Source organism: Stappia sp. ICDLI1TA098, from assembly GCF_054880955.1.
This window is the reverse complement of record NZ_JBTZBT010000001.1, coordinates 904,600-1,132,349: the sequence shown is the minus strand read 5'-3', so window position 1 is coordinate 1,132,349 and position 227,750 is coordinate 904,600. Positions and strand designations below refer to the sequence as shown.

195 protein-coding genes, 7 tRNA genes, 1 pseudogene and 1 CRISPR repeat array (2 of these 204 only partly in view) are annotated in these 227,750 nt (G+C 65.7%); of the genes and pseudogenes, 96 read left to right on the top strand and 107 right to left on the bottom strand.

Features of this window, described 5'->3' with window-relative positions; genetic code table 11:
• The 4 genes from paaA to ACSLUQ_RS05110 form a co-directional block, all read right to left on the bottom strand.
• Positions 1–471, bottom strand: partial view of a 1,2-phenylacetyl-CoA epoxidase subunit PaaA gene (gene paaA / locus ACSLUQ_RS05125; protein WP_417774108.1) — the beginning only. It extends 531 nt beyond the left edge of the window; 471 of the gene's 1,002 nt are visible here — the first part of the coding sequence; the start codon lies at positions 469–471; its stop codon lies beyond the left edge, outside the window.
• Between the two features lie 228 nt (positions 472–699).
• Positions 700–1,599: a PaaX family transcriptional regulator gene (locus tag ACSLUQ_RS05120; protein WP_461807867.1), complete on the bottom strand. Its 900-nt coding sequence runs from the start codon at positions 1,597–1,599 to the stop codon at positions 700–702.
• A gap of 13 nt (positions 1,600–1,612) precedes the next feature.
• The gene (puuE, locus tag ACSLUQ_RS05115; RefSeq protein WP_461807866.1) at positions 1,613–2,524 is read right to left on the bottom strand and encodes an allantoinase PuuE; all 912 of its coding nucleotides are present in this window, start codon (positions 2,522–2,524) and stop codon (positions 1,613–1,615) included.
• A 120-nt stretch (positions 2,525–2,644) separates the two neighbouring features.
• Complete coding sequence (locus ACSLUQ_RS05110; protein WP_417774105.1) at positions 2,645–3,073, bottom strand: hypothetical protein; 429 nt, start codon at positions 3,071–3,073, stop codon at positions 2,645–2,647.
• 239 nt (positions 3,074–3,312) lie between these two features.
• Here ACSLUQ_RS05110 and ACSLUQ_RS05105 point away from each other — a divergent pair, with 239 nt between their 5' ends.
• The 3 genes from ACSLUQ_RS05105 to ACSLUQ_RS05095 are packed head-to-tail and all read left to right on the top strand — an operon-like array spanning position 3,313 to position 8,572.
• Entirely contained in the window at positions 3,313–3,867 is a 555-nt protein-coding gene (locus tag ACSLUQ_RS05105; RefSeq protein WP_417774104.1) for a PadR family transcriptional regulator, read from the top strand.
• Between the two features lie 23 nt (positions 3,868–3,890).
• Complete coding sequence (locus tag ACSLUQ_RS05100) at positions 3,891–4,994, top strand: efflux RND transporter periplasmic adaptor subunit (RefSeq protein WP_461807865.1); 1,104 nt, start codon at positions 3,891–3,893, stop codon at positions 4,992–4,994.
• On the top strand, positions 4,991–8,572 hold the full coding sequence (locus ACSLUQ_RS05095; protein WP_461807864.1) for an efflux RND transporter permease subunit: 3,582 nt from the start codon (positions 4,991–4,993) through the stop codon (positions 8,570–8,572). The genes ACSLUQ_RS05100 and ACSLUQ_RS05095 overlap by 4 nt, the downstream gene beginning before the upstream one ends.
• A 107-nt stretch (positions 8,573–8,679) precedes the next feature.
• On the opposite strand, the gene ACSLUQ_RS05090 is transcribed toward ACSLUQ_RS05095, so the two are convergent.
• Positions 8,680–9,276, bottom strand: a complete 597-nt coding sequence (locus ACSLUQ_RS05090) for an LOG family protein (RefSeq protein WP_461807863.1) — start codon at positions 9,274–9,276, stop codon at positions 8,680–8,682.
• Between the two features lie 175 nt (positions 9,277–9,451).
• Between ACSLUQ_RS05090 and ACSLUQ_RS05085 the strand changes: the two genes are divergently transcribed.
• The 6 genes from ACSLUQ_RS05085 (at position 9,452) to pssA (ending at position 17,694) form a co-directional block, all read left to right on the top strand.
• Entirely contained in the window at positions 9,452–10,927 is a 1,476-nt protein-coding gene (locus ACSLUQ_RS05085; protein WP_461807862.1) for a LysM peptidoglycan-binding domain-containing protein, read from the top strand.
• Between the two features lie 284 nt (positions 10,928–11,211).
• Positions 11,212–13,362, top strand: coding sequence for a TonB-dependent receptor domain-containing protein (locus ACSLUQ_RS05080; RefSeq protein WP_417774099.1), 2,151 nt, complete (start codon positions 11,212–11,214; stop codon positions 13,360–13,362).
• Positions 13,363–13,595: 233 nt separating this feature from the next.
• A complete protein-coding gene (locus ACSLUQ_RS05075; protein ID WP_461807861.1) occupies positions 13,596–14,006 on the top strand; it encodes an ArsR/SmtB family transcription factor in 411 nt (136 codons plus the stop codon).
• Positions 14,003–15,949, top strand: a complete 1,947-nt coding sequence (locus tag ACSLUQ_RS05070) for an ABCB family ABC transporter ATP-binding protein/permease (protein WP_461807860.1) — start codon at positions 14,003–14,005, stop codon at positions 15,947–15,949. Before ACSLUQ_RS05075 ends, ACSLUQ_RS05070 begins: the two co-directional genes overlap by 4 nt.
• Before the next feature lie 142 nt (positions 15,950–16,091).
• The gene (locus ACSLUQ_RS05065) at positions 16,092–16,793 is read left to right on the top strand and encodes a phosphatidylserine decarboxylase (RefSeq protein WP_417774096.1); all 702 of its coding nucleotides are present in this window, start codon (positions 16,092–16,094) and stop codon (positions 16,791–16,793) included.
• Between the two features lie 10 nt (positions 16,794–16,803).
• Positions 16,804–17,694 (top strand): CDP-diacylglycerol--serine O-phosphatidyltransferase, encoded by an 891-nt coding sequence (gene pssA, locus ACSLUQ_RS05060; RefSeq protein WP_417774095.1) that lies wholly within the window; start codon positions 16,804–16,806, stop codon positions 17,692–17,694.
• Positions 17,695–17,747: 53 nt separating this feature from the next.
• Here the strand turns inward: pssA and rarD are convergent, their stop codons facing one another.
• From rarD to cysS, 4 genes are all read right to left on the bottom strand, one after another.
• On the bottom strand, positions 17,748–18,671 hold the full coding sequence (gene rarD / locus ACSLUQ_RS05055; protein ID WP_417774094.1) for an EamA family transporter RarD: 924 nt from the start codon (positions 18,669–18,671) through the stop codon (positions 17,748–17,750).
• 33 nt (positions 18,672–18,704) lie between these two features.
• Positions 18,705–20,300, bottom strand: coding sequence for a citramalate synthase (gene cimA, locus ACSLUQ_RS05050; protein ID WP_417774093.1), 1,596 nt, complete (start codon positions 20,298–20,300; stop codon positions 18,705–18,707).
• Positions 20,301–20,493: 193 nt separating this feature from the next.
• Positions 20,494–20,994: a GFA family protein gene (locus ACSLUQ_RS05045; protein ID WP_417774092.1), complete on the bottom strand. Its 501-nt coding sequence runs from the start codon at positions 20,992–20,994 to the stop codon at positions 20,494–20,496.
• Positions 20,991–22,436: a cysteine--tRNA ligase gene (gene cysS / locus ACSLUQ_RS05040; RefSeq protein WP_461807859.1), complete on the bottom strand. Its 1,446-nt coding sequence runs from the start codon at positions 22,434–22,436 to the stop codon at positions 20,991–20,993. Before cysS ends, ACSLUQ_RS05045 begins: the two co-directional genes overlap by 4 nt.
• 300 nt (positions 22,437–22,736) lie before the next feature.
• On the opposite strand from cysS, the gene ACSLUQ_RS05035 reads away from it, so the two are divergent.
• A complete protein-coding gene (locus ACSLUQ_RS05035; protein ID WP_461807858.1) occupies positions 22,737–24,455 on the top strand; it encodes a L,D-transpeptidase family protein in 1,719 nt (572 codons plus the stop codon).
• Positions 24,456–24,537: 82 nt separating this feature from the next.
• Here ACSLUQ_RS05035 and ACSLUQ_RS05030 read toward each other — a convergent pair whose 3' ends face one another.
• Positions 24,538–25,350, bottom strand: a complete 813-nt coding sequence (locus tag ACSLUQ_RS05030; protein WP_417774089.1) for a class II aldolase/adducin family protein — start codon at positions 25,348–25,350, stop codon at positions 24,538–24,540.
• A 340-nt stretch (positions 25,351–25,690) separates the two neighbouring features.
• Between ACSLUQ_RS05030 and ACSLUQ_RS05025 the strand changes: the two genes are divergently transcribed.
• Together ACSLUQ_RS05025 and ACSLUQ_RS05020 are read left to right on the top strand one after the other, a co-directional pair.
• Positions 25,691–25,942: a hypothetical protein gene (locus ACSLUQ_RS05025; RefSeq protein WP_461807857.1), complete on the top strand. Its 252-nt coding sequence runs from the start codon at positions 25,691–25,693 to the stop codon at positions 25,940–25,942.
• Between the two features lie 169 nt (positions 25,943–26,111).
• The gene (locus ACSLUQ_RS05020; protein WP_417774087.1) at positions 26,112–26,438 is read left to right on the top strand and encodes an ArsR/SmtB family transcription factor; all 327 of its coding nucleotides are present in this window, start codon (positions 26,112–26,114) and stop codon (positions 26,436–26,438) included.
• Positions 26,439–26,451: 13 nt separating this feature from the next.
• On the opposite strand, the gene ACSLUQ_RS05015 is transcribed toward ACSLUQ_RS05020, so the two are convergent.
• Both ACSLUQ_RS05015 and ACSLUQ_RS05010 read right to left on the bottom strand, forming a co-directional pair.
• Positions 26,452–26,985: a CreA family protein gene (locus tag ACSLUQ_RS05015; protein ID WP_417774086.1), complete on the bottom strand. Its 534-nt coding sequence runs from the start codon at positions 26,983–26,985 to the stop codon at positions 26,452–26,454.
• Between the two features lie 65 nt (positions 26,986–27,050).
• On the bottom strand, positions 27,051–27,395 hold the full coding sequence (locus ACSLUQ_RS05010) for a hypothetical protein (RefSeq protein WP_461807856.1): 345 nt from the start codon (positions 27,393–27,395) through the stop codon (positions 27,051–27,053).
• Positions 27,396–27,764: 369 nt separating this feature from the next.
• Here ACSLUQ_RS05010 and ACSLUQ_RS05005 point away from each other — a divergent pair, with 369 nt between their 5' ends.
• Positions 27,765–29,051, top strand: a complete 1,287-nt coding sequence (locus tag ACSLUQ_RS05005) for a DUF2865 domain-containing protein (RefSeq protein WP_461807855.1) — start codon at positions 27,765–27,767, stop codon at positions 29,049–29,051.
• On the opposite strand, the gene ACSLUQ_RS05000 is transcribed toward ACSLUQ_RS05005, so the two are convergent.
• From ACSLUQ_RS05000 to ACSLUQ_RS04970, 7 genes are all read right to left on the bottom strand, one after another.
• Positions 29,014–30,375: a glutamate--tRNA ligase gene (locus tag ACSLUQ_RS05000; protein ID WP_461807854.1), complete on the bottom strand. Its 1,362-nt coding sequence runs from the start codon at positions 30,373–30,375 to the stop codon at positions 29,014–29,016. The genes ACSLUQ_RS05005 and ACSLUQ_RS05000 overlap by 38 nt on opposite strands.
• A gap of 80 nt (positions 30,376–30,455) precedes the next feature.
• Positions 30,456–31,694: an MFS transporter gene (locus ACSLUQ_RS04995; RefSeq protein ID WP_417774082.1), complete on the bottom strand. Its 1,239-nt coding sequence runs from the start codon at positions 31,692–31,694 to the stop codon at positions 30,456–30,458.
• 226 nt (positions 31,695–31,920) lie between these two features.
• Positions 31,921–33,141, bottom strand: coding sequence for an MFS transporter (locus ACSLUQ_RS04990; protein ID WP_461807853.1), 1,221 nt, complete (start codon positions 33,139–33,141; stop codon positions 31,921–31,923).
• Between the two features lie 52 nt (positions 33,142–33,193).
• Positions 33,194–34,873, bottom strand: coding sequence for an NAD+ synthase (locus tag ACSLUQ_RS04985; protein ID WP_461808465.1), 1,680 nt, complete (start codon positions 34,871–34,873; stop codon positions 33,194–33,196).
• Between the two features lie 164 nt (positions 34,874–35,037).
• Positions 35,038–35,658, bottom strand: coding sequence for a response regulator (locus tag ACSLUQ_RS04980; RefSeq protein ID WP_461807852.1), 621 nt, complete (start codon positions 35,656–35,658; stop codon positions 35,038–35,040).
• Between the two features lie 235 nt (positions 35,659–35,893).
• Entirely contained in the window at positions 35,894–37,276 is a 1,383-nt protein-coding gene (locus tag ACSLUQ_RS04975) for a class II 3-deoxy-7-phosphoheptulonate synthase (RefSeq protein WP_461807851.1), read from the bottom strand.
• Positions 37,277–37,501: 225 nt separating this feature from the next.
• The gene (locus tag ACSLUQ_RS04970; protein WP_417774078.1) at positions 37,502–38,098 is read right to left on the bottom strand and encodes a gamma-glutamylcyclotransferase family protein; all 597 of its coding nucleotides are present in this window, start codon (positions 38,096–38,098) and stop codon (positions 37,502–37,504) included.
• A 94-nt stretch (positions 38,099–38,192) separates the two neighbouring features.
• Here ACSLUQ_RS04970 and ACSLUQ_RS04965 point away from each other — a divergent pair, with 94 nt between their 5' ends.
• Positions 38,193–39,395 carry an aminotransferase class V-fold PLP-dependent enzyme gene (locus tag ACSLUQ_RS04965; protein ID WP_461807850.1) on the top strand — a complete coding sequence of 401 codons (1,203 nt, stop codon included), beginning with the start codon at positions 38,193–38,195 and terminating at the stop codon, positions 39,393–39,395.
• 123 nt (positions 39,396–39,518) lie between these two features.
• Here ACSLUQ_RS04965 and gor read toward each other — a convergent pair whose 3' ends face one another.
• The 3 genes from gor to rpiA are packed head-to-tail and all read right to left on the bottom strand — an operon-like array spanning position 39,519 to position 42,232.
• Positions 39,519–40,892, bottom strand: a complete 1,374-nt coding sequence (gor, locus tag ACSLUQ_RS04960) for a glutathione-disulfide reductase (RefSeq protein WP_461807849.1) — start codon at positions 40,890–40,892, stop codon at positions 39,519–39,521.
• A gap of 54 nt (positions 40,893–40,946) precedes the next feature.
• Complete coding sequence (locus tag ACSLUQ_RS04955) at positions 40,947–41,480, bottom strand: DUF2059 domain-containing protein (protein WP_417774075.1); 534 nt, start codon at positions 41,478–41,480, stop codon at positions 40,947–40,949.
• Between the two features lie 56 nt (positions 41,481–41,536).
• Positions 41,537–42,232, bottom strand: a complete 696-nt coding sequence (rpiA, locus tag ACSLUQ_RS04950; protein ID WP_417774074.1) for a ribose-5-phosphate isomerase RpiA — start codon at positions 42,230–42,232, stop codon at positions 41,537–41,539.
• Between the two features lie 330 nt (positions 42,233–42,562).
• Between rpiA and ACSLUQ_RS04945 the strand changes: the two genes are divergently transcribed.
• Together ACSLUQ_RS04945 and ACSLUQ_RS04940 are read left to right on the top strand one after the other, a co-directional pair.
• The gene (locus tag ACSLUQ_RS04945) at positions 42,563–44,257 is read left to right on the top strand and encodes a methyl-accepting chemotaxis protein (RefSeq protein WP_461807848.1); all 1,695 of its coding nucleotides are present in this window, start codon (positions 42,563–42,565) and stop codon (positions 44,255–44,257) included.
• A 99-nt stretch (positions 44,258–44,356) separates the two neighbouring features.
• On the top strand, positions 44,357–45,037 hold the full coding sequence (locus ACSLUQ_RS04940) for an HAD hydrolase-like protein (RefSeq protein WP_461807847.1): 681 nt from the start codon (positions 44,357–44,359) through the stop codon (positions 45,035–45,037).
• Here ACSLUQ_RS04940 and ACSLUQ_RS04935 read toward each other — a convergent pair.
• Positions 45,018–46,130 carry a hypothetical protein gene (locus ACSLUQ_RS04935; protein ID WP_461807846.1) on the bottom strand — a complete coding sequence of 371 codons (1,113 nt, stop codon included), beginning with the start codon at positions 46,128–46,130 and terminating at the stop codon, positions 45,018–45,020. The genes ACSLUQ_RS04940 and ACSLUQ_RS04935 overlap by 20 nt on opposite strands.
• A 368-nt stretch (positions 46,131–46,498) precedes the next feature.
• On the opposite strand from ACSLUQ_RS04935, the gene ACSLUQ_RS04930 reads away from it, so the two are divergent.
• Positions 46,499–46,573 (top strand) — tRNA-Val (locus ACSLUQ_RS04930).
• Between the two features lie 304 nt (positions 46,574–46,877).
• Here ACSLUQ_RS04930 and ACSLUQ_RS04925 read toward each other — a convergent pair.
• Entirely contained in the window at positions 46,878–47,762 is an 885-nt protein-coding gene (locus tag ACSLUQ_RS04925) for a hypothetical protein (protein WP_461807845.1), read from the bottom strand.
• A gap of 451 nt (positions 47,763–48,213) precedes the next feature.
• On the opposite strand from ACSLUQ_RS04925, the gene ACSLUQ_RS04920 reads away from it, so the two are divergent.
• Positions 48,214–49,251 (top strand): GlxA family transcriptional regulator, encoded by a 1,038-nt coding sequence (locus ACSLUQ_RS04920; protein ID WP_461807844.1) that lies wholly within the window; start codon positions 48,214–48,216, stop codon positions 49,249–49,251.
• Between the two features lie 379 nt (positions 49,252–49,630).
• Complete coding sequence (locus ACSLUQ_RS04915; protein WP_461807843.1) at positions 49,631–51,679, top strand: EAL domain-containing protein; 2,049 nt, start codon at positions 49,631–49,633, stop codon at positions 51,677–51,679.
• A gap of 83 nt (positions 51,680–51,762) precedes the next feature.
• Here ACSLUQ_RS04915 and ACSLUQ_RS04910 read toward each other — a convergent pair whose 3' ends face one another.
• The 4 genes from ACSLUQ_RS04910 to ACSLUQ_RS04895 form a co-directional block, all read right to left on the bottom strand.
• Positions 51,763–52,563 carry an amino acid ABC transporter ATP-binding protein gene (locus tag ACSLUQ_RS04910; RefSeq protein ID WP_417774067.1) on the bottom strand — a complete coding sequence of 267 codons (801 nt, stop codon included), beginning with the start codon at positions 52,561–52,563 and terminating at the stop codon, positions 51,763–51,765.
• Positions 52,564–52,612: 49 nt separating this feature from the next.
• Positions 52,613–53,914 (bottom strand): amino acid ABC transporter permease, encoded by a 1,302-nt coding sequence (locus ACSLUQ_RS04905; protein ID WP_417774066.1) that lies wholly within the window; start codon positions 53,912–53,914, stop codon positions 52,613–52,615.
• A 4-nt stretch (positions 53,915–53,918) separates the two neighbouring features.
• Entirely contained in the window at positions 53,919–55,121 is a 1,203-nt protein-coding gene (locus ACSLUQ_RS04900; protein ID WP_461807842.1) for an amino acid ABC transporter permease, read from the bottom strand.
• Positions 55,122–55,292: 171 nt separating this feature from the next.
• Positions 55,293–56,309, bottom strand: coding sequence for an amino acid ABC transporter substrate-binding protein (locus ACSLUQ_RS04895; protein WP_417774064.1), 1,017 nt, complete (start codon positions 56,307–56,309; stop codon positions 55,293–55,295).
• A 279-nt stretch (positions 56,310–56,588) separates the two neighbouring features.
• Here ACSLUQ_RS04895 and metC point away from each other — a divergent pair, with 279 nt between their 5' ends.
• Positions 56,589–57,767 carry a cystathionine beta-lyase gene (gene metC, locus ACSLUQ_RS04890; RefSeq protein WP_417774063.1) on the top strand — a complete coding sequence of 393 codons (1,179 nt, stop codon included), beginning with the start codon at positions 56,589–56,591 and terminating at the stop codon, positions 57,765–57,767.
• A gap of 33 nt (positions 57,768–57,800) precedes the next feature.
• On the opposite strand, the gene ACSLUQ_RS04885 is transcribed toward metC, so the two are convergent.
• Genes ACSLUQ_RS04885 through ACSLUQ_RS04870 form a run of 4 tightly spaced genes read right to left on the bottom strand, consistent with a single transcriptional unit; the run spans position 57,801 to position 61,596 of the window.
• A complete protein-coding gene (locus tag ACSLUQ_RS04885; protein ID WP_417774117.1) occupies positions 57,801–58,115 on the bottom strand; it encodes a lipid-A-disaccharide synthase N-terminal domain-containing protein in 315 nt (104 codons plus the stop codon).
• Between the two features lie 9 nt (positions 58,116–58,124).
• Positions 58,125–58,952: a glycosyltransferase family 2 protein gene (locus ACSLUQ_RS04880; RefSeq protein ID WP_461807841.1), complete on the bottom strand. Its 828-nt coding sequence runs from the start codon at positions 58,950–58,952 to the stop codon at positions 58,125–58,127.
• Positions 58,949–59,866, bottom strand: coding sequence for a phosphatase PAP2 family protein (locus ACSLUQ_RS04875; RefSeq protein ID WP_461807840.1), 918 nt, complete (start codon positions 59,864–59,866; stop codon positions 58,949–58,951). Before ACSLUQ_RS04875 ends, ACSLUQ_RS04880 begins: the two co-directional genes overlap by 4 nt.
• Positions 59,863–61,596 carry an ArnT family glycosyltransferase gene (locus tag ACSLUQ_RS04870; protein ID WP_461807839.1) on the bottom strand — a complete coding sequence of 578 codons (1,734 nt, stop codon included), beginning with the start codon at positions 61,594–61,596 and terminating at the stop codon, positions 59,863–59,865. Before ACSLUQ_RS04870 ends, ACSLUQ_RS04875 begins: the two co-directional genes overlap by 4 nt.
• Positions 61,597–61,944: 348 nt before the next feature.
• Between ACSLUQ_RS04870 and ACSLUQ_RS04865 the strand changes: the two genes are divergently transcribed.
• Both ACSLUQ_RS04865 and ACSLUQ_RS04860 read left to right on the top strand, forming a co-directional pair.
• A complete protein-coding gene (locus tag ACSLUQ_RS04865; protein WP_461807838.1) occupies positions 61,945–62,763 on the top strand; it encodes a phosphodiesterase in 819 nt (272 codons plus the stop codon).
• 321 nt (positions 62,764–63,084) lie between these two features.
• On the top strand, positions 63,085–65,229 hold the full coding sequence (locus ACSLUQ_RS04860; protein WP_461807837.1) for a putative bifunctional diguanylate cyclase/phosphodiesterase: 2,145 nt from the start codon (positions 63,085–63,087) through the stop codon (positions 65,227–65,229).
• A 91-nt stretch (positions 65,230–65,320) separates the two neighbouring features.
• Here the strand turns inward: ACSLUQ_RS04860 and ACSLUQ_RS04855 are convergent.
• From ACSLUQ_RS04855 to ACSLUQ_RS04840, 4 genes are all read right to left on the bottom strand, one after another.
• Positions 65,321–65,397 (bottom strand) — tRNA-Arg (locus ACSLUQ_RS04855).
• 60 nt (positions 65,398–65,457) lie between these two features.
• Positions 65,458–65,763 (bottom strand): ETC complex I subunit, encoded by a 306-nt coding sequence (locus ACSLUQ_RS04850; RefSeq protein WP_417281068.1) that lies wholly within the window; start codon positions 65,761–65,763, stop codon positions 65,458–65,460.
• 223 nt (positions 65,764–65,986) lie between these two features.
• Positions 65,987–66,063: transfer RNA gene (locus ACSLUQ_RS04845), tRNA-Pro, on the bottom strand.
• Positions 66,064–66,495: 432 nt separating this feature from the next.
• The gene (locus ACSLUQ_RS04840; protein ID WP_461807836.1) at positions 66,496–71,598 is read right to left on the bottom strand and encodes an autotransporter domain-containing protein; all 5,103 of its coding nucleotides are present in this window, start codon (positions 71,596–71,598) and stop codon (positions 66,496–66,498) included.
• 9 nt (positions 71,599–71,607) lie between these two features.
• On the opposite strand from ACSLUQ_RS04840, the gene ACSLUQ_RS04835 reads away from it, so the two are divergent.
• A complete protein-coding gene (locus ACSLUQ_RS04835) occupies positions 71,608–72,066 on the top strand; it encodes a hypothetical protein (protein ID WP_417774248.1) in 459 nt (152 codons plus the stop codon).
• A gap of 319 nt (positions 72,067–72,385) precedes the next feature.
• Here ACSLUQ_RS04835 and ACSLUQ_RS04830 read toward each other — a convergent pair whose 3' ends face one another.
• The 4 genes from ACSLUQ_RS04830 to ACSLUQ_RS04815 all read right to left on the bottom strand — a co-directional run bounded on the left by ACSLUQ_RS04830 (position 72,386) and on the right by ACSLUQ_RS04815 (position 76,944).
• A complete protein-coding gene (locus tag ACSLUQ_RS04830) occupies positions 72,386–72,880 on the bottom strand; it encodes a hypothetical protein (protein ID WP_461807835.1) in 495 nt (164 codons plus the stop codon).
• Between the two features lie 553 nt (positions 72,881–73,433).
• Complete coding sequence (locus ACSLUQ_RS04825) at positions 73,434–75,596, bottom strand: bifunctional diguanylate cyclase/phosphodiesterase (RefSeq protein WP_461807834.1); 2,163 nt, start codon at positions 75,594–75,596, stop codon at positions 73,434–73,436.
• Positions 75,597–75,808: 212 nt separating this feature from the next.
• Positions 75,809–76,360 (bottom strand): DUF192 domain-containing protein, encoded by a 552-nt coding sequence (locus ACSLUQ_RS04820; RefSeq protein WP_461807833.1) that lies wholly within the window; start codon positions 76,358–76,360, stop codon positions 75,809–75,811.
• Complete coding sequence (locus ACSLUQ_RS04815) at positions 76,360–76,944, bottom strand: cold-shock protein (RefSeq protein WP_417774244.1); 585 nt, start codon at positions 76,942–76,944, stop codon at positions 76,360–76,362. The genes ACSLUQ_RS04820 and ACSLUQ_RS04815 overlap by 1 nt, the downstream gene beginning before the upstream one ends.
• Before the next feature lie 356 nt (positions 76,945–77,300).
• On the opposite strand from ACSLUQ_RS04815, the gene ACSLUQ_RS04810 reads away from it, so the two are divergent.
• A tRNA-Glu gene (locus ACSLUQ_RS04810) sits at positions 77,301–77,376 on the top strand.
• Positions 77,377–77,538: 162 nt separating this feature from the next.
• Here the strand turns inward: ACSLUQ_RS04810 and ACSLUQ_RS04805 are convergent.
• Positions 77,539–78,552: a YeiH family protein gene (locus ACSLUQ_RS04805; RefSeq protein ID WP_461807832.1), complete on the bottom strand. Its 1,014-nt coding sequence runs from the start codon at positions 78,550–78,552 to the stop codon at positions 77,539–77,541.
• On the opposite strand from ACSLUQ_RS04805, the gene ACSLUQ_RS04800 reads away from it, so the two are divergent.
• The 13 genes from ACSLUQ_RS04800 (at position 78,551) to ACSLUQ_RS04740 (ending at position 93,107) form a co-directional block, all read left to right on the top strand.
• Complete coding sequence (locus ACSLUQ_RS04800) at positions 78,551–78,817, top strand: hypothetical protein (RefSeq protein WP_461807831.1); 267 nt, start codon at positions 78,551–78,553, stop codon at positions 78,815–78,817. The genes ACSLUQ_RS04805 and ACSLUQ_RS04800 overlap by 2 nt on opposite strands.
• 440 nt (positions 78,818–79,257) lie before the next feature.
• Positions 79,258–81,522: a CRISPR-associated endonuclease Cas3'' gene (locus tag ACSLUQ_RS04795; RefSeq protein ID WP_461807830.1), complete on the top strand. Its 2,265-nt coding sequence runs from the start codon at positions 79,258–79,260 to the stop codon at positions 81,520–81,522.
• Between the two features lie 120 nt (positions 81,523–81,642).
• Positions 81,643–82,338 (top strand): type I-C CRISPR-associated protein Cas5c, encoded by a 696-nt coding sequence (cas5c, locus tag ACSLUQ_RS04790; protein ID WP_461807829.1) that lies wholly within the window; start codon positions 81,643–81,645, stop codon positions 82,336–82,338.
• Positions 82,335–84,152, top strand: a complete 1,818-nt coding sequence (gene cas8c, locus ACSLUQ_RS04785; protein WP_461807828.1) for a type I-C CRISPR-associated protein Cas8c/Csd1 — start codon at positions 82,335–82,337, stop codon at positions 84,150–84,152. Before cas5c ends, cas8c begins: the two co-directional genes overlap by 4 nt.
• Complete coding sequence (cas7c, locus tag ACSLUQ_RS04780) at positions 84,149–85,102, top strand: type I-C CRISPR-associated protein Cas7/Csd2 (RefSeq protein ID WP_461807827.1); 954 nt, start codon at positions 84,149–84,151, stop codon at positions 85,100–85,102. The genes cas8c and cas7c overlap by 4 nt, the downstream gene beginning before the upstream one ends.
• An 11-nt stretch (positions 85,103–85,113) precedes the next feature.
• Positions 85,114–85,758 (top strand): CRISPR-associated protein Cas4, encoded by a 645-nt coding sequence (cas4, locus tag ACSLUQ_RS04775; RefSeq protein ID WP_461807826.1) that lies wholly within the window; start codon positions 85,114–85,116, stop codon positions 85,756–85,758.
• Positions 85,755–86,789 carry a type I-C CRISPR-associated endonuclease Cas1c gene (cas1c, locus tag ACSLUQ_RS04770; protein WP_461807825.1) on the top strand — a complete coding sequence of 345 codons (1,035 nt, stop codon included), beginning with the start codon at positions 85,755–85,757 and terminating at the stop codon, positions 86,787–86,789. The genes cas4 and cas1c overlap by 4 nt, the downstream gene beginning before the upstream one ends.
• Before the next feature lie 9 nt (positions 86,790–86,798).
• Positions 86,799–87,089, top strand: a complete 291-nt coding sequence (cas2, locus tag ACSLUQ_RS04765) for a CRISPR-associated endonuclease Cas2 (protein ID WP_461807824.1) — start codon at positions 86,799–86,801, stop codon at positions 87,087–87,089.
• Positions 87,090–87,285: 196 nt separating this feature from the next.
• Positions 87,286–87,582: direct repeats of the CRISPR family, unit length 32 nt; unit sequence GTCGCTCCCTTCGCGGGAGCGTGGATCGAAAC.
• 317 nt (positions 87,583–87,899) lie between these two features.
• Positions 87,900–88,142 carry a YtcA family lipoprotein gene (locus ACSLUQ_RS04760; RefSeq protein WP_461807823.1) on the top strand — a complete coding sequence of 81 codons (243 nt, stop codon included), beginning with the start codon at positions 87,900–87,902 and terminating at the stop codon, positions 88,140–88,142.
• Positions 88,143–88,145: 3 nt separating this feature from the next.
• The gene (gene mdtN, locus ACSLUQ_RS04755; RefSeq protein ID WP_461807822.1) at positions 88,146–89,198 is read left to right on the top strand and encodes a multidrug transporter subunit MdtN; all 1,053 of its coding nucleotides are present in this window, start codon (positions 88,146–88,148) and stop codon (positions 89,196–89,198) included.
• Positions 89,185–90,978 (top strand): FUSC family protein, encoded by a 1,794-nt coding sequence (locus tag ACSLUQ_RS04750; protein WP_461807821.1) that lies wholly within the window; start codon positions 89,185–89,187, stop codon positions 90,976–90,978. Before mdtN ends, ACSLUQ_RS04750 begins: the two co-directional genes overlap by 14 nt.
• A gap of 84 nt (positions 90,979–91,062) precedes the next feature.
• Entirely contained in the window at positions 91,063–92,178 is a 1,116-nt protein-coding gene (locus tag ACSLUQ_RS04745) for a linear amide C-N hydrolase (RefSeq protein ID WP_461807820.1), read from the top strand.
• A gap of 113 nt (positions 92,179–92,291) precedes the next feature.
• On the top strand, positions 92,292–93,107 hold the full coding sequence (locus ACSLUQ_RS04740) for a hypothetical protein (RefSeq protein WP_417774238.1): 816 nt from the start codon (positions 92,292–92,294) through the stop codon (positions 93,105–93,107).
• 24 nt (positions 93,108–93,131) lie between these two features.
• Here the strand turns inward: ACSLUQ_RS04740 and ACSLUQ_RS04735 are convergent, their stop codons facing one another.
• From ACSLUQ_RS04735 to ACSLUQ_RS04690, 10 genes are all read right to left on the bottom strand, one after another.
• Entirely contained in the window at positions 93,132–94,625 is a 1,494-nt protein-coding gene (locus ACSLUQ_RS04735; protein WP_461807819.1) for a TolC family protein, read from the bottom strand.
• Positions 94,626–95,315: 690 nt separating this feature from the next.
• Positions 95,316–95,391, bottom strand: a tRNA-Val gene (locus tag ACSLUQ_RS04730).
• A gap of 354 nt (positions 95,392–95,745) precedes the next feature.
• Positions 95,746–96,021, bottom strand: coding sequence for an HU family DNA-binding protein (locus ACSLUQ_RS04725; protein WP_417774236.1), 276 nt, complete (start codon positions 96,019–96,021; stop codon positions 95,746–95,748).
• Between the two features lie 183 nt (positions 96,022–96,204).
• A complete protein-coding gene (gene lon, locus ACSLUQ_RS04720) occupies positions 96,205–98,628 on the bottom strand; it encodes an endopeptidase La (protein ID WP_417774235.1) in 2,424 nt (807 codons plus the stop codon).
• Between the two features lie 485 nt (positions 98,629–99,113).
• On the bottom strand, positions 99,114–100,379 hold the full coding sequence (gene clpX / locus ACSLUQ_RS04715; RefSeq protein WP_417774234.1) for an ATP-dependent Clp protease ATP-binding subunit ClpX: 1,266 nt from the start codon (positions 100,377–100,379) through the stop codon (positions 99,114–99,116).
• A 235-nt stretch (positions 100,380–100,614) separates the two neighbouring features.
• On the bottom strand, positions 100,615–101,253 hold the full coding sequence (clpP, locus tag ACSLUQ_RS04710; RefSeq protein ID WP_417774233.1) for an ATP-dependent Clp endopeptidase proteolytic subunit ClpP: 639 nt from the start codon (positions 101,251–101,253) through the stop codon (positions 100,615–100,617).
• A 255-nt stretch (positions 101,254–101,508) separates the two neighbouring features.
• Positions 101,509–102,858 (bottom strand): trigger factor, encoded by a 1,350-nt coding sequence (gene tig, locus ACSLUQ_RS04705; RefSeq protein ID WP_417774232.1) that lies wholly within the window; start codon positions 102,856–102,858, stop codon positions 101,509–101,511.
• Between the two features lie 109 nt (positions 102,859–102,967).
• Positions 102,968–103,052 (bottom strand) — tRNA-Leu (locus ACSLUQ_RS04700).
• A 126-nt stretch (positions 103,053–103,178) separates the two neighbouring features.
• Positions 103,179–104,753, bottom strand: a complete 1,575-nt coding sequence (locus tag ACSLUQ_RS04695) for an NAD(P)H-hydrate dehydratase (protein WP_461807818.1) — start codon at positions 104,751–104,753, stop codon at positions 103,179–103,181.
• The gene (locus tag ACSLUQ_RS04690; RefSeq protein ID WP_417774230.1) at positions 104,750–105,163 is read right to left on the bottom strand and encodes a VOC family protein; all 414 of its coding nucleotides are present in this window, start codon (positions 105,161–105,163) and stop codon (positions 104,750–104,752) included. The genes ACSLUQ_RS04695 and ACSLUQ_RS04690 overlap by 4 nt, the downstream gene beginning before the upstream one ends.
• 398 nt (positions 105,164–105,561) lie before the next feature.
• Between ACSLUQ_RS04690 and ACSLUQ_RS04685 the strand changes: the two genes are divergently transcribed.
• Together ACSLUQ_RS04685 and glnA are read left to right on the top strand one after the other, a co-directional pair.
• The gene (locus tag ACSLUQ_RS04685; RefSeq protein WP_417774251.1) at positions 105,562–105,900 is read left to right on the top strand and encodes a P-II family nitrogen regulator; all 339 of its coding nucleotides are present in this window, start codon (positions 105,562–105,564) and stop codon (positions 105,898–105,900) included.
• A gap of 88 nt (positions 105,901–105,988) precedes the next feature.
• A complete protein-coding gene (gene glnA, locus ACSLUQ_RS04680; RefSeq protein ID WP_417774229.1) occupies positions 105,989–107,398 on the top strand; it encodes a type I glutamate--ammonia ligase in 1,410 nt (469 codons plus the stop codon).
• A gap of 174 nt (positions 107,399–107,572) precedes the next feature.
• Here the strand turns inward: glnA and ACSLUQ_RS04675 are convergent, their stop codons facing one another.
• On the bottom strand, positions 107,573–108,100 hold the full coding sequence (locus tag ACSLUQ_RS04675) for an NADPH-dependent FMN reductase (protein ID WP_461807817.1): 528 nt from the start codon (positions 108,098–108,100) through the stop codon (positions 107,573–107,575).
• 298 nt (positions 108,101–108,398) lie between these two features.
• On the opposite strand from ACSLUQ_RS04675, the gene ACSLUQ_RS04670 reads away from it, so the two are divergent.
• On the top strand, positions 108,399–110,330 hold the full coding sequence (locus tag ACSLUQ_RS04670; RefSeq protein ID WP_461807816.1) for an ABC-F family ATP-binding cassette domain-containing protein: 1,932 nt from the start codon (positions 108,399–108,401) through the stop codon (positions 110,328–110,330).
• Between the two features lie 89 nt (positions 110,331–110,419).
• Here the strand turns inward: ACSLUQ_RS04670 and ACSLUQ_RS04665 are convergent, their stop codons facing one another.
• The 4 genes from ACSLUQ_RS04665 to ACSLUQ_RS04650 form a co-directional block, all read right to left on the bottom strand.
• Positions 110,420–111,133 (bottom strand): VIT1/CCC1 transporter family protein, encoded by a 714-nt coding sequence (locus tag ACSLUQ_RS04665; RefSeq protein WP_417774226.1) that lies wholly within the window; start codon positions 111,131–111,133, stop codon positions 110,420–110,422.
• 24 nt (positions 111,134–111,157) lie between these two features.
• Positions 111,158–111,862 (bottom strand): class I SAM-dependent methyltransferase, encoded by a 705-nt coding sequence (locus tag ACSLUQ_RS04660; protein WP_417774225.1) that lies wholly within the window; start codon positions 111,860–111,862, stop codon positions 111,158–111,160.
• Positions 111,859–112,308, bottom strand: coding sequence for a DNA polymerase III subunit chi (locus ACSLUQ_RS04655; RefSeq protein WP_417774224.1), 450 nt, complete (start codon positions 112,306–112,308; stop codon positions 111,859–111,861). Before ACSLUQ_RS04655 ends, ACSLUQ_RS04660 begins: the two co-directional genes overlap by 4 nt.
• Before the next feature lie 579 nt (positions 112,309–112,887).
• Positions 112,888–114,381 carry a leucyl aminopeptidase gene (locus tag ACSLUQ_RS04650; protein ID WP_461807815.1) on the bottom strand — a complete coding sequence of 498 codons (1,494 nt, stop codon included), beginning with the start codon at positions 114,379–114,381 and terminating at the stop codon, positions 112,888–112,890.
• 376 nt (positions 114,382–114,757) lie between these two features.
• On the opposite strand from ACSLUQ_RS04650, the gene lptF reads away from it, so the two are divergent.
• From lptF to rsmA, 6 genes are all read left to right on the top strand, one after another.
• Positions 114,758–115,945 carry an LPS export ABC transporter permease LptF gene (lptF, locus tag ACSLUQ_RS04645; protein ID WP_417774222.1) on the top strand — a complete coding sequence of 396 codons (1,188 nt, stop codon included), beginning with the start codon at positions 114,758–114,760 and terminating at the stop codon, positions 115,943–115,945.
• Between the two features lies 1 nt (position 115,946).
• A complete protein-coding gene (lptG, locus tag ACSLUQ_RS04640) occupies positions 115,947–117,056 on the top strand; it encodes an LPS export ABC transporter permease LptG (protein WP_461807814.1) in 1,110 nt (369 codons plus the stop codon).
• Positions 117,056–119,515 (top strand): LPS-assembly protein LptD, encoded by a 2,460-nt coding sequence (locus tag ACSLUQ_RS04635; RefSeq protein ID WP_417774220.1) that lies wholly within the window; start codon positions 117,056–117,058, stop codon positions 119,513–119,515. The genes lptG and ACSLUQ_RS04635 overlap by 1 nt, the downstream gene beginning before the upstream one ends.
• A gap of 306 nt (positions 119,516–119,821) precedes the next feature.
• A complete protein-coding gene (locus ACSLUQ_RS04630; protein WP_417774219.1) occupies positions 119,822–120,748 on the top strand; it encodes a SurA N-terminal domain-containing protein in 927 nt (308 codons plus the stop codon).
• A 5-nt stretch (positions 120,749–120,753) separates the two neighbouring features.
• Complete coding sequence (pdxA, locus tag ACSLUQ_RS04625; protein ID WP_461807813.1) at positions 120,754–121,776, top strand: 4-hydroxythreonine-4-phosphate dehydrogenase PdxA; 1,023 nt, start codon at positions 120,754–120,756, stop codon at positions 121,774–121,776.
• Positions 121,773–122,615 (top strand): 16S rRNA (adenine(1518)-N(6)/adenine(1519)-N(6))-dimethyltransferase RsmA, encoded by an 843-nt coding sequence (gene rsmA / locus ACSLUQ_RS04620; RefSeq protein ID WP_417774217.1) that lies wholly within the window; start codon positions 121,773–121,775, stop codon positions 122,613–122,615. Before pdxA ends, rsmA begins: the two co-directional genes overlap by 4 nt.
• 80 nt (positions 122,616–122,695) lie before the next feature.
• Here rsmA and gmk read toward each other — a convergent pair whose 3' ends face one another.
• The 7 genes from gmk to fabD all read right to left on the bottom strand — a co-directional run bounded on the left by gmk (position 122,696) and on the right by fabD (position 129,343).
• Positions 122,696–123,322: a guanylate kinase gene (gmk, locus tag ACSLUQ_RS04615; RefSeq protein WP_461808464.1), complete on the bottom strand. Its 627-nt coding sequence runs from the start codon at positions 123,320–123,322 to the stop codon at positions 122,696–122,698.
• An 84-nt stretch (positions 123,323–123,406) separates the two neighbouring features.
• Positions 123,407–124,321: a YicC/YloC family endoribonuclease gene (locus tag ACSLUQ_RS04610; RefSeq protein WP_461807812.1), complete on the bottom strand. Its 915-nt coding sequence runs from the start codon at positions 124,319–124,321 to the stop codon at positions 123,407–123,409.
• A 146-nt stretch (positions 124,322–124,467) separates the two neighbouring features.
• Complete coding sequence (mltG, locus tag ACSLUQ_RS04605) at positions 124,468–125,652, bottom strand: endolytic transglycosylase MltG (RefSeq protein ID WP_417774215.1); 1,185 nt, start codon at positions 125,650–125,652, stop codon at positions 124,468–124,470.
• Between the two features lie 124 nt (positions 125,653–125,776).
• Positions 125,777–127,042 carry a beta-ketoacyl-ACP synthase II gene (fabF, locus tag ACSLUQ_RS04600; protein WP_461807811.1) on the bottom strand — a complete coding sequence of 422 codons (1,266 nt, stop codon included), beginning with the start codon at positions 127,040–127,042 and terminating at the stop codon, positions 125,777–125,779.
• A 63-nt stretch (positions 127,043–127,105) separates the two neighbouring features.
• Positions 127,106–127,342: an acyl carrier protein gene (locus ACSLUQ_RS04595; RefSeq protein WP_417774213.1), complete on the bottom strand. Its 237-nt coding sequence runs from the start codon at positions 127,340–127,342 to the stop codon at positions 127,106–127,108.
• 279 nt (positions 127,343–127,621) lie between these two features.
• Entirely contained in the window at positions 127,622–128,359 is a 738-nt protein-coding gene (fabG, locus tag ACSLUQ_RS04590; RefSeq protein WP_417774212.1) for a 3-oxoacyl-[acyl-carrier-protein] reductase, read from the bottom strand.
• 36 nt (positions 128,360–128,395) lie between these two features.
• Positions 128,396–129,343 (bottom strand): ACP S-malonyltransferase, encoded by a 948-nt coding sequence (gene fabD, locus ACSLUQ_RS04585; RefSeq protein ID WP_461807810.1) that lies wholly within the window; start codon positions 129,341–129,343, stop codon positions 128,396–128,398.
• Positions 129,344–129,722: 379 nt separating this feature from the next.
• On the opposite strand from fabD, the gene rpsF reads away from it, so the two are divergent.
• The 3 genes from rpsF to rplI all read left to right on the top strand — a co-directional run bounded on the left by rpsF (position 129,723) and on the right by rplI (position 131,132).
• Positions 129,723–130,172, top strand: a complete 450-nt coding sequence (gene rpsF / locus ACSLUQ_RS04580; RefSeq protein WP_417774210.1) for a 30S ribosomal protein S6 — start codon at positions 129,723–129,725, stop codon at positions 130,170–130,172.
• A 15-nt stretch (positions 130,173–130,187) separates the two neighbouring features.
• Entirely contained in the window at positions 130,188–130,436 is a 249-nt protein-coding gene (gene rpsR, locus ACSLUQ_RS04575; protein ID WP_029057383.1) for a 30S ribosomal protein S18, read from the top strand.
• Between the two features lie 93 nt (positions 130,437–130,529).
• Positions 130,530–131,132 (top strand): 50S ribosomal protein L9, encoded by a 603-nt coding sequence (gene rplI / locus ACSLUQ_RS04570; RefSeq protein WP_417774209.1) that lies wholly within the window; start codon positions 130,530–130,532, stop codon positions 131,130–131,132.
• 108 nt (positions 131,133–131,240) lie between these two features.
• On the opposite strand, the gene ACSLUQ_RS04565 is transcribed toward rplI, so the two are convergent.
• Positions 131,241–132,281: a zinc-dependent alcohol dehydrogenase family protein gene (locus ACSLUQ_RS04565; protein WP_461807809.1), complete on the bottom strand. Its 1,041-nt coding sequence runs from the start codon at positions 132,279–132,281 to the stop codon at positions 131,241–131,243.
• 149 nt (positions 132,282–132,430) lie between these two features.
• On the opposite strand from ACSLUQ_RS04565, the gene ACSLUQ_RS04560 reads away from it, so the two are divergent.
• On the top strand, positions 132,431–132,904 hold the full coding sequence (locus ACSLUQ_RS04560) for an Lrp/AsnC family transcriptional regulator (protein ID WP_417774207.1): 474 nt from the start codon (positions 132,431–132,433) through the stop codon (positions 132,902–132,904).
• A gap of 300 nt (positions 132,905–133,204) precedes the next feature.
• Complete coding sequence (gene tyrS, locus ACSLUQ_RS04555; protein ID WP_417774206.1) at positions 133,205–134,458, top strand: tyrosine--tRNA ligase; 1,254 nt, start codon at positions 133,205–133,207, stop codon at positions 134,456–134,458.
• Between the two features lie 122 nt (positions 134,459–134,580).
• Here tyrS and ACSLUQ_RS04550 read toward each other — a convergent pair whose 3' ends face one another.
• A complete protein-coding gene (locus ACSLUQ_RS04550) occupies positions 134,581–137,844 on the bottom strand; it encodes a hypothetical protein (protein WP_461807808.1) in 3,264 nt (1,087 codons plus the stop codon).
• Between the two features lie 192 nt (positions 137,845–138,036).
• Here ACSLUQ_RS04550 and bcp point away from each other — a divergent pair, with 192 nt between their 5' ends.
• The 6 genes from bcp (at position 138,037) to phnE (ending at position 143,927) form a co-directional block, all read left to right on the top strand.
• A complete protein-coding gene (gene bcp / locus ACSLUQ_RS04545) occupies positions 138,037–138,507 on the top strand; it encodes a thioredoxin-dependent thiol peroxidase (protein WP_417774204.1) in 471 nt (156 codons plus the stop codon).
• A 59-nt stretch (positions 138,508–138,566) separates the two neighbouring features.
• Positions 138,567–139,418 (top strand): ferritin-like domain-containing protein, encoded by an 852-nt coding sequence (locus tag ACSLUQ_RS04540; RefSeq protein ID WP_461807807.1) that lies wholly within the window; start codon positions 138,567–138,569, stop codon positions 139,416–139,418.
• A 106-nt stretch (positions 139,419–139,524) separates the two neighbouring features.
• Positions 139,525–140,916 carry a M23 family metallopeptidase gene (locus ACSLUQ_RS04535; protein WP_417774202.1) on the top strand — a complete coding sequence of 464 codons (1,392 nt, stop codon included), beginning with the start codon at positions 139,525–139,527 and terminating at the stop codon, positions 140,914–140,916.
• 149 nt (positions 140,917–141,065) lie between these two features.
• The gene (gene phnC / locus ACSLUQ_RS04530) at positions 141,066–141,935 is read left to right on the top strand and encodes a phosphonate ABC transporter ATP-binding protein (RefSeq protein WP_461807806.1); all 870 of its coding nucleotides are present in this window, start codon (positions 141,066–141,068) and stop codon (positions 141,933–141,935) included.
• 37 nt (positions 141,936–141,972) lie between these two features.
• Positions 141,973–142,980 carry a phosphonate ABC transporter substrate-binding protein gene (phnD, locus tag ACSLUQ_RS04525; protein ID WP_417774200.1) on the top strand — a complete coding sequence of 336 codons (1,008 nt, stop codon included), beginning with the start codon at positions 141,973–141,975 and terminating at the stop codon, positions 142,978–142,980.
• Between the two features lie 104 nt (positions 142,981–143,084).
• Positions 143,085–143,927 (top strand): phosphonate ABC transporter, permease protein PhnE, encoded by an 843-nt coding sequence (gene phnE / locus ACSLUQ_RS04520; RefSeq protein WP_461807805.1) that lies wholly within the window; start codon positions 143,085–143,087, stop codon positions 143,925–143,927.
• Positions 143,928–144,744: 817 nt separating this feature from the next.
• Here the strand turns inward: phnE and prfB are convergent.
• The 3 genes from prfB to ACSLUQ_RS04505 all read right to left on the bottom strand — a co-directional run bounded on the left by prfB (position 144,745) and on the right by ACSLUQ_RS04505 (position 150,148).
• A protein-coding gene (prfB, locus tag ACSLUQ_RS04515; RefSeq protein WP_417774458.1) for a peptide chain release factor 2 occupies positions 144,745–145,876 on the bottom strand; the annotation gives its coding sequence in 2 pieces (ribosomal slippage) (positions 144,745–145,806 and positions 145,808–145,876; 1,131 coding nt in all).
• 222 nt (positions 145,877–146,098) lie between these two features.
• Complete coding sequence (locus tag ACSLUQ_RS04510) at positions 146,099–148,549, bottom strand: penicillin-binding protein 1A (protein WP_417774460.1); 2,451 nt, start codon at positions 148,547–148,549, stop codon at positions 146,099–146,101.
• A gap of 315 nt (positions 148,550–148,864) precedes the next feature.
• The gene (locus tag ACSLUQ_RS04505) at positions 148,865–150,148 is read right to left on the bottom strand and encodes an N-acetylmuramoyl-L-alanine amidase (RefSeq protein WP_461807804.1); all 1,284 of its coding nucleotides are present in this window, start codon (positions 150,146–150,148) and stop codon (positions 148,865–148,867) included.
• A gap of 862 nt (positions 150,149–151,010) precedes the next feature.
• On the opposite strand from ACSLUQ_RS04505, the gene ACSLUQ_RS04500 reads away from it, so the two are divergent.
• Positions 151,011–153,662, top strand: coding sequence for an Rne/Rng family ribonuclease (locus ACSLUQ_RS04500; RefSeq protein WP_461807803.1), 2,652 nt, complete (start codon positions 151,011–151,013; stop codon positions 153,660–153,662).
• Between the two features lie 150 nt (positions 153,663–153,812).
• On the opposite strand, the gene ACSLUQ_RS04495 is transcribed toward ACSLUQ_RS04500, so the two are convergent.
• Both ACSLUQ_RS04495 and ACSLUQ_RS04490 read right to left on the bottom strand, forming a co-directional pair.
• Positions 153,813–154,334 (bottom strand): DUF4405 domain-containing protein, encoded by a 522-nt coding sequence (locus ACSLUQ_RS04495; protein WP_417774455.1) that lies wholly within the window; start codon positions 154,332–154,334, stop codon positions 153,813–153,815.
• Between the two features lie 170 nt (positions 154,335–154,504).
• Positions 154,505–155,659: an aminotransferase class I/II-fold pyridoxal phosphate-dependent enzyme gene (locus tag ACSLUQ_RS04490; RefSeq protein WP_461808463.1), complete on the bottom strand. Its 1,155-nt coding sequence runs from the start codon at positions 155,657–155,659 to the stop codon at positions 154,505–154,507.
• 249 nt (positions 155,660–155,908) lie between these two features.
• Between ACSLUQ_RS04490 and ACSLUQ_RS04485 the strand changes: the two genes are divergently transcribed.
• The 6 genes from ACSLUQ_RS04485 (at position 155,909) to aat (ending at position 161,469) form a co-directional block, all read left to right on the top strand.
• On the top strand, positions 155,909–157,339 hold the full coding sequence (locus ACSLUQ_RS04485; RefSeq protein ID WP_417774454.1) for a M48 family metalloprotease: 1,431 nt from the start codon (positions 155,909–155,911) through the stop codon (positions 157,337–157,339).
• 145 nt (positions 157,340–157,484) lie between these two features.
• Positions 157,485–158,288 carry a DsbA family protein gene (locus ACSLUQ_RS04480; RefSeq protein WP_417774453.1) on the top strand — a complete coding sequence of 268 codons (804 nt, stop codon included), beginning with the start codon at positions 157,485–157,487 and terminating at the stop codon, positions 158,286–158,288.
• Between the two features lie 131 nt (positions 158,289–158,419).
• The gene (gene aroQ, locus ACSLUQ_RS04475) at positions 158,420–158,860 is read left to right on the top strand and encodes a type II 3-dehydroquinate dehydratase (RefSeq protein WP_417774452.1); all 441 of its coding nucleotides are present in this window, start codon (positions 158,420–158,422) and stop codon (positions 158,858–158,860) included.
• A 39-nt stretch (positions 158,861–158,899) separates the two neighbouring features.
• A complete protein-coding gene (gene accB / locus ACSLUQ_RS04470; protein WP_417774451.1) occupies positions 158,900–159,361 on the top strand; it encodes an acetyl-CoA carboxylase biotin carboxyl carrier protein in 462 nt (153 codons plus the stop codon).
• Positions 159,362–159,375: 14 nt separating this feature from the next.
• The gene (gene accC, locus ACSLUQ_RS04465; protein ID WP_417774450.1) at positions 159,376–160,725 is read left to right on the top strand and encodes an acetyl-CoA carboxylase biotin carboxylase subunit; all 1,350 of its coding nucleotides are present in this window, start codon (positions 159,376–159,378) and stop codon (positions 160,723–160,725) included.
• 63 nt (positions 160,726–160,788) lie between these two features.
• The gene (gene aat / locus ACSLUQ_RS04460; protein WP_461807802.1) at positions 160,789–161,469 is read left to right on the top strand and encodes a leucyl/phenylalanyl-tRNA--protein transferase; all 681 of its coding nucleotides are present in this window, start codon (positions 160,789–160,791) and stop codon (positions 161,467–161,469) included.
• An 18-nt stretch (positions 161,470–161,487) separates the two neighbouring features.
• On the opposite strand, the gene ACSLUQ_RS04455 is transcribed toward aat, so the two are convergent.
• Positions 161,488–163,761: a heavy metal translocating P-type ATPase gene (locus tag ACSLUQ_RS04455; protein ID WP_461807801.1), complete on the bottom strand. Its 2,274-nt coding sequence runs from the start codon at positions 163,759–163,761 to the stop codon at positions 161,488–161,490.
• Positions 163,762–163,858: 97 nt separating this feature from the next.
• Here ACSLUQ_RS04455 and ACSLUQ_RS04450 point away from each other — a divergent pair, with 97 nt between their 5' ends.
• Positions 163,859–164,302: a MerR family transcriptional regulator gene (locus tag ACSLUQ_RS04450; protein WP_417774447.1), complete on the top strand. Its 444-nt coding sequence runs from the start codon at positions 163,859–163,861 to the stop codon at positions 164,300–164,302.
• A 51-nt stretch (positions 164,303–164,353) separates the two neighbouring features.
• Here ACSLUQ_RS04450 and parA read toward each other — a convergent pair whose 3' ends face one another.
• Positions 164,354–165,001 carry a ParA family partition ATPase gene (gene parA / locus ACSLUQ_RS04445; RefSeq protein WP_461807800.1) on the bottom strand — a complete coding sequence of 216 codons (648 nt, stop codon included), beginning with the start codon at positions 164,999–165,001 and terminating at the stop codon, positions 164,354–164,356.
• Positions 165,002–165,191: 190 nt separating this feature from the next.
• Between parA and ACSLUQ_RS04440 the strand changes: the two genes are divergently transcribed.
• Positions 165,192–165,890, top strand: a complete 699-nt coding sequence (locus tag ACSLUQ_RS04440; RefSeq protein WP_417774445.1) for a fumarylacetoacetate hydrolase family protein — start codon at positions 165,192–165,194, stop codon at positions 165,888–165,890.
• On the top strand, positions 165,887–166,630 hold the full coding sequence (locus ACSLUQ_RS04435; protein ID WP_417774444.1) for a lysophospholipid acyltransferase family protein: 744 nt from the start codon (positions 165,887–165,889) through the stop codon (positions 166,628–166,630). The genes ACSLUQ_RS04440 and ACSLUQ_RS04435 overlap by 4 nt, the downstream gene beginning before the upstream one ends.
• Positions 166,631–166,665: 35 nt before the next feature.
• On the opposite strand, the gene ACSLUQ_RS04430 is transcribed toward ACSLUQ_RS04435, so the two are convergent.
• Positions 166,666–167,457 (bottom strand): Frag1/DRAM/Sfk1 family protein, encoded by a 792-nt coding sequence (locus ACSLUQ_RS04430; protein ID WP_417774443.1) that lies wholly within the window; start codon positions 167,455–167,457, stop codon positions 166,666–166,668.
• A gap of 303 nt (positions 167,458–167,760) precedes the next feature.
• Between ACSLUQ_RS04430 and ACSLUQ_RS04425 the strand changes: the two genes are divergently transcribed.
• Genes ACSLUQ_RS04425 through ACSLUQ_RS04410 form a run of 4 tightly spaced genes read left to right on the top strand, consistent with a single transcriptional unit; the run spans position 167,761 to position 170,083 of the window.
• Positions 167,761–168,033 (top strand): phosphopantetheine-binding protein, encoded by a 273-nt coding sequence (locus tag ACSLUQ_RS04425; RefSeq protein ID WP_417774442.1) that lies wholly within the window; start codon positions 167,761–167,763, stop codon positions 168,031–168,033.
• The gene (locus ACSLUQ_RS04420) at positions 168,030–169,250 is read left to right on the top strand and encodes a beta-ketoacyl-[acyl-carrier-protein] synthase family protein (RefSeq protein WP_461807799.1); all 1,221 of its coding nucleotides are present in this window, start codon (positions 168,030–168,032) and stop codon (positions 169,248–169,250) included. Before ACSLUQ_RS04425 ends, ACSLUQ_RS04420 begins: the two co-directional genes overlap by 4 nt.
• A 9-nt stretch (positions 169,251–169,259) precedes the next feature.
• Positions 169,260–169,682 carry a hypothetical protein gene (locus tag ACSLUQ_RS04415; RefSeq protein WP_461807798.1) on the top strand — a complete coding sequence of 141 codons (423 nt, stop codon included), beginning with the start codon at positions 169,260–169,262 and terminating at the stop codon, positions 169,680–169,682.
• The gene (locus ACSLUQ_RS04410) at positions 169,679–170,083 is read left to right on the top strand and encodes a MaoC family dehydratase (RefSeq protein WP_461807797.1); all 405 of its coding nucleotides are present in this window, start codon (positions 169,679–169,681) and stop codon (positions 170,081–170,083) included. The genes ACSLUQ_RS04415 and ACSLUQ_RS04410 overlap by 4 nt, the downstream gene beginning before the upstream one ends.
• 46 nt (positions 170,084–170,129) lie before the next feature.
• On the opposite strand, the gene ACSLUQ_RS04405 is transcribed toward ACSLUQ_RS04410, so the two are convergent.
• The 3 genes from ACSLUQ_RS04405 to ACSLUQ_RS04395 all read right to left on the bottom strand — a co-directional run bounded on the left by ACSLUQ_RS04405 (position 170,130) and on the right by ACSLUQ_RS04395 (position 172,258).
• A complete protein-coding gene (locus tag ACSLUQ_RS04405) occupies positions 170,130–170,663 on the bottom strand; it encodes a DUF2478 domain-containing protein (RefSeq protein WP_417774438.1) in 534 nt (177 codons plus the stop codon).
• A gap of 120 nt (positions 170,664–170,783) precedes the next feature.
• A complete protein-coding gene (locus ACSLUQ_RS04400; RefSeq protein WP_417774437.1) occupies positions 170,784–171,134 on the bottom strand; it encodes a RidA family protein in 351 nt (116 codons plus the stop codon).
• Positions 171,131–172,258, bottom strand: a complete 1,128-nt coding sequence (locus ACSLUQ_RS04395) for an NAD(P)/FAD-dependent oxidoreductase (protein ID WP_461807796.1) — start codon at positions 172,256–172,258, stop codon at positions 171,131–171,133. Before ACSLUQ_RS04395 ends, ACSLUQ_RS04400 begins: the two co-directional genes overlap by 4 nt.
• A 251-nt stretch (positions 172,259–172,509) precedes the next feature.
• On the opposite strand from ACSLUQ_RS04395, the gene ACSLUQ_RS04390 reads away from it, so the two are divergent.
• Positions 172,510–173,457, top strand: coding sequence for a LysR substrate-binding domain-containing protein (locus tag ACSLUQ_RS04390; RefSeq protein ID WP_417774435.1), 948 nt, complete (start codon positions 172,510–172,512; stop codon positions 173,455–173,457).
• On the opposite strand, the gene ACSLUQ_RS04385 is transcribed toward ACSLUQ_RS04390, so the two are convergent.
• Positions 173,439–173,948: a cupin domain-containing protein gene (locus ACSLUQ_RS04385; RefSeq protein ID WP_461807795.1), complete on the bottom strand. Its 510-nt coding sequence runs from the start codon at positions 173,946–173,948 to the stop codon at positions 173,439–173,441. The two genes, ACSLUQ_RS04390 and ACSLUQ_RS04385, sit on opposite strands and share 19 nt — an antisense overlap.
• A complete protein-coding gene (locus ACSLUQ_RS04380; protein ID WP_461807794.1) occupies positions 173,945–174,355 on the bottom strand; it encodes a nuclear transport factor 2 family protein in 411 nt (136 codons plus the stop codon). Before ACSLUQ_RS04380 ends, ACSLUQ_RS04385 begins: the two co-directional genes overlap by 4 nt.
• Before the next feature lie 176 nt (positions 174,356–174,531).
• On the opposite strand from ACSLUQ_RS04380, the gene ACSLUQ_RS04375 reads away from it, so the two are divergent.
• Positions 174,532–175,272 carry a hypothetical protein gene (locus tag ACSLUQ_RS04375; RefSeq protein WP_461807793.1) on the top strand — a complete coding sequence of 247 codons (741 nt, stop codon included), beginning with the start codon at positions 174,532–174,534 and terminating at the stop codon, positions 175,270–175,272.
• Between the two features lie 51 nt (positions 175,273–175,323).
• On the opposite strand, the gene ACSLUQ_RS04370 is transcribed toward ACSLUQ_RS04375, so the two are convergent.
• Positions 175,324–176,400: an ABC transporter ATP-binding protein gene (locus tag ACSLUQ_RS04370; protein WP_461807792.1), complete on the bottom strand. Its 1,077-nt coding sequence runs from the start codon at positions 176,398–176,400 to the stop codon at positions 175,324–175,326.
• Positions 176,401–176,569: 169 nt separating this feature from the next.
• Between ACSLUQ_RS04370 and ACSLUQ_RS04365 the strand changes: the two genes are divergently transcribed.
• From ACSLUQ_RS04365 to ACSLUQ_RS04335, 7 genes are all read left to right on the top strand, one after another.
• Positions 176,570–177,286 (top strand): GntR family transcriptional regulator, encoded by a 717-nt coding sequence (locus tag ACSLUQ_RS04365; RefSeq protein WP_417774430.1) that lies wholly within the window; start codon positions 176,570–176,572, stop codon positions 177,284–177,286.
• Positions 177,283–178,191 carry an alpha/beta hydrolase gene (locus ACSLUQ_RS04360; RefSeq protein WP_417774429.1) on the top strand — a complete coding sequence of 303 codons (909 nt, stop codon included), beginning with the start codon at positions 177,283–177,285 and terminating at the stop codon, positions 178,189–178,191. Before ACSLUQ_RS04365 ends, ACSLUQ_RS04360 begins: the two co-directional genes overlap by 4 nt.
• A 33-nt stretch (positions 178,192–178,224) precedes the next feature.
• Positions 178,225–179,442, top strand: coding sequence for an ABC transporter substrate-binding protein (locus tag ACSLUQ_RS04355; RefSeq protein WP_461807791.1), 1,218 nt, complete (start codon positions 178,225–178,227; stop codon positions 179,440–179,442).
• Positions 179,443–179,512: 70 nt separating this feature from the next.
• The gene (locus tag ACSLUQ_RS04350) at positions 179,513–180,430 is read left to right on the top strand and encodes a carbohydrate ABC transporter permease (protein ID WP_417774427.1); all 918 of its coding nucleotides are present in this window, start codon (positions 179,513–179,515) and stop codon (positions 180,428–180,430) included.
• Complete coding sequence (locus tag ACSLUQ_RS04345) at positions 180,427–181,260, top strand: carbohydrate ABC transporter permease (protein WP_417774426.1); 834 nt, start codon at positions 180,427–180,429, stop codon at positions 181,258–181,260. Before ACSLUQ_RS04350 ends, ACSLUQ_RS04345 begins: the two co-directional genes overlap by 4 nt.
• 20 nt (positions 181,261–181,280) lie before the next feature.
• Positions 181,281–182,168 carry a sugar phosphate isomerase/epimerase family protein gene (locus ACSLUQ_RS04340; protein WP_461807790.1) on the top strand — a complete coding sequence of 296 codons (888 nt, stop codon included), beginning with the start codon at positions 181,281–181,283 and terminating at the stop codon, positions 182,166–182,168.
• Complete coding sequence (locus ACSLUQ_RS04335; RefSeq protein WP_461807789.1) at positions 182,165–183,160, top strand: Gfo/Idh/MocA family protein; 996 nt, start codon at positions 182,165–182,167, stop codon at positions 183,158–183,160. The genes ACSLUQ_RS04340 and ACSLUQ_RS04335 overlap by 4 nt, the downstream gene beginning before the upstream one ends.
• A gap of 99 nt (positions 183,161–183,259) precedes the next feature.
• On the opposite strand, the gene ACSLUQ_RS04330 is transcribed toward ACSLUQ_RS04335, so the two are convergent.
• Together ACSLUQ_RS04330 and ACSLUQ_RS04325 are read right to left on the bottom strand one after the other, a co-directional pair.
• Positions 183,260–183,736, bottom strand: a complete 477-nt coding sequence (locus ACSLUQ_RS04330) for a GNAT family N-acetyltransferase (RefSeq protein WP_417774423.1) — start codon at positions 183,734–183,736, stop codon at positions 183,260–183,262.
• A gap of 208 nt (positions 183,737–183,944) precedes the next feature.
• The gene (locus ACSLUQ_RS04325; RefSeq protein ID WP_417774422.1) at positions 183,945–184,373 is read right to left on the bottom strand and encodes a VOC family protein; all 429 of its coding nucleotides are present in this window, start codon (positions 184,371–184,373) and stop codon (positions 183,945–183,947) included.
• 103 nt (positions 184,374–184,476) lie between these two features.
• On the opposite strand from ACSLUQ_RS04325, the gene ACSLUQ_RS04320 reads away from it, so the two are divergent.
• The 4 genes from ACSLUQ_RS04320 to ACSLUQ_RS04305 all read left to right on the top strand — a co-directional run bounded on the left by ACSLUQ_RS04320 (position 184,477) and on the right by ACSLUQ_RS04305 (position 190,801).
• Complete coding sequence (locus tag ACSLUQ_RS04320; RefSeq protein WP_461807788.1) at positions 184,477–185,346, top strand: LysR family transcriptional regulator; 870 nt, start codon at positions 184,477–184,479, stop codon at positions 185,344–185,346.
• Between the two features lie 85 nt (positions 185,347–185,431).
• Positions 185,432–186,100, top strand: coding sequence for an ImuA family protein (locus tag ACSLUQ_RS04315; protein WP_417774420.1), 669 nt, complete (start codon positions 185,432–185,434; stop codon positions 186,098–186,100).
• Positions 186,015–187,493, top strand: a complete 1,479-nt coding sequence (locus ACSLUQ_RS04310) for a Y-family DNA polymerase (protein WP_461807787.1) — start codon at positions 186,015–186,017, stop codon at positions 187,491–187,493. The genes ACSLUQ_RS04315 and ACSLUQ_RS04310 overlap by 86 nt, the downstream gene beginning before the upstream one ends.
• A complete protein-coding gene (locus tag ACSLUQ_RS04305; RefSeq protein WP_461807786.1) occupies positions 187,490–190,801 on the top strand; it encodes an error-prone DNA polymerase in 3,312 nt (1,103 codons plus the stop codon). The genes ACSLUQ_RS04310 and ACSLUQ_RS04305 overlap by 4 nt, the downstream gene beginning before the upstream one ends.
• Before the next feature lie 207 nt (positions 190,802–191,008).
• Here the strand turns inward: ACSLUQ_RS04305 and ACSLUQ_RS04300 are convergent, their stop codons facing one another.
• The gene (locus ACSLUQ_RS04300) at positions 191,009–191,398 is read right to left on the bottom strand and encodes a RidA family protein (protein WP_417774417.1); all 390 of its coding nucleotides are present in this window, start codon (positions 191,396–191,398) and stop codon (positions 191,009–191,011) included.
• A gap of 173 nt (positions 191,399–191,571) precedes the next feature.
• Here ACSLUQ_RS04300 and ACSLUQ_RS04295 point away from each other — a divergent pair, with 173 nt between their 5' ends.
• Positions 191,572–192,165, top strand: coding sequence for a TetR/AcrR family transcriptional regulator (locus ACSLUQ_RS04295; protein WP_461807785.1), 594 nt, complete (start codon positions 191,572–191,574; stop codon positions 192,163–192,165).
• A 554-nt stretch (positions 192,166–192,719) separates the two neighbouring features.
• Here the strand turns inward: ACSLUQ_RS04295 and ACSLUQ_RS04290 are convergent.
• Positions 192,720–193,817 (bottom strand): NAD(P)/FAD-dependent oxidoreductase, encoded by a 1,098-nt coding sequence (locus ACSLUQ_RS04290; RefSeq protein WP_461807784.1) that lies wholly within the window; start codon positions 193,815–193,817, stop codon positions 192,720–192,722.
• A gap of 102 nt (positions 193,818–193,919) precedes the next feature.
• On the opposite strand from ACSLUQ_RS04290, the gene ACSLUQ_RS04285 reads away from it, so the two are divergent.
• The gene (locus tag ACSLUQ_RS04285; RefSeq protein WP_461807783.1) at positions 193,920–194,267 is read left to right on the top strand and encodes a hypothetical protein; all 348 of its coding nucleotides are present in this window, start codon (positions 193,920–193,922) and stop codon (positions 194,265–194,267) included.
• Here ACSLUQ_RS04285 and ACSLUQ_RS04280 read toward each other — a convergent pair.
• The 3 genes from ACSLUQ_RS04280 to ACSLUQ_RS04270 all read right to left on the bottom strand — a co-directional run bounded on the left by ACSLUQ_RS04280 (position 194,254) and on the right by ACSLUQ_RS04270 (position 198,485).
• Entirely contained in the window at positions 194,254–195,357 is a 1,104-nt protein-coding gene (locus ACSLUQ_RS04280; RefSeq protein ID WP_461807782.1) for a hypothetical protein, read from the bottom strand. The genes ACSLUQ_RS04285 and ACSLUQ_RS04280 overlap by 14 nt on opposite strands.
• A 224-nt stretch (positions 195,358–195,581) precedes the next feature.
• Complete coding sequence (locus ACSLUQ_RS04275) at positions 195,582–197,018, bottom strand: HD domain-containing protein (RefSeq protein WP_461807781.1); 1,437 nt, start codon at positions 197,016–197,018, stop codon at positions 195,582–195,584.
• Between the two features lie 39 nt (positions 197,019–197,057).
• Entirely contained in the window at positions 197,058–198,485 is a 1,428-nt protein-coding gene (locus tag ACSLUQ_RS04270) for a B12-binding domain-containing radical SAM protein (RefSeq protein ID WP_461807780.1), read from the bottom strand.
• A gap of 46 nt (positions 198,486–198,531) precedes the next feature.
• Between ACSLUQ_RS04270 and tmk the strand changes: the two genes are divergently transcribed.
• Positions 198,532–199,176, top strand: coding sequence for a dTMP kinase (tmk, locus tag ACSLUQ_RS04265; protein WP_461807779.1), 645 nt, complete (start codon positions 198,532–198,534; stop codon positions 199,174–199,176).
• Positions 199,177–199,512: 336 nt separating this feature from the next.
• On the opposite strand, the gene ACSLUQ_RS04260 is transcribed toward tmk, so the two are convergent.
• From ACSLUQ_RS04260 to ACSLUQ_RS04245, 4 genes are all read right to left on the bottom strand, one after another.
• Positions 199,513–201,891 carry an nSTAND3 domain-containing NTPase gene (locus tag ACSLUQ_RS04260; RefSeq protein WP_461807778.1) on the bottom strand — a complete coding sequence of 793 codons (2,379 nt, stop codon included), beginning with the start codon at positions 201,889–201,891 and terminating at the stop codon, positions 199,513–199,515.
• Complete coding sequence (locus ACSLUQ_RS04255) at positions 201,888–202,607, bottom strand: DCL family protein (RefSeq protein WP_461807777.1); 720 nt, start codon at positions 202,605–202,607, stop codon at positions 201,888–201,890. Before ACSLUQ_RS04255 ends, ACSLUQ_RS04260 begins: the two co-directional genes overlap by 4 nt.
• The gene (locus ACSLUQ_RS04250) at positions 202,607–205,084 is read right to left on the bottom strand and encodes an AAA family ATPase (RefSeq protein WP_461807776.1); all 2,478 of its coding nucleotides are present in this window, start codon (positions 205,082–205,084) and stop codon (positions 202,607–202,609) included. The genes ACSLUQ_RS04255 and ACSLUQ_RS04250 overlap by 1 nt, the downstream gene beginning before the upstream one ends.
• 33 nt (positions 205,085–205,117) lie before the next feature.
• A protein-coding gene (locus tag ACSLUQ_RS04245) for an IS3 family transposase (protein WP_461807775.1) occupies positions 205,118–206,256 on the bottom strand; the annotation gives its coding sequence in 2 pieces (ribosomal slippage) (positions 205,118–206,013 and positions 206,013–206,256; 1,140 coding nt in all).
• Positions 206,257–206,325: 69 nt separating this feature from the next.
• On the opposite strand from ACSLUQ_RS04245, the pseudogene ACSLUQ_RS04240 reads away from it, so the two are divergent.
• Positions 206,326–206,730 (top strand): annotated as a pseudogene (locus ACSLUQ_RS04240) (recombinase family protein); the annotation flags it as partial.
• Between the two features lie 576 nt (positions 206,731–207,306).
• Here ACSLUQ_RS04240 and ACSLUQ_RS04235 read toward each other — a convergent pair.
• Both ACSLUQ_RS04235 and ACSLUQ_RS04230 read right to left on the bottom strand, forming a co-directional pair.
• Positions 207,307–207,396, bottom strand: a tRNA-Ser gene (locus ACSLUQ_RS04235).
• 230 nt (positions 207,397–207,626) lie between these two features.
• Positions 207,627–208,031, bottom strand: a complete 405-nt coding sequence (locus tag ACSLUQ_RS04230) for a hypothetical protein (protein ID WP_417773946.1) — start codon at positions 208,029–208,031, stop codon at positions 207,627–207,629.
• 440 nt (positions 208,032–208,471) lie between these two features.
• Here ACSLUQ_RS04230 and ACSLUQ_RS04225 point away from each other — a divergent pair, with 440 nt between their 5' ends.
• The 3 genes from ACSLUQ_RS04225 (at position 208,472) to ACSLUQ_RS04215 (ending at position 210,579) form a co-directional block, all read left to right on the top strand.
• Positions 208,472–208,699 (top strand): hypothetical protein, encoded by a 228-nt coding sequence (locus ACSLUQ_RS04225; RefSeq protein WP_461807774.1) that lies wholly within the window; start codon positions 208,472–208,474, stop codon positions 208,697–208,699.
• Between the two features lie 174 nt (positions 208,700–208,873).
• On the top strand, positions 208,874–209,695 hold the full coding sequence (locus ACSLUQ_RS04220; protein WP_417280950.1) for a hypothetical protein: 822 nt from the start codon (positions 208,874–208,876) through the stop codon (positions 209,693–209,695).
• Positions 209,692–210,579 carry a hypothetical protein gene (locus ACSLUQ_RS04215; protein ID WP_461807773.1) on the top strand — a complete coding sequence of 296 codons (888 nt, stop codon included), beginning with the start codon at positions 209,692–209,694 and terminating at the stop codon, positions 210,577–210,579. Before ACSLUQ_RS04220 ends, ACSLUQ_RS04215 begins: the two co-directional genes overlap by 4 nt.
• A gap of 156 nt (positions 210,580–210,735) precedes the next feature.
• Here ACSLUQ_RS04215 and ACSLUQ_RS04210 read toward each other — a convergent pair whose 3' ends face one another.
• Positions 210,736–211,005: a hypothetical protein gene (locus ACSLUQ_RS04210; protein WP_417280948.1), complete on the bottom strand. Its 270-nt coding sequence runs from the start codon at positions 211,003–211,005 to the stop codon at positions 210,736–210,738.
• A 463-nt stretch (positions 211,006–211,468) separates the two neighbouring features.
• On the opposite strand from ACSLUQ_RS04210, the gene ACSLUQ_RS04205 reads away from it, so the two are divergent.
• Positions 211,469–211,900, top strand: coding sequence for a DUF2147 domain-containing protein (locus ACSLUQ_RS04205; RefSeq protein ID WP_461807772.1), 432 nt, complete (start codon positions 211,469–211,471; stop codon positions 211,898–211,900).
• 63 nt (positions 211,901–211,963) lie between these two features.
• On the opposite strand, the gene ACSLUQ_RS04200 is transcribed toward ACSLUQ_RS04205, so the two are convergent.
• From ACSLUQ_RS04200 to ACSLUQ_RS04170, 7 genes are all read right to left on the bottom strand, one after another.
• Positions 211,964–212,680, bottom strand: coding sequence for a glutathione S-transferase N-terminal domain-containing protein (locus ACSLUQ_RS04200; RefSeq protein ID WP_417280946.1), 717 nt, complete (start codon positions 212,678–212,680; stop codon positions 211,964–211,966).
• A gap of 172 nt (positions 212,681–212,852) precedes the next feature.
• A complete protein-coding gene (gene mdoH / locus ACSLUQ_RS04195; protein WP_461807771.1) occupies positions 212,853–214,655 on the bottom strand; it encodes a glucans biosynthesis glucosyltransferase MdoH in 1,803 nt (600 codons plus the stop codon).
• 62 nt (positions 214,656–214,717) lie between these two features.
• Positions 214,718–215,095 carry a hypothetical protein gene (locus tag ACSLUQ_RS04190; RefSeq protein WP_417280944.1) on the bottom strand — a complete coding sequence of 126 codons (378 nt, stop codon included), beginning with the start codon at positions 215,093–215,095 and terminating at the stop codon, positions 214,718–214,720.
• Positions 215,092–216,705: an OpgD/OpgG family glucan biosynthesis protein gene (locus ACSLUQ_RS04185; protein WP_417773947.1), complete on the bottom strand. Its 1,614-nt coding sequence runs from the start codon at positions 216,703–216,705 to the stop codon at positions 215,092–215,094. Before ACSLUQ_RS04185 ends, ACSLUQ_RS04190 begins: the two co-directional genes overlap by 4 nt.
• A gap of 304 nt (positions 216,706–217,009) precedes the next feature.
• Positions 217,010–218,494 (bottom strand): Asp-tRNA(Asn)/Glu-tRNA(Gln) amidotransferase subunit GatB, encoded by a 1,485-nt coding sequence (gatB, locus tag ACSLUQ_RS04180; RefSeq protein WP_417773948.1) that lies wholly within the window; start codon positions 218,492–218,494, stop codon positions 217,010–217,012.
• Positions 218,495–218,987: 493 nt separating this feature from the next.
• On the bottom strand, positions 218,988–219,410 hold the full coding sequence (locus ACSLUQ_RS04175; RefSeq protein WP_461807770.1) for a hypothetical protein: 423 nt from the start codon (positions 219,408–219,410) through the stop codon (positions 218,988–218,990).
• Positions 219,407–220,606: a hypothetical protein gene (locus ACSLUQ_RS04170; protein ID WP_461807769.1), complete on the bottom strand. Its 1,200-nt coding sequence runs from the start codon at positions 220,604–220,606 to the stop codon at positions 219,407–219,409. The genes ACSLUQ_RS04175 and ACSLUQ_RS04170 overlap by 4 nt, the downstream gene beginning before the upstream one ends.
• A gap of 148 nt (positions 220,607–220,754) precedes the next feature.
• Between ACSLUQ_RS04170 and ACSLUQ_RS04165 the strand changes: the two genes are divergently transcribed.
• Positions 220,755–221,036, top strand: coding sequence for a DUF6455 family protein (locus tag ACSLUQ_RS04165; protein ID WP_417773951.1), 282 nt, complete (start codon positions 220,755–220,757; stop codon positions 221,034–221,036).
• A gap of 57 nt (positions 221,037–221,093) precedes the next feature.
• On the opposite strand, the gene ACSLUQ_RS04160 is transcribed toward ACSLUQ_RS04165, so the two are convergent.
• Together ACSLUQ_RS04160 and ACSLUQ_RS04155 are read right to left on the bottom strand one after the other, a co-directional pair.
• Positions 221,094–221,438 (bottom strand): DMT family transporter, encoded by a 345-nt coding sequence (locus tag ACSLUQ_RS04160; RefSeq protein ID WP_461807768.1) that lies wholly within the window; start codon positions 221,436–221,438, stop codon positions 221,094–221,096.
• A 46-nt stretch (positions 221,439–221,484) separates the two neighbouring features.
• Positions 221,485–221,787 carry a phosphatidylglycerophosphatase gene (locus ACSLUQ_RS04155; RefSeq protein ID WP_417773953.1) on the bottom strand — a complete coding sequence of 101 codons (303 nt, stop codon included), beginning with the start codon at positions 221,785–221,787 and terminating at the stop codon, positions 221,485–221,487.
• A gap of 170 nt (positions 221,788–221,957) precedes the next feature.
• Here ACSLUQ_RS04155 and ACSLUQ_RS04150 point away from each other — a divergent pair, with 170 nt between their 5' ends.
• Positions 221,958–222,599 (top strand): LysE family translocator, encoded by a 642-nt coding sequence (locus tag ACSLUQ_RS04150; protein ID WP_417773954.1) that lies wholly within the window; start codon positions 221,958–221,960, stop codon positions 222,597–222,599.
• Positions 222,600–222,695: 96 nt separating this feature from the next.
• Here ACSLUQ_RS04150 and gatA read toward each other — a convergent pair whose 3' ends face one another.
• The 5 genes from gatA to ACSLUQ_RS04125 all read right to left on the bottom strand — a co-directional run bounded on the left by gatA (position 222,696) and on the right by ACSLUQ_RS04125 (position 226,403).
• On the bottom strand, positions 222,696–224,168 hold the full coding sequence (gene gatA / locus ACSLUQ_RS04145; RefSeq protein WP_417773955.1) for an Asp-tRNA(Asn)/Glu-tRNA(Gln) amidotransferase subunit GatA: 1,473 nt from the start codon (positions 224,166–224,168) through the stop codon (positions 222,696–222,698).
• A 71-nt stretch (positions 224,169–224,239) separates the two neighbouring features.
• Positions 224,240–224,731 (bottom strand): GNAT family N-acetyltransferase, encoded by a 492-nt coding sequence (locus tag ACSLUQ_RS04140; protein ID WP_417773956.1) that lies wholly within the window; start codon positions 224,729–224,731, stop codon positions 224,240–224,242.
• A 3-nt stretch (positions 224,732–224,734) separates the two neighbouring features.
• Positions 224,735–225,022: an Asp-tRNA(Asn)/Glu-tRNA(Gln) amidotransferase subunit GatC gene (gene gatC / locus ACSLUQ_RS04135; protein ID WP_417773957.1), complete on the bottom strand. Its 288-nt coding sequence runs from the start codon at positions 225,020–225,022 to the stop codon at positions 224,735–224,737.
• A gap of 69 nt (positions 225,023–225,091) precedes the next feature.
• On the bottom strand, positions 225,092–225,604 hold the full coding sequence (locus ACSLUQ_RS04130) for a hypothetical protein (RefSeq protein ID WP_461807767.1): 513 nt from the start codon (positions 225,602–225,604) through the stop codon (positions 225,092–225,094).
• Between the two features lie 91 nt (positions 225,605–225,695).
• Complete coding sequence (locus ACSLUQ_RS04125) at positions 225,696–226,403, bottom strand: metal-dependent hydrolase (protein WP_417773959.1); 708 nt, start codon at positions 226,401–226,403, stop codon at positions 225,696–225,698.
• A gap of 112 nt (positions 226,404–226,515) precedes the next feature.
• Here ACSLUQ_RS04125 and ruvX point away from each other — a divergent pair, with 112 nt between their 5' ends.
• Positions 226,516–227,019 (top strand): Holliday junction resolvase RuvX, encoded by a 504-nt coding sequence (ruvX, locus tag ACSLUQ_RS04120; RefSeq protein ID WP_417773960.1) that lies wholly within the window; start codon positions 226,516–226,518, stop codon positions 227,017–227,019.
• Positions 227,016–227,750: the 5' portion of an AEC family transporter gene (locus ACSLUQ_RS04115; RefSeq protein WP_417773961.1), read on the top strand. Its footprint extends 192 nt past the window's final position; the window shows 735 of its 927 coding nt (coding positions 1–735); the start codon lies at positions 227,016–227,018; the stop codon falls past the right edge of the window. The genes ruvX and ACSLUQ_RS04115 overlap by 4 nt, the downstream gene beginning before the upstream one ends.

The following is a 227,750-nucleotide window of genomic DNA, read 5'->3' as shown; positions in this document are numbered from 1 at the left end:
ACAGCGGCACAGCGGGATCTGGTTCATGATCGCCGCGCCATCGACCAGCCAGCCGACCGCGCCGATGTCGGCCCAGGTCAGCGTCGGATAGTTGAAGATGGAGGAATACTTGGCCTTGCCCGACAGGAGCTGCCCGGTCAGTTCCTCGCGCGAGACGCCAAGCGTCTCCGCGGCGGAATAGAGGTAGAGGCCATGGCCGCCCTCGTCCTGCACCTTGGCAAGCAGCGCCGCCTTGCGCTTGAGGCTCGGCGCGCGGGTAATCCAGTTTCCTTCGGGCAGCATGCCGACGATCTCGGAATGGGCATGCTGGGAGATCTGGCGCACCAGCGTCTTGCGATACGCCTCCGGCATCCAGTCGTTCGGCTCGATCTTCTCTTCCGCGTCGACGCGCGCCTGGAAGGCCGCGACGCGCTCCGCGTCCTCGACCGCCGTCGCTTCCGTGTCACGGGCGTTCAGTGCCTGGGTATACATCGTGCTGGGCCTCCTCGATCCGACCTTGCCGCGCGGAACCAACGCGTCGCGGGGCGATGCGGGGCGGCGGGACACAGGTCCCCGTCCACCGCCGGACACATCTTCCCCTCCGACGCTCCACTCCGTCCACGTCGGAACGAAGAGATTATACGTGACGAATATTACAAGTTTCAATCATTTTTCGTCACACATTACGATGCAGCGCGGTAACGATATGAAATCCTGAATTTAATCGGAAAAGCGCGCGGCCTCGTCCTGGCCCGCCGGCGGCATGTCGCCGTCGCGCCCGCGCCCGTTGGCGGCAATCCAGCGCTCCGAGGCCGGCCGCAGCAGAGCATAGAGACGGGCGGTGAGCGCGCGCGCCGCATCGCCCGGCCAGTCGCCGGGCAACAGGTCGTCGGACAGCATCGGATCGCGCAGGATCAGCCGGCGAAACGCATGGATCAGCAAGACGCGCGCCACCACCGCCGCGTCGTCGGACAGGGTTTCACCCCGCTCCAGCGCCTCCGCCAGCGGCGTGAAGTCGCGCAGGAAACCGTGGTAGCGCCCGGCGAGCGGCGCGAGATCGAAGGCGCGCGCGACAAGATCCCGCGGCGAGCCGCTGGCGAGTGTGGCGTCGAGATGCACCAGCCCCTTCGCCCCCGGACCGCCCAGCGGCGGGCTCTCCGTGGTGCCGACGAGCACCATCGGGCCCAGCGCCCCGTAGCCGGACTTGAGGGCCGCGTCGCGCAGCGCCAGGCGCTCCTCGCCCTCGGGCAGCACGACCAGCCTGAGACGCGGCGCGCCACCAGCCCTGTGGCGGCGATAGACCCGCGCCAGAGCCGGCCCGAACGCCCGCCGGCCCTCGTCCGACAGCGCGTAATAGCTCAGCCGCCCGACCTTCGCCCGATCGAGCCACCCGTCGCGGGCAAGGCGCGACAGCGCGGCGCGCACCGCCGCCGCGTCGATCCGCATCAGGCTCAGAAGTTCCTGCAGGCTACCCGCCCAGATGTCGCCGCCACGCGGGGCGACCACATCGCCGAAGATGGTGACGATGAGCGACCAGACCCGGAGCGGCGGCCTTGCGTGAAACCCCTCGACAAGCGTCGCGACGATGGCGCGCGCCTCACCACCGCCAGACGCAACCATTTCCGCCACCGCCTCACCCCTTGGCGTGGTGGGCATGCCAGTGCCAGGCGATGTCGATGCGCCGCGCCAGCCAGGCCTTCTCGTGGCCGGCGACATAATCGAGGAAGCGGGCGAGCGCCGCCGCGCGTCCCGGACGCCCGGCAAGCCGGCAGTGCAGGCCGACGGACATCATCTTCGGCGCGCCCTCCTCTCCTTCGGCATAGAGCGTGTCGAAGGTGTCCTTGAGATAGGTGAAGAACTGGTCGCCCGAATTGAAGCCCTGCGGGGTGGCAAAGCGCATGTCGTTGGCATCGAGCGTGTAGGGGATGACGAGATGCGGGCCGGACGGCCCCTCCTCCCAATAGGGAAGGTCGTCGGCATAGCTGTCGGCGTCATAGAGGAAACCGCCCTCCTCCATGACAAGCTCGCGGGTGAACTCCGAGGTGCGCCCGGTGTACCAGCCAAGCGGACGCGAGCCGGTGACCTCCTCGTGGATGCGGATCGCCTCGGCCATGTGCCGGCGCTCGTCCTCGCGGGAAAAGTCCTTGTAGTCGATCCATTTCAACCCGTGCGAGGCGATCTCCCAGCCGGCCTCGTTCATCGCCGCGACCGCATCCGGGTTGCGCTGAAGCGCGGTGGCGACGCCATAGACCGTGACGGGAATGGAGCGGGCGGTAAACATCCGCCACAGCCGCCAGAAGCCAGCGCGTGAGCCGTACTCGTAAATCGATTCCATGCTCATGTGCCGCTGGCGCGGCCAGGCGGTCGCGCCGATCATCTCCGACAGGAACGCTTCGGAATGAATGTCGCCATGGAGGATGGCGTTTTCTCCACCCTCCTCGTAGTTGATGACGAACTGCACGGCGATGTTGGCGCCGTTCGGCCATTGCGGATCGGGCGTCTCGCGCCCGTAGCCGATGAGGTCGCGCGGATAGATATCGCTCATGTCGAGGGGTCCCGCCTGGTCACATGGCCTGCGCCCGGCCGGTTCGCTCCGGCGGGCTGTTCAAGGCTGCGAGGAAACCCAAATCGTCGCGCCGATGCAAGACTTTCCGGCGAACGCCGTCTAGCGGCGCGCCCGCCCCTCGGCGCGCACGGGCACGCGGACCGGCACAAGCTCCGGTGCGAAGGCCTCCGACGACCGCGCGAAAAGACGCCGCCCCCGGCCCTTGCCCGCACCGTCGTCGCTCTCCGGCAGCGACATCACGGCCGCGCCCATGGCGGCCGAACACAGGGTCACCATCAGGCCGAAAAGCAGCACCAGAATCGGCAGCCAGGGCTCGGGCGAATTGACGATCAGGCTACGCAAGCCGCCAGTATCGAACCAGAGCAGGCCCGAAAGCACGAGCACGGCGGCAAAGGCGCCGATGAGCCAGTTGATCGCAAGGAGCCGAAACAACGGCGAGGCGGCAAGCCCCCTGAGACCGACCGGGCCGATCTTCGTCGCAGCAGCATCCCCGGCTTCGCGTCCGTCCGTCACCCGTTCATCCGACATGTGTCAGGCCTCCATTCGCGCGCTTCTCACACTGCATCGTGCCGCGAGTCCCGGCGCGCGTCCACGTGGTCAAATGGCGCATGCGGTGTCCGGATCAATATCCACACCTTCGAGCCACGAACGGGCTTGCGTTTCATCGTCCCGGCCCCATATTGCCGCCATATATCGAGATGATATATTCAGCAAGAAAACGTCGGCAGCTTTGGCCGATGCGCGAAAAACGGGGGCCGGGCCACCAGATGAGCGTCAGGACGCTTTGCCTCGCCATTCTCGAGCGCGAGGACGCGACGGGATACGAGATCCGCAAGATGTCGACGGAGGGCAAGTTCCGCTATTTCGTCGAGGCCAGCTTCGGATCGATCTACCCCACCCTCGCGCGGCTCGAGAGCGAGGGTCTCGTCACCGTGCGCGAGGAGCGCCAATCGGGCAAACCGACCCGCAAGGTCTACTCCATCACCGACGCCGGCCGGGCCGAGTTCGTCCGCGCGCTCTGCGAACCGCCGGCGCCCGACACATTTCGCTCGCCATTCCTTCTTGTCGCCATGTGCGCCGACATCGTCGGCCCGCAGGTGATCGGGCGGGCAATCGACTTGCGTATCAAATCCCTGCGCGAGGAAGCCGCTTTTCTCGACGCCACCGCTCAGGAGACCGGGGGCCATGCGCCGACCGGCTTCATCATCGACTACGGACGTCATTGTATCGCAGCCGATCTCGGGTTTCTTGAGGCGAACAGACAGATTCTCGAAGACATCGCCCGCGACGCCGGACCGGCGGTAGCCCAGGCGGCAGAATAGACGCTGCTCCGGAGAACCAACGAATGAAGATCCGCTTCTCCCACGTCCTCGCACTCGCCCTGACCGCAGGCGTCGCAGTGTGGATGGGCACGGGCTCTTACATCGAGGGCGGTCACGCCGGCTCGCCCGAAGCGACGCCGCCGCCCGCCGCCCGCCAGACCGAAGCCGACGAGACGCCCTTCCGCGTCTCGGTGCGCGAGATCGCGGCCGAGCCCCGCACCTCCACCCTGGTGATACGGGGGCGGACAGAGGCGGAGGCAACCGTCGAGGTGCGCGCGGAAACGACAGGCCGCGTCACCGAACGACCGGTCAGCGAGGGGCAGAGCGTCACCCGGGGCGACACGCTTTGCGTGCTCGACGCCGGTGCGCGCAAGGCCGGCGTCGCCGAGGCCGAGGCGGTGCTCGCCCAGGCCGAGCTTGACCATTCCGCCGCCATCCAGCTCAAGGACAAGGGCTTCACCGCCCAGACCCGCGTCGCCGCGCTCAAGGCCCAGATGGACGCGGCACAGGCCCGCCTCGAGGAGGCGCGGCTGGAGCTTTCGCGCATCGACATCAAGGCGCCGATCGCCGGTGTCGTCGTGACGCCGCTCGCCGAGGTCGGCACCATGCTGTCGGCCGGACAGGCCTGTGCCAAGCTGATCGACAACAATCCGATGCTGATGATCGGCCAGGTCTCGGAACGCGAGGTCGGCGCGCTGAACCGTGGCGACAAGGCCAGCATCATGCTCGTGTCGGGCGAGGCGGTCGACGGCGCGATCCGCTACATCTCGCCAACGGCGGATGCGGCGACGCGGACCTTCCGCATCGAGATCGAGATGAACAACGACGATGGCATGATCCGCGACGGCCTGACGGCGGATGCACGCATCCCCCTCACCTCCCGCCCGGCCCACCACCTGAGTTCGGGCATCCTGACGCTCGATGACGACGGAACGATCGGCGTGCGCGCGGTCGGTGAGGACAACCGCGTGACCTTCCTGCCGGTCACGCTGCTCGGCGGCGACGACGACGGCGTCTGGGTTTCCGGCCTGCCGGAGACCGTGCGGGTGATCGTCACCGGCCAGGACTACGTGGTCGAGGGACAGACCGTCGATCCGGTGCTCGAAGCCGAGGAGGCCAGGGGATGATTTCCGCTCTCGAGGACGTCCTTCGCCGCCCGCGCACCGTCGTTACCTTGATGATCGTCATGGTGATCGCCGGCCTTTTCGCCTACATCACCATTCCCAAGGAAGCCGACCCGGACATCGACATTCCCGTCTTCTATGTCTCGGTGACCCAGCAGGGCATCTCGCCCGAGGACGCCGAGCGGCTGCTCGCGCGCCCCATGGAAACCGCGCTTCGCGGCCTCGACGGCCTCAAGGAGATCACCTCGATCTCCGCTGAAAGCCACCTCGGCGTGATCCTCGAGTTCGACATTTCCTTCGACAAGGACAAGGCGCTCGCCGATGTCCGCGACAAGGTCGACCAGGCCAAGGCGAAGCTGCCCGCCGAGGCGGACGAGCCGACCATCACCGAGACCAATTTCGCGCTGACGCCGACGATCTACGTAGCCCTTTCGGGCGACGTTCCGGAGCGCACGCTCTACCAGCATGCGCGCAAGCTGAAGGACGTGGTCGAGGCGGTTCCGACCGTGCTCGAGGCCGAGCTTTCCGGCCACCGCGAGGAGCTGCTCGAGGTCGTTATCGACAGCATGAAGCTGGAGTCCTACCAGGTCACCCAGCAGGAGCTGCTCTCCTCTCTTACCAACAACAACCAGCTCGTTCCCGCCGGCTTCATCGACAGCGGCAACGGCCGCTTCAACGTCAAGGTGCCCGGCCTCGTCGAAGATGCCGCGGACGTCTATTCCCTGCCGATCAAGCAGAACGGCGAGGGCGTGGTTACCCTCGGCGACATCGCCGAGGTGCGCCGCACCTTCAAGGACGCGTCCGGCTACACACGGGTCAACGGCCGACCTGCGATCACCCTCAACGTCGTCAAGCGCAAGGGCACCAACGTCATCGAAAACAACGCCGCGGTGCGCGCGGCGGTCGAGAGCGTGACGAAGGACTGGCCGGACGCCATCAAGATCGACTTCCTGATCGACAAGTCGACCAGCATCTTCGAGATCCTCGGCTCGCTCCAGTCGTCGATCCTGACCGCGATCTTCCTGGTGATGATCCTGATCATCTGGTCGCTGGGGCCGAAGTCGGCGATCCTCGTCGGCATCTCGATCCCGACCTCCTTCCTGGTCGGCTTCCTGATCCTGTCGACACTCGGCATGACCGTGAACACGATGGTGATGTTCGGCCTGGTGCTCACCGTCGGCATGCTCGTCGACGGCGCCATCGTCATGGTCGAATATGCCGACCGCAAGATCGCCGAGGGCATGCCGACGCAGGAGGCCTATATCCGCGCCTCCAAGCTGATGTTCTGGCCGATCGTCTCCTCCACGGCGACGACGCTCGCCGCCTTCCTGCCGATGCTCATGTGGCCGGGCGTCGCGGGCGAGTTCATGAGCTATCTGCCGCTGATGGTGGTGATCGTGCTCTCCGCCTCGCTGCTGACGGCGCTCGTCTTCCTGCCGGTCTCCGGCGCGGTGCTCTCCGGGCTGATCGCCTGGACCGCCCGCCACGCCGAAGTGCTGCTGGCGCTGGTCGCCGGGCTCGCGGTCGCTGTCGTCGCCGCCATGGCGATCGGCGGCTGGGCGGGGCTTGCGGCGGGGCTCGTCGCCGGCATCGCCATCGGCCTTGTCGTGCACCGCGCCGTGCGGCCGCTCGTGGCGTGGTCGCGCCGGCGCGCCGCCCGCAATGCCGCCGAGGAGCAGGCCAGCGCGCTCCTTCTTTCCGCCGAGGAGAAATTCGACCCGGCGAAGGTCCGCGGCGTTACCGGGCTCTACGTGCGCGCGCTCGCCTTCTGCGCCGGCACGCGCCTTGGCAACGTGGTGACGCTCGCGAGCCTCGTGGTGCTGTGCACCGGCATTCTCTTCTTCTTCATGTCGCGCAACCAGGGCGTCGAGTTCTTCATCGAGGACGAGCCGGATGTCGCCGTCGTGTCCGTTTCGGCACGCGGCAACCTGTCGGCCAGCGAGGCGCTCAAGCTCGTTTCCAGTGTCGAGCACGAGGTGCTGCAGGTCGCGGGCGTCGACAATGTCGTCATGGCCGTCAACATCGGCAGCAGCTCCGGCGGCGGCATGATGGGAGGCAGCCAGGACAAGCGCTCCGACGTCATCGGCGACCTGACGCTCGAGCTCGACGACTATTGCTGCCGACGCAAGTGGAACGCGCTCGCCGAGGAGATCCGCGAGCGGACCGCCTCCATCCCCGGCATCATTGTCGAGGCGAAGAAGATCGAGGGCGGACCGCCGACCGGCAAGGACCTGCGCCTGCAGGTCACTGCGTCGAATTACAAGACCCTGGTCGAAACCGTCGACAAGGTGCGCCGCCACGTCGACACGATGGAGAGCCTGCGCGACCGCGAGGACAGCCGCCCGCTGCCTGGCATCGAGTGGCAGATCACCATCGACCGCGAGCAAGCCGGCCGCTTCCAGGCCAGCATCGGCTCGGTCGGCTCCATGGTGCAGCTCGTCACCAACGGCGTGCTGATCGGCAAGTACCGGCCGGACGACTCCGAGGACGAGGTGGACATTCGCGTGCGCCTGCCGGCCGGGGAGCGCACGCTCGACCGCTTCGACAGCCTGCGCCTGCAGACACCGCTCGGCCAGGTTCCGCTCTCGAACTTCATCGACCGCGCGCCGCAGCAGAAGGTGACCTCGATCACCCGCCGCGACGGCCTGTACGCGATGGACATCAAGGCCAACGTGGTGACCAGCGACACGATCACCACCGGGGAAGGCGTCACCCGCGCACTCACCGCCAACGACAAGGTGGCCGAGCTCGATGGCTGGCTGAAGCAACAGAGCTGGCCGGACAGCATCGCCTTCCGCTTCCGCGGCGCGGACGAGGATCAGAAGGAGTCGGGCGAGTTCCTGATGAAGGCGATGGTCGGGTCGCTGTTCCTGATGTTCATCATCCTGGTGACCCAGTTCAACAGCTTCTACCAGACCACCCTCACCCTCTCGACGGTGGTGATGTCGGTGTTCGGCGTGCTGCTCGGCATGGCTCTTACCATGCAGAAGTTCTCCATCGTGATGACGGGAACGGGCATCGTCGCTCTGGCCGGCATCGTCGTGAACAACGCCATCGTGCTGATCGACACCTACAACCGCTTCCGCGAGGACGGACTGGAGCCGGTCGAGGCGGTGCTCAAGACCTCGGCGCAGCGCATCCGGCCGGTCATGCTGACCACCACGACCACCATCGCCGGCCTGATCCCGATGGCGACGCAGATCAACTTCGACTTCGTCGAGCGGGTGATCGCCAAGGGTTCGATCACCGCCGTGTGGTGGGTCCAGCTTTCCACCGCGATCATCTCCGGCCTCGCCTTCGCAACGATCCTGACGCTGGTCGTCATTCCGACCATGCTGGCGTTGCCGAGCGTCTGGTTCCCGGCGCGCAAGACCGGGGCGGCGGACACGCAGACGGGTGACGACGAGGCGCGAGCCGACGCCGATACGGCGCCCTCCCCCTCGACCCCGCCCGTCGCCGCCGTCTATGGCGAAGCCGCCGACGGCGAGCCGAAGCCGGCGACGATCACACCGATCACCTCCGCGAAGGCAAAGGCAAAGACGCCGCGACCGCCGGACGGACTGCCGCACGCGGCGGAATGAACCGCCAGAACGCAAAAGCCCCGCGGAACATTCCGCGGGGCTTTCTTCTTTTCAGATCCGGCTTCTTTTCAGATCCGGCTTCTTTCCGGCGCCGGGTTTCGGCCGGTTCAGAGCCGTTCGAGATCGGCAACACCGGTTCCGCTGCGCTCCTCGGCGACCGCACCGCGCAGCGTTGGAATGATGTCCTCGACCCGCGTGGCGACCCGGTAGTCGACCTCGAAGCCAGGGCGGATGAAGCCTTCGTCGCGCATGTGCGACAGGAGGTCTACCAACGGCCGCCAGAAGCCGCCGATATCGGCCAGCACCACCGGTTTGGAATGGCGCCCGAGCTGCCCCCAGGTCAGCACCTCGACGACCTCCTCCAGCGTGCCGATGCCGCCGGGCAGCGCCACGAAGCCGTCGGCCCGGTCGAACATGGCCTGCTTGCGCTCGTGCATGTCCTGGGTGACGACGGTTTCGGTGAGCGTCGGCATCATCACCTCGCGCTCCTCGAGGAACCGCGGAATGATGCCGGTGACGCGGCCGCCGGCCTCCAGCGCCGCCCCCGCGACCGCGCCCATCAGGCCGATCGACCCGCCGCCGTAGACCAGGCCGAGGCCCTCCCCGGCAATCTGCCGGCCAAGGCGCGTGGCCGCGTCCATGTACTCGGGCGTGGCGCCGACGCCGGTGCCGCAATAGACGCAAATCGTTTTCAGTGTACTCATGTTTTTCTGTTTGGCACCGGGTCGAACGGCGGTCAAGCCGGCAGGAGAACGCCCCGAGCGCAAGAGCGGCTTGCTTGCCGGTATGACCAATAGAGTATAACCATTCGCTGGATTGCGGGGGCCGGTGACACATATGGTGTTTCGACGGCGGGAATCGCGGGGAGCACGATCCGACATGTCGCGGAAATTGGTCATTCAACTTGTCGTTCTGGCCGCCATCGTCGGCATTGCCGGCCTGGGCGTTGGCATCTGGCGCGAGCGACAGGATGCCGGCAGGACCACCGTGACGGCGCAAGGCTCGAACACCGCTCCCCCCTCGAAAACAGCCGCCCCCTCGACGGACAAGCCGCAGACAACCGCCAAGGCTCCCGCCGGCGACGACACGGCTGCGAGCGACACCGTCGGCGCCCGGGCCGATGCGTCGGCGCCCGAAAGCACGACCGCCGCGCCGACCCCGGATGACGGCGTTCCGAGCTTCGACCTGATGCGCGTCGAGCCGGACGGCTCCGCCGTGGTCGCCGGCCGGGCGGAAGCCGGCTCCATCGTCGCGCTGCTGTCCAACGGCAAGGTTGTCGGCAAGGGCATCGCCAATGCCGCCGGTGAATTCGCCATCGTTCTCGACACGCCGCTCGACCCGGGCGCGCATGCGGTCACGCTGGAAACCCTCGACAAGAACGGCAAGGCGCTGCGGAGCTCGCAGCAGTCCATGGCCGTCTCGGTTCCCGATGACGCCAGCTCCGGCGAAGTGCTCGTCATGCTCAACGAGCCGGGCGCGCCGTCCATGATCCTGCAGAAGCCCGAGGCACCGGCCGGCGGCGAAGCGGAAACGCAGGTTGCCGCCGCCGACCCGGCGCGGGCATCCACCGCTCCCGCCTCATCGGCCGGCACGGAGGCGCGCGGCACCGACACGGCGTCCGCCCCCGCCGGCGACGACAAGGGCTCCCCGGCTGCGGAGGCCCCGGCCGACAAAGGCGGCAGCGACGCGGGTCCCGCATCCGCCGGGACGGCCACCGCAGATGCCGCCGACACGACCGCGCGGCCCGATACGGATGCGGCGCAGACCGCCTCCGCCCCCGCCCCCGCCTCCGCCGACGGCGTTGCCCCCGCTTCGGTTGACGCACCGCAGGTGACTGTCGACGCGGTCGAGACCGAGGACGAAAAGGTCTTCATCGCCGGCGCCGGCAAGCCTGGCTCGGATGTGCGCGTCTATCTCGACAACAAGCTCGTCGGCGAGGCGAAGACCGACACCAAGGGCCGCTGGCTGATGGAGGCCGAGAGCAAGGTCGACCCGGGCAAGGTCGACGTGCGCGCCGATCAGGTCGCCACCGGCGACGGATCGGTGACCGCGCGTGCCGAGGTCACCTTCGAGAAGGCCGAGGAACAGGTGGTCCTGCGGCCGCTCGGCGCCAGCGGAACGGCCGGCGGATCTGCCGGCGCCAGCGGCTCGGCAAGCGCGCGCCGGATCCCCAGTGTCATCATTCGCACCGGCGACAACCTTTGGACCATCTCCCAGCGCCGCTACGGCGAGGGCCTGCGCTACACCACGATCTATCAGGCCAACAAGGACCAGATTCGCAATCCGGACCTGATCTACCCCGGCCAGGTGTTCATGATGCCGGAAGGCGACCGGAACTGGCCGCCGGCGAACTGAGGGAGCCGGCAGCTTCCGCATGTCCCGGCTCGCCTCCGAGCCAACCGACCGGGTGAGGTGCCTGCGCCTCACCCGCTTTTCGTTGCGGCACCCTTCTCTCACGCAACGCCATGAATTTCTTTGAAGTTTCCTTCACCAGAAAACTTGACTCTTAAATTCATGTTAATATTGTGACGGCCAGCGGGCGCAGCGAACACGCGCGCCCAGCGAGCCAGCATGAATGCCGCAGCACGTCTGCCTCCACGCTTGCCAGCAAAACTCCCCACGCAATACTGGAGGCTCTCGTGAGCAGGACAGATGACCGCGGCCGCCCGGCCGCGACAGCCGTGGCGTGCCTTGCCGCCGCCCTTGCCTTTCCCATGGCCGCGTTCGCGCAGGACGCCGCCGCCGATTCCACCACCGGATCCGGCCCTGCCCGAACCGCTACGCGGCTGAAGCCCATCCAGATTACCGGCGATGACGTCGACGTCTACAACCAGCCCGAGGCGGGCAGCTACGTGGACGGGGCGCGACTGGAGGAAGCCTACGCCGGCGACGTCAACGAGGCGCTGCGCTCCTTCGCCGGCACCTTCACCCGCCAGTCGAGCGACCAGCCCGGCATCACCCCCAACATTCGTGGCCTGCAGGGCTTCGGGCGCGTCAATTCGATGATCGACGGCGTGCCGCAGACCCTCACGAACCTCTCCGGCCATGGCGGCACCTTCGACAATTTCGTCTATCTCGACCCGAACCTGCTTGCCGGCATCGACGTCGCGCGCGGGTCCGTCGCCGGAGCCGAGGGCATGGGCGCGCTCGCCGGCGCGGTCAACTTCCGCACCCTCGACCCGGAGGACCTGCTGTCGGAAGGCAAGAACGTCGGCGCCAAGACCATGTGGCGCGTGGGAACCAACGACTACGGCTGGTCCGGCATGCTCGCCGGCGCGGTACGGGCCGACATGGGCGATGGCGGCGACATCAGCATGATCGGAGCCTTCTCGCTCAGCGAGTTCGGCCACTACGACAACGGCAGCGGCCAGGCGGTTCCCTTCGACCCCTCCAACATGCCGAAATCCGGCCTGTTCAAGGTGAAGTTCGAACCCAATTCCTCCCACAGCCTGAAGCTCGGCGGCATCTGGTACCACAACAGCTTCTTCGTGCAGAGCGGCGGCTACGACTGGACGACCGACAACCAGACCTATACCGCCAACTACCGTTTCACGCCCGACAACACCTGGGCGGACCTGTCGATCAACGCCTACCGCAACATCACTGACCTTGCCTTCGACGGGACCGGCGGCGTCTTCTCCGGTCGTCGCGGCACGCAGACCGGCACCGGCGCCAACATCCAGAACATCTCGCGCGTCGACCTGGGCGCGCTCGGCCTGCGCTTCAGATACGGCTTCTCCTTCTCCCATGACGACTACGAGGGCAACGACCAGCGCGGCGCCAATCCGGACGGCACGCTGATCAAGACCGACACTTTCATGCGCGCGACCGCCTCCTATGGCATTTTCGATCTGACCGCCGGCCTGAGCTACGACACCTGGAACCTGGAAGGCGTGCGCGACTACGATGCGCCGGGCACAGGAAGCTGCCCGCCGGGCGGGCCGAACTGCGTCGCCGAGAGGACCTCGCGCTCCGGCGGCGAGTGGAACCCGAGCGTCGAGCTCTCCGCCCGTCCGCTCGACTGGCTGCAGCTCTACGCCTCCTACGCCCGCACCTACCGCGCGCCGACCGCCTCGGAGATGTTCTATCCCGGCGGCCACAATTTCACCGGCAACGGCGATCCGATCCAGGGCAACATCAATCTTCAGCCCGAGGTCATGTGGGGCCTGAACATCGGCGCCAACATCACCGCGTCGAACCTGTTTCTGGAAAACGACCGGTTTCGCCTGAAGCTCGGCTACTTCAACAACCGGGTCGACGACTACATCACCTATGCCCAGACCCAGTGGCCGACCGACGTCTATCCGGTGCCGCGCTGGGTCAACCTGCCGGGCATCACCCGCATGCAGGGCTTCGAGCTGGAAGGCGGCTATGATGCGGGATTCGCCTATGCCAACGTCTCGCTGACGCTCAGCGACACCAAGCAGCCGCTGCCCTATCAGGCCGGCATCGGCACCGACGTCGGCCGCCTGCCCGACGACTTCGCCACCGTCGACATCGGCGCCCGCTTCTTCGACCGCAAGCTCACGGTCGGCGGCCGGATGAACTATGTCGGCGACAGCGTCCAGGTGTTCTTCGACGAGAACAACTCCCTGCCGATGGACAGCTACGTCCTCTTCGACCTCTACGGCTCCTGGGAATGGCGCGACAACGCCAAGCTCTTCGTCAACATCGAGAACCTGACGGACAAGTCCTACATGGCCGCCAACAGCGGCTTCGCCGAGGCCTACAATTCTCTCGACACCGGGCGCGGGCGAACCTTCATTCTCGGTGCCAGCATGACGTTCTGACCAAGGCGTCCGCCTGGTCTCGCCGGCCCAATGTGAGCGCGAGACCGACCGGCACCCATCGTTCCACACGCAACTTCAGGCGCCCTTCGGGGCGCCTTTTTTTGCGGGCAGCCCGATCTTTTTGCTGTCGGTTCGGGCTGCCTCGCGGCGGGGAAACGCCCCCGCCCCCTTGCCAGCCGGGCGCGGGACGCCTATGAGCGTAATCATCGTAATTTTACGATGAATGGGCACACATGACGACCAGACCGACCGCCGCGCCGGCGGCATCTCCCTTGAGCTGCCGCGACACGGATCCCTCCCGCGACGACCCCGCCGCCGTCTTCAAGGCACTCGCCCACCCCGTGCGGGTGGAAATCGTTTCGGCGCTCGCCTGCTGTGCCGGCGCCTGCTGCGGCGACATCGTACGCGGCCTGCCGCTTGCCCAGTCCACCGTTTCCCAGCACCTCTCGGTCCTGCGCGCCGCCGGCCTTGTCGTCATGCGCGACGAGGGCCGCTCCTGTCGCTATGTGCTCGCCGACGACGCCCGCGCGCGGATCGAGACCGCGATTGCCGGGCTCTTCGGACGCGGTGAGCAGGATTGCCTCCACCCGCTTCAGGTCAACGCACAGGCCCGCTCCCGCGCCTGTCGAAAGGACAACGCATGACGAGCCGCCGCTCCGGCATCGCCCCCCGGCCGAGCAAGATCTCGGCCGAGGAAGCCTCCATGTTTCACACCCTGCGCCAGCTCTGGCCCTACATCTGGCCCGGCGACCGGCCCGACCTGAAGAGCCGCGTCGGCCTTGCCGTGATCGCGCTCGTCATCGCCAAGATCGTGACGGTGTTCTCGCCCTATTTCTTCAAGTGGGCGACCGACGCGCTGACCGGCGGCGGAGCGGCGACGGCTGCGGGCGAGGCCGCCACGCCTGGCTTCCTGCCAGCCTGGCTCGTCGCCCCGGTGATGCTCGTCGTCGCCTACAATGTCGCCCGCGTCCTCTTCGTCGGCTTCAACCAGCTTCGCGACGCGCTTTTTGCCCGCGTCGGCCAGCATGCGGTGCGCCGCCTCGCCTTCCTGACCTTCCGCCACATGCACGCCCTGTCGCTGCGTTTCCATCTGGCGCGGCGCACCGGCGGCCTGTCGCGGGTCATCGAGCGCGGCGTCAAGGGCATCGAGAACATCGTCCGCTTCACCATCCTCAACGGCATTCCCACCTTCCTGGAATTCGCCGTGATGGCCGGCGTCATCTGGTACCAGTTCGGCTTCGTCTACGTCCTCGTCGTCGCGGCGATGATCGTTGCCTACACCTGGTTCACGATCCAGACCTCCAACTGGCGCATCGCCATCCGCCGCGAAATGAACGACAGCGACACGGAGGCCAACTCCAAGGCCATCGACAGCCTGCTCAACTTCGAGACGGTCAAATATTTCGGCAACGAGGAGATGGAGGCGGAGCGCTTCGACCGCTCCATGGCCGGCTATGAGCACGCCGCGACCCGCACCTGGACCTCGCTTGCGTGGCTCAACTTCGGCCAGGCCTTCATCCTCGGCATCGGCACCGCCATCTGCATGATCCTCTCGGCCCGCGCCGTCATGGCCGGCAGCCAGACGATCGGCGATTTCGTCATGATCAACGCGCTGCTGCTGCAGCTCTCGATCCCGCTCAATTTCATCGGCTTTCTCTACCGCGAGATCCGTCAGGGCCTGACCGACCTGGAGGCGATGTTCGAGCTGCTCTCCCAGCCAGCGGAAATCACCGACCGGACAGACGCGCAACCGCTTCGCATCGAGGGCGGCACCGTGCGCTTCGAGGATGTGGTGTTCCACTATGACGCCAACCGGCCGATCCTGAAGGGCATCTCCTTCGAGGTGCCGGCAGGGCGCACCGTCGCCATCGTCGGTCCCTCGGGCGCGGGCAAGTCCACCGTCTCGCGCCTGCTCTTCCGCTTCTACGACGTGACCGGCGGGCGCATCACCATCGACGGGCAGGATCTGCGCGACGTCACCCAGGCCTCGCTGCGCGCCGCCACCGGAATGGTTCCCCAGGACACCGTCCTGTTCAACGACACCATCGCCTACAACATCCGCTATGGCCGTCCCGACGCGAGCGAGGCGGAGGTGATCGAGGCGGCGCGCATGGCCCAGATCGCCGGGTTCATCGAGACCCTACCGGACGGATTCGACACAGAGGTCGGCGAGCGCGGCCTGAAGCTCTCGGGTGGCGAGAAGCAGCGCGTGGCCATTGCCCGCACCATCCTCAAGGCGCCGCCGATCCTGATCCTCGACGAGGCAACCTCGGCGCTCGACACCCACACCGAGCGCGAGATCCAGGCCGCGCTCGACCAGGTGTCGCGCAACCGCACCACCGTCGTCATCGCCCATCGTCTTTCGACGGTGGTCAATGCCGAGGAAATTCTGGTGCTGGAAAAGGGCCGCATCGTCGAGCGCGGCCGCCATCAGGACCTGCTCGCGCAGGAAGGTCTCTATGCGTCCATGTGGGCGCGCCAGCAGGAGGCGAGCGAGGCGGAGGAGCGCCTGCGCGCCGCCACCGCGGATGATTCCGGCTTCGTGCTGCGCGGCCCGCGCGCCGGCGAGGAGGTTGCCGGGACGTAGCACGGCACGGCCCGCGCGCCATGCGGCGGCGGGCCACATCACCATACGGATTGATTTTGACGTGCGGTCCGGTGCACAAGGGGCTGAAATTCCGCGCTGCGGGCGCAATCGCGCTGCGGCCTTGCCAGACGGACGGACCTCCATGTCGCTGACCGATACCATCGCCAAGACGATCGTACCCATTCACCGCGAGGGCTGGCCCTTCGTCGCCATCGCCGGTGCGGCGACGCTGGTTCTCGGCTGGTTCGCCCAGCCGCTGTTCTGGATCGGCCTCATCCTGACGGCCTGGGTCTGCTACTTCTTCCGCGACCCCGCCCGCGTCACGCCCATCGACGACGACCTCGTGGTCTCGCCCGCCGACGGCACCGTCTGCCAGATCGGACAGGCGGTTCCCCCGGCCGAGCTCGACCTCGGCAGCCAGCCGATGATGCGCGTGTGCATCTTCATGAACGTGTTCAACTGCCACGTGAACCGCGCGCCCATCGGCGGCCGGGTCGTGCGCATCGCCTATCGCGCCGGCAAGTTCCTCAACGCCGAATCCGACAAGGCCAGCGCCGAGAACGAGCGCAACGGCCTGGTGATCGAGAGCGGCGAGACACGCATCGGCGTCGTCCAGATCGCCGGTCTGGTGGCGCGCCGGATCGTCTGCTTCGTCAACGAGGGCGAGAACGTCGGCGCCGGCGAGCGCTTCGGCCTGATCCGTTTCGGCTCGCGCCTCGACGTCTACCTGCCCGAGGGCGCCTCGGTGAAGGTCGCCATCGGCCAGACCATGATCGCCGGCGAGTCCGTCGTCGCCGACCTCACCGGCGCCGGCGATCCGCTCCTGCTCACGCGCGTAAGCTGAAACGGATCCCATGTCGGCACCCTTCGCCCCCTACGACCCAGGCCCCACACGCCGCCGCCGCGGCCGTGCGCCCCGTTTTCGCAGGGTGCCACTGCGCCTGATCCTGCCCAATCTGGTGACCCTGCTGGCGCTCTGCTCCGGCCTCACCGCCATCCGCATGGCGCTTGAGTCGCGCTGGGACTTCGCCATCGGCGCCATCGTCATCGCCGCCGTCCTCGATGCGCTCGACGGCCGCGTCGCGCGCCTTCTCAAGGGCACGTCGAAATTCGGCGCCGAGCTCGACTCGCTCGCCGATTTCGTCAATTTCGGCGTTGCCCCGGCGCTCATCCTCTATTCCTGGATACTCCAGGAGGTGCGATCCATCGGCTGGATCGCGGCGCTGGTCTTCGCCATTTCCGCCGCCCTTCGCCTTGCCCGCTTCAACGTCTCCATCGACGATCCGGACAAGCCCGCCTGGGCGGTGCATTTCTTCACCGGCGTTCCCGCCCCGGCCGGTGCGCTGGTCGTGCTCTTCCCTGTCTACCTGGAGTTCGTCGGCATTCTGCCGCACTGGCCGGAGCTTGCGCCCGTCATCGCGCTCTATGTGGTCGCCATCGCGCTGCTGATGGTCAGCCGCCTGCCGACCTTCTCCGGCAAGAAGCTCGGCTCGCGGGTGCGCCGCGATCTGGTGCTGCCGCTCTTCGTCGCCGCCGTCCTGGTGGTCGCCCTTCTCGTCAGCTACCCGTTCGAGATGCTGGCGATCGGCACCACCGGCTATCTCATCTCCATCCCGGCCGCCTGGCACTGGCACGCCCGCTATGCCTCCGGCGCCATCGGAGCCGAGGAGAGCGAGGACGAGGCGGCCGAAACCGACACCGACCTTGATCACCTCGGCGACCCGGACAAGAGCGACGCCGGCTGAACCGCGCTCGGGGCGAATGCCTGCGCGGCAGCCGGGCCCAGCAACGCGGTCTTCTACCGCGCCCGGCGCGCCTTGCGGCCCCGGTTCAGCGCGTCGACGGTGAAGATCGCCAGCGACACCCAGATGAGCCCGAAGGTCGCGAGCCGGATCGCGCTGATCGTCTCGCCGTAGATGTAAAGCGCCAGGAAAAGCTGGATCGTCGGGGCAATGTACTGGAGCAGGCCGACCACGGTGAGCGGCAGGCGGCGCGCGCCGGCGGCGAAAAGCGCCAGCGGAACGGCCGTGACCGCGCCGGTGCCGACAAGCAGCAGCAGCAGCCCCGGATCGCCGAGGAAGGTCACGTCCATTCCCTCCCCCACGCCCATGAAGACCAGATAGGCAATGGCGAAGGGCGACAGCAGGATCGCCTCGACCATCAGCCCGGGCGACGCGCCGACGGCGACCGTCTTGCGAAGATAGCCGTAGACCGCGAAGGAGACGGCCAGCGCCAGCGACACCCAGGGCACGTTGCCGATCGCCACCGCCTGCACGCCGACGGCAAAGGTGGCGATGGCGATGGCCACCCACTGGGCGCGCGAGAGCTGTTCCTTGAGAACAATGAGGCCGATGGCGACGGAGACCAGCGGATTGGCGAAATAGCCGAAGCTGATTTCCAGGATCTTGCCCTGTTCCACGGCGAAGATGAAGACGAGCCAGTTGACCGAGATCGCGGTCGCCGACAGCGCCAGCTTTCCCGCCGTCGCCGGGTCGCGCAGGATCGCGCCGACCTCGCCGAGCCGGCCGCGCAGGCCGAGGAAAATACCGAGCGACACCACCGACCAGACGATGCGATGCGCCACCACCACGTCGGCGGGAACCGACGCGGTGAACTTGTAGTAGGCCGGCAGGAAGCCCCAGAGAAGGAAGGCGGAAAGGCCGAGCGCGAGCCCGAGGCGCCGCTCCGCGTCGTCCGCCGCGCGCGCCGTTACGTTTGACATGTTGTCCGTCCGATGCCCCGGCACGGGCCCTGCCTAGCGGCAGCCGGCCTTGAGGAGCGTATAAGTGTGGGAATCGATCAGCGCCTGGAACGACGCATCGACGATATTGCCCGAAACGCCGATCGTGAACCAGCGCTTGTGCGTGCGAAGATTCTGGCTCTCAATCAGGACGCGCGTCACCGCGTCCGTGCCGCCGTTGAGGATACGCACCTTGAAGTCGGACAGCTCCATCTCGTCGATCACCGACTGATAGCGTCCGAGATCCTTGCGCAGCGCGTTGTCGAGCGCGTTGACAGGGCCGTTGCCCTCGGCAACCGACATGCGCGTTTCGCCGTCGATGTCGACCTTCACCACCGCCTCGGAGACGGTGACAAGTTCGCCGATGGCGTTGAACCGCCGCTCCACCATCACGCGGAACGACTGCACGTCGAAGAAGGAGGGAACCTCTCCCAACCGGCGGCGGGCAAGCAGCTCGAACGAGGCATCGGCCGCCTCATAGGCATACCCCAGCGCCTCGCGTTCCTTCACGTCGCTGAGCAACCCGTCGAGGCGCGGATCACTCTTCTCGACGGCGATGCCGAGCCGCTTCAACTCGCCGATCAGATTGGACTTTCCGGCCTGGTCGGAGACCAGCACCCGGCGTCGGTTGCCCACCGTCTCCGGCGGGATGTGCTCGTAGGTCTCAGGTTCCTTGAGCAGCGCCGAGGCGTGGATGCCGGCCTTGGTGGCAAAGGCATTCGCGCCGACATAGGGCGCGTGCCGGTCCGGCGAACGGTTGATGATCTCGTCGAAGGCGCGCGAGATCGGCGTGATGTCGGCGAGCGAGGCCTCGTCAGGCGTCAGTTCGAAGCGCGAGCGATAGGGCTCCTTGAGGATCAGCGTCGGGATCAGCGTGACGAGATTGGCGTTGCCGCAGCGCTCGCCGATGCCGTTGAGCGTGCCCTGAACCTGGCGCACGCCCGCCTCGATCGCGGCAAGAGAATTGGCGACCGCGTGGCCGGTGTCGTCATGCGCATGGATGCCCAGCCGGTCGCCGGGAACATGATCACTCACCGCGCGCACGATCAACGCCACCTCGCCCGGCAGCGTGCCGCCGTTGGTGTCGCACAGCACCACCCAGCGCGCGCCGGCCTCATAGGCGGTGCGCGCGCAGGCCAGCGCATAATCCGGATTGGCCTTGTAGCCATCGAAGAAATGTTCGCAGTCGATCATCGCCTCGCGGCCGCTGGCGCACACCGCCTCGACACTCTCGCGGATGCTCTCCAGATTTTCCTCGTTGGTGCACCCGAGCGCGACGCGCACATGGTAGTCCCAGCTCTTGGCGACGAGACAGATCGCATCGGCGGAGGACGCGAGCAGCGCCGCCAGTCCCGGGTCGTTGGCCGCAGAGCGCCCTGCCCGCTTGGTCATGCCGAAGGCGGTGAAGGTGGCGCGCCGGGTGCGCTTTTCGGAGAAGAAGGCGCTGTCGGTCGGATTGGCGCCCGGATAGCCGCCCTCGACATAGTCGACACCGAGCCGCTCCAGCAGGTCGGCGACGGCGATCTTCTCCTCCACCGAAAAGTCGATGCCGGCCGTCTGCGCCCCGTCGCGCAGGGTGGTGTCGAACAGGGTGAGGCGTTCGCGGGTCATGATGCGTGTCCTGGGGTGGTGCGGCCGGCCCGCTCCCTTGCGGGCGGTTTTTCGGTCGGCATGTCAGTGATCTGCCGGACAGTCCACGTGCCGCAGCCTGCTGGTGAAGGCCTGTGGCGGCGTGAAATGTCCCGCGTGCGGATGATCTTGCGTCTTCTTGCGTTTCCGGTCGCGCGAGGCAGTCGGTTGCGGGTTAGTCAGTCGGTCGGTCGGCCGGCGGCCAGCTCTGCGTGTCGTGGTCGGGATGCTGGTTGGAGTGGATGTCGCTGAGGAACGGCGCCTCCGCCAGATCGTCGAGCGTCGTGCGCGCGGGCAGGCCGGCGAGGTCATCGACGAAGCCAAGCTTCGCCTCGATGCCGTACTGCACCGTCGGCGCAATATCCTGCGGCCGGTCGAAGGCCCCGATGGACAGGGCCATCATCTCGCCCGGCTCCTCGTAGCTCAACGGCGTGCCGCAGGCGGCGCAAAAGCCGCGCGAGACGTGATTGGAAGAGTGATAGATCGCCCGCTCCCCGCGCGTCCAGGTGAGCTGGTCGCGCCTCAGGTTGACAAGCGGCGCGAAGAACCCGCCCACCGCCTTCTGGCACATGCGGCAATGGCAGACCGAGGCCCGTCCCAGCGCGCCGCGCACCCGGAAGCGTACGGCGCCGCACTGGCACCCGCCCGAATGCGATCCGTTTTCGCTCGCGCTCACTGCGCCACCTCCCAGCTTGTCTCGACTTCGCCGGTCGCCTTGTCCCGCGTGTCCTTGAGCACGACGCCCTCGGCGGCGAGCAGGTCGCGGATGCGATCGGCCTCGCCCCAGTCCTTGGCCTCGCGGGCCGCCTTGCGCTCGGCGATCAGCCCGTCGACGCGGGCGGCGAGCGCCGGATCGGCCGCGACCTCGCGCGCCTCCTCGGCGGCGGCGCGCACGCCCGAGAGATCCAGCCCGAGAAAAGCCAGTGATGCCGCCAGCCCGCGGCCGGCGTCAACGTCGCCGCCACGCGCCTCGCGGGCAAGCCGGTGCAGCACGGCCAGCGCGCGCGGCGTGTTGATATCGTCGCAAAGCGCCTCGATCAGATCATCGGGAAGCGCGGCCGCCGCCTCGCCGGGCGCGCCGTCGAGGCCGCATTTGTCCAGCGTCCCCGCCCAGCGCGTGAGCAGGGCAGTCGCCTCCTCCAGCGCCTTCTCGGTGAAGTCCAGCGGCTGACGGTAATGGCTCATGGTGAGCACCAGGCGGATGGCTGCGCCCGCCCAGCGCCGGCCGCCGACCTTGTCGGTTTCGAGCAACTCATGGACGGTGATGAAGTTGCCGAGCGACTTCGACATCTTCTCGCCTTCCACCTGCAGGAAGCCGTTGTGCAGCCAGTAGCGCGCCATCACCTGCGAGCCGTGGCTGCAACGCGACTGGGCAACCTCGTTCTCGTGGTGCGGGAACACCAGGTCGATGCCGCCGCCGTGGATGTCGAAGGTCTCGCCGAGGTGGCGCGCGGCCATGGCGGAACACTCGATGTGCCAGCCGGGGCGGCCGGGCTCCGCGATCCCGCAGGGGCTCGGCCAGCCGGGCTCGCCTTCCTTCGAGGGCTTCCACAGCACGAAGTCCATCGCCCCCTTCTTGTAGGGGGCGACCTCGACGCGGGCACCGGCGCGCATGTCGTCGAGAGAGCGGCCGGACAGCCGGCCGTAGTCTTCCATCGAGCCGACGTCGAAGAGCACATGTCCCTCCGCCACATAGGCATGTCCCGTGGCGACCAGGCGCTCGATCATCGCCTTCATGTCCTCGATGTGCTCGGTCGCGCGCGGCTCCACGTCCGGCGACAGCGCGCCGAGCGCGGCCATGTCGGCGTGATACTGCGCGGCGGTGCGCTCGGTGAGATCACGGATCGTCACGCCCTCCGCGGCCGCGCGCGCGTTGATCTTGTCGTCGACGTCGGTGATGTTGCGCGCATAGGTGACATGGTCGGCACCGAAGAGATGGCGCAGCAGCCGGTAGAGCGTGTCGAACACCACCACGGGCCGGGCATTGCCGATATGGGCGTAGTCATAGACCGTCGGTCCGCACACATACATCCGCACGTTCGACGGATCCTCCGGCACGAAATCCTCTTTCGTGCGGGACAGCGTGTTGGTGAGCTTCAACTGATGCTTCGACGTCATGTCTGGTCGCCTCCTGGCCGGCTGGCCTGGGCGTCCGTCTCACCTCCTGGGCGGAGGAGCATCGAGCATGAGGGGAACGGCCACAGCCAGCTTTGTCGCTAGCTGCAAATAATGAGGATCGAAATCTGGGTCCGCATGGCCTTCTTCATGCTTTCGTTCTGACCGGTTTGCACGGCTCGGTCAAGTATGCAAATCGGCTCTTTTCGAGCCAAAACGGCGCTTTCGTGACATACGATACGCCTCGTCGGCGCGCATTGGGCTGTGTAATATGCGCAGCAGATTTCTTCGGAGGAGTTGCCAATGATTCCCGCCCCTTCCCGCTTCCTCGTGCCCACCGTGGCGACGGCTCTTTTTCTTGCCATCGCACCGGGCCTCGCCCTTGCGCAGACGCCGGCGGTCGGACAGGCGCCGGCGGGCGGAGCCGTCGCCGCCCCGGTGGTCACGCCCGACGAGGTGCGCCCGGCCGACCCGCTGTCGCGCGCGATCGAGCGCTATCTCGCCACCGCCCCAGCGCCGATGCTCGACGCCGCCTACAGCGCCGGCTCGGGCGAGGAGGCCGATCTCGGCGTCGCGGGCTTCTACCGGGCCCGCGTGTTCCAGCCGCTCTGGGTCAGCGCGGAAGGTCTCAACCCGAACGGCCAGCGGCTGATCGCCGCCTTTGCCTCCTCCGCCGACGATGCGCTTGACCCACGCGAGTACGATGCCGACGGCCTCGCGCGTCTGGCTTCGGCCGCCGCCTCCGACGACGACCTCGCCAGGCTGGAGGTGACGCTCTCCGATACGTTCGTCACCTATGCCAACCACCTGACCTCGGGCCGGGTGAAGCCGAACGAGGTCAACAAGTCGCTCAACATCTTCCCCAAGGCGCCAGACCCCTCCGTGCTGCTCGACTTCATCGACAGCGGCGAGGACTTCGGCCTCGCGCTCGACAGCCTGTCGCCCAACACGCCCAACTACGCCCGCCTGAAGCAGTCCCTCGCCGTCTGGCGGGCGAAGGCGGCCGCCGGCGGGTTCACCGTCGTGCCGGGCGGCCAGACGCTGAAGCCCGGCATGACCGATCCGCGCCTCGAGGCCTTGCGCGCCCGCCTTGTCGAGGAAGACCTCCTCGCGCCCGCGAGCCACACGGGCGACGTCTACGACGGCACGCTGGTCGAGGCGGTGAAGCTCTTCCAGGAACGTCACGGCCTCGATGTCGACGGCGTGATCGGCAAGAACACGCTGGCCGAGATCAACGTGCCGATCGCCGAGCGGGTCGCCCAGATGGAGCTGAACATGGAGCGCCGGCGCTGGATGCCCGACGATCTCGGCGCCCGCTACGTCTTCGTCAACCTGGCCGACCAGACGCTCAAGGTCGTGGACGACGACAAGACGATCCACACCGCCCGCGTCGTGGTCGGCAAGCCCTATCACGCCACGCCGGTGTTCTCCGACAAGATCACCTACGCGGAGGTGAACCCGTACTGGACGGTGCCCTACTCCATCGCCACGAAGGAATACCTGCCGCAGTTGCGCAAGAACCCCGGCGCGCTCGCCGGCAAGGGCATCCGGATCTTTTCCGGCAACCGCGAGGTCGACCCCTGGTCGGTCTCCTGGAGCAGCTACGGGACGGGCAAGTTTCCCTTCACGCTGCGCCAGGATCCCGGCAGTTCCAACGCGCTCGGGCGCATCAAGTTCATGTTCCCGAACAAGTTCAACATCTACATTCACGACACGCCGTCCAAGGCGCTGTTCTCACAGGCCCAACGCTCCTTCAGCCACGGCTGCATCCGCACCGAGAACCCGTTTGACCTGGGCGCCGTCCTCCTCGGTCCCGACGGCTGGAACAAGGCGAAGCTGCTTCAGGCACGCGACACCGGCGACCGCCGGGTGATCAAGCTGAAGACGCCGGTTCCGGTGCATCTCACCTATCTCACCGCCTGGGTGAACAAGGACGGATCGGTGAACTTCCGCCGCGACGTCTACGGCCGCGACACGGTGCTGGCCAAGGCGATCGAGGCACGCCGCCGGACCCCTCTTTGAAAAACGGACGGGCGCGCCTTGGCTGTCGCGCCCGTCTCGCCTGCGCTGCCGCGCCCCATCCGCTCCGGCCAGGCAGCAAGGCTCAGTCGAGCATGTCCGGCTGGCTGCGCAACAAATGCTCGGCGATCGGCTGGAAATGCAGCCAGCCGATATAGTCCGACCCGACATGCTTGCGGCTGTAGCGCGCCCGCTCCTGGCTCACCAGAACCGGCTCCCTGCCGGTCGCGTCGACCAGAAGCTCCTGCCTGCAGCACCGCTCCATCGCGATGAACCAGAAGGCCGCTGCATCGACGGAATGCCGGCTGGCCGTCAGCAAACCGTGATTTGCGTGGATCGCCGCCTTCACCCCGCGAAAGGCCTGCGCCACATTCACTCCGGCCTTGTCTTCGAGCGCCGCGGCGCCGGCCTCCTCCGTGATCACCACATGGTCCTCAAAGAAGGCGCAGGAATCCTGCGTCAGAGGTCGCAGGCTGCGCCCCAATGACGCAAAGGCGGTGCCGGCTTCCGTGTGGGCGTGGCACATGGACACGATGTCGGGATGCGCCTTGTGCACATTCGCATGCAGGACGAACCCGGCCCGATTGACCGCATGGCTGCCTTCCACGACACAGCCGGAATGGTCGACCAGCGCGAGACTGGAGACGCGAACGTCCTGGAAATGGACCGCCATCGGGTTGGTCCAGAACAGCTCCGGTCGCTCTGGATCGCGAACCGTGAGATGGCCGGCGAACCCGTAGTCATAGCCCTCGCGCGCGAAGGCCCGACAGGCAATCACCAGCCGTTCCTTCCGGTGCCGCCGCTCGTCCTCGACGCTGGCGAATTCACGCTCGGTCGGGAACGCGAGCCCCTTCTGCTCGGGCTGGTAGACGGATGTCTTCTCGACAGTTTCAAGCATGACCCTCTCCGCGGTTGACGGCGCCGCGTGCCTTGCCTGAACGCCGCGCACCTGGTCCAACCGGGCAACCCTGCGAGAATTCACAGGCCGGGTCCAATATGATTGCTGCACTGCAAAATGAAGAAATGCGTATTTGTGCCATGTCAGAGGTGCCGAAGGCGGTCTTGCGGGCGGCGCCGCAGGCGGTGGGCCGATCCTCTGGCCTATCGCAAGGGTGGGCGCTTGCGACCGCCTTCACGTTTCTGAACGGCAGATAAAGACCCCTCTCAGGACGGGTTCAGGCCCGCCCTGGCATCATCCGGTCATGTTCGAAGCCTCCTGCGTACCGGAGACCAGTGCCATGACCCGTTCTTTCGCCACCCCGACCGCACCGCGCACCACGTCCCTGCGGGCGCTCATCGGCCCCATGCTCGGAGCAACCGTGCTGTGCGCCCTGCTGCTGGCCCCCGTCGCCGCCTTTGTCCTTGCCGGAGCGGACCGGCAGTCCGGCGATCGCCACGCCTCCGTGATTGGCGGCTGCGCCTCGGCCACCTGCCCTGCTGACACACCGTTCACATTAAATCAGAGCGTTTCATCTTTTAGCATTCGCTGATATCTTGCATACCAAGAATGCTTGCAATCTAATGTCCACTTATTGCCGCTTCGCAGGGGCGGCGGGGCACCCGGATCGAGATCCGGGTAAGGGGTCGGACGACACACGAACGCATCAGGGAACCGGACGGGGCCCCTGGGGCGGTTTCGTGTGTTCAGGAAGGATTTTCATGATCAACGCGCTTCAGGAGAAGGCGGAGGAGGCGGCGGGATTTCTCAAGATGCTGGCCTCGGGTCCGCGGCTGATGCTGCTGTGCCACATGGCCGGCGGCGAGACCAGCGTCGGCCAGCTCGCCGAACTCACCGGCATGCGCATGCCGACCGTATCGCAGCAGCTCGCCCTGCTCCGCGCCCAGGGGCTGGTCCGCACGCGGCGCGACGGAACCACCATCTACTACACGCTCGAAAGCGAGATGGCCCAGGACGTTCTGTCGCTGCTGCAAAAGCACTTCTGCCCGACGGACGAGAGCGCTCCCGCGGAAGCGGCGGCGGAATAACCGCCGTCGCCCGTCAGTCGAGCCAATCCGCGCAGCGCGGCGCATCCGAGCCGCCCCAGGGCATGATCGGCACCGTCGAGGTGGAATTCTTCGGGCTGCCCTCGATGATCTTGTCTGAATAGACCAGATAGACGAGCACGTTGCGCTTCGCATCGCATCCGCGCACGATCCGCATCTTCTTGAACATGAACGAGCGGCGCTGGCGGAACATCTCGTCGCCCTGCTCGAACTTGCCCTTGAAGCTCACCGGCCCGACCTGCCGGCAGGCGAGCGAGATGTCGGAAACCTCCTCGGCAACGCCCAGCCAGCCCGAAACACCGCCCTTTTCGGGAACGGTGAAATGGCAGGCAACGCCCTCCACCAGCGGGTCATCGATCGCATAGGTGGCCAGCTTGTGGTCCGGGGTGAGCAGTTTCCAGACCGTCGACTTCTTGAAAATCAGGTCCGGCTCGTCCTGGGCGGCGGCGGGCTGCACGAGGCCGACGGCCGCGACACTGGCCACCGCGAGGAACGCGGCGGCGGCGGCAAGACGCAATTGACGTTTCATCCGGGAGATCTCCTTGCTGTCGCTTTCCATATGGGGACGCGCCCGCCCCCGGAAAACCGCCTCGCTCAGAAGAACAGCAAACCGACCACATGAATGATCGCGACCAGCGGCGACGGCGTCGCCAGCAGCGCGATCGAGGCGAAGCTGAGCACCATGAGTGCAAGGATCCCGATGGCCAGCCGGCGCTCGCCGTTGCGCCGCGCCGAGCGCCAGGCCAACCCGTGCAACACCAGCACCAGTGCGGCATAGACGCCGACCATGACCAGCACGGATGTTTCACTCGACCAGCCGCGATGAGAGATGTACGCGGGCAGGAAGGCACTGGCCACCGGCAGCACCATCACGTGGCTGAGCACGGTGAGAATGAGCGCGCCGCTTTGCGGCCTGGACTGGGCGGGCTGGCTGGTCATGCGGGACGTTGGCTCCGGCGAACGAGAGGGCTGCCGGCAGGGGCCGGCGCGGCGCCATCAGTGCCACGCCCGAAGACACCGCGCAAGGCGGCCCGGCGCCGCAGCCGCCGAACCCTGCGTTAGGTCGCGATTTACTAAAATTGGAGGGTTTCCTTGTGTTCCCGAGCGCGCCGGCGTCATAGTCGCGGCACAGGACAGGAGCCGGGGCACCGCGCGCAGGGCAAAACAACCGCCCGCGTCGCGGTGCCACCATTTGCCTTTCGGCGCCGGTCTCCATCCGAGCCAGCCGGTTTCCGGCGCGCACCGCATCGCCAATTGGGCACGTGCACAGCGCGACGAAGAGACCGCAACCGGGGAATGCGACCAGTTATGGCGAGCAGGCGAGCGAATTCGGCCGACCGGAGCACGGCGGCCCGCGGCAGCGGGCTTGTCGCGGCGGGTCTGGTCGTGGCCGCGCTGTCTCTCGCCCCCTTGCCCGCGCTTGCCGCCAGTTGCGCCACCCTGTCGGCCGACCTGGCGCGCCTTTCGGCAGCTTCCGGCCAATCCCCCCAGTACCGCAAGTGGCAGAAGGCCGCGCGCGAGCAGTCCTCGGCGCTGTCGCTCGCCGAACGCGACGCCCGCCTGCTCGGCTGTGCCTCCGGCAGCTCCGCCTCCTGCGCGTCCCTTGCCACCAAGATCAAGCGCATGCGTTCGAACCTGCGCGCCATCGAGCGCCAGCGCGACCGGCATGCCGACACCGGAACCGCCGCGCGACGCAAGCGCGTGGCGCGCGACATGAGGCGGAACGGCTGCAACGAGCGACCGGCAGCAACAACCTCCGCGCGCCGGTCCGGCGACGGCGGCGGGTTGCTGGCCTTTCTCGGCATTTCCAGCCGCGAGCGCGGTCAGCCGGTCGCCGTGTCCTCCGGAGACCAACCGGCGGTCCGGTCGCGGGTCCGCATCGAGCATTCCGGCGGCGGAGACCACATGTCTGTGCCGCTGACGACGCGCGGCGGCGACGGCACCACCTATCGCACGGTGTGCGTGCGCATCTGCGACGGCTTCTATTTCCCGGTCAGTTTCGCCACTGGCGAGCAAGGTTTCGGGCGGGATTCGGCGATCTGCCGCGCCCGCTGCCCCGGTGCCGACACCCAGCTCTTCGTGCATCGAAATCCGGGAGAAACGGCGGAAAACCTCGTCGCGCTCGACGGCATGCCCTACGCCGACCTGCCCAACGCCAACCGCTTCCGCACCACCTATGTCTCGGATTGCGGATGCAGGTCGGCCGGCAACGGCCGGCAGTCGCTGGCCAGCCTCACCAGCAGCGGCGACGATCTGGCGCTGGACAGCCTGAGGCAGGGCGAAGGCTCTGCCGGCTTCGGCCTCGACAGCATGCGCTCCGCGCTTTCCGCGCCCGGGCTGGACCGCGTGTCCGCGCAGGTTCCCGACGGTGCCGACCCCGACACGCGGATGAACATCGAATTGGGCTATGCGGCGCTGGCGCGCCCTGCCGTTCTGCCGGTGCTCGGGCGAACGCGGTCCGAACCGGAAGCGGAAATCGATCTGCCCGCGCCGCAGCCGGCCAATGTTCCCCAGACAGCTGTTTCCCAGACCGCCTCCGACGCTCAGGACCGCGCTGTCAGGATAGTCGGGCCACGCTATTACATCGCCCAATGAGCGGCAGCAGCCACTTCATGTCCGGTCCGTGGTCCTCACCGGTCAGCGCCTTGCGCAGCGGCAGGAACAGCGCCTTGCCCTTGCGCCCGCTTTCGGCCTTGAGCGCGGCGGTCCACGTCCCCCAGGTCGTTTCGTCCCAGGGCTCTTGCGGCAGCGTCCGCGCGGCAAGAGCCAGATAGTCCGCATCCCCCGCATCGGGTGTCACCCGTGCCGGCGCGTCGACGGCCTTCCACCAGCGCGCGGCATCCGCGACGATCTCGCAATTCTCCCGAACCGCCAGCCAGAACGCCGCACCGCCGCCTACGCCCAGCTCCGCGAGCCGCTCGGCCACCGCGTCGAAGGCGAGCGCGTGCACCAGCCGGGCGTTGAGCGGGCGCAAGTCGGAGGGGTCGAACTTGGCGGAGGACCGCGAGACATCGGCAAGCTCGATCATGCCGGCCAGCGCCGCGAGGCTCTCCGCCGGCTCGATGGCGTGGCTCGTGCCGGTCAGCACCGCCAGCGAGGCGACCGCCATCGGCTCGACGCCCTCCTCCTTGAGCGAGCGCAGCGACAGCGCACCCTTGCGCTTGGAGAGCCCCTCGCCGGAGACCGTGGTCAGCAGGTTGTGATGGGCAAACACCGGCGGTGTCGCCTCCAGCGCCTGGAAGATCGCAATCTGCACGGCGGTGTTGGCGACGTGATCCTCGCCGCGAATGACATGGCTGACGCCAGCGGCGATGTCATCGACGATGGAGGGCAACGTGTAGAGATAGGTGCCGTCCTCGCGGATCAGCACCGGATCGGACAGCGAGGCGAGATCGACGCTCTGCGCGCCCCGGCACAGGTCGTCCCAGGAGACTTCCGTGCGGCGGGTCTCAAAAGGGTCGGTCTCGAAGTTCGGCAGCAGGAAGCGCCAGTGCGCGACCCGTCCTTCGGCCTCGAGCTTCGCCCTGTCCGCGTCGGTGAGCTTCAGCCCGGCGCGGTCGTAGACCGGCGGCCGGCCGAGCGCGCGGGCGCGGGCGCGGCGGCGCTCCAGTTCGTCCGCCGTCTCGTAGCAGGCATAGAGCAGGCCCGCCGCCTTCAGCCTCGCCGCCGCCGCGTCATAGAGCGCGATCCGTTCCGACTGGCGGAAGCTCTCGTGCGGGCGGATGCCGAGCCAGTCGAGATCGCCGGCGATGGCGTCGGCAAACGCCTGCGTCGAACGCTCCCTGTCGGTATCGTCGTAGCGCAGGATGAAGCGCCCGCCCTCGCGCAGGGCGAAGAGCCAGTTCATCAGCGCCGGCCGGGCGTTGCCGATATGGAGAAAGCCGGTGGGCGACGGGGCAAATCGAACGGTGACGGTCATGGGCTCTTCCTAGAGCATTTCCGCCGTCTCCCGCTACTCCCCGTCGAGGGGATTTTCACGATTTCCGGCGTGATGCCCGTTCACGCCGCCGCGACCTGTTCATCCTGCGCGGCGCGGGCGACAAGCCGGCGCGAGAGCGCCGTCATGGCAAGCGCGGCGGCGAAACAATAGACCGCCATGCCCACCATCTGCGCCCCGTAGGGAACGCCGATGTCGATCAGATAGCCGGTGAGCCCCGGTCCGACGGCCGAGGCCAGCACCATCATCGCGACAGTGACCGAGCGGATCGCGCCAAGATGGCGCGAGCCGTAGACCTCCGGCCACAGCGCGCCGAACAGCGTCGAACTGACGCCGGTGCTCATGCCGAGCAGCGCCATGAAGCCGAAGGCGGCAGCCGGTGCGGTGACGCCGGCAAGCAGCAGGCAGGCAAGCCCCAGCGGCAGCAGGAACGTCGGCAGCAGCCGAACGGCGGAAAAGCGGTCGATCAGCCAGCCCGACAGCAGCGCGAAGCAGATCGTCATCGTCGAACTGACGACGAAGGCGGAGGCAAAGAGCTCCCGCGTCCAGCCGCGCAGCTCCACCAGGTAGATCTGATGGAAGAAGATCGTCGTGCCGATGAAGGGCGGCGCCAGCGTGCCGGCGGAGATCAGCCAGAAGGCCGGGTCGCGCAGCACCTCGCCGCGCGTCCAGTGCCGCCGCTCGGGCCTCCCGGCGTCCACATGCACGGTCCCGCGCGGAATGCGCTCGACCTTGAGCAGCATGAGCAGCGCCGGCAACGCCACCACGACGAGCACGCCAACGCCGAGCCACCAGGTGCCGCGCCAGCCGAGCACGCCCGCGAGCGCTACGAAAGTCAGCGGCAGCGTCGCCTCGCCGCACTGGATGCCGAGCGAAGCGATGGAAACCGCCCGTCCGCGCTGAGCATCGTACCAGCGCCCCATCGCCGTCATCGCCACATGAGTCATCATCCCCTGCCCGAAGAGCCTGAGCCCGAAGAGCACGACAAAAAGCATCGGCACGGAGGAGACGCTGGCCATGCCGGCGGAGGCAAGCGCCAGGCCGGCGACCACGCAGACGGCGACCAGGGCGAGCGAACGGGTGTCGACGACCTTGCCGACGATGGTCAGCGACAGCGCCGAGCACAGGGTCGCCGCCATGTAGAGCCCACCGAAGGCGCCATGCGAGAGGTCGAAGGTGGCGCGCAACTCTCCCGCCACCAGCGAGATGAAATAGGTCTGCCCGAAGCTCGAAAAGAACATCAGCAGCAGGCCGGCGAGAAGCCAGCGGAGGTTCGCGCGGACGAAGGCGAGGAACGACATGAAGGCGACCTGGAAGACGCGCACCCGCCCGCGTGCCCCAATTCCCCGGCGCAACGGGGGAACGCGAGAGCGGACGGCCTGCGCCGGACGGATGACCGGAAGCGGATCTGCGGCGGCGGCGTTTCGGGCCGGAGGGAGTGCAATCCCCCGAGCGCCCGCCGCCGCGTCTGCTGAAGGCTGCGACCATAAAGGAAAGCCGCTGCCCGCGAAAGCTTGCGGTTTTTGCTCAGCCCGGCAGGATCCCGGCTGCGCCCGCCGCCGGCCGCGCCGCCCGCCGCGCGATCGCCACCAGCACGACGAGCGCGGCAAAGGCGAGCGCGGAAAGCCCGCAAGTCACTGCGACCGCCCCGGCGACGCCGGCGTTGTCGAGCACCAGGGTTATCGCCAGAGGCCCCGTGGCCATCGCGATATTGGTCGGCAGCGACAGGCTGGCGGCGGCCCGCGCATAGCGCGCGGCGGAGAAGAACTGCAGCGGCAGGAGTGCACGCGTCAGCGCCGAGATGCCCGAGCCGAATCCGTAGAAGGCGACGAAGAGGAACAGCAGCGATACCTCTCCGTCGGCGAACAGCAGGATCAGCGGCGAGCCGGCCAGCAGCCCCGCCGCCACCAGCCCCGAAAGCACCGCCGAGGCGCGCCGGCCCGCCAGCATGTCGGCCAGCCGCGCGGTGATGCCGAGCAGCGAGCGCAGCGAACCGAGCTGCAGCGCCAGCGCCGGCGAGGCGCCCGAGGCCTGCAGCAGCGCGATGAGCGAGGGGGCGATGCCTGTCGTCACCAGCCCGAAGACAACAAAGACAAACGCGATCAGCGCGAAGGCAAGGCGTGATTGGCGCGGCGACATGACCAGCGGCTCGTCCAGCGACGCGGCGCGCGTTTCCGCACTCCCCTCGCGCTTGCGCGGCAGGGCGAAGAGATAGAGCGGGCAGAGCGCGAGCTGCGCCGCCGCGCCGATCAGCAGCGCGCTACGCCAGCCGAAGGCCTCGGCGGCCAGGCTCCACAGCGGCCAGAAGACCGCGGCCGAGAGCCCGGTGAAGATCATCAGCAGGCCGATGACGCCCTTGGCGCCCGCCCCTTCCCGCTCGACCACGGCCGTGTGCGCGGGCACCGACAGCCCCAACGCTCCGCCGATGCCGGCAACGACCCAGGCAGCGTAATAGACAACGGGACCCTGCGCGACGCTGAGCCCGACGAGGCCCGCGGCCATCGCCGCCGCGCCGGCGGCAAGCACCCGCGCCGCGCCAAGCCGCTCGATCGCCCGCCCGGTTGCGGGACCCGAGAGACCGCCGACCAGCATCATCGCCGTCAGTCCGCCAAAGGCGAGCGCGTTGGACATGCCAAGATCGGCGGCGATCAACCGTCCGAGCACGCCCGGCATGTCGAACGTCGTGCCCCAGCCGATGATCTGGCCGAGCGCGAGGATCGCGACAAGCCGCAGGCGGTCGAGACGCATGGCGGACGGTCTCCGGGCGCACGGGCAACGCCGGTTGGCGGGGCGCTTCCGCTCAGCTACGGTCGCGGTAGCGGTTGGTGATCGGATAGCGGCGGTCGCGGCCGAAGTTCTTGCGGGTGATCTTGACGCCGGGCGCCGACTGCCGGCGCTTGTATTCGGCGATGTAAAGCAGATGCTCGATGCGGTGGATCAGCGCGCGGTCATGTCCGCGCGCCTCGATCTCGCCGACCGACATCTCGTTCTCGACAAGGCATTCGAGAATGTCGTCGAGCACCTCGTAGGGTGGCAGCGAATCCTGGTCCGTCTGGTTTTCGCGCAGCTCCGCCGTCGGCACCTTGGTGATGATGTTTTGCGGGATGACGATGCCGGCAGGCCCCTTCAGCCCCTCCGGCCGGTTGGCGTTGCGCCAGGCCGCGAGCCGATAGACCTCGGTCTTGTAGAGATCCTTGATCGGGTTGAAGCCGCCGTTCATGTCGCCGTAAAGCGTGGCGTAGCCGACCGACATCTCCGACTTGTTGCCGGTGGTGGCGACCATGGCGCCGAACTTGTTGGAGACGGCCATCAGGATCGTGCCACGCGCGCGCGACTGCAGGTTCTCCTCCGTCACGCCGGCCTCGGTTCCCGCGAACAGACCCGAAAGCGCCTCGGAAAAGCCCTCAACCGCTGGCGCGATGGGCACGACATCATAGCGCAGGCCCATGGCGTCGACGCAGGCCTGGGCATCCGCCAGGCTCTCCGTCGACGTGTAGCGATAGGGCAGCATGATGCAGTGGACACGCTCGGCGCCGAGTGCATCGACCGCCATCGCCGCCACCACGGCGCTGTCGATGCCGCCCGACAGGCCAAGGACGACGCCCGGAAAGCGGTTCTTTTCCACATAGTCGCGAAAGCCCAGAACACAGGCCTGCCAGTTCGCCGCATCGGCGTCGGGAAGCGGCACGCGGGGGCCGCTCTCGCAGATCCAGGTCTCGCCGTCGCGCCGCCATTCGGTGATGGCGATCTCCTCGACGAACTCGCCCATCTGGAAGGCCAGCGAGCGGTCGGCCTGCAGCGCGAAGGAGGCCCCGTCGAAGACGAGTTCATCCTGCCCGCCGATCTGGTTGCAATAGACCAGCGGCAGATCCGTCTCCACCACCCGCGCCACCATCACCTGCAGGCGGCGCTCCGCCTTGCCGGTATGGAAGGGCGAGCCGTTCGGCACCAGCAGCAGCTCCGCGCCGGTCTCCGCCAGACACTCGCAGACCTCCTCGCCCCAGGCGTCCTCGCAGACGGGAACGCCGAGGCGGATGCCGCGAAAGCCGAGCGGGCCCGGCAACGGGCCCGGCTGGAACACCCGCTTCTCGTCGAACTCGCCGTAGTTCGGCAGGTCGACCTTGAAGCGCACGCCGACGACCCGGCCACCGTCGATCAACGCCACCGCATTATGCAGGAGTTCACCCTCCCGCCAGGGAAGCCCGACGATCAGGCCCGGCCCGCCATCGGCGGTCTCCCCCGCAAGCTCCTCCAGCGCCGCCTTGCAGGCGGCGACAAAGGCCGGCTTCAGGACAAGGTCTTCCGGCGGATAGCCCGAGAGGAAGAGTTCGGAGAAGAGCACAAGGTCGGCCCCCTCCTCGGCTGCCCGCGCACGCGCCTTGCGGACAAGCGCGAGATTGCCGGCGACATCGCCGACGACGGGGTTGAGCTGGGCAACGGCGAGCCGGAGACGGCCGGTCGCGGCAAGATCCTGGGACATGGAGGAACCGGACGTGCGGGAGGTTTCAGACATGCGTCCGGTTTATCCCGCCCCGCCGGCGAGCGCAACGCGGCTTGCACGTCTGGCCAGCGCCGGCATCAGCCCACTGCGCGGCCGTCAAGTGTCGGGGTCAGAGGTCGGTCCGGGCATTCAGAGCCGGGCATTCAGAGATAGCAGACCTCCGCCTGCGCCCCGGATCCCCTGCGCGCCACGCCGGCAAGCGCCGAAGTCGCGCGCCGTTCGCCGCCCTTGCGCCTGCGCTTCGGCGGATTGTTCAGAATGCGCAGCATCCGCTGGTACAGCATCGCCGGGGAAACCGGCTTGGCGAGAAACTCGTCGATGCCAAGTTGTGCCGCCCGCAGGATCACCTGCCGGCGGGCATCGGCGCTGACCATGATCACCGGTATCTCGGAGATCATGTTTCCCCTGTCATGTCGGAGAAGGGTCAGAAATTCGGCGCCGCTGATCGGCGTCATCAGCCAGTCGCAGATCGCGATATCGGGTTTGCGATCGACCGCGACGGCCAGGGCATCGGCCCCGTCGGCCGCTTCGAAGACCCGTCGGACGCCGAACCCGCTGAGGATCGCCCGAAACAGCGATCGCATGTGCGAATTATCATCGACGACGAGCACGGACAGCTCACTCATATCCACAACCATGCCGTTCGGTCCCTCCCGAGTGGCGATACTGAAATACTGCACATTCCCTATTAAAATTCCCTTACGTAACCTTCCCGATACGGAAAAATACGATGCGGGCGCGCGGGAAATGGCGCAAGGCGGCAAAGGGTTCCGGCAGACAGTCCGACGCTGCGTCTGCAGTCCCTTTGTGAAATGTCGAGTGGCAAGAGGGACATACGTAGTCAACCGTTACGAAACGATTGCCGTTTCGTGGCCTTAAGTATTTTTGCGCAGCCAAAAATGCGTAGAAACCTTGCAACCAGAGCGACGCATGAAAAAAGGGCGGGCCATTCCGGCCCGCCCCCTTTTCTTGCATGTCGTCCGTGCTGCGCGTGGCTGCTCAGCCAGTGGCCGCCTGGCGGTCGCTCTCGCGCGCATCGCGCTCCTTGCGCACGTTCTCGGCGACGAGGAAGGCCAGCTCGATGGCCTGCTCGGCGTTGAGACGCGGATCGCAGTAAGTGTGATAGCGGTCGGCCAGATCCTCGGCCGTGAGCGCCCGCGCGCCGCCGGTGCATTCGGTGACGTTCTTGCCGGTCATCTCAATATGGATGCCGCCGGCATAGCTGCCCTCGGCCCGGTGCACGGCGAAGAAGGCCTCGACCTCGCGCAGGATGCGGTCGAACGGCCGCGTCTTGTAGCCGTTGGCCGTGATCGTGTTGCCATGCATCGGATCGCAGGACCACACCACCTTGCGCCCCTCGCGCTCGACCGCGCGCACCAGCGCCGGCAGGTGCTCGAACACCTTGTCCGCGCCGAAGCGGCAGATCAGCGTCAGGCGCCCCGCCTCGTTGGCCGGGTTGAGCGTGTCGATCAGGCGCAGCAGCTCGTCCGCCTTCAGGCTCGGGCCGCACTTCAGTCCGATCGGGTTCTTGATGCCCCGGAAGAACTCCACATGCGCGTGGTCCGGCTGGCGGGTGCGGTCGCCGATCCACAGCATGTGGCCGGACGTCGCGTACCAGTCGCCCGACGTGCTGTCGACGCGCGTCATCGCCTGCTCGTAGCCGAGCAGCAGCGCCTCGTGGCTGGTGAAAAAATCCGTCGAACGAAGCTGCGGGGCGGTGTCCGGGTCGATGCCGCAGGCGCGCATGAAGTGAAGCGACTGCGAGATCTGGTCAGCCAGCACCTGATAGCGGTGGCTCTGCGGGCTGTCCTTGACGAAGGACAGCATCCAGCGGTGCACGTGATCGAGATTGGCGAAGCCGCCCTGAGCAAAGGCACGCAGCAGATTCAGCGTTGCCGCCGACTGGCGGTAGGCCATGATCTGGCGCTGCGGATCCGGCTCGCGCGATTCCGGCGTGAAGCTGATCTCGTTGACGATATCGCCACGATAGCTCGGCAGCTCGACGTCGCCCTTCTTCTCCATCGGGGAGGAGCGCGGCTTGGCGAACTGACCGGCGATGCGGCCGACCTTCACCACCGGCTGCGAAGAGGCATAGGTGAGCACCACCGCCATCTGCAGGAACACGCGGAAGAAATCGCGGATGTGATCCGCATGGTGCTCGGCGAAGCTTTCCGCACAATCACCACCCTGGAGGAGAAACCCGCGTCCTTCGGCGACTTCGGCGAGTTGAGCAGTCAGTTTGCGCGCCTCACCTGCAAAAACGAGCGGCGGAAAGTCAAAGAGGCGCCGCTCCACCTCGGCAAGTGCCTCGGTATCACGATACTCCGGAACCTGCACGATCGGCTTCGACCGCCAGCTGTCCGGTGTCCAGTTCTGCGCCATTTCTCCAACTCCGTTAAATCGACCTGCGGCAAGATTCGGTATCTGCGGGTCTGAGCTCCGATTGCGAGTTTCGTGTCTGCCCGAAAGGTCTTGCAAATATTGCGCAACCCCTGGGTGGAGGGGGTTATACACGCGGTGCCCCCGCGAGGCCACAGCAAACCGCCGCATTGGCGCAGGCGCAAGGCCGGTCGCCGCCGCCGGTTCGCGGAGCGCGCAAACCCGGCCTCAGCGCGAAAAGTAGCGCAGACCCAGCTCGGCAAGAAGGGCGTCGAAGCGGGCAAGAAGCTCCGGTGCGATTGCCTGCGCGCGTGGATAGACGGGCCGGTCGCGGTCCGCCAGCACGGGCGCCTCCCAGCCATCGGTGGTCTCCAGGAAGTGACGCACTCCCGCCTCGCCCCAGAAGGCGTGGAACCCTGCCAGCACGCAATCGAGATAGCTTTGCAGGATCGGATGTTCCTCGCTGCCCGGCCGCCGGATCTGGGTTTCCGCCTCATAGAGAAATGCTGCGTCGTCGCCCGGCGCGCCGGTGTCGGCGCGAAAACTCGGGCCGATACCGGGAACGCGCACATAGCGGCTCTCGCGTCGGTCGAGCACGGCAAGCTGCTCGGCCGGCTCGCTCACCATCACGCCGCGAATGGCCGAGCGCGGGTCGCGGCGCACCGTCAGCGTGCAGGAAGACAGCGCGCCGGCCGTGCCATCGGCCGGCCACCAGGCCCGCCATTCACGCTGCCAGCCCTCAAGCGTTCCCGCCGTCGCCACCGCCTCGGGGCCCAGCGTCTTCGTGTTGACGAGCGATCCATAGCCGAAATACGTAATCCGCATGGGAGCCGTTCCCTTTCTGCTCTGCCGCGCCGGTTCTGCCGCGCCCCCGCCTCCACGGCCACGCGCCGCCCATGCCTAAAGGATCAGCCCGCCGATGACCAGCGCCCCCGCCCCGAGCCTCTGGTGCGACGAGGACACCCAACGCCTGCGCGCCGACACGCCCGGCGTCGCCACCCGCGTGCACTTCAACAACGCGGGAACCGGTCTGGTTTCCGCCACCGTGCTGCAGTCGGTGAAGGCGCATCTCGATCTTGAGGCGGAAATCGGCGGCTACGAGGCCGCCGACAGGTCCGCCTCCTCAATCGCCGATTTTCATCCCGCCATCGCCGCGCTGCTCAACGCCCGGCCGCATGAGATCGCCTATATCGAGAACGCCACCCGCGCCTGGGACATGGCCTTCTACGCCATCCCCTTCCGCCCCGGCGACCGGGTGATCACCGGCCGGGCGGAATATGTCTCCAACTATGTGGCGCTGCTCCAGATGAAGGCGCGCGCCGGTATCGAGATCGACCTGATCGACGACGACACGGACGGACAGATCGACCTTGCCGCGCTCGAGGCGGCGATCACCCCGCGCACCCGGCTGATCGCCCTCACCCATGTCCCGACCTTCGGCGGCCTGGTCAATCCGGCCGAGGAGGTCGGCGCCATCGCCCGCCGCCACGGGCTGCTCTACCTGCTCGACGCCTGCCAGTCGGCCGGCCATCTCGACCTCGACGTCACCCGTATCGGCTGCCACATGCTGTCGGGCACCGGGCGCAAGTACCTGCGCGGCCCGCGCGGCACCGGCTTCCTTTATGTCAGCGACACGGTTCTCGACCAGCTCGAGCCCCCCTTCGTCGACCTGGAGGCGACGGACTGGGTCGACGCCGACAGCTACCGCCTGGTCGACGGCGCCCGCCGCTTCGAGAACTGGGAGCGCTATGTCGCCGGCCAGATCGGCCTGGCCCGCGCCGCCCGCCTCGCGGTCGCGACCGGCACCGGCCGGCTGGAGGCGCGGATCGTCGGCCTCGGTGAGACCCTGCGCTCGGGGCTGGCCGCTATCCCCGGCGTCACGGTCCACGACAAGGGGCGGCGGCGCTGCGGCATCGTCACCTTCCGCAAGGACGGCGAGGCGCCGGCCGCGACGAAGGCGCGCCTTGCCGCCGCCTCGGTCAATGTCTCGGTCTCCGCCGCCTCCTCCTCGCGAATCGACCTGCCGATGCGCGGTCTCGACGCCCTGGTGCGCGCCTCCGTTCACGCCTTCAACAGCGAGGACGAAGTCGACACCCTGCTGAGGCTACTGCGCGACAATTAGGCTTCTATCGAAGACAGTTTTTCGAAATTCCGCACACGGTTTGCAGGAAATGCCGCACGAAAAAGGCCCGGACGCAGAGGCGTCCGGGCCTTTTTTCATGGCTGCAACGGTTCGGCGAAAGCCTCAGGAGCGGATCCGCTCGCTCGGCTCGCGCATGGTGACAAGCTCTTCCGCCGCCGTCGGATGAACGGCCATGGTCGCGTCGAAATCGGCCTTGGTCGCCCCCATCTTCAGCGCGATCCCGAGAACCTGCGACAGCTCGCCCGCATCGGCGCCGAGAATGTGCACGCCGACGACCCGGTCGCCTTCCGGCTCGACCAGAACCTTCATCAGCATCTTCTCGTCGCGCCCCGACAGCGTGTGCTTCATCGGCCGGAAATGCGCCCGGTAGACATCGACCCCACCGTGCTTCGCCAGCGCTTCCGCCTGGCTCAGGCCGACCGTTCCGATCTCCGGCTGGGAGAACACGGCCGTGGGGATAAGGCTGTGATCGGCGGACCATTCCCTGCCGCCGAAGACGGTATCGGCAAAGGCATGGCCCTCGCGGATCGCCACCGGCGTCAGGTTGACCCGGTCGGTCACGTCACCCACCGCATAGATCGAGGGAACATTGGTCCGCGACTGGCCGTCAACGATGACGGCCCCCGTCTGCGAGACCGCGACGCCGGCCGCGTCGAGCCCGAGGCCGGCGGTGTTCGGACGCCGGCCGATGGCAAAGAGGATCTGGTCGGCCTCAAGCGTCTCGCCGCCGCGGGTGGTGCCCACAAGCCCGTCCGCCGTCTTCTCGATCGACTTGAAGACATCGCCGCAAATGACTCTGATGCCTTTCTTTTCCATCTCCTCGTGCAGAGCCTTGCGCAGATCGTCGTCGAAGCCGCGCAGGATCTCCTCACCCCGGTAGATCAGCGTCGTCTCGGCGCCGAGCCCGTTGAAGATCCCGGCGAACTCGACGGCAATATAGCCGCCACCGGCGACCATGACCCGCTTGGGGAAGTCGGAGAGATGGAACGCCTCGTTCGAGGTGATGACGTGCTCGCACCCCGGCAGGCTCGCATCGACATTCGGCGTCGCGCCGACGGCGATCAGGATGGTCTTCGCCCGCACCCGCCGCCCGTCGGACATCAGGTGAACAGTATGGGCATCCTCGAGCACGGCCCGGGTGTCGAACATCTCGACGCCGGTGCGCTCCAGGTTGCGCCGATAGACACCCTCGAGCCGAGCGATCTCGCGGTCCTTGGCATCGATCAACCGCTCCCAGTCGAACGACCGCTCACCGACCGACCAGCCGAAGCCCGCCGCATCCTCGAACTCCTCGGAGAACTTCGACGCATAGACGAAGAGCTTCTTGGGCACGCAGCCGCGAATGACGCAGGTGCCGCCGTAGCGGTACTCCTCGGCGATGCCGACGCGGGCACCGTAGCCGGCCGCGATTCGCGCGGCGCGAACGCCACCCGACCCGCCGCCGACAACGAAGAGATCGTAGTCGAATTCGCTCATCTCAGCCCTTCATCCCTGCCGCGACACCTGCCGCATCCGCCTTCACGCCGGCTGTTACTGCTTCGCCGGGGCCTCTTCGCCGCCCGACATGCGCTTGGTCAGTTCCTCGCGCACCAGCGTCACCATCTCGGTCGAGATCGCATCGCCCCACTGCTTGGCCGCGCCGATCGACAGGGCCCGCAGCTCCGGCTCGACCTTGGCGTACTTCTGGCCAAGCGGCGACTTGTAGAAGCTGGCGAGCTGCTGCAGCTCCTCGACGGTGAACCGACGCGCCCAGACCTCATAGACGATCCGGTTGAGCTCCGGACGGCGCTCGGCGAGCGACAGCGCCACCGCGTTGACGACTTCGTCGATGACCACGGTGTTGGCCGGATCGTTGCGGATGAACAGCGTGCGCGTGCGCTCTGCAATGATCGGCAGCACGTCATCGAACGGGCGGATCGCGTTGGAAGCGCCGACCGCCTCGCGCGCGGCCGCGATGTGTTCGTCGGAGAAGCTCTCCTGCGCCGCGGCGGGCAGGATGGCGGCAGCGCTGATAAGGACGGCGCCGACGATGCCCGTCAGGGTCTTTCGGAAGGTCGGATACATTTCCCACTCCATAGGAATTTCGCGGGCTCGGCTCTGCGCCGTTTCCCGCGTTCTGGTTATTCCGCGGCCGGCACCAGGCGCTCCACGCCCCCGTCTGCGGCAAGATAGGCGGCATCGGCGATCCCGATGAACAGGCCGTGATCGACGACACCGGGAATTTCCAGCAGCGCCCGCGACAACGAGACCGGATCGTCGATCTCGCCCATATCGATGTCGAGAATATGATGGCCGCCGTCTGTGACGAAGGGCACATCTCCGCCGCGCAGACGCACGGGAACATCGACGCCAATCCGCGAGAGCACCGCGACGATGGCGTTTTTCGTCGCCGTCAGACCAAAGGGAACCACCTCGACGGGCAGCGGAAACCGGCCGAGCCGGGCAACGCGCTTGCTGCCGTCGGCAATGACGATCATGCGAGCGGACGCCGTGGCGACGATCTTTTCGCGCAGCAACGCGCCGCCGCCACCCTTGATCAGGGTCAGCCGCGCATCGAGCTCGTCGGCGCCGTCAACGGTGAGGTCGAGTTCAGGGCAGGTCTCGAGCGTCGCGAGCGGGACGCCGAGCTCCGCGCACAGCGCTGCGGTGCGCTCCGAGGTGGGCACGCCAATGACCGTGAGGCCGTCGCGCACCCGCTCGGCCAGGGCACGCACGAAATGTTCTGCCGTCGACCCCGTTCCGATGCCAAGACGCATGCCGTCCCGCACCTCACTCAACGCCGCCTCGGCGGCCTTGCGCTTCAGCTCTTCGCTCATCGCACCCCGTTTCGAATTTCTGTCTTCTCCCGGCCAAGCTCCGGGCCGGGCGGGTTTAGCATGCGACGACGACAAGGCAAAGGGCTCCCCCCGGCAACGCCGCCGCGCGCACGACGCGCAGCCGCACCCAACGTCACAACCAAGGCGGGATTCCGATCTCCAGCTTAACCAAGTCTTCAAGCAATTGGAGAAATATACGCAAACGATCCAACGCAATATACGAGATTACCTGTATTTCGGAGAAATGATATGCGCTTCCTCTCAAGAGGAATTCGAAAAAATATCGAAGTTACAATTACTTCAGATACCGAAGCGGAAGCGCGAGAAGATTTGTGCGCCGCAAGAGACGAGCTCTCGCTGCGGCAGGGAGAGCAGGCAGCGTTGGCGCTCGACCTGATCGAGTCGGATCTGCGCCGCGCAGCCGGAGGCATTGGCGACAGCGCCACCGCACTGCGCGCGCAAGTCGGCGAGCAGATGGTCGCGCTGTCGGACATTCGCGGCCACGCCGAGGCCCTGGGCGCGGAAACCCGACATGCGGACGAAACCGCGCGGCGCCTGTCGTCCTCCATCGAGGACCTGGTCGAGGCCAGCAACGAAATCGACGCCCAGGTGCGCGGCGCCGGCAAGCTGACGGAGGAGGCCCGCACCGTCGCCGACACCGCCAGCGCGGGCATCCAGGACCTGAAGTCGGCCATCGACGCCATCGCGAGCGTCGTTCGGCTGATTTCGGATGTGGCCAAGCAGACCAACCTCCTTGCCCTCAACGCCACCATCGAGGCGGCGCGTGCCGGCGAGGCCGGCAGGGGTTTCGCGGTCGTTGCCAACGAGGTCAAGTCGCTCTCCGTCGAGACCCAGGCAGCGACCGACGAGATCGTTGCCAACATCGCCCGCCTGCAGACGTCGGCCGAGGGCAGCATCACCGCCGTCGACCGGATCATCGGGGTGATCGGCGAGATTCTGCCGAGCTTCGCCGCCGTGGCCGGCGCCGTGGAACGGCAGATGGAGACGTCGCAGACCGTCGACGAAACCGCGCGGGACACGGCCGAGTTCGTGCGTGCGGTCAACGACAAGGTGAGCACCATCGAGGCCGCCACGGAAAGCGCGGTCGCCGCCGGCACCGCCGCCACCGAGGCCTCGCAACGCATGAGCGCCCTCGGCGCCAGCCTCGACAGCCGCTTCACGATGATGATCCGCCAGACCTCCATCGGCGACCGGCGACGCAGCGACCGGCTTCCGGTTGAAATCGACGGCCGGCTGCAGGTCGGCGGACGGCAACTCCGCGTGAAGACGCGCGACCTCTCCGACGGCGGCGCCCTGCTGGTGCCGCAGGACGGCCAGACCTGCGATGCCGCCGGCATGGCAACCGCCGAGTTCTCCGGCCTCGGCAAGGTCGACCTGCGCATCGTCGCGCAATCGGACAATGGCCTGCATTGCTCCTTCGAACGCACGGAGCCCGAATTCGAGGAGCGGCTCGCGCGCCTGATCGCCCGCGTCCGCTCGGAGCTCGATCCGGTGATAACCTGTGCCCAGGACGGAGCCACGCGGGTCGCCCGCGCAATGACCGAGGCGCTGGAGCGACGCGCGCTCTCGCTCGACGACCTGTTCGACACCAACTATCTTCCGGTGCAGGGAACCAACCCGCAGCAGGTCTCCAACCGCGCCCTCGCCGTGCTGGAGCAGATCCTGCCGCCCGTGCAGGAGGACATTCTCAAGCGCGGCACCGGCGGCGGCATGACATTTTGCGCGACCGTCGACCGCAACGGCTACCTGCCAGTGCACAATCTGGTCTACTCCAAGCCGCAGCGCCCGGACGACCCGGCGTGGAACGCCGCCAATTGCCGCAACCGACGTATCTTTGACGACCGCGCCGGCCTCAGCGCGGCGCGCAACACCCGCCCCTTCCTGGTGCAGACCTATCCGCGCGACATGGGCAATGGCACCGTGATCTGGATGCGCGAGGTCGACGCACCGATTGTCGTTTCGGGGCGCCACTGGGGCGGCTTCCGCACCGCCTACAAGCTCTAGGACCCGACACAAGCGACGCCGGCCGCCCGCCGGCGCGCTCGCCCGCGGGCGCTCTCCCGTCTATAACACCCGCTCCGACCGCAACCGACCGGAGCGCCCATGCCCTCACCCGTCCTTCTGATCGATCTCGACGGCACGCTTGTCGACACCCGCCACGACCTCGCCGCGGCGGTAAACCGCGTTCTTCTGGCGGAAGGACTGGAAACCGTGACGATCGAGAGCCTCGGCCATCTCTTCGGCCATGGCGGACGGGCGATGCTGACGAAGGCGCTCGCCGACAACGGCATCGCCACCCCCGAGCGAACGGAGATCGAACGGCTCAACGCGCTCTTCGTGGAGGAATACAGAGCCGACATCGCCGGCCTCAGCCGCCCCTTCCTCGGCGCGGCGGAAACAATCGCGGCGCTGCGCGCAAGCGGCTGGCTGACCGCCGTCTGCACCAACAAGTCCGAGGCCCTCGCCGGCCATCTGCTGGAGCGGCTTTCCCTGGGCGGCCTCTTCGACGCGCTCGTCGGCGGCGATACCTTCGCCCGCGCCAAACCCGATGCCATGCCGCTCTTCGGCGCGATCGAACGCGCCGGCGGCGCGCGCGCGGGATCGGTCATGCTTGGTGACAGCCGCACCGACATCGACGCGGCCCGCGCCGCGGCCCTGCCCGTCGTTGCCGTGACCTTCGGATATACGGATGTGCCCGTGGCCGAGCTCGAGCCAGACGTCGTGATCAATGCCTATAGCGAACTGCCCGAGGCGCTCGCTGGCCTCAACCGGGAAAGCCGGTGACAAGACGCGACCAGCTTTCCGACGCAAGTCCGCCGGCATAGAGGTCTCCCGAACGCGCCGCCTCGCGAACGACCTCGTCGTGGCTCGAGAAACAGAAGAACCCCCGGTGCCGGAAGGTCATCCGCCGCTGCATCTGCAACGCCACCAGATTGGCGCCGTTGACGATGCCGCGCGCCTGCGCGAAGCCCTGCCGGTCGAGATGGCCAAGCAGCGCCGCGGTGGCGAGATCCTCCCGCCCGACCCCGGCGATCAGGTTGAGCACGGCGACCCGACCACCCAGCCTGCAGCAATAGGCAAAGGCGGCAAAGGGCGCTGCGGCGCCCTGCTCGAACGCCAGCTCCAGATGCAGGTCACCGAGATCGGGGTTCCTCCCGGCCATCTCGCACAGCCAGGAGAATTCGCCAGCCAGCCAGTTGGGGCGCACCCGAAACCGCGACAGCAGGTCGTCCGCCGCCTTGCGGAAGCGCTCGGTGTCCACCGCCTCGATACGAACGCTGTTCGTCTCCGGCGCCCGCAGGCTCTTGCGCACCCGGCGCAACGCACGGTCGACAAGCCCGGTGAGGGGCGCGGTCAGGGCGGATGGAGAGGCGGACAGGAAGCGCGCGATGGCGGGCAGATGCGCCCTCAGCCGGACGCGCAAACGGGTTTCGAGCGCGGCCATTGGGCGAAACACGCGCTGCCAGTCGAGACTTTCGACGGCAAGCGTCTCGCCGCCGGCCGCGCGCCAGTGGCCGGAACTCTGCGCCGACGACGTGTCCGAGAACAGAAAGCCGTGCGGCACGCCGCGAAAGTGGCGGTTGAGCGCTGCGGCCGCGCGCAAGCCGCTGCGGCCGAACGACATGTAGCTGCACAGGAGGCGGCCGAGGACAGGGCGACCGTCGACCAGAAAACTCATGGGAATGCTGAGCAGGACACCGTCGAGCGCGCCATCTGGCGCCTGATGCACAAGACTGCCGTTGTCCTGCGACAGCAGCGGACTGCCGAAGCACAACGCCTGCAGGTAGGTCTCCAGTTCCCCGGTCCGCCCAGACGCCCTGCCGCGAAAGACGGACAGGAACATGCGCGAAACCTGCGGCAGGTCGTCGAGGGTCATGGCCCGCACACAGCCCCCCTGCTGCGCCGCGCCCTCGGGCGCTGAAGATCGATCCACTTCGTTTGCCCCGTAAACGATCATCCCCGCCGCCCCTTGCGCATCGCCTCCACCCGCCTGACGGCAAGCCATTTGCGCCCAAGGATAGGACTGAAAGGCTTTCAGTCAGCTTTACAAACGCAACAAACGCATGATTTCCGCCCTTGCGGCCGGCAATCGCTTCCTTGGCTAACCCGGCGCTCGGGCCCGGCGGCACCTCCTCTTGCCCATGCGGCCGCGCTCGCGCCCTTTCAAAATCCACAGCCGTGCGAAAACCGGCTTGCGCAAATCCTTTCCATCCCTTAGACAACCGCCACCAGCCGAAACGGCCCGGGCGATTAGCTCAGCGGGAGAGCATTCCGTTCACACCGGAAAGGTCACTGGTTCAATCCCAGTATCGCCCACCATTCCCCGAAATACCTGACATAAGCGTGTGCAAGCCAACAGGCTTGATCGCACCGACCCTGAACGGGCCTGCGCCGACCAATGGCGTCGCACGTCTTTGGCCAGATGACGGGGATGGCCACGAACGCGCCCTCAGCACATGCAGCCGTTTCAGCGAGCCGTCCTCAAGCCGCACCCTTGCGCGACAGGCTTCAGTGCGCACCACGCCTCCCTCGACCGCGCCTCGCCCCCCTTGAATCCGTTTCGCGAAACTTCGTCCCAACCAGTTGATTTGATTCTCCTACCCACGCCCGTTGAATCAGTTTCTCAGGCACAGCCTTGCCCGCGCACGATGCGGCGCAGGATCTCGCGGTAGGCCGCATGAGTCGCCGGCGCGCTGCTTGCCGCGAGGAAGGACAGCAACTCCGTTCCCTCCAGCACATCGGCAAGGAAGGCGTTGGCGAAGGCTTCGGCCGTATGGCCAACGGTCAGCGCCGGCCCGAGGATCTGACCGAAGCTGCGGTAGTACCGCCGCGAATGCCCGCCGCCACGCTCCAGGTCATAAACCGCGCCGATGAAGTCGCTGATCTTCACCAGCGCATGAGGGACCGTCGCCTCCCCGTCGGAGCGCAAGGCCAGGGCGCTGCGGCCAAGCAGCGCCAGGGCTTCCTCCATGCGCCCGACATTCCAGACGGCGGCGAAGGTTCCAGCCGCGCCGGGATCGGGAACAAGATGCAGCAGCCGCGCCCGCGCCGCGGAGGGAAAATGTGCCAGCGCCAGCCGAGCATCCCCCTTCTCGCGGCTGCCGGCCATGGCGCTTTGCAGACGCCCGTCCAGCGTTGCCCTGTCGCGCCGGATCGCCGGCGCAAGCCAGAGGGACCGCCCGTTTGCCATGCCCCGTCCGTGAAAGTCGACCGCGTGCCCGATCTCATGGGCGACAACCGCCACCCAGCCGGCCCCTTCCGGCATCTCCGCCCAACTGGCCGGTGCGACAATGTAGTGATGGCCGGTTCGGTAGAGCCCGCGCGCGCCGGGAAAGAACTTGCGGGCAACGGGCGGTGTCGCATTGAACGCCCGCACCGCGTCGGGATGGGCGCTGGCGGAGAAGGCCGAGACGTAGCGGCGCTCGAACGGTGTGCGAAGCGCGAAACCCGCTCCCGCCTTCACCTGATGACGCCGGCACCGCCCCGCCGCACCGTTCGCGGTCCGCACACCGGTCTCCATGAACAGAACGCGCCGGAACGCAGACGAAATCCGCCGGCTTTCCGACAAGGCGAACAATCCCGCTCCGGGTAAAAAGCCGACACCCGGCGCGCACCGCCCGCCCGCAGACACGACGCCAGCTCATCGCAGTTTTCTCGCAGCGAAGACACATCCGGGACCGGCGTCTTTTCAATAACATGCGCCACGAAGACGTCCCGCGACCGCGCGGCCGGGAGCGTATCATGTGTCATTTCGATTTCATTCTATGATTTACTTGAAATGGCGAGAAACCCCGGAAGCCTTGATGTATTACCCCGTGAATTTATTTGACATGCAAATTCATGAGGCACAGACTGATATGAAAGAAAAAACATATAGCTTCCAGAAGACTTGAGAACGGACAGAGCCCATGACACAGCCCCCGTCTCGAGACGGACGCAGCGGCGTGGAGGTCACCGCGATGACCGATACCGCAGGCACGCGGAGGAACACCGGAGACATCGAGACGCAGCGGGTCGCGCTGGTCCTTCTCGACCAGTTCTCGATGATTGCCTTTACGTCCACCATCGAGCCGATACGCATCGCCAATCGCGTGCTCGGGCGCGACTTCTATGACTGGAAGACCTATTCGCTCGACGGCGCGCCCGTAACGGCAAGCAACGGCTGCAAGCTTTCCGTCGACGGTTCCGTCAGCGAATTGCAGGACGCCGACATCACGCTCATCTGCGCCGGCGTTGATGTCGAGCGGGTCAGCCTGCCGCGCGATCTCGGCGTGACGCTGCGCCGCCTCAACGCCAGGGGCCGCACCTACGGAGCGATTTGCACCGGTTCCTATGTTCTCGCCCGCTACCATCTGCTCGAGGGGCGCCGCTGCACCATCCATTGGGAGAATATCCGCTCCTTCCGGGAGGAATTCCCGGACATCGACATTTCGGCGGATCTCTTCGCCATCGACCGGAACTGCATCACCTGCGCCGGCGGCATGGCCGCTCTCGACATGATGCTCAGGGTCATCGCAATCCAGCACGGCGCCTATCTCGCGCACGAGGTGGCGGAGGTCGCGCTCTACCAGAACATGCGCTCCGGCGAGAGCGCGCAGCGCCACGACCTGGAAAGCCGCACCGGCATCTCCAACGTCAAGATCCTCGACGCGATCCGCATCATGGACCTGCACATCGAGGACCCTCTGTCCTGCCAGCAGCTCGCCATGACGGTGAACCTGAGCCCGCGCCAGCTCGAGCGCCTGTTCCGCCGCCATTTTGACTGCACACCCGGCCAGTATTACCTGAAACTGCGCCTCGAGACGGCACGGGACCTGCTCCGCCGGACCAATCGCGCCGTGCTTGACGTGGCCATCGCCTGCGGCTTCGCGTCGACCTCGCATTTCACCAAGTGCTACCGTGAACGCTACGGCTGCACCCCGACCGAGGAGCGCCAGTCGTACTTCTGGGCTCAGGGACCGCGAAAGGCCGCGGCACGGCAGGTGGTCGCCGTCTGAGACGCACCCCGGCCGCACCTGAGACTACTTTGCCTGGGGAAAGAGGACGCCGGCCGCCGGCGCGAAAACGGCTGCCCACCGCATGAATTTTCGCGCGCGCTCCGGCGCAACTCCCTTTTCCATTTCCTGTTTTCGACAGCCCTTGGGGCGATCTCCCCCTCCGCGCGACACAACATCCCACGGACGCTATGCAAAAACGCGTATGACACGCGCCCCGAGAAACAGTATCGACTGATCTTGAGTGTCAAAAGACGTTGGAAACCTTTCTGTAATATCAAATTCAGAAGACACAAAATATACGAATTCAAACCTGCGAGTGCATTGTATAGACGAGAAAAATCGTCGACTGGCCAGTGCGCCGCTGAGGACTGACGGCAAAATGGATTCGCTCTTATCGCGTTTGGAGGGCCTGCGTTTCACGCTGCAGGAAGCACTGATCGCGCTTCTTCCCTACATCGTGATCTTTTCGATCGCACAGATCGCGGGCGCGGCGGCGCGGATCGAGTCACTGGCCATTCCGCAAGACTGGCGCCTACTGATCGATACAACGGCGTGGCTACTGTCCTATGCGATGCCGCTGGTTCTTATCGTCTCCATTTCCTTTCACCTGGCCGCGCTGCTTCACATAGACCGCATTATCTCCTCCTGCTTGTGCCTTGCCATCTTCCTGAGCCAGATGAAGCTGCAAGACAGGGCATTGCTGATGCCCGACTTCGCCGCCGCCTTTGCCATCCTCACGCCGATCACCGCGCTCACCATCTTCGCCGGCCTCCTGAGGCTGCCGTTGCCACGCCTGGAGCACGGGGCTCTCAGCTACAATCTGACCACCTCGATCAACCTGGCTCTTCCCGCTGTGGCGACCTTCCTGCTCACCCATGCGGCGATGCATCTCGTGCATCTTTGGGGGGGCACGATCTATCACGCGACCGTCGGCGCGTTCACCGACCTGAGCCACGCAGCGGGCGTCACCCTTTATTCTCTCGCCAGCCAGTTTCTCTGGTTCTTCGGGCTCCACGGCGAGAACATGCTGCGGGTCGCCGTCGACAAGTCCTATCTCGCAAGCGAGATCGTGCCAGGCCTCAGGCACGACACCTTCTTCGACCAGTTTGGCCAGATCGGCGGCTGCGGCATGACCATCTCGCTCGGGCTTGCGGTGCTGTTGTGCGCCCGCGACCGTCACATGCGCACCGTCGCGCTGCTCGGCCTTCCCTTCGCGGTGTTCAACGTCTCCGAGATCTTCATCTTCGGCCTGCCGCTTGTCCTCAACCTGAACCTGTTGTTGCCGTTCCTTCTGGTGCCGTTGGCCTGCCTGACGGTCGGCTATGCGGTCGTCTCGCTCGGTCTGCTCACCTTCTCCGGCGCAACGGTGCCCTGGGCAACGCCGGTGCTCCTCAATATCTACCTGTCGAGCGGCAGCCTGGCCGGCGTCGCCGTGCAAGCCGGGCTGATCCTGTTCGGCGCGTTGCTCTACGCACCCTTCGTCCTGCGCTACAGCCGCAGCGCCCATGGCGCGCTGCTGAGCAAGGTTCTGCACGAGGAAGCGGACTTCAGCGAGACCATGCGCCGCCAGCACGGCCGCGCCATCCAGGACACGCACGCGCGCCTGCGTCTCAGCAGCCGTCGCACCCGCGAGGCCGTCGACCTTCTTCGCCGCAATGCGCTGCTGCTGTACTTCCAACCCAAGATCGACACGATGTCCGGCGCCTGCATCGGCTTCGAGGCGTTGCTGCGGGTGCGCCTGCGCGACGGAACGGTGATCGGCCCAAGTTTTCTCGAAACGCTGGAAAACGCCGGCTTCGCGCGGATGATCGACCGATGGGTCTGCCGGCGGGCACTGGAGCAACTGCCGCAGATGAGAGATGCGCTCGGCGACAACCTCACCATCTGCATCAATCTGCATCCCGAAACCATCAGCGACGCCTCCACCGTCGACTGGATCGCCCAGGCCTTCGCCGGCCTGCCGGTCGGTTTCGAGATCATCGAACGCGGCATGCGTCGCGACGGCGTCTTCGTCGACAACCTGAAGCGTCTGCGCGGTGCCGGCGCGAATCTGTCCATCGACGACTTCGGCGCCGGTTATTCAAACCTGGCGGAACTGGTCAACCTTCCCATCGACACCATCAAGTTCGACCGGACGCTCCTCGTCCGCGCCGAATGCGAAAAGGGGCGCGCGCTCTATACGACGCTCGCCGGCCTTTGCCGCGAACTCGGATTCCAGGTCGTCGCCGAGGGCGTCGAGACAGAGACCCAGTACCGCCTGGTGCGCAGCTGCGGCATCGATGTGGTCCAGGGCTGGTACTTCGCCAAGGCGTTGCCGATGCAGGAGGCGCTGGCCTATGCCCTCGCCCACCGCGCACCATCCGCCGCCGTCGCCAGGCCGGATCCCGCGCCCGCAGCCATGCCCCTTGCCCTGCCGAGCATGATCTAGGCGGACGTAGCCTCATGCGCACATGGCGACGCCGGCGCAAGGCGCCGGCGTCGCTGCATCGTCGTTTCAACCTGAGCCCGTGTTCAGTGCAGGATCTGGCTCAGGAAAAGCTGGGTCCGCTCGTGCTGCGGGTTGGTGAAGAAGCTCTCCGGCTCGTTCTCCTCGACGATCTGCCCCGCGTCCATGAAGATCACCCGGTTGGCAACCTGACGGGCGAAGCCCATCTCGTGGGTGACGCAGAGCATGGTCATGCCCTCTTCCGCGAGCCCGACCATCACGTCGAGCACTTCCTTGATCATCTCCGGATCGAGCGCCGAAGTCGGCTCGTCGAACAGCATGATCTTCGGCGACATGCACAGCGAGCGGGCAATCGCCACACGCTGCTGCTGGCCGCCGGAGAGCTGGCCCGGGTACTTGTTGGCCTGCTCCGGGATCTTCACCCGCTCCAGATAGTGCATGGCGACTTCCTCGGCCTTGGCCTTGGGCATCTTGCGCACCCAGATCGGCGCCAGCGTGCAATTCTCCAGGATCGTCAGATGCGGGAACAGGTTGAAGTGCTGGAAGCACATGCCGACCTCGCGGCGAATCTCGTCGATCCGCTTGAGATCGTCGGTGAGTTCGATGCCGTCCACGGCGATCGACCCCTTCTGGTGCTCCTCCAGGCGGTTGATGCAGCGGATCATCGTCGACTTGCCGGACCCAGAGGGTCCGCAGATGACGATGCGCTCGCCGCGCATCACCTTGAGGTTGATGTCACGCAGCACGTGGAAGTCCCCGTACCACTTGTTCATGTTGGTAATCTCGATGGCCACGTCGGTCTCGGACACGGTCATCTTCGGGCGGGTGATCTCCGCGGTATCCATATCGACTGCGTTTCCGGTCATTGCGATTGCTCCAGGCGTCGTTTTTCCATATCGGCGGTGCGGGCGCGGATCAGCGCTTGTGCCCGGTGTGCAGTCGGCGCTCCATGTAGATGGAATAGCGCGACATGCCGAAACAGAAGATCCAGTAGATGAAGGCGGCGAAGATGAAGCCCGTCGCCGGTGTGTTGGGCGAGGCCCAGCGGGCGTCGGAGAAGTTCTGCTGAACGATACCGAGCAGGTCGAACAGGCCGATGATCAGCACCAGGCTCGTGTCCTTGAACAGGCCGATGAAGGTGTTGACGATGCCCGGAATGACGAGCTTCAGCGCCTGCGGCATGATGACGAGCCATATGCCCTGCCAGAACGACAGGCCCATGGCATCGGCCGCCTCGTACTGGCCCTTCGGGATCGCCTGGAGACCGCCGCGCACCACCTCCGCCATATAGGCCGAGGCGAACAGCGCGACGCCGATCAGCGCCCTGAGAAGCTTGTCGAAGTTGACGCCGTCGGGAAGGAACAGCGGCAGCATCACCGATGACATGAACAGCACGGTGATCAGCGGCACGCCGCGCCAGAACTCGATGAAGATCACCGAGATCAGCTTCACGGCCGGCAGCTTGGAGCGCCGCCCGAGGGCGAGCAGGATGCCGAGCGGAAACGAGGCGACGATGCCGACGATGGCGACGACCAGCGTCAACAGCAGGCCGCCCCAGCGCTGCGTCTCCACCGGTTCCAGGCCGAAGTCGACGGCGATCACGAAGAACACCAGAGCCAGCGCGGCAAGCGCCATGCCCGTGCCCTTCAGCGGTCCGGCCAAATCGAGTCTGGCATTGCGGCAGACCCCCGCGACGATGACGAGAAGAACCGCCGAGAACACCAGATAGCCGACCCAGAACTCGGTCGAGAAATCGACATTGCCGCCCGTCAGCAGGATGAAGCCGGCGATCGGGAAGACGACGAGCAGATAGGCAACCGTCTCCCGCTTGAACGGAATGCTCGGGATCGCCGCGGGAACCAGGCCGGCAATCAGAAGCAGGCCGGTAAGATCGACCCGCCAGCGCTCCTCGAACGGATAGCGGCCGTACATGAACTGGCCGAACTTGGCATCGACGAAGGCCCAGCAGGCCCCGGCCCCCGGTACGATGCAAGCCTCGCGGTCATCGCCGACATAGACCGCGTCGATGAAGAGCCAGTTGATCATCGGCGGCAGGATCAGCGCCAGCATGGCGAGCCCCACGATCGTCAGGATCGAGTTGCCGATGCTGTCGAAGAGATTGTCGCGAATCCAGCCGATGAGGCCGGTTTTGGTCACCGGAGGCGTCAGCCGGGGTGCCTCGTCGCTGCGCAGATACGCGATGGATGGCTTGGTCATGATCCTACCTCTCCACCAGCGCCATGCGCCCGTTGTACCAGTTCATGAAGCCCGAGGTCGCCAACGACAGGGTGAGGTAGACGAGCATGGTGATGCTGATCACCTCGACGGCCTGGCCGGTCTGGTTGAGCACGGTGCCCGAGAACACCGCGACGAGATCCGGATAGCCGATGGCCACCGCGAGCGAGGAGTTCTTGGTCAGGTTGAGGTACTGGCTGGTCAGCGGCGGGATGATCACCCGCATCGCCTGCGGAACGACGACGAGCTGAAGCGTGCGCCGCGGCCGCAGTCCCAGAGAGAAGGCCGCCTCCGTCTGGCCGTGCGAAACGGCGAGAATGCCCGCGCGCACGATCTCGGCGATGAAGGACGCCGTGTAGAGCGACAGACCGAGGAGCAGGGCCAGAAACTCCGGATTGATCACCCGCCCGCCTGCGAAATTGAAGCCCCTGAGCTCGGCGAAGGAGAGCCCGATGGGCAGCCCGGCCGCGAAGAAGACGACGAGAGGAAGTCCGATGATCAGGCCAAGGCCCGACAACAGGGTCGGGAATTGCTGGCCGGTCGCCATCTGCCGCTTGCGCGCCCACCGGGAGATGGCGACGGTCGCCGCCAGGCCGAGCAGGAAGGCGAAGAGAACGGCATTGCTGCCCGGCTGGGCAACCACCTGCGGCAGGATCAGTCCGCGATTGTTAAGGAAGACGCCCGGCAACGGCTCGAGCGACTGCCGTGGAGAGGGCAGCACCGAGAGCACCGCCTTGTACCAGAACAGAAGCTGCAGAAGCAGCGGGATGTTGCGCAGCGTCTCGACATAGATGGTGGCGATCTGCCGGATGACGAAATTCTTGGAAAGACGCGCGACGCCGACGATGAAGCCGATGATCGTGGCAAGCACGATGCCGATGCTGGCGACGACGAGCGTGTTGATCAGGCCAACGAAGAACGCCCGAAGGTAGGTACTGTCGTTGGTATAGGGAATAAGCGTCTGCGAAATGTCGAAACCGGCCCGCTCATTGAAGAAGCCCAGACCGGACGCAATGTTCGCGCGTTCGAGATTTACTCTGGCATTGTGCACAAAGAACGCGAGAATCGTGATCAGCGCGACGATGACAAGTATCTGGAAGATCCACCCGCGCACGCGCGGATTGTAGAACCAGGATGCACTTGTCCCGTCGCCTGCACGCTCGCCCTTGGCGGAGCTAACAGGAGTCATGTCCGACTTTATCCCCTCGCCCGGGCCGCCGGAACTTCAAACGACCCGATGATCTGCCCTTGGCCAGGCTTGATATGACCCGATTGTTCGGGTTCTTTTGCCTGTTTTGATTGCCTGTTTTTTGAAGGAAACACGGCCCGGCACCATGGCGCCGGGCCGCGAATTCACGCCTTAGCGGATCGGCGGCGCGTACTGCAGGCCGCCCTTGGTCCACAGCGCGTTGATGCCGCGGGCGATGCCGAGCGGCGTGTCCGGGCCGACGTTGCGGTCGAACACTTCGCCGTAGTTGCCAACGTGCTTGATCACCTTGGCGGCCCAGTCATTGCTGAGACCGATGGCCTCGCCGAACTGGCCCTCGACGCCGAGAAGACGACGGATGTTCGGGTTCTCGGAGGTCATCATCTCGTCCACATTGGCCGAGGTCACGCCGAGCTCTTCGGCGTTCAGCATGGCGTAGCTCACCCACTTCACCAAGTTGAACCACTGGTCATCGCCCTGGCGAACGACCGGGCCAAGCGGCTCCTTGGAGATGATCTCCGGAAGCACCATGTGGTCGCCCGGATTGGTGAGCTGCAGGCGGATCGAGTAAAGGCCCGAAGCATCGGTCGTGTAGACGTCGCAACGGTTGGCGTCATAGGCGGCGTTCACTTCCTGAAGCTGCTCGAACACGACCGGCTTGTAGTCCATGCCGTTCGCCTTGAAGTAGTCCGTCAGGTTCAGCTCGGTCGTGGTGCCGGTCTGCACGCAGACCGAGGCGCCGGACAGCTCGAGTGCCGAAGTCACGCCGAGCGACTTGCGCACCATGAAGCCCTGGCCGTCGTAGTAGTTCACGCCGGTGAAGTTGAGGCCGAGCGTCGTGTCGCGGCTCATCGTCCAGGTGGTGTTGCGGATCAGCACGTCGACTTCGCCGGTCTGGAGAGCGGTGAAGCGCTCCTTGGCGGTCAGCGGCGTGAACTTCACCGCATCCGCGTCGTCGAAGATCGCAGCCGCGATCGCGCGGCAACCGTCCACATCAAGACCGGTCCAGTTGCCGGCGTCATCCGGCGCGGCAAAGCCCGCCAGTCCGGTGTTCGTGCCGCATTGCAGGAACCCCTTCGTCTTGACGTCATCAAGCGTCGCCGCCGAAGCAGCCGCGGCCGAAAGGCCAAGCGCCGCGCCAAGCACGATCGGAAGGATTTTTGTCGTCATGGATATGCAGCCTTCTGTTCTGCCCTGTATGTTCTGGGTGTTATCGAGATCACGCCGTCAGGGAGGAGAATGCTGCCACGTTGTAGAAAAAAAACACCGAAAACTCCCCCCGACGAACCTGGTCGCTTGTTGTTTGACCTAGACCCGTCATCGTCATCTCATGACTGCATTCGATGGCATTTAGGGCTAGGGGTCAAGGGGCCGACGCAAAGTAAGGCGCGATTTGTGAGTAACTTTTCACATCGCGAAAACTCAATCACCCACGCCGAAAGGGACTGAATGTCTGCGTCACGACCAACCACGAACACGGGTCTGGCGACCCGTCTTGCCCACACGGGACGTTATCCTGCCGATTTCCACGGCTTTGTGAATCCGCCCGTTGTCCACGCGTCAACCGTGCTTTTTCCCGACACTGCAACGATGCTGTCCGGCAACCAGACCTTCCACTACGCGCGTCGCGGAAACCCGACGACGAACGCACTCGAGGAGGCCATGGCGGAGATCGAGGGCGCGGCCGGTGCCAAGCTCGCCAACTCCGGGCTCAACGCGATCTCGCTGGCGCTGCTCTCCTGCCTTTCCTCCGGCGATCACCTTCTGGTGACCGACAGCGCCTATGGGCCGACCCGGCATGTGGCGGAGACCGTGCTGCGCCGCATGGGAATCGAAGTCGACTATTACGATCCGACCATCGGCGCCGGCGTTGCCGCGCTGTTCAAGCCGAACACCCGCGCCGTGATGACCGAAGCCCCGGGCTCGCTCACCTTCGAAATGCAGGACATTCCCGCGATCGCCGAGGCCGCTCATGCCGCCGGCGCGACGGTCCTCATGGACAACACCTGGGCAACGCCTGTGTATTTCCGCCCGCTCGACCACGGCGTCGACCTGTCGATCCAGGCGGGCACGAAATATATCGTCGGCCATTCCGACGCGATGCTGGGCACCGTTGCGGCAAGCGAGCGGGCCTTCGAGGCGCTCGACGCCACCGCCGGCGCGCTCGGCATCCATGTCGCTCCCGATGACGTCTACCTCGGCCTGCGCGGTCTGCGCACCATGAAGGTTCGCCTCGACCGGCACATGGCAAGCGGCATCGAGATCGCGCGCTGGCTGGAGACCCGCCCCGAGGTCGCCCGCGTGCGCCATCCAGCTCTCGAGCAGGATCCAGGCCATGCCATCTGGAAACGCGACTTCACCGGCGCGTCGGGCCTCTTCGCCTTCGACTTCACCGACGACATCACGCCGGAACGCTCCTACGCCTTCCTCGACGCGCTGAAGCTCTTCGGTCTCGGCTACTCCTGGGGCGGCTTCGAGAGCCTTGCCATCCCGGTCAGGCTCAAGGGCGCGCGCACGGCGACGCCGATGCCGCAGGGCGGCCCCAGCATCCGCCTGCACATCGGGCTGGAGGACACCGACGACATCCGCGCCGACCTGGAAGCGGGGTTCGCCGCGCTCCGCGGCTGACCGCCCGCCTGCCGAAAACCGGCGGCACGGCCCTCAGTCCCTGGGGCCGTGCCGCTTCTCGCGGAAAATCAGCCAGATATTGCGGAAGTAGATGAACAGGCCGAGCCCCTGGCCGGCAATGAACACCGGATCGCCCGCCTGGATCGCGTAGATCAGCAACAGGCTGCCGCCGCTGATCGAGAAAAACCAGAACGCCACCGGCACGATGGAGCGCCCCGCCCTCTCGGAGGCGACCCACTGCACGACAAAGCGCATCATGAACATCGCCTGCGCCACGAAGCCGAGCAGAACCCAGGCATCGAACCGCTGGACGAAGACGAGGTGGAGCCAGGAAAGAAGCTGGTCGATCACGCGCGGTTACTCCTTCAGCGCCGGGGGCACTGCCCCCCTTTCGCCCGTTGCCATCCCCCCGGATATCCCCTCCCCGAAGCCGGCGACCGCAGAAACCTCAGGCACGCGCTTGCGCCGGCGCCGCAGCCACCACACGCCGAAGAGATCCAGCGCCCCGACGAACGCACGGTCGAGGATGCCGTATTTCGACGTTCCGTGCCGGCGCTGCCGGTCGACGATGTCGACATGCGTCACGCCATGCCCCTCGCGCAGCACCAGCGCCGGCAGGAACCGGTGCCAACTGTCGAAATAGGGGAGCTGGAGAAACACCTCCCGGCGGATCGCCTTGAGCCCGCAGCCGGAATCCCGCGTCTGGTCCTTGAGCAGCGCGCCGCGCAGGCGGTTCGCGAGTTTCGAGGCGATGCGCTTGGCCCGGCTCGCCTTGCGCCCGACGCGCTGTCCGGCGGCCAGCGCCACACCCTCGCCGGCGCTCTCGAGGGCGGCGACCAGCGCCGGAATATAGGCCGGATCGTTCTCGCCATCGCCGTCGATGGTGACGAGAATATCGCCGCGCGCCGCGTGCAGACCGGTGCGCACCGACGCGCTCTGTCCGCAGGCGACCGCATGGCGCATCGCCCGCAGCCAGGGCGTGCGGCTCGCCAGATCCGCCAGCATCTCCGAGGTGCCGTCACTCGAGCCGTCGTCGATGACAATCACCTCGAAGCTGCGGCCGGAAAGAGCCGCGGCGATCTCCGACAGCAACTCCGGCAGGTTCTCGCGCTCGTCCTTCGCCGGCACGACGACGGAAATCCCGGGAACGGCCTCGATGCCGGATGCCGACCCATCGCTCGTCATTCTGACGTCTCCTTGCCAAGGGGCCGTGCCCCTGTCGCGGCGCGCCACAGCGCCTTGATGCCGGCCTTCGCGCTCACCCGCCCCATCAGCGGATAGATCCGGCCATCGGGATCGAAACCGAAGCCCATCCGCCGCTGCGCCATGAAGCGCGCCACGGCGACGGCGACACTCGCGCCGAGCAGCGTGCCGGCGATGACGTCGCTGGGGTAATGCGCGCCGACCATGATGCGGCTGAAGGCGATCCAGAATGCCGAGACGACAATGAGCCAGCGGTAGCTCGGAACCAGGATCGCAAGCGTGGTCGCCAGCGCCGCGATGGTGGTCGAATGACCGGAAGGAAAGCTCGTGAACGCACCCTTGAACGACAGGAAGTCGAAATGCATCGGTCCAAGCTCCTCGTAGAGCTTGGGACGTGCCCGGCCGAGCGCGTTCTTCAGCACCAGCGCGATAACACCGCTCAATGCCACCGAGGCGAAGATGAAGGCGCAATAGGTCCACAAAGCCGACAGCGTCATGCGCACACGCCAAGAAAGGCGTTCCCAGTCAAGGGCCAGCGTCAACAGGCAGTAGAGGCCCGTCGACCAGAGGATCCAGTGCCCCTTGCCGAGATCCGTGATCACGGCGAATGCCTGGCGGTATTCCCCCGGCAGTGAGCGCAGCCAGGGATAGGTCGGAATGTCGAGCGCGATGACGGCAATACCAACCGTGAAGAGCAGCACGGCAAGCAGATCCTGCGGACTGTGGCCGGGCGGCAGCGGCGGCCGGTCGTGCGCGACCCGCTCGTTGCGGTGCCGCCAGATCCCGCGGATGCGACCGGCGTTGTCCTTCGCCCGGGCAAGCCAACGCCGCCAGCGCGCCTTGAGACCGCGCTCCCGCGCGCCAGCGCCCTTGTTGCTTCCCGTCATGTCGCTCATCGCGTCAGGTCCGTTGCGCGGTAGAGACCGAAGTCGAGTTCGTCCCCGCCGTTGATGTTGAAGCCGCTCACCCGCAGCGCGCTCGGCGCCTGGGCCTCTCCGTCTCCGCCGAGCGCGGCCAGGAAGGTCGCTTCCTTGCGCCCCTCCACCACGGCGACGCGGCAGGCTCCGGCTGGCGCCTCACGCAGGAAGGCGGCCGCTTCCGCGGCGCTCGAGGGGCGGGTGTCGGTGCCTTGCAGGAAGATGTAACTCGGCTCGTTGAAGCCGACATTCGCAACCTCGGGCGCCGCGCAACCGGCACTGGCGCGCACCGCATCGGCAAGACGCGGGCTGATCCAGATCGGAGAAAGCGCCGGCATCGTGAAGGCCCAGGTGGCGACGACTAGGAGCAGGCCCGCCAGCAGCGTCGGCGGCAGCGAGCGGAACGCTTCGCCGCGCGCCATCAGCCGCGTCGCGGCAAGGGCCGGCACCAGCGCGAGCGCGGCGATCACCGCCCCCGGCGGGGACGGCCATACGCCGAAGACCGCCGGCGCGACGAAGTTCGCCGCCGCAACGCCGATGGCCGGGATAACCAGTAGAGCCGCGGCCGCATAGCGCCAGCCGCGCCCCGGCACCGGCCCTTCGGCGGCAAGCAGGATCGCCGCCAGCAGCACAACCGCCGGCAGCAGCGGCATGGTGTAGTGCGGCAGCTTCGTCGCCGTCAGCTCGAACACCGCCCAGCTTGGCAGGATCCAGCACAGCGCGAACACGACGGCCGGCATCCGCAGCGACCGACGCACGCGCGGCAACGCCAGCAGCGCGAAGGCCGGCAGCGGCCAGAAGGTGGCAAGGGCGGCGGCAAGATGGGTCAGCGGCGGCGCGCCATGGCTTTCCTGTCCGGTGGCGACCTTGCCGAGCAGGTCCTTGCCGACGGCCTCGGCGAAGAAGGCACCATCGGTCTGAATGTAGATCGCCACGAACCAGGGGGCCACGAGCAGTACGAAAGCAGGAAGACCGAAGAGCGGACGCAGACGCGACAGCCAGCGCAGCTCGCGATGCCACAGGCACAGGGCGACAAGCGTCAGGCCAACCACCATCGGCCCGACCGGTCCCTTGATCAGGACGGATACGGCAAGCGCGATCCAGAAGAGCGCCGGAAGCCCCCAGCGCCGGAGACGGGACAACGCCTCGGCGCTGCGCGAAAGCCAGATCCGCGCGAGCGCGCCCTGAGCGGCGAGGATCGTCGCCAGCAGCGCCGCGTCGGTCTTTGCAAGCCGCGCCTCGACGCCGACGATCAGGGCCGCGGCGACCAGAGCGCCGGCGACCAGCGCCGGTCGCGGCCCAGCAAAGGCGCGCGTGCACCAATAGGTCAGAAGGACGGCAAGCAACGCGCCGATCTGCGAGGGCAGCCGGTAGACCCAGATCGGCGTATCAGCCCCAAGTCCACTCGCCTCGACCGCCAGCGCCTGCAGCCAGTAGATGCCCACCGGCTTCTTGTGGCGCGCCTCCTGCTGGAAGCGAATGTCGACATAGTCACCCGTTTCCACCATCTGCTTGGTGGCCTGGGTGAAACGCGGTTCGTCGCGGTCGAGCGGCGGAACCTGGGTTACCCCGGGTGCAAAAAAGAGAACCGAGAGAACGATCAGAAGTGCGGGCGCGACAAACCGGCGACCGAGCAGGCGTAGCCACAGCCCGTCCTGCGTCGTCCCGGCCTGCCGGGTTGCGGATTGCTGAGTGGACGTCTCGCTCATCGTCGCCATGCCTGTTCTACGGGCGCCATGCCGGCACCCCGTGCGGTGCACACGCTCGCGCCCCGCGCTTCCTACATGAGCGCGGGCAAAAGGGAAACCACAGGATCGCCGCAGGCTTTCGAACACCGTGAACGTGGCGCGCACGCCACGCTGTCACCGGCCCGCGAAACGGCAAGCCGGCTCACGAAACCCCGCGACTGCTGGCCCGCGCGCCATCCGACACGGGTCCCTTGGCCCTTCACCATGACAATTTTATCGGTTAGCAATCAATGCGTTCCCCGCGAAACTGCGGGAATGGAGCCAGTCACCCGACGGGTGAGAGAAAAACCGGGCCAGGAGACATCCGTCATGACCCTGATCGCACAAATCACCGACCTGCACCTGCGTCCGCGCGGCCTGGCCTGCTACCGGGTCAGCGAGACCAACATGCTGGCCGGCCGCGCCATCGCCACGCTCAACGCCCTCGACCCGCAACCCGATGCGGTGGTCATCACCGGCGACCTCGCCGACAAGCCGGACCCTCACGAGTATGAAGGCGTCCAAAGGCTCGTCAATCGCTTGAAGGTTCCTGTCTATGTGATTCCGGGGAATCACGATTCCACCCGGATGATGCGCGAGATACTGACCGGCGTCGGACCGATCAACCAGGGCGCGGGCGACAAGATCCACTACGCCGTCGAGATCGGTGGCCTGCGCCTCGTCGCCCTCGACACCTCCGTTGGCGGCCCCCCGCACGGCACCCTCGGCGACGCGCAGCTCGACTGGCTCGACGCGACACTCTCGGCAAACAACATGCCGACGCTGATCGCCATGCACCACCCGCCGGCGGTGACCGGTCTGAAGCACATGGACGGCATCGGACTGACGGATTCGGCCGCCTTCACGGAGATCGTCGCCCGCCACCCCCATGTCGAGCGCATCATGTGCGGCCATGTGCACCGCACAATCATCACCTCCGTCGGCGGCCGGGTGATGACGCTTGCCCCCAGCACCGGCCATCAGGTCAATCTCGACCTTTCCGACCGGGACGACGGGCAGTTCATCATGGAGCCGCCCGCCTTCTTCCTGCACCAGCAGATGGAGACCGGCGTCGTCAGTCACCTGGCCTATGTCGAAGCCTACCCAGGGCCCTTCCCCTTCTACGCCGACGAAAACGTCAGCTGGTAGCCAAGCCTGCCGCCGGCCCCTGCAGATGACGCAAGGGCCGGCGCGCCGTTTCAATAAGAACGCCTGATAAAGTGCATCGATAGTAATACGAAGGTCGCCAATCCTTCGTCAATTTTGCAATGCAGCAAAATAGAGACTTCCTCGCGGCATACACTCTTCAAACATGCGCTGACGGTAATATCCCTTCGATTTCGAATATTGTTTTCATCAAAGCTGTCACCTCGATTTTTTTTGTGTCACACTTCGATTGCTGACCGTGAAATGCAGCGTTCCAGTTGTGGAGAGTCGCGCTGCCTGCTGGTTTTTCGAAAGAGAGACGCCGTGAATGTCAGACGCAAAACCAATTCGCGAGAGGTCGGACTTTCCAGCGCCCATGGACGGGATGACGATGCCAGGTCGCTGATCCTCCTCGAAAGCGCGCTCCCCTTCGCCGTCCTCGGCCTCGCCCGCCGCGAGGGCACCATCGTTATCGACTACGTCAGCGAAAGCTGTCGTCACGTCTGGCACAAAAGCCGAGAGGAAATCGGCTCGAGCTTCGAGCGCCTCCTCGAGAGCTTCCATCCCGACGATGTTGACGAAGTGCGCGTGGCTCTGTCCAAGGGCGAGCTGAGCGACGCGGAATGGAGCATCACCGTCCGCGTCCTCGATCCTGACGGCACCGCACGCTGGACACTCGTGCGCGGCATTCCGTTCGATGGCGTCACCGTGGGCCGCTGGAGCATTCTGGTCACCGACGTCAGCGCCCAGCTTCGCGCCGTCGCCGATCTTCAGACAAGCGAAAGCCGGCTGCGCGCCCTGGCTGAGAGCATCCCCGGCGTCGCGTTCCACTCGCTGACGGACTCCAGCGGCAGCCAGACGATGTCCTTCCTGAGCGCGGCCTGCGAGGAAATATGGGAGCTCGACTCCGGTCGCATACGCGAACATCCCGAAATCCTGTGGGAGATGGTCGTGGCAGAGGACACCCCTCCCCTTCGCGCCTCTCTCGATGCCTCCGCGGAAACGCAGTCGGCCTGGTTTCACCGCTGGCGGATCCTCACCCCGTCCGGCCGGATGAAATGGCTGGAAGGGCGCGCCCAGCCGGAGCGGACCGCAGATGGCGGGGTATCCTGGAACGGCCTCATTCTCGACGTGACCGATCAGTTGCGCCAGGAAGAGGAGATCCGGCATCTGGCCGAGTATGACGACCTCACCGGGCTTGCGAATCGCACACTTCTGCGCCAGCGGCTCACCGAGACTCTCGCGGCCAGCCAGAAGGACGGAGCTTTCGGAGCCTTGCTGCTGCTGGACCTTGCCGGCTTCCGCGACATCAACGACCGTCTCGGCTACGACGCCGGTGACGCCTTCCTGAGGATCACCGCGGAACGGCTGCGCGGCTTTGCCAAGACGGAGGAGCTCGTCGCGCGCCTTGGCGGCAATGAGTTCGGCCTGGTGATGACCGACATCGCCAACGCGGAAGAACTGCAGGTGGAGATCAACCGTATCGCCGCCGGCCTGTCCCACCCAACCGTGATCGAGGAGCGGGTCGTTTCGACCGGCGTCGCGATTGGCGCCGCGCTGATGCCTCGTGACGGACCGACGACGGATGCCCTGATGCGCCACGCCAACATCGCGCTTCACGAAGCCAAGGCGACCGGGCGCCCGTCCTTCATGCTCTACACGCCTGAAATGAGCATCGTTCGCGAGCGCCGGCGAAAACTGGCCGACTCACTGCGTGCAGACATCGACCGCCATGCCGTCGACATTGCCTTCCAGCCCATCGTCGACACCCATACCGGCGCCCACCGCGGCTTCGAGGCTCTGGCGCGCTGGACGCTCAACGGCAGCGCGGTCGCCCCGTCCGAGTTCATTCCGCTGGCTGAGGAAGCCGGTCTCGCCGTTGAACTTGGCCAATTGCTGATGATCCAGTCGCTCAGGCGCGCGGCCCGCCTGCGCAGCAGCGCCGGCGATCCGGGGCCGATCTCGGTCAATGTGTCGGCAAGTCAGCTGCGCGACGACGGATTCGTCGCGACGGTGGAAACGCTGATCCGCGAGTTCGACCATCCGCCCGAGGCGCTGGAGATCGAAGTGACGGAAACGGTGATCCTTGGCCCCTGGGCAGACATGATCGCCGCCACCTTGCGCAAGTTGCGCGGCCTTGGCATCCGCATCGCCCTTGATGACTTTGGCACCGGATACGCCTCACTCGCCCATCTGAAGAAGTTCCGGGTCGACCGGCTGAAGATCGACCGGTCGTTCATCAGCGAGATCGAGACCCAGCCGGACGACGAGGTGATCGTCAAGGCGATCATCGGCCTGGCGGATGCGCTCGGCATGGACGTGGTCGCTGAAGGCGTGGAGACCGACGACCAGCGAGACTTCCTGCGTCGATATGGCTGCCCCTGCTCTCAGGGTTACCTCTTCGGCCGCCCGACCTGCGACGACGCGGAACTGACCGCCTATCTTTCGACCAGACAAGCGTCACACTGACGGCCGCCCGCCCGCCCGGACAAGACAAGACAAGACAAGACGCGAAAGCTGGAACTCCAGGCCTTCAACGCGCGCAACTGATGGAAAAGTTTGGCGACCCCGGCAGGACTCGAACCTGCGACCATCGGCTTAGAAGGCCGGTGCTCTATCCGGCTGAGCTACGGGGCCGTACTCGGGACGAGATTTCGCGGCACCCCGCCGGGCGTCCCCTCGTCCTGGAAATGCGCTTCAGTGCGTCCAGGGCATGAAGCGGTCGTAGCGGAAATTGTCCGAGTAGGCGATCTTCGGCACGCGACGCTCGTTGGCCGCCTCCACCCGGTAGGCAATGCCGTTGCGCTCGGCATAGGCAACGGCCTCCTCGCGGGTGGCGAAACGCAGGCGAATCTGCTGCTTCATGTCGCTTGAGGAGGTGTAGCCCATCAGCGGCTCGATCGAGCGCGGCTTCTCCGGAGCGTATTCCAGCACCCAGTTGTGGGTCTTGCCGCGCCCCGACTGCGTCGCCGTCTTCGCCGGGGAATAGATGCGTGCGACCATGACTGCGGCTCTCCTTGGCTCAGACCACGCACGAAGTGACACACACGCCGTGCGGCCGCTCGCGGGCGGCAGATACCGGTTTATTCCTTGGAATTGGCGGTGAAGTCAACTCGCCAATCGCCCGCATGCCCGGCAATCGCGCAAAGCTTCGCTGCGCGCGCCAGAATGCCGCGACATCGCCCGTCTGCGCATATCGCAAGGAAACCGGAAGACTGGAAGGAAATGGTCGGGGCAGCAAGATTCGAACTTGCGACCCTCTGCTCCCAAAGCAGATGCGCTACCAGGCTGCGCTATACCCCGACAATTGGATTTCTGCGGTCTATCCGGCATTGGCCCCGTCAGTCAAGCAGGAATGAGCCGGGAATTTGGGGGGCAACTCGGCATGCCGGAGCAAAGGAGCCCCGGAATAGTCCCGGAAGCCGGGCCGGAGAAATCGTGTTTTGTTCCACTCCTTCCACGGCTCTGTGCGCTCGGGTGGTTCTCGCGGCAGGCCACCCCGACGACAAGGATCTCTCTGGCCGTTCTCACGGCGCCGGAGCCTGCTTCAAACTGGATCAATTCAGCCGGGCAATGTCAGGCTAAGCCGTCTTGCTCTCTATCAAGGGCCACTGATCCGTTCCATGACCATCTGACAAGAAGCCCCCGGCGCCGTGGCGCCGGGGGCTTCGTTTTCGGAGTGCCGCCTCCCGGCTGGCCGGGACGGCGCGGAGGCTTGCAGGACTGTCCGTGTCCTCAGAACCGGAAGCTGAGACGCGCGGAGCCGGAATGTTCAGCCGCCCTGTCGCCCAACTGGCCGGCGTAGTCGAAGCCGAATGTGGCGTTGTCGCTGACGTCCACCGAAAGCCCGGCGCCGAGCACCGCGACGTCCTCAGCGATCGGCGCCCCTTCGACGGTGAAGGCCGCGCCCCCGGCAAGCCGGTTGGTCGAGGTCGGCGTCAGATCGCCGAAGCCGTGGCGCCAGCCGGCCATGGCGGAGACCCGGGCCATGCGGCCCTCGCCGAACAACGCGATTTCCGAAGACGTCCGGACACCCAGCGTCGTGAAGGTCACGTCGGTGGTCGAGCCGTTCACCGTCAGCGCAGAGACGCCGCCGCTTTCCGAATAGCCCTCCATGTCCGTGGAGACGAAGTTCAGACCAGCAAAGGGTTCAAGCTGCAGCCACTTGTCCTGCCCCTCCAGGCGGAAGGCATAGCCGATCTCGCCGAAGGCCTGCGCGGTGCCGGCGTTGGTCGAGCCCTTGAGCCGCTCGCTGATCCCGCCAACCACGACGTTCCGGGTGGTGTCGATGTCGTTCCAGGTGTAGGCAGCACCGCCCGACAGGCGGAAACCGTCAAGCTGCGTGCCGGCGTAAACGCCGATCTGGTAGCTGTCCGCCTGGCTGGAGGACCCCAACGCGTCGACGTCATAGTCGGACGACTGGTAGCCGATGAAGGCGCCGACACGGGCCATGCCGAGCCGGGCATCGGCGCCGAACATGGCGCCGGCGGCCGAGCGGTCGACCCCGAAAGTGGTCGCGGTCGAGTCGGTGGAACCGATCGAGCCATAGGCCCGCATCCAGAGCGCGTAGGCCTCGCCGCCGAGCCCGTCGGGTGCGCCATGGGTGGCGATCTGGATGCCCGGCATCGGTGCGCCGCTTTCCTCGAACGCCTGATTGATGCGGGAGAACACGGTGGTGCCGACAATGTTGGCGTTCTGCGTCAAGCCGCCCTGCATGGAGGCAATCGCCTCGCCCGAAAGCTGGTCGAACGCGTTGCGTGCGCCGTCGTCCGACAGGCCCATGATCTGCTGGACCAGCGGATTGGTGTTCGGCGTGCTTTCAAGCGAGGTCGCGACCGCCTTCTGGTTCGGGGTCCTTGCGACGTCGGACATGATGACGTCGTTGCGCGTCAGCGTCAGGTCGACCGTGGTCGCCGTGTAGCTCAGCGCGGCATCGAGGAAGGCGTAATTGTCGGTGACGCTGTCGAACTCGCCAATGCGTCCGCCATCGGCGGTCAGGATCGTGACGGTCGAGCGACCGGGCACCGTGCCGGCGGTGGTGACGTTGACGGTTCCCGCCAGGGTCGCCGTGCCGTTGACCTTGATCTGGGAGTTGGTGTTGTTGTCGAAGTCCACCATCGTGTAGAGCGCGCTGGTGCTGGCCATATCGAGATCGCCGGTGATCGTCAGCGTCGCGGTCTGGGGGGCGGTCGGCGTGCCGCCATAGCCGGCGATGGCACCCTGCGCGGCGACATGGACATCGCCCGCGACAGTGCCGCTGCCCGACAGCCCGGCCATGCCCGAACCGCCGCCGACATCGAAGCGGTTGGTGCCAGTGCCGAGCGTGCCGTTGACGAGAAGCAAGCCCCGCGAGACCAGCACGTCGCCGGTGAAGCCGGAACTGTCGCCCGTCAGGAGGGCGGCGCCCGTCCCGGTCTTTTCCAGGCCGATGCCGGCCGCGGCCGTGATCGTCGAGCCGATGGTGGCCCCAAGGTTGCCGTCAACATTGAGGAACGCGGTCGTGCCGGAAGCAGGCGCAAGGTCGAGCGTGCCGCCAGACAGCGTATAGCCGTCGGTCTTGAACTGCAGCGTGTCGACCGACTGCGTGCCATCCACCGTGACCGTGCCGGCCGTGCCTGCGAAGACCGCGACCGAGCCGACGGAGGCGCCGTTGATGTTGGCCTCGCCAGGTGCGCCGGTCCAGTTGGTGCCGGTCGTTGACCAGGTGCCAGTGCCGCCATCCACCGTGCCATTCCCGACCGCGTCCGCGCCGTCCCAGAACTGCAGCACCTGTCCGTCGGCGAGCACCACCATGTTCACCTGGCCGGGGATGCCGGTCTGGATCGTGCCGGTGACGCCGCTGAAACCGGTCACGTTGACCGTGTCATAGGCGCCCGACAGCGTGCCGCCATACTGATAGAGCTGGTAGTAGCCGGCGGAGCCCGCCGTCGCATTGAGCGTGCCGGCGAGCGCCAGGTTGCCACCGACCTTGACGAGATCGTTGGACGCCCCGCCAACGATGCCGGCCGCGCCGAGCTCGAACGTGGACGTGGAGCCGCTGTCCAGCGTGAGATCGCCGTTGATGGTGAACGTGCCGGGGCTGGTACCGGCCGACAGGGTCGCGCCCGAGTTGATCGTCACATCGCCGCCGAGCGTGCCGGTTCCACCAAGCGTGCCGCCGGCAATCGTCGTTGTGCCGGTAAAGGCGGAGCCGTCGCCGTTGTAAAGAAGCGTGCCCGCGCCGGTCTTGGTAAGATTGCCCGAGCCCGCGAGGGTGCCGGAGAGCGTCAGCGCGTTGGCCGTTTGGATCGTGCCGGAGCCCGCGCCGATCGTCACGCCGGAGGCGAGTGTGACACCGCTGCCGGTGACACCGAGCGTGCCGCCATCGAGCGTCAGACCGCCCGTGCCGAGATTGGAGCCATCGGCAATCGTCAGCGTGCCCGCCTTGACCGTCGTGGTGCCTGTGTGGGTGCTGGTTCCGGAGAGGATGAGCGTACCGGCACCGGTCTTGGTGAGGTCGCCGGAGCCCGAGATGGCACCGCCAAACGTCGCCCCGCTGCCGCTGATGTCGATGGTGCCTGACCCGGCCGCAAGCGAGATGGTGTTGGCGAGGGTGGCCGAATTGCCCGTGACCGCAAACGTGCCGCCGTCAAGCGTGAGCGCGCTGGCACTCAGGTTGTAGCCGTCCGTGACGGACAGCGTGCCCGCCTTGATCGTCGTGGAGCCAATATGGGTGCTGATCCCGGAGAGCGTGAGCGTTCCGGTGCCGGTCTTCACCAGATTACCGGCACCGGTAATGCCGCCCGAAGCGGTGACCGCATTGTCTTGCGTGTCGATCGTGCCGGTGGTGTTTGAGTTCAGATAGATCGCGTTGTCGATCGTGGCGGAGGCCGTCACCTCGAGCGTGGCGGTCTCGAAGGCGATCGAGTTGGCGCCCAGGTTGTCGTCGCTGGCGATCGACAGGATGCCGCCGCCCAGGATCGTGGTGCCGGAATAGGTGTTGTTGCCCGTGAGGATGAGCTTGCCCGCGCCGGTCTTGACGAGGTCGCCGTTACCGGAAATGACGCCCGATGCGGTGAAGCTCTTTGCGGGATCGGCAACGTTGATCTTCGCCGACTTGTAGTTGTTGATGGTCATTGCGCGCGCGGTGGCGGAGAAATCCGCTCCCGCCTGTAGCGTACCGCCATTGAAGACGATCGCCGAGGAGAGGTCGCCAAGGCTGCCGTCATCCTTGGCGGTCAAGGTGCCGGCGGTCAGGATCGTGTCGCCGGTATAGGTGTTGCTGCCCGAAAGGACGAGCGTTCCCGCGCCGACCTTCTCCAGGTCGCCGGTCCCGGCAATCTGCGATGCGATCTCGGTCGAGACGCCCGCATCGACATTGATCGTGCCGGTCGTGCCCGAGGCGGGAGCGATGTTGAGCGTGCCGCCGGACAACGTATAGCCGTCGGTCTTGAACTGCAGCGTGTCGAAGTCCTGCGTGCCATCCACCGTGACCGTGCCGGCCGTGCCTGCGAAGACGGCGACGGACTTCTCGTAAGGGCCGTTGATGCCGGCGGCACCCGGCGCGCCGGTCCAGTTGGTGCCGGTCGAGGACCAGGTGCCCGTGCCGCCGTCGACCGTCCCGTTGCCGGTCGCGTCGCCGCCGTCCCAGAACTGGATCACCTGGCCGGATCCCGCAACGAAGAGATTGACCTGGCCGGGGATGCCGGTCTGAACCGTGCCCGTGCCGCCGCTGAAACCGGTCACGTTGACCGTGTCATAGGCGCCCGACAGCGTGCCGCCATACTGATAGAGCTGGTAGTAGCCGGCGGAGCCGACGGTGGCGTTGAGCGTGCCGGCGAGCGTCAGGTTGCCGCCGACCCGGACGAGGTCGTTCGACGCCCCGCCGACCGTGCCGGCCGTTCCCAGTTCGAACTCGGATGTGGAACCGGAAAAAAGAAACAGCTCCCCAACACTCAGGGTCCCGGGACTGTTGCCGGCCGAAAGCGTTGCCCCGGACTGGATGCGGACCGTGCCCCCGATCGTTCCCGACCCACCGAGAGCGCCCTCGGCAATGTTCAGGGACCCGCTGAAGCCGGAGCCATCGCCATTGTAGATGAACGAGCCTGCTCCATGCTTGTTCAAGACCCCCGCGCCCGACAGCGCGCCTGAGACAAGCAGATCGGCGTCCCTGTTCTGGATCGCCGCGTCATAGGTGACCTCGAGATCGCGCGTCAACTGGGTGAAGCCGGTCCCGTTGATCTGCAGCAGGCCGGTGTTAAGCGTTATGGCCCCATTCGCCGCGCCGAGATTGGCGTCTGAGGAAACGGAAAGCCTGCCGCCATTGACCGTCGTGCCGCCCGAATAGGTATTGGTGCCACTGAGCGTCAGCGCTCCGGTGCCGGTTTTCTCCAGCGAACCACTGCCGGAAATCACATTCGCGACTTCAATATCGTCCTCCTGGTTAATTTCCAGGCTGCCGGTGACGGCAATGCCGCCGTTAAGAACGGATCCGGTGCCAAGCGAGAGACGGTTGCTGCCGCCGGTGAACTCGATGGCGTTGGCGCGGGTGCCGCTGGTGCCGGAGAGCCCGCCGGAAATCGTGCCATTGTTGGAAATAGATAGCCCTGACCCGATAATACCGGCGCCGCCAGCGGCATCCCCCCGCCCTGCGCCGCCGTTGCCGCCCGCGATGGTGGCTGATGTGTTGTTGGTGACAAACACCCCGGACACGGACGTGGAGAGGCCTGCTCCGCCCGTGCCGCCATAGCCACGGGATCCGTTGGTGCCAAAGGCCCCATGGGCGCCGCCCAGTCCACCCTGACCGCCCGCGCCACCCGTGATGGCGGCATTGTTGGTGATCTCCACGGCAGCATTCACGGCGACGCCATGACCACCTTCGCCACCGCCGCCGCCGCCGCCACCGCCGCCGAATTCTGCGTTGTCACCGCCATTGGCCCCATCGCCGCCGTTTTGCGCCGTCCTGTCACCTGCAATCACTGCCGAGGTGGAGATTGCCGCTCCGTGCGCGCCCCCCGTGCCGCCATCACCGCCGGCGCCTCCTGGAGCACTCGTTGCACCGGTTCCGCCTGCAAAGCCGCCGGCACCGCCACCACCACCACCGCCATTGCCTGCGTTATCTACGCCGGCGGTCCCATTGCTTCCGCCGTTTCCCGCTGTACCGCCGCCGCCGCCGCGCCCTACGATGGAGAAACTGCCGGCTGGGCCTTGTCCACCATCACCACCCCTGCCACCGCCGGCTTGAGCGGTTCCGAGGCCCATGGCGGTCGCAACGGTGAGCGCGGTCCCGAGCAGGAGAGTGGTTCTGAGCCTGCGGGAGGCGCCTGATCGCGCCCGGCCTGCCGTATCGCAAGTCCCGCAAGCCGTTGTTTTCAATGTGTCCATGGATCCCCCTCGGCGCGATGCCATGCGGTCAGGCGCCGGCGTGGCATGGCCGCGGCGCACGTTGTGTCAGCAACGCTCTTTTTGCGCGGGAGACGCGACGGGGTGAATCCCCTGTTCAGGGGTTCTTGTTCGTTTTCAGCCCCTTGCCGAGCCACAGGGCCATCAGGCTGGTGCGACTGGAAACACCATATTTGCGGAAGATCCGCTTCACGTGGTCGTGGGCGCTCTGCGGGCTATGGTTGTTCTGCTCCGCGATCCGTCTCTATGTCAGGCCGAGCAGCAGCCCTTGCAGGACAAGCTGTTCGGTCGGAGTGAGCGGTGTGGAGGCCCAGATGGAAGCATGCCGGTCCGAGGCTCTATAGTAGTTTCGATAGGATGGCCCCTTGAGCCACTCCGGCGTCGCCAGCTCGCTCAGCGGAAAGACCCAGAACGCGCCGGCCAGTTCCACATTGCGCGTGGTGGTGATGTCGGGCTCGCCGTTTTCCATCTCGGCAAAGGCCTGGTCGATTGCCTCACTGGTGACGCCGCAAGGGTTCAGCGTGAACACTGTGCGGGGCCGCCATCCCTTCATCGGACCGCCGCCCGGGCTCCAGTTCAGCCGCACGCAGCCGATCCAGTCCGCGTTCTGGGCATCGATGAGGGCGCAGATCTCTTTCAGCAAAAACCTGCGAGACGCATGGATATCCACCGCGCCGAAGGCGGAAAGGTCGTCCCAGAGCTTGTGGATCTGGTCCAGGCTCGGGGAAGAGCCGTGCATGAAAGGGTCACAAACTGAAGGGAGGCCAGGAGGATGGTGGAGCTGTGTTTATCCGGTTTCCCTATCAAGGTCAGAAGCTTGGCTGCTTGCTACGCTGGCCGGGCGGTCAACACCTGCCGGCATACTCACTCAACATATCTCGGGGTGAGAGTATGGCCCGGCCTGGACCGGGTGAGAGCGCCGGGCAACAGCGCCTCAACCGTTTGAAGCCGGACCGTCTTCCGCAGGCTTGACCTTCGCAGCCGGCTCCCGCCCGGTGCTATCAATCTAGGGGCTATTCAGACTTCGCCGGAGCCCTCACCACAACTGCCTTCCGACACTGCGCTCATTGACGCCTTCGCGTATTCGCTGGTTGCTCAACCCGCGCCACACGGCGCAACTGAAACGGCCAAGGCTCCAATCGCCGCTGGATGAAAGTTCAGTGGCAGGTCAAATCGCCTCAACCAGATGCAGGAGCATCGTGAGCTGCCATGAGCGGCGCGCGGACAACGATGTCGCCGCCGTCAAACTTGCTGCTCTGCGCATCTGGATCAAAGCGTTATGAGTCCGCTTCCTAAGCCGCGCGGATCTTGAACTCGCGAACAAGCCGCTCCTTTGCAACGGGAAGACCGATGCCATAGCCTTGGAGAAACTCGCAGCCGAGCGCGGCGAGAGTCTCCATTTGTGCATCGGTCTCCACGCCTTCCGCAACAACGGGAATGTCGAACGCGCGCGCCAGCCGGATCGTTGCCTCAAGCACATCCCGGCCGTTTCCAGCGCAGTCGGCAGCGGCAACGATCGAACGGTCGATCTTCATGTAGTCGAAGCTGAAGCCGCGCAACATGGCGATGCTGGCAAAGCCGGCACCGAAATCGTCCAGCGCGATCCGCACCCCCCTGCCCTGCAGAAACGCGAACACCTGCTGCGCCCGGTCGGGATCCGCGATCAGCAAGCTCTCGGTCACCTCAAGCACCAGCAGCGAAGGGTCGGTCGCGGTGGCCTTCAACTCGGCCAGAACGCTTTCCGCGAAAGCTGGGTTGCGCAGCTGGACGGGGGAGATGTTCACCGAGACCGGCACACACTGCCAGCCCTTGGCGTCCTGAAGCGCCATGCGCAGCACCTGCAATCCGAGCTTCTCGATCAACCCCGTGCGCTCCGCCAGCGGAATGAACACGTCCGGGCTCACCGCACCGTCCGAAGCGCTCCAGCGCGCCAGCGCCTCCACACCCCGAAGTTCGCGCGTCGCGGTTTCGACGATGGGCTGGTAGACAACCCCCACGCGCCCCCCGTCGATGGCAGCCGAGAGGTCCGCCTCGAGCACGGCCATGCGGTCCCGATCCAGGTCCATCTCCGGCACATAGCCCACCGCCGTGTGCTTTCCCGCGTCCTTGGCCCGGTACAGCGCCACGTCGGCCCGGCGTATTAGTTCCAGCGGGGTAACGCCCGGCTCCAACGTGGCATAGCCAATGCTGACGCCGACATGAAGCGCATGCGCCTGCACGGAAAACGGCGCCACGAAGGCATCGAGAACGGTTCGCGCGACACCCTGCGGGGCGTCCTCGCCCTCAAGAAGAAGCGCGAACTCATCGCCGCCCAACCGCGCCACGGCGACAATCTCGTGATGCACGTCGCGCAGCCGTTTGCCGACCTTCGCAAGCAGCATATCGCCGACGAAATGCCCCCACGAGTCATTGACGTTCTTGAAACCATCGAGATCGAGAAAATAGAGCGTCACCGGCTGGAGAGGTACCTGGTCGCCGGTTATCGCATCAAGCTGGCGGAGCAGGCCGGATCGGTTCAGCGTGTCGCTGAGCGCATCGTGCGTGGCATCATATTGCGCCTTGCGCGCCAGCCGGCGCAGCCGAGACGTCTCCAGCGACCCGGCCAGCAGCACCATGACGAGAAACGCGGCGAGAATGCCGCTTGCAAGCACCAGCATCGGCCGGAGGCTCTCCAGGGCCCTGTTGCCCGGGAGCTCGCTCGGCCAGGACAGGAAGGCGACTTCAGTGCCCTGTCGGTCGGTCAGTGGCAGGTTCAGCTCTTGCGCCACCGGCCTTCGGTGTAACTGCAGCCCCTGGAGACGATGATTTTGGGCGAAGGCGTCGAGCGTCTCCTCATCGAGGAACTTCACGAGCGTCAGAACTGGGTAGATTTCCTGAGGGTCGGCGCCCTCGAAGGGCTGAATGGCCTGCGAACTCACCAGAGCGATCCCATCGCCCGCCTTGAAGACATTGACGACGGCCGACTTGCTCGCATGTCGCACGCTCATCGACTGTTCCATGAAGCCGTCTCCGAAGACAGAAACGGGCTCGAACGGCTTGCCCTTCATGTAGGCGGCCATGATCTTGCCGTCCGGGCCCATGACGACTGCGGCATCGTAGAGAGGATAGTCGGCGGTGGTACTTCCCCAGTTGTCGTAGATCCAGGGCCCGGGGTTCGACGATCCGACGACGGACTGGTAGGCGATGTCCCAGACCGTGTTGTCGCGCGTGATGGACACCATGCGAATTTTCAAGCCGCCAAAGGCCGCCCGCGCGGCACTGAGCGCCCGTTCGTCGTCGATCTTGTTGACGGTCTCGCGCATGGAGATGACCACATGCGAGACGATGAGCGTCAGCAGTATCGCCACGGCAAGGAAGATGGCGGTGACGAGCGAAATCGACAGGATCTGCCGCCTGGAAACCAGTGGCGGTCCCGCTCTTCGCGCATCTTCCGATCGATCACCCGTCTTCTGCACCGACACCATCCACCGCGTTGCGCCTGTTGAACAGATCTTGGCAATAGTACGCAGACTGACGTTACGTAGATTTATACGCAACCAGTCAATTATGCCCTATTCTGAAAGTAAATATGCTCCGTACGGGACAGACACAGCGGTATCGAAGCGCCGGGCCTGGCCGACGTCAGGTCCTTTTCGACATCTGTCCGGCTTGTCGATGCGTGCTGGGTCTAGTCGCCGCCGTTGACTGCCTTGGCCTGCACCACATCACCAACCTTGATGTCGAGCTCCGCGGCCCGTCCGCCCGGGATCTCCAGCACGTAGCGCACGACCGCGCGCGAAGGCACCAACTCCTCAGAAAGCGGCGTGGCATTGCGTGCGATATGGGCGATGCGGCCGGACTTTTCGATGAACAGCATATCGAGCGGGATCAGCGTGTTGCGCATCCAGAACGCCACCTCGCGCTCTTCCTTGAAGTCGAACAGCATGCCCGCGTCGGGGGCAAGCTCAGTGCGGAACATCAGCCCGCGGGCGCGATCGGCCGGCGTTTCAGCGATCTCGACCTCGAACCTGTGCCGCCCCGACGGAGAGACAATGACCAGCGCATCGCGGCGAAGCGCCTCGACCTCCGCGGACTGGGCAAGCGCCCGACCGCCGAGGACCGATGAAAGCCCGGCAAGCGGTGTCGCCACCGAAAAGGCGACGACAAGGGAAAGCAGAAGAAGCGTGACACCGAACCGCCTGCGACGCGGCCAACGATCTTCCGGCAGCAGCGCGCGCATCAATGCGAGGAAGGAATGTGGACGCCCTCGCCATCGGGACGGATCTCGGCGGCCATGCGCCCCTTGGGGCCGCTGCCAAAGCGCACCATGACCGTCTGGCCGGGTCGCAGTTCCGTGACGCCGAAGCGGCGAAGCGTCTCCATGTGGACGAAGATGTCCTCGGTCCCTTCGCCCTGGGTCAGGAAACCGAAGCCCTTGACCCGGTTGAACCACTTGACGGTGGCCAGCTCATAGCCACCTTCCGGGGTGACCTGAACGTGGGTGCGAGAGGGGGGAAGCTGGGAGGGATGAACCGCCGTGCTTTCGTCCATCGACAGGATGCGGAACGCCTGAAGCCCGCGCGTCCCGGGAACCGCCTCGCAGACGACGCGAGACCCCTCATAGGCCGTGCGATACCCGTCACGGCGCAGGCACGTCACATGCAGCAGGACATCGGAACTGCCGTCGTCCGGCACGATGAACCCGTACCCCTTGGCGACGTCGAACCATTTGATCGAACCGGCGACAACGGTGAGATCCGCAGCGGTCTCTCCCGTGTCCGCTTCGTGTTCGGCCCCCGCCGCCTTAGCCCCCAAGTCTTTCATCGTCCACGCCTCTGATACGCCGCAAGCTGGATCCATCTGCGCGACATCGCAAAACCTACGATTCCGCCTTTCAAGGATAACATCCCGAAAGGCTCGAACCAGACCTATTTGCGAAAAAGTGTCACCTGCGCCTTCGATGCAACTCTGTCCGTATTCAAGCGATTCGCAAAGCCTTGGTTAAAAGATGCCTTGCCGGCTTTCCTCATTCCGGCCGTGGCGGACGGTGCGCCGCCCCGTGTTGGCGCCCGCGCCACCCCGACTTTCGACCGGCATCGCATACCTGTGGATGACGGCACGCCTTCCCCCTTGCCCCCTTGAAAAAACCCGCTTATAACCCCGCCACATTGACGGACCGGGCGCCCATCGTCTAGCGGTCTAGGACGTCGCCCTTTCACGGCGAAAACACGGGTTCGAGTCCCGTTGGGCGTACCACTTTCCGGTTATCCGCGGTTCGAGCATGCCTCCCGCGCGACCGTCGGTGCGAAACAGCATACCTTCCCGAGAACACTGATCGACAGAGCGTCTCTCGCAACGACTTTGCGTATCGCCCCCTGCGGCGTTGATTTGCACCAAGGGCGGCGGGTCCGGGCGCGGTCAGCCGCCGGCGATGCCCGTCTCCACCGCCAGCAGCGCCAGCCCCAGCAGCAGCAGCGTCTCGCAAACGACGATGGCGACATGCTTCCAGCCAAGCTGCATCATGTCCTTGAGGTTGGTGCGCACGCCGAGTGCCGAAATCGCGATGACGAGCATCCAGGATGACAGGTCGATGCCTGGCGCAGCGACCGCCTGCGGCACCAGACCGAGGCTGTTCAGCGCCGAGACGACAACGAAGCCCACCACGAACAACGGCAGTCGGATCGCTCCCCCACGGCCACCGGAGCCGCGCGAGATGGCCAGCAGCGCGACGATCAGAACCACCGGCAGCATCGCCACACGCACCAGCTTGATGATGGTGGCGATGTCGCCGGCCTCCGGCGAGATCGAGTAGCCGGCGCCGACCACCTGCGCCACGTCATGCACGGTTGCCCCGATCATGAAGCCGCTTTGCGTGTCCGCCAGCCCCAGGAAGGCAAAGAGGATCGGATAGGCGATCATGGCCAGCGTGGACAATGCCGTTACAGAAACGACCGTGAACAGCGTGTTGCGCTCGCTGTCCTTGTCGGGCGGGATCGTCGCGGCCAGCGCAAGCGCCGCCGAGGCACCGCAGATCGCTACCGCACCGCCGGTCAGCAGGCCAAAGCGCCAGCCCCTGCCGAAGATCCGGGCGCAGACAAAACCGCTGGCGATTGTCGCAGCCATCAGTCCCAGCACGGTGAGAAACGTCCAGGGGCCCAGCGCGACCACATCACCGGCGGTGATGCGCAGGCCGAGCAGCACGATGCCGGCGCGAAGCAGCGTCTTCGAGGCCGTTTCGAGCCCGGAAGCGAAGCGGGGGTCGTCGGAGAGAAAATTGAACGCCATGCCGATCAGCAAGGCGAACAGCATCACCGGTGCGCCGTAGTGCTCGCTGAGAAACTTGGCGGCCGTGGCGACCACGAGCGCAAGAAGCACGCCCGGAAACAGGGGCGCGAGGCTGCTGCGCACCCGCGTGGGGGAAAGAAAGGTCATGAAGGTCGCCGAAGGTTGCGATGCGAAGGGAATGGAATGCTCGCCAAGGCGTCGCCAGGAGCAATCCGCCGCCCTTCATACCAGATTATTCGAACGCTATTCCAGCAACCAGGAATTTGACGCGCCATTTCGCCCTGATGCACGCATGTCGGCAGCGGCCGGCGCGCATCCTTTATTACTAAATCAAATTTGCAAATTCAGACGTGCGTTTGCGAAATGCGAATCTGGCGACGCTCGCCCATTTCCGATTTGCATCACCCACTGACGGCGACGTCCCGGATGACACACGAAACGACGCAGAACACACAAAAACCGCAAGATCGGCCAACTGGCACGCTTCTTGGAAGTAATCTTGCAAGCGCAAGGCAATGTGCGGCGGAGGGTCAGCCCGCCAAACATAAGCAGCGCCAAGGAAACCGCGACCGCCCCATCGGCCAAACCAGATCGCGGATCCCGATCACCTATCGCGCCTGCCAGGGTCCCCCATTGCCATCTCCCCCACCCCGGATGGCCCTACCTGGCAGGCGCACCTTACTTCCAGGATGCTCATAGTCTCACCAGGCAGACCACCGCCTGCCGTGCGCCGCAGGCGGCCGCCGGTGGATCGTCGCGAAAGCCTCTCCCCGCCACTTGCCGCACCGATTGTTCGTAACTACGCTCGCAACGTTTGATTGCGAAATTCCCCCGTGCGAACTTCGGATCTGGATGGACCATCACTACGCCCACTCGGTCGAGAACGAGAGCCCGGAGCACCGGCAGCGGCTCGACGACCACCTGTCTCAGGTCGCCTCCCTGTCCCGAGACTTTGCCACGGCGTTCGGCGCGGAGCGCGCGGCCGAACGCGCCGGTCTCCTGCACGATCTCGGGAAATACACGCCGGCCTTCCAGCGCTACATCCGGGGAGAGAGGCGCACCGGCGGCAAGGGACCGGACCACTCGACCGCCGGAGCGGTCGAGGCGCTCGCGCGCTCGCGCGCGGTGCCCGAGAGCTGGATGGCGTGGCTTGTCGCTCATGCCATCGCAGGGCATCACGCCGGCCTTGCCGACGGCGCGGATCTCGCAGGCCCGAATGGCCGGCTGGCGAAGGCGCTGGAGCCGCTCGACCCGCTTTGGAGACAGGAGATCGAGCCCGACGACGGCGCGCTCTGGCCGTCAGGCTTCCGCGCACATGAAGACCGAGCTCGCCATGGGTTCCAGCTTTCCGTGCTCGGGCGCATGATCTTCTCGTGCCTTGTCGATGCCGACTACCTCGACACCGAGGCCTTCTATGCCTCGGTCGCGGGCTGGACGCCCGACCGCAATTTTCCAGAGCTCACGACCGTCATCGACACGCTGCGGGCCCGCTTCGACGGCTGCATGAAGGCCAAGATGGCGGCTGCGGAGCGCACGCCGCTCAATGCACTCAGGGCCGACATACTCGCTCATGCGCGCGGCAAGGCGGAGCTCCCCCCGGGCCTCTTCACCCTCGACGTTCCAACGGGGGGCGGAAAAACGCTCGCCTCGCTCGGCTTCGCCCTCGATCACGCCAGGATCCATGGCCTCTCGCGCATCATCTATGCCATTCCCTTCACCTCGGTGATCGACCAGACCGTCGGTGTATTTCGCGAGGTTCTGGGCCAGGAGACGGTTCTGGAGCATCACAGCGCCATCGACGCCGAACAGGCGCCACGCGACGACGACCGCTTCGGAAAGAGCAAGCTCCGGCTTGCGATGGAGACCTGGGCCGCACCCGTTGTGGTCACAACGAACGTGCAGTTGTTCGAAAGCCTGTTCGCCGCACGGCCGTCACGGTGCCGCAAGCTCCACAATCTGGCCCGCTCGGTGATCGTTCTCGACGAGGCCCAGACCATTCCGCTGCATGTGCTGCGCCCGTGCGTCGCCATGCTCGACGAACTGGCCCGAAACTATGGCGCGACGGTCGTGCTATGCACCGCAACCCAGCCAGCGCTCGGCCGGCCGGGGTTCGGCGGCGGCCTCGCGCTCGAGCCGGAACGCGAACTGGCTCCCGATCCGCCCGGCCTTCACCGCAAGCTTGCCCGTGTCGCGCTTCACCGCGCGCACGAGCCGATGAGCGATGCGCAGATCGTCGCCGAGCTTGCCTCCGTCGCGCAGGGACTGGTCATCGTCAACAGCCGCAGCCATGCGCTCGCGCTCTACCGGGAGGCCGATGCCGTCGGCCTCGACGGACTGGTGCACCTGACAACCCGCCAGACGGCGCGCGACCGGCAGGCCATTCTGGCCGAGGTCCGCAGCCGGCTCGACCCGAGCCATCCCCTACCCTGTCGGCTGATCGCAACCTCGCTCGTCGAGGCCGGCGTCGATATCGACTTCCCGCGTGTCTGGCGCGCGGACGCCGGGCTCGACCAGATCATGCAGGCCGCCGGCCGTTGCAACCGCGAAGGCAGAAGACCGAAGGAGGAGAGCCTCGTCACCGTGTTTCGCCCCGCCAAGGCACGGTCTCCGCGCGAGATCGAGGGCTTCGCCAAGGCGCTTGCCGCCGTTGCCCCGAAGCATGACGACCTGCTGGGGCCGACGGCGATCGCCGCATATTTCGAGGAAGTCTACTGGCGCAAGGGCGATGCGCTCGACCGCGACAGGATTGTCGAGGCCTTCCGCATCAGCGCGACAACGCCGGACCTCGCCTTTCGCAGTGTGGCGGAGCGCTTCCGCCTGATCGAGGAGACCATGCTTCCGGTCATCGTCGCGCGGGACGCCGCCGCACGGCGCACGCTGGAGGCACTCGAGGCCGGCCGTCTGTCGCCGGGAGCCGCGGCGCGCGCGCTGCAGCGTCATCTGGTGCAGGTGCCGCAGCCGGACCGAAACCGCCTCGTCTCCAACGGACACGCCGCCTTCGTGCCCGGCTTCGAGAAACAGTTCGCCGTGCTGACGACGGAGCATTTCTACACGCGGGAAACAGGCCTCGTCTGGGAGCGGGCGGATGAGCTGGGGCTGGAAACTCCTGTCGTGTGACTGTTTGTTTCAAGATCGACAGCAACACCCTTTGATTGAATTTGACTGTCTCGATGACCTTTTGAGTCGTGCGGCCACACCCGCGATTGCGACTGACATCAAGCCTTGACGGAGGAACACATGGCATACGGGGTTCATCTTCTGGTGGAAGGGCCGTACGCCTGTTTCACCAGGCCCGAGATGAAGGTCGAGAGGGTCTCCTACGATACGTTGACGCCTTCGGCCGCACGCGGGATTCTCGAGGCCATTCACTGGAAGCCGGCGATCCGCTGGGTGATCGATGAGATCAGGGTGCTGAAGCCTGTCCGCTTTCAGTCGCTCCGTCGCAACGAGGTCGGCACCAAGGCGCCCGTGGGCAAGATCCGGTCCGCGATGAAATCGGGAGCGATCGGCGATCTCGTCCTCGTTGCGGATGAAAACCGCCAGCAGCGCGCGGCCACCGTGCTGAGCGACGTCTCCTATGTCATTTCCGCCCATTTCGACCTGACCTCCCGCGCCGGCCCCGACGACAGCGTCGGCAAGCATCTCGACACGTTCAACCGACGTGCGCGCAAGGGGCAGTGCTTTCACCAGCCCTGCCTCGGAACGCGGGAATTCGTCGCCGACTTCCGGTCCATCGACGCGGACGGCGACCTCCCGCAGCCGCGCGAGGAAGACCGGACGGCGGGGCTCGGCTACGGCGAGGCGCGCGATCTCGGCTTCATGCTGTGGGACATCGACCATGCGGCGGGGGGCGAAAGCCTGTTCTTCCGTGCCCGTCTTGAGAACGGCGTCATCCGCATTCCGCAACCCGGCTCGCCGGAGATCCTGCGATGACCGTCCTCTCCGCGCTTTCCGACGCCTATGAGCGCCTCGCCAGCAGAGGTCAGGTACCGCCCTTCGGCTACAGTCAGGAGAAGATCGGCTTCGTCATTTCCCTTACGCCCGACGGCCGGCCGGCGATCGAGCCCGCGGACCTGCGCCAGGGCGAAGGCCGCAAGCGCCAGCCGCGCATGCTGGCGGTTCCAAAGCCGGTGAAGCGAACCTCGGGCATCGCGCCGAACTTCCTGTGGGACAAGACGGCCTATGTGCTCGGCGTGACGGCGGGCGAAGGCAAGCGGACCGCCGACGAACATGCGGCTTTCGTGGCGCGGCATGCCGAGTGGCTCTCGGGGACCGACGATCCCGGCCTGCGTGCGTTCCTCGCCTTCCTCGACCGATGGCGCCCCGAGCATTTCGAGGAACTCGCCTGGCCGGACGACATGAAAGACCAGAACATCGTCTTCGCTCTGGAGGACGAGCGACGGCGCAACGTGTTCCTGCACGACCGGGCGGCGGCCCGCGCGATCTGGTCACGACTTCAGGGTGAAAGCGAGGGCGCGCAGGCGGTGTGCCTGGTCACCGGCGAGCGCGGTCCCGTCGCCCGGCTCCATCCGGCCGTCAAGGGCGTATGGGGTGCGCAATCCTCCGGCGCCTCCATCGTGTCATTCAATCTCGACGCCTTCACCTCCTATGGCCACGAGCAGGGCGAGAATGCGCCGGTCTCGGAACAGGCCGCCTTCGCCTATGTTACCGCGCTCAACACCTTCCTCGCCCGCGACAGCGGCCACCGCATCCAGATCGGCGACGCCTCGACCGTGTTCTGGGCCGATGGCAGCGGCGCCGAGGTGGCCGAGGCGGTGTTCGGCAGCCTCGCCGGTGAAAGCTATTCTCCCGACCAGTTGGCGATGTTCGCCTCCGCCGCCGAGGTCGACGAGGCGGTCGAGGCGGCGAAGGTGGGCCGTATCCTTGGGATGATCCGCGACGGCCGGCCCGTAGCCGAGCTTCGGCCGGATCTGCCGGAAGGCGTGCGCTTTCACGTGCTCGGTCTCGCGCCCAATGCCGCGCGACTGTCGATCCGTTTCTACGTGGAGGATGACTTCGCGGTGCTGGCGGAGCGATATGCCCGCCATCTGGAGCGGCTGCGTGTCGCCCCGCCGGCGAAGGATCCGGCGCCCTCCATGTGGCGGCTGCTGATCGAGACGGCGACGCTGCACAAGACCGACAACATCCGCCCCAATCTCGCGGGCGACTGGCTACGGGCGATCCTCACCGACGCGCCCTACCCGCTCACGCTGATGGCGAGCGTGCTGGAGCGCCTGCGCGCCGACGGCGACGTCAACGCCTTGCGCGTCGGCATTCTCAAATCGGTTCTGATCCGCAATTTCGCGAAATCGTTGAAAGGGGAGGTTCCCGTGTCACTGGACAAGGACTGCCACGAACCCGGCTATCTGCTCGGCCGGCTCTTCGCGCTCTACGAGAAGGTGCAGGCGGACGCGCTGGGGCGCAACGTCAACGCAACCATCAAGGACAAGTACTACGGCGCGGCTTCCGCCCAGCCGCGCAAGATCTTCCCCTATCTGGAAAAGGGCTCGGCGCCGCACCTGTCGAAGATCGGCAAGCAGCGCCCTGGCCAGAAAATCGCGCATGAGCGGCTGATCGGCGAGATCATGGACATGATGAGCCCGGAGGAAGACCCGTTCCCCGCACGGCTGCCGGACCGCCAGCAGGCGCTCTTCGCGCTCGGCTACTACCACCAGCGCAGTGATTTCTTCCGCAAGTACGACACGACAGGCGCGGCCGAGGATGCCGCAGAGGAGGCCTCCGCATGACCGCTCTCGCCAATCGCTATGACATCGTTTTCCTGTTCGACGTGATCAACGGCAATCCCAACGGCGATCCGGACGCCGGCAACCTGCCGAGAATGGACCCGGAAACCAACATGGGGCTCGTCTCGGACGTCAGCCTGAAGCGCAAGGTCCGCAACTTCACCGAACTCGCCCGAGGCGACGAGCCCGGCTACAGGATCTATGTCCAGGAAGGCTCGATCCTCAACGAGAAGCACCGCGAAGCATACCAGGCACTGCGCGGCGACAGCGAAAAGCTCATGAATGAGGCCAAGCTCAACCCGAAGACCGAGAGCGAGGCCCACGCGATCACCGCGTTCATGTGCGAGAACTTCTTCGATGTCCGCGCCTTTGGTGCGGTGATGAGCACAGGCATCAACGCAGGCCAGGTTCGCGGGCCGGTTCAGGTTGCCTTCGCGCGCTCCCTCGAGGCGATCCTGCCGCTGGAGATCTCGATCACGCGCATGGCCGCAACGACCGCCAAGGAAAAAGAGACCCGCGAGAAAGACGGCGAAAGCGACACGCGCACGGAAAACCGGACGATGGGTCGCAAGCACATCGTCCCCTACGGGCTGTACCGGGCGCATATCTTCGTCAATGCCAAGCTGGCGGAGCGCACGGGCTTTTCCCAGGCCGACCTCGAGCACCTGTTCTCGTCCCTGACGACGATGTTCGAGCACGACCGCTCTGCCGCGCGCGGCGAAATGACCACCCGCAAGCTCATCGCTTTCAGGCACGACAGCGCCCTTGGCAACGCGCCCGCCCATGCGCTGTTCGACAGGGTCAGCGTCAAGCGCGTCGTCGATGGCGAGCGGTATCCGCTCGGCGACCGTCGCCTCGACAATCAGCGGCCGGCGCGCGCCTTTTCCGACTATGAGGTCGCAATCGACCGGGAGGGTCTGCCCGACGGCGTGGAGGTGCTGGAACTGGTGTAGGAGAAGTGGGCGTGGAACCGGCCGCGCCCATTCCCCTGTCGGCGTTGCAGCATGCCGTTTTCTGTCTCAGGCAGGCGGCGCTGATCCATCTGGAGCGCCTGTGGGCCGAAAACCGCTTCACGGCCGAGGGGCAGGTGCTGCACGGGGTCGCCGACCGGCCGGGAGGGCGGCGTGCCCGCGGCGTGCGGCGCGTGCAGGCGCTGCCGCTCGCGAGCCAGCGCCTGGGCGTCGCCGGCATCGCGGACCTGGTCGAGTTCCACGACACCGGCCCCCACGAGACGCCCTATCCGGTCGAGATCAAGCGTGGAAAGGCCAAGCTGCACCGTGCGGACGAGGTTCAACTGTGCGCGCAGGGGCTGTGCCTGGAGGAGATGACCGGCAGGGAAGTGCCGGCGGGCGCGCTCTTCTATGCCGAGCCGAAACGCCGGCTCGAAGTGCCCTTCGACGCCGACCTTCGCGCGCTGACGGAGGCGACCATCGCCGATCTACGCGCCGTTTTCGAAAGCCGGCGCACGCCGGCGGCCGTCTATCGGGCCGACCGCTGCCGGGCCTGTTCCCTGCAGGAGCTCTGTCGGCCGAAACACTGCGCAAAACCCGTTCTGTCCTGGCGGACACGCCAGATCGCCGACCTCCTGCAACCGGAGCCCGGGCCGTGAGAAAGCTGCTCAACACGCTCTATGTGACGACCGAAGGCGCCGCGCTGCGCAAGAACGGGGAGAACCTGGTGGCCGAGGTTGAGGGAACGGAGCGCGCGCGCGTGCCGTTCCACATGCTCGGCTCTGTCGTGACGTTCGGCCCCGTGCTCGTATCCCCAACCCTCATCGGAGCCTGTGCGGCAGCGGGGATCGCCATCGTCCTGCTTGACCGGGTCGGCCGCTTCCAGGCCCGCATTGAAGGCCCGGTCGCGGGCAACGTGTTGCTGCGCCGGGCGCAATACGCGGCGTCCGAGGATCCCGACGAGATCGTGCGCGGCATCGTCATCGGCAAGATCGCAAACCAGCGGAGCGTCCTGCGGCGGCATCTGCGGGACCACGGCGCGGAGACAGACGCGGCGTCGATGGCGGAGCTTGAGCGGGTGTGCGAACGCATGGCGCAGATCCTGGCGCGCCTTGACGCCGGCCTCTCCGGGATCGAGCTGCTGCGCGGAGCAGAGGGCGAGGCAGCGCGGCTCTATTTCTCCGTCTTCGATCAACTTGTTCGTTCGCCGGACGAGCAGATCCGCTTTAAGGGCCGGTCCCGGCGTCCACCGCTCGATCCGGTGAACGCGCTGCTGTCATTCCTGTACACGCTGCTGACACACGATTGCCGCGCCGCGGCGGAAAGCGTCGGTCTCGACCCGGCGGTGGGTTTCCTGCACCGCGACCGTCCCGGACGTCCCAGCCTTGCGCTCGATCTCATGGAAGAGTTGCGGCCGGTTCTCGCCGATCGTCTGGCGCTGTCGCTGCTCAACCGCCGCCAGTTGCGCGCCCGAGACTTCGAGCAGCGCGACGGTGGCGCTGTCTGGCTGACGGAAGAGGGCCGCAAGACGGTTCTTGCCGCCTGGCAGGAGCGCAAGCGCGACGAACGGCTGCACCCCTTCATCGAGGAAAAGGCTCCGCTTGGCCTTGTTCCCTATCTGCAGGCCCAGCTTCTATCCCGCCACCTTCGCGGCGATCTGGAGGCCTACCCACCCTGGTTCTGGAAATAGGAGAGATACATGCTGGTTCTGGTCACCTATGATGTGAGCACGACAAGTGCCGGCGGCGCCGGCCGGCTTCGGCGTGTGGCCAAGGCCTGTCGTGATCACGGCCAGCGGGTGCAGTATTCCGTGTTCGAGATCGAAGTCGACCCTGCCCGCTGGACAAGGCTGAAGGCGCGACTGGAAGAGATCATCGATACGCAAACGGACAGTCTGCGGTACTATCATCTGGGGTCCAATTGGCAGCGCCGGGTGGAACATGTCGGAGCCAAGCCCGCCGCGGACCTGAACGGCACCCTGATCGTCTAGCGCCGTGACAAGCCCTGGTGCGAACCGCAAGCGTGTCGCAAAACCCCGGGAGGTTCGCACTTCGGCCAGATCTTTGAAATATCTGACCAATTCCTTATCGACCACACTCCGCAGCACGTCGGCGGCCTCCGAAGCCGGGAGGTTCGCGAATCCACCTCTGTTTTCTCAGGAAAACGAGTGTGTTACGACACCCCCGGTCGCTCCCTTCGCGGGAGCGTGGATCGAAACCCCCACGCCGCGCCTGTTTGCTCGAAGACGGTAGGTCGCTCCCTTCGCGGGAGCGTGGATCGAAACCCGCCGCCAAAAGCTACGGGGGCGTAGGTCCCCTTGTCGCTCCCTTCGCGGGAGCGTGGATCGAAACTCAGGGGCGGTATATCGGAGAATTGGAAGGAGCCGTCGCTCCCTTCGCGGGAGCGTGGATCGAAACCAATCGCAGGTGCCGCGTTTGTAGGAGGCGAAAAGTCGCTCCCTTCGCGGGAGCGTGGATCGAAACTCGACGGGAGGTGCGGGCGTCGGCAAGTCGACGCGTCGCTCCTCTCGCCAGAGCGCGGAGCGGCATCGCGTTCCCACACACACGTTGAGCCTGCATCTCGCCTGGTCCGTGCCCGGCCCGGGGCGTGCGCCGGTTGGGGTCCGCCGGCGTTTGCCTGCCGCCCGGAGGATGAGCGGGAAACGCCACGACAACAGGCACTTCCGGCGCGTTCACCTTTCCCGCTTTTCACCTCCTGCCGCTTTGCACCGCGCGCCCGCCTCGTCTACCCTGCAAGGAGTCGGGGCGACGGGTTCGCGCAAAAGGGGAACAGACCGAACATGACGATGTTTCCCATCCTGTCCTTGTCGATGCAGGCGATGGCCCCTTCCGTCCCGCTTTTTGGAAGTTTCTTTCCGTCCTGGCTGATCTGCCTCCTCATCGCGGTGATCCTGACGGTCGCAACACGCGTGGTCTTCGTCATAACCGGCGTCGACGACATCCTCCGCTGGCGCGTGCCGACCTACATGAGCATGACGCTCGCGCTGACGTTCCTGATGTCCCTCATGTTCTTCGGTCGCTGACGAATGAGCCCAACAAAGAGAACACGCCTGGCCATCCTCGCGGGCACCGCGATCAGTCTGGCCATCATCGCAACCGCCGCCACGCTGGCCTATCGGGCGCATGTCTTTGCCGAGGCCAACCCGATGTCGGACGATGCCTCGGTGCTGGCCGAGGTGATCAAGGTCGCGACAGGCGTCGCCGGGCGGATCAAGGCGGTGCGCGTCACCGAGAATGCCTTCGTCCGCAAGGGCGATGTGCTGATCGAGCTGGACGACACCGCCTATCGGCTGGCTGTCGGGCAGACGCGGGCGGATCTCGAGATCGCCCAGGCGGCGGCGAGCGACAAATCGCGCAACATTCGCGCGGAACTGGCCAACGCGGAGGTTGCCGCCGGACAGGTCGAGCGGGCGCGCTCCAACCTGGAACTGGCGTCGCAATCGCTCGAGCGGCTTCTTCCCATGGCCTCCAAGGGATATGTCTCCGCCCAGCAGGTCGACGACGCGCGCACGCTGAAACGCGATGCCGAGGTAAGTCTCAAGGAGGCCTTGCGCCAGCAGGAAGCCGCGGAAGCGCTCGTCGGCGACGAGGTTGGCGCGGAAGCACTCATCGTCGCCCGCCGCGCCGCGCTGGCGATCGCCGAACATGAGCTCGCCGGCACCGTGCTGCGCGCCGCCCATGACGGTCGGGTGGTCGGACTGACGGCCTCGGAAGGGGACTATGTGCTCCCGGCGCAATCGATGTTCACGCTCATCAAGACCGGCGCATGGTACGTCAACGCCAACTACACCGAAACCGTTCTGCCCGGCATCTCCGCCGGTGATTGCGCCACGATCCATGTGCTGGCCGACAGCAGGAGAAAGATAAAGGGCGTCGTGGAAGGCGTCGGCTGGGGAGTAAGCTCCAAGGACCTGGTGAACCTGCCGATCGCGCTTCCGATCGTGCCAAAGTCGCTCGACTGGGTCCGGGTGCAGCAGAGGTTTCCTGTTCGCATCCGCCTCATCGATCCGCCCGCCGACCTGATGAGGGTCGGCGCCTCCGCGGTCTCCACCATCCATCGCAACAATGACGCCTGCTAGTCCTTCGGTTGCGACGCCGCTCGCCCGGATCTGGCGCGACCTTCAGCCGTTTGACGGGAGACTTGCCCTCACCTGGCGCATCGCGCTGCTCTGCGCCCTGGTGACAGGGGTGGCGATGACCTACCGGATCCCGGAAGCCGCGATCAGCTGCTACCTCGTCATCTTCCTGATGAAACCGGATGCGGCCATGAACTGCCTGCTCGGCGTCGGCCTGATCGCCCTCGCCTCGCTGGTCGTGCTGGCGATGATACCGGTGATCAACCTCAGCATCGACAGCCCGCCCGCCCGTCTGGCGATCATCTTCTTCGCCACCTACATCTTCCTGTTCCTCGCCTCGGCGACCCCGCTGGGCGAGCAGGCCGCCATCGTCGGCCTCATCATCGCCTTCATCATGACCCTGGTCACAGACGTGCCCGTCGGCCAGATCGGCGATCAGGGGCTGCTTGCCGCCTGGAAAATGGCCTGCATGCCGATGGCGCTCATGGTGCTTCTCAACCTGGTCGTCGGCACCCCGCCGCATGTGCATGTGCGCCGGCGGATCGTGAACCGGCTGCGCACGGCTGCCGAAGCGCTCGAGACGCCCGGGCATCGCGCCGACCTCGACGACCTTCTCGCCGCCGGCAACGACGCCTCGCTGCAGCAGGTGCTCCTGGCAAGGCTTCTGCACCTCACGCCCCGGCAGCGGACGACCTGGCTCAATGGCGCGGTGGAGACGAGCTACAAGATCCTGCTCGTTGCCGATGCTTCACCGCAGGCGCTGCCGCCGGAGCGGCGGAGTGCGCTCGCCCGCTTGCTTCGCGGTGCAGCCGAACGGATCAGCGCCGGCGAATGGCCCGAGCCCCCGCCCGCCGCATCCGTACACGACGATACGGCGGAAGGGGCGCTCATGGAGGCGCTGTCACGCCTGAGCCGGCCCGACGGCGGCGCCTCGCCCGTTCCAGAGAGCCCCCCTCTCCTTGCGGCCGACGCGTTTTCCTCGCCCCGCCATCAGCGTTACGCCCTGAAGACGTCGGTGGCTGCCGTCATCTGCTATCTCGTCTACACGGCGGCAGGCTGGGACGGCATCCACACCGCGCTCATCACCTGCTATGTCGCTGCGCTCGGCACCACCGGCGAGACCCTTTACAAGCTCACGCTGCGTCTGGTCGGATGTCTCATCGGCGCCGCCATGGGGTGCGCCGCCCTGATCTTCGTGATGCCGAGCCTGACGAGCATCGGCGGGCTCATGGTCCTCGTGTTCGCGGCCGTCATGGTCGCCGCCTGGGTCTCGACCGGCAGCGAGCGCATTTCCTACGCCGGCGTGCAGATCGCCCTGGCGTTCCTGCTGACGACGCTCAACGGCTTCGGCCCCAGCTTCGACTTCTCCCAGGCCGGCGACCGGATCATGGGCATCCTGCTCGGGATCTTCGTGATCTACGTGATCTTCACCCAGTTCTGGCCGGCAAGTGTCGTCGACGGGATCCGCACGCGCCTGCAACAGGCGGCCGCGGCTCTCGCCTCGCTTGCCGCAGCCACACCGGGCGAGCGCCAGGCCGACATCCGCACGGCGGCCGAGATCCAGAAGACCTTCGGCGAAACGGGAGACCTTCTCGCCATGGCCTTCTTCGAGCCCCGGCGGCAACGCGCCAGCGACGCGGACCTTCGCCACCTCGCCGCCTTGCGCGCGGAACTGAAGAGCCTTTGTCCGCAAGTCCGCTTCGCCCCCGCCCTCGACGACACGCTTCACGCCCGGCTGCACCGCCTCGCCGGGGACCAGTCGGGCGGGACGAGAACACCCTGACGAGCGGGCCCGCCGTGGCCCGACATGCCCCGCCGCCTGCTCCGGCCAGGACCGCCGGTCAGTTCGAGAAAGGACATCGAGACAATGTGTACCTCCCTCACCTATCGCGACGCTTCCGGCAAAGTCTATTTCGGCCGGACACTCGAACTGACCATGGACCTCCCCTACCAGGTGGTCTACTTCCCCGCCGGGGTCGCCTATTCCTCCCATATCGAGGGGCACCCGGCGCTGGAGTATACCGGCAGCCACGGCGTGCTGGCGGTGACAATGCCGGGCCGGCTGCCGAGCGCCGAGGCTCCCCTCGGCTTCGCCGACTTCAAGGTCCTGGAAGGAATGAACGACAAGGGCCTGACCTTCAGCCTGCTTTCCTATCCGGCTGCAGGCGGGCAGCACCAGGCCGTGGCGGCGACACAGGCCGTGCTTTCGGCCTCCGACCTCGGGACCTGGGCGCTGGGCCAGTTCGCAACCGTCGGCGAGGTCAGGGACGCCATGGCGGCTCAACCCGTTCTGCTCGAGGCGCTGGCGCTGCTCGGCGGGGTCGAGTCCCCGTTCCACTACGTCGTCCATGACGCCGGTGGCGCGTCTCTGGTGATCGAGTTCAACAATGGCGCGATGTCGGTGCACGACAACCCGGTCGGCGTGATGACCAACGGTCCGGAATTCCCCTGGCACCTGAGGAACCTGGACAACTACACGTTCCTCAGCAACGTGGACGCCTCGAGCGCGGTCTTCGGCTCCTACAAGGCGGTCCAGCCGGACTCGGGGATCGCCACCGCAGGCCTGCCCTCCTCCAACACTTCCGTCGGGCGTTTTGTCCGCGCGGCCTATTACGCGCAGTTCACGGAGAAGGCGAAGACGGCGGACATGGCGGTCCTGACGCTGGCCCATGTCATGAACAATTTCGACCGGCCGCGCGGCGCCACGATCGACTACCCGGGCAAGGAAGGCGGGCATCTGGAAGTGGCGGGGCTTTCGCATCCCGGCGACGAGGCCTACGCCACGGAATACACCTGCTGGACGAACCTCTCCGACCTCGACCGCAAGCGGTTCTACCTGCGCACGTACAAAAGCCTGAACTACGCGAGCTTCAACCTCGACGATCTCGCGGACGGGCCCGGCGTCTGCGTCCTTCCCGTCAGCCATCTCGACGGCCTGAGCGGCGACGCGACCGAGACGCTGAAGCAGGCCGCCGCATCGTAAGGCAGCGGACGCGGGAGACGTCCCGCGTCCATCCTTGAGCCCGGCGCTCCGTCCGGGCATCCGCGGGGACCTGACGGCGGCCAGGTCCCCGCAGCAGTTGCGGGAATGTCTCCATGGAGCTCGGCGGACCGAAGCCCTTCGTCACGATACGCAGCGTCCTGCGGAACGGTCACAGGATTGTCCTGCGTGCCCGCCAGTACCGCAAAGGCCTGCAGCGCCATCCCGACCAACGGGAAGTCCCGTTCTGGCACCGGCCGGCCTACAACTGGTGGAACGGCCTTCTCTTCGCCGTCGGGTCGCTGCATTTCGTCATCGCCAGCCTGTTGTCGCTGGTGCCCGGCCCGCTCACCGCCTGGCAGATCGCGGTGATCTTCTTCGTCGGATCGATCTTCTTCACGACAGCCGGCTTCATGCAGAACTTCCAGGCGGCCAATGCCACGGAGCTGACTGACGCACCCTCCGCCTTCGTGCCCGCCAGAAGATGGCGGCTGATCGGCTGGAGCCCGTCGAGCCTGGGCTGGCTCAGCACAGTCACACAGTTCGCCGGCACGGTGATGTTCAACTTCAACACGTTCGACGCCATCGACCCGCCCGCGCAATGGTACGTTCAGGACCTGACGATCTGGCTGCCGGGCATGATCGGCTCGGCGCTGTTCCTGGTCTCGGGCTATTTCGCCTACATGGAGGCCGGCCACGCCTACTGGTCGTGGAAGCCGGCAAGCCTCGACTGGCAGATCGTCTTCGCAAACCTGCTCGGCTGCGTCTTCTTCATGACGGCTGGCGTCCTGGCCTATGTCCCCAGAGGCGACGAGCCGTCCTGGATCGCCTTCGTCGCCAATCTGCACCTGTGCCTCGGCGCGACCGGTTTCCTGATTGGCGCGGTCCTGATGATGCGGGAAAGCAAGCAAGGCGAACCGCTGCCGGCCTGAGCCGGAGGCGGCCGGATCGCTGGCCTATCGCAGCGCTTCCGAGGGCGCGGCACTCGACGTCATGTTGCCCAGCGTGAAAGCCAGGGTCGACGCCGCGATGAGCGCGGCCGCGTGAGCGTCCGCCTGGGATTGCCTCGCGTCAAGAAGGCCGCTCTCGGCGGTCGTGACATCCGTCAGCGTGCCGAGGCCGTTCTGATACGCCTCGAAGGCCGCGTCGTAGGTCACGCTTGCCGCGCGACGCAACTCGCTCGCCGCCTCGTAGGATGCCAGCGCCGAGCTCACCGCGTTCGATGTGACCAGGATCTCGCGCACTGCGGCGTCGCGGGTCTGCCGGTGAAGCGCGACGGCCGCGGCGGTGGCGGAGGCGGCCTGGCGTTGCCTGTTCGCCCGGATCTGGCCGTCGAAGATCGGGATGCTCGCTCCGACCATGACGCCGCTCGTCGTGCCCTGCAGGCCAACCCCGGGAAGAGCCCCGGACTGCACCCTGCCGCGATTGGAGGCGGCGACGGCACCGAGATAGACCTTGGGCAGGAACGCCGCCGCGGCGGCCCGCTCGTTCGCCTCGCTCGCCTTGACGGCGGCGTAGCTGGCAAGTACGTCCGGGCGGCGCGACAGCGCCTGCTGGATCACCTTGTCGGCGGGAACGGCGCGCGCCTTTGGCAGGCGGCGCCCGGCCGATGTCGCAACGCGCACCTTCGCCTTGGGGTCGAGCCCGACCGCGCCGGTCAGGTCCTGATAGGCGTCGTCGACGCCGTCGCGCGCCTGTACCAGCCGGAAATTGGATTGCGCCACCAGTTGCTTCGCCTGCGCGACCTCGATGCTCGTGCCGATGCCGTTGGAAAACCGCGCTTGCGCCGCCGCCAGGACCTTCCCGCTGTTGGCGCGCGTCTGCTCGGCGATTGCAGTCTTCTGCCGGGCGACACCGTAGAGATAATAGGCGCGCGTGATGTTGTGGATCAGCAGCTGATGCGATCCGTTGAACGAAACATTGGCCGCGTAGGCCGTTTGCTTGGAGGCCTCCAGCAGGGCCTGGCGTTCACCGAAATCGAAGAGCAGCCATTGCAGGGCGATATTCGGGGTGACGCCGCTGGCCTTCGTGGACACGTAGTCGGTGCCGCCCTTGAGATCCGGCAGGGGCGTCACGACGTCCTGATATCCCGCGATTACATTGGCGGAAATCATCGGCAGGAACGTGCCCTCGGCTATCCCCACGGCGGCGGCGGCCTGACGGGCCTGCTCCCAGGCAACGCGGGTGGACGGGTGCGAGCGTTGGCCGAGGTCGATCAGTTCGGCAAGGTCATAGGTCTTGCCCGACAGCACCTGGACGGGGGACCGCGACGCCTCTGTCAGCGCCGCGTCGCCAATCGCGCCCTGCACGCCAAAGCCGCCGCCTTGACCGCCTGGGTCCCAGGGCCTGTCCGGCGCGGAGGACGTCAGCCCCGACGGATCGGCGATGCAGCCCGCCAGCCCCATGCAAACCCCGAAGGCCGCCGCTCTCTTAGCGTGTCTCGGTCTCATTCAATCCACCACATACGGGCACATGGCCGGTTGGCCAAACGCGATGCCAGCCGGCAGGATCGCAAACCGACGGCTTCGATGAAAGGCCTCGCCCTCACTTTCCTGTTGCTCACCTGGATCATGGCACGCAACGTGTCCTGCGGGCGCGACCCTGACCGGCTCGCCCCCCCCCTTTGGCAATGGCATGGTGCGAACCGCAAGCGTGTCGTGAAACCCCGTGGGTTTCGCACTTCCCCTAACCCCTTGAAGTATCGTATGAATCCCTCGCCGACCGTCCCCGTGAGGGCTCCGGCGAACAGCAAGACCACGAGGTTCGCACAACCGCCTTTGTTTTCTCAGGAAAACGAGTGTGTTACGACACCCCCAGTCGCTCCCTTCGCGGGAGCGTGGATCGAAACGCGTGTAATACCGTCAAAAATAACTATGCCGACTTGTCGCTCCCTTCGCGGGAGCGCGGATCGAAACTCGTCGCCACGCAGCAGCCGGCGTGCCTGCGTGGTCGCTCCCTTCGCGGGAGCGTGGATACCCCCGAAGTGAGTCAGTGCGGGCGCACCGGAGTGCCCGCACTGACTGCCAGGAGGCGATGGGCGACGCCAGCCGAAGGTTCCACGCAGTCGTTTCAGGCAGGCCGACAACCGCTGCCAGCCAGAAAAATCATGCTCTGCAAAAACAAGAAGACCGGGAGAAAAATGGTGGGCGGTGAGAGACTCGAACTCCCGACATCCTCGGTGTAAACGAGGCGCTCTACCAACTGAGCTAACCGCCCGACGGGCCGAAGGGCCCTGCAGGGAGTGCTGTCGCATCCCTCCCGAGGACTATGGGGAAACTCCCCTCTCCCCGGCGTTTCGGAAACGACCGCATCTTGCCGCGAACCGCGCATTCGCGCGTGCGGCTCGAGCCTTTTAAGCCGCGCCGCCTCGAAGATCAACTGCCGCGCGGGGCGAAATCCAACGTCGGGGCGATGGTCCGGCGCGGTCGCCAGCAAACAGAGCGAAAACCGTGCAGAAGGCGCCATGTGTCCCCGCAGTGAACCGGGATGTCTCTTGCACGCAGCAGACGCAAAACGGCCCCGCAGGGGCTCCTGCAGGGCCGTTCGCATAGTCCGGAAGGGGTCCGCCTATCAGGCGTTGACCGCGTCCTTGAGGCCCTTGCCGGCCTTGAACTTCGGCGTCTTGGACGCCGGGATCTGGATCGTCTCACCCGTGCGCGGGTTGCGTCCCTCGGAAGCGGCGCGCTCGGAGACCGAGAAGTTGCCAAAACCGATGATGCGGACTTCGCCGCCGCTCTTCAGCGTGCCGGTGATCGCGTCCAGCGAAGCATCGACCGCCTCTCCGGCCTGCGCCTTGGTGAGGCCCGTCTTGTCTGCGACAGCGGCGATCAGATCGTTTTTGTTCATGGCAGTCCCTTTCCTGGAAACAGAAAGCCCTAGATTCGAAACAGGCTTCGGGGAGGGACACTCTTGCGATTTCGCGCCCAAGGCAAGACGAAAAGCGCAGAAATCCGCGATTTCTCCGGCTTTTTGCATGACAAAGGGGGGCTGACTTTCGCCAGCCCCCCTTTTTTGTGCAAAACCGTTGGATCAATGGGCCACGGGCTTGGACTGGCCATCATTCTGAATGACGGCCTTGGCGGCAGCTTCCGCAGCGGCTTCGTCCCATTCGATGCGTTCCGGCAGGCGCACGAGCGCCGTCTTGAGCACGTCCTCCATCCGCGAAACCGGGATGATTTCGAGGCCGTTCTTGACGTTGTCCGGGATCTCGGCGAGGTCCTTGGCATTGTCCTGCGGGATCATCACCGTGGTGATGCCACCGCGCAGAGCCGCCAGCAACTTCTCCTTCAGACCGCCGATCGGCAGGATCCGCCCGCGCAGGGTGATCTCGCCGGTCATGGCCACATGCCGGCGCACCGGAATGCCCGTCATGACCGAAATCACCGCAGTCGCCATGGCGATGCCTGCGGACGGACCATCCTTCGGCGTCGCCCCTTCGGGAACATGGACGTGGATGTCCCGGTTCTCGAAGCGCGGCGGCTCGATGCCGAAGTCGACCGCCCGCGAACGCACGTAGGACGCGGCCGCGGAAATGGACTCCTTCATCACCTCGCGAAGGTTGCCGGTCACGGTCATCTTGCCCTTGCCCGGCATCATCACGCCCTCGATGGTGAGCAACTCGCCCCCCACCTCGGTCCAGGCCAGACCGGTGACCACACCGACCTGATCCTCAAGCTCCGCCTCGCCGTAGCGGTAGCGCGGCACGCCCAGGAACTCCTCGACCCCGTCCTCGTCGACCTTGATGGTCGTCTTGTCGGACATGAGGATCTCCTTGACCGCCTTTCTCGCCAGCGTGGCCAGCTCGCGCTCCAGGTTACGCACACCCGCCTCGCGGGTATAACGGCGGATCAGCTTGCGCAGAGCCGCGTCGTCGACCTCGAACTCGCCGTCGCGCAGGCCGTGGTCCTTCACCGCCTTGGGCAGAAGGTGCCGGCGCGAGATCTCGACCTTCTCATCCTCGGTGTAGCCGGCAATGCGGATGATCTCCATCCGGTCCATCAGCGGCGCGGGGATGTTGAGCGTGTTCGCCGTGGTCACGAACATCACGTCCGACAGGTCGTATTCGACCTCCAGATAGTGGTCCATGAAGGACGAATTCTGCTCCGGATCGAGCACCTCGAGCAGGGCCGAGGACGGGTCGCCGCGGAAATCCATGCCCATCTTGTCGATCTCGTCGAGCAGGAAGAGCGGGTTGGACTTCTTCGCCTTCTTCATCGACTGGATGACCTTGCCGGGCATCGAGCCGATGTAGGTGCGCCGGTGCCCGCGGATCTCCGCCTCGTCGCGCACGCCGCCCAGCGACATGCGCACGAACTCGCGGCCCGTGGACTTGGCAAGCGACTTGCCGAGCGAGGTCTTGCCGACGCCCGGAGGGCCGACGAGGCACAGGATCGGGCCCTTCAGCTTGTTCGCCCGCTTCTGCACGGCCAGATACTCGACGATGCGCTCCTTGACCTTCTCCAGGCCATAGTGATCCGCATCGAGGACCTGCTGGGCATGCTCCAGGTCATGCTTGACCTTGCCCTTCTTGCCCCAGGGAATGCCGAGCAGCCAGTCCAGGTAGTTGCGCACGACCGTGGCTTCGGCCGACATCGGGCTCATCTGCTTGAGCTTCCTGAGCTCCGCCGTGGCCTTCTCGCGCGCTTCCTTGGAAAGCTTGGTCTTGGCGATCCGCTCCTCAAGCTCGGCGACCTCGTCGCGGCCTTCCTCGCCGTCGCCGAGTTCCTTCTGGATCGCCTTCATCTGCTCGTTGAGATAGTACTCGCGCTGGGTCTTCTCCATCTGGCGCTTGACGCGCGAGCGGATGCGCTTTTCCACCTGCAGGACGGAAATCTCGCTCTCCATCAGGCCCAGCACCCGCTCCAGACGCCCGGCGACGGAGGTGATCGCCAGGATCTCCTGCTTCTCCGGGATCTTCACGGCAAGATGCGAGGCGATGGTGTCGGCAAGCTTCGAGGCATCCTCGATCTGACCGACGGCGCCGAGCACCTCCGGCGAGACCTTCTTGTTGAGCTTGACGTAGTTCTCGAATTCCGAAACCACGGAACGCGACAGCGCCTCGGCCTCGACCGTGTCACCCTCCTCCTCGGGAAGGATCTCGGCATGAGCCTCGAACAGGTCGCTGCGCTCGGTGAAGGACGTGATGCGCGCGCGCGATCCGCCCTCGACCAGCACCTTCACGGTGTTGTCGGGCAGCTTCAGCAGCTGCAGGACAGTCGCCAGCGTGCCGACCTCATAGATGTCGTCGGTGTCGGGCTCGTCGTCGGAGGCGTTCTTCTGCGTGGCAAGCAGGATCTGCTTGTCTGCGCCGAGCACCTCCTCAAGCGCGCGGATGGACTTCTCGCGGCCGACGAAGAGCGGCACGATCATGTGCGGGAAGACGACGATATCGCGCAAGGGCAATACGGGATAGAGAGTTCCCTCGCCCTCGGGCTGCGCGTCGAAATCAGTCATGGGCTGTCCTTTCCTTGCGAACCCGCCGCCCCGGTGAGTGGCAGACACGGACGGGCGCATTGGCGGCAACGGTGACGGACGGGAGAACTTATCCCCCGCGTCAGGCCGACGACCGACGCCCCGTTTCCTGGGCACGGCGACCGTCGCCCCGCTTGCCTCTTGTGACAATAGGTGGAGACCGCCACCGCTGGTGTCAAGGCACGCCGGCAACCGCTTGCCCGCAGTCCCCGAAGACTACGCCCAATCCGGCCTGATTCGCCTAAAAATGCACCGCCCGCACCAAGCAAATGGTGGAAATCCTCGCGCCGCGGGTCGGTTTACCGTTGCCGGCAAGCCATTGCGTCAAGACGGCGCATTCCGCTGCGTCCGCCGCTCCACCCCGGCACGCCGCCCATAAACGCGAAACGGCCCCGGACGGAAACCGTCCGGGGCCGAATGGCCTTTGCCTGTCGGGCAACACTGGCTGCCCGTCGTACAAGGAATGCTCAGGCGCTCGTTGCCGAAGTTTCCGCGCGGTCCTCGTAGATGTAGAGCGGACGCGCCTCGCCGGTCACGACCTCGGCAGAAATCACCACTTCCTTGACCTCCTTGAGGCCGGGAAGCTCGTACATCGTGTCGAGCAGGATCGCTTCCAGGATCGAGCGCAGGCCACGGGCACCGGTCTTGCGCTCGATGGCCTTGCGGGCGATCGCCTTGAGCGCCTCCTCATGGAAGGTCAGCTCGACGCTCTCCATCTCGAACAGACGCTGGTACTGCTTCACGAGCGCGTTCTTCGGCTCGGTCAGGATCTGCACCAGCGCGTCCTCGTCGAGGTCGACGAGCGTGGCGATCACCGGCAAACGTCCGACGAACTCGGGGATCAGGCCGAACTTCAGCAGATCCTCAGGCTCCAGCGACAAGAACAGCTCGCCCGTGCGCCGATCCTCCGGCGCCTCGACAACCGCCTTGAAGCCGATCGACGTCTTGCGGCCGCGCTCGGAGATGATCTTCTCCAGCCCCGCGAAGGCGCCGCCACAGATGAACAGGATGTTCGTCGTGTCGACCTGCAGGAACTCCTGCTGCGGATGCTTACGCCCGCCCTGCGGCGGAACGCTGGCGACCGTGCCTTCCATGATCTTCAGCAGGGCCTGCTGAACGCCCTCGCCCGATACATCGCGCGTGATCGACGGGTTGTCGGCCTTGCGGCTGATCTTGTCGACCTCATCGATGTAGACGATGCCGCGCTGCGCCCGCTCGACGTTGTAGTCGGCCGACTGCAGCAGCTTGAGGATGATGTTCTCGACATCCTCGCCTACATAACCGGCCTCGGTCAGAGTGGTCGCGTCGGCCATGGTGAAGGGCACATCGAGAATGCGCGCCAGCGTCTGGGCAAGCAGCGTCTTGCCGCAGCCGGTCGGGCCGACGAGCAGGATGTTCGACTTCGCCAGCTCCACGTCATTGCTCTTCGAGGCGTGGTTCAACCGCTTGTAGTGGTTGTGTACCGCGACCGACAGAACCTTCTTGGCAGCGCCCTGGCCAATCACGTAGTCGTCAAGAACGGCCCGAATTTCCTGCGGCGTCGGAATGCCGTCGCGCGACTTCACCAGCGAGGACTTGTTCTCCTCGCGGATGATGTCCATGCACAGCTCGACGCACTCGTCGCAGATAAAGACGGTCGGGCCGGCGATCAACTTCCGCACTTCGTGCTGGCTTTTGCCGCAAAAAGAGCAGTACAGCGTGTTTTTCGAATCGCCGCCGCTGGCCTTGGTCATCAGGTTATCCCCGCGTGGTTCGGAAGTGCAGAAGCCTTCCGGTCTGTCTTTTCAAGAAGAAAGCCGCAGCGTTCCCCTTCGGTCCGGGCGCCGGGCAGACAGGTCTCCCCCGACTGCCCAGTAAATGTCACCATGCTTCCACCGCAAAAATCAATATAGGTTTAAGGCAGCGGCATGGCGCCGGTCATCACATGTTGTCGACCCGAGGTCGAAACAGGCATGGCCGGCGATTTTTTTACTTCGACTTGTCGCTGTTAGCGAAGCCGGAACGATCGGCGATCACCTCATCGATAAGCCCGAACTCCTTGGCCCGCTCGGCGGTCATGAAGTTGTCGCGCTCCAGCGCCGCCTCGACCTGATCCAGCGTCTGGCCAGTGTGGTGCACGTAGATATCGTTCAGCCGCTTCTTCAGCTTCAGGATCTCCTGAGCGTGCAGCATGATGTCCGCCGCCTGACCGCGGAACCCGCCCGAGGGCTGGTGAACCATGACACGCGCGTTCGGCAGAGCGAACCGGCTCCCCTTGGCGCCAGCCGCCAGCAGCAACGAGCCCATCGAGGCCGCCTGGCCGATGCACAGCGTCGCGACTTCCGGCCGGATGAACTGCATCGTATCGTAGATCGCAAGACCGGACGTGACCAGTCCGCCGGGCGAATTGATGTAGAGCGAGATCTCCTTGGCGGGGTTTTCCGCCTCGAGATAGAGCAACTGGGCGCAAATCAGCGTCGCCAGGTGGTCCTCGATCGGGCCTGTCAGGAAGATGATGCGTTCCTTGAGGAGCCGCGAGTAAATGTCATAAGCGCGTTCCCCACGGTTCGTCTGCTCGACGACCATCGGAACGAGGGAATTGACGGCGAAATCGACTGGATCCTTCATGCCTCGTCCATGCTTTGGAGGATCGTCCTCCGATTGCGGGTCCGGACGGTATCGCGTCCAGTCGGCTGCGTGATCGGAAGTGGACGGTCTCTGTCTGGGTCTCTGAGTCGAAAAAAGCGACACCCATTCATAAGGGATGTCGCCTCTTTCCGAAAGATAGGCACATGGCCGCGTCGAACAAGGGGGAAAAGCGGGCGAGGGTTAAGGGTGTGTTCGCACCCTGCCCCGCCCACGGCATTCCCGAACGATGCGGCCTCAGACGGCCGCGCCGTCCTCCTCGTCCTCTGCCATCAGCTCTTCCTTGGTCACCGACTTGTCGGTCACCTTGGCGAGCTCGAGGATGTAGTCGACGACCTTCTCCTCGTAGATCGGAGCCTGGAGGCTGGCCAGCGCGTTCGGGTTGTTGCGGTAGAAGTCGAAGACTTCCTTTTCCTGACCCGGGAACTGACGGATGCGCTCGTAGAGGGCCTTCTGGACCTCGTCGTCGGTGACCTTGATCTCGTTCTTCTCGCCGACCTCGGACAGCACCAGCCCCAGACGCACGCGGCGCTCGGCGATCTTGCGGTACTCCGCGCGCGCCTCGTCCTCGTTCGTCTCCTCGTCGGCGAACGTCTTGCCGGCGTTGGCGAGATCCTGCTCGACCTGGCGCCACACGCCATCGAACTCGGAGTCGACCAGACGTGCCGGCAGATCGAACTGGTAGACCTCGTCCAGCTTGTCGAGAAGCTGGCGCTTGACCTTCTGACGCGTCATCGCGCCGAACCGGCTCTCGATCTGACCGCGAACGATCTCCTTGAGCTTGTCGAGTCCCTCGAGGCCGAGCCCCTTGGCGAACTCGTCATCGATCGTCACCGCGCCCGCAGACTGGACTTCCTTGATGACGATGTCGAAGGTCACCGGCTTGCCGGCCAGATGCTTCGCCGGATAGTCCTCGGGGAACGAAACCTCGACGACCTTCTCGTCGCCGGCCTTGAGACCGACGAGCTGCTCCTCGAAGCCGGGAATGAACGACTTCGAGCCGATCACCAGCTGGCCGTCCTCGTCGGCACCACCCTCGAAGGGCTCGCCGTCGAGCTTGCCGAGATAGCTCATGAGGACGCGATCGCCCTCCTCGACAGCGCCGTCCTTGGCTTCGAACGGCTTGTTGTTGTCGGCAATCTGCTGGATCTGCTCGTCAACTTCAGCGTCCGCGATCTCAACGACCGGGCGCTCGATCTCGATCGACTTGAAGTCGACGATCTCGAACTCCGGCAGCAGATCGTAGCTCATGGTGAAGGCCAGATCGGCCGCGCCGTCGAGAATGCGCTCGGCATCACCCTCCGCCAGGTCGATCTCGGGCTGCAGCGCCGGCTTCTCGTTCCGCTCCTCGACCACCTTTCGGGTGGTTTCGTTGAGCATCTCGTTGAGGATCTCGGCGGTCGCCTGGCGACCGTAGAGGCGCTTCAAATGCGCCGCCGGCACCTTGCCGGGTCGGAAGCCCTTGATGTTCACCTTATGCTTGAGGTCATCAAGATAGGTGTCGAGGCGGTTGGCAAGCTCAGACGCCGGAATGACGACTTTCAGTTCGCGTTTCAGCCCCTCGGCCAGCGTTTCGGTTACCTGCATGGTCGTGTGCTTCGTCCTAGATCGAGAACGTCTTTCCGACAGCTCGTGTGAATAGGGTATCCGCTCAAAAAAGCGATTGCCTGGGCCGCTCTGTGGGCCTGTCCGGATGTGGTGCGGGCGGAGGGACTTGAACCCCCACGGCGTGCGCCACCAGAACCTAAATCTGGCGTGTCTACCAGTTCCACCACGCCCGCGACATGCGAAGGCGCCCAAAGCCAAGGCGCGGCTTCTATAGCACCCCGCATGACGCGGTCAAAGGAAAATCCGGTTAGAAAACCATCGTAAAATCGCATTCCCGGCCTCTTCGCGCGCGTTCAGGCTCACTGTTTCCGCCCGCCCTCGCCTCCCGTTTCGGCGAGCATGGTTTCGATAGCCGACTTCAGCGCGGCCGGCAGGTCTTCCGAGGTCAGCGCCACACCGCAGGTTCGCCCCGCCTCGCCGTGCAGCCACACACCCATCGCGGCCGCCTCGAAAGCCGCCATCCCCTGCGCGCCCAGTCCGGCGATCGTCCCCGCCAGCACGTCGCCGGACCCGGCCGTGGCGAGCCAGGCTGGCGCATTGGCGTTGATCGCCGCGCGCCGGTCGGGCGCGGCAATGACGGTGTCCGCCCCCTTGAGCACGACGACCGCGCCGCTGCGCCGCGCTGCCGCGCGCGCCTTTTCCACCTTGGAAAGGTCGGAGGCGGCCGCCAGATCGGGGAAGAGCCTGGCAAACTCCCCCGCATGCGGCGTCATCGCCACCCGCGCCCGCCGCTCCTTGATCGCCGCGAAAAGCTGCTCCGGCATTTCCACGAAGGAGGTCAGGGCGTCCGCATCCAGCACGACGAGACCGCCACGCGCGCCCACCGTGCCGAGCATCGCCCGCACGGAATCGGCGGTCGCAGGCCCGACGCCGGCACCGGGTCCGGCAAGCACCGAGACGATGCGCGGATCGCCCAGGAACTCCGCCAGCGCCGCAGCGTCGCGCACGGAGCGCAACATCACGGCGGTCAGATGCGCGGCGTTGACCAAGGCCGCCGAGGGCGGCGTCGCCACCGTGACCAGCCCCGCCCCGCTCCGCAGCGCGGCAGCTGCCGCAAGCCGCGCCGCGCCCGTCGCCAGCGCCGGACCGGAAAGCACCACCGCGTGGCCGCGGGTAAACTTGTGCCCCTCGGCGCCGGGAACCCGGTAGGCCTCGGACCACAATGCCGGCGCATTGCGATAGAGGCAGGGTGTCCCTTCTCCCTCGCCGCCGATGCGCGAGAGCACGCTGGCGGCAATGCCGATGTCCGCGATTTCAAGCTTCCCCGAAAGCGTGCGGCCCGGCATCAGCAGATGCCCTGGCTTGGCGCGAAAGAAGCTGACCGTGCGTGCCGCCCGGATCGCCACCCCTTCCTCGCCCCCGGTCACCTGCCCGCTTGCACCGCTGACGCCGGAGGGCAGGTCCACCGACAGCACCGGAACGCCGGACGCATTGACCGCCTCGACGGCCTCCCGCACCGCGCCCGAAAGCGGCCGGTCGAGCCCCGCACCGAACAGCGCGTCGATCACGAGAGCCGCCGCCTGTAGGACGTCGCGCGGCGGCGCGCCCGTTGCCGGCTCCGCCGCGACACCCGCCGTCTCCATGTCGGCAAGCGCAAGCGCCGCATCCCCGCCGATCCGGTCGGCATCGCCGTAAAGCAGGACACGCACCCGGTTTCCACGCTGGCGCAACAGGCGCGCGGCGACAAACCCGTCACCGCCATTGTTGCCGGGCCCCGCGAGAACCAGAACCGCGGCCCCCGGCCCGGCCATCCGGCAGGCGACGTCGGCAACCGCACGTCCGGCCGTCTTCATGAGTTCGAGACCCAAAACACCACCGGCGATCGTCAGGCGGTCGGCCTCACCCATTTCCGTCGGCGTCAGCAGTTCGATCATGCAGTGTCTCCAGGACGGCCGGCCAGGACCACGGCCTGCGGCTCGGAAAGTTCGACCAGGTTGCCGTCGGGATCGCGGATGTAGACAGACCTCAGCGGCGAGTTGGCGCCCGTGCGCGTCGCCGGCCCCTCGACGATGGGAACCTCCGCGTCCGACAGCCTGTCGAGCACGTCCTGAAGCGAGGCGACCAGAAAGCACAGGTCGGCGGAGCCCGGGGTCGGACGCCCCGCCGCCGGCAGGACCTCGGCCCCGGCGCTGTGCAGATTGATCTTCTGATCGCCGAACCTCAGGGCGCGTCGCCCGCCACCGAAGACCACCTCCTCCATGCCGAGGAGAGAGCCGTAGAAGGCAACGGTCGCGTCGATGTCGGCAACCGTCAGCACAAGGTGATCAATCGAAAGGATCTTCATGGCAGTCTCGCCTCCCCGGCCAGCACCCGTGTCGACCCGGTTCCAGCCACTTTCGGCCGAACGGGCAGGAAGTCGCGCCGCCACTCGGGAGACACCGCTTCGGTTCCTTGCCACGATTGCGCAGCCCGCCCCCCACCGCAAGCCGCGTGCGCCCTGCGGGCCTTGTTCGCGTGGTCGACTGCCCACGATTCGTGCCGTATTTATAGGCGGAATGCCTACAAAATTTGCATACCATTCCACCCGATCCGTGATCCCTTTGGTCAGGCAGGCGGAAAATGCCCTATTTGCAGGCTGTTTTTTCGGCAGGCACGGTTGGCACGCCGCGTGCTACTGAACGGATAACGCTGATCTTCACCGGTCGGCGCAACGAAACTGAACGAGGCGAAGTGGCGGAGGCGATGAAAAAGATCGAGGCAATTATCAAGCCCTTCAAGCTCGACGAGGTCAAAGAGGCCCTCCAGGAAGTCGGTCTGCAGGGCATTACCGTGACCGAGGCCAAGGGCTTCGGCCGGCAGAAGGGCCACACCGAGCTCTATCGCGGAGCCGAGTATGTGGTCGACTTTCTGCCGAAGGTGAAAGTCGAGATCGTCCTCCCCGACGAGCTCGTCGACAAGGCCGTCGAGGCCATTCGCAATGCCGCCCAGACAGGGCGCATCGGTGACGGCAAGATCTTTGTGTCCACCGTCGAGGAAGCCGTGCGCATCCGCACCGGCGAGACCGGCAACGACGCGATCTGACCAACCGTTTCAATCGCGGAGACGACCGGAAGCCGGCGCTCCGCTCTTGCCAACCCATAGAACACTCCGTGATACAGGGAAGCTATAGATGACGACTCCCAGCGAAATCCTGAAGGACATCAAGGACAAGGACATCAAGTTCGTCGACCTGCGGTTCACCGATCCGCGCGGCAAGATGCAGCACGTCACGATGGACGCCAGCCTTGTCGACGAAGACATGTTCGCAGAGGGTGTTGCGTTCGACGGCTCGTCGATCGCCGGCTGGAAGGCCATCAACGAGTCCGACATGATGCTCGTGCTCGACCCCGAGACCGTCCACGTCGACCCGTTCTTCGCCCAGTCGACCATCGCCATCATGTGCGACGTCGTCGACCCGGTCTCCGGCGAAGCCTACAGCCGCGACCCGCGCACCACGGCCAAGAAGGCCGAGGCCTACGTCAAGTCGCTCGGTATCGGCGACACCGTCTTCGTCGGCCCGGAAGCCGAATTCTTCATCTTCGACGACGTGCGCTTTGCGACCGAACCGTACAACACCGGCTTCAAGATCGACAGCGGCGAGCTGCCGTCGAACATGGACACCGAGTACGAGATGGGCAACATGGGCCACCGTCCGCGCACGAAGGGCGGCTACTTCCCGGTTCCCCCGATCGACAGCGCCCAGGACATGCGCTCCGAGATGCTGACGGTCCTCACCGAGATGGGCGTCACCGTCGAGAAGCATCACCACGAGGTGGCTGCCGCTCAGCATGAGCTCGGCATCATGTTCGACACGATGACCCGCAACGCCGACAAGATGCAGATCTACAAGTACGTCGTGCATCAGGTCGCCCATGCCTATGGCAAGACGGCCACCTTCATGCCGAAGCCGATCTTCGGTGACAACGGCACGGGCATGCACGTCCACCAGTCGATCTGGAAGGACGGCAAGCCGGTCTTCGCCGGCAACCAGTACGCGGATCTCTCCGAGACCTGCCTCTACTACATCGGCGGCATCCTGAAGCACGCCAAGGCGCTCAACGCCTTCACCAACCCGTCGACCAACTCCTACAAGCGTCTGGTCCCGGGCTACGAGGCTCCGGTTCTTCTGGCCTACTCCTCGCGCAACCGTTCGGCCTCCTGCCGTATCCCGTTCGCGACCTCGCCGAAGGCCAAGCGCGTCGAGGTCCGCTTCCCGGATCCGTCCGCGAACCCGTACCTGTGCTTCGCCGCCATGCTGATGGCCGGCCTCGACGGCATCAAGAACAAGATCCATCCCGGCGACGCGATGGACAAGAACCTCTACGACCTGCCGCCGGAAGAGCTGAAGGACATCCCGACCGTCTGCGGCTCGCTGCGTGAGGCGCTTGAGTCGCTCGATGCCGACCGCGAGTTCCTGAAGGCCGGTGGCGTCATGGACGACGATCAGATCGATGCCTACATCGAGCTGAAGATGGAAGAGAACATGAAGTACGAGATGACCCCGCATCCGGTCGAGTTCGACCTGTACTACTCGGTCTGATACCGCGCGGAACTCTCCCACTTCGGGACCTTCATGAAGAAAACCCCCGGGCCACCGCCCGGGGGTTTTCGCGTTCAGGGTCCCGGCGCGGCAGTAGCTCTGGCCTTGCGCGCATCGACACGCCTGCCGATGCGCTCCGCCGGAGGCCGCTTGTACCAGCCGACAGGGCGGGCACTATCGGCGGCAGAACTCCGAGAAGGCTTGCAGGAAATCGCTCACCGCAGCACGGTTCGAGGGCATTTCCAGCACACGCGCGATTTCGTCCGGAGACAGCTTCATCAGCTCGAACCTCAAGAACAGGTCCTGCGAAAACCGCTGACTGACGGTCGCCAGAACCAGTCGAAGCTGCGAAAGCATGTCGTCCCCACGATGCGAGGCATGCATCAGTGCAATCGGCTTTTGGACGATTTCTTCCCGAGAAACGAGCCAGTCTATGGCGTTTTTCAAGCCGCCGGGGATTGCCCGGACATACTCGGGGCTCGAAATGAGCACGCCATCGCTTTCACCGACCCTGTCGGCGAAGACCTGTACACTTTCCGGCAGAGGCCCGGCCTCGCTGTCGGGCGAAAAGACCGGCAGGTCCGCAATCGCGGAGAACACCGTTACGTCATGGCCAGGCGGCGCGGTCTGCGCCACGGCTCTCAGCATCGCGGTGTTTGTCGAGTTTGCGCGGGCGCTGCCGGAGATGGCGAGTATTTTCATGGGCACGATCTACTCCACCCCGGAGCCGAGGACAACGACAGCCTCCTGCCGCCAAGACAATCGCTCAAGGCGCGTTTCCTTGCTGCGAAGCACGCCGGCCGAGCCGGGCGGCGGACCGGTTCACACCACTGCAAAGGCGCATCCCGCGACCTTCCGATTGGCGTTTGCAAGCGGAAATCCCAGGCCTTGCCGCTCATGCGAGACAATTGCCGCAACAGCAGGCCGTCGTGCGGAATTCCGCCCCTAACCTGCCCTTGCCCCCCTTGCGCAGCCTCGCATTTCCGGCCATTGATCCGCCATGCTTCAGATCACAGACCTCACCTTCAGAATTGCCGGACGCACCCTGCTCGAGCGGGCGAGCGTCACCCTTCCCTCCGGCGCCAAGACGGGCTTCGTCGGGCGCAACGGCACGGGCAAGTCGACCCTCTTTCGGCTGATCACCGGCGACGCCTCGCCGGAAAGCGGCGAGATCCGCGTCCCCAAGGGCATCCGCATCGGCCAGGTCGCGCAGGAAGCCCCGGGCACGGAGGAAACGCTGCTCGAGGTCGTGCTCGCCGCCGACAAGGAACGCGCCAGCCTGATGGCCGAGGCCGAAACCGCCAGCGACCCGCATCGCATCGCCGAGATCCACATGCGGCTGGCGGATATCGACGCCCATTCGGCCGAGGCGCGCGCCGGACGCATTCTCTCCGGCCTGGGTTTCGACACCGAGGCGCAGAACCGACCCTGCTCCGCCTTTTCCGGCGGCTGGCGGATGCGCGTCGCGCTTGCCGCCGTGCTGTTTTCCGAGCCTGACCTGCTGCTCCTCGACGAGCCGACCAACTACCTCGATCTCGAGGGCACCATGTGGCTGGAGAACTATGTTGCGCGCTATCCGCATCAGGTTGTCCTCATCAGCCATGACCGCGACCTGCTGAACAAGGCCGTCGACAGCATCGTCCACCTCGACCAGCTGAAGCTCACCTTCTACCGGGGCGGGTTCGACAGCTTCGACCGCCAGCGGCGCGAGGCGATGATGCTGCAGGAGAAGTCGCGCGAGAAGCAGGAAGCCCAGCGCAAGCACATGCAGGCCTTCGTCGACCGCTTCCGCGCCAAGGCGTCCAAGGCGCGCCAGGCACAGTCGCGGCTGAAGATGCTGGAGCGGATGGAGCCGATCGCGGCGGCCGCCGGCAGCGACGCCATGCCCATCTCCTTCCCCGATCCGGACGGGCGTCTCGCCCCGCCGATCATCCGTCTCGACGATGTCGCGGTCGGATACGGCGAGCGCACGGTGCTTTCGAAGCTCTCGCTCAACATCGACAACGACGACCGCATTGCGCTGCTGGGCTCCAACGGCAATGGCAAGTCGACCTTCGCCAAGCTGATCGCCGGCCGGCTCGAGCGCGCCTCCGGCGGCATCGTCACCGCTTCCAAGCTCAAGGTGGCGTTCTTCGCCCAGCACCAGATGGACGATCTGGTGCCCGCCGACAGCCCCGTCGCCCATGTGCGCAAGCTGATGCCGGACGCGCCCGAGGCCAAGGTACGCGCCCGCGTCGCCCGCTTCGGCCTGCCGACCAGTCGCATGGACACCCCCGCCAAGGATCTGTCCGGCGGCGAGAAGGCGCGCCTCCTGCTCGGCCTCGCCACCTTCGAGGGGCCGCACCTGCTCATCCTCGACGAGCCGACCAACCACCTCGACATCGACAGCCGCGAAGCCTTGATGCAGGCGATCAACGCCTTTGACGGCGCGGTCATCCTGATCTCGCATGACCGGCATCTGGTCGAGGCCTGCGCCGACCGGCTATGGCTGGTCGCCGACGGGCGGGTGACCGCCTTCGAAGGCGACATGGAGGACTACCGAAAGCTCATCCTGAAGCGCGACCGGGGCGAGAAGGCCGAAAAGCCGGCCCATGGCGCGACGGCCGCTGTCGCGGAGCCCGTCGCGGCCCCGGCGACCGTGGAGGATCCCCGCCCCGCGCAGGAAAAGCGCCGCGAGGCGGCGGAGCGCCGCGCCCGGCTCGCGCCCTTGCGCAAGGAGGTGCAGGCGGCCGAAAAGGAGATGGCCCGCATCACCGAAAAGATCGGCCGTCTCGACGCGGCGCTCGCCGATCCCAACTTCTTCGCCAAGGATCCGGAGCGGGCCACCAAGTTCGCCAAGGAACGCGCCCATCTGGAAAAGAAGCTGGTGCGCACCGAGGAGCAATGGCTGGAGCTTTCCGCAGAGCTGGAAGGAACGAAAACGCCCGGCTGACGGCGATCCGCGTCTCGCGCTCCAGAGGAGCATCCGCGCGTTTCAGCCGTCAATTGCCGCCAGACGTCCTGCGCCGGAAGCGCTTTTCCTCACACGCTCGCGCCGAAGAGCGCGCCGGCCGCCGCGGTGATCGCCAGGGCGGCGGCGCCCCAGATCGTCACGCGAACCGCGCCCTTGAGCGGGGGAGCACCACCAGCGCGCGCGCCAAGCGCGCCGAGAAGCGCCAGGAACACCAGCGTGGAGACCGCGACAACCGGCAGCAGGGCGGATGCCGGGGCCAGAACCACCACAGCGAGCGGCAATGCCGCCCCCACCGCAAAGGTGATCGCCGAGGTCACCGCCGCCTGTAGCGGCCGCGCGGTCGAGACCTCGGTAATGCCGAGTTCCTCGCGCGCGTGGGCGGCGAGTGCATCGGCCGCGGTCAGCTCGCGGGCAACCGCAAGTGCCGTCTCCCGCGACACGCCACGGGCGGCGAAGGTCTCGGCCAGTTCCTCCAGCTCGAACTCCGGCTGCTCGGCAAGCTCACGGCTCTCGCGTTCCAGGTCCGCCTTTTCCGTATCCGACTGCGAGCTGACCGAGACATATTCGCCGGCGGCCATCGACATCGCCCCGGCGATAAGTCCGGCCGCGCCGGCGATCAGGATCTGCGAGGTCGGCGCCTGCGACGCGGCGACGCCCGTGATCAGGCTCGCCGTTGAGACAAGCCCGTCGTTCGCCCCCAGCACAGCCGCGCGCAGCCAGCCGATTCGCTGCACGCTGTGTTCTTCCACATGGGCCATCGCCCGCCCCTTCGAGATCGCCATTGCCAGCCCTTTCGTGGTGTCGTCTCAATCCTTGCGGTAAAGCGCGCGCACATGCGCGATGACGCGCGCGCCTTTCCGGATCTCATAGGGCTCGAAGGTGACACGCGTCAGACCGAGCGTTTCGAACCTGTGGAGCTCGCCCGGCGTCAGCGGCCAGGGCGGCCCGTCGGCCGGCATTCCCTCCCCCCGCGTGCGGGTGAGCACCAGAAGTCGCCCTCCCGGGGCAAGAAGGCGGGCAAGAGCGGGGAAGGCCGCCTCCCGGAGATCCCCATCCAGCGCCTGCAGCGTGTAGCACTCGTGCACGAGGTCGAAGCCGCCTACCCAGTCCGTCGGCGGATCGAGGAGATCGGCGACACGGTAATCCACCGTCCCTTGAGGGAAACGCTCTCCTGCCCAGCGGATCGCTTCGGGCGCAAGATCGAAGGCCGTCGTCCGGTATCCGGCAGCAGCCAGCGCCTCGGCGTTGTCGCCAAGCCCGCAGGCGACATCGAGCGCCCGACGCCCTTCGCCCGGATGCTCCTTCAGCCAATCGACCAGCTCGGGTTTCGGAGCAAGGTCCGCCCATGGCACGGCGGCCGGATCGCGCCCCGCCGTCTCGTAAACGGCATGGAACCACGACGCGCGATCCCCGCGCGCGCCGCCCTTCGCGCCGAACAGGTCATCGAGACGGGTCCGCGCCGCGTCCCGACGTCCCGAGAAGTCTCCGTCCCCGCCCTTGGTTCCGCTCATGCCTTGCGCTCCCAGCGCCCCGCATTCGACTGCTGCCAGTAGGTGAGATCGTGGCCGGCCGCCTTCAGCGTTTTCCAGTACTGCCGGGCCTCGGCCACGGCCTCCGGATCGTTGCCGTCGAAGAGGAAGACGCCACGTTCGAACGGCGACAGGTCCGGAGGCGCGGCCCGGTCGACCATGAAACGCACGGTCGCGCCATTCGGCGTTTCCGCGCCAGCGGTCAGATAGACCGGCTGGGCGGAGGCATGGCCGTCGGCGGAGGTTCCATGGGGCAGAAAGCCGTCCTCGCGGTAGGTCCAAAGGTGCGAATCAAGTGCGGCACAACGTTCGGGCGAGCCGGCCTGCACAACGACCTTCCACGACCGCTGGAGGCAGGTCTCGAGGAGACCGGGCAACACATCCTCCAGCGGGCGCTGGGTCAGATGGTAGAAGAGAACTTCCGTCATTCCGCGTGTTTTCCCAGTTTCCCAAAGCACTTGGCGGACGCGCCGATCGGCGTCGCGCCCGCCGGTGCGGCAGGCCTGCAACAGGGAGACCGGGAAACGACAGCGCCCCGCTCTCCGGCTTTGCGTTACGACGTTTTCACCATTAACGGTTTTCCAACTTCGTCCGGGCAGTTTCAGTCCGGTTCGATCCGACCCTTCCACCCGCAAGCCTGTGCCTGTCGTCACAGTGCATCGCGGGCGACGGTAGTAGCCTTGTCGGGTCGGGGCAACGGGAGAACGTTTTTATGGCTGTGCGAATTGCGCTGTTCTTCGGGCTGGTGCTCGGCCTCGCGGGCGTGACCACCGCGATGGGTATGGTCGTCAGCGAGCCGGCCGGCTCCTGCGCTGCCTACAAGACCTGCTGAGAGCGGCCGTCGACCGGCGGCAAGGCTCCATCATACGACACGTAAAACCCGCCTTTCCGGCGGGTTTTTCTTTGCCTTCCCCCCGCGAGGTCCCGCCTGGTTCCCGGCAGGCAAAAAGGGCGACAGGTTCCCCCGCCGCCCTCGATGCGTCACGTATTCGCCAGCGCGGTCCGCCTCAGTTCTCGTAGCTGTCGCGCACCAGCCGGTCGAGCAGCCGCACGCCGAACCCGGAGGCCCAGGTCTTGCTGATCTCGGTCTTCGGGCTGCCCATCGCCGTGCCGGCCACATCGATGTGGACCCACGGCACATCGTTGACGAAGCGCTGCAGGAACTGCGCGGCGGTGATCGAGCCGGCGGCGCGCCCGCCGGTGTTCTTCATGTCGGCGTTGGGCGTGTCGATGAGCTTGTCATAGTCCTTCGACAGCGGCAGGCGCCACACCTTCTCGTTGGCGGCAAGACCGGCGGCCGTCAGCTTCCCGGACAACTCGTCGTTGTTGGAGAAGATGCCCGCATGATGATTGCCGAGAGCGATGATGATCGCACCGGTCAGCGTCGCAAGGTTGATCATGAAGGCCGGCTTGAAGCGGTCCTGCGTGTACCAGAGCGCATCGGCCAGAACGAGACGGCCCTCCGCGTCGGTGTTGATCACCTCGATGGTCGCGCCCGACATCGCCGTGACGATGTCGCCGGGGCGCTGCGCCTTGCCGTCCGGCATGTTCTCGACGAGACCGATGACACCGATGGCGTTGACCTTGGCCTTGCGGGCGGCGAGCGCGTGCATCAGGCCGGTCACGGCGGCCGCGCCACCCATGTCGCCCTTCATGTCTTCCATGCCGCCGGCCGGCTTGATCGAGATGCCGCCGGTGTCAAAGACGACGCCCTTGCCGACGAAGGCGAGCGGGGCTGCGTCCTTCTTGCCGCCGTTCCAGCGCATGATGACGAGCCGCGGCGGCATATCCGACCCCTGGGAGACGCCGAGAAGCGCATTCATCTTAAGCTTCTTCATCGCCTTTTCGTCGAGCACCTCGACCTCGACACCGAGCTTGGAAAGCGCCTCGGCGCGCGCCGCGAACTCGAGCGTGGTCAGCACATTGGCCGGCTCGTTGACGAGATCGCGGGCCAGCAGCGTGCCATCGCTCACCGCGTCGGCGTCGGCCCAGGCCTTCTTGGCGGCCTTGGTGTCCTCAAGCGAGAGGTCGACCTTGACGGCGGATGTCGGCTGGTCGTCGTCCTTCTTGGACTTGTAGCGGTCGAAGGTGTAGCCGCGCAGCTTCAGGCCGGCGGCGAAGGCGGCCGCCTCGACCGGGGCGATTTCGCCCGCCGGCGTCTCAAGGCACACATGGACGGATCCGGCACGACCGATTGCGCCCATCACGACGCCGCCAAGGTCCGTCCAGCCGGTTTCACCGAGGTCCGCGATCTCCCCCGCCTTGCCGAGACCGACGACCACGATCCTGTCGAGCTCGAGCCCGGCCGGCGCCAGGATATCGAGGACGCTGCGCGCCTTGCCGGTGAAATTCCCGGCCGCGGCCGCGCGGGCGAGAAGCCCTCCGGCGCCCTCGAGAAGCGCGCTTGCCTGCGCGCCGAGCGCGAGCGTGTCGTCGACAAACAGGACGACAACGCCCTTGGCCGGCTTCGAGACCTTGGTGAAGCTGATTTTCGGGAGCAAGATGAATCCTCGCGGTTGGAAATGACGATTGCGATTCGGCGCGTCCGGCCGGGAGGCCGGTTGCAGCGGCAGGGCGATACATCGGCTGGTCGCCCGCGCTTGCGCTTTCCGCCTAACAATGGTGCCAGAAACGCGCCCCGGCAAGCCGCCGAGCGGGCAATTGTTTGTTAACCCTTTTTCTTGGGCAAGTATTTACCTAAACTCGCGCTTAATCGGGTCAGCGCCCGGTCACCCGGTCCCGCCCGCCTCCCTGGCCGGGTCCGGAAGTGCCTGGCGCCCGCTCGTGGCAAGGCTGCGGCATCTGGCCGGGACCTGCCGCAACCGACCAGAACAACGAAACGCCGGACGGCCATGCGGCCGGGACGAACGCGAGCTTATGACCACTTTCGAGCGCTATGTCCTGCGACGCTTGTCGACGGCGTTTCTGATGACCCTGACGGCCCTGGCCGGCATCGTCTGGGCCACTCAGGCCCTGCGCCAGCTCGACCTCGTCACGGCCAAGGGCCAGACCATTGCCCAGTTCATCGGCATGACTCTGCTCGCCATGCCGTTCCTGATGCTGACGATCGCGCCCTTCGCGCTGCTGATCGCCACCATCCTGGTGCTCAACACCCTGTCCAACGACAGCGAGCTGATCGTCATCAATGCCTCCGGCGCCTCGCGCACCGTGCTGGTGCGCCCGGTGCTGGTGTTCTCGCTTTCCGTCAGCCTGTTCTGTGCCTCGCTGTCGCTGGTCTTCGCCCCCATGGGGCTTGCCTCGCTGCGCGACGAGATCACCAAGGTGCGCGTCGACCTCGTCGCCAACATCGTGCGTCCGGGACGTTTCATCGGCATCGAGGACGGGCTTACCTTCCACATCCGCAACCGTGGCGGCGACGGCCAGCTCGACGGCCTGCTGCTCCACGACGAGCGCGCCGAGGACACGATCTTCACCTATGAGGCGGCACGCGGGAACATCGTCGAGGCGGCCGGTCGCACGTTGCTGGTCATGCAGGACGGCACCATCCAGCGCCGCACCCGCCGCACGGGAAGCATCTCCATCGTCCGCTTTCAGTCCTATGCCTTCGACCTGTCGAGCATGGTGCCCTCCGGGACGGTTGCGACCTACAAGGCGAGCGAACGTTCGACCGCCGAGCTTCTCTCGCCCGCACCCGGCGACGTCTACGCGGCGGAAAACCGCTCGCGCCTCGTCGCCGAGTTCCACGACCGGCTGAGCCAGCCGCTCTATCCGCTCGTCTTCGGCCTGATCGTCTTCCTCTTCGTCGGCCAACCGAAGACGACGCGGCAGAATCGCACGCTCGCCATCGGTGCCGCATTGATGCTCGCGCTCGTGCTGCGCGCCGCCGGCTTCGGCGTGCTGACCGTCGTTTCGGGACTTCCCGCCGCCTGGCCGCTGCTCTACGCGCTCCCCCTCGCCGGCATCGCGCTGGCGGGATGGTCGATCGTCTCCGGCCGCCGGCCGCGCTGGGTGCTCGCGCTTGCCCAGGCTGGCGAAACACTGCATGAACGCGTCGAGGCGCTCATCGCGCGCTTCCAGAATCGCCAGCACGGAGGCGTCTCCTGACATGATCGGCTCCGTTTCCCGTTCAGGCACCACGCTTGCCGTCTATCTGGCTCTGCGCTTTCTCGGCTCGATCCTTGGCCTCTTCCTCCTGGCCGCCGTGCTGATCTACATCTTCGACCTGTTGGAACTGCTGCGCCGCACCGGCGGCGAGGACGGCGCAAGCCTGCTGCGCATCGCCCTGATCTCGCTGTTGCGGGTGCCGCAGCTCATGGAACAGGTGCTGCCCTTCGCCGTGCTCTTTGGCGCCATCGCCGCGTTCCTGAGCCTCAGCCGCAAGCTTGAGCTTGTCGTCGCCCGCGCCGCCGGCGTTTCGGTGTGGCAGTTCACGGCGCCCGCGCTGATCGTCGGGCTGGTCGTCGGCATCGCCGCCGTCTCGGTGTACAATCCGCTTGCCGTTCTGCTGCGCGACCAGTCGGACAAGATCGCCGCCGGCCTCTTCGGCCGCGAGCAGAACTTCCTGATGCAGACCACCGGCGAGATCTGGCTGCGCCAGGACGGCGCGGACGGAGAATCGGTCGTCCACGCCAAGCAGATCCTCGACAATGGCGAGCGCCTTCTTGGCGTGACCATTTTCACCTTCGACCGAAACGGCAGCTTCGCCGAGCGCATCGAGGCGCATGAGGCGCGCTTTTCCGACCGCTCCTGGAAACTTTCGCAGGCGACCGTCTACACAACCACGGGCGATCCGCAGACCTATCCGACCTATCAGGTCTCCACCTACCTCACCGCGACAGAGGTTCGCGAGAGCATCGCCGCACCGGAATCCATCGGCTTCTGGGACCTGCCCCGCGTGATCGAGCTGTCCCAGCGCGCCGGATTGCCCGCCTATCGGTATTCGCTTCAGTATCAGACACTTCTGGCACGACCTGTGTTGCTTGTGGCAATGATCCTGATTGCCGCCTGCGTTTCCCTGAGGGTTTCGAGGATGGGGGGTATCGGCAAGCTGATTCTGGGTGGAATCCTCGCCGGGTTCGTGCTTTACGTTCTCTCGGAGCTCGGCAAGGATCTTGGCGGCGCGGGAATCGTTCCCCCCGTCCTCGCCGCATGGGCGCCGGGAGTATTTGGAGTTTTGATGGGGATCACGATCCTCCTGCACCTGGAGGACGGCTGATGGCCTCGGGCAAGACCGGGAACATGGCCGTATCCGGGCATACGGAAAGCATGGCGCGGCGCGACCGCGACAGTGCGACCGCGTGCGCCCGCAGGCCCCGTCTTGGCGGCCGGACGGCGCTCCTTCGCACCACCGCGCTCGCCGGCATCGCGGCCGCGTTCGTTGCCGCAGCTCCCTTCGCGTTCGCTCCCGTGGCCCTTGCCCAGCCCAGCCTTCCCGATTCGCTCTCCAAGCGTGCCGACCCGGCCGAGCCGCTGCTGCTTGAGGCCAACGAGCTCCGCTACGATTTCGACCGCGACATCATCTCCGCGATCGGCAATGTTCAGATCTATTACGCCGACAATACTGTCGAGGCAGACCAGGTCGTTTTCGACCGACGCGCCAACCGGCTTCGCGCGCGCGGCAACGTCCGCCTGACCGAGCCGGGCGGCAATGTCGTGCAGGCAAGCGAGATGGAGCTGTCGGAGGACCTGCGCGACGGGTTCGCCGCCCAGCTCCAGCTCGACACGCCGGAGCGCACCCGCTTCCTGGCCGACCGCGCCACGCGTGAAGAGGGCAAGCGCACCACCTTCGAGAATGGCGTCTATACCGTCTACACGAAGCCGACCACGCCGCCGGACAAGCCGCCGCTGTGGCGCATCCGCGCGCAGACAATCGTTCACAACCAGGAAGAAAAGACGATCGAGTTCGAGCAGGCCTCGCTTGAGTTTTTCGGCCGCTCGCTCGCCTATCTTCCCTATCTGTCGATGCCCGATCCGAGCGTGCGCCGCAAAACCGGCCTTCTCGTGCCGTCCGCCATCTATGGCGACCGCGTCGGCGTCGGCGTCACCATTCCCTATTACATCGCCCTTGATCCGAGCAGTGACCTGCTGCTGAAGGCGACGGGGCTTTCGAAGCAGGGCGTGCTGGCTCAGGCCGACTGGCGACAGCGCCTGATCGACGGCTCCTATTCGATTCATGTCGGCGGGCTGGTCCAGGCCAAGCCGGGCGAATACGCCACCTCGAGCGGTAACCGCCGGTTCCGCGGCGTCGTCGCCTCCGAAGGCGAGTTCAACATCAACGAGCGCTGGAAATGGGGCTGGGACGTTTCCTACCGCAGCGACCGCGCCTTCCTGAACGACTACAGCTTCGCCAAATTCGGCAATGCCAGCGATGTGTCCCAGCTCTACCTGACCGGACAGAGCGAGCGGAACCGCTTCGACATGCGCGCCTATGCCTTCCGCATCTCGCAGGAGGACTATACGGCTGCGGCCGGGCTGAACTCGCCCAACAACTTCCTGCCTGTCGGCAGCCAGCTTCAGGACAAGCAGCCCTTCGTCCACCCGGTCGTTGACTGGAACTACATCTTCGAGAACCCGATTGCCGGCGGCGAGCTGTCCTTCACCGGCAACATGACCAGCCTGACGCGCGACAAGACCGACGCCATCAGCATCGGCGGCGTCGACCGGTTCCGCGGCATCGAGGGCACCTTCACCCGCACGTCCCTGAGCGCCGACTGGCGTTCGACGCTGACGGACCCGCTTGGCCAGGTCTTCACGCCCTTTGCCTACGTGAAGGGCGACCTGTATTTCCTCGCCTCGCAGGACAAGAACGTGACGGCGCTCACGGGCGAGTCGGTTGTCGGGCGCGTGATGCCCGCCGTCGGCCTCGACTATCGCTTTCCGTTCATCGGCACCTTCGACGGCGGCAACCAGATCATCGAGCCGGTGGCGCAGATCATCGTGCGCCCGAACGAGGGACGCATCGGCGAGTTGCCGAACGAGGACGCCCAAAGCATCGTCTTCGATTCCACGACGCTTTTCGAATACGACAAGTTCTCCGGCTTCGACCGCTCCGAGGGCGGCACGCGGGCCAACGTCGGCCTGAAGTACAGCCTCCAGATCGATGAGCTGTTCAACGTCTCCGCGCTGTTCGGCCGCTCCTATCATCTTGGGGGAACCAACTCGTTCAAGACAGCCGACATTCTCGGCGCGACCACGAGTTCGGGCCTCGAGACCAGCGGCAGCGACTATGTCGGCAGCCTGTATTTCGACACCCGGCAGGGCCTGCGCGTCGGTGCCCAGGCGCGCTTCGACAGCAAGTCCTTCGCCGTTCGCCGCGGCCAGGTCGAGGCGACAGGCATCTACGGGCCTGTTACCGGCAACCTCGCCTATGCCTATCTCTCGGAGCAGCCGAGCCTGGGCATCACCACGCCGCGCGAGGAAGTCATCGGCTCGGCGAGCCTTCGCCTTCAGGAGAACTGGCGGGTGTTCGGCTCCATGCGGTACGACCTGCAGCGCAAGAACACCGTGCGCGACAGCCTCGGCATCGGCTACGACGACGAAGGCTTCTCGATGTCCTTCGCCTATGCCGAGGATCGCAGCCGCAACAACGGCCAGACAACCGACCGCCTGTTCTTCTTCCGCTTCGGCCTGAGGACCATCGGCGACACGGAGTTCTCCAGTTCCGCAGGCGATTGAGGCGCGACGGGGTGCGCGGCAAAGCCCACGCGCCCGGGGTCATCGATTTTTGGCCGCTTTCTGGTGCCACAGGGAAGACCATGCGGGTTGACGCGGGATGCCGGAACGTCAACCCTTGCGCAGTTGGCAAGCGCGCCTGACGCGCGCCGCAGCGAATGACGCACACAGTGGGCCTGCCGGCCCGAACAAGGATCAGGGATGACCGCCGGCATTGCGCGCGCCGGTCATTGCGACCGAACAAGGAACTGCGCCGGTGACACGGACCGCGACGAAATGCGCCGGCCCGGCCAGGACAGGGGGAAGCGAATGATTGCGAGGCGCTGGATTTCGATCGCCGTGGCCGCGATCCTGATGGTCGGCGCGTCGGGCGGTCCCCTGATGGCCCAAACGGCGATCAAGGTGGTCGTCAACGGCAAGCCGATCACCACCTATGACATCAGCCAGCGTGCCAAGCTGCTGCGCCTGACGACCGGTAAGGGCGGCAGTGCCGCGAGCCGCGCGGCCCAGGAAGAGCTGATCGACGAGCAGCTCAAGAAGGCGGAGGCCGCCCGCCTCGGCATCACTGTGTCGAAGTCCGATGTCGACAACGCGTTCGGCAACATCGCGCAGCGCGTCAAGCTCTCGCCCAAGCAGCTCGTCCAGGCCCTGCGCCAGTCCGGCATCACGCCCGACACGCTGCGCAACAGGCTTGAGGCCGAGATCGGCTGGACCCAGATCCTGCGCGCCCGTTTCCAGTCGGAAGTGAGCATTCCCGAGGCGGACATCATCGCCGCCTTGCAGCGCAAGGTCGGCAAGGAAACCGACAAGAGCAAGGAATACTCCGTCCGCTCGGTGATCTTCGTGGTGCCGGGCAAGTCCTCCGCCGGCCAGAAGGCCGCGCGCAAGCGCGAGGCGGAGCAGTTCCGCTCCCGTCTCAACGGCTGCGAACAGGCCGACGACCTGTCCAAGAACTACCGCGAGGTCGTGGTCATGCCGATGCGCACCCGGCTTGAGACCGAGGTGCCGCAGCAGATCCGCGACCTGCTCGACAAGACCCCCGTCGGCAAGGCCACCTCGCCGCAGGCGTCCGACAAGGGCTACGAGATGTTCGCCGTCTGCGAAAAGCGCGAGATCGCCAGCAACGCGGCTGCGCGCATGGAGATCGAGGACGAGCTGCGTGCCAAGGAAGGCCAGCAGATGAGCCGCCGCCTGATGCGCGAGATGCGCTCGCGCGCGATCATCGACTACCGTTGAGTTCCATGCGCGCAAGCCACCTTCCCCTCGCCGTGACGCTCGGCGAGCCCGGCGGCATCGGACCCGACGTCGCGCTCACCGCCTGGGCAGAGCGCGTCGACCGCCAGCTGCCGGCGTTTCACGTCCATGGCGATGCCGCCTTCCTGGCCGCCCGCGCGAGACGGCTCGGCCTTGATGTGCCGATTGTCGAGGGACCACCCGACGACACGCTCGCCGTCTTCGCCGATGCCCTGCCCGTGGTGCCGCTGCCCCTTGCCGCCATCGAGGACCGACCAGGTATTGCCGACGCGGCGACCGCCGGTCATGTCATCGCCTCCATCGAGCGCGCCGTCTCCGACGCGCAGGAAGGCCGGGCCAGTGCCGTCGTCACCAGCCCGATCAACAAGAAGGCGCTCTACGACGCCGGTTTCGCCCATCCCGGCCACACGGAGTTCCTCGGCGAGCTTGCCGCGCGCCACGGCGCCGGTCCGCTGCGGCCGGTCATGCTTCTCGCCGGCCCTCACCTTCTGGTCGTTCCGGTCACAATCCACGTGCCGCTTGCCGCCGTGCCGGAGTTGCTGACGAGCGATCTCATCGTCGAGACCGCCCGCATCGTTCACAAGGACATGCGCGAGCGGTTCCGCATCGGCGAGCCGAGGCTGGCTCTGTGCGGGCTCAACCCGCATGCGGGCGAGGAAGGCGCGCTCGGGCGGGAGGACATCGACGTCATCGTCCCGGCCGTCGCGCGGCTGCGCGCCGAGGGCATCGATGCTTTCGGCCCCCTGCCCGCCGACACCATGTTCCACGCCGAGGCACGCGCGGGCTATGACTGCGCCCTTGCCATGTATCACGATCAGGCGCTGATCCCGGCCAAGACCCTGGCTTTTCACGAGGCGGTGAACGCCACGCTCGGCCTTCCCTTCGTGCGCACATCGCCCGACCATGGCACCGCGCTGGAGATCGCCGGCACCGGCCAAGCGCGCGCCGACAGCTTTTCCGCTGCAGTCCGGCTTGCCGCCGTGCTTGCCGAGCCCGGCCTTGTCGCATGACGCAGATCGACACGCTTCCCCCGCTGCGCGAGGTCATCCGCGCCCACGACCTTCAGGCCCGCAAGTCGCTGGGCCAGAACTTTCTCCTCGACTTGAACCTGACGCTGCGCATCGCCCGCACCGCCGGCGACATCTCCGACACCACCGTGCTCGAGGTCGGCCCCGGCCCCGGCGGCCTGACCCGCGCGCTGCTGGCCGCAGGTGCCAAGCGCGTCGTCGCGGTGGAGAAGGATCCTCGCTGCATGCCGGCGCTGGCCGAGATCGCCGCGCACTATCCTGGCCGCCTCGAGGTGATCGAGGCTGACGCGCTGACGCTCGACCTGCGCGAGGTGGCGGCCGGCGGACCGCTCAAGATCGTCTCCAACCTGCCCTACAATGTCGGCACCCAACTTCTGCTCGGCTGGATCACCCGCGATATCTGGCCGCCTGAGTGGCAGTCGCTGACACTGATGTTCCAGAAGGAAGTGGCGGAGCGGATTGTCGCCAGGCCAGGCAGCAAGGCCTTCGGCCGTCTCGGCGTGCTTGCCGGCTGGCGCTGCCATTCCACCATCGCCTTCGACGTCAGTCCGAAGGCCTTCACGCCGCCGCCAAAGGTCACCTCGGCCATCGTCCATCTGACGCCCCGCAAGGAACCGCTGCCGGTCGAGCTGAAGGCGCTGGAGCGCGTCACGGCCGCCGCTTTCGGCCAACGGCGCAAGATGCTGCGGGCAAGCCTCAAGGCGCTCGACGCAGACGCGGAGACGATCCTCTCGGGCATCGGCATCGAGCCGACCCGCCGCGCCGAGGAACTTGATGTCGCCGAGTTCGTGCGCCTCGCCAACGCCTTCGCAAGAGGCTGATCCGGCGAACGCCGACTTCGCCCTCGCGATCCCTGTCCGGCGCCCCGGGAACCGGACGGTTCGCCGGGGCCGGCAAGACCTCAGCCCTCGCCGGTCTCGCGCTTCAGATCGTCGACCATGCCCTCGATGAACGGGCCGATGGCGGGGCAGCGCTCGCGGCGCAGCCGTTCGGCGCGCAGGATCGAGCGCGCACCGTCGAAGGCAAGCTGCAGATCGTCATTGACGATCACATAATCGTATTTCGACCAGTGCTTCATCTCGCCCACCGCCGTCTTCAGCCGCCGGCGGATAACCTCGTCCGTATCCTCGGCACGCCGGTGCAGGCGCGATTTCATTTCGGCGATGGAAGGCGGAAGGATGAAGATCGACACCACGTCCTGGCGCACCGCGTCATAGAGCTGGAAGGTGCCCTGGATGTCGATGTCGAAGAGCACGTCCCGCCCCGTCGCCAGCGCCTCTTCCACCGGATCGCGCGGCGTGCCGTAGTAGTTGCCGTGCACCTCGGCCCATTCAAGCAGTTCGTCGCGCTCGCGCATTTGCTCGAAGCGCTCGCGGGAGATGAAATGATAGTGCACGCCCTCGATCTCGCTCGAGCGGCGCGGCCGCGTCGTCACCGAGATGGAGAGCTTGAGGTTGCTTTCCTGTTCAAGAAGCTGGCGCGCGATGGTGGACTTTCCCGCGCCCGACGGCGAGGAAAGCACCAGCATCAAGCCTCGGCGGCTTGCCTCGGCAACTTCGGCGGTCACGACGGTGCCCCCCGTCTTCTCCGCAGTCGTGTCACTCGCCATCGTCTACTCCAGGTTCTGGATCTGCTCACGCATCTGGTCGATCACCGTCTTGAGCTCCAGCCCGATGGCGGTGAGGTCTGTACCGTTCGATTTGGAACAGAGCGTGTTGGCCTCGCGGTTGAACTCCTGCGCGAGGAAATCGAGTTTGCGGCCCACCGGACCGGCGCCGTCGAGAAGCGCGACCGCCGCCGCCACATGGGCCACCAGCCGGTCGAGTTCCTCGCGAATGTCGACCTTGGTGGCAAGCAGCGCCGCTTCCTGATGAAGGCGCGCCGGATCGAGCGCCGCCCCCGTTTCCATCAGCGCGCCAACCTGCTCGGCGAGCTTTGCACGGATCGCCTCCGGGCTGCGGCAGGGCGCAGCCTCGGCTTCGGCCGTCAGCCGGGCTATCTGGCGCAGATGGCCGCGCAGAACCTCCTCGATGGTCGCCCCTTCGGCCTCGCGCATGGCAACAAGCGCGTCGGCCGCCTGTGCGAGGCTGGCCAGCAGCGCCGCGTCGAGCGCGCTGCGTTCGGTCTCGTCCTCCTCCGGCTCCTTCCACTCGATCACGCCCTTCTGGGCGAGAATGCCATCGAGTGCGATCGGAGCGGCGTCCGGCACCCGGCGGCGCACGGTCTCCAGCGCGGAAAGAACCGCATTGAGCGCCGCCTCGTTGATCTGCGGAGCGAACTCGCCCTGCGAGCGCTGGTAGCTCAGCCCTGCCGTGACATTGCCGCGCGACAGGCGCTTCGACAGCACCTCGCGGGTCGGCGCCTCCAGCGCCTCAAGCCCCGCCGGCAAGCGCAGGCGCAGGTCGAGCCCCTTGCCGTTCACCGAACGCAGCTCCCAGGTCCAGCGGGCGGCCCCGATACCGCCTTCCGCCCGGCCGAAACCGGTCATGCTGCGCAGCTTCGCTCCGTCTTGCGTTTCCCCAGTCATTGCCCCTGCCTCAGCCTGTCATCGCGGTCCAACACCCCGGCCCGCAAATGCAAAAGCCGGCGCATGACCGCCGGCCTTCGCCTGAATGTCGTCCGTCCGGCACGGCCCGCGAAACCGCGCCGCCCCGGTGATGGCGCCCAACGCCGTCAGTTCGTCTTGTCGTCCGCGGCAGCAGGAGCTTCCGGCGCGGCCTCCGCCGCACGGCGCTCGCGCTCGATCCGCCGCCACTTGGCGACATTGCGCTGATGCTGCTCGTAGGTCTCCGCGAACACGTGACCGCCCGTGCCGTCCGCGACGAAATAGAGGTCCTTGGTACGCGACGGATTGGCCACCGCCTCCATCGCCGCACGGCCCGGATTGCCGATCGGCCCGGGCGGCAGCCCGTCGATCTGATAGGTGTTGTAGGGGTTCGGCTTGTCGAGGTCGGAGCGCGTGATCGCCGAGCGGTCGCTGGTCCACGCCGCGCCGCCATGCAGGCCATAGAGGATGGTCGGATCCGACTGCAGCCGCATGTTCTTGCGCAACCGGTTGACGAAGACGCCGGCAACCCGGGGACGCTCGTCGGCCCGCGCCGTCTCCTTCTCCACCACGGACGCGAGAATCACCAGCTGCTCCGGCGTCTCGACCGGCAGGCCCTCCGTCCGGCGGCCCCAGATCTCGGCAAGCGCCTTGGTCTGGTGCTCCTTCATTTCCTCGACAATCTGCTTGCGCGACAGGCCTCGGGTGAACGTGTAGGTCTCCGGCAGCAGCGAGCCCTCCGCCGGGATCTCGTCAATCGGGCCAGTGAGCACGGGATGCTCGCGCACGCGCTCGATGATCTGCGCGCTGGTCCAGCCCTCGGGAATGGTCAGCGTGTGGTAGACGGCCTTGCCGGAGACGAGGTCGTCCATGACCTCGCGCATCGAGCTGCCAGGCTCGAAGGCATATTCTCCAGCCTTCAGCTTCGCCGCGTTCTTGTAGGCGCGCACGCCCGCCCAGAACACCATGCCGTTGGAGATAACGCCCTCGTTTTCCAGCGTATCGGCAATCGCCTGCAGGCCGGATCCGGAGGAGATCACGACCGTCTTCGGCTGGGTCAGCGGACCGGTCGAATCGAACTCGCCCTTGCCCCAGTAGAGCAGCCCGCCGGTGGCGAGCACGCCGAGGACGGCAAGTGTCAGCAGGGCGTTGATGACGATGACGAAGGGATTGCGCACATGGCGCGAGCGCACCGGCGGCGGCGGGCCCGGCTCGGGCTGGATCGCCTCGCGCGGGCTTTTGGGCTGCGGTCGGAACGGAGCCTGCTCCGTATCGTCGCCGTTCTCGGAATCTGTGTTGCGCGTCTCGGTCATGGGTCCCACGGGTCAGCTTGATCGAGGAAAGGTTGTCGCCAATTGCCGCGCAATTGTGGCCAAACCGCGAAGACATGGGGCCCGTGGCGCCCGGGCTCTGCCCGGGCGCCACGAAAGACTTGCGTCAGGCCGCGACCTTGCGGAACACCAGCGACGCGTTGGTTCCGCCGAAGCCGAAGGAATTCGAAAGCGCCGTGTCGATGGTCATCTTCTTGGCCGTGTTCGGAACCAGGTCGATGGCCGTCTCGACAGACGGATTCTGCAGGTTGATCGTCGGCGGCGCGATGCTGTCGCGCATCGCCAGCAGCGAGAAGATCGCCTCGATCGCACCGGCGGCACCCAGCAGGTGACCGGTGGACGACTTGGTCGACGACATCGTCAGCCCGGCGGCGGCATCGCCGGCAAGCCGCTGCACGGCACCCAGCTCGATCTCGTCGCCGAGCGGCGTCGAGGTGCCATGAGCGTTGACGTAATCAATCTCCGACGCCGTGAGGCCGGCGCGCTTCAGCGCGGCCTGCATGCAGCGGAACGCTCCGTCGCCGTCGGCAGCCGGCGCGGTGATGTGATAGGCATCGCCCGACAGGCCGTAACCGATGATCTCGCCGTAGATCTTGGCGCCGCGGGCCTTGGCGCGCTCGTATTCCTCGAGCACGACAACACCGGCGCCCTCACCCATGACGAAACCGTCGCGGGCGGCATCATAGGGGCGCGAGGCCTCCTCGGCGCGGTCGTTGAAACCTGTGGAAAGCGCACGCGCGGCGGCGAAGCCGGCCAGCGCGAGACGGCAAACGGGCGATTCCGCACCGCCGGCAACCATCACGTCGGCATCGTCCAGCGCGATCAGGCGCGCAGCATCGCCGATGGCATGGGCGCCGGTCGAGCAAGCGGTGACGACCGCTGTGTTCGGCCCCTTGAGCCCGTGACGGATCGACACGTAGCCACCCGCCAGGTTGATCAGGCGACCGGGGATGAAGAAGGGAGAGATCCGACGCGGGCCCTTGTCGCGCAGGACATGGGCCGTCGTCTCGATACCCTGGAGCCCGCCGATGCCGGAGCCAATCAGCACGCCTGCGCGATACTGCTCGTCCGGGGTCTTCGGCGACCAGCCGCAATCGCGGATGGCCTGCTCCGCGGCAGCCATGGCGAAGACGATGAATTCATCGACCTTGCGCTGCTCCTTGGGGTCCATCCAGTCATCCGGATTGAACGTCCCGTTGGAGCCATCGCCGCGCGGAATCTGGCAGGCGATCTGACAAGCGAGGTCTTCAACCTCGAAACTGCTGATCCGGGACGCACCGCTCTCGCCGTTGAGAATCCGGGTCCAGCTCTCCTCGACACCGCACGCCATCGGCGTGACCATGCCAAGGCCGGTTACGACAACTCGCCTCATCACAAACCTGCATTTGGGCGCGCCGGGCGGGACGAAGGGCCCCGCCCGGCGGCGACAACTGGATTAACCGGCGTTCTGTTCCAGGAACTTCACAGCATCGCCGACCGTCAGAATGGTCTCGGCGGCGTCATCCGGAATCTCAACGCCAAACTCTTCTTCGAAAGCCATGACCAGCTCGACGGTGTCCAGGCTGTCAGCGCCCAGGTCGTCGATGAAGCTGGCCTCAATCACCACCTTCTCGGCGTCGACGCCGAGGTGCTCGATGACGATCTTCTTTACCCGATCCGCGATGTCGCTCATGTGTATTTCCTCGATTGATAACAACGGTATTCTGCTTGTTCAGCGCTTGGCGCCGTACCTCGTATCCGATCTTCGGAACGTGGTGAATGGGGTTCCAGCCCACGCCGACCGGGCAAGGCGCGTATTGCCCGCAAGGTCGGCCATGCCCGAGCGCCGAACATTCGTGAACGGGTGTGCTGGCCGGCGGGTTCGTAACATACTTTACCAGCCTTGACCAGCGGGCGCGAACCCTGCTCCGGCGTCACCGGACTGCCTGTGAGCGACGCCGGAATTCCCAAATCAAATCATGGCCATGCCGCCGTTTACATGAAGCGTGTCGCCATTCACATAAGCCGCCTCGTCGCTCGCCAGATAGACAGCGGCGGCCGCGATTTCGCCCGCGCGGCCGAGACGATTGGCCGGCACGCTGGCAAGGATCGATTCCTTCTGCTTGTCGTTGAGCGCGTCCGTCATCGGCGTTTCGATGAAACCGGGTGCGATGGTGTTGACCGTCACGTTGCGCGAGGCGACCTCGCGGGCCAGCGACTTGGCCATGCCGATCATGCCGGCCTTGGCGGCTGCATAATTGGCCTGCCCCGGGTTGCCGGTGACGCCCACGACGGAGGCAATGCCGATGATGCGGCCGGAGCGGCGACGCATCATGCCCTTCACGGCGGCGCGGCAGAGCCGGAAGCCGGCGGTCAGGTTGACCTCGATCACATCGTCCCACTCTTCATCCTTCATGCGCATGAAGAGATTGTCGCGGGTGATGCCGGCGTTGTTGACGAGAATGTCGAGCTGGCCCATGGCCGCCTCGGCCGCCGGCACCAGCGCATCGACGGCGGTGCGGTCGGAGAGATTGGCCGGCAGCACGTGGACGCGCTCACCGAGTTCGGCGGCCAGCGCCTCCAGCTTCTCGGCGCGCGTGCCCGAAAGCGCCACGGTCGCGCCCTGCGCATGGAAAGCGCGGGCGATCTCGGCGCCGATGCCGCCGGTGGCGCCCGTCACGAGGGCGGTCTTGGAAGTGAGGTCGAACATGCGTTTCCTCTCGCTCGTTCCTGCTTCGAATGCCTATCAGGCCGAAGCGATATGGTCCATCAGGGCATCGATGTCGGCAGGGGTGGACACGGCAATGCCGGTCACGCCCGGGGCGATCCGCTTGATCATGCCGGTCAGCACCTTGCCGGTGCCGATCTCGAATGCGGTGGTGACGCCGGCATCGGCCATGTAGGTCACGGATTCGCGCCAACGCACGGTTCCGGTCACCTGCTCGACGAGCCGCTTGCGAATCTCGTCCGGGTCGGTGATCGCCGAGGCCAGCACATTGGCGACCAGCGGCACAGCCGGGGCCCGCAGATCCACCTCGGCGAGCGCCGCGGCCATCGCCTCGGCGGCCGGCTGCATCAGGCCACAATGGAACGGCGCGCTGACCGGCAGCAGCACCGCGCGCCGCGCGCCGCGCCCCTTGGCGATCTCGATGGCGCGCTCCACAGCGGCCTTGTGGCCGGAGACGACCACCTGCCCGGGCGCATTGTCATTGGCCGCCTGGCAGACCTGATCGGCGGCCGCTTCGGCGGCCACTTCTGCGGCGGCGTCGAAATCGAGGCCGAGAAGCGCCGCCATGGCGCCCTCGCCCACCGGCACCGCCTGCTGCATCGCGGCGCCGCGAATCCGCAGCAGCCGCGCGGTGTCGCCAACACTCAGGGAGCCGGCGGCGGCGAGCGCGGAATATTCGCCGAGCGAATGGCCGGCGACGAAGGCGACCGAGGCGGCAAGGTCGAGGCCGCGTGCCTCCGCCACCCGCATGGCGGCAAGGCTCACGGCCATCAGCGCCGGCTGGGCGTTGGCGGTCAGGATCAGGTCATCGGCCGGACCATTCCACATGACGTCGCTGAGCTTCTGGCCGAGCGCCTCGTCCACCTCCTCGAACACGGCGCGGGCCTCGGCGAACTGGTCGGCAAGGTCCTTGCCCATGCCGACGGCCTGGCTGCCCTGACCGGGGAATGTGAAAGCAATGCTCATGACAAGATCTCCACCTTTCGTTCGCCGAACCTTCGCGCCGGCGTGCGTCATGCTATGAGACTGGGGCGCAATGACACGGGCGACCGCCGCCCTGTCAAGGTCCCGTGGCCGAAAAAACGCCGCTGCGCCAGCGCCGGGCCTTGCGCGCGGGGCGAACTGGTGTATAAGCGCGACTTCGTTCGGAACTCAGGCCGGGGGCTGAACGGAAGGTCGGAATGTGGCGCGCCGAATGCGCGTCGCGGTCTGACAGGACGGCGCACATGCCGCCCGACTTCCCGTGTCTCCGCCTTCGAAGTAGCTTCGATTTGCCTTTCCTGAAGGCTCGAAGAGGCTTGGCGCCGGGTTCCGGAAATTTGAACCACTGGAAAGGCAAAGAACCATGCCGCTTTACGAGCATGTCTTCATGGCGCGCCAGGATGTTTCGGCCCAGCAGGTCGAGCAGATGGTCGAGCAGTACAAGACCCTTCTGGCCGAGAATGGCGGATCCGTCGGCAAGGTCGAGGCCTGGGGCCTTCGCACCCTCGCCTACCGGGTCAACAAGAACCGCAAGGCTCACTACACGCTGATGAACATCGAGGCATCGCCCGCGGCGGTCGCCGAGATGGAGCGTCAGATGCGCCTCAACGAGGACGTCCTCCGCTTCATGACCCTCAAGGTCGATGCACACGAGGAAGAGCAGTCCGCGATGATGCAGAAGCGCGACCGTGACGACCGTCGCGGCGGACGTGGTGGCCGTGGCGACCGTGACCGTGGCGAGCGCGGCGATCGTGGTGGTGACCGCGGCGATCGCGGTGGCGACCGTGGTGGCCGCCGGTTCGACGAAGCATAAGAAGGAGACACAACCATGGTCGATATCGCACAGCTTCCGACGCGCCGTCCCTTCTTCCGTCGTCGCAAGACCTGCCCGTTCTCCGGCGCCAACGCTCCGAAGATCGATTACAAGGACATCCGCCTCCTGCAGCGCTACATCTCCGAGCGTGGCAAGATCGTGCCGAGCCGTATCACGGCCGTGTCCGCCAAGAAGCAGCGTGAGCTGGCCCGCGCCATCAAGCGCGCCCGCTTCCTGGGCCTGCTGCCCTTCGTGATCAAGTAAGATCGCGACACCAAATCGGCTGAGGCCGCCGCCTGGCGCGCGGCCTCTAACCGCGCGTTAAACCGCGCGGGACAGACGAAAAGGACAATACACATGCAGATCATTCTTCTTGAGCGCGTCGCCAAGCTCGGTCAGATGGGCGAAGTGGTGAAGGTGCGCGACGGTTTCGCGCGCAACTACCTCCTCCCGCAGGGCAAGGCGCTTCGTGCCAACAAGGCCAACCTGGCCCGCTTCGAGACCGAGCGCGCCCAGCTTGAGGCCCGCAACCTCGAGCGCAAGGGTGAGGCCGAGAACGTCGCCAAGACCCTCGACGGCCAGACCTTCATGGTCATCCGTCAGGCTGGCGAGACCGGTCAGCTCTACGGCTCCGTGTCCACCCGTGACATCGCCGACACGCTGACCGACGGCGGCTTCTCCGCGTCGCGTTCGCAGGTTCGCCTCGACAAGCCGCTGAAGACCATCGGCCTGCACGAGGTCATCGTTCTTCTGCACCCGGAAGTCGAAGTCTCGGTCACGCTCAACATCGCCCGCTCCGCGGACGAAGCCGAGCGTCAGGCACGCGGTGAGGACCTCACCGGCCGCGAAGTCGACACGTTCGAGTTCGAGGAAGACGACGAGGACCTCGAGGGCGAGGACGAGGATGGCGAGGCCACCGAGACCGACGCCGACGAAGAGGCTTCCGAGGAAGAGCTCTGATCTGATTTCTCTCCGCTTGCGCGGTTGAAGACATCAGTCTCGAAAAATCAGGCCCCGCCCGGCATCGCCCGGCGGGGCCTTTTCGTTTCGCAAACAGGGTTCCGTGGGTCAGAAGCGCGTCACGATCGTCGCCCCGACGGACTGGAAACGATCCATCTCCATCAGCGCCGGGATCGACTCTTCCAGACTGATCTCCTTGCCCACCAGCCGCTGCGGCGCGAGTTTCCCTGACAGCACCATGGCCAGCATCGCGTCATAGCGGTGCGCCTGCATGCCGTGGCTGCCGAGGATCTCCAGTTCGTCGGAAACGACCTTGCTCATCGGCACGGCCGGCGTGCTCTGTTCGCCCAGCATCAGCCCCACCTGCACATGCTTGCCGCGCTTGCGCAGATTGAGCACCGAGTTGAAGCAGGTGGTCGGATGGCCGAGCGAATCGAGCGACACATGCGCGCCGCCGCCGGTCAGCTCGATCACCGCCGCCGGCACATCGCCGACGCTCGCCCCGTTGACCGTGTGGACGGCGCCCAGGGCGCGCGCCAGTGCCAGCTTTTCCTCCGAAATATCGATGGCGACGACATTCGCACCCACCGCATTGGCGATCATGACCGCCGACAGGCCGACACCGCCGCAGCCGTGCACCGCCACCCACTGGCCGGCCGACACCTTGCCCTGATCGATCACTGCGCGGAAGGAGGTCGCGAAGCGGCAACCGAAGCTTGCGGCGGTGGCGAAATCAACGCTCTCGGGAAGCGCGACGACATTGAGATCCGCCTGGTGGATGGCGACGAACTCAGCGAAGGAGCCCCAATGGGTGAAGCCCGGCTGGGTCTGGTTGTGGCAGACCTGCTGGTGGCCGGCGTTGCACTCAGGGCAGGTGCCGCAGCCGCTGATGAAGGGCACCGTCACCCGGTCCCCCACCTTCCAGCGCGTCACGTCGCGGCCCACCGCCTCGATCACGCCGGCAAGCTCGTGGCCCGGCACATGCGGCAGCTCGATATCCGGATCATGGCCCATCCAGCCATGCCAGTCGCTGCGGCACACACCGGTGGCGCGCACGCCAATGACGACGCCGTTCCGATCCGGCGCGGGGTCCGGCAGCGTGACGAGTTTCGGGGCCTGCGAGAAGGCTTCATAGAGGACGGCTTTCATCGGTTCTCCCTGCCGGACCGGGTTGCTTGGATCAAGTGGCGGCATCCTAGTCGGCGGCTGCGAGGTTTGTCTTTCCAACTTCACGGTTGGGTCGTAAATTTCGGCAGACTCTTCCCCACATCGCCAAACACGGACAAGAATCCCCTCAAATGACCCGGATCGATAGGCTGGATGCCGACATTCTCGACCGTCTGCAACGAAACGGGCGTCTTTCGAACGCCCGGTTGGCAGAGTCGCTTTCGCTCAGCGAGACGCCCTGCTGGCGGCGGTTGAAACGGCTGGAGGAAACCGGCGTGATCGAAGGCTATCAGGCGGTGCTCAACCGGCGCGCCCTCGGGCTCGGTGTGATGGCCTTCGTGCAACTCACCTGCTCCCGGCATGGCGAGCGCGACACGGCCGAGTTCCAGCGCATCATCGCCGCGAGCCCCAATGTTCTGTCCTGCCACAACACCACGGGCGACGCCGACTATCTGCTGCAGGTGGTTGCCCGCGACCTCGACGCCTACAGCGCCTTTGTCGAGGCGGTCCTGCGCAAGCTGCCGGGCGTCACCGGGATACGATCCAGCCTGTCGCTGCGCGAGTTGAAGGCCTCGAACCTGCTGCCCGTGGCCGAGCGTGACTGAACCGGCGCCGTCACCGCGCCGTCATGCACCGGTGCTAGTGAAGTCCCGGTGCCGACAGATCGACATTGCCGTCGATCCTTGCCCGTCGGCTTCGACCCGCAAACTCCTTGGCGGCCGGTTCGTCCGGTCGCCTTTTCTTTTGCGCGCGGAGCCTGTCCCCTGGCGAGGCAGACCAGGATGCGGTGTGGCAACAGCTGCCGGATTCCGCTCATTTCCTCCGTGATCTTGGCAGCCACATCGGGTATGAGGTGCAGGCCCGCGACGGGCACAATCGACCAACTCAATGGACAATCAGGCACAATGACCGCTTTCAAATCGGATTTCCTGAAGACCCTGAGCGAACGGGGCTTCATCCATCAGATCTCGAACCCGACCGGGCTCGACGAGCTGTATGCGTCCGAGACGGTCACGGCCTATATCGGCTTCGACTGCACGGCCAGGAGCCTGCATGTCGGTTCGCTCGTCCAGATCATGATGCTGCACTGGATGCAGAAGACCGGCCATCGCCCGATCGCGCTGATGGGCGGCGGCACCACGCGCATCGGCGATCCCTCGTTCCGCGACGACGCGCGCCCGCTCCTGTCGGAGGAGCAGATCGAGGACAACAAGTCCGGCATCCGCAAGGTGTTCGACCATTTCCTCGACTTCGGCGACGGGCCGAAGGACGCGCTCATGCTCGACAACGCCGACTGGCTGATGCAGCTGAACTATGTCGATTTCCTGCGCGATGTCGGTCGGCATTTCTCGATCAACCAGATGATCCAGCGCGACGCCGTTCGCCTGCGTCTGGAGCGCGAGCAGCATCTCTCCTTCCTGGAGTTCAACTACATGCTGCTCCAGGGGTACGACTTCGTCGAGATCTACCGGCGTACCGGCTGCCGCGTGCAGATGGGCGGCTCCGACCAGTGGGGCAACATCCTCTCCGGCGTCGACCTCGGCCGCCGCATGGCCGAGGTCGAGCTGTTCGCACTGACAACGCCGCTGCTCACCACCGCCTCGGGCGCCAAGATGGGCAAGACGGCCGCCGGTGCGGTCTGGCTCAACCCGGACATGCTGTCGCCCTATGACTACTGGCAGTTCTGGCGCAACACTGAGGACGGCGACGTGGAGCGCTTCCTGAAGCTCTTCACCACGCTGCCGCTGGACGAGGTGGCGCGCCTTGCCGCGCTCGGCGGCTCGGAGATCAACGAGGCCAAGAAGATCCTCGCCACCGAGGCGACCGCCATGGCCCATGGCCGGCTCGCCGCGGACGAGGCGGCGGAAACCGCGCGCCGCGCCTTCGAGGAAGGCGCGATGGCGGATGGTCTTCCCACAGTCGACATTGCCACCTCCGAGCTCGAGAACGGCATCGGCCTTCTGGCCGCCTTCGTCACCGCCGGCCTGTGCGCCTCCAACGGCGAGGCCCGCCGTCAGGTCAAGGGCGGCGGCATCCGCGTCAACGACGCGGTTGAGCAGGACGAGAAGCGCGTGCTGACGACGGCCGATCTCAAGACGGACGGCGTCCTCAAGCTCTCCCTCGGCAAGAAGCGCCATGTGCTGCTGAAGGCGGTCTGACCACCGGCGCAAGCCGCCGCAACAACAAACGACGACGGGCGGCCCCTGGGGCCGCCCGTTTTGCGTTCACAGCCGGAATGGTGGGCGGTCGCGGGTGCAGGCGGGCTCGCCCCCTTGCCGGCTCAGCGGTACTCGAACAGCTTGCGGAAAATGCCCGGCGCGATGGCCGAGGCCGGATTGACCGTGAGTACCGGCTCGCCGATGGCGCCGGAAAGCTTGTAGGTCACGCCGATCAGCCCCTCGTCGGAGCCCCCGCCCAGAGCGAAGCCCAGGATCGGGATCTTGGCGAAAAGATTGTTGAGCGCGAAGATCGGCACGAAGGTGCCGGTCAGATCCAGCGTCCGGTTGGCGAGATTGACGTTGCCGGAGACGGTGCCGCCGATGGTCGCGCCCTCCAGCGTCCCCTCGGTGATCGTCAGCCGGTCGCCACGCCGTTCGAAGAACAGGTCGAGAGCGCTGAACGACGCTTCTCCGTTGCGCTCCGAGCCGGCGAGGATCTGCTTGCGGCGCGAGCCCGCGTCGATGACCTGATTGGAGCGCGCCAGAGCCCGGATCGCCGGATCCTCGGTAATGGCCAGCCGCTTCACCTTGAACCGGCCGCTCCAGTTCTCCTGCGACGGCATGGAGACGGAGAGGATGCCACGACCGCCGCGCATCCGCTCATAGAGGTTGGCGAAGCGCAGCAGCGCGCCTGTGTCCTCGATGGAGCCGGTGAGCTTGCGGCCGCCCCCTTCCTCCGAAAGCGAGAACTGGAACTGCCCGCGCGCGCTCGACATGCCGTTGAGGGAGAGCGCGCGAATGCCGTCCTTGCCCATCGACATGCGCAGCGTGACATTGGCGAGGCTGACGCCGTTGAAGCCGGTGAGCTGGTCGATGTCGGCGCTGACACGGTAGGCAGGCTTCTTCGCGGCGCCCTTGCCGCTCTCGCCCGGGCTGGCGAGGCTCGCGATCAGACCGCGCCCGTCGAACCGCGCGGCGCGGAAGTCGGCGACAGTCTGTCCGCCCTCGCGGCCGATCCTGAGCGTCGCCTCGTCGTTCGGCCGCAGAGCGAAACGGTTGAACTGGGCGCTGACGAGATCGCCGGCGCCGTCGAGCGTGATCGAACCGGCGATCTCGACGCCTTCCGATGTCAGCCGGAAGCCCCGGATCTCGCGCCGCCCACCGGTCTCCGTCATGGTGAAGCGCGCCGTTGCCGGCACGCCGGAGCTCTTCGTCCAGCCAACCTGTGCAAGATCGATGCGGGCGCGCGCGAGGTCGATCTCGAAGCTCTGCCCGGTCTCCGTCTCCTCGCTGGAGAGCCGAAGCTGGCCGTTGACGAACTCGCGCAGATCGATGCCGCGCCCGGCGAGCTGATCCGCCGACACATCCAGTACCACGCCCTGGCGCGCGGCCACCGCCGCGCCCTCGCCATTGCCGAGGGGAATGACCAGATCGAGATTGGCAGGCAGCCCGTCGAGCCGCCCCTTGCCCTTGAGCTCGAGCCGGCGGTCGTCCACGTCGAAGGCGAGATCGGCGCGCGACAGCCGTTGCCCCTCGATCGGCTTTGCATTGGCGAAGTTGCGCAAGCTGCCGGAGACCTGCCAGTCGACGGTGTCGATGTCGATATCCTTGATCAGGGGAAACCGCGCGGACAGAACCATCTTGGCGGAGCCGGAAACATCGGCCGGCGTGATCCCCTTCTGCTTGAGGACGTGGAAGGGCTCCGCGTCCAGCACCGTGGCGACGGAGGCCACCGGCCCGTCAAGCGTCAGCTTGAGCACGCCGGTCTTGTCGCCGCTCTCGCGAATGTCGGGGATGGAAAAATCGATACCATCCACCGCGATCTGCTCTCCGGCACGCGCGACCATGATGCCGTCCGAGGCGGCCACCTTCAGCACTTCGTTGGAGACCGTCAGCTTGCCGTCGAGCCCTTGTGCCACAGGCACCGTGCCGACGGTCTTGAGACTGAGGTCGGAGAAGCTGATCTCGACGGTCACATCGTCGCCCGACCAGCCGGGAGCTGGATCGGACACGTCGAAGGCGGGCGGCTGCAGCGCGATGGTGGCACGGCCGCCGTCGATCCGCCCGTCGATCATGTGCTCGATCACCCAGTCGCGCGCCGGCGGGATCGTGGTCACCGGCCAGATGCGCTTGAGCGTCGCCACCGCCATCGGCCCGCTCTCCATCGCCAGCGCCAGATAGGGACCGTCGTCGCGCAGCGTCAGAGATCCCGCGCCGTCGAGATTGGCCGAGCCGGAGCGCAGCGCGATCCGGTTGAAGGCGATCTCGCGCGCCATCGGGTCGGCCTGTCCCTCGACGAGCAGTGTTTCCATCGCATAGGGCGGCCCGGGCACGTCGTCGGGCGCAATCGAGGCATCGTGGGAAACGATGCGGTAGGACCATTGCGTCTCCCAGTCGCGTGGCGGCTGCACTACCCCCTCGAAGGGGATGACGGTGTTGCCGCGCACATAGACGGAAGGCGCGATCTGGAAGCCGGGCGTCCCCGCCAGCCAGGCGAACTGCATGTCGATCTTGTCGAAGGCGACCACGGAACGGCCGGTGTTGATCCAGCCGGGCGAGACCACCGCGCTAAGCCGCGTCGAGACGAAGGCGCCGTCCTTGTCGAGGGTGGAATCAAGGCGGATGTCGACCGGCACGCCTAGCCCTTTGCCCGTGCTGATGTTGCTCTCCAGCGGCATGAACTCGCCGAGGGTCACATCGTCGACGTCGATGCGCACCAGCCGCGCGCCGCTGCCGGGATCGACGCTGTGGCGGAGCCCGACGCGCCAGCGCCCGAGGCGGCCGGCCACTTCCGCATCGACCTTCAGCTCGGCATCTCCCTCGCGCGTCAGCACCGCGTCTATGCCGCGCATGCGGTAGGTCGCCGCGCCTTCCGCCACGACTTCCGCCGACACCAGTTCAATGCGCTCGATGGCGCGGCGCGCGAGCTGGTCGAGCGCCAGCCGCGCGGCGCTGTCGGCGGCGAGCGAAAGGGTTTCCATCGCCGGAATATCGGTGTTGTCGCTCTCCGGCCGCTGGATCGAAAGCTTCGGCTGTTCCAGGGTGATCGTGGAGACCTCGAAACGGCCCGACAGGGCGGCGAGCAGGTCGACAGGCGCGGAAATGCGCGGCACCACGACGGAGAGCGGCACATCGCCCTCGACCTCGATGGCGATATTGGCAAGCTCGATGCGCGCCGGCAGACCGGAGGACAGGTCGATGGTCGCCGAGCCGACGGTGACATGGGCGCGGTCCGAGGAGGCCCGCGCCTCCACCGCGCGCGCCAGATAGCCGATGGAGACCGGCCCCTGCAGCAGGATCGCCAGCATCGCGCCGACGACGAGCACCAGCACGAGGAGCAGCCCGCAGCCCCAGACGAGAAGGCGCGGCCTGCGGGGCTTGCGCAAGGTATCCCGCAAAGGCTTGTTGCGGTGGGTCAGCCGATTTAACAGTGTTCCAGTCCTCGGGACAAACAGGGCCAGCCAACATCGATTCGACGCGAGGAACAGTATGCCCCTCGCGGATCGCTTGCGCTCACATCAATAGCAGAGACTCACGTCTCCCTATCTTCCCCTCTCCAGTGTCGAAAGGATGGCAGAATGAGCGAACTCACCAGTGGAACCGCCGCCCCCGGCTTCGAGCTTGCCACCGACGGTGGCGGCTCGGTCAGCCTCGCCGGGCTCAAGGGACGCAAGGTCGTCCTCTATTTCTACCCGAAGGACGACACCTCCGGCTGCACGAAGGAAGCCATCGCCTTTTCCGCGCTGCGTGCGGAATTCGAGGCCGCCGGCGCGACGATCATCGGCGTCTCGCCGGATACCGCCCAGAAGCACGACAAGTTCAAGGCCAAGCACGAGCTCACCGTGACGCTCGCCGCCGACACGGAAAAGACCGTTGCCGAGGCCTATGGCGTCTGGGTGGAGAAATCCATGTACGGCCGCAAGTACATGGGCATCGAGCGCTCGACCTTCCTCATCGATGGCGAGGGCCGGATTGCCAAGGTCTGGAGCAAGGTCAAGGTGCCCGGCCATGCCGAGGCCGTCCTGGAGGCGGTGAAGGCGCTCGGCTGAGCGCGCCGTCTCTCCCCTCTCGTCTTCCCGATGATCGCAAGCACACGCAGGACCCTTCCGTGGCCGTATCCCCGACCCGTGCCGACCTGACCGGCTACATCCCCGCATCCCTTGCCGATGGCGCCAGGCACGTGGTGGAGACCCCGGACCTGGAGGAGAAGATCCTCGTCGCCCATGCGACGGCGCGAGCGTGGTTCGGCCGCGGACTTTCGCTTCGCCGCCGCACCGGCGCGACGCCGATGCCGGATCAGCCCGGCCGGCCGGCCGCGCCCGTGCTGCTGCCGCCGCGCGAGATGCCCAGGCGCGCCGTCGGCGGCACCGCCGGGCGCGTCGCGCTGCTGCACTCGCTTGCCCACATCGAGCTCAATGCCGTCGACCTCACCTGGGACATGGTCGGCCGCTTCGCCCACCTGCAACTGCCGCGCTCCTTCTTCGAGGACTGGGTGCGCGTCGGTCTGGAGGAGGCCAAGCACTTCTCGCTGCTGCGCCACCGGCTCGCCGCCCTCGACTCGTTCTATGGCGCCCTGCCCGCCCATCACGGCCTATGGGAGGCGGCGGAAAGCGCTGGCGACGATCTCGCCGGCCGACTCGCCGTGATTCCCCTGGTGCTGGAGGCACGCGGCCTCGACATTTCCCCGCCGATGATCGAGAAGGCACGCGCCGTCGGCGACGAGGACACCGCAGCCATCCTCGAGATCATCTACCGCGACGAGAAGCGCCACGTCGCGTTCGGCGCCAAGTGGTTCAGATTCCTGTGCGACCGCGAGCGCACCGACCCCGAGGCCCGTTTCCAGGACCTCGTCCGCCGGCATTTCCGCGGCGGCCTGAAGCCGCCCTTCAACGACCGCGCCCGCTCCGAGGCCGGCCTCACTCCCGGCTTCTACCGCCCCCTCGTCCGCCTCATCGGCTGACCCATTTTGCGATCATTAGCATTTGTTAACCTTAATGCTTTTAACTTCCGCCCTGAAGGTCGCGAAGCGTTCGTGCGCGGCAACCAGAAGACGGGTCCGGAGAGTAATGACGGGACACGGGGGCTATTCCCAGCAGGAGTTCGGCAAGCGCAAGGAGCCGCATCGGGTGATCATTGCCCGCGGCGACAACGTGCGCAGCTTCACGATTTCTCCCTGGGTCGCGGGACTTGGCACGGCCATCGGCATCTGCCTCGGCCTCGGTTACATCGGCGCGACAGCCTATCTGGTGCTGCGCGACGACATCATCCAGGCCTCGGCGGAACGCCAGGCCGAGATGCAGCTTTCCTACGAAGACAGGATCTCCTCGCTGCGTGCGCGCATCGACCAGTTGACGAGCCGCCGCGTGCTTGAGCGCCGCAGCATCGCCGAGCAGCTCGAGGACGTCGTTACCCGCCAGCAGGATCTGGGCAGCCGCCAGGAGCATGTCGCCCGCGTGCTGGCCCGTGCCGCGCAAAGCGGCATCCGTGTCGCCCTCGGTGGCCCCCTGCCGCCATCCAAGCCCGACATCGACGCCATCAAGCCGTCGCTCTCGACCGCAGCGCTCGACGCGCCGTCAATCCGCGATCCGCGCGCCAACATCGGCGGCACGCCCGAGCCCATCGAGATTTCGCCCGTCCTCAGCCTGCGCGGCAGCCAGGGTGACTATGGCGGGGCCGCGGCCGCCGCCGCCGCCCAGGCCGCCGGCATGCCGTCAAAGCGCCTGCGCGACATCGCTCCCGAGACGCCCGCCGGCAAACCCGACGAGCGCGCCGAACTGCTCGAGGGCGTCAGCAGCGCGCTGGAGCGCATGGACGGCGAGACCAACGCGGCGCTGGAAGTCATTGCAGCGACGGCAGAACGCAACACCCGCACCATCACCGAGGCGGCGGACAAGCTCGGCCTGAAGCTCGCCGGAAAGGCAACCGCCAGCATGGGCGGCCCGTTCGTCGCCCTGGGCGACGTCGACTTCGACACCCGCCTCGCCCGCGCGGAGGCCGCTCTCGAAACGCTCGCCACCGTCAAGACCGCGGCCCGCGGCATTCCGCTCGAGAAGCCGGTTCCCAGCGCCGCGATCACCTCCTCCTACGGGCCCCGCCTCGACCCCTTCCTGGGGCGCATGGCGATGCACACCGGCATCGACTTTCGTGCCGTCACCGGTACGCCGGTGCACGCCCCCGCTCCCGGCAAGGTCACCTTCGCCGGTCGCAACGGCGGCTACGGCAACTCGGTCGAGATCACCCATCCCAGTGGGGTCACCACCCGTTTCGCCCACATGAGCCGCATCGCGGTCAAGGAGGGCGACGAGGTCGCCCTGAACGACACGCTCGGCTATGTCGGCACCACCGGCCGCTCCACCGGCCCGCATCTCCACTACGAGGTGCGCCTCGACGACCGCCCGCTCGACCCGATGCCTTTCGTGCGCGCCGGCACCCGGCTGAACCCGCTGCTCGAGCATTGAGCCGCCTCGGCCGCCGGACTTCGGCGGTCGACGCGCGCGCCTGACGCCCCCTGACAAAATTCACAGGCCGTTACGGCACGCAAAGCCGAGCGCTGTCATGTCGCTGAAACACTCCTGCCCTACGCCACGGGGCAAGGAGATTTCAGCTCATGCCAGCCATCGAGACGCGCGCTGTTTCCAAGGCGTTCGAACGCAACAAACCTGTCCTCAAGCGTGTTTCGCTTTCCATCGAGGAAGGCGAGATGGTGGCGCTGATCGGCGCCTCGGGATCGGGAAAATCGACCCTGCTGCGCCTGCTCTGCGGGCTTGAGACGGTCGACCGCGGCACCGGCGGGACCATCGCACTGTTCGGCAGCGACGTGCAGGTCGACGGCCGGCGCACGGCACAGGCGCGCCGGATCCGCCGCGACGTTGGCGTCGTCTTCCAGCAGTTCAACCTCGTCAACCGGCTCAGTGTTCTCAAGAACGTTCTGGCGGGACGGCTCGGCAAGACCGCCTCCTGGCGCGGCACGCTCGGCCTCTTCGCCCACGGCGACAAGCTGCGCGCGCTCAAGGCGCTCGAGCGCGTCGGGATCGTCTCCTTTGCCCACCGCCGTGCCTCCCGTCTTTCCGGCGGCCAGCAGCAGCGCGCCGCGATCGCCCGCACACTCACCCAGGAAGCCCGACTGATCCTCGCCGACGAGCCCATCGCCTCGCTCGACCCCGCCTCGGCGGAATCGGTGATGGAGACCCTGTCGCGGATCAACCGGGAGGACGGCGTCACGGTCGTCGTCTCGCTTCACCAGATCGACCATGCCTTTCGGCACTGCAAGCGGATCGTCGCGCTGAAGAACGGCGAGCTCGTCTTCGACGGGCCCGCCGCCGACGTCGACCGCGCCGCCCTCGCCGCCCTTTACGACAGCGACGTGCTGTCGGACCGAGACATGCCCGCCCCGGCCGAACCACCGGCCCCCGGGCATGGCGACGCGCCCCTGGCCGTCGTTTCCAGGGAGACTGCCCCGGAGGCGATGAGGGCCTGAAGCCCTCTTCCGCCACTTTCCCAACCAGGAGCCTGCCATGATGAAGAACGTTCTCGCGGCCGCGACGCTCGCCGTGACCCTGACCTCCGGCCCGGCCTTCGCCGAAGACGCCGGCAAGCTGCCGGAAGTGATCAACTTCGGCATCATCTCGACCGAGAGCGCCTCGGTCCTGGAAGAGAACTTCAAGCCCTTCCTCGACGACATGGCCGCCTCGCTCGGCGTCAAGGTGAAGCCGTTCTTCGCCTCAGACTATGCAGGTGTCATCGCCGGCATGGGCGCCAAGCAGGTGGACGTGGCGTGGTTCGGCAACAAGTCGGCCATCCAGGCGGTCGACAAGGCCGGTGGCGAGGTCTTCGCCCAGACCATCAAGGACGACGGCGAGCGCGGCTACTACTCGCTTCTGATCACCCAGAAGGACAGCCCGCTGAACTCGCTCGACGACGTTCTGAAGTGCGACAAGACGCTGACCTTCGGCAACGGCGATCCCAACTCCACCTCCGGCTACGCGATCCCGGGCTATTACGTCTGGGCTCTGAACGGCAAGACGCCGGAAGAGTGCTTCGCCCGCGTCACCGCCTCCAACCATGAGGGCAACGCGCTTGCCGTCGCCGCCGGCCAGGTCGACGTCGCCACCAACAACACCGAGTCGCTCTACGCCCGCCTTGCCAAGTCGAACCCGGAAGCCGCCGGCCAGATCAAGGAAATCTGGCGTTCGCCGCTGATCCCGTCCGACCCGATGGTCTGGCGTGCCGACCTGCCGAAGGCCGCCAAGGAGAAGATCTACTACTTCTTCATGCAGTACGGCCGCTTCGGCGACATGGAGAAGGTCAAGCGCGAGCGCGAGAACCTCGCCAAGCTTTCCGACGGCTGGGGCCCGTTCCTCGCCTCCTCCAACGCCCAGCTTCTCGACGTGCGCCAGATCGAGGCCTTCAAGGCCAAGCTGAAGGCCGAGGCCTCGGGCGACGCGAAGGCCATCAAGGCCGCCGACGCACAGCTCGCCGAACTCGCCGCGCAGGCCAAGGTCGTCGGCAAGGGCGGCTACTGATCGCAGTCCCGGGCGCGGCCCTCGCGGCCGCGCCCGCCTGATCGATCCGGCGGGCCGCGAGACCACTCGCGGCCCGCCGCGCTGAGGAACGGACGGATGAGAGAATGAACGACATGACCGCCGGGAACGATGCGGCCGCAAGGCAGGACGAACTTTCAGACGCGATCCGCGCGCAGCTTCGCCCGCAATGGGCGAACATCGCACGCAGCACCGCCATCCTGTCGGTGATCGTTCTGCTGCTCGCCCTCTCCTACTATCCGACCGAGATGAACAACTGGACGCGGCTGCTGACGGGCAACGCCTTTCTCGACAGCATGATCGCCCAGTTCCTCAATCCCGACTTCACGAGCCTGCCGCTCTACATCCGCAAGATGGTCGAGACCGTGCAGATCGCGCTCTGGGGGACCGTGCTCGCCATCATCTTCGGCGCGCCGCTGGCGCTTCTCGCCTCCAGCAACATCGCTCCCGCCTGGGTCGTCTTCCCGATGCGCCGGCTGATGGACGCAAGCCGGGCGATCAACGACCTGGTCTTCGCCGTGCTCTTCGTCGCCGTCGTCGGTCTCGGCCCGCTGCCCGGTGTGCTCGCCATTTTCGTGCACAATCTCGGCATCGTCTCCAAGCTGTTCTCGGAAGCGGTGGAGGCAATCGACGCGCGTCCGGTCGAGGGCATCCGCACCACGGGCGCCACCCGCGTGCAGGAGATCCTCTACGGCGTCATCCCGCAGGTCATTCCGCTGTGGTCGAGCTTCTCGCTCTACCGCTTCGAGACCAACGTCCGCTCCGCCACCGTGCTCGGCATCGTCGGCGCCGGCGGCATCGGCTTCACCTTCAACGAGGCCTTCAAGGGCTTCCGCTTCGAGGAAGCAAGCGCCATCATCATCGTCATGGTCGTCACCGTCTCGGTGATCGACATGATCTCCTCGCGCCTGCGCAAGATGCTGGTCTAGCACCAGCCCCCGACGCCGAGGCGGGCAGGCGAGACCCCACGGGCGCAACTGCGGGCATGCCGGAGCGGGTGGTGGCGGACGCGGGAGAGTGCGCAGGCGCGGATGCGAGCGTGGAAGCAGACGCGGCCCCCCGCATCGTCGCCCCCGCACACGGCTCGCCCGCATCGCCGGTTGCCACATCGCCGGCCACCGTCCTCATCGCTGCCCCCGCATCGCCGGCCATCGCATCGCCGACCGCGCGCCCCGCACCACCGTCACCCCGGGCTTGACCCGGGGCCTATTGGTTCCCGTAGCGCCCGCAGTACGGGCTCCGGAACCTGCGGAACGCCCCAGGCAGACCAGCCGCCGCATCGCCCGCAGCAAAGTGGATTGGGTCCCGGGTCAAGCCCGGGATGACGTCTGTGAAATCTGCCACCGCCCACCGCGCCGCAGCCCCCCGTGCGACTGTAAACGGCTCGCCCGCACCGCCGTCAACGCCTGCATCGCCGGCCACCGTCCCCATCTCTGCTCCCGCATCGCCGGCCATCGCATCGCCGACCGCGCGCCCCGCACCACCGTCACCCCGGGCTTGACCCAGGGCGCCTATTGGTTCCCGCAGCGCCCGCAGTACGGGCTCCGGAGCCTGCGGAACGCCCCGGACCGACCAGCCGCATCGCCCGCCCCGCCGTCCAATAGGCCCCCGGTTCCGCGCCGGCCCGAGGTGACAGCGATAGCGCCAAGCAGGTCGGGGCGACATCCGGTCCGGCACCGCCCGGCGCAAGCAAAAAAGGGCGGCCTGTCGGCCGCCCTTTCCGTATCCGGTGTGAAGGCCGAAGGCCTATTCCACGTCCTCGATCGTGCCGGCCTCGCCGCCGAAGGCGCGCTGCGCGAGCGCGGCCTCCATGAAGGCGTCGAGATCGCCGTTGAGCACGTCGCCCGGACTGGTGCTTTCCACGCCCGTGCGCAGGTCCTTGACGAGCTGGTAGGGCTGCAGGACGTAGGACCGGATCTGGTGACCCCAGCCGATCGACGTCTTCGACGAGGCCTCGGCGTTGGCCTTCTCCTCGCGCTTCTGCAGCTCCAGCTCATAGAGCCGCGCCTTCAGCATCGACCAGGCGGTGGCCCGGTTCTTGTGCTGCGAGCGCTCGGACTGGCACTGCACCACGATGCCGGTCGGCTGGTGGGTGATGCGCACCGCCGAGTCGGTCGTGTTGACGTGCTGGCCGCCGGCGCCCGACGCCCGGTAGGTGTCGATGCGGCAGTCGCTCTCGTTGACCTCGATCTCGATCGAGTCGTCGATGACCGGATAGACCCAGGCCGAGGCAAAGCTCGTGTGCCGGCGCGCCTGGCTGTCGAACGGCGAGATGCGCACCAGCCGGTGCACCCCCGATTCCGTCTTCAGCCAGCCATAGGCGTTCTCGCCCTTGATCTTCAGCGTCACCGACTTGATGCCCGCCTCCTCGCCGTCGTGGATCTCGAGCACCTCGACCTTGTGGCCGTGCTGCTCCGCCCAGCGGGTGTACATGCGCATCAGCATGTTGGCGAAGTCCTGGCTCTCGGTCCCGCCGGCGCCGGCGTTGATCTCGAGATAGGCGTCGTAGGGGTCGGCCTCGCCGGACAGGAGCGATGCGATCTGGCGCCTCTCGACGTCGGCCTTCAACGCCTTCAGCGCGGCCTCCGCCTCGGAGACGACGTCCTTGTCGCCCTCCATCTCGCCAAGCTCGATCAGCTCGAGATTGTCGGCAAGGTCGGCCTCCAGCTTGTGGACGCCGGAGATGCCGTCCTCGAGCTGCTGGCGCTCGCGCATCAGCTTCTGCGCCTTCGTCGGATCGTCCCAGAAACCCGGGACCTCGGACGCGGCGTTCAGTTCATCCAGACGGGATACGGCTGTATCCCAGTCAAAGATGCCTCCTCAGCAGGCTTATGGCCTGCTTGATTTCGTCGACCACCGCCTCGGTTTCGGCGCGCATGGCAGTTCCTCGTTCGATGAAAGCCGCCGGTCGCGGCTTCAGGTGAAGGGATGGGTCCGGCCGTGCGGGACGGCCGCCGGACGGGCATCGCGCATGTCGCGCAAGCCCTGTCGCGGGCGGACCATAATGGAAGCCGGACGCCTTCGCAAACAGCCAGTTCCCGGGCCGAAAACGAAAAGGGGCGGCCCTCGCGGACCGCCCCGTCTTTCGGATGTGTCGCGGTCAGTAGAGACCGCCGGTGCCCGTCATAACCGCCTGCCCCGCCTCGGGCGAGACCGTGCGCGGGATGCCGATCTCGTCCTGGAAGCCGATGATCGAATACTCGTCCGGCGGTGCGGTGCCCGGCTTGAACGCCTCGAGAATCGTGCCCGGCGCGCCGGCCGCGGCACGAAGGCCCGTCTTGCGGTTGATCGGGATGAGCTGGAGCCCCTTCGGCACGCGGAACTCGACCGGCGGCGTGTCGGACAGCGCGTCCTTCATGAACGCGGTGAAGATCGGCGCCGCCACCTGACCGCCCGTCGCGCCGCGGCCCATCGGCTTCGGCGTGTCGTAGCCGACGAAGACGCCAACGGTCAGGTCCGGCGTGAAGCCGACGAACCAGGCGTCCTTCTCGTCGTTGGTGGTGCCGGTCTTGCCGGCGATCGGACGGCCGACCTCGCGCACCTTGGTCGCGGTGCCGCGCAGCACGACGCCTTCCATCATCGAGGTGATCTGATAGGCGGTCATCGGATCGAGCACCTGCTCGCGGTTGTCGATCAGATCCGGCTCGCCCTGGTGCTCCCAGGTTTCCACCGCGCAGGTCTCGCAGATGCGGGTCTCGTGGCGGTAGACGGTCTTGCCGTAGCGGTCCTGGATGCGGTCGATCAGCGTCGGCGTCACCTTGCGCCCGCCGTTGGCGATCATCGCATAGGCGGAGACAAGGCGCATGACGGTGGTCTCGCCGGCGCCAAGCGCCATGGCCAGAACCGGCTTCATGTCATCGTAGATGCCGAAGCGCTTGGCGTATTCGGCCACCAGCGGCATGCCCATGTCCTGGGCCAGACGCACGGTCATCACGTTACGCGAAAGCTCGATGCCCAGACGCAGCGTCGAGGGGCCGTAGAACTTGCCGCCATAGTTCTGCGGCCGCCAAATCGGCAGGCCGGGCCCCTGGCTGATCTCCAGCGGCGCGTCCATGACAACGCTCGAGGGCGTGTAGCCATTGTCGAGCGCGGCCGCGTAGATGAACGGCTTGAACGCCGAGCCCGGCTGGCGATAGGCCTGCGTGGCCCGGTTGAACTCGCTCTGCGCGAAGGAGAAGCCGCCGACCATGGCAAGCACGCGCCCGGTGAAGGGATCCATCGCCACCAGCGCGCCGGACACCTTGGGGAACTGGCGCAGCTCATAGGTCGGGCCCGACGTTCCCTCGTGCTCTTCGACATAGACAACGTCGCCCGGATTGAGCACGTCGCCGGTGTTCTTCGGAGCCCGGCCGCCAACCCGCGCCCAGCTCATGTCCGAAAGCTTGATATCGACGGTCTTGCGATCGGTCGACAGCGCGCCGCTGATCAGCCGGCCGGGCTGAAGACCGACCTCGGCGGTATCGCCATTGGTCGACAGCACCACGGCCACCTTCCATTCGGGAAGATCGCCAAGCCCCTCGATCGCCGCGAGCTCGACACCCCAGTCGCCGGAGAGCTCGATGGTCTTGAGCGGACCGCGCCAGCCGCCGCCACGGCGCTCGTCAAAGGAGATGAGACCATCCATCAGCGCCTTGCGCGCCTTGCGCTGCATCACCGGATCAAGCGTTGAACGCACCGACAGGCCGCCCTCGTAGAGCCCCTTTTCGCCGTACATGGCCATGAGTTCGCGGCGCACGCCCTCGGCGAAATACTCGGAGGCAAACAGATGCGAGCCACGGGTGCGCGGCGTCACGTCCAGATCGGCAGTCTTCGCCTCCTCGCCCTGGGCCGAGGTGATGTAGCCGTTCTGCACCATGCGGTCGATCACCCAGTTGCGGCGCTCGACGGCCGCGTCGTGCTCGCGGAACGGATGGTAGTTGTTGGGCCCCTTCGGCAGGGCGGCGAGATAGGCTGCCTCCGCGATGGTCAGCTCATGCACCGACTTGTCGAAATAGACGAGCGAGGCGGCGGCGACGCCATAGGCGCCCATGCCGAGATAGATCTCGTTGAGATACAGCTCGAGGATCTCGTCCTTGGTGTAGGTCTGCTCGATCCGCAGCGCCAGCAGCGCTTCCTTGATCTTGCGCTCGAACGACACCTCATTGGTGAGCAGGAAGTTCTTGGCCACCTGCTGGGTGATCGTCGAGGCGCCCTGCGGACGCCGGCCGGAGCCGTAGTTGCGCGCATAGGAGACCAGAGCGCGGGCAATGCCCTCCGGATCGATGCCGAAATGGGTATAGAAGTTCTTGTCCTCGGCGGAAATGTAGGCTTCCTTGACCAGATCCGGCACGGCCTGGATCGGCAGGAACAGGCGCCGCTCCTTGGCATATTCAGCCATGAGCTGGCCGTCGCCGGCGTGCACGCGGGTCATCACCGGCGGCTCGTAGTTCTTCAGCGTGGTGTAATCCGGCAGGTCGCTTGCCTCTTCCTGCAGATAGATCCACGCGCCGGCGGCGACAATGAGCCCGAGCACCGTCCCGATGCCGAACAGGTAGCCGAAGAGTTTGATCAAGACCTTCATGTAGTCGGCTCATTCATTCCGAAACTGTCGTCCGCCGCACGAGGACACACCTCGTCCGGCCGGACACCCCGGCCCGGGTGACGCCATCGGTCGCGGTCAAAACCGCTTCGTCCGGTGCGCGTCCGCCCTGAGCCATCTGCTGCGGCCATGTTCTGTTGCAACGTTGCGCGATGTTCTCGCGTTTCGATGTCCTGCGCATGTCTCCGGCGTCTGTCTACAGGATTCGCTTCGCTGCGTCGCCGGAACTCGTCGCCCGCGTAAGCGTCTTCATTCCTAGACCAATATGGCGATGCTGAGGCGATGCCCCTAGCGGTCGACGGTCTTTGCATCCTTCTCGCCGTCCGCCGCCTCGCTCTGCGTCATCACCATCGCCTGATCGCCGAAGCGCTTGGCGAAATAGCGCTCGATCGCGGCGAAGATCGCCTCCGACATGCGGTCGCGCCATTCGTCCGTCGACATCAGCTTCTCGTCCAGCTTGTTGGACAGATAGCCGAGCTCGATCAGCGTCGAGGGCACATCATGGGCGGTCAGCACGCGAAAGCCCGCCGACCGGTGCGGGTTCTTCACGACCTGCGCCGCGCCGCGAAGCTCACCGACCAGGTTTTCCGCGAACATGAAGGAGAACTTGCGCGTTTCCTGGCGCGCCAGATCGATCAGGATATCGGTGACGTCGTTGGGCTCGTCGGCAAGATCGATGCCGGCGATCACGTCGGAGCGGTTCTCACGCTCGGCGAGCGCGGCCGCGATCTCGTCGCTGGCCGTGTTGGACAGCGTGTAGACGCCGGCGCCGCGCACCTGGTCGCGGCCGACGCGCACCGAATCCGCGTGGATCGAGACAAGAAGATCGGCTTCCACGCTGCGGGCGATCTTCACCCGCTCGCGCAGAGGAATGAAAACGTCGTCGTCGCGCGTCAGGCGCACCTCGTAGCGCCCCGTCGCCAGGAGCTTGTCGCGCAGCCGGCGGGTGAAATCGAGCACCACCGCCTTTTCCAGCGTGCCGCCGGCACCGATCGCGCCGGTATCGATGCCGCCATGCCCGGCATCGAGCACGATCACCGGCTTGTGCCCGTCGCCGACGCGGGCGATGCGGTCGCCCTTGCGCGCCACCGGCTCGGCCGGTTTTGTCTCTTCCACCGACTTCAGGAACGCCGTGCGGTCCGAGCCGACCAGATCGAGCACGAAGCGGGTCGCCTGCCCGGAGACCGGCGGCAGTACGAAGGCCTTGTCGACGGCGACCGGTCCCGTGGCGTCGAGCACGATGCGCGACTTTCCGGCCGCGAACTGGCCGAAGCGCCAGGCATGGATGAGCCCGCGCCCCTCCCGCCCGGCAGCGTCTTCGAGGTCGAAGCGCACCTCCGGCAGGTCGATGACGATGCGGTAGGGATCGGAAAGCGTCGAGACGGCGAATTCGACGGGACGGGAAAGGTCCATGACGAAGCGGGTGCGCGTCGCGTCGCCGGCGACGCGGGCCTCGCGCGCCACGACCGGCCCCTCGGGCTCCGCCCGCGCCGCGCCGCAGACGCCCGCGACGGCTGTCGCCGCCACCAGCACCGCCGCGACCAGCCGCGTCAGACCGAAAGCCCTCTTCACCGTTGCCGTTCCCTGACCGTGTGTGTGTGCTCTGATTGCATGTGTCATGATTGCGCGCATGATCCCGCCGACTCGCCCCGGCAGTGCGGAGCGACGCGCCCGAGCCTAGTCATAGGCAAGTTAACCTTTCATTGACAATACGCCGATTGCCGCGGAATTGCGCCTGCTCAAGGCAAAACGCCTTTCGTTTCACGCAGCATGCTTGCCATATTCCGCGCCCGACCGTAAAAGAGTTTGAACGGCTCCTGCTCCTGAACATGATTCAGGCAGGCTGTCTCCAGCGCCCCGATACGGCGTCCGGTCTTGCCAACTGTCCTTGCGTCAACCGCGAACGATGATTTGGCACCGGTCTCCCACCCGGGGCGGCTCGCGCCCTTCGCGCAACCGGGCACCTTGGAGATCCGGCGTCGACACGTCCCGCAAGGGAAGTTCGCGGTGCCGATCCCGTCTCGCGCAATGCGCGAGACCCAGAGGAACACCCGTGAACCCGAGGGATGCCGGTCGACGGAGCGTCGGCGAGCTGCCGAACGTCACGGACGAACCGGACGGGAGCCGTTTGCAGGTCGGGTCAATCGGGCGAGATGCCCGCAAGACCGAACTGCCCGCGAAGCAATCCGGGCCTGGCCAATATCGCCAGAGCCGTACGTACATGGTCAATTGGGCGCTGCAATGAATTTTTGCGCGAAGACGTTCCGGGACGGACAAGGAACTGCCGGTTTCGGCGGGGCCGCTTCCTCTCGGATCGCCGCGCGGCGCGCCGTCCTACCCCTCTTCACACTCAAGAACAGAACGACCGAACTCTCGCAACGTCGGGCGCGTGCCTTATGCCGCCCCGCAGCGACGGTCGTGGAGATCCCCGTCAATGGCAAACAAGATGCTCATCGATGCCGCGCACCCGGAAGAAACCCGGGTTGTCGTCGTGCGTGGCAACCGCGTCGAGGAATTTGATTTCGAGGCTGCAAATCGCAAGCAGCTGCGCGGCAACATTTATCTGGCGAAGGTGACACGGGTCGAACCCTCTCTCCAGGCCGCCTTCGTCGATTACGGCGGCAACCGCCACGGCTTCCTCGCCTTCAGCGAGATTCACCCGGACTACTACCAGATCCCGATGGCTGATCGTCAGGCCCTCCTCGAGGAGGAGGAAGCCGACGCCCGCACCAACGACAGCGACGACGAGCGCCCCACGCGCAAGCGCGGCAAGGCCGCCCGCAACGACGACGAGGGCGAGACGAAGAGCGCCTCTTCCGAGGAAGGCGACAGCGACGCGGAGGCCGGCGACGAACAGGACGTTGAGTCCGTTGGCGCCGAGGATGCGATGGAGGAGGTGCCGCAGCGTGCCCGCCGCACCCGCAGGCAGTACAAGATCCAGGAAGTGATCAAGCGCCGTCAGGTGCTGCTCGTCCAGGTCGTCAAGGAGGAGCGCGGCAACAAGGGCGCGGCGCTGACCACCTATCTGTCGCTGGCCGGCCGCTACTCGGTGCTGATGCCCAATACCGCGCGCGGCGGCGGCATCTCCCGCAAGATCACCACGCCGACCGACCGCAAGCGCCTGAAGAAGATCGCCTCGGAGCTCGAGGTGCCGCAAGGCATGGGCGTCATCCTGCGCACCGCCGGCGCCAGCCGCACCAAGGCCGAGATCAAGCGCGATTTCGAATACCTGATGCGGCTTTGGGAGAATGTGCGCGACCTGACGCTGCAGTCCTCCGCGCCCTATCTCGTCTATGAGGAAGGCTCGCTGATCAAGCGCTCGATCCGCGACCTCTACAACAAGGACATCGATCAGGTCCTTGTCGCCGGCGATGAAGGCTACCGCGAGGCCAAGGACTTCATGCGCATGCTCATGCCGAGCCATGCCAAGAACGTCCAGCCCTACAAGGACGCCACGCCGATCTTCTCCCGCTTCATGGTGGAATCGCAGCTCGACGCGATGTTCTCGCCGCAGGTGACGCTGAAGTCCGGCGGCTACATCGTCATCAACCAGACCGAGGCGCTTGTCGCCATCGACGTCAACTCCGGCAAGTCGACCCGCGAGCACAACATCGAGGACACGGCCGTCCAGACGAACCTGGAGGCGGCCGAGGAGGTTGCCCGCCAGCTCCGCCTGCGCGATCTCGCCGGCCTGATCGTGATCGATTTCATCGACATGGAGGAGAACAAGAACAACCGGGCGGTGGAGCGCAAGCTCAAGGATTGCCTGAAGAACGACCGGGCGCGCATCCAGGTTGGCCGGATCTCGCATTTCGGCCTGATGGAGATGTCGCGCCAGCGCATCCGCACCGGCGTTCTCGAAAGCTCCATGACCCCCTGCCCGCATTGCCACGGCACGGGCATGATCCGCTCCGTCGAGTCGGTCGCGCTGCACGTCCTGCGCTCGCTCGAGGATCAGCTTCTCAAGGGCGCGACGCATCACCTCACCGTTCGCACGACGGCCGAGGCGGCGCTCTACATCCTCAACCAGAAGCGCCCGCACATCACCGACCTCGAAGCCCGCTTCGGTCTCGAGATCACCGTCGCCGCCGGCGAGATGGAAAGCGGTCACTACTACGTTCTGGAGCGCGGCGAGCTTGCCGAACCGCGCCCCGTCGACGACACGCCGCGCAGCGTCCAGCCTTCCACCGTCACCCCGATCATGATCGAGGAGGACGAGGAGGATGAAGAGGAAGAGACGCCGGATCCGATTGTCGAGGAGAGCACCGGCGAGGACGACGGGCAGAACCGCAAGCGCCGCCGCCGCCGCCGTCGCCGCAAGCCCGGCAACGGCGAGGACGGTGCGCCGCATGACGCCGACAATGCTGCCGACGACAACGACGACGAGCCCTCCGATCACGATGGCGACGACGCCGATGGCGAGGCCGCCAGCGCCGACGAGAGCGACGATGATCGCGCCGCCCGCCGCAAGCGCCGCCGGGGTCGCCGCGGTGGCCGTCGCGGCCGCCGCGATGGTCAGGGCGAGGAGGCCAACGGCCAGACCAGCACCGAGGCGAACGAGCAGGACGGCACGGGAACCGGGGACACGTCGGCGACCGAGAGCGACGCCGGCAAGGCATCCGCTTCCGACGCCGGGCCCGCCGAGAGCCAGGCCGAGACCGACAGCCAGACACCGGCCGGCGACACCGCCGACAAGGCTCCTGAGGCAGAGGCGGCGGTAAGCGAGCCTGTCGCCGAGACGGTCGAGATCGAGGCCCCTGCCGCCGAGACGACCGAGGACGCTCCCGTCGAAACCGCGCCGGCTGCCGCCGCCGAGGAGACGGTTGCCGCCCCCGAGACGGCCGTTGAGCACGAAGTTGAAACGCCGGTTGCCGCGGATGAAGAGGCCGCTGCCGACGGCGAGCCTCAGGACGAGACCGCGACCGGGGAAGACGTGGCTGACAAGGAGCCCGCCGCGCCGGAGGCTCCGAGCGAGCCGGTGGTGGTGCGCGAGACCGTCACCGAGACCGGCGAGACCAACCAGACCGAGGAGGACCCCTCGGGGCCGAAGCGGTCCGGCTGGTGGCAGCGCCGCAGCTTCTTCTGAAGACACGCACGTTTCGCCTTCGGCGAGACAATATTTCGAAAATTAAGGGGGCGGATCGCAGGATCCGCCCCCTTTTTGCGTCTTTCGACAAGCCCATTCCAGGGCGCAGGTGGTTCGTGCGCCCACCCCTGTCCCCGCCTGATCGCCTGTTCAATCCCCGTCGCCGAAGGCCACGTCGGCAACGAGCGCCGGTCCCCCCGTCTTGCCCGAAGCACGGGCGATCTCGCCAAGCGTCGCAGCCGCCGGATCGAGCTCGTCACCGAGCCTGTAGCCTTTGGACATCAGGCGTTCCGCGAGCGCCGCAGGGCTCAGGTCGAACAGGGGGGCGACCTCGGCGATGGTGCCCCCTTCGATGGCGGACAGCGCGGCGCGCATCGGATTGCCTCCGGTTCCCGTCGCCGTCATCGCCGGCCAGGCGAAAACAAGCGACGCCGCGATCCCCAGCACGGCCGGCACGATCAGCGTCCGCCGTTTCAGATAGGTGCGAAAGCCGTTCCAGTTCCGCCACAGATGCAGTGCCACCGGGAGCACCAGCAGCATGGACAGCCACTCGTGCATGCCATGGAACGCAGCACTTCCGATGTGGAAGAACAAGGCCGCTCCGGACACGGCCGACACGGCGAAAAGGACGATGGTGCAGGTCGTCCCATGGGTCCTCAGAAACGTCTTCACGATGAAATCTCCATGATTGCGAACACAATAAAACACTGCTGCGCCGCACCATGAAAATTGACAAGCCACGAAGTGTATCGGTCTGTCGCGGCGCGACGGTCCTGCGACAACCGCCGACCGACGCAGCCGCCGCGAAAACCCTATCTTGCTGATTTCATGAGACTTCCAAGTTACCCAGCCCGTGGCAACCAGTCCGCGAGACGTTCGGTCGCAGCCTCGATCACCGACGCGTCGCCGGCGAAGGAGAAGCGCATGTAGGCGTGACCGTTGACCGGGTCGAAGTCGGCGCCGGGTGTCGCCGCGATACCGACCTCTTCCAGCATCCGCCGGGCGAATTCCGCGCTGTCGTTGGAAAACGGCCTGACGCTCGCATAAAGGTAGAAGGCGCCATCCATCGGCAGGATCTCGGTGAAGCCAAGCGCCGGCATGCGCTGCAGCAGCAGCTCCCGGTTCCGCGCGTAGCCCGCCTTGACCCGCTCCAGCTCCTGCGTCGCGCCAAAGACGGCCGCCGCCGCTCGCTGCGACAGTTCGGGTGGCGAGATGTAGAGGCTCTGGGCGATCCGTTCGACCGGGCGCACCAGCGCCTCGGGCAGGATCATCCAGCCGATGCGCCAGCCAGTCATGCAGTAGTACTTCGAGAAGCTGTTGATGATGATGGCCTTTTCGGTAAAGGCCAGCGCCGTCTCCTGCTGCCCGGCGAAGACCAGCCCATGGTAGATCTCGTCGGAGATGAACCAGATGTCCATCGTCTCGCAGGCATCCACCAGCGCCTTCAGCGCCTCTGGCGTCATCATCGTTCCGGTCGGATTGGCCGGCGAGGCGACGAGCACGCCCTTGAGCGGCGCCTCGCGATGCGCCGCTTCCAGCAGCTCCGGCGTCAGCGCGTAGCGCGTATCCGCACCAGTCTCGATCTCGACCGGCACAAGGCCGAGCGCGCGCAGGATGTTGCGATAGGCGGGATAGCCCGGCGCGGCGATCGCCACCCGGTCGCCCGGGTCGAACGCGGCCAGAAAGGCAAGATTGAAGCCCGCCGACGAGCCTGTGGTGGCGACGATGCGGGCATCTGCGACGTCGACGCCATAGGTCGCGCGATAGTGCGTGCGAATCGCCCCGCGCAGCACCGGCAGCCCCCGCGCCTCGGTGTAGCCGAGACGCCCGGTGGCGAGCGCGGCCGCCGCCGCTTCCGAGGCCTCGCGCGGCACCGGGGCACCCGGCTGGCCGACTTCCATGTGAAGAATCGACCGGCCGGCGGCTTCCAGCTCGTTCGCCCGTGCAAGCACGTCCATGGCGCGGAACGGCTCGACATCGGATCTTGCGGACGGCATCGGCATGGGAACAATCCTTTCACGATTTCGCAACATTTACCGCCCGTTGCGGGTGGCAAAGCGCGTTCAACCCCGTCTCATGCCCAATTTTCGGCGGGTTACCATGCGTTCGATGAGGCAAATGAGGCGGTTGACCGCTTTCGTCGGGCTCCCTACCCTCCCCACGCCTCGCTGTCGAGAGGCTTGCGCGCGAGCGCTACATCGGCCAACGACAGGCAGAGAAGCCCCGCGACCAGGAGAGAAGACACCATGATCCGATCCCCGCTTGAAGCCGGCGCCGCCACGCGGGCTCCGCGTCGCCCCGGGCTTCTGGCGCGCTCGCTCGCTCTCGTCACGGCGGGTTTTCTCGGCTTTACCACAAGCATCACGCCGGTCGCGGCGCAGGGCGGCCTACCGCTCGTGCGCGACGCGGAGACCGAGGCGTTGATGCGCGACTACACCCATCCGATCTTCGACGCCGCCGGCATCGCCCGCGAGCAGGTTCAGGTCATCCTGGTGAACCGCCGCGATTTCAATGCCTTCGTCGCCGATGCCCGCCGCATCTTCATCAACGTCGGCGTGATCACCGACGCCGAAACGCCGAATGAGGTGATCGGCGTGCTGGCCCACGAGACCGGCCACATCAAGGGCAACCACCTCGCCCGCCTGCGCGACGCGCTCGCCAACGCCCAGATCATGGCGGCCATCGGCATGCTGCTTGGCGTCGGCGCGATCGCGGCGGGAGCCGGCAGCGGCTCCAGCGGTGTCGCCCAGGGCGGCGCCGGCGCGCTCACCGCAGGCGCGGGCATTGCCCATCGCTCGCTGCTCGCCTACCGCCGCAGCGAGGAATCCGTCGCCGACCGGGCCGCCGTCACCTATCTCAACAAGGCGCATATTTCCGCGAAGGGAATGCTGAAGACCTTCAGCCGCTTCGCCGACCAGTCCCTGTTCTCGGCCCAGTACACCGATCCCTACGCCCAGAGCCACCCAATGCCGCGCGAGCGGCTGACCGCGCTCGAGACCATCGCCAAGCAGAGCCCGTACTGGAACACGCCCGACAGTCCGGCGCTTCAGGCCCGACACGACATGGTGCGCGCCAAGCTCATCGCCTACACGCGCCACCCCAACGAGACGGCGCGCATGTACCCACGCTCCGACACCTCGTTGCCGGCGCAATACGCGCGTGCTGTGGTGACCATGCGCACCAAGAGCCGCCGCGAGGCGGTCGCCGCCATCGACGAGCTGATCCGCCGCCAGCCCGAAAACCCCTATTTCTATGAGCTCAAGGGCCAGGCGCTGCTGGAATCCGGCAGCCCGAAGCCCGCCATCGCCCCGTTCCGCAAGGCCATGTCGCTGCGCCCGCGCGAGGGCCAGTTCTACGTCTGGCTGGGCTTCGCCCTGGTCGCGGCCAACGACACCAGCATGCTGCCGGAGGCCGAGCGCGTGTTGAAGACCGGCCTGCAGATGGACCCGGACTCCTATATCGGCTACTCGCAACTCGCCATCGCGCTCGGGCGGCTCGGCCGCACGGCGGAGGCCGACCTGGCCACCGCGCGCGGCCTGATGGCGCGGGGCGATTTCCGCGCCGCCAAGCGCTACGCGACGCGAGCCAAGAAGACGCTCAAGCGCGGAACGCCCGCCTGGCTTCAGGCGGACGACATCGTCACCTATTCGCCGCCCAAACTTCCCGGCCGCTCCTGACCAGGTCGTGATTGGACGCAAGCATCCGGGCAGGCCAGACTTTCCAATGGCCCCCAATCCCACGCCGAGGCCCGGCCACCGCCGACAGGCGGGCCGCCGGGCCTCGAACCATCGTTTCGGGCAGAATCGCCCGCTGGAGACCAGAATGACACGTCTTTTCGCAACCTTCGGCCCCAGCGCCCTTCGACGCACGGGCCTTCTCGCCGGCGCGGGACTTGCGCTCGCCCTTGTCCTTGCACCGGTCGCCGGACCGGCCCGCGCCCAGGACGCGGCCCTTGGCAAGGCAGAGGTCGAAACCATCGTCCGCGACTACCTTTTGAAGAACCCGGAAGTGATCCGCGAAGCGCTCGAGGAACTTGAGCGCCGCGACATGGCCAAGGCCGACGAGGCCCGCTCCAAGGCGCTGTCCTCTGTCTCCGACGTCCTGCTCAACTCGACCCGCCAGGTGGTGATCGGCAATCCGGACGGCGACGTCACGCTGGTCGAGTTCTTCGACTACAACTGCGGCTACTGCAAGCGTGCCATGGGCGACATGGAACGGCTGCTCAAGGAAGACAAGAACCTGCGCATCGTGCTGAAGGAGTTCCCGGTTCTCGGCCAGGGCTCGGTCGAGGCAGCGCAGGTGGCCGTCGCCGTCAACATGGTCGAGCCGGAGAAGTATCTCGCATTCCATCGCAAGCTGATGGCAACGCGCGGGCAGGCCAACCGCGCCGCCTCGCTTGCCGCGGCCAAGGCCGCAGGTCTCGACACGGCCAAGGTCGAGGCGGCGATGAACGATCCGGAAGTGAAGGCCTCGATCGAGGAGGTTTACATGCTGGCCAACCATCTCGGCCTCACCGGCACGCCCTCCTATGTGGTTGGCAACGACGTGGTGATGGGCGCGGTCGGCTACGACGAGCTGTCCGGCAAGATCAGCGCCATGCGCGATTGTGGCGAGACGACCTGCTGATCGTCTTGAGGAAACAGCCGGCGGGAACGGTCGCTCGTGCGAACGACAGGCCTTTCCCTCCCCGGCGCGAGTGCCTATAAGAGGGCATGACAGCAACGCGACAACGTCGCGTCGCCCTTTGCGGGGAATGAATGTCCGCCTCGATTTACGTTCTCAATGGCCCGAACCTGAACCGGCTCGGCACGCGTGAACCGTCCACCTACGGTCGGTCGACGCTCGCCGATATCGAGCAGCTCTGCCGGGAAATCGGCGAGGATCTCGATCTGGAGATCGAGTTCCGGCAGTCCAATCACGAAGGGCTGCTGGTCGACTGGATTCAGGAAGCGGGAGATCTGGCGCAGGGGCTCGTCATCAACCCGGCCGCCTACACGCATACGTCCGTGGCGCTGCATGACGCGATCCGCACCGCCGAGATCCCGACCGTCGAGGTGCATCTTTCCAACGTTTTCGCGCGCGAAGCCTTCCGGCACCATTCCTACGTGTCGCCAGTCGCACTTGGCGTCATCTGTGGTTTCGGCATCACCGGCTACCGGCTCGCACTCGAAGCCCTTTCCACCGTGATCCGGCCCTGAATTCCCGGCCATCCCGAAAAGACAAGACAAGACAAGGCAATGTCGGAAAAGAAAAGCAAGTTTGACCAGGACCTTATTCGCGAGCTCGCCCAGCTTCTGGACGAGACGAACCTGAGCGAGATCGAGCTCGAGCGGGATGACTTCCGCATCCGCGTCGCCCGTCAGGTGACGATCGAGGCTCCGGTCGGCGTCACCCGGGCGGCTCCCGCCGCAGCGGCTCCGGCTGCAACCGCCGCCCCCTCGGCGAGCACCGATCCCGCCGGCCATCCCGGCGCGGTCCCCTCTCCCATGGTCGGCACCGCCTATTGCGCGCCTGAACCCGGTGCACGCAATTTCGTCGAGGTCGGCGATACGGTCGCTGCCGGCGACACGCTGCTGATCGTCGAGGCGATGAAGACCATGAACCAGATCCCGGCTCCGCGCGCCGGCCGCATCGCGGCCATTCTCGTCGAGGACGGCCAGCCGGTCGAATATGGCGAGCCGCTCGTCATCATCGAGTGACGGGACCGCGAGCCATGTTTTCAAAGATCCTGATCGCCAATCGCGGAGAGATCGCCCTCAGGGTGATGCGCGCCTGCAAGGAGCTCGGCATCCACACGGTTGCCGTGCACTCCACCGCCGACGCCAACGCCATGCATGTGCGGCTCGCCGACGAGAGTGTCTGCATCGGCCCCCCGGCCGCGCGCGACAGCTATCTCAACATTCCGCAGCTTCTTGCCGCCTGCGAGATCACCGGCGCCGATGCCGTGCATCCCGGCTACGGCTTCCTGTCGGAAAACGCCCGCTTCGCCGAGATTCTCGAAGCGCACAACATCGTCTTCATCGGCCCCTCGGCGGAGCACATCCGCATCATGGGCGACAAGATCGCCGCCAAGCAGACGGCCAGGGACCTCGGCATTCCCGTCGTTCCCGGCTCCGACGGCGCGGTCACGCCGAGCGATGACGCCCATGCCATCGCCCGCGAGATCGGCTATCCGGTGCTCGTCAAGGCGGCGGCCGGCGGCGGCGGTCGCGGCATGAAGGTGGCGCTCACCGACAAGGATCTCGACACCGCGCTCTCCACCGCGCGCGCCGAGGCCAAGGCCGCCTTCGGCGATGACGCGCTCTACATGGAGAAATACCTCGGCAAGCCGCGCCACATCGAGGTGCAGGTGCTGGGCGACGGACGCGGCAACGCGGTGCATCTGGGCGAACGCGACTGCTCCCTGCAGCGCCGACACCAGAAGGTGCTCGAGGAAGCCCCTTCGCCGGCCCTCAACGCCGAGCAGCGCAAGGAAATCGGCGAGATCGTCGCCAACGCCATGCGCAAGCTCAAGTACCGCGGCGTCGGCACGGTCGAGTTCCTCTACGAGGACGGCAACTTCTACTTCATCGAGATGAACACCCGCCTGCAGGTGGAACATCCGGTGACGGAGATGATCACCGGCATCGATCTGGTGAACGAGCAGATCCGCATTGCCTCCGGCGCCGAGCTTATGCTGCGCCAGGAGGACATCACCTTCGAGGGCCATGCCATCGAATGCCGGATCAACGCCGAGAACCCGCGCACCTTCGCACCGTCCCCCGGCCAGATCACCTATTACCACCCGCCGGGCGGGCTGGGCGTGCGTGTCGATTCGGGCGTCTATCAGGGCTACCGGATCCCGCCGCACTACGACAGCCTGATCGGCAAGCTCATCGTCCACGGCCGCAACCGGGTCGAGTGCATGATGCGCCTGCGCCGCTGCCTCGACGAATTCGTCGTCGACGGCATCGATTCGACCATCCCGCTGTTCCGCGACCTGGTCGACAACCAGGACATCGCCAACGGGATGTACGACATTCACTGGCTCGAGAAGTATCTCTCCAGCGACACAGCCGACTGAGACCGGCAGGGCGCCCGCGCGGGCGCCCTGACCGCACCGGCGAGCCTCGAGGCCGGAAACCAAATGGCCGGAAAGAAGTCCGATTCCCTGCGGATCACGCCCCAGGTGCTGCTCAAGGCCTACGCCTGCGGCATCTTCCCCATGGCGGAGACCGCCGAAGACCCCAACCTCTTCTGGATCGAACCGGAGTTGCGCGGCATCCTGCCGCTCGACGGCTTTCATGTGCCGCGCAGGTTGAGACGCACCGTGCGTCAGGACGTCTTCGAGATCCGCGTCGACACGGATTTCGGCGCCGTCATCGACGGCTGCGCGGAGCCGGCAGGCGACCGGCCCAAGACCTGGATCAACTCCGAGATCCGCCGCCTCTACGGCGCTCTGTTCGAGATGGGCTTTTGCCACACGGTGGAGGCATGGCGCGACGGCGCGCTGGTCGGCGGTCTTTACGGCGTTTCACTCGGCGGCGCCTTCTTCGGCGAGAGCATGTTCGCGCGCGAGCGGGATGCCTCGAAGGTGGCGCTCGTGCATCTGGCCGCGCGCCTGACGGCGGGCAGCTACTCGCTGTTGGACACCCAGTTCGTTACCGAGCACCTGGCCCGCTTCGGCACCACGGAGGTGCCCAAGGCGCGCTACGACCGGATACTGGCGGAAGCGGTCGCCGGCTACTCGGACTTCTTCGCCCTTCCCGCCAGGATCTCCGGCGAGAAAGCGCTTGCCCTCGTCGCTGGCGGCGCGGCGCAAGGCTGACCGCGCCGCCAGTGCGCATCACTCGCGTTCCGGATCGTAGGCCAGCAGGCGCAGCGCGTTCAGCGTGACAAGCACCGTCGCCCCCGTATCGGCAAGGATCGCGATCCACAGGCCGGTGACGCCGAGGATCGAGGTCACCAGGAACACGCCCTTGAGCCCGAGCGCGATGGTCACATTCTGTCGGATGTTCGACATGGTGGCCCGCGACAGGCGGATCAGCGCGGGAATGTCGCTCACCCGGTCGCGCAGGATCGCCGCGTCCGCCGTCTCCAACGCCACATCCGTGCCCGATCCCATCGCGACCCCGAGCGTCGCCTGCTTGAGCGCGGGCGCGTCGTTGATACCGTCGCCAACCATCATGATCGGTCCTTCGGTGGCGAAATCGCGAATCGCGGCGAGCTTTTCCTCCGGCAGCATACGCGCCCGATGCTCCAGCCCCATCGCTCCGGCGATCGCCGCCGCCGTGCGCTCGTTGTCGCCGGTGAGCATGATGGCGGAGATCCCGAGCCTGTCGAGCTGGCGCATCGCTTCCGCCGCATCGGCGCGCGGCTCGTCCCGAAGCGCGATCAGACCGATCGCTCCGTCGGCCTCGCCGAAGACGACGACGACTGTCTTGCCCTCGGCTTCCATCCGCTGTGCGGTCTCTTGCGCACCGGGCTCCAGGGCCCCCTGCTCGCGCGCATGCGCGGGACTTGCGACATGCACCGCCTGCCCGTCGACAGTGGCGGCGACACCCCTGCCGGGAAGCGCCCGGGCCTGCCCGCCCCCGGCGACCGCAATGCCGGCGTCTGCGGCGCGCGTCACGATTGCCTTGGCCAGCGGATGGCTCGAGCCGCTTTCGACCGCCGCGGCGAGCGACAGAACCCGCCCCTCGTCATGGTCGCCAAGCGGCACGACGTCCGTGACGACGGGCCGGCCCTGCGTCAGCGTTCCGGTCTTGTCGAAGGCGACGCGCCGCGTCGAGGCCGCCGCCTCGACGACCGCGCCACCCTTCATCAGGTAGCCGCGCCGGGCACCGGTCGAAAGACCCGCAGCGATGGACGCGGGAACCGAGACAACGAGCGCGCAAGGGCAGCCGATCAGCAACAGCGCCAGCGCCCGGTAGATCCACACATCCCAGGATGCCGCAAAGGCGAGCGGCGGGACCAGCGCGACCAGAACCGCGATGCCGACGATGAAGGGCATGTAGATCCGGCTCAGCCGGTCAATGAAACGCTCCGTCGGCGCGCGGCTCTCCTCCGCCTCCTCGACCATGCGGATGATGCGGGCGATGGTGTTGTCGCTCGCCGGCTTGCCGACAGCGACGGTGAGCGCCGCCTCGGTATTGATCGACCCGGCGAAGACCTCGTCACCGGGGCCGCGCGTCTGCGGAATGCTCTCACCCGTTACCGGACTTTCGTCGACGCCGGAGGTGCCAGCGACGATCTCGCCGTCGGCGGGAACCCGGTCTCCCGGACGCACCAGAACGCGCTGGCCGACCTTGAGCGTGTCGGCCGCGACCTCGCGCGGCCGGTCGCCCTCCAGAAGAAGCGCGGTCTTCGGCAGCAGTTTCACCAGCGCGCGGATGCCGCTGCGCGCCTGGTCCGTCGCCACCCCCTCAAGCACCTCGCCAACGGCGAAGAGGAAGACGACAAGCGCCGCCTCCTGCGCCGCGTCGATAAGAAGCGCGCCAAGGGCCGCGATGGTCATCAGCATTTCGATGGTGAAGGGCATGCGTGCCAGCAGCAGCGCGAAAGCGCGGCGCGCGACCGGGAAGAGCCCGATCAGGCAGGCAATCACAAAGGCCCATTTGGAGACCGCCGCGGAGACGAACAGCTCGCTCGCCCAGGCAGAGGCGAGCAGCGCTCCGGTCAGGATCACAAGCCGCCCCTTGGCCGTCCGCCACCAGCCAAGGCCGCGTTCCGCGGGGTCGTCATGGGAATGGACATGGGAGGAACCGTGATCATGGCCATCGCCCGCATGGTCGTGGCCATGATCCGCATGATCGTGTGCGTGGCAGCCGCACCCTTGCGCCGTCTCATCCTCGGGCGCGCCCGGCATGCCCCCCGCAGCAACGGGCGCACGGCCACTGGCGCGATAGCCGATGGCGCGGATCGCCTTTTCGACCGCATCCGGAGCGGTGCGGCTCTCGTCAAGCGATACGCGCAGCCGCTCCTTGATCAGCGACACCTCGACGTCGCTGGCGCCGGAAAGGCGCTCGACGGCGCCCCGCGCCTTGGCCACGCAAGAGGCGCAGTCCATTCCTGATACGGACCATTCGTAGCGGGTCCGGTTCGTTTCACTCGCAGTCATCACAGTCCTTCCCCCCTGTTCAAGGCAGGGTCTTGATCGGAACCGGGACAAGACATAATTCCTCTAGTGACTAGAGCTGCAAGAGGGAAAACGACGCATGCTGACGATCGGCAAGCTTTCCAAGGAAACCGGCGTAAAAGTGCCGACGATCCGCTATTACGAGCAGATCGGCCTCCTGCCCGAACCGGAGCGCAGCAGCGGCAACCAGCGCCTCTACGGGCCGACTGCGCGCGAGCGGCTGAACTTCATCCGCCACGCCCGCGATCTCGGATTCTCGCCCGACGCTATCCGCGACCTCCTCAGCCTGACGGACGACCCGGAGCGCTCCTGCGCCGCCGCCGACGCCATCGCCCGCGAGCAGCTTGGCGAGGTCCGCGCCCGCATCGCGCGCCTCACGGCACTGCAGACGGAGCTGGAACGGATGGTGACCCAGTGCGAAGGAGGCAAGATCTGCGACTGCCGGGTGATCGAGGTGCTGGGCGACCACCGGCTCTGCCTGCACGACCGCCACGACGCGGCGCAGACGATGGAGGCGACGTAAGCCCTCACCGACGCTGCCCCGAGGCGCGCAGGGACCAGCCCGGCGGGTGGATCAGATGCCGGCGAGAACCGCGGCGATTTCGGCCGCCAGCTGACGGACTTCCTCCGCACCCTTGCCGCGCGGATCTGTCTCGAGCACCGTGCGCCCCTCTCCCATGGAGGCGGCGAAGCCGGTGCGGTTGCCGAGCCGTGCGGCGGCAATCGGATAGCCGTGCGATTCGATCTCCGAGATCACGTCGAGCGTCAGCGCCGCGCGCGGCGGCACGCGGTTGAGCACCAGAAGCGCATCCGTGCCCTCGCGCCGCGCGATTTCCACCGTCTGCGCCGTCGCCCAGAGGTCGATCTGGGTCGGCTGCACCGGAATGATGACCAGATCCGCCGCCTCGATGGCCGGGCGCACGTCGGAATCGGTCTTGGGCGGCGTGTCGATGATGACAAGGCCGTGGTCGCGCGACAGGCTGCGCGCCTCGCGCCGTGCGCCCCAGCCGCTGGAAGTCCGGAAGCTCAGGCCCGTGCCGGCCTCGCCGAACGCCTCCTCGCGCGCCTCGAACCAGGTGCCGAGCGACCCTTGCGGATCGACGTCGACAAGCGCCACCGGGTAGTCGCCCTTGCGGGCGAGCGCAACGGCGAGATGCACCGCGAGCGTGGTCTTGCCGGACCCGCCCTTCTGCTGCGAAACGGAGATAACGCGACCGTTCATTGTTTCCCCCTCATGCCGCATACTGTTGCACCGCAACAGGTGCTTTGCAATCGGCAAGCCTGCGGACGGGCGCGACCGTCGATCTCGTTTTGACGGGGCCGACGTTCCGCACTATCTCTTTGTTTTGCCGCCGTTTCGCGAGATGAGAGGCTGGGCGGCCGTTCCGGAACCCCGCCAAGGAGCCGCCCGCGTGATCCGATATGCCTTCACTCCCGCCGAAACGCCCAGCGTCGCCATCGCCGACAGCGACGAGCGCTTCCCCGTTCGCCGTGTCTTCTGCGTCGGGCGCAACTATGCCGCCCACGCCCGCGAAATGGGCAAGGATCCGGACCGCGAGCCGCCGTTCTTCTTCATGAAGCCGGCCGACGCCGTGTGCGACAGCGGCGGCACGATCCCCTATCCGCCGCTGACGGAGGACCTGCATTTCGAGATGGAGCTGGTCGTCGCCATCGGCACCGGCGGCAGCGACATCGCGCCTGAAAGCGCCAATGCGCACATCTGGGGCTATGGCGCGGGCATCGACTTCACCCGCCGCGACCTGCAACAGCAGGCCAAGGACATGGGCCGCCCCTGGGACTGGGGCAAGGGCTTCGACTTCTCCGCACCCTGCGCGCCCCTGGTCCCCGCTCAGCGCACCGGCCACCCGACCTCGGGGCGCATCACGCTCGCCGTCAACGGCGAGACCCGCCAGGATGGCGACCTTGCCGAGCAGATCTGGCCGGTTGCCGACATCATCGCCATCTGTAGCCGCTCGGTGACGCTGAAGCCGGGCGATCTGATCTTCACCGGTACGCCGGCGGGTGTCGGAGCCGTGCGTCCCGGAGATCGGCTCGAGGGCAGCATCGAGGGCGTTGCCGCCATTTCCATCACGGTCGGCCCGCGCACATGAGCACGCGCGCCGGCGCGTCTGTCGTCCTGCGCTCCCTTACCTTCCTGACGTTCGTGCTGCTGACGCTGGCGGTCTTTGCCCCCCTGGCCGTGCTGCTCGTTCTGCCGCGCCGGGTCTGCCTTGCAATCGCGACGCGGGTGGTGCGGTTCTGGCTGTGGCTGCTGAAGCATGTCGTCGGCCTGCGCTACGAGGTGCGCGGCCGCGAGCATCTCGCCGCCGCCGGCCCCTGCCTGATCGCCTCCAAGCACCAGTCGGCCTTCGAGACGATCGCGCTGCAGATCATCCTCGACGATCCGGCGATCGTGCTGAAGCGCGAGCTGACCTGGATCCCGGTCGCCGGCTGGACGATGGCACGCCTGCATCACATCGCCATCGACCGCAAGGCGGGCGCGTCCGCCCTGATGGCACTGGTGCGCGACGCCAAGGCTCGGCTGGCGGACGGCCGGTCCGTGGTGATCTTCCCGGAAGGCACGCGCACGGCACCGCTCGCCGCCCCTGCCTACAAGCCCGGCATCGTCGCGCTTTACCGGGCCCTGCGCACGCCCTGCATACCGGTCGCGCTGAACTCCGGCGTGTTCTGGCCGCGCCGCAGCCTGTGGCGTTTTCCCGGAACCATCATCATCGAGTTCCTGCCCCCAATCCCTGCGGGACTTCGGGCGGACGCGTTCCGCGAAGCGCTTGAGGGGGCAATCGAGACCCGCAGCACGGAGCTGGCGCGCGCCGCGCTCGCCCGCGCCTGAAGTCGCTCGGCCAGCAAGACCGCAGACCAAAGACCTCAGGCCGCGCGAACCCGCGCCAGCCGAAGACGCACGAAGTCGCGGGCGATGGAATGCATGTCGAGCGAATAGGTCATCAGATAGAAAATGAAAGCCGAGATCGTGACGATCTCCTGCAACGTGTAGACGTAGTAGATCGAGTACTCCGAAACCGGCAGGTCGAATTTCTTGATCGCGAAAAGGAAGAAATAGCCAAGGGCGATGACGACAACCGCCTTGGACACGCGTACCCGCAAGGCGCTCGCCGATCTGGAAACGGCAAGCAGCGGCCAGTCACCGCCGGTGTCGGCCCGCGTCAGCCGCGCGCACAGCACACCGTTCATCCCGATTGCCAGGATCTGTCCGATGAAGAACAGGTAGCTGCCGATCATGTGGAGGTCGTGGTTGTTGTAAAACGTGTACTGCGTACACATCACCATGCCGCTGCTGCCGACAACCTGGCAGGCAAGCATGATGTTGACGAAGGTGTTGTTGCGGCGGCGCAGGTCGGCATCCTCGGCATGGACATGGGCGATCGCCAGGCGAAAGCCGTTGGCCAGCGCGATCAAGGCCAGGCCGATAACGATACTCACGGCCAGGATTGTCGCCGCGAAGGGCGCGCCGATGAAGGGGTCCGAGATTGCCCGGCTTATTGTCGGTGCGCTATGCTGGACGTAATCGGGGTGGCGCTGGTAGAACGCCCAGCGGGCCCACACCATCATCGCAATCGCGGAACCGGGAACGATGACAAGGGGGAGGCTCAACGCAAGCCCGGCCAGCCTTTCCATTCGGGAAGCACCACGATCAGTCATGACTGGCCTCTTGCCTCGCCGTGAGGGGCGGCGTCGGGATCCTCGTGGAAATCGCTGAACCTGCCATTATCCTGTCCCAACTGCCGTTCAGGACCGTGCCTCGATGAGGCAATCCTGCATTCCGGCGTGGATAGCGGAGTACAGGGCCTCCTGACAAGTACCGATGGGCTCGGGTTCGGCGACGTCTGCCGCGCATTTTGGCGCAGGCCGCCGCGGCTGCGGTGCAAATAGGCTCTGGCTCAACCGCCAACAAGAAATTATGACTGCCTGTCACGGCTTGGATGCAGAGGATAACAAGGCACGATGGAAAAGATGCTCGAAGGAATTGATCCGGCAACGCTCGGGAAGTTGCTGGATCTCGTGGCAAAGGAAGGCATGGTCGAGCGCGACAAGCTGACCCCAGACGCGACATTCGAGGAACTCGGCATCCAGTCAGCCGACATGGTTGTGATTCTGATGGCGATCGAGGAAGAGTTCGGCGTCTACATTCCCGTCGACGGCGACCTTGCCGAAGCGCAAACGGTCGGAGACTTTCTCAAGGTCCTTGCGGTGCGCATGAAGGAAGACGCCGCGTGACCACTGGAAGCCGACGGATCGTCGTGACCGGCATGGGCGCAATCACCGCAGCCGGTCGCGGCGTCGACGCGCTTTGGTCCGCCGCGCGCGACGGGCGCAGCGGCGTTTCGGAATTCCGGCTCGAGCGCTATCCCAGGCAGCGCATCACCCGGGCCGCTCACATCCCCGACTTCGACCCCACGGGCGATCTCAGCCCGCAGGAGATCAAGACCTCCGACCGCTTCGCCCAGCTCGCCCTGATCGCGGCAAGCGAGGCGCTCGCGCAGGCCGGCCTCGACCCCGAGGCGCCGCTGGGATCGCGCTGTGGCGCCATCATCGGCTCGGGCATTGGCGGGTCCTGGACCACCGACGACGGGTTCCACGGCTTCTATGTCGCCAACACGCGCCCCGACCTCATGGCCATCGCCAAGGTCATGCCGAATGCGGCCGCGTCACAGATCAGCATGCGCTACGGCGTGCGCGGTCCGTCGCTGGCGATCTCCAGCGCCTGCGCTTCCGGCACACAGGCGGTCGGCTACGGCATGCACATGATCCGTTCCGGCCTGATCGATGCCGCCCTGGTCGGCGGCAGCGAGGCGCTGCTCACGCCCGGCATCTTCCGGGCCTGGGAGGTGCTGCGCGTGATGGCGCCCGAAGCCTGCCGTCCGTTCTCCGACAAGCGCAACGGCATGGTGCTTGGCGAGGGTGCGGCAGTGCTGATGATCGAGGAACTCGAGCACGCGCTTGCGCGGGGGGCGACGCCACTCGTCGAGCTCGCCGGCTTCGGCACGTCCAGCGACGCCAGCGACATCCTGCGCCCCACCGTCGAGGGGCCGACGGCCTCCATGACGAACGCGCTCGCCGACGCCGGCCTCGACCCCGCGGAGATCGGCTACGTCAACGCCCATGGCACCGGCACGGTCCTCAACGACATCTCCGAGACCGAAGCGCTGCGCCGCGTGTTCGGCGACCGCATCGGCGAGCTGCCCGTGTCCTCCACCAAGCCGATCCATGGCCACGCACTCGGCGCCGCCGGCGCCATCGAACTTGTGGTGACGGTGCGCGCGATCCTCGAAAAGATCGCACCGCCGACGATCAACTGGCTCGGGCCCGACCCCAAATGCCTGCTCGACCCCGTTCCCAACACGGCGCGCGCGCACCCCATCGAGGCAGCGCTCAGCAACTCCTTCGCCTTCGGCGGCATCAACGCCACCGTCGCAGCCCGCGCGCTGCGCTAGGAGACGGCGATGTTTGCGCCGGACCTGGACTGGACAACGCTCGGCGAGATCGAACTGTCGACTGCCGCCCACGCCGTTGATGCCTTCGCCGATGCCCTCGCCGGCGACGGCGAACCGGCCCCTTCGGTGGTGCCGGCAACATTCGCCGCCGTCGTCCTGGCGCGGCCGGAGATCATGGGCGCCCTGCAGGGGCTTGCCGAGGAAAATAGCGCGGTGCTCGTCCATCAGGCTCAGCAGTTCCGCTTCCTGCGCCCGCTCGAGATCGATGCGACCTACCGCGTCCGCCTCGACTGGCACCGGGAGCCGCAGCGCCCGGACCGGCTGATCGTGCGCGCTCGGGTCCGCGACGGCGCGGACACGCTCTGCCAGGAATTCCGAACGGATATCGTGCTGTTCGCCCGGCCGCCCGCCCGCACGGAGAACGGCTCATGAGCCCCGCCGCCATCCCCGCCCTTGGAACGACCTTCGACGCAACGCCGCTCGCTGTCATCGACGCGGCCCAGGTTCACGCCTATGCGCAGGCCTCCGGCGACCGCAATCAGATTCACCTCGACGACACGGCGGCGCGGCGCGCCGGGCTTCCCGGAGCGATCGTTCACGGCATGCTGATGATGGGTCGGCTCGAGGCAGCGATCGCGGCGTGGCTGCCCGGCCACCGGATCATCTCGCTCCAGACGCGATTCGTGCGCCCGCTGGCCGTTGGTGGTGCGATGAGCGTCAGCGGGCGGATTGCGAAGCGCGACGGCGACGCGGCGATCCTGCGTCTGGTGATGCGGGACGGCGACGGGCAGAACCTGTGCATCGGCGAGGCCGAGATCACACCCGGCGCCTGAGACAGCGCGGAGAATGTCCGCGACGCAAGGGCTGGAAAAGCAGACCTCACGCCGTTGCGGACACCGTGTCGCCGGAGACCCCACGCGCACCCTCGACCCAGTCGAAAAGTACATCGGCATCGGCGGGAACCTCTTCGGCGAGATCGCCGCAGAAGTCGAGAAAGCGGTCGCGATTGAGCCCGTTGACGCCGACGACGACGGGAATGCCCTCGGCAAGCGCCGTGCCTATGGCCTCGCGAAAGCCACGCCCCTCCGCCTCCTGCTTGCCGAACTTGTTGACGATGAGAACATCGGCGCCTGAGGCAAGGCGGGCGGTAACGTGGCCGACGGCGGCCTCCAACCCCACCGGATCGAGGCGGCAACCGCTCGATTGGGGCCCCAGCGACTGGGAAATGCGCAACATCGGACCATCGGGAAGCACCCGCACGTCCATGTCGCAGGGCACGTCGTCGCCGATCTCGGTGTTGATCTGGACGACACCGCAGGTCCTGCGACCGGCAGCCATCAGCCGCTCCGCGAGCCGCGCCAGAACCTGATCCATGTCACCGCGCCCCGGCGACATCGTGTAGGCAATCCGCATGTGCTGCTCCCTGGCCTTTCGGCAATCGTCCGTTCTTCGGGCAAAAACAGGTCGGCCCGGCCCGACGGCGCAGTGTCGCACCGAACGGCCGGGCCGCAAAGCCTTCGCGAAGACTGCGTGTCAGCCGACCGCGGCGGTGATGATGATCTCGACCTTGTACTCCGGACCGGCAAGACGCGCCTCGCCCGTGGCGCGGGCCGGCGTGTTGGCCGGATCGACCCAGGCGTCCCATTCCGCATTCATCTCGGCGAAATCGTCCATCGACGAAAGCCAGATGATCGCCTGAAGCACGCGCGACTTGTCAGAGCCGGCCTCGGCCAGCAGACGGTCGACGTTGGCCAGGATGGCGCGGGTCTGTGTGGCGACGTCGGAGCCGGGGCTGCCGATCTGGCCGGCAAGGTAGACCGTGTTGCCGTGCACGACCGCCTGGCTCATCCGGGGGCCGACTTCGATACGCTTGATGTCGCTCATGATACTCGTTTTCCTGTTGCAAGGCTCGCACGCGCCGGAGACAGCGCCGCGACCACATCGGGTGGCAAGTCCGGTTCATGACCGAGACAGAGCGCCGTGGCAAGCCGTGCGAGCGCAGGCGCCGCCTGGATGCCGTATCCGCCCTGCCCGGCGAGCCAGAAGAAACCGTCGGCGCCGGGCGCGAAGCCGGCCACCGGATTGCGGTCGGCGACGAAGCTGCGCAGACCTGCCCAGCTGTGCTCGACCCGGGTGACGGGAATCGTCACCGCCTGCTCAAACCGGTAGAGCCCCTCCGCGACGACCATGTCGTCTGGCCACGCATCCTGCGGCTCGACCTCGTCCTCATCCGCCGGCGAGACCATGAGCTTGCCGGCTTCGGGCTTCAGGTACCAGCGCTCCGACGCGCTGACGACAAGCGGCCAGCCCCGCAGGTCATAGCCCTCGGGCGCAGGCAGAAGAGCGGCCGAGCGGCGCAGCGGGCGAAGCCCCACCTGCGCGACGCCGGCCAGAGCGGCAACCCGGTCGGCCCAGGCGCCGGCTGCGTTGATGATGGTCGGTGCCTGGAACCGGCCCGCCGGCGTCTCCGCCTCCCAGATGCCGTCCCTGCGCGCAATTCCGGTAACCCCGGCACCCGTCACGATCTCGCCGCCGCGCGCCTTCAACAGGCGCTGCAGTCCCTGGAACATGCGGTCGACGTCGATGTCCTGTGCGTCTGGTTCATAGACCGCCTCGACGATGCGCTCGCGCCGCAGGATGGGAACCCGCGCCACCGCCTCGTCCGGCGAGATGCGCTCGAGCCCCGAACTGCCGTCCAGATAGCGGGCAAGCGCCTCGCGCTCGTCCTCGTCGGCGATCATGAGTTCACCGCGCTCGGTCAGAAGGCTCTCGCTGGCAACGTCCACGGGCTCTGAAAAGAAACCGGCCGAGGCCGCATTGAGCGCGCGCAGAACGTTGCTGCCGTAGTTGCGGATGAAAATCGCCGCCGAGCGGCCGGTCGAATGGTGGCCCGGAACCGGCTCCATCTCGAGTACAATCACCCGCGCCTCGCGCGCCAGAAGCGCGGCGGCGCTGATCCCGGCCATCCCGCCGCCGATGACGAGAATGTCGCAGGTCCTGACAGTCATGGGCAGATCCACCCTTTCACTCGATGTCCGCGTGTCGAATCCGGATGCCCCGCACGGGCCCGGTTCCTGCCCTTCGTGCCTGATCGCCTGGGGGATTCCAAGGGACTTCGACACCCCCACGCAGCCGCGCCCCGCCGACGCTGCGTCACCTGAACCGCGCTCAAGAGGGCGTGAGTTGAATTCAGCATGACATCCGTTCAACCGGCGCGCGCCGGCTTTCGAAGCGCATCTTCTGGCGATAACCTCGAGCCATGTCCGACGCGCCCGCTTCCCCAATGCCTCGCATCACCGTTCCGCTCAACGCCCTGAGGGCGTTCGAGGCGGCCGCCCGCAACCTGTCGATCAAGAACGCGGCCGGAGAACTTGGTGTGACGCCCTCCGCCGTGTCGCATCAACTGCGCCTGCTCGAGGACACGCTGGGCGTGGACCTGATGCGGCGGACCGGCTCGCGGCTGGAGCTGACGGAGACCGGACGCAAGCTTTACCCGCGCCTTTCGTCCGGCTTTCGCGAAATCGCCAGCGCCGTGAGCGAGACGACGGACGAGCGCAAGACCGGCGCACTGCGGCTTTCCATGTTGCCGACCTTCGCCATTCACTGGCTGTCGCCGCGGCTTTCGAACTACCCGTTCGAAAAGGCCGGGTTCGAGCTTCTGATTTCCACCAGCCAGACCGCCGTCGACCTGTCCGCCGGCGCCGCCGATGCCGGCATCCGCCACGGCCACGGCGACTGGCCGGGCCTTGCGGCGGACCTTTTGTTTGAGGAAACGGTTGCGCTCTTCGCCGCCCCCGGCCTTGTCGGCAAGGACGGGCCGCGTGCACTTGTCGCCAAATCCAACCTGTTTCTGTCGCAGTACCGCGCCCGCAACTGGTCCGACTGGAACGAAAGCCTGCCCGGCGGCCCGTTGAGGCCGGCGGCGACCACGCGGGTCGATTCGGCCGGCCTCGGACTGCGCGCAGCGACCGATGGCGCCGGCATCACGCTGGCCGGCCGCGAGATCGCGCAGTCGGACGTGGCGGCGGGACGGCTGGTGCAGCTCTTCGACCACAGCATTCCGGCCAGCGGCGGCTACTGGCTGGTCTACCCGCACGCGCTCGAACGCGACCGACGGGTGAAGAACCTGCGCGACTGGATGCTGAAGGAAGCCGCCAGACCGGCCAGCACCAACGCTGGCCAGCCTGCCTACTCGTCGAGCCAGTAGTCGACGGCATCGCGCGCGCGAAAGCTCGTCGCAACACGGCGCGCCGCCTTGTCGCCTCCCGGCGCGGCCCCGGCAAAGACCGTGACCTTGCCGCTGTCGGGGTATTCCATCACCTCGGGCTCGTTCATGGTGCTGACGGCGAGATAACGCAGCGGTCCCTCCGCCCCCGCAATCAGTTGATGCGCGGTTTCCGCTCCCCCCGATGGACAGACAACCACATCTCCCGCCTCGACCGGCCATTCGTCGGCCCCGAAGCGCACACGCCCGGCGCCGGCGAGGATCACGAACATCTCGTCATTGGCGTGGTGGCTGTGGAAGGGCCAGGCGCGCTTGCCCGCCGGCACCTCGACAAGCCGGGCACCAAGATGACGCGCGCCCTTGGGCGCGGCGACCGCCGCCGTCGCGCAAACGAAACGACCGCCATTGCCGGTCTCGGCAAGCGCCAGTTCCCCGAGCCGCACCACCGGGCTCGCTCCTTGTTCATTCCTCATGGCCTGCCTGTCCCTTCTCCGTTCGCCACCTGTGTCGGCCATTCAGCCCCGTAGAGCGCTTCCCCGCGCACCTGCCTGCCATCCGAGAAGCTCATGATTTCGACTGCCCGCCGACAGGACCCGTTCGCCAACGCCTCGTAGTGCACGACGAGTGTCTGGCGCGCCACGTCCGCATGCGCCTCAAGCAGCACGAAGCGCAACCCGCTGGCGCGCCCCAGCGCGCTCGCCCAATAGTCCCGCAGAGCATCAGCCCCGCGAATTTCGGCGCACCCCGTCATTTTCTCGGCAAGAGGGCTGACAAACACCCCATCCGCCGCCCAGGATGCCAGCACCGCGTCGATGTTTCTCGCATTCCACGCCGAGATCCAGAGATCGGCATGACGCCGCAAATCCGCTTCCGCGAGCATTTCAATCGGTCCCTTCACGATGTCGCTGTTCTCTAGATCGCCGATGGCGGCAGCGCCCGCGACCGAGGAAATCTCATGACGACATGAAGCGCGACGCCGGTCCCATGGACCTGAAGACCTTGCGCGGAAGCCATGCTATGGGTCCCGAGCCTGCCACAGCTGGAATTTCGTCGTCCATGCCAGATCGCTCCTCCCCGCTTTCCGCCCGTCTCGCCGGCCTTGTCGAGTTGCATGGCCCGGGAGGGCGCCTGGACGAGGCGCGGGCGCGCGGCGTCCTCACCAGAACCATCTACGAGATGTTCGAGCCCCTGCGGCCGGCGCTGATTTCGGGCGGCAGCGGTCACCCCCTCGCCGTCGCGGGCGAGGCGATGCGGTCCTGGTGCGAGCAGGCGGTGGGGCTTGGTGTCCTGGCGCGCCGCGGGCGGGGCTACCGCGCGGCGGACAATGGCGCGCGCACCTATCTCGCCGGCGGCTGGCTGGAAGAGCTGATGGCACTGGCGCTGCTTGATGCGGAGTGTCAGGAGGTGCGCTTTTCCCAGCAGATACGCTGGCGCGCGCCGGGCGGCGAGAGCGACCACTACAACGAGGTCGACGCGCTCGCCCTCTACGGCGGGCAACTCGTCATCGTCTCCTGCAAGGCGACCGCGACCGATCTCCTGGACCGCTCGCACGGCGAGGAGCGGATGTTCCAGGCGATGTTGGAGCTTTCCTACTGGAACACCCATTTCGGCAACCGGGCGGCAACCCCGATCTTCGTCACCACCACCGATTTCTATGACGAGGAAGCGGGAGAATTCCGCAGCCCCAAGCTGATGGAGCGCGCCCGCATTCTCGGTCTCAACGTCCTGACAGCGGATTTTTCCACCGCCGCGCACCTGACGCGGCGGCTGCGCGACGTGCTGCGCGCCGCCGCCTAGGGCGTTCAATCTGGCCTCCGGGCTCGGGCCCCGAGCGGCGACAACGAGGTATCAGTGCGCCTCGAGCCGCCGGCCGCTGGCCTCGTCGAAATAGTGAAGATCCGCGGTATTATAACCGAGGTGGATCTTCTCGTTCGGCGAGAGCCGCACGGACGGATCGAGGCGGGCGGTCAGCTCGTGTCCGCCGAACCGGCAGATTGCCATCGTATCGGACCCCAGCGGCTCGAACACTTCCACCACGGGTGCGATTGCGCCCGCCTCCGGCTGGGTCCAGGCGAGGTGCTCGGGGCGGATCCCAACGTCAAGCCTTGCCCCATCGGCCGCCGCGACCTCGCCCAGCCGCAACGCGGCGTCGCCGACGCGAAGGCACGGCGTCACGCCGGACCGGTCGACCACCCCGGAAAAGACGTTCATCTGCGGCGACCCGATGAACTCGCCGACGAAGCGGCAGTTCGGCTTCTTGTAAAGCTCGATCGGGTGCCCCTCCTGAACGATATGGCCGCCGCGCAGAACGACCACCCGGTCGGCCAGTGTCATCGCCTCCGTCTGATCGTGGGTGACGTAGACCGTCGTGGTGCCGAGCATGGCGTGCAGCCGCTTGATCTGGGTCCGCATCTCGACCCGCAGCTTTGCGTCGAGATTGGACAGCGGCTCGTCGAACAGAAACACGGACGGGTGACGCACGATGGCACGCCCCATGGCAACGCGCTGGCGCTGGCCGCCGGAGAGCTGGCCGGGCTTGCGCTGGAGATAGTCCTCGATCTGCAGGATGCGCGCCGCCTCGCGCACCTGGGGCGCGATCTCGGCCGCCTTCTGCCCGCGCATCTTCAGCCCGAAGCCGATGTTCTCCGCCACCGTCATATGCGGATAGAGCGCGTAATCCTGGAACACCATCGCCACGTCGCGGCCGCGCGGCTCGACCTCGTTCACCACCTTGTCGCCGATCCTGAGCGTCCCGCCGGAAATCTCCTCCAGACCGGCGATCATGCGCAGCATGGTCGACTTTCCGCAGCCCGACGGGCCGACGAAGGCGACGAACTCTCCGTCGCGGATGTGCAGGCTCACGCCGTGGATCGCCCGTACCGAACCGTAATCCTTGACGATTCCGTCGAGCCGGATCTCCGCCATGGTGTCCTCCCTTGACCGCCCCTCGAAGATGGAGGCTTGCATTATCGATAATTGCAATGTTATCGATATCGATAATACAGCGCAACCCCGTCGAAGGGGATCGCGCCCGGAATGCCGCGACGGAGAACCAGCCGCCGCGGAATCCGGAAACGGGAGGATCGGAGGCCCCATGGCCGTGGAGAGTTTCACCAGCCCGTCCGTGACGGACCTCGTGCCGCGCCAGTCGAGCCGCCGCAGCCATGCCGTCTTCGTCGCGCTCCAGAAGGAGATCGTGCTCGGCGGGCTGCAGCCCGAACAGGCGCTCACCGAGATGGAACTCGCCCAGCGCTTCGGTTGCAGCCAGAGCACCGTGCGCGAGGCGCTGATGCAGCTTTCCGAGGAAGGTCTCGTCAAGCGCCTGCCCCACCGCGGAACGCTGGTTGCCCCCTGCCGCTCCGACGATGCCCGCGCCCTCATCGCGATCCGCCGCGAGGTCGAATGCGGCTATCTCGAGCGGGTTGTCGCCCATGTCGACGACACACTGCTCGGCGCGCTGCACGACGAGCTCAACGCCATGCGCAATGCCGCCCGCGACGGCGACGAATATCTGCTCTCCGTGCATGACCGCGCGTTCCACACGACGCTCTTTGCCGCCGCCGACCTGCCGCTGGTGGTGCCGATCCTGACGCGCTGCCTGATCCACAACCACCGCTACAAGATTCTCAACTCCCAGCCCAACCGGGCGCTCGAGGAGACTGCCGAGCGCCATGTGCCGGTGATCGACGCCCTGCGCACCCGGGACCTAGGCAGGCTGCGCGCCGTGCTTGGCCATCACATCTCGACCATCGTCGACTTCGGCCCCGACCTGACCGACGGGCCCGACGCAGCGGAAGGACAATGCGCATGACCGCTCCGAGCAAGACCATGCGTGCCGTGCTCGAGCGGCTCGCCGCCGAAGACCGGGGGCTTGGCGACCCGACATTGCTTTCCGCCCAGGCCGGCCGCGCGCTTGCCAATCTCGCGAACCTGCGATGGAACGAGGATCTGCCGCCGGTCGCGCAAAGCCGCACGCTGATGCACGCCGGCCTTCCCGCCCGCCTCGTGGTGCCGGAAAACGACGCCGGCACCGATACGATCCTGCACATCCACGGTGGTGGCTGGGCCTTCTGTTCCGCCGCGACCCATGAAGGCGCGGCCCGCCGGCTGGCGAACGCAACCGGCGCGCAGGTTCTCACCATCGAATACGGGCTCGCGCCCGAGCACCCCTACCCCCGCGGCCTCGACGACATCATGGCCGCGTGGCGCGTGCGCGACCGCGCGCGGCGCTGGTCGGTGGCCGGCGACAGCGCCGGCGCCAATCTGGCACTGGCGGCGATGCTGCGGCTTCACGCGGAAGGCGGCGAACTGCCCGCGCAGGCGCTTCTGTTCTATGGCGTCTACGGCGCGGATTTCACCACGCCCTCCTATGTGGAACTCGCCGACGGCCCGGGGCTCACCCGCGCGAAGATGCAGCGCTACTGGGACTGGTACGCGCCCGCAGCGTTTCGCGACCGCCCGACGGTCGCCCCGCTTGCCGCCGACGACGCGGCGCTTGCCGCGCTGCCACCGCTCTATCTCAACGCCGCCGCGCTCGATCCGCTGCGCTCGGACACGGAGATGCTTGCAGAGCGTCTGCGCGCGCTCGGTCGCGACGATCCCTTCGACCTGATCGGAGGCGTCGTCCACGGCTTCATGCAGATGGGGTCCGCCCTGCCGGAGGCGCGCGACGCCTTCGTGCGGGCCGGCACTGTTTTCAAGAAACGGGCCGCCTGAGGAGAGGCCCGCACAACAGGGAGGAACGACAGCATGAAATTTATGAGGACGCTGACCCTTGCAGCCAGCGCGCTGGCGCTGACCGCGAGCCTGGCCCAGGCCGACAGCACCGTGCGCTTCTGGTACCATTTCGACAATGCCGACAACCCGATGGACCAGCTTGTCGCCGAGTTCGAGAAGGCCAACCCCGGCATCAAGGTCGAGGCGGAAAACATCCCCTGGAACAGCTACTACGACAATCTCTACACCGCGATTGTCGGCGGCAGCGCGCCGGACGCGGCCATGGTCAAGATGTTCGCCCAGCCGCGCCTGGTGGAAATGGGCGCACTTGAGCCGATCGGCGAGCGCATCGACGCCTGGGAGGGCAAGGCAGGTCTCGAGGACAACCTCCTCAACCTGACGCGCGCCGCCGACGGCAAGACCTACTATCTGCCGGTCCAATACGTGGTGCTCTATCTCTACTACCGTCAGGACATGCTCAAGGAACTGGGCCTTGAGGTGCCGAAGACCTGCGACGCGTTCCGCGATGTCGCCAAGGCGCTCACCCGCGACACGAATGGCGACGGCAAGACCGACGTCTACGGCTTCGGATTCCGTGGCGGCAAGGGCGGCCACGACCATTGGGCAAGCCTCACGCTCAGCCGCGAGGGCGTCAGCCTGGAGAACGGCCTGACATCGCAAGCCGGCGTCGCCGGCACCCAGTATGTGGTCGACCTGTTCCGCAAGGACGGGGTCTTCCCGCCCTCCGCCCCCAACGACGGCTTCCAGGAAATCCTCGGCGCCTTCAAGGCCGGCAAGACGGCAATGACGATCCATCACATCGGTTCGGCCAACGGCATCGCCGAAGTGCTCGGAGACAAGGTTTCCGCCGCACCCGTGCCGGAATGCGGCGGCGGACGCTGGACGTCCTTCGGCGATGAGAGCACCGCCGTGCTCGCCTCCGCCGAGGACAAGGACGCGGCCTGGAAGTGGATCTCCTTCCTGTCCTCGCCCGGCAACAACGCCCGCTTCAACGAGGCGACGGGGCAGCTTCCGGTGGTGAAGTCCGACGCGGAGAGCTGGTCGCTGCACCCCAAGCGCTTCGTCAAGGCGACAGTGGAGTCGCTGCCCTTTGCCCACCTGCTGCCGAATGTCTCGCAGACCGCCGACTTCGTGAACACCGTCTGGCCGGTGAACATGCAGCGCGCGCTGACCGGCGAGATCACGGCCGCCGAGATGAACCAGGCAATCGCCGATCTCTACGCCAGGTGATCGCATGCCTTGCGGACGGGGCGCGCCCGCGCGTCCCGTCCCCTCCCCCCTTTTTCCGAACGGCCCCGAGATGACCGATACCACCGCCCCTGACGCCGACGCGCCCGGACGGCCGCTGGCCCGCCGTGTGCTCCCCTATGCCATGCTCTCGCCGGCGGTGCTGGTGACGCTCGCTATCGTCTTCTTTCCGATGCTGCAGACGGCGTGGATGAGCCTGCACGAATATGTTTTGTTTCGACCGAAGAACTTCGACTTCATCGGTCTGGACAACTTCCGCAAGGCGCTCGGCGACGAAGTGTTCTGGATCTCGCTGCGCCACACGGCGCTGTGGATCGGGATCACCATTCCCGCCCAGGTCCTGCTCGGGCTGGCAACCGCGCTGCTCCTCAATCAGGACTTCCCGTGGCGTCCTGTGGCGCGCGCGCTGATCATCATTCCCTGGGCGCTGCCCTCCGTCGTCATCGCTCTGATGTGGGTGTGGATCTACGACAGCAACTACGGGCTTATGAACGACTTCCTGCTGCGCCTCGGGTTGATCGAGCAGGCCATGCCCTGGCTTGCCGATCCGGACACGGCGCTTGGCGCCGTCATCCTGACGCTGACCTGGCAGGGCTTTCCGTTCTTCGCGGTGATGATCCTTGCCGGCCTGCAGTCGATCCCCAGGAGCTACTACGAGGCCGCCTCCATCGACGGAGCCAGCACCTGGCGCCAGTTCTGGCACATCACCCTGCCGGGCATCTCCGGCGTGCTGGTGACGGCGGTTCTGCTGCGCATGATCTGGGTCGCCAACTCCTTCGACGTGATCTTCGTCATGACCGGCGGCGGTCCGGGCTACAGCACCTACACGCTGCCGCTCTACGCATTCCTGAAGTCGCGCACCAACCTCGATTTCGGCTACGGCTCGGCGCTCGCCGTGCTCTTCACCCTGCTCCTCATGGTGGTGGTGCTGGTCTATCTGCGCCGCACCGGAAAGGCGGTCAGCCGATGAGCCTGCACAGACGCCCTCTCTGGCGGCGGATCCTCGTCGTCGACCTGCCGATGCTGGCGATCCTCGCCTTCACTCTCGGCCCCTACCTGTGGATGTTCCTGACCTCGGTCACGGCGGAGTCCAAGCTCTTCACGCAAGGGCCCTCGATCATCGGCGCCACGGTCGAGAACTACACGAGGCTGTTTCGCACAGTCGGCTTCGGCCGCAACCTGCTCGACAGCCTGATCGTCGCCAGCGGCACCGTCGTCGTCGGCCTGTCGCTGTCGATCACCGCCGCCTATTCGTTCTCGCGCTTCGAGTTCAAGGCCAAGCGCATCCTGATGCTGCAGTTCCTGCTCATCAACATGTTCCCGCTGGTGCTCCTGATCCTGCCGCTGTTCGTGCTGATGCGCGTGCTCGGCCTGCTCGACACCCATGCCGCCCTCATCATCGCCAACTCGACCATCGCCATCCCCTTCTCGATCTGGATGATGGTCAGCTACATGAACGGCATCCCGCGCTCGCTCGACGAGGCGGCCATGACCGACGGCTGCTCCCGTCTCGGCGCGCTGCGCCGGGTGGTGCTGCCGCTCTGCCTGCCCGGCATCATCGCGACAGGCATCTACATCTTCATCACCTCCTGGAACGAGTACCTCTACGCCCTGACGCTCGGCGGCCGGAACGTCCGCACGATCACCGTCGCGGTGCAGACGCTCATCGGCGAATACGAGGTCCAGTGGGGCCTGCTGACCGCCGGCGGCATCGTCGGCGCCATGCCCGCGACCGTGCTCTTCCTGCTTGTCCAGAAACGCCTGATCTCCGGCCTCACCCAGGGCGCGGTGAAGGGCTGACTTTCGAAAGGACCCCTCCCTTGAAGAATCCCATCGGCATCATCTCCATGCAGTTCACCCGGCCCTTCACCGGCGCCGACCTGCACTGTTTCGCCAAGGCCGCCGACCTCGGCTTCGACTTCGTCGAACTGCTGGTGCCCGAGCCCGAGGACGCCATCGACCTCGCCGAGACACGCCGTGCCGCCGAGGACGCGGGCCTGTTCCTGGTGCTCGCCGCCCGCGTGTCGCCGACCCGCTCCATCGCTTCAGACGACCCCGCCAACCGCCAGGGCGGCCTCGACTATCTCAAGCGCTGCGTCGAGGTCGCCGATACGCTCGGCGCCCGGATCGTCGGCGGCCCGCTCTATGGCGAGCCGATGGTCTTCGCCGGCAGGCCTCCCGTTCCGCGCACCGACGAGGATATCGCCCAGCGCGCCGAGCGCACCGTCGCCGGACTGAAGGAGGCCGCCGCCTTCGCCCGCTCCGCCGGCAAGGTCCTCGCGCTCGAGGCGCTCAACCGCTTCGAGACCGACGTCGTCTCGACGACGCGCCAGGCTGTCGAGGTCGCCGATCGCGTCGACGACGCCGGCCTCGGCGTCATGCTCGACACCTTCCACATGAACATGGAAGACCGCTCGATCCCGGACGCCATCCGTCTCGCGGGTAGCCGCATCGTCCACTTCCAGGCGAACGAGAACCACCGCGGCCACCCGGGGACCGGGCACCTCGACTGGCCGGCGATCATGCGCGCGCTGGCCCAGGTCGGCTACCAGGGGCCGATCTCACTCGAGCCGTTCCGCCGCAACGACGACCGTGTCGCCCTTCCCATTGCCCATTGGCGCGCGCCGCGCGAGGACGAGAGCGACAAGCTGCGCGCCGGACTTGGCGTCATTCGCAACGCGCTTGCTCTTGCGGAGGTCGACCAATGATCAACATCGGCTGGATCGGCTGCGGCCGTCACGCGCGCCAGATGCTGCTGCCGCAACTCGGACGCAACGGCTTCCGCATCACGGCGCTTTGCGACCGCGATGGTGCCGCGCTGTCGCAGACGGCGGCGAACTATGGCGTCACCGCGCTCTACGACGACTTCCGCGATCTCGTCGCCCACCCCGGGCTCGACGCCATCGGCATGGCGGTCGGCCCGGATCTGCACCGCCTCGCCTCCATCGCTGCGTTGGAAAAAGGCCTGCCCGTCTTCATGGAAAAGCCGCCGGCAGCCGATGCCGCCGGCGCGCGCGAGGTGGCGGCGGCATCGCAAAAGGCCGGCAAGCCGGTCATCGTCGGGTTCATGAAGCGTTATTCGACCGGCAACAAGATCGCCCGCAACGTTCTCGACGGCGGCGACTTCGGCAAGGTGCTCGGCATCACCGGCAGCTACATGACCGCGCCGACCTACTTCGAGGGAGAGCCGGATTACACCGGCTTCTTCCTGCACCATTGCGTCCACTACATGGACCTGATCCCCTGGTTCGCCGGCGAGGACTTCGGAGACATGCTGGTCAGAAGCGCAAGCCCGGCGCCGGGAAAGCTGCTGCTTCACGTCAACTTCACCACGCAAGGCGGCACCCTCGGCAATGTGGTGATGGGCACCGTCCAGTCGCGCGGCACGCCGATGGAAGAAATCCGCATCATGGGCGACCACGCGCGTCTCGAGGTCGACAACATCATCAACGTCAGCCTCTACCGCGATCCGCCGTTCAAGGCGGATGATCCGCGGGCAACGCTCGACCCCGCCTGTGACACGCTCTCCTGGACGCCGAACTTCACCGCCGCCGCCAACGAGGATCACAAGGGCTACGCCGGCCTTCTGGCCGATGCCGCCGCGGCCCTGCGCGGCGAGGTGAACGGCGCTCCCGACATCTCCGACGGCGTCCGCGCCATGGAGCGCCTCGAGCGCATGATCGCCCAGATCCGCGCCTGATCCTGTCCCGGCCGCAAAGCCGGCATGCAGGACCTGACAGAAAAGGCCCGCGCATCCAGGATGCGCGGGCCTTTTTCTCGAGATAACGGATGTCGGCACTCAAAGGGCGAGCTTGAAGCCCGTATGCGAGGCAACGAAGCCCAGCCGCTCGTAGAAGCGATGCGCATCCTCGCGGGTGACATCGGAGGTGAGCTGGACGAGCGCGCAACCGCGCTCGCGGCAACTGCGGATGGCCCAGTCGATCATCGCCGCGCCGACCCCCTCCCCGCGCAGTTGGCCCGAGACCCGCACAGCCTCGATCTGGCCGCGCCAGGCACCCTTGCGCGCCAGCCCGGGCAGGAAGCTGAGCTGGAACGTGCCGACAACCTCCCCCGCCTTCTCGACCACCGCGAGAATGTGGTTCGGATCGCCGTCCATGGCCTCGAAGGCTTGCACATAGCAGTCCGCCGGCGGGTGGCCGATCTCCTCGCGCGCAGCCCCCAGCGGATCGTCGGCAAGAAGCCCCAGCAACGCGGGAAGATCCTCCCTGCGCGCGGGGCGAACAAGAACACCGGGGCGGATTTCGGTCTCGGGCAAGGTCTGTCTCCTATGAACGGATCCGCTCCGGGCCCAGCCCGGAGCAATCTGGCACTGCGACGCCCGAGATCGTCGATGAGGACGCCCGGAGGCCCGCGCCTGTGGTTGATCGCAAGGCGGCCCCGGGTGCACTCGGACGGGCGTCGTGACGGAAGATCTCTCCGGGCGCGGTCGCCGCCTGCCGAGAACAGGCCACCATCGCAACGGCCTATTTGGCGAAGAGCTGGCCGAGATCCTTGAAGGCCTTGAGCTCGACCGCATTGCCGGCAGGGTCGTGGAAGAACATCGTGGCCTGCTCGCCCGGCTCGCCCTTGAAGCGGACATAGGGTTCGATCACGAACTTCACGCCCGCCGCCCTCAGACGATCGGCGGTTTCCTGCCAGTCTTCCATGGTCATCACCAGGCCGAAATGACGCACCGGGACGCCATGGCCGTCAACGGCGTTGGTTGCCGCCTTGCCGCATTCGCCAGGCGCCAGATGTGCCACGATCTGGTGGCCGTGAAAGTCGAAGTCGACCCAGTCGGGCGAACTGCGGCCCTCGCCGCAGCCCAGCAGCCCCTTGTAGAAGCTGCGCGCGGCGTCAAGATCGTCGACGGGGAAGGCAAGATGAAAGGGGCGAAGGGGCCGGTCGGTCATGGAACCTCTCTTGGGAGTGTGACAGGCGGGATATACCGCTAACCGACGCACACGAAAAACTATATATTCTTGGTCTAGGTCCAACGAAAAATTATCAAAGACAATGATCACCGAACTCAGGACGCTTGTCGCGGTTGCGCGTTTCGGAACCTTCGCCGCGGCGGGCAAGCGGATCGGGCTGACACAGGCAGCCGTGAGCGGCCAGATGAAGCGTCTCGAGGAAAAACTCGGTACGGAGCTGTTCGACAGGACCGGCCGCTCGGCCACGCTCAACCAGACCGGCCGCAACGTCCTGCTGAAAGCAGGAGAGGTTCTCGGCCTGGTCGACAGGCTGGCCGAACCGCAGGACCGATCCGCGCATTCGGGCCACCTGAGGATCGGGGCCATTTCGTCGGTCCAGCCGACATTGCTCAAGCGCGCGCTCGGGCCGTTCCACGCGGCGTTTCCCGGCTTCTACGTGCAGCTCCTTCCCGGAACCTCAATGGAGCTCATGGATCGGCTCGATTCCGGAGAGCTGGACCTTGCCGTCGTCATCGAGCCGAGCTTCGGCCTGCCGCAGGAGCTCGCCTGGCACCCGCTGACGCGCGAACGCTTCGTGCTCGCCGTCCCGAAGACGGTTGCGCCGGCGAACTGGCGCAGGATCCTGCAAGACCACCCGCTGCTTCGCTACAACCGGCACTCGTTTGGTGGGCGCCAGGTCCAGCGCTTTCTTGATCAGCAGGGCATTCCGGTCCGGGACTGGGTGGAGGTCGACGACATCCCGGCACTGCTGGCCATGGTCGCCGATGGTCTCGGCGTCGCCGTCCTGCCCCGGGCCGAAGCCTATGAGGAGCACTTCCTGAACGTGCGCGTGCTCGAGCTGGAGGAAGACACGTTCTTCAGGGAGGTCGGCGTCCTTTGCCCGCGGGACCCCGACGCCCCGATCGCGCGCTTCATCGCCGAATGCCGCATCGCGTCGGCGCCGCTCGGCTGACATGCGCGCGCCGTGCTGCCAGACGGGGAGGTGTTCGCCGCCGCCCGGATGCTCTAGACTTCAAAATGCGAACATCCGAGAACGGGTGCTGTCGCCGACTGAGCGCGAACAGCGGCAGTTTCCCCTTCCCAAGACTGTCGACAAGACGCAGGGCATTTCAGGTTTCAGTCTCATGCAGTCCGATCTCTTTTCCTGCTTCCCGTTGCGCAAGGCTCGCGTGCACGAGGTGTACGGTCCCGGTGCGCTCGGCTTCGCCGCCATCTCCGCCGCCCAGGCGCAGTCCGATGTGTTCTGGGTGCGCGAGGCATGGCAGCCGGAGACGATCAACCCGGTTGGACTGAGCGCCTTCTTCGATCCCTCGCGGCTGCTGGTCGGGCAGACCAGGGATCAGGTCGAGGGCCTCGCCGTCATGGAAGAGGCGTTGCGCGACGGATCCTTGCCGCTCGTGGTGATCGAGCTGAGCCAGCCGCTCGACCTCACCGCCGGGCGGCGCCTGCAGCTCGCCGCGAAGGCTGGCAATGCCACCGGACTGTGCCTCATCCCCGAGGGGATGGGCAGCAACACCGCCGAAACCAGATGGCGCTGTGCTCCGGTTTTCGACCCGCACGACTCGACTCTGCAGAGCTGGGAGCTTATCAAGAACAAATCAGGAACATTGGGAACCTGGCATGTTCGATGGAATACGGCGTCGCGTCGTCTGCGTGTGGTTTCCCCGGCTGGCGAGCGACCGGGTTCTGCGGGCGCATCCGATTGATGGCCCGTTCGCCCTCACCTTGCAGGAAAAAAATGCCAACCGACTGTATTGCCTGAACATTCAGGCCGAGCGGCAAGGGCTGCACAGGGGCATGTCCTATTCCGATGCAGGGGCTTTCTGCCCCACATTGCACAGCCGCCCTGCCGACCTGGACGCGGACCGGAAGTTCCTGCATGTGCTGCGCCGCTGGGCCACCCGCTATTGTCCCTGGGTTGGCCTGGAGGGAGAGGACGGGCTGGTTCTGGATATCACCGGAGCGGCTCATCTGTTTGCCGGTGAAGCCCCGATGCTGGCCGACATGCGCCGGCGGCTGGCCCGCGCGGGCCTCGCGGCCCGGATCGGGCTGGCCGACACGCGCGGCGCGGCCTGGGCATTGGCGCATCACGGGGAAGGCCAGGCCGAGGCGGGACGCCCGCTCGACGCACTGGCCGGTCTGCCGGTCGCCGCGCTGCGGCTGGACGACAAGACCGTCACCGCACTGCAAAGGCTGGGTTTGCGCAGCATCGGCGACCTGGAGCGCGTCGCCCGCGCGCCGCTTGCCCGCCGCTTCGGGCCAGGCCTCCTGGTGCGGCTGGATCAAGCCCTCGGCCGCCAGTCCGAGCAGATCAGCCCGCTGGCGGAGCCCCCCCATTACGGCGTACGGATGACCCTGCCCGAGCCCATCGGCCTGCAGGACGATGTGCTCGCCGGAACAGCCCGCCTGCTCGACCGGCTTTGCCTGAGGCTGAAAGCGCAAGAGGTCGGGGCGCGGGTGTTGTGCCTGACCCTGCGCCGGGTCGATCAGGAGGCCCGGACGGTGGAACTGCGTCTTGCACGCCCCTTGCACGATCCGCATCGCATCCTGCCGCTGTTCCGGCGCGGCGTCACGGATGTGGAGGCCGGGTTCGGCATCGACCAGATTCGGCTGGAAGCAACACGGGTCGAGCCCCTCCCGGTGGAACAGCTCAGCCATGTCGCCTCTCGCGGCAAGGACCGGGTGGACGACCTCATCAGCCGCCTCGGCACCCGGATCGGACTGGAGAACATCCAGCGGTTCCTGCCCGCAGACAGCCATATTCCGGAACGCGGCTTCCTGATCGCGCCCGCCGCCTGTTCGGATCCCGACGGGGCATGGTGCAGCCCGCGTCCGCGCCCGTTGCGCCTGTTTCCGCCCGAACCGATCGATGGTGAGGGTCCCCGCCCACCGGAACGATTCCGCTGGCGGCGGATGTCTCTTTGCACCACCCGCGCCACCGGGCCGGAACGCATCGCCCCGGAATGGTGGCTGGAGGATGCCGGCTGGCGTTCCGGTGTTCGCGATTACTGGCAGGCGGAAACGCGGCAGGGACGGCGGCTCTGGCTGTTCTATACGCCACAGAACCCGGGCTGGTTCGTGCAGGGTGAGTTCGCATGACCGGGGCCCCTCGCGCCAGCCGGCCGGACGACGCCCCGGCGCCGGGCGGGCCGGAGGGATACGCGGAGCTGTGCGTCACGACCAACTTCACCTTTCTCACCGGAGCCTCACACCCGGAGGAAATGGTGACCCGCGCCGCCGAGTTGCGACTTTCGGCAATCGCCATCACCGACCGCAATTCGCTGGCCGGTGTGGTGCGGGCCTATTCGGCGCTGAAGGAGTTGCAGCGCGAAGCGGAGGAGGCCATCCACGACGGCCCGCTGCACGGGCGCGCCGTGTCCCTGCCGAAGCTGATTACCGGTTGTCGGCTGGTCCTGCGCGACAGCGGTGTGGACTGGATCGCCCTGCCCCGGGACCGCGAGGCCTATCGCCGTCTGGCACGCCTGCTGACACTGGGCAAGCGGCGGGCCGAGAAAGGGGGCTGCCACCTCGACATGCGGGACGTGCTCGAGGGCTGTGCCGGCATGATCCTGATCGCCTTGCCGCAGGAAGGCCTGCCAGAGGCAACGGCGCACATCCAACGCCTGCGCCGGCACTTTCCCGGCCATGTTTTTGTGGGGGCCGCACCGCGATACGACGGCTCCGACCGAGCCTATCTGGACGCCTGCGCCCGGCTCGCGCAGGAAACCTCAGCCCCGATGGTCGCGCTCGGCGATGTGCTGATGCACCGGGCCTCACGCCGTCAGCTTGCCGATGTGCTGACCTGCATGCGCGAGCATATCACCATCGATGCGATCGGCACCCGCGCCCTGCCCAACGCGGAACGCCGCCTGAAGGGGTACGGCGACATGGCGCGGCTGTTCCAGGACCATCCCGCCGCCGTGCGCCGCACGCAGGAGATCGCGGCACGCTGCAGCTTCTCACTGAAGGAACTCAGCTACGAATATCCGGACGAGATTTCCGAAGGCGAGGCCCCGCAGGCACGGCTGGAGCGCCTGACAAAGGAGGGGCTGACGCGCCGCTACCCGAACGGCGCCTCGCAGCGGGTCCATGCGTTGATGGAGAAGGAATTGAAACTCGTCGGCGAGCTCGGCTTTTCCGCCTACTTCCTGACCGTCCATGACATCGTCAGCCATGCCCGCTCTGTCGGCATTCTCTGCCAGGGGCGCGGCTCGGCCGCCAATTCCATCCTTTGCTACCTGCTGGGCATCACCGACGTGTCCCCGGACCAGATCGCCATGGTCTTCGAGCGGTTCATCTCGAAATACCGGGGCGAACCGCCGGACATCGACGTGGATTTCGAGCATGAGCGGCGCGAGGAGGTCATCCAGTGGATCTACAGCAAGTACGGTCGTCACCGCGCCGGATTGTGCGCGACCGTGATCCACTTCCGTTCGCGCGCGGCAATCCGCGAGGTGGGCAAGGTGATGGGGCTCAGCCAGGATGTCACCGCCAGCCTTTCGGGCCAGATCTGGGGCATGTCGAACGGTGGCGCGAACCCGGAGAGGATCAGGGAACTTGGCCTTGACCCGACGGACCGCCGTTTGTCCCAGACCATCCGCCTGATCGGCGAGATCATCGGCTTTCCCCGTCACCTGTCGCAGCATGTCGGCGGCTTCGTCATCACCAAGGGACGGCTGGACGAGCTCTGCCCCATCGAGAACGCGGCGATGGAGGACCGTACGCTGATCGAGTGGGACAAGGACGACATCGACACGCTCGGCATCCTGAAGGTCGACGTGCTGGGCCTGGGGATGCTGACGTGCATCCGCAAGGCATTCGACCTGCTGGAACGGCACAGAGGGGAGCGGCTGGAGATCGCCACGGTGCCGCAGGAGGATGGACCGACCTACGCCATGCTGCAAAAAGCCGATGCCGTCGGCGTGTTCCAGGTCGAAAGCCGGGCGCAGATGAATTTTCTGCCCCGGATGCTTCCGAAGACCTTCTACGATCTGGTGATCGAGGTCGCCATCGTCCGTCCCGGCCCGATCCAGGGCGGCATGGTCAAGCCCTATATCCGGCGCCGGCAGGGGCTGGAGAAGGCTGAGCCCTTTGGCCCCGCGCTGGAGGCGGTCACACACCGCACCCTCGGCGTCCCCCTCTTCCAGGAACAGGCCATGCAGATCGCCGTGGTCGGCGCGGGCTTCACCGCCGAGGAGGCCGACCACCTGCGCCGCTCGCTCGCCTCCTTCCGGCGAATGGGGACGATCGGTTCGTTCAAGGACAAGTTCATCGCCGGCATGCTGAAGAACGGCTACGACATGGAGGTGGCCGAGCGCTGTTTCGGCCAGATCGAGGGGTTCGCCGACTATGGCTTCCCCGAGAGCCACGCCGCCGCCTTTGCCATGCTTGCCTACGTCTCGGCCTGGCTGAAATGCCACCACCCGGCGATCTTCGCCTGTGCGCTCCTGAACGCGCAGCCCATGGGCTTCTACGCCCCCGCCCAGATTGTCCGCGATGCCCGCGCGCATCGGGTCGAGGTGCGCCCGGTCTGCGTGAACGCCAGCGACTGGGACAACACGCTGGAGCGCCGGGCGGACGGGGCGCTGGCCCTCAGGCTGGGCTTTCGCCAGATCAAGGGCTTCAAGGACGAGGAGGCCGGCTGGATCGTGGCGGCGCGCGGCAATGGCTACCGCGACCCGGAGGCCGTCTGGCTGCGCGCCGGCGTTGCGCCGGCGGTGCTGGAGCGGCTGGCAGAGGCGGACGCATTCTCGGACATGGGTCTCACCCGGCGCGACGCGCTCTGGCAGGTGAAGGCGATCCGGGGACAGGTGCCGCTGCCGCTTTTCAACGATCCAATCGACGGCGAAAGCATCCGCGAGCCGGATACGGACCTCAAGCCCATGCGTCTGGGCGAGGAAGTGGTGGAGGATTACGTCTCCATGCGCCTGACATTGCGGGCCCATCCAATGGAGCTGCTGCGCCCCTCGATCCCCGGCCTGACGCCGCATGACAAGCTGGCATGCGCGCCGCTCAAGCGCACCAGCGTCTGCGGCCTGGTCATCACGCGCCAGAGACCCGGCACCGCTTCCGGCGTGATCTTCCTGACGCTGGAGGATGAAACCGACGTCTCCAATGTGGTGGTCTGGCCCAAGGTCTACGACCGCTTCCGCCGGATCGTCATGGGCGGCCGGCTGCTGCGGGTCACCGGCTATCTTCAGCGCGAGGGCATCGTCGTCCACCTGATCGCACAGCACATCGAGGATCTCTCCCACCGCCTGGCCGACCTGGGTCATCCGATGGACGCGGTCATCGGCATAACGCAACCCCAGGCCGACGACGCTCCGCGCCGCCGCGGCCAGCCAGCCCGGGCCATGCACCCCCGCGAACAGGCCAAGCGCCTGTTCCCGAGCCGTGACTTTCATTGAGGACCTGCGGCGCACGGACAGCGCCCGCGATGGCGGCACCGCAGGGTATGGCGGTGAACAACCCCGCAACGCTTGCGATCAGGGCTTCATGCCAGCGGGCAGCATGCAGGCGACATCCCGCACGGCCCCCTCCCCCCGAAAGCCAGTGGACAGCGACGGTCGAAGCGGCCCAAGCCCGGGCCGCTTCGACGAAGCAGGCCTCTGCTTTTACGGGATGCGGGCGATGACCTTGATTTCGAAATCGAAACCGGCGAGCCAGGTCGAGCCGATTGCCGTCCAGTTGGGATAGGGCTGGTCGGTGAAAACCCGATCCTTGGCGGCCATGAACGCCGGAAACTGGGTCTCCGGATCCGTATGGAACGTGGTCACATCGACGATATCGTCGAAGGTGCAGCCGGCAGCCTCAAGCGTCGCCTTGAGATTCTCGAAAGCCAGTTCGACCTGACGCCCGAAATCAGGCTCGGGCGTGCCGTCGGCACGGCTGCCGACCTGCCCGGAGACGAAGAGAAGATCGCCGGAGCGGATCGCGGCCGAATAGCCGTGCTTCTCGTAAAGTGCATGCCTGCCGGCAGGAAAAATAGCGTCGCGTTGCGTCATTTCTGGAGCTCTCTTCATCATTGTCGGATGGCACGAGACGCGCGTGGAGCAAGGCCCCTGGGGCTTCACACGCCACCACGCCGCCTGATATACGCCATGTATGCGAGATAACTCACATACGCGATGTATGTCAATTGACATACATCGCGTATGTTGAAATAGGGGTAAGTGCGATGGCCAGACGCCGCGCCGAAACGATGGAAGAGAACCGGGAAAAGCTGATCGCCGCGGCGCGAAAGGCGTTCGCCGGGAAAGGATATGCCGCCGCTTCGATGGACGAGCTGACGGCCGAAGTCGGGCTGACGCGGGGCGCGCTCTACCACAACTTCGGAGACAAGCGCGGGCTGCTGGCGGCCGTCGTCAACCGGATCGACGCGGAAATGGCATCGCGGGCCCAGGAGATCGGCGGTCTGGCGGGAGACGGCTGGGAGGGGCTTCTGGCTGTAGGGGCAGCCTACATCGAGATGGCGCTCGATCCCGAAGTGCAGCGTGTCGTTCTGCTCGACGGACCGGCGTTCCTTGGGGATCCGCTGCAATGGCCCAGCCAGAACAACTGCCTGCAGACGACAAGACAGACACTCGAGCGACTGATCCGGGAGGGAATCGTGAAGCCGGTGGACGCGGAAGTCGCCGCCCGGCTTCTGAATGGCGCGGCCCTCAACGCCTCTCTCTGGATCGCCGCAAGCGAGGATCCGCAGCAGGCCCTGCCGAAAGCCGTCGAGACCTTTCGCTGCCTGGCCGCGGGCCTGCTCGTGACGCCACGCTGATCCCCGTCCGCAGCCGCAGCGCCCCCCACGGCTCGGTTGACTGACCCCGACCGAATATGCCGACACCTTGAACCCGAAACGGGATCTGCCGCTCCGCTCGCTCGCGAGCTCCGCAGCAGACCCCGTCAATAGCCCCGGCCATATCGGCCAAACCCACCGCCAGAGTCTCCGTCAAACTGGATAAAACTTGGGGGCAACGTCACTGCGAATGATGACTGGGCCGACCGAAATGCTTGCAACATCCTCAGTTCATCAGACCTGCGTTCGCAAACGCAACCAACTGCCTGCAATGCCTTCGCTGTTGATCAAGCGGAGGCAAAACGACAGGCAACGCGAAGTCCTCAGGCAAAATCGTCACGATGTGCTTTGCGGCCAGCGCACCTTCAAACCGCACCCCGCTGGAATGCCGTTCCTGGCTATTGCAAACGTTTGCTACTGGATCAGCCTCATGCTGCAGGTGTTGCTGCGTGGAGGCTCACAGGCAACGTCCGAGCTCATGGCTGCCGTACGGCAAATTGTTACCGGGAATGTCGTATGTCTCCCCCGCAATGCCATCAGGCGCGTTCGAGTGCGTTTGCCGTTTCTCGCGCCAGGGAAAGACAGGCGGTCAAGCCCGGCGACTCAATCCCGAACAGCGCAACGAGACCGCGATGGCCGTGAGTAGCCGGCCCATCGATGCGAAAATCCGTCGCCGGCTCGCCCGGTCCCGAGATCTTGGGGCGGATGCCGGAATAATCGGGGGACAGGCTGTCGTCCGCAAGATCGGGCCAATAGCGCCTGATTTCCTCGTAGAACCTGTCGGCGCGGCCGGGATCGACCGTGTAGTCGAGCGCATCGATCCATTCCACGTCCGGACCGAACCGGGCCTGTCCGGCGAGATCGAGCGTCAGATGCACGCCCAGCCCGCCAGGTTCCGGCACGGGGTAGATCAGGCGGGAGAACGGCGCCCTTCCGGTTACGGAGAAATAGCAGCCGCGGGCATAGTAGGTGCGCGGGACACCGTAGCCGGGGACCGATGCAAGCAGCGCGGCAGCACCATGTCCCGCCGCGACAATCAGGTTGCTGCAGGTGATCGGGTAAGCCTCGTCCACCCCGGTATGCAAACGGTATTCGCCAGAAAGCTGCTCGACGCGGCGGACCGGAGTGCGCAAAACGACCTGGCCGCCGGCCGACTCGGTATCGCCCTGAAGCGCCAGCATGAGCGCATGGCTGTCGACGATACCGGTCGAGGGTGACAGCAAAGCCGCCTCGCAGGCCAGATGCGGTTCGAGCGCCAGGGCCTCTTCCTGCGTCAGCAACTCGAGATCCCCGACCCCGTTCGCGGCGGCACGTTCGCGGATGGATTTCAAGGTGTCGACTTGCGCCGGTGTGGTCGCCACAATCAGTTTGCCGAGATTGCTGCAGGGCACGTTGCGGGCGCGGCAATAGTCGTAGAGAAGCCACCTTCCTTCCACGCAGGCCCGCGCCTTGAGGCTGTTCTGCGGGTAATAGATCCCTGCGTGGATGACTTCGCTGTTTCTTGCGCTGGTTTCGGAGCCGATCAGGTCATGCTGTTCGAGCACCATGACCTCTTGACCGCGCTGAGCCAATTCCCGCGCGATCGCGAGTCCCACCACTCCCGCCCCGACTACGACCGTCTCAATATCTGCCACCGGTTGCCCACCACTCCCTGTGTCTTCCGTCCGAAGCTTCAATACCACCGCTGAGGAGCGCCCCGGCACCACAAGGGCGGAAGGTAGGCTTCAGGGCCGGCAATGCGCAAGAAGGCCGTCTCTACGGCCGATACGGAAGCGCCTGTTCAGAACGGCGAGCCCGACTCTGGCACAATCTGTCGGCATTGTTTTGCCTGCAGCCGCCGGCCCCTTGGGGAAATCGACCCAAGTGCGCATGCGCCACCACACAATGAAGAAGGCGTCGATCTCAACCAAACAACTGCATCACGTCAACCAATTGCTCCACCAACACTCGGTCGTCACATGATGAGCGCTTCGAAGAATCACATATCAATCATCGAAGCGGCGAGCGAGGAATCTCTGGAGCTATGGAAACCTGTCGCGGCTGACCACACCGACGCGGCCGGGGTTTCTTTTAATAGAAAGTGAGCAATCGCAGCACTTTGTCGTCGGGCCGATATTCCAAAGCGGCCATTAGGCGAAATGGCTCTCCGTCTTCGTCCGGCACTTCAATGACTATGCTGAACTTGGTGACGTTGTGTTCTGCAAGATACGACATATTGTATATGTAGTTGGATCGCAGTTTCCCACGGATTATTTCCTGCAACTCTTGCGTCGAAACATCGCTAAGACCTGCATGGTGAAGCGAACCTGCTTTAGCCGTTTTGATGTATTCAAGCTTTGCATCTTCAACCTGAACGTCGAACCCATCCAAAGTTGACGGCGAAGCGTTCACCGAATTGATTGCCATTTCTCTGTCGGCTTCAAAACCGTCGAACACAGGGCTTTCAATCTTGTATGAGAGCAACACACCCTCCAAGTCTGAGCGAACGCTAATACACTCGTAGCCGTTTTCTTCGAAGGGCATTCCCGACATGTTCACGTTGTCCGAGTCGTCGCGGTCGTCTTCGTGTCCTTGAATGATCTTTCTGCCAGCCTTCACGCAAAGATTGACCAGCTTCATTGAAAGAAGCGTCTTGAAGAAAGAATGATAGGTCGTGTTTGCACAACCCACATACGGTTCATAGTCTATCAGACCGCCCGCAAGCTTTTGGAACGCAGTATCCGTCAAGTTGTTGATGTAGACGACGTAGAATTGACTGCTGTGCCGATAGTCGATGCGACGCACCGGGCAAACCGCCTCACAGAAGGCTTCATACAGGGTCTCTTTTTGGCTGTTGCTTCCGATGTAGTCGCCAACCAAAATGCTGTTCTTCGTTCTTGGATCGAGCAGCGGAATGATGCGTTCAAACACTTGGTAGTCATACCAGCTATCTTCAATCTGCATCGTGTCGAAGATCAAAGCTATCTCAAGCTTTTCACGGTCGGGCACTAACGCTGCTCGCAGGTCGTCGTAGTTGATGCCCTTAGACTTCAATGTCCGTGCAATTTGCGCACGCATCCCCTGTATCTCAAGCAGCATCCGATCCGGGGACAGCCCAAAGTAGTCGCGAACAACCTCTAGCATCCCGTTGCCGCGTGCGTTCAAGGTATGGATCGGTAGAATTTCTGGTGCCAATTTATCACCTCCCGACGCACATCTTACCCTGAAAATCGCATGGGTAGTCCATGGGTAGGATTGGTTGAGCGCCAATTAGCCCAATGAAATCAATGGCTAATGGCGGGCCGCACCCGACGATGATGAGCACTATGTCTACGCTATAGCCCTCTAATGCCGCATCATCCGATAAGGTGGCGGAGGTGGCATTCATGCCCATACTAGCGGGTTGAAAGACCCGCCTGCTAGTGGGCTTTCTTGCTGCCTTTCAACAAATGATGGCTGACAGCGTTGCGAATCGCAGTCTCCAGTATCTCGTCGTGGCCATCAATTGAATCATCGTAATAGACGCGGTGGATGTTGAAGCTGGCTGCGCTGGCGACGACAGGCGAGATCGAAGCTATGTCGACGATCTCGCCGCCGACCTGGACGTTTATCTGTTGTGGATGCCCGCCAGCCTTATTCAGCGGCTTGTAAATTGGCCGATCATACCTGTCGTAGTAGCACCCTTCGATCCAGATTTTCTCATCGACTGCAATTTCTGCCGAGACCGACTTGCAGATGCCATGCAGAAAGGCCACCCGGTCGACGGCCGCAAGCTCCTGGACGCCGACGTCGACAGCCGCAACCTCGTCGGCGATTTTCCATATGTCGACCATTGGGTAGATTCTGCGCTCCGCGATACGACGTGCGATCGTGCTAATCGAATCATCGCGAGCCTCCCTCAGGAGGTAGAGCGCGCCCCAAAACATCGTATCGTCCAGCAGCAAGGCGTTTTCAAGATTTTCAGGATCGTGGAAGAACCGCACGAATGGATGCGTAGACGGGAGCCCGGTTTCCTTTTCCCTACCCTCGGCGGCAAGTTCGAATATTCGACTCATCATCAAAGCAAACATGTACTCAAGGCCTCGGGTCCGCTTGTGTAGATACAGAGTGGGGTAAAGCTGGAATAGCGTGACCGTGAATTGTTCAAGAGAAATGTACCCCTTGCTGTCGACGTACAGGAACTCGCCGTGCTCGCCTTTGCCCCTGTTTAGATTTCTGATCAGCCAGTCCAGGTCGATGCCGCCAGAAGATACTCCGGCGAAGTAGGGGTCGCGCTTGGCGTAGTCGAGACGATCGGCGTCGAGCTGGCCGGACACGATCGAAGTGTAAATGCAGCCTTTTCTCTTCTTAAGAATCATATCGGCAACGAGTTGTGGGAAATCTTCTCCGCCCAGACGGGTCAAGGTCTCGGCTATGGCCGATTGGGTGATAATCTTTGGACCGATTTTCTCGTGGTCGACAGCGTCCTTCAGGCCCGGCCGCTCGGCCTGCTGGTCCGGGTTCCGCTTAAAATAGAACTCCATTGCCTTCTCGAAGGCATGGCTGAACATGCCGTGACCCACGTCGTGAAGCAGCGCCGCCGCAAGGCATGCTTGCCCCTCTCTTGACCAGTTACCCTTTCGGACATCGGGCTCGACGATTGATAGCATCCGCTTGGCCACCGAATAGACTCCGAGCGAGTGGGCGAACCGGGAATGCGTGGCCGACGGAAAGACGTAGTCAGCGAAGCCAAGTTGCTTTACGCGCCGCAACCTTTGAAAGAAGGGGTCCGACAACATGTTTTTCAGTTCGAGTTCGGCATCGCCCTCGAACTCGATAAACCCATGAATCGGATCCTTGATCATTTTTGAGGTCATGGTCGGCGGCTCCCTATCTTGAAGTTACGAGCTTGTTCTTCAGGTCTGCTGGATTATCGTCGGGCCTCGTGCCGGAGCCTCCCCACACGCGGCCAATCGAAATGGAAGTGCCGCTGGGTCCGAAGCCAAGACGTCCGCGTCGAAATCGACGCGATGATAGTCCCGTGGATAGTATGAGAAGCTCTTGAGGGCGAAATACGAGTCACTGTCCATGTAGCGGCGGGACAGTTCCAGGCTGGCCACTTCTGCTGTCGCAGCATCGAATTCGTCGCTGAGATGCATCTTGGTGATGCCGGTACGGACGGCGCTGTCGTGTTCGACTGGCCGAGCACCTCGACGAGCCCAGTCCTCAATCAGAATATCCGCGGTTTTGGGTGGACCGTAGGCGATGACCGGCCCGACTGAGACACCCGCGATGCTGCTGGCATTGCTGTCCAGCCAAGCTTCCGTCTCGCGAAGAGTAGTTTCTGTTTCGCCCGCGTAGAGCAGCACGTTTACCTTGGCCATCACGCCGTACTTGCGGCACGCCTCCAAAAGATCCTCGGCCTTCCGCAGATAGCGATCGGGCATGGGGGTCTTATTCATTGCCATGATCTGGGTAGGAGAAGCCGTTTCCAAGCCAAGGTCGATAACCCGCAGCCCTGCCTCGGCAAGGGCCGCTAAGGTATCGGGCGCCATTACATCGACTCGGGTTTCGGTCCGCCAAGTTACGCGCATATTCGATTTCCGAACTTCGTCGGCCAGCCTCGCGGCCCATCGGGTCGTCGGCAGGAACATCGATGACTGGAAATAGGGATGGATCTCGCCGCCGCCGTACTGCTCCCGCACCAACGCCATCGAACGGGCGACAGTGCTGGGATCTCCGAGTTTCTCAACCGGGATGTCGCGCTCTTCGCAGAATAGACATCCCATCCCGCAACCGCGCGATGCTTCGATGCTCGGTTGGTAGTTCAGATAGCCCGACACCAGCGTATGATTCAGGGTAAAGCTAGGCGTCGGGACGGCCGTACGTTCAAGGATCGGGCTGCCCGTCAGGAGATCCTGGATGTACGGTTCACTCAAGCCCGATGCGAGTTGGTCGGCTTCCGGGAGCATTGTCCGAAACCACGCCATGTCGGGTCCTACAACCCAGCGCCCCCCCACGACGATCTTGCACTCTGGATCAGCCGTTTTCGCCAGCCGGCAGAAGCGCTGCGCCCAAGGCAGCGCGTAGAAGCTGGGGATTGATAGCATCAGCGGATAGCGTGACGGAAATCGGCCGGCAGCACGCAAATCGTCCAATACCACAGCGGGCGCTTGATGCTCTCCATGAACAAGCACAGTTTCGTGGCCGCCTATCTGAAGTACCGTGGCCAGAGACAGGGCACCATAGTTGAGATAAAGCTGGCGACGGGCAAGCGGATGATCTCTCTTTTTCGGAGAAATCATGCCTGCGGAGACGAATATTACGACATCTGATCTGACCATTGGCTCGTTACGTAAAGGCGTTGGTCATTAGACATAGGAGGCCTAAGTGCCGTTTGTAAGTATCGAAGGCATTGATGGGAGCGGGAAAACCACACAGACCGACCTCCTCGCCACGTCGCTGAGGGCACGCGGCTTCAAGGTATTGCGGACCAAAGAGCCTGATGGCGGATGGATGGGGGCGGAAATCCGCTCGATACTTATCAGAGACCGCGGCGCGCCGCTGTCTCCACAAGAGGAAATGCTTCTGGTTTTTGCTGCGAGGTACAACCACGTCCACCAGGTCATTCGGCCTATGTTGGAAGCAGGCGATTGGGTCGTTACCGACAGATTTGTCGACTCCACCTTTGCGTTTCAGGTCTTCAATAACGGCGTCTCCGAGGCCGCCTTCAACGCGATCCGCTCTGAAATTCTCGGTGGAACGATACCTGACTTCACGTTCATCCTCGATATCGACCCGGAAACCGCCCTCAATCGCCGCAGTATCCGTAACGGGAAGGACACCGACGATCCCGCCGAGGCCACCAGAAACTTCAAGCGTATCCAAAACGGATTTTTGGAAATCGCGAGGAGAGAGCCGGGAAGATGCCACGTGGTCGATGCCACGGCTTCGCCCCACGAGGTGGCAGAGATGATCATGGCAACGATTGATGAATCGCGAGCTGGTTCGCTCGTGCCGAATTTCATCAGCTAAAGTTTTGGGGTGCTGCGTGATCTGCGCCTCCGGGTTTAGGCTCTCTCGGGAAATGCTCGACGACGTGACGTGCTTTCGGTTATTTCATACGGTTTGAGTGAGCGTTCTTCGAGGAAAAGGTGAGATGATCGCCGAACCCGAGAACTGATCGACGTATTGCCCTCTCAACAAGAAGCTTACGTCCAAGACATCCAGCCTGGCAATCGGCGCAATTCGTGCGGTCATGGCGAAGAGTATCGCGCCACGGCGTGCAATCGGCGGCGTTCGCGCCATACACGCCGGATGATGATGAGCACTACGTCTACGCTATAGCCCTCTAACGCCGCCCGCAGTACCCTAGCGGTCTACGTCGTCGAAGATTGACTGAATGTTGGAGCGAGCGCTGGCGGCTCGGCCGACGGGTGTTTCTACTCGACCTTCGACATCTGGATCGCGTGTTTCGTTGAGGTCCTCAATTGCTTTCCCGATGGCAATTCGCCCACCATCGATCTTGATGCGGTCGGAGTGGTCGATCGGAAGCGCATCCTCAATACCGGCCAATAAGCTCGATAATTCGTCGAAGTGACTATCAGGATCGCTGTCCCCGCAATTGGATTTCCAATCGGAAATATGGGTGTCGAGTCGATCAATAACGTCCCCCCTTACTCGTATCAGGAGATCTTCAAACTCGGCATCAGTCATGAGCGAACGCAGGGATTCATCACGAAAAACACCGCCATCGGGGACTGTGAGGGTCGTATCGACGATGTGCTCGACGAGGCTGAGGCGCTTTTCCTCGGGGAGGAGTTTTGCCTGATGCAGCTTCGCCAACAGTCGATTTTCGGAGGAGTATGCCATGAACGCGCCCGGACGAAGATCGAGAACAGCCGGCACCTGGTCCACCACCAGCCGCAAGAATGCAGCGTCGCAGCGCTGACCGAGAAAATAGCGTATGCGGTAGTCAATGGGATGGACGAGCAAACGGTTGAGAAGCGCCGGATACAGCGAAGGGCCGACCCGCACGCTCGCGCCACGTAACTCGACCCCGCCGCACACGACCTCCTCAAGCAGACGTTCGAACTTTGCGCCGCGCAAGTAGATTTCCGTCAGTTCAGGTGAATTGGCGACAAGCGCAGCATAAGCATCGCCGATAGTCGGATGCTTTAACGTCCATTTTGGACCCTCGGTCGTATCGACGAGTAGGGCAAGACTGCCGCAAAGTGAATCAAGCGCGAGCCGGATTTCGGCGGCGGTGACGCCCAGAAGTTCCGTGATTAACGCTATACGATCATCATTCTCGATCGGCGATGCAAGTTGCCCGCCATGCATGAAAATCAGTGCTACTGCGGCCGCTTCGCCCCGATCGAGATTGCGCAGCACGTCTTTTAGAAAATCGACGGGTCGCCGTGCAAAATCGAGCAAACCCTCCTCATCGAGGGTCACTTTCTCCGTAAAGAATGCGGACCCGAGGCGACGAGCTGTCTCGGGAAGAAAAGATGAATCTTCAGCAAGTTTTGCCAGATGGGGCTTGATGACCTTCTTAAACGCAGCCGGTTGATCACCGCGTTTAATGTGATTGTATAGGATTTGTGCCTTCTCGGCGGTTGCCAAGCCTTGGACGTTGATGACCACCTGGGACTTGTCGAAAAGCGGAAACGCGCCGGTTTTGAGATCACGATGAGCTGACCGCCAGATGTAGGTGCGGGATGTCAGCAGGAAGCGTGCACCCTTGCGCAACGCGGCGGCCATCAGGGGCATCTGCCGATTCCAGGCGTCGGCAATATGGCGTTGGTACTGAGTGGCGCCGAAAGCATCATCTATCCAGAAGAACTGCTTGGGGTCATCGGGATTCCAATGCCGCATGATGTCCTCAGGACTGGTCACGCGGATCGTCGGCGCGCGCCAGTGATCGAGCGCCCCCAAAGCCAGGCTCGCGGCGATGGTCGATTTCCCGGAAGCCGGATCTCCAAGCAGCAAGACAAAATTATGATCGAGTAGCGCGTCCACGCTCTGACGATGCGCATCTGTGACAACGAAACATGCCAGATCGTCCCCAAGTGCGCTCAGGACCGCGCGAGATTGCGCATAGGCACGCTCATCAAGGATCTGGGAAAGATCTCCCAATCCATAGACCCTTGGCACCATCACCCGTAGCCGTGACGATTCCCGAATTTGCTGCGCTATCCAGTCGCGCCCGAGAATTACACAGTTCTTCACGCCCACCGCTTCGAACGCCGCGGCGATTGCGTCGGCCTGCGTGCCCGATACGCCGTGGTTTGTGAGAAGGATGTAGTCTTCAGCCAAACCTCTGGCTGCGAGCTTTCCGGCCTTGGTCAATTCGCCCTTCACGGCGCTCAGGCTCAGTGGTGCATCCGCCTTGCTCGTGAATTTGCATTGGATTGTCGAGCGACCGGCTGCATCTCCATTGGACCAACGACCTAGAAATGCACCATCGCGCCCGCCATCCTTTGAAGGTAGAAATGTCTCAACCGATCGCTTGAGCACTTCCTGAGCGATTGCTACGCACAGATCTTGAAACGACTTCCAGCCTAAAGTGTGGAGAGCGTAATCGATTAATGGCCCTTGCGCCGATGGCGAAGATGAGCCGTCCGCCTCTGTAAGGTCCGATACTCGCTTCGCATCCTCATTATTGATTTCCAACGGCACCTCTATTGTTAAGCGCTCGGCATAGCTGACTGGATGACCATCCAGTCCAAAATCCTCAGACAGCGTCATTGGGCCAGGGAGACGCGCCCGTCTTTCAGACGATGTCGGCTCGCTTGTGCCAGATTGACGGTGTTGCGCACGAGATCGAGGCGCGCCACAGACGAGTGGTACGACCGAAACGCCTCGGACAACGTCTGATCCGTCACCTCTGGGGATACCTGATCGTCCTGTCCGGTCGTAAGCGGGATGCCGTCGAGCGACAGGCCGCGACCGCAAAGAAATGTGGTCACGATCACCTCGAAGGTCATCGGTGGGCGATGATCCATATGGGCATCGTCACGGGTGATCCGCTCGCCCGTCGCTGCGCAAGTGGCGTTGCCGTTGGCGTCGCCATGCGTCGCGAAGAAGGCGTCTCGGGCTTTATACAGATCAAATCGCACGGCGCGTCGAAACGCTTGTGAGACCTCCTGCTTGCGGCTGGGTGCTCGCTGCGTGATGCAGTGCGGATAGGAGAAATCCGTACCGCTGCCGTCCGTCCGGATAATGCGGAAGCACTGCGTGCCATGCTCGGTCATCATCACCTGGAAATGGCTGACGCCGCTGCCGACCTTCGCAACGTACTCCGTGTGGCGTTCGAGCAGAGCCGCCACGTCCAGAGCATCATCGTCGTTGACCCGCTCTCCTGGCCGGTAGCGGTTCAGCATCGCCTTGAAAAAGGCTGTGGCGTCGCCCTGCTTTTCAAAGCTGCGGGTCGCCAGTTCGACGGGTTTCGATCGCCCTCCCATTATGCCGCTCCTGCTGCTGCGAACTCGAACTGGGCCTCACACCCGCCATGCGCGCATACCGGCTTCTTCAGTGCCAGGGGGCGCTGAAATTTCGTGCGGCTGCATTTCTTGCAGGCAAACTGGCTGCGGAACGTCTTGAACTCCTCCCAGCGCGTCTTTTCGTCGCCGATCGAGCCGTCACCGTAAGGGACGTCCTGAAAATGGCTTCCAAAGTTTTCGATTGTGCCGGTCGCAAGGCTCGCGAGGAAACGATTGTTGACGCCCGGCACCAGCGCCGGTTCCAGTTTGGCGTCCTTGAGCAGGCCACCGAGCGCCGATGCCAACTCGCTACGTTCGTAGGAATAGGCCCTCTCCAAGGGACGGATGCGAACACTGACGCCAAAATCGCGGCATATGCCGAGCAACCATTCCTCTTCGGCCTGGCGCATCTCATTGGCCGCCGACTGCCCGTCCGCCCAGCGGGCCTCGATCATCTCGTCGCTGACCTTGTGGTCGGCGAATCGAGGTCCATAGGCCGGATCAAGGCCGATGATCCGGGTGAAGTGCCAAGTCTTCGCTTCGAGTTGGTACTTCAGATAGTTGAAGAACCGTTCGTCATGGGTGGTGATCAGGACTTGGCAATCGCCAAACATGGTGGCGATCAACCCGGCAATGGTGCGGCGATGATCGGCGTCGTAAGAGGTGACGATATCGTCCAGCGCGATGATGGGCGCGCCGGCATTGAACTGCTTGATCGCCGCCATGCGCAGCGCTAGCGCCACAGAATGGATCTGGGAGTCGCTCAAATAGCCGCCCGGCTGCACGCCCGTTCGGTTCGCCGCAAAATCGATCAGCAGGTTGAGGCGCTGCTGGTTGCTATCGTCTTCTCCCGGTAGCTCCAGCCGGATCGGTTTGGCCCCGGTGCCCTGGATCATCTTGTAGATGTCGTTCATCGGCGTCTGGAGCTTGTCGAGCAGCGCCTGCACCTTTTTGCGAATCTCGGCCGAGATTGTGGCCGCCTGCGCCGTCAGCGCCTCGGACAGCGTCCCCAACTCCTTGCTTGTCCGCAGCGCCAGATTCCGTTCGCCCTCTAGCTCCAGCAGACGGTCGATCTTCGCTTTGGCCTTGAGATAGGTGTGGTCCCCTTGCTTCGCCTCGATGTCGGAAATGGCCTGATCAAGGGCCGTCAGCAACTTGCGGATCGAGGCGACAATGCCGACCGATGCTGGCGCGGCACTTTTCGGCCACCCGGCGACGCCCGCCTGATAGGCCACCAGATCGGATTTGAGCACCGCGTCACCATCGCCAAGCAAGCCAATCAGCCCTGGCAGCGACGCTACCAGTTGGGTATGGGCTTTGGTCGCCGCCGCCTTGGCATCATCACGCAGTTTCTTTGCGGCTGCGTAGCCGGCTAATTCTTCGAGATGTTTGGCGACGTGATCCCGGATCGCCTCTGCGCTGCCCGCCGCCGTGTCCGCGATCGGTGTGATGCAGACCGGGCAAACATCTGGTGCGGGCGCGCCTTCGACGAAAAGCGGTTCGGCGGCTTTCCACAAAGCCTGAAACACGGTTCCGGCCGCCTTATCGCGCTCCTCTGCTTCCTTGCCTTCGGCCGTCGTAAGCATCATGACGGCGGCATCGAAGGTTGGAACTGCGCCGCTAACCACAGCCTCACCGCTATCGGCGTCAGTCGTCTCCAGCCACAAGCTGGCGGCCGCGCTGCGGATCTGCCGCAAGCCGGCGAGTCCGATCTTGTTCTCCTCCGCTTTGGCGCGCGCCTCCAACTCGACATAGGCCGGATCAATCGCTGCCAGGGCCGTCAGGACGAGCACCGGGTCAAGTGGCGCGAGGATCAGCGTATTGGCATGGGAGAGAACCGCCGCCGCGTCCCATGCTTTGACCGTCTGGATCGTCTCCTTGGCGAGCTGGGTATCAACGCGCTGGAGCGCCGTCTCGTCTTCAGCTGCGGTCTTGATCTGCGTCCGCAGCGAACGAAGGTTCTTTTGCACCTCGACCAGCGGGCTCAGTTGCAGCCAGTTAGCGACATCCGCGTAACGCTGCTCCGGCGTGTGGATTTCGACAAAGGTACGGAGCGCATGGCCGCGAATGATCGGCGGCACCGCAAAGCAAGCATTGATGGTGGTCGCCACGGCCGGAATCGGACGCTTTGCACCTCCCGCCGCCCGAGTGCCGTTCGTGACATCCTTGCCTGAGATGATACCGATCGCCACGGTCGGGACGATCTTAGCTTCCTCGGCCAGATTGTGTGCCAGAGCGATCGGTCCGGCCTGATTGTTGATGGCGCGCTGCCCCAACCGTTCAAGCGTTCCGTCCTTGGACAGTACGAACTCAAGTGCATCGATGACGCTGGATTTGCCACTGCCATTGGGCGCGAAGATCGCCAGGCATCGCTTCTTGCTGAAATCGAAAGTCTTCGGCTGGAGATAGGCCCGGAACCCGGTCAGGCTCAACGACTGGAAAAAATAGGGATCAGCCATTGACTGGACTTGTCCCGCTTTATTTCCGCCTCTTTATCTCTTTTCGGCTGTTATCTGTTCGAACTGAGCGGGCGATATTCCTCCGAGCGTCGAATGCCTTCTGCGAATATTGTAAAATCCGTTGATGTATTGGAAAAGCGCATCGGTCAGCTGTTGACGTGTTTGCCAGGCATGACGCCAAATCAGCTCCGCCTTCAGTGTTTTGAAGAATGTTTCTGACACAGCATTATCCCAGCAGTTCCCTTTTCCACTCATTGATGCCTGGAATTTGAGCTGCTTCAACCGCCTTTGATAGTCATAAGCACAGTATTGACTGCCGCGGTCTGTATGATGAATGCAGCCGGGTTTTGGATTGCGCAAGGCAATGGCTCTGTTCAATGCTTGTAATGCAAGATCTTGTTTCAGACGGTCGCTGACAGCCCATCCCACAACGCGCCGTGAATGAAGATCGATTATGACAGCCAGATATAACCATCCTTCTCGTGTCCATAAGTAACTGATGTCACCCGCCCATTTCTGATTAGGTTTGTCAGCTGAGAAATCCTGATCCAGCAGGTTCGGGGCTATTTTGAAAGTATGGTTGCTGTCAGTTGTCACCTTATGCTTGCGGGTTCTAACCGCATAAATGTTGTTTTGGCGCATCAAACGCCCAACGCGTCGGTGCCCAACAGATAATCCAATATCCTGTAGTTCTTGCGTCATGCGGGGACGACCATAGGATTTAAGGCTAAGACGATACTGCTCTCGAATATGCGCGAGGATCACCATATCCTGTCTTTCCCGCTTGCTTAATGGTCGTCTGCGCCAAGCACGATAACCGCGCGATGTAACGTCCATAATCTGGCACAGCCGGTGGACCGGAAACTGAGTTCGGTGTTCTTCCACGAAAGCAAACCTCACTTTCTTTGGTTCGCAAAGAACACGGTGGCCTTTTTTAATACCTCCCTCTCCTCCAAAAGTAGGCGGTTCTCTTTGCGCAAGCGTTCATTCTCTTTCGCTAAATCGATTTCTCCAGTCGGAGGCATATCCTCGGGGCGAGAGCGCTGTATCCATTTCGATAGCGTAGAAAGGCCAACGCCTAAATCGGTTGCTACCTGGCGGCGAGTAAGACCACTCGTTAGCGCAATCCGAACGGCTTCGCGTCTGAAATCGTCTGTGTGGGAAACTGCCATAATTCTTCTCCTTAATGACAAATAGTCTATTCAAAGAGGCGGAATCAAACCGTGACAAGTCCAGGTCCGATGGGCGTCAAGGCGATCGTCAGCCATCTCAACGCGCGCCGCATCTTCACCCGCGACGGCGGGCGCTGGGGCATCGGCCAGCTTCACCGTATTCTGACCCGGCGCACCTATATCGGCGAACACGAGTTCAACAAGCGCTCCAAAACCAAGGAACTGAAGCCCATCAGCGAGATCGTCACGGTGCCCGTGCCGCCGCTGATCGACCTTGAGACGTTCGACGCCGTTCAGGCGCATCTGAAGGCCCGCAATCCCAAGGTCACGCCGCCGCGCGTTGTCAGCGGCCCGACCCTGCTGACGGGTATCTGCTTCTGCGAGAAGTGCGGTGGAGCCATGACCATCCGCACCGGCAAGGGCGGGCGTTATCGCTACTACACCTGCTCGATCAAGGCGCGGCAGGGCGAGACCGGCTGTTCGGGCCGCTCGATCCCGATGGAGAAGCTCGACACCATCGTCGCCAGCCATATCGGGGATCGGCTGCTCCAGCCCGACCGGCTGGAGGAAATCCTGGCCTCTGTCCTCGACCGCCGACATGAACGCGCCGAACGCCGACAGGAACATATCGCCGAGCTAAACCGCCGGGCGGCCGAGACCGACCTTCGCCTCAAGCGCCTCTACGACGCGATCGAATCAGGCGTTGCCGATATTACCGACCCGGCACTGAAAGACCGCATCGCCGGGCTGAAGTCGCTCCGCGACCAGGCGCAGGTCGATGCCGAGCGGGCGCAGGCCATGCTCGAAAGCTCAGGCAACCAAGCGGTCACGCCCGCCACGGTGCGCCGGTTCGCTGACGTCGCGCGGCAGCGCATCAGGCTCGACGGGGGCGGTTATCGGCGGGATCACTTGCGCGCCTTCGCCCAGCGCATAGAAGTCGCCGAGACCGAAGTTCGCATCATGGGATCGAAGGGAGAGTTGCTTCGCACGCTCGCCGCCGTTTCCGGAGGGAAATCGGCGGGAATCGGCGTGCCCAGCTTGGGACTGAAATGGCGGAGAGGAAGGGATTCGAACCCTCGATACCGTCTCCGGTATACTCCCTTAGCAGGGGAGCGCCTTCGACCACTCGGCCACCTCTCCGTGCCGCCCTTTTCACGGATTTGCATCGCTTTGGCAAGAGTGGATCTTACAGTTTTGAGCAGCTATCAACCGAACAACGTGCCGACAGGTTGGAAATGCGGGAGAAATCGGGAAAACAGGTACGTCGCCGGTTCCTCCACGGCTGTGCAAACGCCGTTGTCGACAGGCCCGTGAGACGCCGCTTCGATCTGACGTGACGCGCGGGCGACACATCGCCCGCGCGTTTTTCATCACATCGGCGCCCCCCAGAAGCCTCCTGCCCAGGGGCCCGGTCCCCAGGGACCGAAGTCGAAAGCCATCTGCTGGTTCATCATCGCCGTCATCTGCTGCTCATTTGCGAGATTCTGGTCGAACATCATCTGCCGGTAGTCCTGATAGTTGTCCTGGGTGCCGTAATAGAGGCAACCGCAGACCGTCGGGTCGGCATAGACGTAGATCGGCTGCCCGCCCTTGTTCTGGATAATGAACTTGTGAGGCGGAAGCGTCTTCAAAGACGCGATCTTTTGCGGCGTATCCGCCAGACGGACGTTGAACCCTGCGGCCGAAAGCATGTTCTCCTTGTTCTGCACCGCGGATACACATCCGGCCACGGAAAGGCCGACCAGGGTCAGCATTGCAATGGAAACGGGTTTCACTTTCAGGATCTCCCATGTCAGAACCAGCGAAATTCGCCATGACCGCATCAATGCAATTTCAAGTATAGAAACCATTACACTTGACTTTTAATCGATACAGACCGGGCTTATCTGCAAGGAAAATTGGTTTTCTCGCTCCGCCGTGATCGCAGGACACCAACTCCCCGCCCGCGATCCACACGGGTGCGGCGCAGGAAAGCGGCAGCCGCCGTTCGAACAGGGATTGCAGCGCGCCCCGCAACTCGAATAAATTGCGAAACCGGAGCGGCAAAACCCTTCGTAGTCCCTCGCCTCCTGCAGGAGCCGCCTGGCCACGGCAGCTTCGCCTGCAGGCGAGAGAATGCGAAACAATCACCGGAGAGACGGCCGGCGCTGCCACGCATGCGGCCGCAAGTCAGGCCGACGGAGCGTGGCCGTTCCCCGGAGCGGGAGTGTTGCAGATGGAGACCGATCGCCGCCACGCGGCCTGCCTGGAAATTCGCGATCGCCTCGCCGATCTTGTCCGGCGCATGGAGCAAGCGCCCGAGCTTGCCGACTACGTCGGTCGGCTCGACGAGATCCGCAAGGCCGCAGACGCCGAGCTTTGCGGCTTTGCGGAGGGAGCCGCACCGGCCTTCCCCTCCGCCACCGACGAACAGGACGTGAAACCGGAGACGCCCGAAAGCTGACGCGCGCCCGCCACGCAAGCCACTCCACATTTAAGTTGCATATATTCACCTTGACACCAAAGGTTGTTTGACGTTGCGTAACACAGGTCGCGTGTGACGCCAGTAGAGCCTGTGCCGGTCCCGGCGAAGCGGGATGCCCGCGACCGTCCGTTAGGAAAACAGGACGGGGGACGCATGTGCACCATCGGCGTGGTTTTTCAGGGTGGAACGCTCCACACCTTCAAGCAATGCGACCTCATTCCCGTCACCGCCTTCAACGAGCCCCAGGTAAGGCCGGGCAGAAAGGGCGTGGACACATATGTCGCCATGACCCGCGGTGCGGGGGCTGGAAAGCTCTGGGCGGCGGCAAACAGTTCCGGCGTCGCCTTCGTGGCGGCAGACGCCTACACGACCTCCGCCAACTACTATGTCACCGACGACCAGACCGCGGCTCTGTTCGAAGCCTATGAGGCGAGCGTGCGCGACAACGCGACGGCGACAGCCGCAGCCGCCTTCCTGAGCGATTTCTACCGCAACATGGGTGATGGAACCGCCTTCCCCGCGCCGGATATCTCGCTCTACACCGGCTGGGCGGACGAAGCGCGCACGCAACCGGTCTCGATCTTCATCGAATACATGCCCGGCCCCAACAACCATGAACCCGTGCGCACGATCATGCGCAACAGCGGGCATTTCGCCTCGACCAACGCATTCCGGATTCAGCCGGAAGCAATCGGCTATCCGGCCAACCACAGCACCTATCTCCGGCTGGGGCGCGCCGAACTCATCCTCCAGCAGGAGCCGACGCTCGACGGCATCGGCTCCGTCCTGACCGATCAATACTATGGCAAGACCGAGCTCTCGGTCTGCCGCGAGACCAAATATATCGGCCAGGAGTTCCACACCCAGGCAACAGCCGTGTTCTCCGCATCATCGGATGGAAATTCCGGCTGCCTCTACCAGATCAACGGCAATCCCCTTACCAACCCGCTTCGTCCTTTCGGGAGCCCAGCATGACCGATGTGATCGTCGACAGGAACGACAACAAGCCCGTAGCGCCTCCCGCCACCGGATTTCATTTTGTCGACCAGGGCAACTACCTGACGACAGGCGCGCCGGAACCCGGTACGGCGCTCACGCTCTATTCCGACAGCGCAACGTCCTGCATCATCGTCATCGTCGTTGCGGACACCGTGGCCGGCACGTCGCTAACGCTCGCCCACCTCGACAGCGCGCCGTGCATCGAGACCTTTTTCGACATTGTCGCAAGGCGGCAGGACAAGTCGCTGCAGATATACGCACAAGGGGCCAACCCGCCTGACAATGTCACGGCGCAGGAAAACGCGACCGCGCTGCGCAAGGCAATCTCCGGGCTGGGGCCGAGCGTCTCGACCAGCGACCTGTTTCTTCTGGAGGGAGATCCGCGCGCCGACAACCGGGGCGACTTCGGCATTCAGGCAGCGGCCAGCGGCACGATCACCGTCAGCAACCAGCCCTATGTGCTGAAGCTGACCGACCGCGATCCGACCTGCGGTGGCCAGACCGTCTATTGCATCATGCGTCGCCAGGAAGTGCCCCCCGTGCAACTGCGCAACGCGGGCCTGCCCTTCACCCATGACGAACTGGTATCCCTGTCGTCCATCGCCATCAGCTTCCGCAAGACGCCCGACGATCCGTCGACGTCCTTCACCAACATCGTCAACATGGAGGGAGCGGCAATCCGCGAAAGCTGGTCGACCACGCCGCAATACGAAGCGCCGTGGTTCTCGGACCAGCTCAAGCAGGGAGCCTGTTTCGCCATCGCCATGGCGCCGGTGGTCTCGCTCAGCGCGCAATATCTCGTGCCGCCGGCGGAAAGGCCCTTCGCGCGCCTGCGCAAGGCGGTGCTCGGCGACATCTGAGCGCGTACGACCCGGGCCGCGCCACGGGCGAGTTTGGAACCGCGGCGCGTCAGCGTGCGTGCGCGACCGCGCTACGGTTCACAAGACCTTGATGTGTCGGTGTCACCGACATCGGCGGGAGACAGATCCCGGTCACAGGATGCGTTCGCCGCCGTGTCAATGCAGACTCAGCCACTCGCGCGCAGCACGCTGGGCGTCGGCGATCTCACCGCCCGACATTTCGGCCGCGATCTCGCGCCGATAGCGCGCTGCGTCCGGGCTGCCCTTGAGCGAGGCGATGTTGAACCACTTGTGCGCGGAAACCAGGTCCGTGGCGCCGTTGCGCCCGCTGGCGCAGTCGAGCCCCATCTGCAGAAGGATGTCCGCATTCGTTGCCTGGCCGCCCATCGCGGCAAGATCGGGAGAACCAAGATCCAGTCGGGCCATGTCACGCTCCTTGTCTTTATCTTCAGCACCGCTGTTGTTGCGGCTTTCAGACCTTCGGGAACAAGATGCATCTTCCGGTGCCATGCTCCATGACTTGGATTGTGGGCAGAGGCGCTCAAGGGAACCTTAAAAATCGCGCTTAACAGGAAGAAAACGACTTAAAAACAAAGGGTAAAATTTACGAGGGATTCACCCTGGTTTCGCGAAAACGAGAGCCAAATCAAGACCCGTTCCTTCAAAGGCGAATCCGTGTGGAAAGGCTTCATTCACCCTGCCGCGAACTCGCTGATTTCGCGCTTGCCCGGCCTGCGCGCCGTCCCTCCCCTGCGACACCCGACAACCTGGCCTGACGCAGCTGCGCGAAACCGCTGGTATGCCCGGGTCCGTTCGGATAGCTTACGTTTGCGTAAAGGGAATGCGAGACAGACGTTCCCGCCAGCAGTTCCGGAGGAAAGGTATCAACATGGCAGGGATAGTGAAATTCAGGACAGCCCTTCTCGCCGGCCTCGCCGCGGCCCCCTTGCTGCTGGCCGCGGCTTCAGCTCAGGCAGCGGACGCAAAAGGCGAATGGGTTCGCCCAAGCGGCAGTTCGAAGATCCGCATCGAGAATTGCGGCAATGCGCTCTGCGGCAAGCTGATCTGGCTGCGCGACCCGCGCAACGACACACAAAACCCGGATCCCGCCCGGCGCTCGCGGCCGCTTCTCGGCTCGCAGACGGTGATCGGCATGAAGCCCTCCGGAGACAACCGCTGGAAGGGCAAGGTCTACAACGCCGAGGACGGCAAGACCTACACCGGCGTGATGACGCTGGTCAGCGACGACAAGCTCAAGCTGGAGGGATGCGTGCTCGGCGGTCTCATCTGCAAGGGGGAAACCTGGTCGCGCACGCGCTGAGGCCCACCCAATTGCAAGCCTGCGGAAGCGAGAAACGCGCTCCCGCAGGCCGGATTGTCAGGCTCAGCGCGCGCGCTGGCCGAAAAGCACCGACTGGGCATTCTTGTCGCCGGCAAGGTTGAGCTTCTCGCGCTCCTCGCGGCCGACCGCCAGGCCACGCTCGACCGCCGGGCGCGCCTTCAGCTTGTCGATCCAGCGGGCGACGTTCGGGAAGTCCTTTTCAAGGTCCATCCCCTGGCGCTCCCAGCCCGTTGCCCAGCCGATGATCGCCATGTCGGCGATGGAATAGTCGGCGCCCGCAACATAGGCATTCCGCGACAGCTGCTTGTCGAGCACGCCATAGAGCCGATGCGTCTCGTTGAGGTAACGGTCCATCGCGTAGGCGATCTTCTCCGGCGCATAGACGCGGAAATGATGGTTCTGGCCAAGCATCGGGCCGAAACCGCCCATCTGCCACATCAACCATTCCTCGACCTTGACGCGCGCGCGCTCGTCGCTCGGGTAGAACTGGCCGAACTTGCGGCCGAGGTACTGCAGGATCGCGCCTGACTCGAAGATCGAGATCGCCTCGCCCCCCGGTCCTTCCGGATCGACAATCGCCGGCATGCGGTTGTTCGGGGCAATCTTCAGGAACTCAGGCTTGAACTGGTCGCCGGCGCCAATGTCGACGTAGTGCACATCGTAGGGAACGCCCAGTTCCTCCAGCATGATGCTGACCTTCCAGCCGTTCGGTGTCGGCCAGTAGTGGAGTTCTATGGGCTTTGTCTGGCTTGCAGCCATGGATATGCCTCGCAGGTTCGAAGGGACGGGACCGCAGCAAACGGCGTGGTCCCGATAGGATATGCAGGCGATTTAGGGCGCAAGCATTCGCGCCGCAATGCACATCCCCGCAATCAATCGCGCAACGGCCTGTTCACGAAACCTGCCTGGCCCTCTGTCAGGCCGCCGGCCATCATGCGGCGCTGCGCGCCTCGCCGCCCTCATCAACGGACCGGCGGTAGACTTCGAGCGCGCGGGCCGCGGCGGCGATCACCGGCTCCTCGCTCCATTCCTGCGGGGTCAGGAAGATGTCGCGACGGCGCGCCCGTGCACCCGCCGTCGGCGAGGCCGTCCACCAGATCACCACCGGCGCGAACACAAGCGGCAAGGTCACCGGCAGGAGCCAGGCAAGCAGGCCGGAGGCGAAGTAATACGCGAAGCCGAGCGTGGCGCTGCCGAAGAGCACCATCCACCAACTGGCCTTGATACTCATGAGAAAGCCGAGAGAGCCATCCTCGCGATCACTCGACGGCCAACCGAAATCCGCGCCCGAGAGCACCTGGAACACCGACCGGCTCTGGAACATCATGTGGATCGGAGCAAGCAGCGAGGCGAGCAGCAATTCGTAGAGAGCCGAGAGCGAGGCGCGCGCGCGGCCCCCGTAGGGCCCGACCCCGCGTGTGAGAACCGCGCGCAGCAGAAGCAGCGCCTTCGGCAGGATGAGAAGCCCGACAACGCCGAAGAGCAGCGCCAGCCCCTTCTCCGTCTCCGGGTGAGGAAAGCGGGGGAAGAGCGAGCCGGAGATGAAATAGACCGGCGCGGGCGCGAACAGCGGCGCGGCAACACTGGCCAGCAGGAACAACAGCCACACAGGCGAGGCCACATAGGCAAGGATGCCCTGCGCGATGTTGAGGCGACTCCAGAACGGCAGTCCTGGCGCGGTCAGGATGCGGGCATGCTGCAGGTTGCCCTGGCACCAGCGGCGGTCACGCTTGGCATATTCGATGATATTGGCCGGCGCTTCCTCGTAGGAGCCGTCGAGATCGGCGTCGAGCCGCACGCGCCATCCGCCGCGCGCCAGCATCGCCGCCTCCACCGTGTCATGGGAGAGGATCTCGCCGCCAAAGGGCGGCTTGCCGGCAAGCGCGGGAAGCCCGCAGGTGGATGCGAAGGCGCGCATGCGGATCAGTGCATTGTGACCCCAGAACGGCCCCTGACGCCCCTGCAGCGCGGCAACGCCGCGCGAAAACACCGGCGAGTAGAAATTCGCCGAGAACTGGATCATCCGCCCGAAGAGAGTCTTGCGGCCGATGATCCGCGGCACCGTCTGGAGCAGACCGAGATCGGGAGCAGCTTCCATGCGCCGGACCATCTCGACAATGGTGGTCGCGCTCATCAGGCTGTCGGCGTCCAGCACCAGCATGTAGTCATAGGCACCGCCACTGGCGCGGATGAAGTCCGCGATGTTGCCGGCCTTGCGCCCGGTGTTGGGCGAGCGATGCCGATAGAACAGCCGCCCGCCCGCGCCCAGCACGGTGACGGCACGGCGATAAAGAGCCTTCTCGGCGGCGGCAGCCTCCTCTCGGGTGGAATCCGAAAGAACATGGAAGTCGAAGGTCGACAGCACGCCGAGATCGTCCAACGCGCGATACATGGCGTCCAGCCTGGCAAAGACCGCATCCGCCGCCTCGTTGTAGACCGGAATGACGATGGCGGTCCGCCCGCTCGGCTTGCCGTCGCTGACCGACACGCTCTCGCTTGGGAAGATAAGCCCGAGAATGCCGATGCAGGCGCCCCACGAGAGCCACAGTGCGCAGAACGCCACCAGCGAGATCCGAACCACATCGACCCAGTCGAACCCGTCGGCGACCGCCACGGAGCCGAACATCGAGGCAGCCGCAACCGTGAGGCCCAAGGTAAGGATGATCGCACCGGCCCGGCGGATGCCGACCGCGATGGTCTCCCTCAGGGAGGACTTGGAAACACCCGATGGCATCCGGCGACACTCCGTTTGGGCGGCAAGCCGTCACCCGGCGCCGCGGCAGGCCCCTTGGCGGCTCAGCGCTCGCCGATGCGACGGCGGCGCGCGAGCGCGCGCAGCCCGGCAAGGCGCGGGAGCAGGGAAGCCCGTTCGCGCGCGCGCTCGAGTGTTTGCATCGGCATCGCCATCGGCGCCCTGGGCGCGGGAAGACACAGAGAGGCAACCAGCGCCCGGCGCAGCGACTGGTCGGCCTGCCCGGCGAAGACGCGCTCAAGCAGCGCCTGCTGCCGCGCGCCGCCAAGGCGCGCTGCCGCATCCGCGACCGCCTCTTCCAGCGTCGCATCGTCGAGATCGTGACGAGAAAACTGCCGGCGCAGCTCGTCCAGGAAGCAATGCCGGGCCTCGACAGGGTCCGGCTGAGCAACGTGTTCGTCGGAACGGGTGTCGACAATCATTTCGTTTGTCCCCACTGGTAGGTCCAGGTTTCAGACAGGCGTTCACCGTCCAGGAGAAGAGCCGCCGAGAGTTCGACGGGCTGGCTGTCGTCAATGCGCTTCACATCGACGATCAGTCTCCAAACGTCGCTACCCGGCATTTTGTTCAATATCTGATGTGCGATTTTTCCGTTGCCGATGCCGATCTGGGCTTCAACCGCCGCCCCGTCGCCGAGTCCGGCCAGGGTTTCGCCGGAGAAATCGACGAGGAACTTCCGGATGTTGTCGCGTCCTTCCGTGGCCGCGACACCGCCGCGTCCGGTGCGCGTGCGCAACACGCGCGCCAGCGGAACATCGCCCTCGACATCCCCGGCCCAGATCATGCGATAGCGCAGGCGATGCTCGGAGCCGGCCGACAATCCGCTCTCGGGCATCCAGAACGCGACGATGTTGTCATTCGCCTCCGAATCCGTCGGGATCTCAGCAAGCAGAACGGCGCCCTTGCCCCAGTCTCCGACCGGTTCGATCCACACAGAGGGACGACGCTCGTAGCGCGCCTCGGTGTCGAGATAATGGTCCGCATCGCGGTCGCGCTGCAGAAGGCCGAAGCCGCGCGGGCTCTCCTCGCCAAAGACGGAAAGCTGCAGGCGGGCCGGATTGGAAAGCGGCCGCCAGACCCGTTCGCCGTTGGCGCGCAGAATGGCGAGGCCATCGTTGTCATGCACCTCGGGGCGGAAATCGTCGAAGCCGGTCCGGTCGTTCTCTCCAAACAGATACATGGACGTCAGGGGCGCCAGGCCAAGCCGCGAGACGTCGCCGCGCAGAAAGATAGCGGCTTCCACCTCGATCAGCGTCTCGACACCTGGCAGGATGGTGAAGGCGTAGGCACCCGAGACACGCTCGCTCTCGAGTTCCGCATAGAGCTTGATCTCGCGCGCGCCGAGCTCCGGCCGCTCGATGTAGAAGCGGGTGAACCGCGGGAACTCCTCGGCGCTGCCCGAGGCCGTGTCGACCGCGAGCCCGCGCGCCGACAGCCCGTAGACATTGCCGCGTCCAAGCGCCCGGAAATAGCTGCTGCCGAGGAAGGTCACCAGCTCGTCGCGATAGTCGTTGCGGTTCAGCGGATAGTGCAGCCGGAAACCGGCGGGACCCGCAAAAGCCAGATTGCTGAAGGCGGCCGGGTCGAGCGGATCGCGGTACTCGAAATCATCGGCGGTGAAGCCCATCGGACGGGCCTCTCCGTCGACGATCTCGAAGAGCTGGATGGCATGGGAGAAGACCCAGCCGGGGTAGAAGGCCTGGAGCTCGAAGTTCCGGTCATCAGCCTTCCAGCGGGCATGGTCGGGACGGAATCGGATCGAGCGATGGCCATCGTAGTTGAGGGCGGCGACCGCTTCGGGAAGCTCGGGCTCGTCAACCTTGTAAGGCTCTCCGGCCTTCGCCTTCATCCGTGAGACCAACGCCTCCCAGTCGAAGGGAGTTCCGGCTTCCTGCGGTTGCGGCAGGGCATCGCCGGGCGCGGCGGCCGGAGCCGAATCCTGCGCGAAAGCGGGGAGTGCGACACTTCCCAGCATCGAGGCTAGGAAACCGGCGCTGCAGATCAGGAAGCTGCGTTTGTCGATTTTTGGCATGTCACCTACTGGCACTTCGAAACGGTTCGCGAGATGTGGCCCGGCCTTCCGGTCCGATGTGCAAACGCAGCATGAGGACTTTGGTTCCACACACCGGTCTGCAGCCCGCAAATATCCACGAGCCAAGCTATCTCACCATTATGTTTGGGAAAAATCAGACGGAATCACGGCAATTGGATGGCAGGGCATGAGCTGTCCGCGCCATCCATTACCGTATCGCACCGCAGCATACGCCGTTATGCGGCGGCTGCATGGGTGTTGAATTCGAAAACCAACGCCCGCATTCAAACGCGGGCTCTGCGCCTCACTCGATGCCGATCTTCGACTTCAGCAGATCGTTCACCGCCTGCGGGTTGGCCTTGCCGCCGGTGGCCTTCATCACCTGTCCGACGAACCAGCCGAGCAGGCCGGGCTTTTCCTTTGCCTGCGCCGCCTTTTCCGGATTGGCGGCGATGATCTTGTCGACCTCGGCCTCGATCGCGCCGAGATCGGTCACCTGCTTCATGCCGCGCGTCTCGACGATCTCGGCCGGGTTTCCGCCCTCGCTCCACAGGATCTCGAAAAGATCCTTGGCGATCTTGCCGGAAATCGTGCCGTCCTTGACCAGATCGATCAGCCCGCCGAGCTGGTCGGCCGACACCGGGCTGTCCTCGAGATCCGTGCCTTCCTTGTTCAGCCGACCAAAGAACTCGTTGATCACCCAGTTGGCGGCGAGCTTGGCATCGCGTCCCTTGGCGACCGCCTCGAAGAAGTCGGCGGAGGCGCGCTCCATCACCAGAATGTCGGCGTCATAGGGCGTCACACCGTAGTCGGAGACGAAACGGGCCTTCTTCTCGTCCGGCAGCTCCGGCAGGTCCTTGGCCAGCTCATCCACATAGGCCTGATCGAACTCGAGCGGCAGCAGGTCGGGGTCGGGGAAGTAGCGGTAGTCGTGCGCCTCTTCCTTGGAACGCATGGAACGCGTCTCGCCCTTCACCGGATCGAACAGGCGGGTCTCCTGGTCGATTTTGCCGCCGTCCTCGAGAATGCCGATCTGGCGGCGCGCCTCATATTCGATCGCCTGGCCGACAAAGCGGATCGAGTTGACGTTCTTGATCTCGCAGCGGGTGCCGAAGGCACCGCCGGGCGCGCGAACCGAAACGTTGACGTCGGCGCGCATGGATCCCTGGTCCATGTTGCCGTCGCAGGTGCCCAGATAGCGCAGGATGGTGCGCAGCTTGGTGAGGAACGCCTTGGCCTCGTCGGAGGAACGCAGGTCCGGCTTGGAGACGATCTCCATCAGCGCCACACCCGAGCGGTTGAGGTCGACGAAGGACATGGTCGGATGCTGGTCGTGCAGCGACTTGCCGGCATCCTGCTCCAGATGCAGCCGCTCAATGCCGACGGTCACTTCCTTGCCGCCCGGCATGTCGAGCAGGATCTCGCCCTCGCCGACGATGGGCTGCTTGAACTGCGAGATCTGGTAGCCCTGCGGCAGGTCCGGATAGAAATAGTTCTTCCGGTCGAAGACGGACTTGAGGTTGATCGCAGCCTTCAGTCCGAGGCCGGTGCGGATCGCCTGCTTGACGCATTCCTCATTGATCACCGGCAGCATGCCGGGCATGGCCGCGTCCACGAGGCTGACGTTGTCGTTCGGGTCCTTGCCGAACTCGGTCGAAGCGCCGGAGAAGAGCTTGGAATTCGAGGTCACCTGGGCATGGACTTCCATGCCGATCACGATTTCCCAGTCGCCTGTCGCTCCCTTGATGAAGAACTTGGGATCGGGAGTGCGGGTGTCGACGATGCTCATGCCGTTTCAGTCCTGCCTGTCGCCCGCTCTGGCGAACCCCCGCGCACGCGCGCGAAAATCCGGCCCCGGGCCTGTCTTGAACGCGTGAATGAGTGGGTAGTGGGTCTTGGCCCGGCCTGCAAGGGGGGAGTGGGGGATGGGAAGCTAAGGAAGGCGGAAAGCTGGCCTTCGCTTTGCCTGAGCACCAGCATGACGGATGCGCCCTGAGACACCGACCTCCCAGGCTTGCGAGAGAATTCCTGGCTTCGTTTCCCGCCTCACACGGCCTGCTTTTCCAGCGTGGATTTCCCTGCGAACTCGGCCGCCGGGATGTTACCCGGGTCCGGATGTGGTCTGCGGTGGTTGCATCACTCTTTCATGAGGTGATCGCGCCGCGAGCTTCAGGCAGCATCGGGAACAGCCTGGGCACGCTGACACTCGTCGCCTTCGCCAAGGATGGCACAAACCGCCCCCCCTGGCGCTCCCGCATTGCCTCGGACGGTTGACGCCCCTCTTACGGCTCCCCGGCCTTCAGCACCCTTGCCAGGATCGCGGCAAGAGCCGCGTAGAGCGCGTCGGGGATCTCGCGGTCGAGCTCGATCCGTTCAAGCGCCTCGGCAAGGGCCGCGTCGTCATCGGGATCTACGCCCGCGCGCGTGCATTGCGCCAGTGCTTGAGCGGCCAGCGTCTCACGCGCCGGCGAGTCCGACCGTGCGGGCGCGACGGCCTGGTAGGCAAGCCCGGCACCAGGAGGCGGAGCGGCCGTCCGCGGTGCCCGCCACTCCGGCGCTCTGCCCCCGCCGGCGAGATGGGCGTAAGTCTCCAGCACCTCGGTAGGCGAAAACTGCTCGTCCCTCTCGTCAACCCGGGGCCGTTCGTTCTCGCTCGGGCCTTCCGCTGCAAGGTTTTCAACTCCGCCGTCCCTGCCTGTGCTCATGACACGCGATCCACGAGCTGGCCGGAGGCAGCGGGCGCGCCTGCAACCGTCGGAGGTGGTGTAGGCTCCAGCGCCAGGATGCGCAGGTCCATCACCTCGAGCCCCAGCGCGCGCAGCTCCGCGCCAAGCGGCTCCAACTCACGGGAAAGGGCAGCACGCCCCTCCTCCCGCTCCACCTTGAGCGTTGCAAAAAGCCGTTCCCCGTCGAGCCCCACAAGCCCTTCCACCGCACCGCAGGCCGGCGTCTCCAGTCCGAAGCGCACGCGGAAGGCGGGATGCGCGCCCTCCCCTTCGTGGCCCGGCGTGTCGTCGCGGCCAATCCTCAGCTCCAGGATCGAGATCCCTTGCGGCACGGCGACGGGCAGCAGGATCACGTGATCGGCCCCGCGCGCGCCCTCCCGTGCGCCTTCGCCGACGAGTCCATGCGAGGCAAGCCCGGCAAAGCGCTGGCGCGCGAGCGCGCCAAGCGCCTTGGCAAGGAGAAGCGCGGCCGCCTCGCCGCCGTCACGCCGGGAAAGTGCCGCCATCAGGCCAGCGCTCGGCGACCCCGGAGGCTCGCCGCGCGCCCGCGCGGCAAGGCCCGGCGGCGGCGGCGGCGTTGCCTGGCGCGGCAGCGGTTCTCGCCCACCGGCGGCCGCTTCCAGCCACTTGGCAAGGTCGGCGAGAACGCCTCCGAGCCGTCCGCCCGAGACCCCCTCGGCAGCCCGGCGCAGCGCCTTGCCATCAAGCGAGGCCGCGTCGAGCTGCAGGCCGAAGAGCGTGGAAATGGCATTGGCGAGCGCTGCCGGCAGCGCCTTCGCACCGGCAGGCCCCGTCGACTGGACAAGGCCCGAAAGCCCGGCATAGAGCGGCGCCAGGCCGTCCTGTCCAGCCGCAAGACCCGCTGCAAGCGCCGAAATTCGCGTCGTCGCCGGGCCGGCGCCCGGCTGGGCCAGGCCTGACGGATCGGCACTGACGGATAGCCTGGGCCGCCCTGTCTCGCCGTCGACCTTCAGCAGCGCGCGGCTGCCAACCGGAAGCATCTCCTCGCCTTCGACGTCGAGCTGGAAACCACCTGACGCCAGGCGCATGACGTTGTCGCTGAGATGGCGGGCAACGCGCACGGCGATCACATCGCCGACCGACAGCGGCGGGAGCCGGGTGACCGGTGTTACCGGCACGATGCCGGTAGGTGTCGATATCCGCGACACGGACATGGGTGTCTGCCTCCGCCTCATCCCCGCGCCCGTCGCACCACGCGGGTGCGACTGGATTCGTCTGCTGCATTGACCCTGGTCAATTCGTTCCGTCTGCAACCGTTTAACTGTGACACCGGCGCGACGCACCGCGCAAGGGGAGAGCGACATGGGACTGATGAAGCGACTGGACGAACGCGCGACGCTCATGGGCCGGATGATGCGCACGGTCGGCGCCAGTGAGGGAATGCCGGAGCACATCGCACTGGAAACCAGTGTCCGGCGCGCCGCCAATCGCTGCATGGGCTGCGACCGTCCGGACGACTGCAAGGGCTGGCTCGACGCGCACAAGGACGGGGCCGAGACCGCGCCTGACTACTGCCCGAATCGCGATGCCTTCAAGGATTGGACCGCACGCGCCCAACGCCGCGCGGTCGAACGCGCCGAATAGCACCAACGCCGGTGTCTCATTCTCATGGCGGCCTGCCGGTTGCGACCGGCGGGCTCTTCAGTGCGAAACGGTGTTCGAGAAGACGTTGACGACGATGACGCCCGCCATGATCAGGCCGAGGCCGATCAGGGCCGCGAGATCGAGCGACTGGCGAAAGACGAAATATCCCACCGCCGAAATCAGCACGATGCCAAGCCCGCTCCAGATGGCATAGGCAATGCCGACCGGAAACGTCCGCAATGCCACCGACAGGAAATAGAAGGAGGCGAAATAACACGCCCCCATCATCACTGTCGGCAGCACGCGCGTGAACTGTTGCGACTGCTGAAGGGCGGTCGTGCCGATCACCTCGAGCACGATGGCCGTCGCAAGAGCCGCATAGGAAATCAGCGACTGGTGCATGTATCCGCTCCCGGAGTGCGTGTGTCGACCGGAACCCGCGAGCGTCCTACCTGCGCCCGCGCGTCCTGCGCCGCAGACCATAGACGAGGCCGGCGGCGAGCAATCCGCCAACGAAACGGAACGGCATCACCGCAAGCGGCCCGCCCTCATATCCGCCAACCGGTGCAATGCCGCTGAAGTTCATGGCGGCATCGAGCAGCACGCTGAGAGCGGAAGCCGCGAAGCCCGCGATCACCAGCTTGGCCCTGGCGTCGGCGAACCAGCCAAGCCCGCCACCGATCAGCAGCGCGAAGGGATTGGCAAGGCCGGCGAGGCCGAAAAGGACGGAAACGGTTTCATTCGTCATCATCGGGCTGTTGTAGGCCGCTCCAGCGAAAAAGAAAACCGGACTTTGCACCTGGCGGGCACCATCCCGCAATGCGACGCCGAAGCCCCGCCTCGATCCTCGTCCTCAGGGCTTGCCAGACGGAAAATCCCGTGGATTGCTGGGGGGCAGGTAAAGTGCAAAGGGGAAAACTCATGGACTTCGATACCTGGCTCGCCTTTCTCGCGGCGTCCTTCGTGATGCTCGCAATTCCCGGACCGACAATCCTGCTCGTCGTCTCCTATGCCCTGTCGCAGGGGCGCTCCGTCGCGGCCGCTGTTGTGGCCGGCGTCGCACTTGGCGATCTCACGGCCATGACCGCGTCCATGCTCGGGCTCGGCGCGCTGCTCGCCACCTCCGCAACGCTCTTCACCGCGCTCAAGTGGGTGGGCGCGGCCTATCTCGTCTGGCTTGGCGTGAAGCTCTGGCGCGCGCCGGTTGCAACAGCCGCCCCGGAAGAGGCGACCGAGGCACCCGCGCAAACCGTCTCGCCGCTGCGGATCGCGGCCCACTCCTACGCAGTGACCGCGCTCAACCCGAAGAGCATCGTCTTCTTCGTCGCCTTCCTGCCGCTCTTTGTCGATCCCGCCCGGCCGCTTCTCGGTCAGACGGTGATCCTGGAGGCGACCTTCGTCTCGCTCGCCGCGCTCAATGCCGCCGCCTACGGTCTGATGGCCGCCGCCGTGGGCACGCGGCTGAAGCGCCCCTCGGTGCGCCGCACCATCAACCGGATCGGCGGATCAGCGATGATCGGCGCGGGCCTGCTTGCTGTCAGCTGGAGGCGCGCGACAGCCTGAACGCCGGGCCTCTCGCCCACGAAAAAGGCGCGCTTCCCGAAGGAAGCGCGCCTTTTTCTCAACCAAACGCTGGAACCGTGCCGCGTGTCTCGCGGATCACCACCACCTTGCCGGCTCGAAGCGGCCGGCGGCCTTCTCGATCACGCTGCCGAGGCTGTAGAGCGTCTCCTCGCCGAACGGACGACCAATAAGCTGGAGGCCGAGCGGCAGGCCCGCACCATTAAGCCCGGCGGGGACGGAAAGCCCCGGCAGGCCGGCCATGTTGACGGTGACGGTGAAGATGTCGAGCAGATACATCTGCACCGGATCGGTGACGGCGCCGGGCGCGAAGGCCGCATCCGGCGTCGCCGGTGCCAGGATCGCGTCGACGCCAGCCTCGAAGGCGAGGTCGAAGTCGCGCTTGATCAGCGTGCGTACCTTCTGCGCCTTCAGGTAATAGGCGTCGTAGTAGCCGGCCGACAGCACATAGGTGCCGATCAGGATACGGCGCTTGACCTCGGCGCCAAAGCCGGCGGCACGGGTCTTCTCGTACATGTCGACGATGTCGTTACCCGGCACCCGCAGGCCGTAGCGCACGCCGTCGTAGCGCGCGAGGTTCGAAGAAGCCTCCGCCGGCGCGACAATGTAATAGGCGGGAAGCGCGTATTTCGTATGCGGCAGCTCGATGTCGACGATCTCCGCGCCCGCGTCCTTCAGCCAGGCGATGCCCTTTTCCCAAAGCGCCTGAACCTCGGGTGACAGGCCCTCGACCCGGTACTGCGCGGGAATGCCGATCCGCAGCCCCTTCACCGAACGCCCGATGGCGGCTTCGTAGTCGGGCACCGGCAGGTCGACCGAGGTCGTGTCCTTGGCGTCGACCGAGGCCATGGAGCCCATCAGGATGGCGTTGTCGCGCACGGTGCGGGTGATCGGCCCCGCCTGGTCAAGCGAGGAGGCGTAGGAAACGATGCCCCAGCGCGAGCAGCGGCCATAGGTCGGCTTCATGCCGACCGTTCCGGTCAGCGCGGCCGGCTGGCGGATCGAACCGCCGGTATCGGTGGCCGTCGCCCCCAGGCACATGGAGGCCGCGACCGCGGCGGCCGAGCCGCCGGACGAACCGCCCGGCACCAGTGCCTCGTCGGAGCCCTGCTTGCGCCACGGGTTGACGACATTGCCGTAATAGGAGCTCTCGTTCGACGAGCCCATGGCGAACTCGTCCATGTTGAGCTTGCCGAGCATCACCGCGCCGTCGGCCCAAAGGTTGGCCGTGACGGTCGATTCGTACTCCGGCTTGAAGCCGTCGAGAATGTGGCTGCAGGCCTGAGTATGGGTGCCCCTGGTGGCGAAGAGATCCTTCACACCGAGCGGCAGACCCTCGAGCGCGCCGGCCTTGCCCTCGGCGATGCGCGCATCGGAGGCCTTCGCCATGTCGCGCGCCTGCTCGGCCGTCACCGCCACATAGGCGTTGATCTTCCCATTGCCGGCCTCGATCGCCTGAAGATGGGCGTCCGTCAGCTCGACCGCGCTGAAATCGCGCTTCGCAAGCGCGTCGCGGGCGTCGGCAAGGGTCAGTTTCGTCAGCTCGCTCATGTATCCGTCTCGCTGGGAAGTCTCGTCGGGAAGATCATCGTGAGCGCTTGTCCCGCTCCAGACGCGTCGCGTCAAGCCTTGGCGGCAAGCAGCTTCTCGTAAAAAACCGAAAATGGCGTATCGGGATAGTCCAGCACCGCGCCTGTGCGCGCAAAGCCGGCACGCTCATAGACCCGCCATGCGGCCGGGTGCCGGTGACCGGTTTCCAGCACCAGCCGGCCGATGCCCTCCGTGCGCGCCAACTCCTCGATGCGCATCAGGATCTCTCCGGCAAGCCCGCGCCCCTGCGCGGCGGGCCGTGTGTACATGCGCTTCACCTCACCGACCGGGATGCCGTCCGCCCCCGCGCCATGCCGGCGCAATGCCCCGCAGGCGAGCAGCGCCCCATCGGCTCCACCTTCGCGCGCCGTGAAAACGGTGGTATCCGCGCCCGCCATCTGTTCCACGCTCAGGTGATGGCAATGCTCCGGCGGCGAAAGCGCCAGCAGCACATCGTTCAGCTCACCGATCATGGCCCGCATCTCGTCGCCAAGCGGGCTTTCGATGGCGATGCGGGCGCTCACCCGTTACTCCACCACCTTCGGGACCATGAAGAAATGATCCTCGCTCATCGGCGCATTGGCAACGACCTTCGCGGCATAGCCACCGTCGCTGACAACATCCTCACGCTTCTTCATTTCCTGATGGACGACGGACGTCATCGGCTCAACGCCGCTGACATCGACCTCGTCGAGCTGCTCGACAAAGGCCAGGATGTTGTTGAGCTCGCCGGTCATCTTGCCGGCCTCCTCGTCCGTCACCTTGATCCGGGCAAGGTGCGCCACGCGTTTCACCGTGTCGATATCGACGGACATTGCTCTTCTCCGTTCACACTAGCGCCGGCAGGGCCGCCTCGGCCCGATGCCGCAAACCGTTGCCTGCGCCTATATCACCGCGTCGAGGCCTCCGACAAGCCGCAGCGGCCGGAAAGAAACGGGAGCCGCACCCGGTGCCCGGGCATCCCTGCCCAGCGGGCGCTCCGCGTCCTCGCCACGCCACTGATCCTCCTCGACGATCCGACCGAGCCGCCAGAGCTGGCGGAAGAAGACGTCCTCGACGAACATGCGCCCGTCCACATCGACGCCCTCGAAGCGGATGCGGAAGCTCGCCGTGCCGCCAAGCCGGTCGCAGACGAGATCATCGAGCGTGCCGCGCAGCATGGCGAAGCGGCGGGAGACGGGCTTCAGCTTGCGCAACGCCGTTTCCGCATCCTGCGCCTTGACCTCACCGTTCTCCACAAGACGCGCCTCGGGCGCGAAATGCGCCTCGACCGCGGCCTCTATCTCGCCCCGCAGAAGATGGACGAGATAGTCGTCGAGCCGCGAGCGGAACGAAAGCGCCGCTCTTGCCGAAGCCGGCGACGCCCCGATGTCGAAACGTGTCAGATGCGTGTCCATGGCCACCACCGCAGAAGGAACAGAGGATGAGAACATTACGTGAACATTCATCCTCTGTCCAGCATCCAGCGTCCGGCGCACTCCGTCCAGGTCAGACGGTCAGGGAACTGCCCGGCGCCGTCACCCGAACCTTGCCCGCATCGCCACCCATTTCCTGCAGGAAGGCATCCGCGCTCTGGTCGAGAATCGGAAAGGTGCCGTAGTGGCAAGGTATGATGGTGTCGAAGTCGAAGAAGCGCCGGCAGGCGAGCGCCGCGCTCTTCGCCCCCATGGTGAACCGGTCGCCGATCGGCACGATCGCCACCTTCGGCGCATGCAGCTCGTTGACCAGCGCCATGTCGCCGAAAACATCGGTGTCGCCCATGTGATAGAGCGTCGGCTCGCCCTTGGCGTGGACGATGAGACCGTTCGGCTGGCCGAGATAGACCGGCGGCATGCCGCCGGCGAGCGAGGACGAGGTGTGGTGCGCCTGGGTGAGCGCCACCGAAAACGGGCCCACGTCGATGTGACCGCCGCAGCCCATGGGATTGATGTTCTCCAGCCCCTTCGACTGCAGCCACATGCAGATCTCGAAGTTCGCCGTCACTTGCGCCCCGGTGCGCTGAGCGATCTCGAACGCGTCGCCGACGTGATCGTCATGGCCGTGGGACAGCAGAATATGAGTGACGCCCTGCGACGCCGTCTCGACCGTCAGATCCTGCGGAAACGACGGGTTCCCGGTCAGGAACGGGTCGATCAGGATCGAGGCGCCCTCGATGTCGACGCGAAAGGCGGAATGGCCAAGGTAGGTGAGTTTCATCTTGATCGCTCTCCCGATGCTGGTTGGGTCACTCGCAGGGACTCTAGCGGCTTGTCCGCGAACGGCAATCCTTCCTCTATCCGCCCCTCGCACACCGTGCTAAAGCCGGTCGATGACCCAGGATCCCCTTCTCGCGCATGCCGACTTTGCATCGCGGCTGCCGCGAATCGGCCGCCTCATCGGCCTTGATCTCGGCACCAAGACGATCGGCCTCGCCCTGAGCGATCTCGGCCGCGGCATCGCCAGCCCGCTCGAGACGATCCGGCGCAAGAAGTTCGGTGTCGACGCCGCCCTGCTCCTGAACATCTGCAGCAAGCACGAGATCATCGGCCTCGTCATCGGGCTGCCGCTCAACATGGACGGCAGCGAGGGGCCCCGCGTCCAGGCGACACGCGCCTTCGCACGCAACCTCACCGCCCTCACCGAATTGCCGATGACCGCCTGGGACGAGCGTCTCTCGACCGCTGCTGTGACCCGCACCCTGATCGAGGCGGACCGTTCGCGGGCGCGCCGCGCCGAGCTCGTCGACAAGATGGCCGCCGCCTACATCCTTCAGGGTTTCCTCGACAGGCTCGCCTACATGCGCGAGGACGAGGACATGGAGCCCCGGTCTTGAGCGCCATCCTCGACGCCCTGCTGCCGGTGCTGCTGGTCATCGCCGCCGGTCATGTCTTCGCCCGCACCGGCCTCATCACCGGCGAGCAGTGGCGCGGCATCGAGCGCATCGCCTATTTCATGCTCTTTCCGGCGATCATTTTCGCCACCGTGTCGCGCACCGACTTCATGGCCCTGCCCGCCTTCGGCATGAGCGCCACGCTGGTGCTTTCCGTCGTCTCCATGACCGCACTGGCGCTGCTGCTGCAGCCGGTCCTGAAGACGGCCTTCGGCATCAGCCCGCCCCGCTTCACCTCGATCTTTCAGGGCGCCGTGCGCTGGAACACCTTCGTCGCGATGGCGATAGCCGAAAAGCTGCTCGGCCCGAACGGGCTGGCGCTGCTGGCGGTCGCCATCGTCGCGATGATCCCGCTGCTCAACGTGATCTGCGTGCTCGTGCTCTCTCGCTTCGCCAGCGGCAACAACCCGAGCGCGCGCAAGATCCTGCTCGACCTCGCCCGCAACCCCTTCATCCTGTCGACCTCGGCCGGGCTTCTCGTCAACGTCACCGGCGTGCCGATCCCCGGCGTCGCGGTCTCGACGCTGGAAATGCTCGGAAGCGCCGCGCTTCCCATCGGCATCGTCTGCGTCGGTGCGGGTCTCGACCTGCGCGCCCTGCGCCGGCCGGGCCCCGCCCTGACCTGCGCCCTCGTTCTCAAGCTCGCGATCATGCCGATCTTCGGCTTCGGTTTC

Excerpts from the sequence above, each read along its gene's own strand:
- ACSLUQ_RS05010 (WP_461807856.1), bottom strand. The coding sequence starts at position 27,395 with ATGACCAGCCAGCCCGCCCAGTCCAGGCCGCAAAGCGGCGCGCTCATT.
- ACSLUQ_RS04565 (WP_461807809.1), bottom strand. The coding sequence starts at position 132,281 with ATGAAAGCCGTCCTCTATGAAGCCTTCTCGCAGGCCCCGAAACTCGTC.
- rsmA (WP_417774217.1), top strand. The coding sequence starts at position 121,773 with ATGACGCAGATCGACACGCTTCCCCCGCTGCGCGAGGTCATCCGCGCC.
- ACSLUQ_RS04820 (WP_461807833.1), bottom strand. The coding sequence starts at position 76,360 with ATGCGCGCGCTGCTGCCGGAAGATCGTTGGCCGCGTCGCAGGCGGTTC.
- fabD (WP_461807810.1), bottom strand. The coding sequence starts at position 129,343 with ATGAGCATTGCTTTCACATTCCCCGGTCAGGGCAGCCAGGCCGTCGGC.
- ACSLUQ_RS04345 (WP_417774426.1), top strand. The coding sequence starts at position 180,427 with ATGAGCCTGCACAGACGCCCTCTCTGGCGGCGGATCCTCGTCGTCGAC.
- ACSLUQ_RS04425 (WP_417774442.1), top strand. The coding sequence starts at position 167,761 with ATGGAAAAGATGCTCGAAGGAATTGATCCGGCAACGCTCGGGAAGTTG.
- rpsR (WP_029057383.1), top strand. The coding sequence starts at position 130,188 with ATGGTCGATATCGCACAGCTTCCGACGCGCCGTCCCTTCTTCCGTCGT.
- ACSLUQ_RS05020 (WP_417774087.1), top strand. The coding sequence starts at position 26,112 with ATGATCAACGCGCTTCAGGAGAAGGCGGAGGAGGCGGCGGGATTTCTC.
- ACSLUQ_RS05015 (WP_417774086.1), bottom strand. The coding sequence starts at position 26,985 with ATGAAACGTCAATTGCGTCTTGCCGCCGCCGCCGCGTTCCTCGCGGTG.
- ACSLUQ_RS04370 (WP_461807792.1), bottom strand. The coding sequence starts at position 176,400 with ATGGCGGAGATCCGGCTCGACGGAATCGTCAAGGATTACGGTTCGGTA.
- ACSLUQ_RS04360 (WP_417774429.1), top strand. The coding sequence starts at position 177,283 with ATGACCGCTCCGAGCAAGACCATGCGTGCCGTGCTCGAGCGGCTCGCC.
- ACSLUQ_RS04450 (WP_417774447.1), top strand. The coding sequence starts at position 163,859 with ATGCTGACGATCGGCAAGCTTTCCAAGGAAACCGGCGTAAAAGTGCCG.
- ACSLUQ_RS04300 (WP_417774417.1), bottom strand. The coding sequence starts at position 191,398 with ATGACGCAACGCGACGCTATTTTTCCTGCCGGCAGGCATGCACTTTAC.
- ACSLUQ_RS04410 (WP_461807797.1), top strand. The coding sequence starts at position 169,679 with ATGAGCCCCGCCGCCATCCCCGCCCTTGGAACGACCTTCGACGCAACG.
- ACSLUQ_RS04415 (WP_461807798.1), top strand. The coding sequence starts at position 169,260 with ATGTTTGCGCCGGACCTGGACTGGACAACGCTCGGCGAGATCGAACTG.
- pssA (WP_417774095.1), top strand. The coding sequence starts at position 16,804 with ATGTCGGCACCCTTCGCCCCCTACGACCCAGGCCCCACACGCCGCCGC.
- ACSLUQ_RS04405 (WP_417774438.1), bottom strand. The coding sequence starts at position 170,663 with ATGCGGATTGCCTACACGATGTCGCCGGGGCGCGGTGACATGGATCAG.
- ACSLUQ_RS04870 (WP_461807839.1), bottom strand. The coding sequence starts at position 61,596 with ATGAGCGAGACGTCCACTCAGCAATCCGCAACCCGGCAGGCCGGGACG.
- ACSLUQ_RS04760 (WP_461807823.1), top strand. The coding sequence starts at position 87,900 with ATGACGATGTTTCCCATCCTGTCCTTGTCGATGCAGGCGATGGCCCCT.
- mdtN (WP_461807822.1), top strand. The coding sequence starts at position 88,146 with ATGAGCCCAACAAAGAGAACACGCCTGGCCATCCTCGCGGGCACCGCG.
- ACSLUQ_RS04400 (WP_417774437.1), bottom strand. The coding sequence starts at position 171,134 with ATGAGCGACATCAAGCGTATCGAAGTCGGCCCCCGGATGAGCCAGGCG.
- ACSLUQ_RS05120 (WP_461807867.1), bottom strand. The coding sequence starts at position 1,599 with ATGGTTGCGTCTGGCGGTGGTGAGGCGCGCGCCATCGTCGCGACGCTT.
- ACSLUQ_RS04355 (WP_461807791.1), top strand. The coding sequence starts at position 178,225 with ATGAAATTTATGAGGACGCTGACCCTTGCAGCCAGCGCGCTGGCGCTG.
- cysS (WP_461807859.1), bottom strand. The coding sequence starts at position 22,436 with ATGACGTCGAAGCATCAGTTGAAGCTCACCAACACGCTGTCCCGCACG.
- ACSLUQ_RS04310 (WP_461807787.1), top strand. The coding sequence starts at position 186,015 with ATGTTCGATGGAATACGGCGTCGCGTCGTCTGCGTGTGGTTTCCCCGG.
- parA (WP_461807800.1), bottom strand. The coding sequence starts at position 165,001 with ATGAACGGTCGCGTTATCTCCGTTTCGCAGCAGAAGGGCGGGTCCGGC.
- ACSLUQ_RS04995 (WP_417774082.1), bottom strand. The coding sequence starts at position 31,694 with ATGTCGTTCCTCGCCTTCGTCCGCGCGAACCTCCGCTGGCTTCTCGCC.
- ACSLUQ_RS04535 (WP_417774202.1), top strand. The coding sequence starts at position 139,525 with ATGACGGGACACGGGGGCTATTCCCAGCAGGAGTTCGGCAAGCGCAAG.
- ACSLUQ_RS04150 (WP_417773954.1), top strand. The coding sequence starts at position 221,958 with ATGGACTTCGATACCTGGCTCGCCTTTCTCGCGGCGTCCTTCGTGATG.
- ACSLUQ_RS04740 (WP_417774238.1), top strand. The coding sequence starts at position 92,292 with ATGGAGCTCGGCGGACCGAAGCCCTTCGTCACGATACGCAGCGTCCTG.
- ACSLUQ_RS04900 (WP_461807842.1), bottom strand. The coding sequence starts at position 55,121 with ATGACTCCTGTTAGCTCCGCCAAGGGCGAGCGTGCAGGCGACGGGACA.
- rarD (WP_417774094.1), bottom strand. The coding sequence starts at position 18,671 with ATGTCAAACGTAACGGCGCGCGCGGCGGACGACGCGGAGCGGCGCCTC.
- cas5c (WP_461807829.1), top strand. The coding sequence starts at position 81,643 with ATGGCATACGGGGTTCATCTTCTGGTGGAAGGGCCGTACGCCTGTTTC.
- pdxA (WP_461807813.1), top strand. The coding sequence starts at position 120,754 with ATGCGCGCAAGCCACCTTCCCCTCGCCGTGACGCTCGGCGAGCCCGGC.
- ACSLUQ_RS05110 (WP_417774105.1), bottom strand. The coding sequence starts at position 3,073 with ATGTCGGATGAACGGGTGACGGACGGACGCGAAGCCGGGGATGCTGCT.
- ACSLUQ_RS04670 (WP_461807816.1), top strand. The coding sequence starts at position 108,399 with ATGCTTCAGATCACAGACCTCACCTTCAGAATTGCCGGACGCACCCTG.
- ACSLUQ_RS04910 (WP_417774067.1), bottom strand. The coding sequence starts at position 52,563 with ATGACCGGAAACGCAGTCGATATGGATACCGCGGAGATCACCCGCCCG.
- ACSLUQ_RS04815 (WP_417774244.1), bottom strand. The coding sequence starts at position 76,944 with ATGAAAGACTTGGGGGCTAAGGCGGCGGGGGCCGAACACGAAGCGGAC.
- ACSLUQ_RS04255 (WP_461807777.1), bottom strand. The coding sequence starts at position 202,607 with ATGGGAGGGCGATCGAAACCCGTCGAACTGGCGACCCGCAGCTTTGAA.
- ACSLUQ_RS04880 (WP_461807841.1), bottom strand. The coding sequence starts at position 58,952 with ATGACGAGCGATGGGTCGGCATCCGGCATCGAGGCCGTTCCCGGGATT.
- mltG (WP_417774215.1), bottom strand. The coding sequence starts at position 125,652 with ATGACCGAGACGCGCAACACAGATTCCGAGAACGGCGACGATACGGAG.
- ACSLUQ_RS04970 (WP_417774078.1), bottom strand. The coding sequence starts at position 38,098 with ATGCGGATTACGTATTTCGGCTATGGATCGCTCGTCAACACGAAGACG.
- ACSLUQ_RS04875 (WP_461807840.1), bottom strand. The coding sequence starts at position 59,866 with ATGAGCGACATGACGGGAAGCAACAAGGGCGCTGGCGCGCGGGAGCGC.
- ACSLUQ_RS04830 (WP_461807835.1), bottom strand. The coding sequence starts at position 72,880 with ATGCACGGCTCTTCCCCGAGCCTGGACCAGATCCACAAGCTCTGGGAC.
- ACSLUQ_RS04175 (WP_461807770.1), bottom strand. The coding sequence starts at position 219,410 with ATGAGCACAGGCAGGGACGGCGGAGTTGAAAACCTTGCAGCGGAAGGC.
- ACSLUQ_RS04745 (WP_461807820.1), top strand. The coding sequence starts at position 91,063 with ATGTGTACCTCCCTCACCTATCGCGACGCTTCCGGCAAAGTCTATTTC.
- ACSLUQ_RS04560 (WP_417774207.1), top strand. The coding sequence starts at position 132,431 with ATGACCCGGATCGATAGGCTGGATGCCGACATTCTCGACCGTCTGCAA.
- ACSLUQ_RS04225 (WP_461807774.1), top strand. The coding sequence starts at position 208,472 with ATGGAGACCGATCGCCGCCACGCGGCCTGCCTGGAAATTCGCGATCGC.
- ACSLUQ_RS04270 (WP_461807780.1), bottom strand. The coding sequence starts at position 198,485 with ATGGTCAGATCAGATGTCGTAATATTCGTCTCCGCAGGCATGATTTCT.
- ACSLUQ_RS04920 (WP_461807844.1), top strand. The coding sequence starts at position 48,214 with ATGACCGATACCGCAGGCACGCGGAGGAACACCGGAGACATCGAGACG.
- ACSLUQ_RS04215 (WP_461807773.1), top strand. The coding sequence starts at position 209,692 with ATGACCGATGTGATCGTCGACAGGAACGACAACAAGCCCGTAGCGCCT.
- ACSLUQ_RS04185 (WP_417773947.1), bottom strand. The coding sequence starts at position 216,705 with ATGCCAAAAATCGACAAACGCAGCTTCCTGATCTGCAGCGCCGGTTTC.
- cas8c (WP_461807828.1), top strand. The coding sequence starts at position 82,335 with ATGACCGTCCTCTCCGCGCTTTCCGACGCCTATGAGCGCCTCGCCAGC.
- aroQ (WP_417774452.1), top strand. The coding sequence starts at position 158,420 with ATGTCCGCCTCGATTTACGTTCTCAATGGCCCGAACCTGAACCGGCTC.
- ACSLUQ_RS04380 (WP_461807794.1), bottom strand. The coding sequence starts at position 174,355 with ATGCTCGCGGAAGCGGATTTGCGGCGTCATGCCGATCTCTGGATCTCG.
- ACSLUQ_RS04250 (WP_461807776.1), bottom strand. The coding sequence starts at position 205,084 with ATGGCTGATCCCTATTTTTTCCAGTCGTTGAGCCTGACCGGGTTCCGG.
- ACSLUQ_RS04500 (WP_461807803.1), top strand. The coding sequence starts at position 151,011 with ATGGCAAACAAGATGCTCATCGATGCCGCGCACCCGGAAGAAACCCGG.
- ACSLUQ_RS04655 (WP_417774224.1), bottom strand. The coding sequence starts at position 112,308 with ATGACGGAAGTTCTCTTCTACCATCTGACCCAGCGCCCGCTGGAGGAT.
- lptG (WP_461807814.1), top strand. The coding sequence starts at position 115,947 with ATGATCGGCTCCGTTTCCCGTTCAGGCACCACGCTTGCCGTCTATCTG.
- ACSLUQ_RS04430 (WP_417774443.1), bottom strand. The coding sequence starts at position 167,457 with ATGACTGATCGTGGTGCTTCCCGAATGGAAAGGCTGGCCGGGCTTGCG.
- ACSLUQ_RS04660 (WP_417774225.1), bottom strand. The coding sequence starts at position 111,862 with ATGAGCGGAACCAAGGGCGGGGACGGAGACTTCTCGGGACGTCGGGAC.
- lptF (WP_417774222.1), top strand. The coding sequence starts at position 114,758 with ATGACCACTTTCGAGCGCTATGTCCTGCGACGCTTGTCGACGGCGTTT.
- ACSLUQ_RS05095 (WP_461807864.1), top strand. The coding sequence starts at position 4,991 with ATGATTTCCGCTCTCGAGGACGTCCTTCGCCGCCCGCGCACCGTCGTT.
- ACSLUQ_RS04675 (WP_461807817.1), bottom strand. The coding sequence starts at position 108,100 with ATGAAAATACTCGCCATCTCCGGCAGCGCCCGCGCAAACTCGACAAAC.
- ACSLUQ_RS04990 (WP_461807853.1), bottom strand. The coding sequence starts at position 33,141 with ATGCGTCTCGACCGCCTGCGGCTTGTCGCGATCCTCGCGCTCGGCCAG.
- ACSLUQ_RS05035 (WP_461807858.1), top strand. The coding sequence starts at position 22,737 with ATGATTCCCGCCCCTTCCCGCTTCCTCGTGCCCACCGTGGCGACGGCT.
- ACSLUQ_RS04395 (WP_461807796.1), bottom strand. The coding sequence starts at position 172,258 with ATGACTGTCAGGACCTGCGACATTCTCGTCATCGGCGGCGGGATGGCC.
- ACSLUQ_RS04610 (WP_461807812.1), bottom strand. The coding sequence starts at position 124,321 with ATGACTGGGGAAACGCAAGACGGAGCGAAGCTGCGCAGCATGACCGGT.
- ACSLUQ_RS04905 (WP_417774066.1), bottom strand. The coding sequence starts at position 53,914 with ATGACCAAGCCATCCATCGCGTATCTGCGCAGCGACGAGGCACCCCGG.
- ACSLUQ_RS04895 (WP_417774064.1), bottom strand. The coding sequence starts at position 56,309 with ATGACGACAAAAATCCTTCCGATCGTGCTTGGCGCGGCGCTTGGCCTT.
- ACSLUQ_RS04455 (WP_461807801.1), bottom strand. The coding sequence starts at position 163,761 with ATGACTGCGAGTGAAACGAACCGGACCCGCTACGAATGGTCCGTATCA.
- cas7c (WP_461807827.1), top strand. The coding sequence starts at position 84,149 with ATGACCGCTCTCGCCAATCGCTATGACATCGTTTTCCTGTTCGACGTG.
- gatB (WP_417773948.1), bottom strand. The coding sequence starts at position 218,494 with ATGAGCATCGTCGACACCCGCACTCCCGATCCCAAGTTCTTCATCAAG.
- gmk (WP_461808464.1), bottom strand. The coding sequence starts at position 123,322 with ATGCTGGTGCTTTCCTCGCCGTCGGGCGCGGGAAAGTCCACCATCGCG.
- ACSLUQ_RS05070 (WP_461807860.1), top strand. The coding sequence starts at position 14,003 with ATGACGAGCCGCCGCTCCGGCATCGCCCCCCGGCCGAGCAAGATCTCG.
- ACSLUQ_RS04160 (WP_461807768.1), bottom strand. The coding sequence starts at position 221,438 with ATGCACCAGTCGCTGATTTCCTATGCGGCTCTTGCGACGGCCATCGTG.
- ACSLUQ_RS04850 (WP_417281068.1), bottom strand. The coding sequence starts at position 65,763 with ATGGTCGCACGCATCTATTCCCCGGCGAAGACGGCGACGCAGTCGGGG.
- metC (WP_417774063.1), top strand. The coding sequence starts at position 56,589 with ATGTCTGCGTCACGACCAACCACGAACACGGGTCTGGCGACCCGTCTT.
- cimA (WP_417774093.1), bottom strand. The coding sequence starts at position 20,300 with ATGACCCGCGAACGCCTCACCCTGTTCGACACCACCCTGCGCGACGGG.
- ACSLUQ_RS05105 (WP_417774104.1), top strand. The coding sequence starts at position 3,313 with ATGAGCGTCAGGACGCTTTGCCTCGCCATTCTCGAGCGCGAGGACGCG.
- ACSLUQ_RS04200 (WP_417280946.1), bottom strand. The coding sequence starts at position 212,680 with ATGGCTGCAAGCCAGACAAAGCCCATAGAACTCCACTACTGGCCGACA.
- ACSLUQ_RS04635 (WP_417774220.1), top strand. The coding sequence starts at position 117,056 with ATGGCCTCGGGCAAGACCGGGAACATGGCCGTATCCGGGCATACGGAA.
- tyrS (WP_417774206.1), top strand. The coding sequence starts at position 133,205 with ATGACCGCTTTCAAATCGGATTTCCTGAAGACCCTGAGCGAACGGGGC.
- ACSLUQ_RS04595 (WP_417774213.1), bottom strand. The coding sequence starts at position 127,342 with ATGAGCGACATCGCGGATCGGGTAAAGAAGATCGTCATCGAGCACCTC.
- ACSLUQ_RS04275 (WP_461807781.1), bottom strand. The coding sequence starts at position 197,018 with ATGACCTCAAAAATGATCAAGGATCCGATTCATGGGTTTATCGAGTTC.
- ACSLUQ_RS04375 (WP_461807793.1), top strand. The coding sequence starts at position 174,532 with ATGCCAGATCGCTCCTCCCCGCTTTCCGCCCGTCTCGCCGGCCTTGTC.
- ACSLUQ_RS05025 (WP_461807857.1), top strand. The coding sequence starts at position 25,691 with ATGACCCGTTCTTTCGCCACCCCGACCGCACCGCGCACCACGTCCCTG.
- ACSLUQ_RS04220 (WP_417280950.1), top strand. The coding sequence starts at position 208,874 with ATGTGCACCATCGGCGTGGTTTTTCAGGGTGGAACGCTCCACACCTTC.
- ACSLUQ_RS05030 (WP_417774089.1), bottom strand. The coding sequence starts at position 25,350 with ATGCTTGAAACTGTCGAGAAGACATCCGTCTACCAGCCCGAGCAGAAG.
- clpP (WP_417774233.1), bottom strand. The coding sequence starts at position 101,253 with ATGAAGGATCCAGTCGATTTCGCCGTCAATTCCCTCGTTCCGATGGTC.
- ACSLUQ_RS04170 (WP_461807769.1), bottom strand. The coding sequence starts at position 220,606 with ATGTCCGTGTCGCGGATATCGACACCTACCGGCATCGTGCCGGTAACA.
- phnE (WP_461807805.1), top strand. The coding sequence starts at position 143,085 with ATGAACGACATGACCGCCGGGAACGATGCGGCCGCAAGGCAGGACGAA.
- cas2 (WP_461807824.1), top strand. The coding sequence starts at position 86,799 with ATGCTGGTTCTGGTCACCTATGATGTGAGCACGACAAGTGCCGGCGGC.
- ACSLUQ_RS04490 (WP_461808463.1), bottom strand. The coding sequence starts at position 155,659 with ATGCCGTCCGCAAGATCCGATGTCGAGCCGTTCCGCGCCATGGACGTG.
- fabF (WP_461807811.1), bottom strand. The coding sequence starts at position 127,042 with ATGAGGCGAGTTGTCGTAACCGGCCTTGGCATGGTCACGCCGATGGCG.
- ACSLUQ_RS04750 (WP_461807821.1), top strand. The coding sequence starts at position 89,185 with ATGACGCCTGCTAGTCCTTCGGTTGCGACGCCGCTCGCCCGGATCTGG.
- ACSLUQ_RS04805 (WP_461807832.1), bottom strand. The coding sequence starts at position 78,552 with ATGACCTTTCTTTCCCCCACGCGGGTGCGCAGCAGCCTCGCGCCCCTG.
- gatC (WP_417773957.1), bottom strand. The coding sequence starts at position 225,022 with ATGTCCGTCGATATCGACACGGTGAAACGCGTGGCGCACCTTGCCCGG.
- puuE (WP_461807866.1), bottom strand. The coding sequence starts at position 2,524 with ATGAGCGATATCTATCCGCGCGACCTCATCGGCTACGGGCGCGAGACG.
- ACSLUQ_RS04165 (WP_417773951.1), top strand. The coding sequence starts at position 220,755 with ATGGGACTGATGAAGCGACTGGACGAACGCGCGACGCTCATGGGCCGG.
- aat (WP_461807802.1), top strand. The coding sequence starts at position 160,789 with ATGGCCGGAAAGAAGTCCGATTCCCTGCGGATCACGCCCCAGGTGCTG.
- ACSLUQ_RS04210 (WP_417280948.1), bottom strand. The coding sequence starts at position 211,005 with ATGGCCCGACTGGATCTTGGTTCTCCCGATCTTGCCGCGATGGGCGGC.
- ACSLUQ_RS04725 (WP_417774236.1), bottom strand. The coding sequence starts at position 96,021 with ATGAACAAAAACGATCTGATCGCCGCTGTCGCAGACAAGACGGGCCTC.
- ACSLUQ_RS05005 (WP_461807855.1), top strand. The coding sequence starts at position 27,765 with ATGGCGAGCAGGCGAGCGAATTCGGCCGACCGGAGCACGGCGGCCCGC.
- ACSLUQ_RS04685 (WP_417774251.1), top strand. The coding sequence starts at position 105,562 with ATGAAAAAGATCGAGGCAATTATCAAGCCCTTCAAGCTCGACGAGGTC.
- ACSLUQ_RS04985 (WP_461808465.1), bottom strand. The coding sequence starts at position 34,873 with ATGTCCCAGGATCTTGCCGCGACCGGCCGTCTCCGGCTCGCCGTTGCC.
- ACSLUQ_RS04335 (WP_461807789.1), top strand. The coding sequence starts at position 182,165 with ATGATCAACATCGGCTGGATCGGCTGCGGCCGTCACGCGCGCCAGATG.
- ACSLUQ_RS05065 (WP_417774096.1), top strand. The coding sequence starts at position 16,092 with ATGTCGCTGACCGATACCATCGCCAAGACGATCGTACCCATTCACCGC.
- ACSLUQ_RS05075 (WP_461807861.1), top strand. The coding sequence starts at position 13,596 with ATGACGACCAGACCGACCGCCGCGCCGGCGGCATCTCCCTTGAGCTGC.
- ACSLUQ_RS04940 (WP_461807847.1), top strand. The coding sequence starts at position 44,357 with ATGCCCTCACCCGTCCTTCTGATCGATCTCGACGGCACGCTTGTCGAC.
- ACSLUQ_RS05085 (WP_461807862.1), top strand. The coding sequence starts at position 9,452 with ATGTCGCGGAAATTGGTCATTCAACTTGTCGTTCTGGCCGCCATCGTC.
- ACSLUQ_RS04480 (WP_417774453.1), top strand. The coding sequence starts at position 157,485 with ATGACACGTCTTTTCGCAACCTTCGGCCCCAGCGCCCTTCGACGCACG.
- ACSLUQ_RS04385 (WP_461807795.1), bottom strand. The coding sequence starts at position 173,948 with ATGAGGAATGAACAAGGAGCGAGCCCGGTGGTGCGGCTCGGGGAACTG.
- accB (WP_417774451.1), top strand. The coding sequence starts at position 158,900 with ATGTCGGAAAAGAAAAGCAAGTTTGACCAGGACCTTATTCGCGAGCTC.
- ACSLUQ_RS04125 (WP_417773959.1), bottom strand. The coding sequence starts at position 226,403 with ATGAAACTCACCTACCTTGGCCATTCCGCCTTTCGCGTCGACATCGAG.
- ACSLUQ_RS04800 (WP_461807831.1), top strand. The coding sequence starts at position 78,551 with ATGAAGGTCGCCGAAGGTTGCGATGCGAAGGGAATGGAATGCTCGCCA.
- gatA (WP_417773955.1), bottom strand. The coding sequence starts at position 224,168 with ATGAGCGAGCTGACGAAACTGACCCTTGCCGACGCCCGCGACGCGCTT.
- phnC (WP_461807806.1), top strand. The coding sequence starts at position 141,066 with ATGCCAGCCATCGAGACGCGCGCTGTTTCCAAGGCGTTCGAACGCAAC.
- ACSLUQ_RS04285 (WP_461807783.1), top strand. The coding sequence starts at position 193,920 with ATGCGCAAGAAGGCCGTCTCTACGGCCGATACGGAAGCGCCTGTTCAG.
- ACSLUQ_RS05000 (WP_461807854.1), bottom strand. The coding sequence starts at position 30,375 with ATGACCGTCACCGTTCGATTTGCCCCGTCGCCCACCGGCTTTCTCCAT.
- ACSLUQ_RS04190 (WP_417280944.1), bottom strand. The coding sequence starts at position 215,095 with ATGATTGTCGACACCCGTTCCGACGAACACGTTGCTCAGCCGGACCCT.
- ACSLUQ_RS04390 (WP_417774435.1), top strand. The coding sequence starts at position 172,510 with ATGTCCGACGCGCCCGCTTCCCCAATGCCTCGCATCACCGTTCCGCTC.
- ACSLUQ_RS04305 (WP_461807786.1), top strand. The coding sequence starts at position 187,490 with ATGACCGGGGCCCCTCGCGCCAGCCGGCCGGACGACGCCCCGGCGCCG.
- rpsF (WP_417774210.1), top strand. The coding sequence starts at position 129,723 with ATGCCGCTTTACGAGCATGTCTTCATGGCGCGCCAGGATGTTTCGGCC.
- ACSLUQ_RS04295 (WP_461807785.1), top strand. The coding sequence starts at position 191,572 with ATGGCCAGACGCCGCGCCGAAACGATGGAAGAGAACCGGGAAAAGCTG.
- phnD (WP_417774200.1), top strand. The coding sequence starts at position 141,973 with ATGATGAAGAACGTTCTCGCGGCCGCGACGCTCGCCGTGACCCTGACC.
- tig (WP_417774232.1), bottom strand. The coding sequence starts at position 102,858 with ATGCAGGTAACCGAAACGCTGGCCGAGGGGCTGAAACGCGAACTGAAA.
- ACSLUQ_RS04665 (WP_417774226.1), bottom strand. The coding sequence starts at position 111,133 with ATGGCGATCTCGAAGGGGCGGGCGATGGCCCATGTGGAAGAACACAGC.
- ACSLUQ_RS04935 (WP_461807846.1), bottom strand. The coding sequence starts at position 46,130 with ATGACCCTCGACGACCTGCCGCAGGTTTCGCGCATGTTCCTGTCCGTC.
- mdoH (WP_461807771.1), bottom strand. The coding sequence starts at position 214,655 with ATGCCATCGGGTGTTTCCAAGTCCTCCCTGAGGGAGACCATCGCGGTC.
- glnA (WP_417774229.1), top strand. The coding sequence starts at position 105,989 with ATGACGACTCCCAGCGAAATCCTGAAGGACATCAAGGACAAGGACATC.
- ACSLUQ_RS04630 (WP_417774219.1), top strand. The coding sequence starts at position 119,822 with ATGATTGCGAGGCGCTGGATTTCGATCGCCGTGGCCGCGATCCTGATG.
- rpiA (WP_417774074.1), bottom strand. The coding sequence starts at position 42,232 with ATGAGCGAAGAGCTGAAGCGCAAGGCCGCCGAGGCGGCGTTGAGTGAG.
- ACSLUQ_RS05100 (WP_461807865.1), top strand. The coding sequence starts at position 3,891 with ATGAAGATCCGCTTCTCCCACGTCCTCGCACTCGCCCTGACCGCAGGC.
- ACSLUQ_RS04435 (WP_417774444.1), top strand. The coding sequence starts at position 165,887 with ATGAGCACGCGCGCCGGCGCGTCTGTCGTCCTGCGCTCCCTTACCTTC.
- gor (WP_461807849.1), bottom strand. The coding sequence starts at position 40,892 with ATGAGCGAATTCGACTACGATCTCTTCGTTGTCGGCGGCGGGTCGGGT.
- ACSLUQ_RS04795 (WP_461807830.1), top strand. The coding sequence starts at position 79,258 with ATGGACCATCACTACGCCCACTCGGTCGAGAACGAGAGCCCGGAGCAC.
- ACSLUQ_RS04130 (WP_461807767.1), bottom strand. The coding sequence starts at position 225,604 with ATGGACACGCATCTGACACGTTTCGACATCGGGGCGTCGCCGGCTTCG.
- accC (WP_417774450.1), top strand. The coding sequence starts at position 159,376 with ATGTTTTCAAAGATCCTGATCGCCAATCGCGGAGAGATCGCCCTCAGG.
- ACSLUQ_RS04350 (WP_417774427.1), top strand. The coding sequence starts at position 179,513 with ATGACCGATACCACCGCCCCTGACGCCGACGCGCCCGGACGGCCGCTG.
- ACSLUQ_RS04260 (WP_461807778.1), bottom strand. The coding sequence starts at position 201,891 with ATGACGCTGTCTGAGGATTTTGGACTGGATGGTCATCCAGTCAGCTAT.
- ACSLUQ_RS04865 (WP_461807838.1), top strand. The coding sequence starts at position 61,945 with ATGACCCTGATCGCACAAATCACCGACCTGCACCTGCGTCCGCGCGGC.
- ACSLUQ_RS04205 (WP_461807772.1), top strand. The coding sequence starts at position 211,469 with ATGGCAGGGATAGTGAAATTCAGGACAGCCCTTCTCGCCGGCCTCGCC.
- clpX (WP_417774234.1), bottom strand. The coding sequence starts at position 100,379 with ATGACCAAGGCCAGCGGCGGCGATTCGAAAAACACGCTGTACTGCTCT.
- ACSLUQ_RS04915 (WP_461807843.1), top strand. The coding sequence starts at position 49,631 with ATGGATTCGCTCTTATCGCGTTTGGAGGGCCTGCGTTTCACGCTGCAG.
- ACSLUQ_RS05090 (WP_461807863.1), bottom strand. The coding sequence starts at position 9,276 with ATGAGTACACTGAAAACGATTTGCGTCTATTGCGGCACCGGCGTCGGC.
- bcp (WP_417774204.1), top strand. The coding sequence starts at position 138,037 with ATGAGCGAACTCACCAGTGGAACCGCCGCCCCCGGCTTCGAGCTTGCC.
- fabG (WP_417774212.1), bottom strand. The coding sequence starts at position 128,359 with ATGTTCGACCTCACTTCCAAGACCGCCCTCGTGACGGGCGCCACCGGC.
- ACSLUQ_RS04690 (WP_417774230.1), bottom strand. The coding sequence starts at position 105,163 with ATGAAGATCCTTTCGATTGATCACCTTGTGCTGACGGTTGCCGACATC.
- ACSLUQ_RS04735 (WP_461807819.1), bottom strand. The coding sequence starts at position 94,625 with ATGAGACCGAGACACGCTAAGAGAGCGGCGGCCTTCGGGGTTTGCATG.
- ruvX (WP_417773960.1), top strand. The coding sequence starts at position 226,516 with ATGACCCAGGATCCCCTTCTCGCGCATGCCGACTTTGCATCGCGGCTG.
- rplI (WP_417774209.1), top strand. The coding sequence starts at position 130,530 with ATGCAGATCATTCTTCTTGAGCGCGTCGCCAAGCTCGGTCAGATGGGC.
- ACSLUQ_RS04485 (WP_417774454.1), top strand. The coding sequence starts at position 155,909 with ATGATCCGATCCCCGCTTGAAGCCGGCGCCGCCACGCGGGCTCCGCGT.
- ACSLUQ_RS04365 (WP_417774430.1), top strand. The coding sequence starts at position 176,570 with ATGGCCGTGGAGAGTTTCACCAGCCCGTCCGTGACGGACCTCGTGCCG.
- ACSLUQ_RS04955 (WP_417774075.1), bottom strand. The coding sequence starts at position 41,480 with ATGTATCCGACCTTCCGAAAGACCCTGACGGGCATCGTCGGCGCCGTC.
- ACSLUQ_RS04320 (WP_461807788.1), top strand. The coding sequence starts at position 184,477 with ATGATCACCGAACTCAGGACGCTTGTCGCGGTTGCGCGTTTCGGAACC.
- ACSLUQ_RS04975 (WP_461807851.1), bottom strand. The coding sequence starts at position 37,276 with ATGGCGCAGAACTGGACACCGGACAGCTGGCGGTCGAAGCCGATCGTG.
- ACSLUQ_RS04155 (WP_417773953.1), bottom strand. The coding sequence starts at position 221,787 with ATGATGACGAATGAAACCGTTTCCGTCCTTTTCGGCCTCGCCGGCCTT.
- ACSLUQ_RS04965 (WP_461807850.1), top strand. The coding sequence starts at position 38,193 with ATGACCAGCGCCCCCGCCCCGAGCCTCTGGTGCGACGAGGACACCCAA.
- lon (WP_417774235.1), bottom strand. The coding sequence starts at position 98,628 with ATGACTGATTTCGACGCGCAGCCCGAGGGCGAGGGAACTCTCTATCCC.
- ACSLUQ_RS04695 (WP_461807818.1), bottom strand. The coding sequence starts at position 104,753 with ATGATCGAACTGCTGACGCCGACGGAAATGGGTGAGGCCGACCGCCTG.
- ACSLUQ_RS04835 (WP_417774248.1), top strand. The coding sequence starts at position 71,608 with ATGACCACCTTCGCCACCGCCGCCGCCGCCGCCACCGCCGCCGAATTC.
- ACSLUQ_RS04325 (WP_417774422.1), bottom strand. The coding sequence starts at position 184,373 with ATGACCGACCGGCCCCTTCGCCCCTTTCATCTTGCCTTCCCCGTCGAC.